Source organism: Rhodanobacter sp. B05 (genome assembly GCF_002001085.1).
GTDB lineage: Bacteria > Pseudomonadota > Gammaproteobacteria > Xanthomonadales > Rhodanobacteraceae > Rhodanobacter.
Genome location: NZ_MUNU01000019.1, coordinates 337,135 through 562,955, shown reverse-complemented (window position 1 = coordinate 562,955; position 225,821 = coordinate 337,135). Strand labels below are relative to the sequence as shown.

At 65.6% G+C, this 225,821-nt stretch carries 218 protein-coding genes, 1 pseudogene and 1 riboswitch (2 of these 220 only partly in view); of the genes and pseudogenes, 135 read left to right on the top strand and 84 right to left on the bottom strand.

Going from position 1 to position 225,821, the window contains the following annotated elements:
* The 10 genes from secE to rpsG all read left to right on the top strand — a co-directional run.
* Positions 1-202, top strand: the 3' portion of a protein-coding gene (gene secE / locus B0E47_RS16210; protein WP_077515276.1) for a preprotein translocase subunit SecE. It extends 194 nt beyond the left edge of the window; 202 of the gene's 396 nt are visible here — the last part of the coding sequence; the start codon falls outside the window, past its left edge; it ends in the stop codon at positions 200-202.
* 7 nt (positions 203-209) lie between these two features.
* A complete protein-coding gene (gene nusG / locus B0E47_RS16205; protein WP_077515275.1) occupies positions 210-770 on the top strand; it encodes a transcription termination/antitermination protein NusG in 561 nt (186 codons plus the stop codon).
* Between the two features lie 200 nt (positions 771-970).
* On the top strand, positions 971-1,399 hold the full coding sequence (gene rplK, locus B0E47_RS16200; RefSeq protein WP_027491701.1) for a 50S ribosomal protein L11: 429 nt from the start codon (positions 971-973) through the stop codon (positions 1,397-1,399).
* 3 nt (positions 1,400-1,402) lie between these two features.
* Positions 1,403-2,110 (top strand): 50S ribosomal protein L1, encoded by a 708-nt coding sequence (gene rplA / locus B0E47_RS16195; RefSeq protein WP_077515274.1) that lies wholly within the window; start codon positions 1,403-1,405, stop codon positions 2,108-2,110.
* A 348-nt stretch (positions 2,111-2,458) separates the two neighbouring features.
* Positions 2,459-2,992 carry a 50S ribosomal protein L10 gene (rplJ, locus tag B0E47_RS16190; protein ID WP_077515273.1) on the top strand — a complete coding sequence of 178 codons (534 nt, stop codon included), beginning with the start codon at positions 2,459-2,461 and terminating at the stop codon, positions 2,990-2,992.
* Positions 2,993-3,043: 51 nt separating this feature from the next.
* On the top strand, positions 3,044-3,412 hold the full coding sequence (gene rplL, locus B0E47_RS16185) for a 50S ribosomal protein L7/L12 (protein ID WP_077515272.1): 369 nt from the start codon (positions 3,044-3,046) through the stop codon (positions 3,410-3,412).
* A 262-nt stretch (positions 3,413-3,674) separates the two neighbouring features.
* Positions 3,675-7,838, top strand: coding sequence for a DNA-directed RNA polymerase subunit beta (gene rpoB / locus B0E47_RS16180; protein ID WP_077515271.1), 4,164 nt, complete (start codon positions 3,675-3,677; stop codon positions 7,836-7,838).
* A 121-nt stretch (positions 7,839-7,959) separates the two neighbouring features.
* On the top strand, positions 7,960-12,174 hold the full coding sequence (gene rpoC / locus B0E47_RS16175; protein WP_077515270.1) for a DNA-directed RNA polymerase subunit beta': 4,215 nt from the start codon (positions 7,960-7,962) through the stop codon (positions 12,172-12,174).
* Positions 12,175-12,351: 177 nt separating this feature from the next.
* Positions 12,352-12,726 (top strand): 30S ribosomal protein S12, encoded by a 375-nt coding sequence (gene rpsL, locus B0E47_RS16170; protein WP_007810190.1) that lies wholly within the window; start codon positions 12,352-12,354, stop codon positions 12,724-12,726.
* A 136-nt stretch (positions 12,727-12,862) separates the two neighbouring features.
* A complete protein-coding gene (rpsG, locus tag B0E47_RS16165; protein WP_072757771.1) occupies positions 12,863-13,330 on the top strand; it encodes a 30S ribosomal protein S7 in 468 nt (155 codons plus the stop codon).
* Positions 13,331-13,397: 67 nt separating this feature from the next.
* Here the strand turns inward: rpsG and B0E47_RS16945 are convergent, their stop codons facing one another.
* Positions 13,398-13,577: a hypothetical protein gene (locus tag B0E47_RS16945; RefSeq protein ID WP_139351489.1), complete on the bottom strand. Its 180-nt coding sequence runs from the start codon at positions 13,575-13,577 to the stop codon at positions 13,398-13,400.
* Here B0E47_RS16945 and fusA point away from each other — a divergent pair.
* From fusA to B0E47_RS16000, 33 genes are all read left to right on the top strand, one after another.
* Positions 13,576-15,693: an elongation factor G gene (gene fusA / locus B0E47_RS16160; protein WP_077515269.1), complete on the top strand. Its 2,118-nt coding sequence runs from the start codon at positions 13,576-13,578 to the stop codon at positions 15,691-15,693. The genes B0E47_RS16945 and fusA overlap by 2 nt on opposite strands.
* A gap of 122 nt (positions 15,694-15,815) precedes the next feature.
* A complete protein-coding gene (gene tuf / locus B0E47_RS16155) occupies positions 15,816-17,006 on the top strand; it encodes an elongation factor Tu (protein ID WP_077515268.1) in 1,191 nt (396 codons plus the stop codon).
* A gap of 516 nt (positions 17,007-17,522) precedes the next feature.
* A complete protein-coding gene (gene rpsJ / locus B0E47_RS16150; protein WP_068095401.1) occupies positions 17,523-17,834 on the top strand; it encodes a 30S ribosomal protein S10 in 312 nt (103 codons plus the stop codon).
* A gap of 20 nt (positions 17,835-17,854) precedes the next feature.
* The gene (rplC, locus tag B0E47_RS16145; RefSeq protein WP_077515267.1) at positions 17,855-18,496 is read left to right on the top strand and encodes a 50S ribosomal protein L3; all 642 of its coding nucleotides are present in this window, start codon (positions 17,855-17,857) and stop codon (positions 18,494-18,496) included.
* Positions 18,497-18,507: 11 nt separating this feature from the next.
* Complete coding sequence (rplD, locus tag B0E47_RS16140; protein ID WP_077515266.1) at positions 18,508-19,110, top strand: 50S ribosomal protein L4; 603 nt, start codon at positions 18,508-18,510, stop codon at positions 19,108-19,110.
* Positions 19,107-19,400: a 50S ribosomal protein L23 gene (gene rplW, locus B0E47_RS16135; RefSeq protein WP_056386840.1), complete on the top strand. Its 294-nt coding sequence runs from the start codon at positions 19,107-19,109 to the stop codon at positions 19,398-19,400. Before rplD ends, rplW begins: the two co-directional genes overlap by 4 nt.
* A 17-nt stretch (positions 19,401-19,417) precedes the next feature.
* Positions 19,418-20,242: a 50S ribosomal protein L2 gene (gene rplB, locus B0E47_RS16130; protein WP_077515265.1), complete on the top strand. Its 825-nt coding sequence runs from the start codon at positions 19,418-19,420 to the stop codon at positions 20,240-20,242.
* A gap of 10 nt (positions 20,243-20,252) precedes the next feature.
* Complete coding sequence (gene rpsS, locus B0E47_RS16125) at positions 20,253-20,525, top strand: 30S ribosomal protein S19 (RefSeq protein ID WP_007082178.1); 273 nt, start codon at positions 20,253-20,255, stop codon at positions 20,523-20,525.
* Positions 20,525-20,860 carry a 50S ribosomal protein L22 gene (gene rplV / locus B0E47_RS16120; RefSeq protein ID WP_007513348.1) on the top strand — a complete coding sequence of 112 codons (336 nt, stop codon included), beginning with the start codon at positions 20,525-20,527 and terminating at the stop codon, positions 20,858-20,860. Before rpsS ends, rplV begins: the two co-directional genes overlap by 1 nt.
* A 15-nt stretch (positions 20,861-20,875) precedes the next feature.
* Positions 20,876-21,631, top strand: a complete 756-nt coding sequence (gene rpsC, locus B0E47_RS16115; protein ID WP_077515264.1) for a 30S ribosomal protein S3 — start codon at positions 20,876-20,878, stop codon at positions 21,629-21,631.
* Positions 21,632-21,642: 11 nt separating this feature from the next.
* Complete coding sequence (gene rplP / locus B0E47_RS16110) at positions 21,643-22,056, top strand: 50S ribosomal protein L16 (RefSeq protein WP_077515263.1); 414 nt, start codon at positions 21,643-21,645, stop codon at positions 22,054-22,056.
* Positions 22,056-22,241 (top strand): 50S ribosomal protein L29, encoded by a 186-nt coding sequence (gene rpmC / locus B0E47_RS16105; protein ID WP_077515262.1) that lies wholly within the window; start codon positions 22,056-22,058, stop codon positions 22,239-22,241. Before rplP ends, rpmC begins: the two co-directional genes overlap by 1 nt.
* A 12-nt stretch (positions 22,242-22,253) precedes the next feature.
* Entirely contained in the window at positions 22,254-22,514 is a 261-nt protein-coding gene (rpsQ, locus tag B0E47_RS16100) for a 30S ribosomal protein S17 (protein WP_077515261.1), read from the top strand.
* A 14-nt stretch (positions 22,515-22,528) separates the two neighbouring features.
* On the top strand, positions 22,529-22,897 hold the full coding sequence (gene rplN / locus B0E47_RS16095; protein ID WP_077515260.1) for a 50S ribosomal protein L14: 369 nt from the start codon (positions 22,529-22,531) through the stop codon (positions 22,895-22,897).
* Positions 22,898-22,910: 13 nt separating this feature from the next.
* Positions 22,911-23,225, top strand: coding sequence for a 50S ribosomal protein L24 (rplX, locus tag B0E47_RS16090; RefSeq protein WP_077515259.1), 315 nt, complete (start codon positions 22,911-22,913; stop codon positions 23,223-23,225).
* 8 nt (positions 23,226-23,233) lie between these two features.
* Positions 23,234-23,776: a 50S ribosomal protein L5 gene (rplE, locus tag B0E47_RS16085; protein ID WP_174567001.1), complete on the top strand. Its 543-nt coding sequence runs from the start codon at positions 23,234-23,236 to the stop codon at positions 23,774-23,776.
* Between the two features lie 12 nt (positions 23,777-23,788).
* Entirely contained in the window at positions 23,789-24,094 is a 306-nt protein-coding gene (gene rpsN, locus B0E47_RS16080; RefSeq protein ID WP_077515257.1) for a 30S ribosomal protein S14, read from the top strand.
* 226 nt (positions 24,095-24,320) lie between these two features.
* Positions 24,321-24,716: a 30S ribosomal protein S8 gene (rpsH, locus tag B0E47_RS16075; RefSeq protein ID WP_007808190.1), complete on the top strand. Its 396-nt coding sequence runs from the start codon at positions 24,321-24,323 to the stop codon at positions 24,714-24,716.
* 11 nt (positions 24,717-24,727) lie between these two features.
* Entirely contained in the window at positions 24,728-25,255 is a 528-nt protein-coding gene (rplF, locus tag B0E47_RS16070; RefSeq protein WP_077515256.1) for a 50S ribosomal protein L6, read from the top strand.
* A gap of 23 nt (positions 25,256-25,278) precedes the next feature.
* Positions 25,279-25,638, top strand: a complete 360-nt coding sequence (gene rplR / locus B0E47_RS16065; RefSeq protein WP_174567000.1) for a 50S ribosomal protein L18 — start codon at positions 25,279-25,281, stop codon at positions 25,636-25,638.
* A 117-nt stretch (positions 25,639-25,755) separates the two neighbouring features.
* The gene (gene rpsE, locus B0E47_RS16060) at positions 25,756-26,265 is read left to right on the top strand and encodes a 30S ribosomal protein S5 (RefSeq protein ID WP_077515254.1); all 510 of its coding nucleotides are present in this window, start codon (positions 25,756-25,758) and stop codon (positions 26,263-26,265) included.
* Positions 26,258-26,458 (top strand): 50S ribosomal protein L30, encoded by a 201-nt coding sequence (rpmD, locus tag B0E47_RS16055; RefSeq protein WP_068095376.1) that lies wholly within the window; start codon positions 26,258-26,260, stop codon positions 26,456-26,458. Before rpsE ends, rpmD begins: the two co-directional genes overlap by 8 nt.
* 5 nt (positions 26,459-26,463) lie before the next feature.
* Entirely contained in the window at positions 26,464-26,895 is a 432-nt protein-coding gene (gene rplO, locus B0E47_RS16050) for a 50S ribosomal protein L15 (RefSeq protein ID WP_077515414.1), read from the top strand.
* A 4-nt stretch (positions 26,896-26,899) separates the two neighbouring features.
* The gene (gene secY / locus B0E47_RS16045) at positions 26,900-28,222 is read left to right on the top strand and encodes a preprotein translocase subunit SecY (protein ID WP_077515253.1); all 1,323 of its coding nucleotides are present in this window, start codon (positions 26,900-26,902) and stop codon (positions 28,220-28,222) included.
* A gap of 126 nt (positions 28,223-28,348) precedes the next feature.
* Positions 28,349-28,705: a 30S ribosomal protein S13 gene (gene rpsM / locus B0E47_RS16040; RefSeq protein WP_077515252.1), complete on the top strand. Its 357-nt coding sequence runs from the start codon at positions 28,349-28,351 to the stop codon at positions 28,703-28,705.
* Positions 28,706-28,791: 86 nt separating this feature from the next.
* Positions 28,792-29,178 (top strand): 30S ribosomal protein S11, encoded by a 387-nt coding sequence (rpsK, locus tag B0E47_RS16035; RefSeq protein WP_007513384.1) that lies wholly within the window; start codon positions 28,792-28,794, stop codon positions 29,176-29,178.
* A gap of 76 nt (positions 29,179-29,254) precedes the next feature.
* Positions 29,255-29,881 (top strand): 30S ribosomal protein S4, encoded by a 627-nt coding sequence (gene rpsD, locus B0E47_RS16030; RefSeq protein WP_077515251.1) that lies wholly within the window; start codon positions 29,255-29,257, stop codon positions 29,879-29,881.
* Between the two features lie 16 nt (positions 29,882-29,897).
* Positions 29,898-30,896, top strand: a complete 999-nt coding sequence (gene rpoA / locus B0E47_RS16025; RefSeq protein ID WP_077515250.1) for a DNA-directed RNA polymerase subunit alpha — start codon at positions 29,898-29,900, stop codon at positions 30,894-30,896.
* Between the two features lie 201 nt (positions 30,897-31,097).
* On the top strand, positions 31,098-31,481 hold the full coding sequence (gene rplQ, locus B0E47_RS16020) for a 50S ribosomal protein L17 (RefSeq protein WP_077515249.1): 384 nt from the start codon (positions 31,098-31,100) through the stop codon (positions 31,479-31,481).
* Between the two features lie 176 nt (positions 31,482-31,657).
* The gene (locus B0E47_RS16015) at positions 31,658-32,161 is read left to right on the top strand and encodes a disulfide bond formation protein B (RefSeq protein ID WP_077515248.1); all 504 of its coding nucleotides are present in this window, start codon (positions 31,658-31,660) and stop codon (positions 32,159-32,161) included.
* Positions 32,158-33,567, top strand: a complete 1,410-nt coding sequence (locus B0E47_RS16010) for a 3-deoxy-7-phosphoheptulonate synthase class II (protein WP_077515247.1) — start codon at positions 32,158-32,160, stop codon at positions 33,565-33,567. Before B0E47_RS16015 ends, B0E47_RS16010 begins: the two co-directional genes overlap by 4 nt.
* 276 nt (positions 33,568-33,843) lie before the next feature.
* Entirely contained in the window at positions 33,844-34,605 is a 762-nt protein-coding gene (locus B0E47_RS16005) for a c-type cytochrome (protein WP_077515246.1), read from the top strand.
* Positions 34,602-35,891: a cytochrome c gene (locus B0E47_RS16000; RefSeq protein ID WP_077515245.1), complete on the top strand. Its 1,290-nt coding sequence runs from the start codon at positions 34,602-34,604 to the stop codon at positions 35,889-35,891. Before B0E47_RS16005 ends, B0E47_RS16000 begins: the two co-directional genes overlap by 4 nt.
* 17 nt (positions 35,892-35,908) lie before the next feature.
* Here B0E47_RS16000 and B0E47_RS15995 read toward each other — a convergent pair whose 3' ends face one another.
* Both B0E47_RS15995 and B0E47_RS15990 read right to left on the bottom strand, forming a co-directional pair.
* Positions 35,909-36,418, bottom strand: coding sequence for a mismatch-specific DNA-glycosylase (locus B0E47_RS15995; RefSeq protein WP_077515244.1), 510 nt, complete (start codon positions 36,416-36,418; stop codon positions 35,909-35,911).
* Positions 36,402-37,109: an ATP-binding protein gene (locus tag B0E47_RS15990; protein WP_077515243.1), complete on the bottom strand. Its 708-nt coding sequence runs from the start codon at positions 37,107-37,109 to the stop codon at positions 36,402-36,404. Before B0E47_RS15990 ends, B0E47_RS15995 begins: the two co-directional genes overlap by 17 nt.
* 191 nt (positions 37,110-37,300) lie before the next feature.
* Between B0E47_RS15990 and rng the strand changes: the two genes are divergently transcribed.
* From rng to B0E47_RS15900, 18 genes are all read left to right on the top strand, one after another.
* Positions 37,301-38,779: a ribonuclease G gene (gene rng / locus B0E47_RS15985; RefSeq protein WP_077515413.1), complete on the top strand. Its 1,479-nt coding sequence runs from the start codon at positions 37,301-37,303 to the stop codon at positions 38,777-38,779.
* A 27-nt stretch (positions 38,780-38,806) separates the two neighbouring features.
* Complete coding sequence (locus tag B0E47_RS15980) at positions 38,807-42,760, top strand: YhdP family protein (RefSeq protein ID WP_254422983.1); 3,954 nt, start codon at positions 38,807-38,809, stop codon at positions 42,758-42,760.
* Positions 42,761-42,861: 101 nt separating this feature from the next.
* Positions 42,862-44,301, top strand: coding sequence for a metalloprotease TldD (tldD, locus tag B0E47_RS15975; RefSeq protein ID WP_077515241.1), 1,440 nt, complete (start codon positions 42,862-42,864; stop codon positions 44,299-44,301).
* A gap of 110 nt (positions 44,302-44,411) precedes the next feature.
* On the top strand, positions 44,412-44,699 hold the full coding sequence (locus B0E47_RS15970; protein WP_077515240.1) for a PAAR domain-containing protein: 288 nt from the start codon (positions 44,412-44,414) through the stop codon (positions 44,697-44,699).
* Between the two features lie 182 nt (positions 44,700-44,881).
* Positions 44,882-46,180 carry a tetratricopeptide repeat protein gene (locus tag B0E47_RS15965; RefSeq protein WP_077515239.1) on the top strand — a complete coding sequence of 433 codons (1,299 nt, stop codon included), beginning with the start codon at positions 44,882-44,884 and terminating at the stop codon, positions 46,178-46,180.
* A gap of 119 nt (positions 46,181-46,299) precedes the next feature.
* Positions 46,300-48,264, top strand: a complete 1,965-nt coding sequence (gene tssI / locus B0E47_RS15960) for a type VI secretion system tip protein TssI/VgrG (RefSeq protein WP_077515238.1) — start codon at positions 46,300-46,302, stop codon at positions 48,262-48,264.
* Positions 48,265-48,280: 16 nt separating this feature from the next.
* Positions 48,281-48,823 (top strand): hypothetical protein, encoded by a 543-nt coding sequence (locus B0E47_RS15955; protein ID WP_077515237.1) that lies wholly within the window; start codon positions 48,281-48,283, stop codon positions 48,821-48,823.
* Positions 48,824-49,107: 284 nt separating this feature from the next.
* Complete coding sequence (gene tagH / locus B0E47_RS15950) at positions 49,108-50,451, top strand: type VI secretion system-associated FHA domain protein TagH (RefSeq protein WP_077515236.1); 1,344 nt, start codon at positions 49,108-49,110, stop codon at positions 50,449-50,451.
* A gap of 119 nt (positions 50,452-50,570) precedes the next feature.
* Positions 50,571-51,905, top strand: coding sequence for a type VI secretion system baseplate subunit TssK (gene tssK / locus B0E47_RS15945; RefSeq protein WP_077515235.1), 1,335 nt, complete (start codon positions 50,571-50,573; stop codon positions 51,903-51,905).
* Between the two features lie 4 nt (positions 51,906-51,909).
* The gene (gene icmH, locus B0E47_RS15940) at positions 51,910-53,274 is read left to right on the top strand and encodes a type IVB secretion system protein IcmH/DotU (RefSeq protein WP_077515234.1); all 1,365 of its coding nucleotides are present in this window, start codon (positions 51,910-51,912) and stop codon (positions 53,272-53,274) included.
* Positions 53,275-53,279: 5 nt separating this feature from the next.
* On the top strand, positions 53,280-56,810 hold the full coding sequence (tssM, locus tag B0E47_RS15935; RefSeq protein WP_077515233.1) for a type VI secretion system membrane subunit TssM: 3,531 nt from the start codon (positions 53,280-53,282) through the stop codon (positions 56,808-56,810).
* A 4-nt stretch (positions 56,811-56,814) separates the two neighbouring features.
* Complete coding sequence (gene tagF, locus B0E47_RS15930) at positions 56,815-58,392, top strand: type VI secretion system-associated protein TagF (RefSeq protein ID WP_168171091.1); 1,578 nt, start codon at positions 56,815-56,817, stop codon at positions 58,390-58,392.
* Entirely contained in the window at positions 58,389-59,105 is a 717-nt protein-coding gene (locus tag B0E47_RS15925) for a PP2C family serine/threonine-protein phosphatase (protein WP_077515231.1), read from the top strand. Before tagF ends, B0E47_RS15925 begins: the two co-directional genes overlap by 4 nt.
* 16 nt (positions 59,106-59,121) lie before the next feature.
* Entirely contained in the window at positions 59,122-63,543 is a 4,422-nt protein-coding gene (locus B0E47_RS15920) for a bifunctional serine/threonine-protein kinase/formylglycine-generating enzyme family protein (RefSeq protein WP_077515230.1), read from the top strand.
* Positions 63,540-63,896 (top strand): hypothetical protein, encoded by a 357-nt coding sequence (locus tag B0E47_RS15915; protein WP_077515229.1) that lies wholly within the window; start codon positions 63,540-63,542, stop codon positions 63,894-63,896. Before B0E47_RS15920 ends, B0E47_RS15915 begins: the two co-directional genes overlap by 4 nt.
* 437 nt (positions 63,897-64,333) lie before the next feature.
* Positions 64,334-65,920 (top strand): ShlB/FhaC/HecB family hemolysin secretion/activation protein, encoded by a 1,587-nt coding sequence (locus B0E47_RS15910; RefSeq protein ID WP_254422969.1) that lies wholly within the window; start codon positions 64,334-64,336, stop codon positions 65,918-65,920.
* A gap of 12 nt (positions 65,921-65,932) precedes the next feature.
* Entirely contained in the window at positions 65,933-75,211 is a 9,279-nt protein-coding gene (locus B0E47_RS15905) for a filamentous hemagglutinin N-terminal domain-containing protein (protein WP_168171090.1), read from the top strand.
* Positions 75,190-76,350 (top strand): hypothetical protein, encoded by a 1,161-nt coding sequence (locus B0E47_RS15900; RefSeq protein WP_077515227.1) that lies wholly within the window; start codon positions 75,190-75,192, stop codon positions 76,348-76,350. Before B0E47_RS15905 ends, B0E47_RS15900 begins: the two co-directional genes overlap by 22 nt.
* A gap of 42 nt (positions 76,351-76,392) precedes the next feature.
* Here the strand turns inward: B0E47_RS15900 and tssA are convergent, their stop codons facing one another.
* Entirely contained in the window at positions 76,393-77,433 is a 1,041-nt protein-coding gene (gene tssA, locus B0E47_RS15895) for a type VI secretion system protein TssA (protein WP_077515226.1), read from the bottom strand.
* 199 nt (positions 77,434-77,632) lie between these two features.
* Positions 77,633-78,187, bottom strand: coding sequence for an NAD(P)H-dependent oxidoreductase (locus B0E47_RS15890; protein ID WP_077515225.1), 555 nt, complete (start codon positions 78,185-78,187; stop codon positions 77,633-77,635).
* Between the two features lie 170 nt (positions 78,188-78,357).
* Here B0E47_RS15890 and dapD point away from each other — a divergent pair, with 170 nt between their 5' ends.
* The 7 genes from dapD (at position 78,358) to B0E47_RS15855 (ending at position 83,811) form a co-directional block, all read left to right on the top strand.
* Complete coding sequence (gene dapD, locus B0E47_RS15885) at positions 78,358-79,185, top strand: 2,3,4,5-tetrahydropyridine-2,6-dicarboxylate N-succinyltransferase (RefSeq protein WP_077515224.1); 828 nt, start codon at positions 78,358-78,360, stop codon at positions 79,183-79,185.
* An 84-nt stretch (positions 79,186-79,269) separates the two neighbouring features.
* Positions 79,270-79,623, top strand: coding sequence for a Spx/MgsR family RNA polymerase-binding regulatory protein (locus tag B0E47_RS15880; RefSeq protein WP_077515223.1), 354 nt, complete (start codon positions 79,270-79,272; stop codon positions 79,621-79,623).
* 7 nt (positions 79,624-79,630) lie between these two features.
* Entirely contained in the window at positions 79,631-80,125 is a 495-nt protein-coding gene (locus B0E47_RS15875; protein WP_254422968.1) for a DUF2165 domain-containing protein, read from the top strand.
* Complete coding sequence (locus B0E47_RS15870; protein ID WP_254422967.1) at positions 80,122-81,201, top strand: VIT1/CCC1 transporter family protein; 1,080 nt, start codon at positions 80,122-80,124, stop codon at positions 81,199-81,201. Before B0E47_RS15875 ends, B0E47_RS15870 begins: the two co-directional genes overlap by 4 nt.
* A 217-nt stretch (positions 81,202-81,418) precedes the next feature.
* Positions 81,419-82,552, top strand: coding sequence for a succinyl-diaminopimelate desuccinylase (dapE, locus tag B0E47_RS15865; RefSeq protein WP_077515221.1), 1,134 nt, complete (start codon positions 81,419-81,421; stop codon positions 82,550-82,552).
* A gap of 200 nt (positions 82,553-82,752) precedes the next feature.
* Complete coding sequence (locus B0E47_RS17365; protein WP_077515220.1) at positions 82,753-83,166, top strand: response regulator transcription factor; 414 nt, start codon at positions 82,753-82,755, stop codon at positions 83,164-83,166.
* Positions 83,167-83,277: 111 nt separating this feature from the next.
* On the top strand, positions 83,278-83,811 hold the full coding sequence (locus B0E47_RS15855; RefSeq protein WP_217318942.1) for a DUF4199 domain-containing protein: 534 nt from the start codon (positions 83,278-83,280) through the stop codon (positions 83,809-83,811).
* A 67-nt stretch (positions 83,812-83,878) separates the two neighbouring features.
* Here the strand turns inward: B0E47_RS15855 and B0E47_RS15850 are convergent, their stop codons facing one another.
* The 9 genes from B0E47_RS15850 to B0E47_RS15815 all read right to left on the bottom strand — a co-directional run bounded on the left by B0E47_RS15850 (position 83,879) and on the right by B0E47_RS15815 (position 93,122).
* Positions 83,879-84,301, bottom strand: a complete 423-nt coding sequence (locus tag B0E47_RS15850) for a type II toxin-antitoxin system HicB family antitoxin (protein WP_077515218.1) — start codon at positions 84,299-84,301, stop codon at positions 83,879-83,881.
* Positions 84,302-84,371: 70 nt separating this feature from the next.
* A complete protein-coding gene (locus B0E47_RS15845; RefSeq protein ID WP_077515217.1) occupies positions 84,372-84,548 on the bottom strand; it encodes a type II toxin-antitoxin system HicA family toxin in 177 nt (58 codons plus the stop codon).
* A 43-nt stretch (positions 84,549-84,591) separates the two neighbouring features.
* Positions 84,592-84,918 carry a hypothetical protein gene (locus B0E47_RS15840; RefSeq protein WP_077515216.1) on the bottom strand — a complete coding sequence of 109 codons (327 nt, stop codon included), beginning with the start codon at positions 84,916-84,918 and terminating at the stop codon, positions 84,592-84,594.
* 11 nt (positions 84,919-84,929) lie between these two features.
* A complete protein-coding gene (locus B0E47_RS15835) occupies positions 84,930-86,669 on the bottom strand; it encodes a hypothetical protein (RefSeq protein WP_077515215.1) in 1,740 nt (579 codons plus the stop codon).
* Positions 86,670-86,688: 19 nt separating this feature from the next.
* A complete protein-coding gene (locus tag B0E47_RS17085) occupies positions 86,689-86,850 on the bottom strand; it encodes a hypothetical protein (RefSeq protein ID WP_168171088.1) in 162 nt (53 codons plus the stop codon).
* Between the two features lie 103 nt (positions 86,851-86,953).
* Entirely contained in the window at positions 86,954-87,343 is a 390-nt protein-coding gene (locus B0E47_RS15830; RefSeq protein WP_077515214.1) for a hypothetical protein, read from the bottom strand.
* A 58-nt stretch (positions 87,344-87,401) separates the two neighbouring features.
* Positions 87,402-89,660 carry a toll/interleukin-1 receptor domain-containing protein gene (locus tag B0E47_RS15825; protein WP_077515213.1) on the bottom strand — a complete coding sequence of 753 codons (2,259 nt, stop codon included), beginning with the start codon at positions 89,658-89,660 and terminating at the stop codon, positions 87,402-87,404.
* Between the two features lie 250 nt (positions 89,661-89,910).
* Positions 89,911-92,322, bottom strand: coding sequence for a penicillin acylase family protein (locus B0E47_RS15820; RefSeq protein ID WP_077515212.1), 2,412 nt, complete (start codon positions 92,320-92,322; stop codon positions 89,911-89,913).
* Positions 92,323-92,351: 29 nt separating this feature from the next.
* Positions 92,352-93,122, bottom strand: coding sequence for a phosphodiester glycosidase family protein (locus B0E47_RS15815; RefSeq protein WP_077515410.1), 771 nt, complete (start codon positions 93,120-93,122; stop codon positions 92,352-92,354).
* A 163-nt stretch (positions 93,123-93,285) separates the two neighbouring features.
* Here B0E47_RS15815 and B0E47_RS15810 point away from each other — a divergent pair, with 163 nt between their 5' ends.
* On the top strand, positions 93,286-93,771 hold the full coding sequence (locus tag B0E47_RS15810) for an 8-oxo-dGTP diphosphatase (protein ID WP_077515409.1): 486 nt from the start codon (positions 93,286-93,288) through the stop codon (positions 93,769-93,771).
* A 178-nt stretch (positions 93,772-93,949) separates the two neighbouring features.
* Here the strand turns inward: B0E47_RS15810 and B0E47_RS15805 are convergent, their stop codons facing one another.
* From B0E47_RS15805 to crcB, 9 genes and pseudogenes are all read right to left on the bottom strand, one after another.
* Complete coding sequence (locus tag B0E47_RS15805) at positions 93,950-94,726, bottom strand: biotin/lipoate A/B protein ligase family protein (RefSeq protein ID WP_139351488.1); 777 nt, start codon at positions 94,724-94,726, stop codon at positions 93,950-93,952.
* A complete protein-coding gene (locus tag B0E47_RS15800; protein WP_254422966.1) occupies positions 94,723-95,121 on the bottom strand; it encodes a biotin--protein ligase in 399 nt (132 codons plus the stop codon). Before B0E47_RS15800 ends, B0E47_RS15805 begins: the two co-directional genes overlap by 4 nt.
* 57 nt (positions 95,122-95,178) lie before the next feature.
* Positions 95,179-95,634, bottom strand: coding sequence for a hypothetical protein (locus B0E47_RS15795; protein WP_077515210.1), 456 nt, complete (start codon positions 95,632-95,634; stop codon positions 95,179-95,181).
* Between the two features lie 200 nt (positions 95,635-95,834).
* Complete coding sequence (parC, locus tag B0E47_RS15790) at positions 95,835-98,075, bottom strand: DNA topoisomerase IV subunit A (RefSeq protein WP_077515209.1); 2,241 nt, start codon at positions 98,073-98,075, stop codon at positions 95,835-95,837.
* Positions 98,076-98,218: 143 nt separating this feature from the next.
* Positions 98,219-99,007 (bottom strand): annotated as a pseudogene (locus B0E47_RS15785) (TraB/GumN family protein).
* 211 nt (positions 99,008-99,218) lie between these two features.
* Positions 99,219-99,605, bottom strand: coding sequence for a YciI family protein (locus tag B0E47_RS15780; RefSeq protein WP_077515208.1), 387 nt, complete (start codon positions 99,603-99,605; stop codon positions 99,219-99,221).
* A gap of 249 nt (positions 99,606-99,854) precedes the next feature.
* Positions 99,855-100,973, bottom strand: coding sequence for a cyclopropane fatty acyl phospholipid synthase (gene cfa / locus B0E47_RS15775; protein WP_077515207.1), 1,119 nt, complete (start codon positions 100,971-100,973; stop codon positions 99,855-99,857).
* 34 nt (positions 100,974-101,007) lie between these two features.
* Positions 101,008-101,346, bottom strand: coding sequence for a DUF190 domain-containing protein (locus B0E47_RS15770; protein WP_077515206.1), 339 nt, complete (start codon positions 101,344-101,346; stop codon positions 101,008-101,010).
* A gap of 13 nt (positions 101,347-101,359) precedes the next feature.
* Positions 101,360-101,746, bottom strand: a complete 387-nt coding sequence (gene crcB / locus B0E47_RS15765) for a fluoride efflux transporter CrcB (protein ID WP_077515205.1) — start codon at positions 101,744-101,746, stop codon at positions 101,360-101,362.
* 70 nt (positions 101,747-101,816) lie between these two features.
* Positions 101,817-101,917, bottom strand: a riboswitch (Fluoride riboswitch).
* A gap of 74 nt (positions 101,918-101,991) precedes the next feature.
* Here crcB and B0E47_RS15760 point away from each other — a divergent pair.
* Entirely contained in the window at positions 101,992-103,260 is a 1,269-nt protein-coding gene (locus B0E47_RS15760) for a multidrug effflux MFS transporter (protein ID WP_077515204.1), read from the top strand.
* A 31-nt stretch (positions 103,261-103,291) separates the two neighbouring features.
* On the opposite strand, the gene B0E47_RS15755 is transcribed toward B0E47_RS15760, so the two are convergent.
* Positions 103,292-104,431, bottom strand: a complete 1,140-nt coding sequence (locus B0E47_RS15755) for a DUF2235 domain-containing protein (protein WP_077515407.1) — start codon at positions 104,429-104,431, stop codon at positions 103,292-103,294.
* Positions 104,432-104,604: 173 nt separating this feature from the next.
* Here B0E47_RS15755 and B0E47_RS15750 point away from each other — a divergent pair, with 173 nt between their 5' ends.
* Positions 104,605-105,444, top strand: coding sequence for an isocitrate lyase/phosphoenolpyruvate mutase family protein (locus B0E47_RS15750; RefSeq protein WP_077515203.1), 840 nt, complete (start codon positions 104,605-104,607; stop codon positions 105,442-105,444).
* Between the two features lie 34 nt (positions 105,445-105,478).
* Positions 105,479-105,940: a carboxymuconolactone decarboxylase family protein gene (locus B0E47_RS15745; protein ID WP_077515202.1), complete on the top strand. Its 462-nt coding sequence runs from the start codon at positions 105,479-105,481 to the stop codon at positions 105,938-105,940.
* 48 nt (positions 105,941-105,988) lie between these two features.
* Here the strand turns inward: B0E47_RS15745 and B0E47_RS15740 are convergent, their stop codons facing one another.
* The 5 genes from B0E47_RS15740 to B0E47_RS15720 form a co-directional block, all read right to left on the bottom strand.
* Positions 105,989-106,483, bottom strand: a complete 495-nt coding sequence (locus B0E47_RS15740; RefSeq protein WP_077515201.1) for a hypothetical protein — start codon at positions 106,481-106,483, stop codon at positions 105,989-105,991.
* 80 nt (positions 106,484-106,563) lie between these two features.
* Positions 106,564-106,848 (bottom strand): cell division topological specificity factor MinE, encoded by a 285-nt coding sequence (gene minE / locus B0E47_RS15735; protein ID WP_077515200.1) that lies wholly within the window; start codon positions 106,846-106,848, stop codon positions 106,564-106,566.
* Between the two features lie 5 nt (positions 106,849-106,853).
* The gene (minD, locus tag B0E47_RS15730; protein WP_077515199.1) at positions 106,854-107,669 is read right to left on the bottom strand and encodes a septum site-determining protein MinD; all 816 of its coding nucleotides are present in this window, start codon (positions 107,667-107,669) and stop codon (positions 106,854-106,856) included.
* Positions 107,670-107,721: 52 nt separating this feature from the next.
* The gene (minC, locus tag B0E47_RS15725; protein ID WP_077515198.1) at positions 107,722-108,495 is read right to left on the bottom strand and encodes a septum site-determining protein MinC; all 774 of its coding nucleotides are present in this window, start codon (positions 108,493-108,495) and stop codon (positions 107,722-107,724) included.
* The gene (locus tag B0E47_RS15720; protein ID WP_077515197.1) at positions 108,492-109,112 is read right to left on the bottom strand and encodes a GNAT family N-acetyltransferase; all 621 of its coding nucleotides are present in this window, start codon (positions 109,110-109,112) and stop codon (positions 108,492-108,494) included. The genes minC and B0E47_RS15720 overlap by 4 nt, the downstream gene beginning before the upstream one ends.
* 193 nt (positions 109,113-109,305) lie before the next feature.
* On the opposite strand from B0E47_RS15720, the gene B0E47_RS15715 reads away from it, so the two are divergent.
* The 7 genes from B0E47_RS15715 (at position 109,306) to B0E47_RS15685 (ending at position 117,681) form a co-directional block, all read left to right on the top strand.
* Positions 109,306-110,532, top strand: coding sequence for a histidine kinase (locus B0E47_RS15715; RefSeq protein WP_077515406.1), 1,227 nt, complete (start codon positions 109,306-109,308; stop codon positions 110,530-110,532).
* Between the two features lie 104 nt (positions 110,533-110,636).
* Positions 110,637-111,278 (top strand): response regulator transcription factor, encoded by a 642-nt coding sequence (locus B0E47_RS15710; RefSeq protein ID WP_077515196.1) that lies wholly within the window; start codon positions 110,637-110,639, stop codon positions 111,276-111,278.
* Between the two features lie 237 nt (positions 111,279-111,515).
* Positions 111,516-112,889, top strand: coding sequence for a polyketide cyclase (locus tag B0E47_RS15705; protein ID WP_077515195.1), 1,374 nt, complete (start codon positions 111,516-111,518; stop codon positions 112,887-112,889).
* 188 nt (positions 112,890-113,077) lie between these two features.
* Entirely contained in the window at positions 113,078-114,022 is a 945-nt protein-coding gene (locus B0E47_RS15700; protein ID WP_077515194.1) for an ABC transporter ATP-binding protein, read from the top strand.
* The gene (locus B0E47_RS15695) at positions 114,019-114,753 is read left to right on the top strand and encodes an ABC transporter permease subunit (protein WP_077515193.1); all 735 of its coding nucleotides are present in this window, start codon (positions 114,019-114,021) and stop codon (positions 114,751-114,753) included. Before B0E47_RS15700 ends, B0E47_RS15695 begins: the two co-directional genes overlap by 4 nt.
* Positions 114,754-114,756: 3 nt before the next feature.
* Positions 114,757-116,673 carry a Gldg family protein gene (locus B0E47_RS15690; protein ID WP_077515192.1) on the top strand — a complete coding sequence of 639 codons (1,917 nt, stop codon included), beginning with the start codon at positions 114,757-114,759 and terminating at the stop codon, positions 116,671-116,673.
* A 135-nt stretch (positions 116,674-116,808) separates the two neighbouring features.
* Positions 116,809-117,681: a cytochrome c oxidase assembly protein gene (locus B0E47_RS15685; RefSeq protein WP_077515191.1), complete on the top strand. Its 873-nt coding sequence runs from the start codon at positions 116,809-116,811 to the stop codon at positions 117,679-117,681.
* An 18-nt stretch (positions 117,682-117,699) separates the two neighbouring features.
* On the opposite strand, the gene B0E47_RS15680 is transcribed toward B0E47_RS15685, so the two are convergent.
* Both B0E47_RS15680 and B0E47_RS15675 read right to left on the bottom strand, forming a co-directional pair.
* Positions 117,700-118,176, bottom strand: a complete 477-nt coding sequence (locus tag B0E47_RS15680) for a copper chaperone PCu(A)C (protein WP_077515190.1) — start codon at positions 118,174-118,176, stop codon at positions 117,700-117,702.
* Positions 118,173-118,787 (bottom strand): SCO family protein, encoded by a 615-nt coding sequence (locus tag B0E47_RS15675; protein ID WP_077515189.1) that lies wholly within the window; start codon positions 118,785-118,787, stop codon positions 118,173-118,175. The genes B0E47_RS15680 and B0E47_RS15675 overlap by 4 nt, the downstream gene beginning before the upstream one ends.
* A 79-nt stretch (positions 118,788-118,866) precedes the next feature.
* Between B0E47_RS15675 and B0E47_RS15670 the strand changes: the two genes are divergently transcribed.
* Positions 118,867-119,247 carry a DUF423 domain-containing protein gene (locus B0E47_RS15670; protein WP_174566995.1) on the top strand — a complete coding sequence of 127 codons (381 nt, stop codon included), beginning with the start codon at positions 118,867-118,869 and terminating at the stop codon, positions 119,245-119,247.
* 108 nt (positions 119,248-119,355) lie between these two features.
* Complete coding sequence (locus tag B0E47_RS15665; protein ID WP_217318941.1) at positions 119,356-119,688, top strand: hypothetical protein; 333 nt, start codon at positions 119,356-119,358, stop codon at positions 119,686-119,688.
* A gap of 6 nt (positions 119,689-119,694) precedes the next feature.
* On the opposite strand, the gene B0E47_RS16940 is transcribed toward B0E47_RS15665, so the two are convergent.
* Genes B0E47_RS16940 through B0E47_RS15650 form a run of 4 tightly spaced genes read right to left on the bottom strand, consistent with a single transcriptional unit; the run spans position 119,695 to position 121,201 of the window.
* On the bottom strand, positions 119,695-119,895 hold the full coding sequence (locus B0E47_RS16940) for a hypothetical protein (protein WP_139351486.1): 201 nt from the start codon (positions 119,893-119,895) through the stop codon (positions 119,695-119,697).
* 25 nt (positions 119,896-119,920) lie between these two features.
* The gene (locus B0E47_RS15660) at positions 119,921-120,112 is read right to left on the bottom strand and encodes a DUF4177 domain-containing protein (RefSeq protein WP_077515187.1); all 192 of its coding nucleotides are present in this window, start codon (positions 120,110-120,112) and stop codon (positions 119,921-119,923) included.
* 24 nt (positions 120,113-120,136) lie between these two features.
* Positions 120,137-120,328, bottom strand: a complete 192-nt coding sequence (locus B0E47_RS15655) for an Arc family DNA binding domain-containing protein (protein WP_077515186.1) — start codon at positions 120,326-120,328, stop codon at positions 120,137-120,139.
* 9 nt (positions 120,329-120,337) lie between these two features.
* Positions 120,338-121,201: an SPFH domain-containing protein gene (locus B0E47_RS15650; protein ID WP_077515185.1), complete on the bottom strand. Its 864-nt coding sequence runs from the start codon at positions 121,199-121,201 to the stop codon at positions 120,338-120,340.
* A 140-nt stretch (positions 121,202-121,341) separates the two neighbouring features.
* On the opposite strand from B0E47_RS15650, the gene purT reads away from it, so the two are divergent.
* Both purT and B0E47_RS15640 read left to right on the top strand, forming a co-directional pair.
* The gene (purT, locus tag B0E47_RS15645; protein ID WP_077515184.1) at positions 121,342-122,523 is read left to right on the top strand and encodes a formate-dependent phosphoribosylglycinamide formyltransferase; all 1,182 of its coding nucleotides are present in this window, start codon (positions 121,342-121,344) and stop codon (positions 122,521-122,523) included.
* A gap of 69 nt (positions 122,524-122,592) precedes the next feature.
* Positions 122,593-124,119, top strand: coding sequence for an FMN-binding glutamate synthase family protein (locus tag B0E47_RS15640; RefSeq protein ID WP_077515183.1), 1,527 nt, complete (start codon positions 122,593-122,595; stop codon positions 124,117-124,119).
* A 36-nt stretch (positions 124,120-124,155) separates the two neighbouring features.
* Here B0E47_RS15640 and B0E47_RS15635 read toward each other — a convergent pair whose 3' ends face one another.
* The 7 genes from B0E47_RS15635 to B0E47_RS15610 form a co-directional block, all read right to left on the bottom strand.
* Positions 124,156-124,863, bottom strand: coding sequence for an arginyltransferase (locus B0E47_RS15635; RefSeq protein WP_077515182.1), 708 nt, complete (start codon positions 124,861-124,863; stop codon positions 124,156-124,158).
* 44 nt (positions 124,864-124,907) lie between these two features.
* Positions 124,908-125,300: a hypothetical protein gene (locus B0E47_RS15630; protein ID WP_077515181.1), complete on the bottom strand. Its 393-nt coding sequence runs from the start codon at positions 125,298-125,300 to the stop codon at positions 124,908-124,910.
* 50 nt (positions 125,301-125,350) lie between these two features.
* Positions 125,351-126,247, bottom strand: coding sequence for an acyl-CoA thioesterase II (gene tesB, locus B0E47_RS15625; protein ID WP_077515180.1), 897 nt, complete (start codon positions 126,245-126,247; stop codon positions 125,351-125,353).
* Between the two features lie 56 nt (positions 126,248-126,303).
* Complete coding sequence (locus B0E47_RS15620; protein WP_077515179.1) at positions 126,304-127,359, bottom strand: saccharopine dehydrogenase NADP-binding domain-containing protein; 1,056 nt, start codon at positions 127,357-127,359, stop codon at positions 126,304-126,306.
* Positions 127,360-127,495: 136 nt separating this feature from the next.
* On the bottom strand, positions 127,496-127,633 hold the full coding sequence (locus B0E47_RS17080; protein WP_168171087.1) for a hypothetical protein: 138 nt from the start codon (positions 127,631-127,633) through the stop codon (positions 127,496-127,498).
* A gap of 83 nt (positions 127,634-127,716) precedes the next feature.
* Positions 127,717-128,553 carry an AraC family transcriptional regulator gene (locus tag B0E47_RS15615; RefSeq protein ID WP_077515178.1) on the bottom strand — a complete coding sequence of 279 codons (837 nt, stop codon included), beginning with the start codon at positions 128,551-128,553 and terminating at the stop codon, positions 127,717-127,719.
* 28 nt (positions 128,554-128,581) lie between these two features.
* Entirely contained in the window at positions 128,582-129,136 is a 555-nt protein-coding gene (locus B0E47_RS15610; RefSeq protein WP_077515177.1) for an N-acetylmuramoyl-L-alanine amidase, read from the bottom strand.
* A gap of 221 nt (positions 129,137-129,357) precedes the next feature.
* On the opposite strand from B0E47_RS15610, the gene B0E47_RS15605 reads away from it, so the two are divergent.
* The 5 genes from B0E47_RS15605 to egtD all read left to right on the top strand — a co-directional run bounded on the left by B0E47_RS15605 (position 129,358) and on the right by egtD (position 135,056).
* The gene (locus B0E47_RS15605; protein WP_077515176.1) at positions 129,358-129,885 is read left to right on the top strand and encodes an alpha/beta fold hydrolase; all 528 of its coding nucleotides are present in this window, start codon (positions 129,358-129,360) and stop codon (positions 129,883-129,885) included.
* Positions 129,882-132,068 carry a bifunctional 23S rRNA (guanine(2069)-N(7))-methyltransferase RlmK/23S rRNA (guanine(2445)-N(2))-methyltransferase RlmL gene (gene rlmKL / locus B0E47_RS15600; RefSeq protein WP_077515175.1) on the top strand — a complete coding sequence of 729 codons (2,187 nt, stop codon included), beginning with the start codon at positions 129,882-129,884 and terminating at the stop codon, positions 132,066-132,068. The genes B0E47_RS15605 and rlmKL overlap by 4 nt, the downstream gene beginning before the upstream one ends.
* Positions 132,069-132,130: 62 nt before the next feature.
* Positions 132,131-132,562, top strand: a complete 432-nt coding sequence (locus B0E47_RS15595; protein WP_077515174.1) for a hypothetical protein — start codon at positions 132,131-132,133, stop codon at positions 132,560-132,562.
* 254 nt (positions 132,563-132,816) lie between these two features.
* Positions 132,817-134,067, top strand: a complete 1,251-nt coding sequence (gene egtB, locus B0E47_RS15590; RefSeq protein ID WP_077515173.1) for an ergothioneine biosynthesis protein EgtB — start codon at positions 132,817-132,819, stop codon at positions 134,065-134,067.
* Positions 134,064-135,056 carry an L-histidine N(alpha)-methyltransferase gene (gene egtD, locus B0E47_RS15585; RefSeq protein ID WP_077515172.1) on the top strand — a complete coding sequence of 331 codons (993 nt, stop codon included), beginning with the start codon at positions 134,064-134,066 and terminating at the stop codon, positions 135,054-135,056. Before egtB ends, egtD begins: the two co-directional genes overlap by 4 nt.
* A gap of 16 nt (positions 135,057-135,072) precedes the next feature.
* Here the strand turns inward: egtD and B0E47_RS17075 are convergent, their stop codons facing one another.
* The 4 genes from B0E47_RS17075 to B0E47_RS15570 form a co-directional block, all read right to left on the bottom strand.
* Positions 135,073-135,237, bottom strand: a complete 165-nt coding sequence (locus tag B0E47_RS17075) for a hypothetical protein (protein ID WP_168171086.1) — start codon at positions 135,235-135,237, stop codon at positions 135,073-135,075.
* 93 nt (positions 135,238-135,330) lie between these two features.
* Complete coding sequence (locus B0E47_RS15580) at positions 135,331-136,836, bottom strand: peptidase S10 (protein ID WP_077515171.1); 1,506 nt, start codon at positions 136,834-136,836, stop codon at positions 135,331-135,333.
* 91 nt (positions 136,837-136,927) lie between these two features.
* Positions 136,928-137,545: an NADPH-dependent FMN reductase gene (locus B0E47_RS15575; protein ID WP_077515170.1), complete on the bottom strand. Its 618-nt coding sequence runs from the start codon at positions 137,543-137,545 to the stop codon at positions 136,928-136,930.
* Entirely contained in the window at positions 137,542-138,165 is a 624-nt protein-coding gene (locus B0E47_RS15570) for a LysE family transporter (protein WP_077515169.1), read from the bottom strand. Before B0E47_RS15570 ends, B0E47_RS15575 begins: the two co-directional genes overlap by 4 nt.
* Before the next feature lie 92 nt (positions 138,166-138,257).
* On the opposite strand from B0E47_RS15570, the gene B0E47_RS15565 reads away from it, so the two are divergent.
* Positions 138,258-139,166 carry a LysR substrate-binding domain-containing protein gene (locus B0E47_RS15565; protein WP_077515168.1) on the top strand — a complete coding sequence of 303 codons (909 nt, stop codon included), beginning with the start codon at positions 138,258-138,260 and terminating at the stop codon, positions 139,164-139,166.
* A gap of 6 nt (positions 139,167-139,172) precedes the next feature.
* On the opposite strand, the gene trxC is transcribed toward B0E47_RS15565, so the two are convergent.
* The 5 genes from trxC to B0E47_RS15540 all read right to left on the bottom strand — a co-directional run bounded on the left by trxC (position 139,173) and on the right by B0E47_RS15540 (position 143,598).
* The gene (gene trxC, locus B0E47_RS15560; RefSeq protein WP_077515404.1) at positions 139,173-139,616 is read right to left on the bottom strand and encodes a thioredoxin TrxC; all 444 of its coding nucleotides are present in this window, start codon (positions 139,614-139,616) and stop codon (positions 139,173-139,175) included.
* Positions 139,617-139,788: 172 nt separating this feature from the next.
* Complete coding sequence (locus B0E47_RS15555) at positions 139,789-140,208, bottom strand: FKBP-type peptidyl-prolyl cis-trans isomerase (RefSeq protein ID WP_077515167.1); 420 nt, start codon at positions 140,206-140,208, stop codon at positions 139,789-139,791.
* A 101-nt stretch (positions 140,209-140,309) separates the two neighbouring features.
* Positions 140,310-141,086, bottom strand: a complete 777-nt coding sequence (locus B0E47_RS15550) for an SH3 domain-containing protein (RefSeq protein WP_168171085.1) — start codon at positions 141,084-141,086, stop codon at positions 140,310-140,312.
* A gap of 158 nt (positions 141,087-141,244) precedes the next feature.
* The gene (gene msrB / locus B0E47_RS15545) at positions 141,245-141,847 is read right to left on the bottom strand and encodes a peptide-methionine (R)-S-oxide reductase MsrB (RefSeq protein WP_077515165.1); all 603 of its coding nucleotides are present in this window, start codon (positions 141,845-141,847) and stop codon (positions 141,245-141,247) included.
* 29 nt (positions 141,848-141,876) lie between these two features.
* Complete coding sequence (locus tag B0E47_RS15540) at positions 141,877-143,598, bottom strand: cytochrome c biogenesis protein DipZ (RefSeq protein ID WP_077515164.1); 1,722 nt, start codon at positions 143,596-143,598, stop codon at positions 141,877-141,879.
* 215 nt (positions 143,599-143,813) lie between these two features.
* Between B0E47_RS15540 and B0E47_RS15535 the strand changes: the two genes are divergently transcribed.
* The 3 genes from B0E47_RS15535 to B0E47_RS17295 all read left to right on the top strand — a co-directional run bounded on the left by B0E47_RS15535 (position 143,814) and on the right by B0E47_RS17295 (position 147,050).
* The gene (locus B0E47_RS15535) at positions 143,814-144,401 is read left to right on the top strand and encodes a sigma-70 family RNA polymerase sigma factor (protein ID WP_077515163.1); all 588 of its coding nucleotides are present in this window, start codon (positions 143,814-143,816) and stop codon (positions 144,399-144,401) included.
* A gap of 4 nt (positions 144,402-144,405) precedes the next feature.
* Positions 144,406-145,059, top strand: a complete 654-nt coding sequence (locus B0E47_RS15530; protein ID WP_077515162.1) for an NrsF family protein — start codon at positions 144,406-144,408, stop codon at positions 145,057-145,059.
* 95 nt (positions 145,060-145,154) lie between these two features.
* Positions 145,155-147,050: a tetratricopeptide repeat protein gene (locus tag B0E47_RS17295; RefSeq protein WP_254422965.1), complete on the top strand. Its 1,896-nt coding sequence runs from the start codon at positions 145,155-145,157 to the stop codon at positions 147,048-147,050.
* 152 nt (positions 147,051-147,202) lie between these two features.
* Here the strand turns inward: B0E47_RS17295 and B0E47_RS15520 are convergent, their stop codons facing one another.
* The gene (locus tag B0E47_RS15520; RefSeq protein WP_077515161.1) at positions 147,203-147,685 is read right to left on the bottom strand and encodes a YajQ family cyclic di-GMP-binding protein; all 483 of its coding nucleotides are present in this window, start codon (positions 147,683-147,685) and stop codon (positions 147,203-147,205) included.
* A gap of 185 nt (positions 147,686-147,870) precedes the next feature.
* On the opposite strand from B0E47_RS15520, the gene B0E47_RS15515 reads away from it, so the two are divergent.
* Positions 147,871-149,049, top strand: a complete 1,179-nt coding sequence (locus tag B0E47_RS15515) for an NAD(P)/FAD-dependent oxidoreductase (RefSeq protein ID WP_077515160.1) — start codon at positions 147,871-147,873, stop codon at positions 149,047-149,049.
* A gap of 49 nt (positions 149,050-149,098) precedes the next feature.
* Entirely contained in the window at positions 149,099-149,491 is a 393-nt protein-coding gene (locus B0E47_RS15510) for a hypothetical protein (RefSeq protein WP_139351484.1), read from the top strand.
* Between the two features lie 30 nt (positions 149,492-149,521).
* Here the strand turns inward: B0E47_RS15510 and B0E47_RS15505 are convergent, their stop codons facing one another.
* Positions 149,522-150,337 carry a lipo-like protein gene (locus tag B0E47_RS15505; RefSeq protein ID WP_139351483.1) on the bottom strand — a complete coding sequence of 272 codons (816 nt, stop codon included), beginning with the start codon at positions 150,335-150,337 and terminating at the stop codon, positions 149,522-149,524.
* Positions 150,338-150,458: 121 nt separating this feature from the next.
* Here B0E47_RS15505 and B0E47_RS15500 point away from each other — a divergent pair, with 121 nt between their 5' ends.
* The gene (locus B0E47_RS15500; protein ID WP_256363543.1) at positions 150,459-151,382 is read left to right on the top strand and encodes an NAD(P)-dependent oxidoreductase; all 924 of its coding nucleotides are present in this window, start codon (positions 150,459-150,461) and stop codon (positions 151,380-151,382) included.
* A 12-nt stretch (positions 151,383-151,394) separates the two neighbouring features.
* Here the strand turns inward: B0E47_RS15500 and B0E47_RS15495 are convergent, their stop codons facing one another.
* Positions 151,395-152,273 (bottom strand): PhzF family phenazine biosynthesis protein, encoded by an 879-nt coding sequence (locus B0E47_RS15495; RefSeq protein WP_077515157.1) that lies wholly within the window; start codon positions 152,271-152,273, stop codon positions 151,395-151,397.
* 191 nt (positions 152,274-152,464) lie between these two features.
* Here B0E47_RS15495 and B0E47_RS15490 point away from each other — a divergent pair, with 191 nt between their 5' ends.
* The 4 genes from B0E47_RS15490 (at position 152,465) to B0E47_RS15475 (ending at position 155,674) form a co-directional block, all read left to right on the top strand.
* Positions 152,465-153,070 carry a rhomboid family intramembrane serine protease gene (locus tag B0E47_RS15490; RefSeq protein ID WP_077515156.1) on the top strand — a complete coding sequence of 202 codons (606 nt, stop codon included), beginning with the start codon at positions 152,465-152,467 and terminating at the stop codon, positions 153,068-153,070.
* Between the two features lie 72 nt (positions 153,071-153,142).
* Entirely contained in the window at positions 153,143-153,961 is an 819-nt protein-coding gene (locus B0E47_RS15485; protein WP_077515155.1) for a histone H1-like repetitive region-containing protein, read from the top strand.
* Positions 153,962-154,087: 126 nt separating this feature from the next.
* A complete protein-coding gene (locus tag B0E47_RS15480) occupies positions 154,088-154,519 on the top strand; it encodes a hypothetical protein (RefSeq protein ID WP_254422964.1) in 432 nt (143 codons plus the stop codon).
* Positions 154,520-154,588: 69 nt separating this feature from the next.
* Complete coding sequence (locus tag B0E47_RS15475) at positions 154,589-155,674, top strand: aminopeptidase (RefSeq protein WP_254422963.1); 1,086 nt, start codon at positions 154,589-154,591, stop codon at positions 155,672-155,674.
* A 76-nt stretch (positions 155,675-155,750) separates the two neighbouring features.
* Here B0E47_RS15475 and B0E47_RS15470 read toward each other — a convergent pair whose 3' ends face one another.
* Positions 155,751-156,587 (bottom strand): cytochrome c, encoded by an 837-nt coding sequence (locus B0E47_RS15470; protein ID WP_077515401.1) that lies wholly within the window; start codon positions 156,585-156,587, stop codon positions 155,751-155,753.
* Positions 156,588-156,963: 376 nt separating this feature from the next.
* Here B0E47_RS15470 and pncB point away from each other — a divergent pair, with 376 nt between their 5' ends.
* A complete protein-coding gene (gene pncB / locus B0E47_RS15465; RefSeq protein WP_077515153.1) occupies positions 156,964-158,148 on the top strand; it encodes a nicotinate phosphoribosyltransferase in 1,185 nt (394 codons plus the stop codon).
* Between the two features lie 4 nt (positions 158,149-158,152).
* Here pncB and B0E47_RS17070 read toward each other — a convergent pair whose 3' ends face one another.
* Positions 158,153-158,314 carry a hypothetical protein gene (locus B0E47_RS17070; protein WP_168171084.1) on the bottom strand — a complete coding sequence of 54 codons (162 nt, stop codon included), beginning with the start codon at positions 158,312-158,314 and terminating at the stop codon, positions 158,153-158,155.
* Positions 158,315-158,478: 164 nt separating this feature from the next.
* On the opposite strand from B0E47_RS17070, the gene B0E47_RS15455 reads away from it, so the two are divergent.
* Positions 158,479-158,964 (top strand): glutathione peroxidase, encoded by a 486-nt coding sequence (locus B0E47_RS15455; RefSeq protein ID WP_077515151.1) that lies wholly within the window; start codon positions 158,479-158,481, stop codon positions 158,962-158,964.
* Positions 158,965-158,973: 9 nt separating this feature from the next.
* Here B0E47_RS15455 and dacB read toward each other — a convergent pair whose 3' ends face one another.
* Positions 158,974-160,443, bottom strand: a complete 1,470-nt coding sequence (gene dacB, locus B0E47_RS15450) for a D-alanyl-D-alanine carboxypeptidase/D-alanyl-D-alanine-endopeptidase (RefSeq protein WP_077515400.1) — start codon at positions 160,441-160,443, stop codon at positions 158,974-158,976.
* Positions 160,444-160,629: 186 nt separating this feature from the next.
* On the opposite strand from dacB, the gene B0E47_RS15445 reads away from it, so the two are divergent.
* Complete coding sequence (locus tag B0E47_RS15445; protein ID WP_077515150.1) at positions 160,630-161,112, top strand: peptidylprolyl isomerase; 483 nt, start codon at positions 160,630-160,632, stop codon at positions 161,110-161,112.
* An 84-nt stretch (positions 161,113-161,196) separates the two neighbouring features.
* On the opposite strand, the gene B0E47_RS15440 is transcribed toward B0E47_RS15445, so the two are convergent.
* Positions 161,197-162,291 carry a phospholipase A gene (locus B0E47_RS15440; protein ID WP_077515149.1) on the bottom strand — a complete coding sequence of 365 codons (1,095 nt, stop codon included), beginning with the start codon at positions 162,289-162,291 and terminating at the stop codon, positions 161,197-161,199.
* 166 nt (positions 162,292-162,457) lie between these two features.
* The gene (locus B0E47_RS15435) at positions 162,458-162,820 is read right to left on the bottom strand and encodes an EF-hand domain-containing protein (RefSeq protein ID WP_077515148.1); all 363 of its coding nucleotides are present in this window, start codon (positions 162,818-162,820) and stop codon (positions 162,458-162,460) included.
* A 168-nt stretch (positions 162,821-162,988) separates the two neighbouring features.
* On the opposite strand from B0E47_RS15435, the gene B0E47_RS15430 reads away from it, so the two are divergent.
* Positions 162,989-164,254 carry a crosslink repair DNA glycosylase YcaQ family protein gene (locus B0E47_RS15430; RefSeq protein WP_254422962.1) on the top strand — a complete coding sequence of 422 codons (1,266 nt, stop codon included), beginning with the start codon at positions 162,989-162,991 and terminating at the stop codon, positions 164,252-164,254.
* Positions 164,255-164,268: 14 nt separating this feature from the next.
* Here B0E47_RS15430 and B0E47_RS15425 read toward each other — a convergent pair whose 3' ends face one another.
* Positions 164,269-164,733: a hypothetical protein gene (locus tag B0E47_RS15425; RefSeq protein ID WP_077515146.1), complete on the bottom strand. Its 465-nt coding sequence runs from the start codon at positions 164,731-164,733 to the stop codon at positions 164,269-164,271.
* A 467-nt stretch (positions 164,734-165,200) separates the two neighbouring features.
* On the opposite strand from B0E47_RS15425, the gene B0E47_RS15420 reads away from it, so the two are divergent.
* The 5 genes from B0E47_RS15420 (at position 165,201) to B0E47_RS15400 (ending at position 168,924) form a co-directional block, all read left to right on the top strand.
* Entirely contained in the window at positions 165,201-165,410 is a 210-nt protein-coding gene (locus B0E47_RS15420) for a cold-shock protein (RefSeq protein WP_077515145.1), read from the top strand.
* A gap of 83 nt (positions 165,411-165,493) precedes the next feature.
* The gene (locus tag B0E47_RS15415) at positions 165,494-166,423 is read left to right on the top strand and encodes an alpha/beta fold hydrolase (protein WP_077515144.1); all 930 of its coding nucleotides are present in this window, start codon (positions 165,494-165,496) and stop codon (positions 166,421-166,423) included.
* Positions 166,424-166,475: 52 nt separating this feature from the next.
* Positions 166,476-167,546, top strand: a complete 1,071-nt coding sequence (locus tag B0E47_RS15410; protein WP_077515143.1) for an NADH:flavin oxidoreductase/NADH oxidase — start codon at positions 166,476-166,478, stop codon at positions 167,544-167,546.
* A gap of 29 nt (positions 167,547-167,575) precedes the next feature.
* A complete protein-coding gene (locus B0E47_RS15405) occupies positions 167,576-168,448 on the top strand; it encodes a pirin family protein (protein ID WP_077515399.1) in 873 nt (290 codons plus the stop codon).
* A gap of 173 nt (positions 168,449-168,621) precedes the next feature.
* Entirely contained in the window at positions 168,622-168,924 is a 303-nt protein-coding gene (locus tag B0E47_RS15400; protein WP_077515398.1) for a DUF962 domain-containing protein, read from the top strand.
* 17 nt (positions 168,925-168,941) lie between these two features.
* Here B0E47_RS15400 and B0E47_RS15395 read toward each other — a convergent pair whose 3' ends face one another.
* Entirely contained in the window at positions 168,942-169,337 is a 396-nt protein-coding gene (locus B0E47_RS15395; protein ID WP_077515142.1) for a cytochrome c, read from the bottom strand.
* 108 nt (positions 169,338-169,445) lie between these two features.
* Here B0E47_RS15395 and B0E47_RS15390 point away from each other — a divergent pair, with 108 nt between their 5' ends.
* Positions 169,446-170,240, top strand: a complete 795-nt coding sequence (locus tag B0E47_RS15390; protein ID WP_139351482.1) for a tRNA threonylcarbamoyladenosine dehydratase — start codon at positions 169,446-169,448, stop codon at positions 170,238-170,240.
* Positions 170,241-170,344: 104 nt separating this feature from the next.
* Here the strand turns inward: B0E47_RS15390 and phbB are convergent, their stop codons facing one another.
* Positions 170,345-171,085: an acetoacetyl-CoA reductase gene (gene phbB / locus B0E47_RS15385; RefSeq protein ID WP_077515141.1), complete on the bottom strand. Its 741-nt coding sequence runs from the start codon at positions 171,083-171,085 to the stop codon at positions 170,345-170,347.
* A 111-nt stretch (positions 171,086-171,196) separates the two neighbouring features.
* A complete protein-coding gene (gluQRS, locus tag B0E47_RS15380; protein WP_077515140.1) occupies positions 171,197-172,063 on the bottom strand; it encodes a tRNA glutamyl-Q(34) synthetase GluQRS in 867 nt (288 codons plus the stop codon).
* Between the two features lie 188 nt (positions 172,064-172,251).
* On the opposite strand from gluQRS, the gene htpG reads away from it, so the two are divergent.
* Positions 172,252-174,123, top strand: coding sequence for a molecular chaperone HtpG (gene htpG / locus B0E47_RS15375; protein WP_077515139.1), 1,872 nt, complete (start codon positions 172,252-172,254; stop codon positions 174,121-174,123).
* A gap of 549 nt (positions 174,124-174,672) precedes the next feature.
* Here htpG and B0E47_RS15370 read toward each other — a convergent pair.
* From B0E47_RS15370 to B0E47_RS15355, 4 genes are all read right to left on the bottom strand, one after another.
* Positions 174,673-175,308: a hypothetical protein gene (locus tag B0E47_RS15370; protein ID WP_077515138.1), complete on the bottom strand. Its 636-nt coding sequence runs from the start codon at positions 175,306-175,308 to the stop codon at positions 174,673-174,675.
* 9 nt (positions 175,309-175,317) lie between these two features.
* Positions 175,318-176,142, bottom strand: a complete 825-nt coding sequence (locus B0E47_RS15365) for an HNH endonuclease (protein ID WP_217318940.1) — start codon at positions 176,140-176,142, stop codon at positions 175,318-175,320.
* 166 nt (positions 176,143-176,308) lie between these two features.
* Entirely contained in the window at positions 176,309-177,262 is a 954-nt protein-coding gene (locus B0E47_RS15360; RefSeq protein ID WP_077515136.1) for an HNH endonuclease signature motif containing protein, read from the bottom strand.
* Between the two features lie 156 nt (positions 177,263-177,418).
* Entirely contained in the window at positions 177,419-178,303 is an 885-nt protein-coding gene (locus B0E47_RS15355; protein WP_077515135.1) for a LysR family transcriptional regulator, read from the bottom strand.
* Between the two features lie 117 nt (positions 178,304-178,420).
* Here B0E47_RS15355 and B0E47_RS15350 point away from each other — a divergent pair, with 117 nt between their 5' ends.
* Positions 178,421-179,293, top strand: coding sequence for an aldo/keto reductase family oxidoreductase (locus B0E47_RS15350; protein ID WP_077515396.1), 873 nt, complete (start codon positions 178,421-178,423; stop codon positions 179,291-179,293).
* Between the two features lie 72 nt (positions 179,294-179,365).
* Here the strand turns inward: B0E47_RS15350 and B0E47_RS15345 are convergent, their stop codons facing one another.
* Complete coding sequence (locus B0E47_RS15345; protein ID WP_077515134.1) at positions 179,366-179,836, bottom strand: MarR family transcriptional regulator; 471 nt, start codon at positions 179,834-179,836, stop codon at positions 179,366-179,368.
* A 173-nt stretch (positions 179,837-180,009) separates the two neighbouring features.
* On the opposite strand from B0E47_RS15345, the gene B0E47_RS15340 reads away from it, so the two are divergent.
* From B0E47_RS15340 to B0E47_RS15330, 3 genes are all read left to right on the top strand, one after another.
* Positions 180,010-181,491, top strand: a complete 1,482-nt coding sequence (locus tag B0E47_RS15340) for an amidohydrolase family protein (protein ID WP_077515133.1) — start codon at positions 180,010-180,012, stop codon at positions 181,489-181,491.
* Positions 181,492-181,609: 118 nt separating this feature from the next.
* Positions 181,610-182,305, top strand: a complete 696-nt coding sequence (locus B0E47_RS15335; protein WP_168171083.1) for a histidine phosphatase family protein — start codon at positions 181,610-181,612, stop codon at positions 182,303-182,305.
* Positions 182,306-182,755: 450 nt separating this feature from the next.
* On the top strand, positions 182,756-183,430 hold the full coding sequence (locus B0E47_RS15330) for a hypothetical protein (protein ID WP_077515131.1): 675 nt from the start codon (positions 182,756-182,758) through the stop codon (positions 183,428-183,430).
* Positions 183,431-183,445: 15 nt separating this feature from the next.
* Here the strand turns inward: B0E47_RS15330 and B0E47_RS15325 are convergent, their stop codons facing one another.
* Positions 183,446-184,144: a DUF899 family protein gene (locus B0E47_RS15325; protein ID WP_077515130.1), complete on the bottom strand. Its 699-nt coding sequence runs from the start codon at positions 184,142-184,144 to the stop codon at positions 183,446-183,448.
* 170 nt (positions 184,145-184,314) lie between these two features.
* Positions 184,315-184,998, bottom strand: a complete 684-nt coding sequence (locus B0E47_RS15320) for a glutathione S-transferase family protein (protein WP_077515129.1) — start codon at positions 184,996-184,998, stop codon at positions 184,315-184,317.
* 366 nt (positions 184,999-185,364) lie between these two features.
* On the opposite strand from B0E47_RS15320, the gene B0E47_RS15315 reads away from it, so the two are divergent.
* From B0E47_RS15315 to B0E47_RS15295, 4 genes are all read left to right on the top strand, one after another.
* Positions 185,365-186,225, top strand: coding sequence for an energy transducer TonB (locus B0E47_RS15315; RefSeq protein ID WP_168171082.1), 861 nt, complete (start codon positions 185,365-185,367; stop codon positions 186,223-186,225).
* A gap of 140 nt (positions 186,226-186,365) precedes the next feature.
* Positions 186,366-187,466 (top strand): sensor domain-containing diguanylate cyclase, encoded by a 1,101-nt coding sequence (locus tag B0E47_RS15310; RefSeq protein WP_077515127.1) that lies wholly within the window; start codon positions 186,366-186,368, stop codon positions 187,464-187,466.
* A 265-nt stretch (positions 187,467-187,731) separates the two neighbouring features.
* Positions 187,732-189,108 carry a D-serine/D-alanine/glycine transporter gene (gene cycA / locus B0E47_RS15305; RefSeq protein ID WP_077515395.1) on the top strand — a complete coding sequence of 459 codons (1,377 nt, stop codon included), beginning with the start codon at positions 187,732-187,734 and terminating at the stop codon, positions 189,106-189,108.
* 516 nt (positions 189,109-189,624) lie between these two features.
* Positions 189,625-189,891 (top strand): DksA/TraR family C4-type zinc finger protein, encoded by a 267-nt coding sequence (locus tag B0E47_RS15295; protein WP_077515125.1) that lies wholly within the window; start codon positions 189,625-189,627, stop codon positions 189,889-189,891.
* Positions 189,892-189,913: 22 nt separating this feature from the next.
* Here B0E47_RS15295 and B0E47_RS15290 read toward each other — a convergent pair whose 3' ends face one another.
* The 3 genes from B0E47_RS15290 to B0E47_RS15280 form a co-directional block, all read right to left on the bottom strand.
* Positions 189,914-190,327, bottom strand: a complete 414-nt coding sequence (locus tag B0E47_RS15290) for an OsmC family protein (protein ID WP_077515124.1) — start codon at positions 190,325-190,327, stop codon at positions 189,914-189,916.
* Positions 190,328-190,448: 121 nt separating this feature from the next.
* On the bottom strand, positions 190,449-192,530 hold the full coding sequence (locus tag B0E47_RS15285; protein WP_077515123.1) for a bifunctional diguanylate cyclase/phosphodiesterase: 2,082 nt from the start codon (positions 192,528-192,530) through the stop codon (positions 190,449-190,451).
* A gap of 182 nt (positions 192,531-192,712) precedes the next feature.
* A complete protein-coding gene (locus B0E47_RS15280; RefSeq protein ID WP_139351480.1) occupies positions 192,713-193,720 on the bottom strand; it encodes a hypothetical protein in 1,008 nt (335 codons plus the stop codon).
* A 64-nt stretch (positions 193,721-193,784) separates the two neighbouring features.
* Between B0E47_RS15280 and B0E47_RS15275 the strand changes: the two genes are divergently transcribed.
* Positions 193,785-194,546, top strand: a complete 762-nt coding sequence (locus B0E47_RS15275; protein WP_254422961.1) for a 2'-5' RNA ligase — start codon at positions 193,785-193,787, stop codon at positions 194,544-194,546.
* A 138-nt stretch (positions 194,547-194,684) separates the two neighbouring features.
* Here B0E47_RS15275 and B0E47_RS15270 read toward each other — a convergent pair whose 3' ends face one another.
* The 4 genes from B0E47_RS15270 to B0E47_RS15255 are packed head-to-tail and all read right to left on the bottom strand — an operon-like array spanning position 194,685 to position 199,496.
* Positions 194,685-196,175, bottom strand: a complete 1,491-nt coding sequence (locus tag B0E47_RS15270) for a glycine betaine ABC transporter substrate-binding protein (RefSeq protein WP_077515121.1) — start codon at positions 196,173-196,175, stop codon at positions 194,685-194,687.
* On the bottom strand, positions 196,172-196,945 hold the full coding sequence (locus B0E47_RS15265) for an ATP-binding cassette domain-containing protein (RefSeq protein ID WP_077515393.1): 774 nt from the start codon (positions 196,943-196,945) through the stop codon (positions 196,172-196,174). Before B0E47_RS15265 ends, B0E47_RS15270 begins: the two co-directional genes overlap by 4 nt.
* 48 nt (positions 196,946-196,993) lie before the next feature.
* Positions 196,994-198,235, bottom strand: a complete 1,242-nt coding sequence (locus tag B0E47_RS15260) for a bifunctional diguanylate cyclase/phosphodiesterase (RefSeq protein ID WP_077515120.1) — start codon at positions 198,233-198,235, stop codon at positions 196,994-196,996.
* 49 nt (positions 198,236-198,284) lie between these two features.
* Complete coding sequence (locus tag B0E47_RS15255) at positions 198,285-199,496, bottom strand: HD-GYP domain-containing protein (protein WP_139351479.1); 1,212 nt, start codon at positions 199,494-199,496, stop codon at positions 198,285-198,287.
* A gap of 490 nt (positions 199,497-199,986) precedes the next feature.
* Here B0E47_RS15255 and B0E47_RS15250 point away from each other — a divergent pair, with 490 nt between their 5' ends.
* The 3 genes from B0E47_RS15250 (at position 199,987) to B0E47_RS15240 (ending at position 202,503) form a co-directional block, all read left to right on the top strand.
* Positions 199,987-200,469, top strand: coding sequence for a hypothetical protein (locus B0E47_RS15250; protein ID WP_077515119.1), 483 nt, complete (start codon positions 199,987-199,989; stop codon positions 200,467-200,469).
* 173 nt (positions 200,470-200,642) lie between these two features.
* Positions 200,643-201,767 (top strand): FAD-dependent monooxygenase, encoded by a 1,125-nt coding sequence (locus B0E47_RS15245; RefSeq protein ID WP_077515118.1) that lies wholly within the window; start codon positions 200,643-200,645, stop codon positions 201,765-201,767.
* A gap of 220 nt (positions 201,768-201,987) precedes the next feature.
* Positions 201,988-202,503 (top strand): RNA methyltransferase, encoded by a 516-nt coding sequence (locus B0E47_RS15240; protein WP_168171081.1) that lies wholly within the window; start codon positions 201,988-201,990, stop codon positions 202,501-202,503.
* Between the two features lie 27 nt (positions 202,504-202,530).
* On the opposite strand, the gene B0E47_RS15235 is transcribed toward B0E47_RS15240, so the two are convergent.
* Entirely contained in the window at positions 202,531-203,133 is a 603-nt protein-coding gene (locus B0E47_RS15235; RefSeq protein WP_077515116.1) for a DsrE family protein, read from the bottom strand.
* Positions 203,134-203,326: 193 nt separating this feature from the next.
* On the opposite strand from B0E47_RS15235, the gene B0E47_RS15230 reads away from it, so the two are divergent.
* The 3 genes from B0E47_RS15230 to B0E47_RS15220 all read left to right on the top strand — a co-directional run bounded on the left by B0E47_RS15230 (position 203,327) and on the right by B0E47_RS15220 (position 206,002).
* Entirely contained in the window at positions 203,327-204,253 is a 927-nt protein-coding gene (locus B0E47_RS15230) for an ABC transporter ATP-binding protein (RefSeq protein ID WP_077515115.1), read from the top strand.
* Positions 204,250-205,011 (top strand): ABC transporter permease, encoded by a 762-nt coding sequence (locus B0E47_RS15225; protein ID WP_077515114.1) that lies wholly within the window; start codon positions 204,250-204,252, stop codon positions 205,009-205,011. The genes B0E47_RS15230 and B0E47_RS15225 overlap by 4 nt, the downstream gene beginning before the upstream one ends.
* Before the next feature lie 148 nt (positions 205,012-205,159).
* On the top strand, positions 205,160-206,002 hold the full coding sequence (locus B0E47_RS15220) for a DUF3014 domain-containing protein (protein ID WP_077515113.1): 843 nt from the start codon (positions 205,160-205,162) through the stop codon (positions 206,000-206,002).
* Here B0E47_RS15220 and B0E47_RS15215 read toward each other — a convergent pair.
* Entirely contained in the window at positions 205,999-206,463 is a 465-nt protein-coding gene (locus tag B0E47_RS15215; RefSeq protein ID WP_077515112.1) for a cupin domain-containing protein, read from the bottom strand. The two genes, B0E47_RS15220 and B0E47_RS15215, sit on opposite strands and share 4 nt — an antisense overlap.
* 137 nt (positions 206,464-206,600) lie before the next feature.
* Here B0E47_RS15215 and B0E47_RS15210 point away from each other — a divergent pair, with 137 nt between their 5' ends.
* The 6 genes from B0E47_RS15210 to B0E47_RS15185 all read left to right on the top strand — a co-directional run bounded on the left by B0E47_RS15210 (position 206,601) and on the right by B0E47_RS15185 (position 213,782).
* Positions 206,601-208,019 carry a nodulation protein NfeD gene (locus B0E47_RS15210; protein WP_077515111.1) on the top strand — a complete coding sequence of 473 codons (1,419 nt, stop codon included), beginning with the start codon at positions 206,601-206,603 and terminating at the stop codon, positions 208,017-208,019.
* Positions 208,020-208,035: 16 nt separating this feature from the next.
* On the top strand, positions 208,036-208,812 hold the full coding sequence (locus tag B0E47_RS15205) for a slipin family protein (RefSeq protein ID WP_077515110.1): 777 nt from the start codon (positions 208,036-208,038) through the stop codon (positions 208,810-208,812).
* Between the two features lie 26 nt (positions 208,813-208,838).
* Positions 208,839-209,648 carry an SAM-dependent methyltransferase gene (locus B0E47_RS15200; RefSeq protein ID WP_077515109.1) on the top strand — a complete coding sequence of 270 codons (810 nt, stop codon included), beginning with the start codon at positions 208,839-208,841 and terminating at the stop codon, positions 209,646-209,648.
* A gap of 234 nt (positions 209,649-209,882) precedes the next feature.
* Positions 209,883-210,185 carry a hypothetical protein gene (locus B0E47_RS15195; RefSeq protein WP_077515391.1) on the top strand — a complete coding sequence of 101 codons (303 nt, stop codon included), beginning with the start codon at positions 209,883-209,885 and terminating at the stop codon, positions 210,183-210,185.
* Positions 210,186-210,275: 90 nt separating this feature from the next.
* Complete coding sequence (locus B0E47_RS15190) at positions 210,276-211,970, top strand: GGDEF domain-containing protein (RefSeq protein WP_343124539.1); 1,695 nt, start codon at positions 210,276-210,278, stop codon at positions 211,968-211,970.
* Positions 211,971-212,102: 132 nt separating this feature from the next.
* Positions 212,103-213,782 (top strand): M28 family metallopeptidase, encoded by a 1,680-nt coding sequence (locus tag B0E47_RS15185; protein WP_254422960.1) that lies wholly within the window; start codon positions 212,103-212,105, stop codon positions 213,780-213,782.
* Positions 213,783-213,823: 41 nt separating this feature from the next.
* Here B0E47_RS15185 and B0E47_RS15180 read toward each other — a convergent pair whose 3' ends face one another.
* The 4 genes from B0E47_RS15180 to B0E47_RS15165 all read right to left on the bottom strand — a co-directional run bounded on the left by B0E47_RS15180 (position 213,824) and on the right by B0E47_RS15165 (position 222,865).
* On the bottom strand, positions 213,824-216,577 hold the full coding sequence (locus B0E47_RS15180) for a M14 family zinc carboxypeptidase (protein ID WP_077515390.1): 2,754 nt from the start codon (positions 216,575-216,577) through the stop codon (positions 213,824-213,826).
* A 115-nt stretch (positions 216,578-216,692) separates the two neighbouring features.
* On the bottom strand, positions 216,693-218,288 hold the full coding sequence (locus B0E47_RS15175; RefSeq protein ID WP_254422959.1) for an alpha/beta fold hydrolase: 1,596 nt from the start codon (positions 218,286-218,288) through the stop codon (positions 216,693-216,695).
* 468 nt (positions 218,289-218,756) lie between these two features.
* Positions 218,757-220,736, bottom strand: a complete 1,980-nt coding sequence (locus tag B0E47_RS15170) for an alpha/beta fold hydrolase (RefSeq protein WP_254422958.1) — start codon at positions 220,734-220,736, stop codon at positions 218,757-218,759.
* 122 nt (positions 220,737-220,858) lie between these two features.
* Positions 220,859-222,865: an alpha/beta fold hydrolase gene (locus B0E47_RS15165; protein ID WP_254422957.1), complete on the bottom strand. Its 2,007-nt coding sequence runs from the start codon at positions 222,863-222,865 to the stop codon at positions 220,859-220,861.
* Between the two features lie 116 nt (positions 222,866-222,981).
* Here B0E47_RS15165 and B0E47_RS17290 point away from each other — a divergent pair, with 116 nt between their 5' ends.
* Positions 222,982-223,179, top strand: a complete 198-nt coding sequence (locus tag B0E47_RS17290) for a hypothetical protein (protein ID WP_254422956.1) — start codon at positions 222,982-222,984, stop codon at positions 223,177-223,179.
* A 23-nt stretch (positions 223,180-223,202) separates the two neighbouring features.
* Here B0E47_RS17290 and B0E47_RS15160 read toward each other — a convergent pair whose 3' ends face one another.
* A complete protein-coding gene (locus tag B0E47_RS15160) occupies positions 223,203-224,033 on the bottom strand; it encodes an oxidoreductase (RefSeq protein ID WP_077515104.1) in 831 nt (276 codons plus the stop codon).
* 73 nt (positions 224,034-224,106) lie between these two features.
* Here B0E47_RS15160 and B0E47_RS15155 point away from each other — a divergent pair, with 73 nt between their 5' ends.
* The 3 genes from B0E47_RS15155 to B0E47_RS15145 all read left to right on the top strand — a co-directional run.
* Positions 224,107-224,550 (top strand): MerR family transcriptional regulator, encoded by a 444-nt coding sequence (locus tag B0E47_RS15155; protein ID WP_168171080.1) that lies wholly within the window; start codon positions 224,107-224,109, stop codon positions 224,548-224,550.
* 105 nt (positions 224,551-224,655) lie between these two features.
* On the top strand, positions 224,656-225,183 hold the full coding sequence (locus B0E47_RS15150; protein WP_077515102.1) for an RNA polymerase sigma factor: 528 nt from the start codon (positions 224,656-224,658) through the stop codon (positions 225,181-225,183).
* On the top strand, positions 225,180-225,821 hold the 5' portion of the coding sequence (locus B0E47_RS15145) for a hypothetical protein (protein WP_254422955.1). It continues 33 nt past the right edge of the window; 642 of the gene's 675 nt are visible here — the first part of the coding sequence; it begins with the start codon at positions 225,180-225,182; its stop codon lies off the right edge, out of view. The genes B0E47_RS15150 and B0E47_RS15145 overlap by 4 nt, the downstream gene beginning before the upstream one ends.

Genomic DNA, 225,821 nt, shown 5'->3' with positions numbered 1-225,821 from the left:
CGCGCTGGGCCGACGGGTGCGGAACTTCATCGCCGAGTCGCAGTTCGAAATGCGCAAGGTGGTCTGGCCCACCCGCGACGAGACGATCAAGACGACTGGTGTGATCATCCTGGTGGTGATCATCCTGTCGTTGCTGCTCGGTCTGATCGACCTGATCCTGAAGTCGGTCATTCTCGACTGGCTGTTGAAGCTGGGTGGCTGAGGTGAGCATGAGCAAGCGCTGGTATGTGGTGCACGCCTATTCGGGCTTCGAGAATCAGGTGAAGCGTTCCCTCGAGGAGCGCATCAAGCGCGCCGAGATGGAAGAAAAGTTCGGTGAAGTGCTGGTGCCGACCGAGGAAGTGATCGAGATGCGCGGCGGCCAGAAGCGCCGCAGCGATCGCAAGTTCTTCCCGGGTTACGTGCTGGTGCAGATCGAGACGAATACCGAAGGCAAGTCGCCGCGCATCGACGACGAGTGCTGGCATCTGATCAAGGAAACCCCGAAGGTGATGGGTTTCATCGGCGGTACCGCCGATCGCCCGCTGCCGATCAAGGACAGCGAGGCCGACGCCATCCTCAGCCGTGTGCGCGAAGGTGTCGAGAAGCCCAAGCCCAAGGTGCTGTTCGAGCCGGGCGAGATGGTGCGTGTCACCGAGGGTCCGTTCAACGATTTCAACGGCGTGGTCGAGGAAGTCAATTACGAGAAGAGCCGCCTGCGCGTGGCGGTGCTGATCTTCGGTCGCTCGACCCCGGTCGAGCTGGAGTTCGGGCAGGTCGAGAAGGCCTGATTCGGACGGTTTGTGCGATCTTGGCACGGGGCTTGCTGAAAGCCCGGTCAATCTCTATACTGCACGGTTCACGCTGGGTCTTTTGACGATCCGGCGTGTCCGCGTTTCAGGATCGGCATGATGCGGATCCTTCCTTCCATCCAGGGATCGGTGAACAGCGAGGAGCCGCAAGGCGCCAGCACTCGCGAGGAAAATTCCCCATGGCAAAGAAAGTTGTCGGTTACATCAAGCTGCAGGTCAAGGCCGGTCAGGCCAACCCGTCGCCGCCGGTGGGCCCCGCCCTCGGTCAGCGCGGCCTGAACATCATGGAGTTCTGCAAGGCGTTCAATGCCGCCACGCAGAAGCTGGAGCCGGGCCTGCCGATTCCGACCATCATCACCGCGTACTCCGACCGCAGCTTCACCTTCATCACCAAGACTCCGCCCGCCACGATCCTTCTGAAGAAGGCCACCGGCGTCGCCAAGGGTTCGCAGAAGCCGAACACCGACAAGGTGGGCAAGGTCACCCGCAAGCAGCTGGAAGACATTGCCAAGCAGAAGGAGCCGGATCTGACGGCTGCCGATCTCGACGCCGCGGTGCGCACCATTGCCGGTAGCGCCCGCAGCATGGGCCTTGTGGTGGAGGGTTAAGACATGGCAAAGCTCACGAAGCGTATGAAGTCGGCTGCGGCCGCGGTGCAGCCGGGCAAGTTCTACGGCCTGGAAGAAGCGCTGAAGATCGTCAAGGACAACGCCAAGGCGAAGTTCGCCGAATCGGTGGACGTGGCCGTGCGTCTGGGCATCGACGCGAAGAAGTCGGATCAGGGCGTGCGTGGTTCCTCGCTGCTGCCGCATGGTACCGGCAAGACCGTCAAGGTTGCCGTGTTCTGCCCGCCAGGCGAGAAGGCCGAGGCCGCCAAGGCCGCCGGTGCCGATGCCGTCGGCATGGACGATCTGGCCGAGCGCATGCAGGGTGGTGATCTCGACTTCGGTCGCGTGATCGCCACGCCGGACGCAATGCGCGTGGTCGGCAAGCTGGGCCAGTTGCTCGGTCCGCGCGGCCTGATGCCGAACCCGAAGGACGGCTCGGTCACCGCCGACGTCGCCAATGCGGTCAAGAACGCCAAGGCCGGCCAGGTGAAGTTCCGCAACGACAAGGCGGGCATCGTCCACGCCACCATCGGCAAGGCCAGCTTTGAGCCTGCGCAACTGGCGGACAACCTCAATGCCCTGATCGCCGACGTGGTCAAGGCCAAGCCGTCGACGGCGAAGGGCGTGTTCCTGCAGAAAGTGGCGTTGTCCAGCACGATGGGCGTCGGCGTTGCCGTCGATACCTCGTCGCTGACGATTGCCGCCAAGTAAGACTCAAGCCCCGCGTCGGCAACTTGCCGGCGCGGGCAGTTTTTGAGGGTAGTCCCGGTCTGCTCATGAGATCGGGATCGCTGTCAAAGACCGCAGGCGCGACCAGCGCGCGACGACGACGGGCACGGAGCTCGGTATTGGCAGGGAATCGCCGCGTCGCCAGCGGGGTTGCTTAATCGGATCCATCCGGATCCGGCCCGCGCAGATGGTGCTGCCCCTACTGGAACGGTTCGATTTGTTCTGGGAAGGCCACCACCCGGGACACCCAGTGTCCCCGACGTCAAGGATGGCGTCGCCCAGGACCGCAAGCGGCAGGAGCCGTGAGCGGAGTTCATTTGGAGGAGTGCAATGGCTCTCAATCTGTCTCAGAAGCAAGAAGTAGTCGCCGAGCTGGCAGAAGTCGCCGCGAAGGCTCACTCCCTGGTCGCTGCCGAGTATGCGGGCACCACGGTCGAACAGATGACCGCGATGCGCAAGAAGGCCCGCGAAACCGGCGTGTACTTGAGGGTTGTCAAGAACACGCTGGCATCGCGCGCCGTGGCGGGTACCGAATTCGAGGTCGTCAAGGACGCCCTGGTCGGTCCGCTGCTGTACGCATTCTCGACGGAAGAGCCCGGTGCCGCCGGGCGTCTGATCAAGGAATTTGCCAAGGGCAACGACAAGCTGCAGGCGAAGATCGTCTCGGTGGAAGGCAAGCTGCTGCCGGCGTCGCATGTCGACGTGCTGGCCTCGTTGCCGACCCGCGAACAGGCGCTGGCCATGCTGGCCCGCGTGCTGGCCGAACCGGCCACGATGTTTGCGCGTGTCGTCAAGGCCGTGGCCGATCAGCAGGGTGGTGGCGAAGTCGCCGCCGAAGCCCCGGCTGAAGCCGAGCCCGCCTGAGTTCTTTCGTCTACTCAAAACCGAACCTAAATTTTCCAGAGGTAAATCAAAATGTCCCTGACCAACGAACAGATCGTTGAAGCCGTCGCCGCCAAGTCGCTGATGGAAGTGATGGACCTGGTGAAGGCCATCGAAGAGAAGTTTGGCGTGACCGCCGCTGCTCCGGTTGCCGTGGCCGGCCCGGCTGCTGCCGCCCCGGCTGCCGAGGCGCAGACCGAGTTCGACGTGATCCTGAAGACCGCCGGCGCCAAGAAGGTCGACGTGATCAAGGCCGTCCGTGCCATCACCGGCCTGGGCCTGAAGGAAGCCAAGGACCTCACCGAGGCCGGCGGCGTCCTGAAGGAAGCCGTGTCGAAGGAAGACGCCGAGAAGTTCAAGAAGGATCTCGAGGCTGCCGGCGCCACCGTCGAATTGAAGTAATCGGCGTTTGTACGCCGTTGCTTCGACTTGATGTCAAGCAAGCCTGGGAGCGAAAGCTCCCGGGCTTTGCCTGCTTTCGACGGGAATGGGGAATGGAGAATAGGGAATTGTTGAAGAGCACGCGCGTTCCGCTTTGACGATTCCCTATTCTCGATTCCCAAATCCCTGACCCGGGCGGCCTTGGCCGCTCGGCAAAGACAAATTATTCATTCAGCCGGTGTGTGCACCACCGGCGTCACTGCGAACCGAGGCGCTACCGATCATGGCCTACTCGTTTACCGAGAAGAAACGCATCCGCAAGGATTTTGGCAAGCGTCCGCCCGTACTGGGCGTGCCGAACCTGCTGACTATCCAGACCGATTCCTACCGGGAGTTTCTGCAGGAGCATGTCGCGCCCAAGCAGCGCGGCGAAAAGGGTTTGCATGCCGCGTTGAAGTCGGTGTTTCCGATCACCAGCTATTCCGGCAATGCTGCTCTGGAATATGTCGACTATCGCCTCGGCGAGCCGGCGTTCGACGAGCGCGAATGCCGTAACCGCGGCATGACGTTCGGTGCACCGCTGCGCACCACCGTGCGCCTGGTCATCTACGACAAGGACAGCCCGGCCTCGAAGAAGGTGGTCAAGTACATCAAGGAGCAGGAGGTCTACATGGGCGAGATTCCGCTCATGACCGATACCGGCACCTTCATCATCAACGGCACCGAGCGCGTCATCGTCTCGCAGCTGCATCGTTCGCCGGGCGTGTTCTTCGACCACGACCGCGGCAAGACGCACAGCTCGGGCAAGCTGCTGTTCTCGGCGCGCGTAATTCCCTACCGCGGCTCCTGGCTGGACTTCGAGTTCGACCCGAAAGACGCGCTGTTCACCCGCATCGACCGTCGCCGCAAGCTGCCGGTGACGGTGCTGCTGCGCGCGCTCGGCTACAACAACCAGGAGATGCTGGGCATCTTCTTCGAGCACAACGTGTTCCACCTCGGCAAGAAGGGTGGCACCACGCTGGAGCTGGTCGCCGAGCGTCTGCGCGGCGAAACGCTGAGCTTCGATCTGGCGATCGGTGGCAAGGTGCTGGTGGAAGCCGGCAAGCGCATCACCGCGCGCCACGTGCGCCAGCTTGCCGCCGAGGACATCACTGCGCTGGAAGTGCCGGACGACTATCCGGTCGGGCGCATCCTGGCCACCGACATCGTCGACGCCAAGACCGGTGAGTTGCTGGCTTCGGCCAACGACGAGATCACCGCCGAGCAGCTGGAGAACTTCCGCAAGGCCGGTATCGAAGTCGTGCCGACGCTGTACGTCAACGATCTCGATCGTGGCGCCTACATCTCGCACACCCTGCGCATCGACAACACCAAGACGCCGCTGGAGGCGCTGGTGGAAATCTATCGCATGATGCGTCCGGGCGAGCCGCCGACCAAGGATGCCGCGCAGAACCTGTTCTTCAACCTGTTCTTCACCTTCGACCGCTACGACTTGTCGGCGGTCGGCCGGATGAAGTTCAACCGTCGCGTGGGCCGCAAGGAAATCCTCGGCCCGGGCGTGCTGTATGACCACAAGTACTTCAGCGAGCGCAAGGAAGAAGCTTCGCAGGTGCTGGTCAAGGAGCAGGGCGAGACGTCCGATATCCTCGACGTGCTGAAAGTGCTGATCGACATCAAGAACGGTCATGGCACCGTCGACGACATCGATCATCTGGGCAACCGTCGCGTGCGTTCGGTCGGCGAGATGGCCGAGAACACCTTCCGCATCGGTCTGGTGCGCGTCGAGCGTGCGGTGCGCGAGCGTCTGTCGCTGGCCGAGGCCGATGGCCTGACCCCGCAGGACCTGATCAACGCCAAGCCGGTGGCGGCGGCGGTGAAGGAGTTCTTCGGTTCGTCGCAGCTGTCGCAGTTCATGGATCAGAACAACCCGCTGTCGGAGGTGACGCACAAGCGTCGCGTCTCCGCGCTCGGGCCAGGCGGCCTGACCCGCGAACGCGCCGGTTTCGAAGTGCGCGACGTGCATCCGACCCATTACGGCCGTGTCTGCACCATCGAAACGCCGGAAGGCCCGAACATCGGCCTGATCAACTCGCTGGCCGTGTATGCCCGCACCAATGCTTACGGCTTCCTCGAGACGCCGTACCGCAAGGTCGCGAATGGCAAGGTCACCGACAAGGTCGATTACCTGTCGGCGATCGAGGAGGGCGATCACGTGATCGCCCAGGCGAACTCGCCGCTGAACAAGCACGGCGCGTTCCTGGAGGACTTCGTGTCCTGCCGCTTCCGCGGCGAATCCGAACTGCGTCCGGCGGCCGAAGTCGACTACATGGACGTCTCGCCGATGCAGACCGTGTCGGTCGCCGCGGCGCTGGTGCCGTTCCTTGAGCACGATGACGCGAACCGCGCCCTGATGGGTGCGAACATGCAGCGCCAGGCCGTGCCGACGCTGCGCTCGCAGACTCCGTTGGTGGGTACCGGCATCGAGCGCGCGGTGGCGCGTGACTCTGGCGTCATCGTCTCCGCCAAGCGCGGTGGCGTGATCGACCAGGTCGATGCGGCCCGTATCGTGGTGCGCGTGAACGAGGACGAAGTCGGCGACAACGATGCCGGCGTCGACATCTACACCCTGACCAAGTACACCCGTTCCAACCAGAACACCAACCTCAACCAGCGCCCGCTGGTGAACGTGGGTGACGTGGTGGCGAAGGGCGACACGCTGGCCGACGGTTCGTCGACCGACCTGGGCGAGCTCGCGCTCGGCCAGAACATGCTGATCGCGTTCATGCCGTGGAACGGCTACAACTTCGAAGACTCGATCCTGCTGTCCGAGCGCGTCGTGCAGGAAGACCGCTACACCTCGATCCATATCGAGGAGTTGTCCTGCATCGCGCGCGACACCAAGCTGGGCGCCGAGGAAATCACCGCCGACATCCCGAACGTGGGCGAACAGGCGCTGGCGCGTCTGGACGAGTCGGGCATCGTGTACATCGGTGCCGAGGTGAAGGCCGGCGACATCATGGTCGGCAAGGTCACGCCGAAGGGCGAGAGCCAGTTGACCCCGGAAGAGAAGCTGCTGCGCGCGATCTTCGGCGAGAAGGCGTCCGACGTGAAGGACAGCTCGCTGCGCGTGCCGCCGGGCATGGACGGCACCGTCATCGACGTGCAGGTGTTCACCCGCGACGGCATCGAGAAGGACAAGCGCGCCAAGCAGATCGAGGAAACCGAGGTCAAGCGGGTCCGCAAGGATCTGGACGACCAGTTCCGCATCCTCGAAGGCGCGATCTACAGCCGCATGCGCACCCAGCTGGTCGGCAAGTCCGCCCAGAGCGGCCCGGGTGGTCTCAAGCGTGGTGCGGAAATCACCGATGCCTACCTGGATGGACTGAAGAAGGACGACTGGTTCAAGGTCAACGTCAAGGACGAGGACGTCACCGAGTTCCTCGAGCGCGCCGCCGACCAGATCAAGCGTCACAAGGAAGAGTTCGACAAGCGCTTCAAGGAGAAGCAGGGCAAGATCACCCAGGGCGACGATCTGGCACCGGGCGTGCTGAAGATGGTCAAGGTGTTCCTGGCCGTGAAGCGCCGCATCCAGCCGGGCGACAAGATGGCTGGTCGTCATGGCAACAAGGGCGTGGTGTCGAACGTGGTGCCGGTCGAGGACATGCCGTACTCCGCCGACGGCGTGCCGGTCGACATCGTGCTGAACCCGCTGGGCGTGCCTTCGCGCATGAACATCGGGCAGATTCTGGAAGTCCATCTGGGCTGGGCCGCCAAGGGCCTGGGCAAGAAGATCCAGAAGATGCTCGAGGCGCAGGAGAAGGTCGCCAAGATCCGCGAGTTCCTCGACCAGATCTACAACACCCATGTGGCCGGTGCCGTGCAGCATGTCGATCTGAAGTCGCTCACCGACAAGGAGATCTTCGCGCTCGCCACCAATCTGCAGGAAGGTGTGCCGATGGCGACGCCGGTGTTCGACGGTGCGGAAGAGACCGAGATCAAGGCGATGCTGAAGCTGGCGGATCTGCCCGAGTCGGGCCAGACCACGCTGTTCGACGGCCGCACCGGCGAGGCGTTCGATCGCCCGGTCACCGTGGGCTACATGCATTACCTCAAGCTCAACCATCTGGTTGACGACAAGATGCATGCGCGTTCCACCGGCCCGTACTCGCTGGTCACCCAGCAGCCGCTGGGCGGCAAGGCGCAGTTCGGCGGTCAGCGCTTCGGCGAGATGGAAGTGTGGGCGCTGGAAGCCTATGGCGCGGCCTACACCCTGCAGGAAATGCTGACGGTGAAGTCCGACGATGTGCAGGGCCGCAACCAGATGTACAAGAACATCGTCGACGGCAACCACGAGATGTCGGCGGGCATGCCGGAGTCCTTCAACGTGCTGGTGAAGGAAATCCGCTCGCTCGCCATCAACATCGATCTGGAAGAGGTCAAGGGATGAGTGGGACCCGGGACGGGTGAGGTGTGGTTTTCATTCCTGACTCCCCATCCCGGGCTGCGCAAACCTGATCCTGTTCGAATCGCGGACCTCGACCCAAGACAAGCTCCGACCGGAGATTCAAATGAAAGACCTGCTCAACCTCTTCAATCAGCAACGCGCCACGCCGGACTTTGACGCGATCAAGATCGCGCTGGCCTCGCCGGAGCTGATCCGTTCGTGGTCGTACGGCGAAGTGAAGAAGCCGGAGACGATCAACTACCGCACCTTCAAGCCGGAGCGTGACGGCCTGTTCTGCGCCGCCATCTTCGGACCGGTGAAGGACTACGAGTGCCTGTGCGGCAAGTACAAGCGCATGAAGCATCGCGGCGTGGTCTGCGAGAAGTGCGGCACCGAGGTCACCCTGGCCAAGGTGCGCCGCGAGCGCATGGGCCACATCGAGCTGGCCAGCCCGACCGCGCACATATGGTTCCTCAAGTCGCTGCCGTCGCGCATCGGCCTGATGCTGGACATGACGCTGCGCGACATCGAGCGCATCCTGTACTTTGAGGCCTTTGTGGTGATCGATCCAGGCATGACCGCGCTCGAGCGCGGTCAGCTGCTCAGCGAAGACCAGTACCTGGAAGCGACCGAAGAGCACGGCGACGAGTTCGACGCGCGCATGGGTGCCGAAGCGGTGTTCCACCTGCTGAAGTCGCTCGACCTGCCGGGCGAAGTCATCCGCCTGAAGGAAGAGATCACCTCCACCAACTCCGAGACCAAGCTGAAGCGGCTGACCAAGCGCGTCAAGCTGATCGAAGCGTTCCTGGAATCCGGCAACAAGCCGGAGTGGATGGTGCTGACCGTTCTCCCCGTGCTGCCGCCGGACCTGCGTCCGCTGGTGCCGCTGGATGGTGGTCGTTTCGCCACCTCCGATCTGAACGATCTGTACCGTCGCGTGATCAACCGCAACAACCGTCTGAAGCGTCTGCTCGAACTCAATGCGCCCGACATCATCGTGCGCAACGAGAAGCGCATGCTGCAGGAATCGGTCGATGCGTTGCTCGACAACGGCCGTCGCGGCCGTGCCATCACCGGCACCAACAAGCGCGCGCTGAAGTCGCTCGCCGACATGATCAAGGGCAAGCAGGGCCGCTTCCGCCAGAACCTGCTCGGCAAGCGCGTGGACTACTCCGGTCGTTCGGTGATCGTGGTCGGCCCGACCCTGCGCCTGCACCAGTGCGGTCTGCCGAAGAAGATGGCGCTTGAGCTGTTCAAGCCGTTCATCTTCGCCAAGCTGCAGGCGCGTGGCGAAGCCACCACCATCAAGGCGGCGAAGAAGCTGGTCGAGCGCGAAGAAGCGCAGGTGTGGGACATCCTCGAAGAGGTGATCCGCGAGCATCCGGTGCTGCTGAACCGCGCGCCGACCCTGCATCGTCTGGGCATCCAGGCGTTCGAGCCGAAGCTGATTGAAGGCAAGGCGATCCAGTTGCATCCGCTCGTCTGTACGGCGTTCAACGCCGACTTCGACGGCGATCAGATGGCCGTCCATGTGCCGTTGTCGATCGAGGCGCAGCTGGAAGCGCGCACCCTGATGATGTCGTCCAACAACATCCTCAGCCCCGCCAACGGCGAGCCGATCATCGTGCCGACCCAGGACGTGGTGCTGGGTCTGTATTACATGACCCGCGAGCTGATCAACGTCAAGGGCACCGGCATGGTGTTCTCCGGCATTGGCGAGGCACGTCGTGCGTACGACAACCGTGCGGTCGAGCTGCATGCCAAGGTCAAGGTGCGCATGAAGCTGGTGCACGTTGCCGAAGACGGTGCCCGTACGCACGAGACGAAGATTGTCGAGACCACCGTCGGTCGCGCGCTGCTGGCCGAGATCCTGCCGGAGGGCCTGCCGTTCGCGCTGGCCAATACCGAGCTGACCAAGAAGAACATCTCGCGCCTGATCAACTCCAGCTACCGCTTGCTGGGTTTGAAGGAAACCGTGGTGTTCGCCGACAAGCTGATGTACACCGGCTACCGCTTCGCCACTCGTGCCGGCATCTCGATCGGCATCGACGACATGCTGATTCCGGACGAGAAAAAGCCGATCCTGGAAGAGGCCGAGAAGGAAGTCGTCGAGATCCAGCAGCAGTACCAGTCGGGCCTGGTTACCGCCGGCGAGCGTTACAACAAGGTGGTCGACATCTGGTCGCGCACCAGCGAGCTGGTGGCAAAAGCCATGATCGACGGCATCGGCACCGAGAAGGTGAAGGATGCCGACGGCAAGATGGTCAACCAGAAGTCGATGAACTCGCTGTACATCATGGCCGACTCCGGCGCCCGTGGCTCGGTGGCGCAGATTCGTCAGCTGGCCGGCATGCGCGGCCTGATGGCGCGTCCGGACGGCTCGATCATCGAGACCCCGATCAAGGCCAACTTCCGCGAAGGCCTGAACGTGCTGCAGTACTTCAACTCCACCCACGGCGCGCGCAAGGGCTTGGCCGATACCGCACTGAAGACCGCAAACTCCGGTTACCTCACCCGTCGCCTGGTCGACGTGGCGCAGGACGTGGTCATCACGATGAATGACTGTGGCACCGAGAACGGCGTCACCATGCAGCCGATCGTCGAGGGCGGCGATGTGGTCGAGCCATTGCGCGAGCGCGTGCTGGGCCGCGTGGTGGTCGAGGACGTCTACGCCCCCGGCGACGACGACCAGCCGATCGTCACCCGCGATACCCTGCTCAACGAGGCACTGGTCGAAAAGCTCGACAAGGCCGGCGTGCAGCTGATCAAGGTGCGTTCGCCGATCACCTGCGAAGCCGAGCATGGCGTGTGCAAGCTCTGCTACGGCCGCGATCTGGCCCGTGGTCACCTGGTCAACATGGGCGAGGCCGTGGGTGTGGTTGCCGCGCAGTCGATCGGCGAGCCCGGTACCCAGCTGACCATGCGTACGTTCCACATCGGTGGTGCGGCTTCGCGTGCGGCAGCCGTGGACAACGTGACGGTGAAGACCACCGGTTCGCTGAAGTACAACAACCTGAAGTCGGTGCAGCACAAGCAGGGTCACCTGGTGGCGGTGTCGCGTTCGGGCGAACTGAGCGTGATCGATGCCAGCGGCCGCGAGCGCGAGCGCTACAAGGTGCCCTACGGTGCCACCATCGCGGTCAAGGACGGTGCGCCGGTCAAGCCGGGCCAGACCGTGGCCAGCTGGGATCCGCATACCCATCCGATCGTCACCGAAGTGGCCGGCGTGGTGCGCTTCATCGATTTCCTCGACGGCGTTACCGTGCAGAGCCAGACCGACGAGCTGACCGGCCTGGAGTCGGCCGTAGTCACCGATCCGAAGCGTCGCGGTGCGCAGGCGAAGGACCTGCGCCCGATCGTGCGCCTGGAAGATGCCAAGGGTCGCGAGCTCAAGCTGCCGGGTACCGACATCGCCGCGCAGTACTTCCTGCCGGCCGGTGCGATCGTCTCGATCCAGAACGGTGCCGAAGTGGGCGTGGGCGACGTGGTTGCCCGTATCCCGCAGGAAACCTCGAAGACCCGCGACATCACCGGTGGTCTGCCGCGCGTGGCCGATCTGTTCGAGGCGCGCAAGCCGAAGGAACCGGCGATCCTGGCCGAGCGCTCCGGCATCGTCAGCTTCGGCAAGGACACCAAGGGCAAGCAGCGTCTGATCATCAAGGATGTCGACGGCAACGAGCACGAAGAGCTGATTCCGAAGTGGCGTCAGGTCATCGTGTTCGAGGGCGAGCATGTGGAGAAGGGCGAAACCGTCGTCGACGGCGAGCCGAGCCCGCACGACATCCTGCGCCTGCTCGGCGTGGAGCCGCTGGCCTCGTACCTGGTCAAGGAAATCCAGGACGTGTATCGCCTGCAGGGTGTGAAGATCAACGACAAGCACATCGAGGCGATCATTCGCCAGATGCTGCGCAAGGTCGAGATCGTCGAGCCGGGTGAGAGCCATTACCTGCGCGGCGAGCAGATCGAGCGCGTGCGCATCAATGGCGAAAACGATCGTGCGATCGCCAAGGGCGAGCGTCCGGCCGAGTACCAGTCGATCCTGCTCGGCATCACCAAGGCCTCGCTGGCCACCGAGTCGTTTATTTCGGCGGCCTCGTTCCAGGAAACCACCCGCGTCCTTACCGAGGCGGCGGTGCGTGGCACGCGCGATACCTTGCGTGGCCTGAAGGAAAATGTTATTGTCGGCCGTCTTATTCCGGCAGGCACGGGCTTGGCGTACCACGCGTCACGCCGTCGCCAGGGCGGTTTGACCGCCACGGAACTGGAAACGCTTTCCGGGTCCACTGCCGCAGCTTCGGTTGCCGAGGCGACGGCTGGTGCTGATGACGGTGTCGAGTAAGTCCGTCCAGGGCTGCACTCGCTGACATACGAAAAGAGGTGCATGGACGCACCTCGTGTTCGGGTCAAGGATGGCGGAGCGCCGGCTTGCCTATGGCAAGCTGCTCATGTTAAATTCCCGCTTCTTGGCAGACCGAGCTTGATCGGGCTGCCTTTATGTTTTCAGGAACAGCTACGCATGACGACAGTCAATCAGTTGGTGCGCAAATCGCGCAGCCCCAAGACCTACAAGAGCGGTTCGCCGGCGCTGCAGAGCAGCCCGCAGCGTCGCGGTGTCTGCACGCGCGTTTACACGACCACCCCGAAAAAGCCGAACTCGGCCTTGCGCAAGGTTGCCAAGGTGCGCCTGACCAATGGCTTCGAGGTCATCAGCTACATCGGCGGCGAGGGCCACAACCTGCAGGAACATTCGGTGGTGCTGATCCGCGGCGGCCGCGTCAAGGACCTGCCCGGTGTGCGCTACCACACGGTGCGCGGCAGCCTCGATTGCGCTGGCGTGACCAAGCGTCGCCAGTCGCGCTCGAAGTACGGCGCCAAGCGCCCGAAGAAATAAGATTGCCGTATTGAAGCGTGCGGCCAGGGATGATCGCTTTTGCTCGGCGGGCACGACGCCCGCAAAATACAACACGCGGCCAGGATGGCTGCCTTTCAGGCGACCAGGACGGCCGCAAAAATAACGGACAACAAACATGTCGCGTAAAGGTTCACATCCCGCCCGTCTGATCCTGCCGGATCCCAAGCACGGCAGCCAGCTGATCGCCCGATTCATCAACATGGTGATGAAGAGTGGCAAGAAGTCCGTGGCCGAAAGCATCGTGTACGGCGCACTGCAGCATATCGGCGAAAAGAATGCCGAGCCGGTGGCCCTGGTCGAGAAGGCCCTGAACAACATCGCTCCGGCGGTCGAAGTGAAGTCCCGTCGAGTCGGCGGCGCCACCTATCAGGTGCCGGTCGAAGTGCGTCCGGGTCGTCGCATGGCACTGGCCATGCGCTGGGTCATCGATGCAGCGCGCAAGCGTGGCGAGACCTCGATGCCGCGCAAGCTTGCTGCCGAGCTGCTCGAGGCTTCGGAGAGCCGTGGCGGCGCCGCCAAGAAGCGCGAAGAGACGCATCGCATGGCAGAAGCCAACAAGGCCTTCTCGCACTATCGCTGGTAAGCGTTTTGTTTTGCCGTCTTCCGTGACGGCATGAGACAAATCCGCCATCCGTGGCGGGCTCTCGGGTTCAAGCCGTCTTCCATGGCGACTTGAACAAGCCGGTATTCATGCCGGACTTTGTTGGGTTCAGGCCGTCCCCCGTGGCGGCAAAGAACAAATCGGCATCCCTGCCGGATTTTCCAATTGAACGCGGCCCGGACGGCTGCTTTGACGCAGGGCAGGCAGCCCGAAACAGGTAAATACCCATGGCACGCACCACTCCCATCGAGCGCTACCGCAACTTCGGCATCATGGCTCACATCGATGCCGGCAAGACCACCACGACCGAGCGCATCCTGTTCTACACCGGCGTCAGCCACAAGATCGGCGAGGTGCATGACGGCGCGGCCACGATGGACTGGATGGAGCAGGAGCAGGAGCGTGGCATCACCATCACGTCGGCGGCAACGACGGCGTTCTGGAAGGGCATGGACGGCTCGCTGGAACAGCACCGCTTCAACATCATTGACACCCCTGGACACGTCGACTTCACCATCGAAGTCGAGCGCTCGCTGCGCGTGCTGGATGGCGCGGTGTTCGTGCTGTGCGCGGTCGGTGGCGTGCAGCCGCAATCCGAGACGGTGTGGCGCCAGGCCAACAAGTACAAGGTGCCGCGCCTTGCGTTCGTCAACAAGATGGATCGCACCGGCGCCAATTTCTCCAAGGTCGTCGACCAGCTGAAGTCTCGCCTGGGCGCGCGCCCGGTGCCGATGCAGGTGCCGATCGGCGCCGAGGATGGTTTCGAAGGCGTGGTCGATCTCCTCAAGATGAAGGCGATCACCTGGGACATGGAATCCCAGGGTATGAAATTCGAGCTCTCGGAGATCCCTGCGAACCTCGTCGACCAGGCCGCCGAGGCGCATGCCTTCATGGTGGAGTCTGCCGCCGAAGCGACCGAAGAGCTGATGAACAAGTATCTCGAAGGCGGCGAGCTCAGCACGGACGAGATCATTGCCGGCTTGCGCCAGCGCACGCTTGCCAACGAGATCATCCCGGTGTTCTGCGGCACGGCGTTCAAGAACAAGGGCGTCCAGGCGATGCTCGACGCCGTGGTGCAACTGCTGCCATCGCCTGCCGACCGCCCGCCGGTCGCAGGCATCGATGAAGACGACAAGGAAGCCACGCGCAAGGCCGACGATGCGGCGCCATTCTCCGCGCTCGCGTTCAAGATCATGACCGATCCGTTCGTCGGTTCGCTGACGTTCTTCCGTGTCTATTCGGGCACGCTGAACTCTGGCGATGCCGTGTACAACCCGGTCAAGAGCAAGAAGGAGCGCATCGGCCGCATTCTGCAGATGCACGCGAACGAGCGTCAGGAACTGAAGGAAGTCCGCGCCGGCGACATCGCTGCCGCGGTCGGCCTGAAGGACGTGACGACCGGTGACACGCTGTGCTCGCAGGACCACATCATTACCCTCGAGCGCATGACGTTCCCGGAGCCGGTGATCTCGATGGCGGTCGAGCCGAAGACCAAGTCGGACCAGGAAAAGATGGGTATCGCCCTCGGCCGTCTGGCTGCGGAAGATCCGTCGTTCCGTGTGCGCACCGACGAAGAATCGGGCCAGACGATCATCTCGGGCATGGGTGAGCTGCACCTGGACATCCTGGTCGACCGCATGCGTCGCGAGTTCAACGTCGAGGCCAATGTCGGCAAGCCACAGGTGGCATACCGCGAGACGATCCGCGCGTCGGACGTCAAGTCGGACTACAAGCATGCCAAGCAGTCCGGCGGCAAGGGTCAGTATGGTCACGTCGTGATCGAGCTGTCGCCGATGACCGAGGCCGATCGCGCCGATCCGAACGTGAAGAATGATTTCCTCTTCATCAACGACATCACTGGTGGCGTGATTCCGAAGGAATTCATCCCGTCGGTCGAAAAGGGTCTGCGCGAGACCATCACCAGCGGTCCGCTGGCCGGCTTCCCGGTCGTGGGCGTCAAGGTGAAGCTGGTGTTCGGTTCCTACCATGATGTCGATTCGTCCGAAATGGCGTTCAAGCTGGCCGCCTCGATGGCGTTCAAGCAGGGCTTCAACAAGGCCAACCCGGTGTTGCTCGAGCCGATCATGAAGGTCGAGGTGGTGACTCCGGAAGACTACGTGGGTGACGTGATGGGCGACATGAGTCGTCGTCGCGGTCTCCTGCAGGGTCAGGACGATACGCCGTCGGGCAAGACCATCGATGCGATGGTGCCGCTGGGTGAGATGTTCGGGTATGCGACGACGATCCGCTCGCTGACCCAGGGACGCGCCACCTTCACGATGGAGTTCGACCACTACGCCGAGGCGCCGAACAACATCGCCGAGCAGGTGATGAAGAAGGCGTAACTTGTGCGATCTTCCTGATCGCAACAGCAAAGATCAGGAAGCGGCCATCCATGGCCGCACTCTTAAAAGAAGCGGCCATTCGTGGGCGTATCATCAAATAGATTCTCTCAGAGGTTTGAGCCATGGCAAAGGGTAAATTCGAACGCACCAAGCCGCACGTCAACGTCGGCACGATTGGTCACGTGGATCACGGCAAGACGACGCTGACGGCAGCGCTGACGAAGGTCGGTGCGGAACGTTTCGGTGGCGAGTTCAAGGATTACAGCTCGATCGACGCGGCGCCGGAAGAGAAGGCCCGCGGCATCACGATCTCGACCGCGCACGTGGAATACGAGTCGCCGAACCGCCATTACGCGCACGTCGACTGCCCCGGCCATGCGGACTACGTGAAGAACATGATCACCGGTGCGGCGCAGATGGACGGCGCGATCCTGGTGTGCTCGGCCGCGGACGGCCCGATGCCGCAGACGCGCGAGCACATCCTGCTGAGCCGTCAGGTCGGTGTGCCATACATCATCGTGTACCTGAACAAGGCGGACATGGTGGACGACGCCGAGCTGCTCGAGCTGGTCGAGATGGAAGTGCGCGAGCTGCTGACCAAGTACGACTTCCCGGGCGACGACACGCCGATGATCCATGGTTCGGCCAAGCTGGCGCTGGAAGGCGATCAGAGCGAGATCGGCGTGCCGTCGATCATCAAGCTGGTCGATGCGCTGGACAGCTACATCCCGGAGCCGGTGCGCACGATCGACAAGCCGTTCTTGATGCCGGTGGAAGACGTGTTCTCGATCTCGGGCCGCGGCACCGTGGTGACCGGTCGTATCGAGCGCGGCATCATCAAGGTGGGCGACGAAATCGAAGTGGTCGGTATCCGCGACACGCAGAAGACCACGGTCACCGGCGTGGAAATGTTCCGCAAGCTGCTGGACCAGGGTCAGGCAGGCGACAACGCCGGTCTGCTGCTGCGCGGCCTGAAGCGTGACGACGTGGAGCGTGGCCAGGTGCTGGCCAAGCCGGGCACGATCACCCCGCACACCGACTTCGAAGCCGAAGTCTATGTGCTGTCGAAGGACGAGGGTGGCCGTCACACGCCGTTCTTCAAGGGTTACCGTCCGCAGTTCTACTTCCGCACGACCGACGTGACCGGCGCCTGCCAGTTGCCGGAAGGCGTGGAAATGGTGATGCCGGGCGACAACGTGAAGATGGTGGTGAGCCTGATCCACCCGATCGCGATGGACGAAGGCCTGCGTTTCGCCATTCGCGAAGGCGGCCGCACCGTCGGCGCCGGCGTCGTGGCCAAGGTCATCAAGTAAGCTGCTCTTATTGAATAGTGCGGCATGGATGCCGGTTTGATCTTTGCCATCAGGGAGGGTGGCTGAAATAAATCGTGAGAAGTCCGGCATGGATGCCGGTTTGATCTTCGCCATCAGGGAGGATGGCTGAAATAAATGGATAACGCCGGAGGGGTGGTGCAGGTGGTTTACTGCTGAACCACTTCCCTGTGGGGAAATTAGCAGGTATACTTCGCAGCTCACTTGTCGATCAAAGCTTCAGCTTTGACCGATCTACCGCGAAATGAGGCGCAGGACGTGCTTCGAGTTCGCGGGCCGGGATGGCCCATCGCAATGGAATATTTCGCAGGTCCTGCCTGCCGACAATGTCTCGTTGCGCGATGCAGATTCTGTCCAGGCGAGCCGCACGTGCTCGCCTGGTCTTTTCGAATTGGGGTCGGGAATATTCACGACTGCCGATGTGGTGCAAAGGGTTGTGCGAGGCGGTGAGAAGCCGTTTCGTTTCACATTACGTTCTTTCGACAACAGGACACGGTTATGGCGAACCAGAAGATTCGGATTCGGCTGAAGGCGTACGATCATCGTCTGATCGACCGCTCTGCCAGCGAGATCGTCGAGACGGCTAAGCGCACGGGTGCCACGGTACTCGGGCCCATCCCGCTTCCGACCAAGATCGAGCGTTACACCATTCTGACGTCGCCGCACGTCGACAAGGATGCACGCGACCAGTACGAGACCCGTACGCACAAGCGTGTGCTCGACATCATCGACCCGAACGACAAAACCGTGGACGCGCTCATGAAGCTTGATCTCGCCGCTGGCGTCGATGTTCAGATCAAGCTCGGTTGAGCGACAGACAGGATACGAAGATGAGTATCGGATTGGTTGGCCGCAAATGCGGCATGAGCCGACTCTTCACTGAAGATGGCCGCTCGATTCCGGTGACGCTGATTGAAGCGACGCCGAATCGTGTGACCCAGTTGAAGACGGACGATAACGATGGCTACAGCGCCGTCCAGGTTTCCGCGGGCAGCAAGCGCGCGAACCTGCTGACGCAGCCGCTGAAAGGTCACTACGCGAAGGCCAAGGTTGAGCCGGGTCGTGGCTTGTGGGAATTCCGCGTGTCTGCCGACGATCTCGGCAAGTACACCGTGGGCAGCGAGATCAAGGCAGACGACGTGTTCACCGTCGGCCAGATCGTCGACGTTGCCGGCGTGTCGAAAGGCAAGGGCTTCCAGGGCACGATCAAGCGCTGGAACTTCAAGATGGGTGACGCCACCCACGGTAACTCGCTGTCGCATCGCGCGCCGGGTTCCATCGGTCAGCGCCAGACCCCGGGTCGCGTGTTTCCGGGCAAGAAGATGTCCGGCCACATGGGTGCGGTCAATCGCACGCAGCAGGGTCTGGAAGTGGTCAAGGTCGACGCCGAGCGTCATCTGATCGCGGTGAAGGGTGCGGTGCCGGGTGCAACCGGTGGCAACGTCATCATCCGCCCGACGACGAAGAGCTGAGGAGAGACGCCATGGAACTCAATGTTATTGGCGCCAAGTCACTCAACGTGTCGGACGAAGTGTTCGGCGGTGAGTACAAGAAGGCCCTGGTTCACCAGGTCGTGATCGCCTATCAGGCGGCCGGCCGTGCCGGTACCCAGTCGCAGCTGTCGCGCGGCGAGATGTCCGGTACCACCAAGAAATTCAAGAAGCAGAAGGGCGGCGGCGCCCGTCACGGTGATTACCGTGCACCGATCTTTGTCGGTGGTGGCCGCACTTTCGCGGCGAAGCCGCGCAGCTACGAGCAGAAGGTCAACCGCAAGGCCTACCGCGTCGCGATTCGTTCGATCTTTTCCGAGCTGGTCCGCCAGGATCGTCTGAAAGTGGTCGAGAGTTTCGATATCGAGACGCCGAAGACCTCCGCGATGGTGGCCAAGCTGGCTCAGCTGGAAGTGTCCGGTCGCGTGCTGCTGGTGTCGGAAGATGCCAACGAGTCCGTATTCCTGGCCGCGCGCAACATTCCCTATATCCACGTGCTGGATGTGATGGGCCTGAACCCGGTCAGCCTGGTCGGTTCCGACCATGTGGTGGTCACGGTTGACGCGGTGAAGAAGATCGAGGAGTGGCTGGCATGAACAACGAACGCATTCTCGATACGCTGCGCGCGCCGCACATCTCCGAGAAGTCGGCGCGTCTCGCCGAGCACAACCAGTACGTATTCGTGGTCGCCCCCGCGGCGACCAAGGCCGATGTCCGCGCTGCCGTGGAGAAGCTGTTCGACGTGAAAGTCGAGCAGGTCAACCTCGTCAACACCAAGGGCAAGGTCAAAGCCTTCCGCCAACGCGCTGGCAGCCGCCAGGGCAAGCGCAAGGCCTATGTGCGTCTTGCCGATGGTCAGACCATCGACGTGTCCGCCAAGGCCTGAGCCAGGAGTTCTGTGAAATGGCATTAATCAACCACAAGCCGACCTCGCCGGGCCGTCGTGACGCGGTAAGCGTTCGCACGGAAGGCCTGTACAAGGGCGCGCCGTTCGCGGCGTTGACCGAGTCGCAGTCCAAGACGGGCGGTCGCAATCATCATGGTCGCATCACCGTGCGTCATCGTGGTGGCGGTCACAAGCAGCAGTACCGCCTCATCGATTTCAAGCGTGACAAGGAAGGTATCGCCGCCCGCGTCGAGCGCATCGAATACGATCCGAACCGCACCGCGCACATCGCGTTGCTGTGCTACGCCGATGGCGAGCGTCGCTACATCATTGCGCCGAAGGGCGTGGCGGTGGACGATCGCCTGGTGTCCGGTCGCGATGCGCCGATCAAGGCTGGCAACTGCCTGCAGCTGCGCAATATCCCGATGGGCAGCACGGTTCATTGCATCGAACTGCGTCCTGGCAAGGGTGCGCAGATCGCCCGCAGCGCCGGCGCCTCGGTGCAGCTGGTCGCTCGCGAATCCGGTTACGCCACGCTGCGCCTGCGCTCCGGCGAGATGCGTCGCGTCTCGGTCGATTGCCGCGCCACCATCGGTGAAGTCGGCAACGGCGAGCACAGCCTGAAGAAGCTGGGCAAGGCCGGTGCCAAGCGCTGGTTGGGTATTCGCCCCACCGTTCGCGGTGTGGTGATGAACCCGGTCGACCATCCGCACGGTGGTGGTGAAGGCAAGACTTCTGGCGGTCGTCATCCGGTCAGCCCGTGGGGCACGCCGGCGAAGGGTTACAAGACCCGTAACAACAAGCGCACGCAGCAGTTCATCGTGCGTCGTCGTACGAAGTAAGGAAACCGACATGCCTCGCTCCCTGAAGAAAGGTCCGTTCGTCGACCTTCACCTCGTAAAGAAGGTGGAAGCTGCGGTTTCCGCCAACAACAAGCGTCCGATCAAGACCTGGTCGCGTCGTTCGATGATCCTGCCGGAAATGGTCGGCTTGACCATTGCCATCCACAACGGCCGCCAGCACGTGCCCGTCCTGATCAACGAGAACATGGTCGGGCACAAGCTCGGCGAGTTCGCGGTGACCCGCACGTTCAAAGGCCATGTCGGCGACAAGAAGGGCAAGTGATGAGCACTGAAGCCAAAGCGATCCTGCGCGGCGCCCGCATTTCGGCGCAAAAGGCACGCCTGGTGGCTGATCTTGTCCGCGGGCTTCCCGTGGGCCGGGCCAGCGACGTGCTCACCTACACCAACAAGAAGGCCGCACACCTTGTCCGCAAGGTGCTGCTGTCGGCCGTCGCCAACGCCGAGAACAATCTCGGTGCCGACGTCGACGAACTGAAAGTGGCCAGCATCTTCGTCGACGAAGGTCCGGCGATGAAGCGCATGTATGCCCGCGCCAAAGGCCGCGGTTCGCGCATTCTCAAGCGCACCAGCCACATCACTGTGGTTGTTGGTAACTGACCGGGGACATAGACGATGGGTCATAAAGTTCATCCCACCGGTATCCGCCTCGGCATTGCCAAGGACTGGAACTCGAAGTGGTTCGCCAACAAGGGCGATTACGCGAAGTATCTCGTGGCCGACATCAAGGTCCGCGACATGCTGAAGAAGAAGCTGGCTGCCGCCGGCATCTCGAAGATCCAGATCGAGCGTCCGGCCAAGACCGCACGCGTGACGATCCACACCGCCCGTCCGGGCGTGGTGATCGGCAAGAAGGGCGAGGATATCGAGAAGCTGCGCAAGGAAGTCAGCGACATGATGGGCGTCCCGACGCACATCAACGTCAACGAAGTGCGCAAGCCCGAGCTGGACGCCCAGCTGGTGGCCGAGTCGATCGCACAGCAGCTCGAGCGCCGCATCATGTTCCGCCGCGCGATGAAGCGCTCGGTCGGCAACGCGATGCGCCTGGGCGCGCTGGGCATCAAGATCAACGTCTCCGGTCGTCTGAATGGTGCCGAGATCGCCCGTTCCGAGTGGAGCCGTGAGGGTCGCGTGCCGCTGCATACCCTGCGTGCCGACATCGACTACGGCACCGCCGAGGCGAAGACCACCTACGGCATCATCGGCATCAAGGTGTGGGTCTACAAGGGCGAGATCTTCGATCTGGCCGCAGCCAGCCAGGAGTCGAAGGACGAGCCGTCGTCGCAGCCGCGCCGCGAAGGTGGCGAAGGTCGTCGTAATGATTCGCGTCGCGAGGCCGGTGACGGCCGCCGCGAGCGGACTGCGAAGTAAGGAGAGTTGCCATGTTGCAACCCAAGCGAACCAAATACCGCAAGCAGTTCAAAGGCCGCAATGACGGTCTGGCACAGTGCTCCAACCTCGTCAGCTTCGGCGAGTACGGCCTGAAGGCGACCACGCATGGCGCGCTCACCGCACGCCAGATCGAGGCGGCCCGCCGTTGCATCACCCGCTTCGTCAAGCGTGGCGGCAAGTTGTGGATCCGTGTGTTCCCCGACAAGCCGATCACCAAGAAGCCGATCGAAGTCCGCATGGGCGCGGGCAAAGGCAGCGTCGAGTTCTGGGTCGCCCCGGTCCAGCCCGGTCGCATGCTGTATGAAATCGAAGGCGTCGACGAGCCGACGGCACGCGAGGCGTTCCGCCTGGCCGCTGCGAAGCTGTCGGTGCAGACCCAATTCGTTTCCCGGGCGGTGATGTGATGGCCAGCAAAGAAACCAAGAACCAGTCGGCCGACGAGCTGAACCAGCATCTGCTGGATCTGCGCAAGGAGCAGTTCAACCTGCGCATGCAGAAAGGCTCCGGCCAGCTCACCCAGCCGCACCAGCTTCGCCGCGTTCGGCGTGACATCGCCCGCACGAAATTCGTGCTCGGCAGCAAGAAGTAAGGGACGGCCGACATGAGCGACAACAAGAAACAGACGCGGACCCTCGAAGGTCGCGTCACCAGCAACAAGATGGACAAGACGGTCACCGTCCTGGTCGAACGCCAGGAGCAGCACTGGCTGCTTGGCAAGACCATCCGCCGGTCGACCAAGCTGCATGCGCAGGACGACATCGGTGCGAATGAGGGCGACCTCGTGCGTATCGCCGAGTGCCGTCCGTTGTCCAAGACCAAACATCACCGCGTGGTTGAGATCATCACGCGCGCCAACGTCTAAGGGAGGGTGCAGCCATGATCCAGATGCAAAGCACGCTATCCGCAGCGGACAACAGCGGCGCCAAGGAAGTGATGTGCATCAAGGTGCTCGGCGGCTCCAAGCGCCGCTATGCCTCGATCGGCGACGTGATCAAGGTCACCGTGAAAGATGCCATTCCCCGCGGCAAGGTGAAGAAAGGCGAGGTGTACAACGCCGTGGTGGTTCGTACCGCCAAGGGTGTGCGTCGTCCCGATGGCTCGCTGATCCGTTTCGACGGTAACGCCGCGGTCCTCCTCAACAACAAGCTCGAGCCGATCGGCACCCGTATTTTCGGACCGGTCACCCGCGAGCTGCGCAGCGAGAAGTTCATGAAGATCGTCTCGCTTGCTCCCGAAGTGCTCTGAGCGGAGTCAAGAAATGAACCGTATCCGCAAGGGTGATCAGGTCCTCGTGATCACCGGCAAGAACAAGGGTCAGCGCGGCGATGTGCTGCGTGTTGCAGACGACCGTGTGTTCGTCTCCAACGTGAATCTGATCAAGCGTCACACCAAGCCGAACCCGCAGGCCAACCAGGCTGGCGGTATCGTCGAGCGTGAAGCCTCGATCCATCTCTCCAATGTACAGCTGTTCAACCCCGCCACGAACAAGGGTGAACGCGTCGGCACCAAAACGCTCTCTGATGGGCGCAAGGTTCGCGTGTTCCGTTCGACTGGCGAGGTCGTGGACGCGTAAGGAACACGATCATGACGCGCCTTGAAAATTTCTACAAAGACCAGGTAGTTGCCAAGCTCACCGAGCAGTTCGGCTACCAGAACGTGATGCAGGTTCCCCGCATCACCAAGATCACGCTGAACATGGGCGTGGGCGAAGCCGCGGGCAACAAGAAGGTGCTCGAGAACGCGGTGGCCGACATGGCCAAGATCGCGGGCCAGAAGCCGATCACGACCAAGGCGCGCGTTTCTGTCGCCTCGTTCAAGATCCGCGACGGCTGGCCGATCGGCTGCAAGGTCACACTGCGCCGTGCGCAGATGTGGGAGTTCCTGGATCGCCTGATCAACATTTCGCTGCCGCGCGTGCGCGACTTCCGTGGTGTATCGGCCAAGGCGTTCGACGGCCGCGGCAACTACAACTTCGGCATCAAGGAACAGATCATCTTCCCCGAGATCGATTTCGATCAGGTCGATGCTCTGCGTGGCATGGATATCTCCATCGCCACCACCGCGCAGACCGATGACGAGGCGAAGGCCTTGTTGACGGCGTTCAGCTTTCCTTTCCGCAACTGATAGGCGTTATCCATGGCCAAGACATCAATGGTGAACCGCGATATCAAGCGGACCAAGCTCGCCCAGAAGTTCGCCGCGAAGCGCGCCGAGCTGAAGGCGATCGTACTGAGCCCCAAGGCCTCCTACGAGGAGAAGATGGAAGCTCAGACCAAGTTGCAGAAACTGCCGCGCGACGCCAGTCCGGTGCGTCAGCGCACCCGCTGCGCGCTGACCGGCCGTCCGCGTGCCGTCTACGCCAAGTTCGGCCTGGGCCGCAACAAGCTGCGCGAGGCGACCATGCGCGGCGACGTTCCGGGTCTGCGCAAGGCCAGCTGGTAATCAACGATTTGCCGTATCGTCCGGTGGGGCAGGGCCTCGTCAGGCGGTTGATCTGACTGCATCGCGGTGCAGTTGTTGGATGCGACTACCGCATCGATATTCGCCAAAACCTGAAAGTGCTGCTATAGTCGGCGGTCTGCGCAACGCAGGCCACCATTCATGGCGGCTCACAATCTGATTGATTTCCGGTTTTATCGGATATCGGTGCACTCTGAAGGATGTTTTCATGAGCATGACTGATCCCATCGCCGATCTGTTCACGCGCGTCCGCAATGCCCAGGCCATGGGCAAGCCGACCGTGCGTATGCCGTCGTCGAAACTGAAGGTGGCAATCGCCGACCTTCTCAAGAACGAGGGCTACATTCTCGACGCCAAGACTTCCGCCGAGGAAGGCAAGCCGGTGCTCGAGATCAAGCTCAAGTATTTCGAGGGCCAGCCGGCCATCGAGCGCATTTCCCGTGTCAGCCGCTCCGGCCTGCGTGTGTATCGCGGCAAGGACGAGCTGCCGAAGGTCCTCGGTGGCCTGGGTATCTCGATCATCTCGACTTCCGCTGGTCTGTTGACCGATGCGCAGGCCCGTGCCAAGGGCCTGGGCGGCGAAGTCATCGGCCAAGTGGCATAAGGAGTCCTGCAATGTCACGTGTAGCCAAGCAACCCATTTCCCTGCCCAAGGGTGTCGAGCTTGCCGTCGGCAGCGACAACCTCTCGGTGAAAGGCCCCAAGGGCACGCTCTCGATTCACCATCTGCCCGGCGTGACGGTCACCGTCGACAACGGCGTGGCCCATGTCACGCTGGCCGATGGCGTCGACGACAAGTTCGGCGGCACCGCGCGCGCGCTGCTCGCCAACATGGTCACCGGTGTGTCCACCGGCTACGAGCGCAAGCTTGAGCTGGTCGGCGTCGGTTACCGTGCTGCCATGCAGGGCAAGTCGTTGAACCTGAGCCTCGGCTTTTCCCATCCGGTGGTGTTCGACGCCCCGGCAGGCATCAGCATCGAGACGCCGACCCAGACCGAAGTGCTGATCAAGGGCACCGACAAGCAGGTCGTGGGTCAGGTTGCCGCCAAGATCCGTGGCTTCCGCCCACCTGAGCCCTACAAGGGCAAGGGTGTGCGTTATGCCGGCGAGAAGATCACCCTGAAGGAAGCAAAGAAGGCGTAACAGTCGATCCGCTTTCGAGGAACATATTGATGAACAAGAACGAAAATCGCCTGCGTCGCGCCAAATCCACGCGCAGTCACATCCGCAAGCTGGCAGTGGCCCGTCTGTCGGTGCACCGCACCGGTCAGCACCTGTACGCACAGGTGTTCGACGCCTCTGGCCAGAACGTCGTGGCTGCGGCTTCGACCGTGCAGAAGTCGGTTGCCGAGGGGCTCAAGGGCACCAAGAACCTGGCCGCCGCGGCCGCCGTAGGCAAGGCCGTGGCCGAGCGTGCGATGGCGGCAGGCGTCGAGTCGGTGGCTTTTGACCGCTCGGGTTTCCGCTATCACGGCCGCATCAAGGCGCTGGCCGAAGCGGCTCGCGAAGCTGGCTTGAAATTCTGAAGTAGCACCCGGGCCAGTTTGGCCCATGGGTGGCCTGGCCACCCGACGCGACAACTACAACTCCAAGCGGCCAAGCCGCAAGCAAAGTCCCGGTTTGCCGGGCACATGGAATAGAACATGTCTTCTAACGATCGTGAAAATTCGGACGGCCTGCTCGAAAAGCTGATTGCCGTCAACCGGGTGGCCAAGACCGTCAAGGGCGGCCGCCAGATGAGCTTCACCGCGCTGACCGTGGTCGGTGATGGCGAGGGCAAGGTCGGCTTCGGTTATGGCAAGGCGCGTGAAGTGCCGGTCGCCATTTCCAAGGCGATGGAGCGTGCGCGTCGGCAGATGGTTGACATCGAGCTGAACAACGGCACGCTGTGGTATGCCATCAAGGCCAACCACGGCGCAGCCCGCGTCTACATGCAGCCGGCTTCCGAAGGTACCGGCGTGATCGCTGGCGGCGCCATGCGTGCCGTGCTGGAAGTGGTTGGCGTGAAGAACGTGCTGGCCAAGGCCGTCGGCTCGCGCAACCCGATCAACCTGGTGCGCGCCACCATCAAGGGTCTGCAGGCGGTTGCCTCGCCCAAGAAGATCGCCGCCAAGCGTGGCAAGACCCTGGAAGAGGTGCTCGGCAATGGCTAAGTCTCAACAAACCGCCGACAAGACCGTGCGCGTGCGCCTGGTCAAGGGCCTGCGCGGCGTGCAGGCACGTCATCGCCTGAGCGTGAAAGCGCTGGGTCTGGGCAAGATCAACGACGTCCGTGAACTGAAGGACAGCCCGCAGGTGCGTGGCCTGATCAACACGGTCTATTACCTGGTCCGGGTCGAGGAGTGAGCATCATGCGTCTGAATACACTTAAGCCGAACGATGGCTCGCACAAGACGCGTCTGCGCGTCGGTCGCGGCATCGGTTCGGGCATGGGCAAGACCGCGGGTCGCGGCCACAAGGGTCAGCACGCCCGTGCCGGTGGCACCCACAAGTACGGTTTCGAGGGCGGCCAGATGCCGCTGCAGCGTCGTCTGCCGAAGGTGGGTTTCCGCTCGAAGATGAAGGCGCAGAGCCAGGAAGTGTTCCTGTATCAGCTGGCCAACCTCAAGGGCGATGTGATCGACGTCGTCGCGCTGCATCAGGCTGGCCTGATCGACAGCCGCGCGAAGAAGGTCAAGGTGGTCCTGAAGGGTGAGATCGGCCGTGCGGTGAAGTTGTCGGGTCTGCTGGCTACGGCCGGCGCCAAGGCGGCCATCGAGGCGGCCGGCGGCAGCGTGGAGTAATCAGGTGGCCGCAGCCAAGGGCAATGCACTGGGCAAACTGGGCAAGCTGACCGAGCTTCGTCAGCGCATCCTGTTTGTGGTGGGCGCGCTGATGGTGTTCCGGCTGGGTTCGTTCATCCCGGTGCCGGGCGTCAACCCGGAAGCGATGACCAGCCTGGTCAACGGCAATGGCCTGATGGACATGTTCAACATGTTCTCGGGTGGTGCGCTGGCGCGGTTTTCGGTGTTCGCGCTCGGCGTGATTCCGTACATCTCGGCGTCGATCGTGTTCCAGATGATGGGCTCGGTGGTTCCCAGCCTGCAGGGCCTGCGCAAGGAAGGCGAGGCCGGCAAGCGCAAGATGACGGCATACACCCGTTACGCGACCGTGGCGCTGGCGGCCTTCCAGTCGTTCGGCATCGCGGTGGCGCTGCAAAATCAAGTCGCCGCGGGCGGTGCTCCGGTGGTGTACACGCCAGGCTTCGGCTTCATCATGTCTTCCGTGGTCGGGTTGACCGCTGGCACGATGTTCCTGATGTGGCTGGGCGAGCAGATGACCGAGCGCGGTATCGGCAACGGTATCTCCCTGCTGATCTTCGCCGGCATCGTGGCGGGCTTGCCCGGGGCGGTGGTGCATACGCTGGGCATGGCGAACAACGGCGAGCTGTCGCTGATCATGCTGCTGATGGTGTTCGGGCTGATTTTGGCCGTGACGGCGTTTGTGGTGTTCATGGAGCGTGCGCAGCGGCGCATCACCGTGAATTACGCGAGGCGCTCGGGTGGCCAGAAGGCCTACCAGAACCAGAGTTCGAACCTGCCGTTGAAGATCAACATGTCGGGCGTGATCCCGCCGATCTTCGCCTCCAGCCTGCTGATGTTCCCGGCGACCGCGGTGAGTTGGTTCAGCACGGGCCACCAGTCGCGCTGGGTGCAGGATCTGACGCAGTCGCTGAGCCCGGGCAATCCGTTGTACGAAATCGTGTTTTCGGTGCTGGTCATCGGTTTTGCATTTTTCTATACCGCCATCGTGTTCAACGCGGATGAGACGGCCGACAACCTGAAGCGTTCGGGTGCCCTGATTCCGGGTATCCGGCCGGGCAAGGCCACGGCCAGCTACATCGACGCGGTAATGACCCGGTTGACCGGTGTCGGCGCGATCTACCTGGTGATGGTCTGCCTGGTGCCGTCGTTCATGCAGCAGGCCTGGCATGTGCCGTTCTATTTTGGCGGCACTTCGCTGCTGATCGTGGTGGTGGTGGTGATGGACTTCACGGCGCAGATCCAGGCGCATCTGGTCAGTCACCAGTACGAAAGTCTGCTCAAGAAAGCCAATCTTCGCCGCAGTTGATGCAGCAAAGGGCTGTTCAAAGTCGGGGAGTGGCGACACCGCGGTGTCGCAGGGCTTTCCAGTTCGGGTAATTCAGGTTAAAATTGCGCGTTTACCGCGCAAGAAACGCATCGGAGAGAGTACATCATGGCGCGCATCGCGGGTGTCAATTTGCCGGTCCAGAAGCATGTCTGGGTCGGTCTGCAGAGCATTTACGGTATCGGCCGCAGCCGGGCCAGGCAAGTCTGCGTGGACGCTGGCGTGGTTCCGACCACCCAGATCAAGTCCCTCAGTGAAGGCGAGGTGGAGAAGATCCGCCACGAGATCGGCAAGTACACCGTCGAGGGCGATCTTCGCCGCGAGGTGGGCATGGCGATCAAGCGCCTGATGGATCTGGGTTGCTACCGTGGCTTGCGCCATCGTCGTGGCCTGCCGGTGCGGGGCCAGCGTACCCGTACCAACGCACGCACCCGCAAGGGCCCGCGTCGCGCGATCAAGAAGTAGTGAACCTGCGCGGTCGCTTCCGATCGCGATAGATATGGAAAGTGGCCATTCGTGGCTGCACCGATTACCAAGAGCCTCAAAAAATTATGGCTAAGCCGGTCAAGACCAAGAAGAAGATCAAGCGCGTTGTCACGGATGCCGTGGCCCACGTGCAGGCCTCCTTCAACAACACCATCGTCACCATCACCGATCGTCAGGGCAATGCCTTGTCGTGGGCCACTGCCGGCGGCGCCGGTTTCCGTGGCTCGCGCAAGTCCACCCCGTTCGCTGCCCAGGTGGCCGCCGAGAAGGCAGGCCGTGCGGCAGGCGATTACGGCGTGAAGACGGTGGAAGTGCGCATCAAGGGCCCGGGCCCGGGCCGCGAGTCGGCGGTGCGTTCGTTGAACGCGCTGGGCTACAAGGTGCTCAACATCATCGATGTCACGCCGATTCCGCATAACGGCTGCCGTCCCCCGAAGAAGCGTCGAGTCTAAGAATTTGTTTTTGCGATCATCCTTGATCGCGAGAATCAAAACCGGCCAACCATGGCCGGACTATTTGGAAAAGAATATGGCCCGTTATCGTGGAGCTACCTGCAAACTCGCCCGTCGCGAGGGTGCAGATCTCAGCCTGAAGAGCCCGGCGCGTGCGCTGGACTCCAAGTGCAAACTGGAAAACAAGCCCGGCCAGCATGGCGCGAACAAGCGCATGCGCATGTCCGACTACGCCGTGCAGCTGCGCGAGAAGCAGAAGGTCAAGCGCATCTACGGTGTGCTTGAGCGCCAGTTCAGCAACTACTACACCAAGGCGACCACCCTCAAGGGCAATACCGGCGAGAACCTGTTGCGCCTGCTCGAGAGCCGCCTGGACAACGTCGTCTATCGCATGGGCTTTGCGGTGACTCGCGCCCAGGCCCGTCAGCTGGTCGCCCACAAGGCGGTGCTGGTGAACGGCAAGAAGGTCAACATCCCGTCGTACCAGGTTCGCCCTGGCGACGCCATCGCGCTGAGCGAGAAGGCCCGCAGCCAGCTGCGCGTGCAGGAAGCGGCGACCGTGTTCGACACCATGGACCTGCGTCCGGTCTGGGTCGAAGTCGACGCCAAGAAGTTTGAAGGTACGTTCAAGTCGGTACCGGATCGCGGTGATCTGCCGTCCGATATCAATGAAGCATTGATCATCGAGCTTTACTCGAAGTAATCAACCGGAGCTCTGCATGGCAGTTTCGTCAACTAGTGTGCTGCGGCCCCGAGGCCTCAGCGTCGAACAGCTCGGAGCCAACCGCGCCAAGGTGGTGGTCGAGCCGCTCGAGCGTGGCTTCGGTCACACCCTGGGCAACGCGCTGCGTCGCGTGCTGCTCTCCTCGATCCCCGGTAGCGCCATCGTCGAGGTCGAGATTGATGGCGTGCTGCACGAGTACACCACCCTGGAAGGCCTGCAGGAGGACGTCATCGAAGTCCTGCTCAACCTGAAGGACGTGGCGATTCGACAGCATTCCGGCGATGAGGTCACCCTGACCTTGTCCAAGAAGGGCAAGGGCGTGGTCACCGCCGGCGACATCGTCGTCGATCATTCGGTCGAGATCGTCAACCCCGAGCACGTGCTGTGCCACCTGACCAAGGACATTGCGCTCAACATGCGTCTGAAGGTGCGTCGCGGCGTCGGCTACCAGCCGGCCAGCGCGCGCCAGCATCCGGATGACGAAGCGCGTCCGATCGGTCGCCTGCAGCTGGATGCGTCGTTTGCACCGGTGCTGCGTGTGGCCTACGAAGTGGATGCGGCTCGTGTCGAGCAGCGCACCAACCTCGACAAGCTGGTGCTGGACATCGAGACCAACGGCACCATCGATGCCGAGGACGCGGTCCGCAAGGCGGCCGAGATCATCAACGACCAGCTGTCGGTGTTCGGCGATTTCTCGCGTCGCGAGAGCGCCACCGACAAGGCGGAGAAGAGCGGTTTCGATCCGTTGCTGCTGCGTCCGATCGACGATCTCGAGCTCACCGTGCGTTCGGCGAACTGCCTGAAGGCCGAGAGCATCTACTACATCGGCGACCTGGTGCAGAAGACCGAGGTCGAGCTGCTGAAGACGCCGAACCTGGGCAAGAAGTCGCTGACCGAGATCAAGGACGTGCTGGGTGGCCGCCAGTTGGCGCTCGGCATGAAACTCGAGAACTGGCCGCCGCCGGGCCTTTCGCACGGCATGCAGCTGGGTTGATGGTTTGTGCGATCGTCCTTGATCGCCATGTAGCAAATTTCCAGCTTGGGCGCGCATTGCGCCCCGGCTGAGCACCAAAGGCGGCCATCCATGGCCGCACTCTCAAAAAAGCCTGTTTCATCGGGCTTCAAAAGCGGATTTCCGCGGGAAGCCGGACATAATCGCCGGCTTTTCATAACAACAGACACAGAGACTTTTGCCATGCGCCACCAAAAATCCGGACGCAAACTCAATCGCACCAGCTCGCATCGCGAAGCCATGTTCAAGAACATGGCGTCTTCGCTGTTCAAGCACGAGCTGATCCGCACCACCCTGCCCAAGGCGAAGGAACTGCGCCGTGTGGCCGAGCCGCTGATCACCCTCGCCAAGACCGACGGTGTGGCGAATCGCCGCCTGGCCTTCTCGCGCCTGCGCGACAAGGAAGCGGTCGGCAAGCTGTTCGTCGAACTGGGTCCGCGCTACAACGAGCGCCCGGGTGGCTACCTGCGAATCCTCAAGTGCGGCTTCCGCCCCGGCGACAATGCGCCGATGGCCTATGTCGAGCTGGTGGGACGTCCCCAGGTCGAGGCGGTCGACGCCGAATAAGGCGCCTGAATACATCGATGGGCGAGTCGTCCAATAAAAACCCGGCCGGGCAACCTGCCGGGTTTTTGCTTGTCTGGGAGTCGCATCGTGCGGCCGCGCGCGAGGTTCATTCGCGAGCCTGCTGACAGCGCGGCCGCGAACAGGTAATGTCGTCTTTCCGCAACGCAGCAAATATCATGAATCCATTCCGCTGGTCCTACCGTGTCAGTTTCCTCGCGGGCTTCCTGGCCTGTGCCGGCCTGCTGGGTTTCGCGCTTTACGCGGAATACTACCTGCACATGTTTCCGTGTCCCTTGTGCATCTTCCAGCGGGTCGGCTTCATCGTGATGGGGGCGTTCTTCCTGCTCGGTGCCTTGCATGCGCCACGCGGCGGCGCGCGCTGGGTCTACGCGGCGGGCGTGTGGCTGGGGGCGGCGTTCGGCATCGTGGTGGCAGCGCGCCATCTTTGGATCCAGTCGTTGCCTGCCGACCAGATTCCGTCCTGCGGGCCGCCACTGGACTACATGTTCAGCGCGTTCCCGTTTGCGCAGGTGCTCAAGCTGGTCTTCACGGGGTCCGGCGAGTGCGCCACGGTCGCGCCGATCCTGGGCCTGCCGATGCCGGCATGGACCCTGATCTGGTTCATCGTGCTCGCCGGCCTCACCGTTCTGGCTGTTCGTCGAGGGTCGCGGGGCAAATGAGTCCTTCCAGCATGTCGGAAGCCGGTGATGTCCCTGCGGAGTCGTCTGCGCGCTGGGCCCCCGATTCATGGCAGCAACGCCAGGCCCTGCAGCAACCGAGCTATGACGATCCGGACGAGTTGGCCCGTGCCGGCACCCATCTCGCCCAGTTGCCGCCGCTGGTCACGTCGTGGGAGGTGCTGGCGCTGAAGCAGGCGATTGCCGAAGCACAGGACGGCAAGCGCTTCCTGTTGCAGGGTGGCGATTGCGCGGAGAGTTTCGCCGACTGCACCAGCCCGGTGATTTCCAATCGCCTGAAGGTGCTGCTGCAGATGAGCCTGGTGCTGGTGCACGGGCTGAAGAAGCCGGTACTTCGCGTAGGCCGCTTCGCCGGGCAATACGCCAAGCCTCGTTCGGCGGACAGCGAGACCCGCGACGGCGTGACCTTGCCCAGCTTTCGCGGTGACGTGGTCAATGGTCAGGAGTTCACCGCCGCGGCGCGGCGTCCCGATCCGCAGCGTCTGATCCAGGCGCATGCGCACTCCGCCCTCACCATGAATTTCGTGCGTGCCCTGATCGATGGCGGGTTCGCCGATCTGCACCATCCCGAGTACTGGAACCTGGCCTGGGTGGAACACTCGCCGCTGGCGGCCGAGTACCGCAAGATGGTTGCGGGCATTGGCGATTCGCTGCGCTTCATGGAAACCCTGGCCGGCCCGATCGCGGGCTTTTCCAAGGTGGATTTCTTCACCTCGCACGAAGCATTGCTGCTGCATTACGAGCAGGCGTTGACCCGACAGGTGCCGCGTCATCCGGGCTGGTTCAACCTGTCCACCCACTTTCCGTGGATTGGCATGCGCACGGCCGCGCTGGACGGTGCGCATGTGGAGTACTTCCGCGGCATCCGCAATCCGATCGCAGTGAAGGTAGGGCCCTCGGTGACGCCGGCGCAGTTGCTGCCGTTGATTGATGCGCTGAATCTGGACGACGAGCCGGGTCGGCTGACCCTGATCCATCGCATGGGCAACGCGAAGATCGCGACCGCCTTGCCTCTGCTGCTGGAGGCGGTGAAGCGCGCGGGGCGCCGTGTGCTGTGGGTGGCCGATCCGATGCACGGCAATACCGAAAGCACCTCGAACGGGCACAAGACGCGGCGCTTCGACAATATTCGCGGTGAGCTGGAGCAGGCCTTCGACATCCATGCCGCCGCCGGCACCCGGCTCGGCGGCGTGCATCTGGAGCTGACCGGCGAGGATGTGACAGAGTGCATGGGCGGTGCGCGGGGGCTGAGCGAGGGCGACCTGGATCGCGCGTACAAGTCGATGGTCGATCCGCGGCTGAATTACGAGCAGTCGCTGGAGCTCGCCATGCTGATCGTGCGCAAATCGGTGGGCGGCGCAACAGTAGCCGGGACGAATAGCGAATAGCGAGGGGGCAGGTCCGGCCCTGGCGCGTCCGCCGTTTTGGTGCCCTCGCTACTTGCCCATCTTCTCTGCGGTTCCACCTACCGTGTCGAGGAATCGCGGTGGTTGTCGGCGACGATGGCCGGGACCGAAAGCAGTGCGGTGACGAGTGCGGCAAGACAGAAGGCTGGACGGCTCACGGTAACCCCCGGTTCGACGAATGCGGCATGTTGTCGCGATATCCCGGCTTGGCGCCATGGCTGGCCGATCGCGGTTGCCGCACGCGCCTATAATCGACCGATGAACACGAACGCCAGCCTGCGCCTTGCCCAGCCGCTCGGTGCCGCGGCCCTGCTTGTGGTCGCCATGCTGTTCGGCGCCGCCAGCCATGCCGCCGATGCACCGCCAACACACCCAACACCTCCGGACACCTTGCAGCAGCGCATCGCCGCCTGCACCACCTGCCATGGCGTGCACGGCGAAGGCACGCCGGGCAGCGGTTATTTTCCGCGCCTGGCCGGCAAGCCGGCCGCTTACCTGGCGCGGCAGATGCAGGATTTCCAGAACGGCCTGCGTAAGTACGCGCCGATGGAATACACCGTGCGCCAGCTGAGCCCGGCGTACATGCAGGAGATCGCCGAATATTTTTCCGCGCAGCAGGTGCCGTACAGCCGCTCGCCGGTGCCGGCGGTTTCCGCGGCGACCCTGCAACGTGGCGATCAGCTGGTCAGCAAGGGCGATCCCGCGCGCAAGATTCCCGCCTGTGCCAGCTGCCATGGCAGCCAGCTCACCGGCGTGGAGCCATCCACACCCGGACTGGTCGGCCTGCCGTACGACTATCTCAGCGCGCAGCTGGGTTCCTGGCGCACGCACACTCGCGCCACGGTGGCGCCCGACTGCATGGCCGTCGTGGCCGATCGGCTGAGTGATTCGGATATCACCGCGGTGGCCGCGTCGCTGGCCAGTCGCCAGTTGCCGGCCGATACGCATGCGCAGCCGGCCGGTTCGGTGAAGCCGCCGTTGCCGTGCGGCGTGCTGGGCGCAACCGGAGACCGCACATGAAATGGCTGCTTCGACTGTTGCTGCTGATCGTGCTGCTGGTCGTCGCGCTGCTGGGCTGGCTGTTTTTCGGCGGCAGTCATCGACCAACCTCGCCGGCGATGAGCAAGGTGACTGCGGCGACCCTGCATGATCCCGCCTTGATCGCACGCGGCGAGTACCTGGCCACGCTCGGCGATTGCGCCGGCTGCCACACCGCACAAGGCGGTGCACGTTACGCCGGTGGCCGCTCGCTGACGACACCGTTCGGCAATATCCCGGTGCCGAACATCACGCCGGATCGCGAAACCGGTCTGGGCGACTGGAGCTTCGAGGACTTCTGGCAGGCATTGCATGTCGGCAAGGGTCGGCGCGGCGAACTGCTGTATCCGGCGTTCTCGTACACCTCGTACACCAAGGTGACGCATGACGATGCGCTGGCGATGTTCGCCTACCTGCAATCGCTGCCGCCGGTGCACCAGCCGGCGCCATCGCCGGCGCTGGATTTTCCGTACAGCGTGCGCAACAGCCTGACCGCCTGGCGTGCACTGTATTTCAGGGAAGGCGTGTTCAAGCCCGATCCGGCGCAGTCGCCGCAATGGAATCGCGGCGCCTATCTGGTGCAGGGCCTGGGCCACTGCAATGAATGCCACGCGGCGCGCGATTCGCTCGGTGGTACCTCCGGCCATCAGCATCTGACCGGCGGCCAGATTCCGATGCAGAACTGGTACGCGCCGGACTTGAGCACGCAGCAGAACGGCGGCTTGCAGGGCTGGAGCGCACAGGACATCGTCGACCTGCTGAAAACCGGGCAGTCGGCAAAAGGCGTGGCGTTCGGCCCGATGGCCGACGTAGTCGCGACCAGCACCCAGCACATGAGTGACGACGACCTGCAGGCGGTTGCCACCTATCTGCAGTCATTGCCGCCGCGCACGCCGCCGGTGCAAGAACCGCGGCTGTTCAATGCCAAGGCGATCGTGCAGCAAGGCGAGAAGATCTACACGCAGCACTGTGCGGATTGTCATGGCAAGGACGGCCGCGGCGTCGCCGGCGTGTATCCGCCGCTCGACGGCAACTCCTCGGTGACCGAGCCGAGCGGCCTCAACGCGACCCGGATGGTTTTGCTGGGAGGTTTTGCGCCGGTGACCGCGGCCAACCCGCGACCGTATTCGATGCCGCCATTCGCCCAGCAGCTGAGCGACAGCGAGGTGTCGGCCGTGGTCAGCTACATGCGCCGCTCGTGGACAAACAACGCGTCGGTGGTGCGGCCTGAAGACGTCAGCAAATATCGGCATACGCCGATCGACTGAGTCCCGCTCGCGAACCGCTACGCTGCGTGGTAAAGCTTGCCCAGCGCCAGCCACGGCTTGAGATCCCAATGTCCGCGCGCCTGCCCCGAAGGCGACGGCAGCACGTACAGTCGCGTGCTGCCGATGGTTTCATTTTGCAGGCCATAGCTGACGGCATGACCGAGTGCGGCACGCGCCGCGTTCTTGCTGGTGAACGCGAGCAGGCGTGGTTGATGGCGTTCGATCTTGGCGATCAGCGCAGGCACGTCGAACGCATCGCGCGGCAGTTCGTTGTCGTTACCGCTGTGGCGCTTGGCCAGATCGGTGAGGCCGATGCCGTAGTCGGGCAGTTGCGGGAATTCCGCTGGAGCCAGCTGACGCGGGGTCAGTCCGGCCTCGAACAGTGCGCGCCAGAACAGGTTGCCGGGATGGGCGTAATAGGCGCGCTCGGCGGCCGAGCGTTTGCCGGCGGCGGTGCCGCAGAACACCAGTTTGAGGTCGGGCTGCAGCACATCGGGCAGGATGTGGTTGTCAGCTTTTCGCGGCATGCTCGTCCAGCCGGCTGTTATCCAGCAGGAAATCGGTGAACTGGAAGCGCCCGTCGCGCAACACCGATTCGCCGCGACGCAGCTTGAGCGGCTGGCGGAACAGCGGGCCGGCGTAGCTCAGCGTGTGGAATTCGCCGCGCTCGCCGCACGGGTCGATGCCTGCCGGCAGCGTGTCGAGCAGGGCGGCATCGTAGGCGCGGCCGCAATAGCTGGCGTCGAGCTGCTGGGTATCCACGCAGCACAGCATCGCGCGATGGCCTTCGCTGACGAAGCGCCGCGACAGTGCGGCGGTGTCTTCGCCCCATAGCGGAAATACCGCGCGCCAGTTCTCGCGGCCAAGCTGGCGCACGCGGTAGTCGCGCACGTCCTCCAGGAACAGGTCGCCGAAGGCGCAATGGCGGATGCCGGGCCAGCGCATGCGCGCCTCGACCAGCCCCTGCGCGTGGGCCTGCTCGTAGGCTTCGTTGCTGCCGGGCCAGTCCAGCGTGACTTCGACCAGCGGCAGGCCCAGCGCGGCGGTCTGCGCCAGCAGCACCTCGCGTTGCACGCCATGCATCGCCACGCGCTGGTAGTTGCGATTGACCGTGGTGAGCAGGCCGACGACCTGCCACTGCGGATCGGCGAGCAGGCGCTGCAGCGCCAGCAGGCAGTCTTTGCCGCCGCTCCAGGCCAGCAATATCGGAGTGGTCATGCGTGCCTGGCTCCATGGTGGGTGGCAGGTCGTCACGGCGCCGGTCGCCCGATCCCTCCCGCGCACGGCGACGGCACTGAAAACGGGCGTATTTTGCAATACTGGCAGGTCCGGGTCGATTTTCGGGTGCCGTTCATCGACAGGTTGCATGGGCAGCCGCTATAAAGATCGCCAGCCTTGGGGAGTATGTGGTGAGTGAAGAAATACTGATCAACGTGACGCCACGCGAAACCAGGGTCGCCGTGGTCGAGAACGGCATGCTGCAGGAGGTGCACGTCGAGCGGGCTTCCCGCCGCGGCTATGTCGGCAACATCTACAAAGGCCGGGTGCAGCGGGTGATGCCCGGCATGCAGGCGGTGTTCGTCGAGATCGGGCTGGAGCGCGCGGCGTTCCTGCATGCCTCGGACATCGTGCGCCCGCCGATCCCGGCTGCGGATGGCCAGGAGGCGAACGGCAACGGCCATGTGCCCTCGATCAGCGAACTGGTGCACGAAGGCCAGGAGATCGTGGTGCAAGTGGTCAAGGACCCGATCAGCACCAAGGGCGCGCGGCTGTCGGCGCACCTGTCGATCCCCTCGCGTTACCTGGTGCTGCTGCCATATGCGCATACGCTGGGCATTTCCGCCCGGATCGAGGACGAGGTCGAGCGCCAGCGGCTGCGTGACGTGCTCGGCCCGCTGGTCGGCGAGACCCCGCTGGGTTACATCGTGCGCACCAACGCCGAAGGCCAGAGCGCCGTGGCGCTGGCGTTCGACGTGGCCTACCTCGGCAAGGTGTGGCGGGTGGTGCAGGAAAACATCGCCAAGGCGAAAGTCGGCGAGCGCGTGTACGAGGAACTGTCGCTGCCGTTGCGCAGCCTGCGCGACATGCTCAACGACGACATCGAAAAGGTGCGGGTGGATTCGCGCGATACCTTCGAGAAAGTGACCAAGTTCGTGCACAAGTTCATGCCGCAGCTGGATGATCGCATCGAGCACTACGACGGCGAGCGGCCGGTTTTCGACCTGTATGGCGTCGAGGACGAGATGCAGCGTGCGTTGAAAAAGGACGTGCCGCTGAAGTCGGGTGGTTACCTGATCGTCGACCAGACCGAGGCGATGACCACGATCGACGTCAACACCGGCGCGTATCTCGGTTCGCGCAACCTGGAGGAGACGGTCTACCGCACCAACCTGGAGGCGGCACAGGCCGCCGCGCGCCAGCTGCGCCTGCGCAACCTGGGCGGCATCATCATCATCGACTTCATCGACATGAACGACGAGGAGCACAAGCGGCAGGTGCTGCGCATGCTGGGCAAGGGTCTGGCGCGCGACCACGCCAAGACCACCGTGTACCCGATGTCGGCACTGGGCCTGGTCGAGATGACGCGCAAGCGCACCACCGAAAGCCTGGCCCGCCAGTTGTGCGAACCCTGTCCCGCCTGCAACGGCCGCGGCGTGCTGAAGACCGCCGAAACGGTGACTTACGAAATTTTCCGGGAGATCACCCGCGCCGTGCGCCAGTTCAACGCCGAGAAGCTGCTGGTGATGGCCAATCCGGGGGTGGTCAACCGGATCCTGGAGGAAGAATCCAGCGCGGTCGCCGAACTGGAAGAGTTCATCTCCAAGAGCATACGCTTCCAGGCGGAAGAGCATTATTCGCAGGAACAGTTCGATGTCGTCTTGTTGTAAGTCCGCTCCGGATCGGCGCGCGTGAACATGTTGTGGCGGCGACGATTGCACGGCTGTGGCCGTGGCCTGGGCTGGACGGCGGGCGTGCTGGTGATCCTCTTTGCCGTGCTGGCGGCGCTGGCGCAATTGCTGCTGCCGCTGCTGGCGCGGCACCCGGCGTGGGTGGCCGAGCAGCTCAGCGAGCGCCTGCAGCGCCCGGTCAGCTTCGCGTCGATGGAGGGCCGCTGGACCGCATCCGGTCCGGAGTTCGTCATGCATGGCGTGGTCGTCGGCCCGGCGGCCGGGGAGCGCGGCGCCGTCCTGCGCTTGCCGGAATCCCGCCTGCGGCTGGATCTCGGCGGCTGGCTGCTGCCATCGCGGCATCTGTTCAACGTGTACGCGCGGGGCCTGCAACTGGATTTGCTGCATGACGCGGCCGGTTGGCATGTCAACGGCATCGGTGTGTCGGGTGGTGCGGATCGACAGCCCTTGTCGCTGGGTCGATGGTCGATCGATCTCTGGCTTGATGACCTGCGCGTGGAGGTGACGGATGCGACGCTAGGCAAGCGCTATGCGCTGGTGGCGCGGGAGTTGCGCCTGAGCCACCAGGGTAACCAGATCCGCTTCGGTGGCACCCTGCGGCGTGAGGGCGTGAGTGCCGCAAGCGTGCATGCGGTCGGCCGCTTTCGCGAGGACGGGCGTGCCGGGCAGGTCTGGTTCAGCGTCGATGCCGCCGAGCTCAAGTCGTTGCTGGAGGGCATCGACATGGCCGGCTACCGGATCGACGGTGGCGCGGGCCGCATGAGCGCCTGGCTCGACTGGCGCCACGGGAAGCTGGTCAGCAGCCTGGTGCGTTTCGACCTGGATACGCTTGCCGCAAGCGCCGTCGGGGGTGGCACCGCCCGCGTGGCATCGCTGCACGGTCTTGCCGGCGTGCGGCAACTGGACGACGGCTACGAGCTGCGCTGGGGCGGTGATGACGGCGGCGCCGCCGTGCTGGACTTGCGACAACCCGGCACCCCCCGGCTCGGCGTGGATGCCGTCGCGCGCAAGCTGCAGCTCGCGCCGCTGCTGCCCTGGCTGGCTTTGAAGCCGGATCTGGCGCCGTCGCTGGCGCGCTGGCTGGGCAGTGGCCATCCGCGTGGCGAACTCGATCGTGTCGGGTTGCACTGGACCCGCGCGGGAGGGCTGCGCGAGCTGGTGCTGCAATTCGACGGGCTGGGCATCGATCCGGTCGACAAGCTGCCGGGCGTAAGCGACCTGCAGGGGGAGTTGCGCGGCGATGCCGAGGCGTTTTCGCTGGAGCTGCCGGAGCAGGCCGCTGCACTGCAGTTTCCACGCGTGTTCCGGCAACCGTTCGTGCTGTCGAAGCTGGCCGGGACGCTGGCGTTCTGGTCGCAGGATGGCGATTGGCACATCGGTACCGACACGCTGGATTTCGTCGGCGCCGGCTATGCGGGCAGCGCCCGCGGAGAAGCGGTGCTGCCGGCGCAGGGCGGCGCGCCTTCGCTTGATCTTTACGCCACGCTGGATCACGCCGATGTATCTGCCGCGAAACTGTTCTGGCCGGTCAACGTGATGCCACCGGCCACCGTCGCGTGGCTGGATCGGGCGCTGGTGGCGGGTCAGCTCGGGCAGGCGCAGGTGCTGGTGCATGGCGACCTGGCGGATTGGCCGTTCCATCACAACGAGGGGCGTTTCGAGGCGCGTGCGCAGATCAGCGGCCTGACCCTCGACTACGGCAGCGCCTGGCCTCGCGCCGAAGGCGTCGATGCCGTGGCCAGCTTCGTCAACAGCGGCATGCTGGTGGAAACCAGCGCGGGCCACGCGCTGGGGGTGAAGGCGGATCGCGCAGTGGCATTGATCCCAGACTTCGGTCAGGGCCTGCTCGACCTCAACGTGCACGGCAGCGGCAGCGGCGCGAGCCTGCTGGAGTTCGCCCGCAAGAGCCCGATTGCCAACCGTGTGTCCGATACACTGGCCAAGCTCAACCTGGGCGGGCGTGGCACGTTCGGTTTTCACCTGAGCCTGCCGCTGGCGAGGGTCGAGGATGCACAACTCGATGGCACCGCGCAGCTCAGCGATGCCAGCCTCACCGCCCCGGACTGGAAGCTGGACCTGGAAAAACTCAACGGACCGCTGAGTTTCGACCTGCATGGCCTGCAGGCCGGCCCGATGGACACCGTGTTCCACGGTCAGCCGTCCCGCCTGCAACTGGCGATCGCCGGCGCCAACCCCGATCCGGCCACGGTGTTGTCGGCGAACCTGCAGGGCAACTACCAGGTGGCGGAGCTGGTGCAGGACTATTCTTCGCTCAACTGGCTGGGTGCGCTTGCGCAGGGGCGCAGCGAGTTCAACATCGGTTTCACCCTCGCGCACGCGTCGGGCAGCGATGCATTGGCGCAGGCGCTGAGCGTCGACTCGTCGCTCGACGGCATTGCCTTGCAACTGCCGGCGCCGCTGGACAAGCCTGCCGCGGGCAGCCTGCCGCTGCACCTCACGATGAGCTTGCCGATCGACGGCAGCGATGTGCAACTGAGCTTGGGCCAGGTGCTGCGCGGTCATCTGAGGCTCGCCAACGGCACGGGGCAACCGCTGGCAGGAACCTTGGCCCTGGGTGACCAGATGCCGCAGGTGCTGCCGCCGCGTGACCTGCGCATTCGCGGCCACGCCGCCACGCTGGACATCACCGGCTGGGTGCGGCAGGTGGCGGCCGGCGCGGGTGGCGATGGCCCGGGCCTGGAGAGCCTCGATGTCAGCACCGACCGGGCCGGCTGGTTCGGCAGTCCGCTTGGGCCGCTGGCGCTGCGCGCCACGCCGCAAGCGGGCGTGTTGAGCGTGGACGTGAAGGGCACGGCGATGGAGGGCAACTTCAACGTGCCTACCCAGCAACTGGACAAGCGTGGCGTCACGGCGCGCCTGCAGCGCCTGTACTGGCCGAAGGGCGTGACTGCGCAACAGGCAAAGCGCGGCACCGGCCAGACGGCTGGCCAGTCTGCCGCTGCGGTCGATGCGGCAACGCCAGCGCCCGACCCGGCGAATACGGGAATCAATCCCGCGGCGCTGCCGCCGTTCCACCTGTGGATAGGCGACCTGCGGCTGGGCGATGCCAGGCTCGGGGAGGCTCGGCTGGAAACCTGGCCGACCCCGAACGGCATGCACATCGAGCAGTTGCGGGCGTTGTCCAGGCAGGTACAGGTCACCGCCAGCGGCGACTGGAATGGCACGCCCAGCGACAGCCACACGCACATGCGGATCAATTTTTCGGCCGAGGACCTCGGCGCGATGCTGGGGGCGTTCGGCTACGACGGCCTGGTCCAGGGCGGCAAGACCAGCGATCAGCTCGATGCCACCTGGCCGGGCAGTCCCAGTGCGGTGTCGCTGGCCACCATGGATGGCAACTTGAGCATTCATGTCAGCGACGGCCGCATCCCCGAGGCCAGCTCGCCCGGGGTGGGTCGCTTGCTCGGCCTGGTTTCGCTGGCCGAGTTGCCACGTCGACTCACCCTGGATTTCGGCGACGTGTTCGGCAAGGGCCTGGGTTTCGATTCGATCAGCGGTGATTTCCGGCTGGCCCATGGCGATGCCAGCACCAGCAACCTGGTGATCGATGGTCCCGCCGCGAACATCACCGTCACCGGCCGCACCGGCCTGCGCGCCAGGGATTACGACCAGGAGATGCGGGTGGTACCGCATGTCGGCAACAGTCTGCCGATCGTGGGTGCGGTTGTCGGCGGCCCGATCGGAGCGGCGGCCGGCTTCGCGGTGCAGGGGTTGCTCGGCAGGGGCCTGAACAAGGCTGCCAGCGCGCGTTACCGCATCACCGGCAGTTGGGATGATCCGAAGATCACCTTGATCGAAAAGCACGGTGCCGTGGCGCCCCCGATTCCTCCCTTGCTCGCTCCGGCCGCGCCCGGCAGCGTAACGCCGCCGGCGTCGAGCCTGCTGCTGACACCGGCGACCAGTGTGGTGGCGCCGGCAACCAGCTCCACGCAACCTTGATTCCGCCATGGGTGTACCGGATCTGCAGCGTGCCGCTTTAATGTGGCCGGCTGTGGCCCCATGTGGGACAGTTGCGGATTGTGTAGAGAAAAGCCGAGCCCATGGATTCCCTGATTTCCCTTGCCGAAAGCAAGCTGTTGTCTCCCGGCGGCATCGCCACCGGCGACCTCGACCGCGTGTTCGCCCAGCTGATGGGGCCGTCGATCGACGCCGCTGACCTGTACTTCCAGCATTCGCGCAGTGAGTCGTGGACGCTGGAGGAGGGCATCGTCAAGGACGGCAGTCACTCGATCGAGCAGGGCGTGGGCGTGCGCGCGATCTCGGGCGAGAAGACCGGCTTCGCCTATTCCGACGAGATCGTGCTGCCGCAGCTGCTGGAGGCGTCGAAGGCCGCGCGCGCGATCGCCCACGACGGCAACGGCGCCGGCAAGCCGCTGGCGCTGCACAACGCCCGTTCGTTGTATCCGGCGATCGACCCGGTCGAGAGCCTGCCCAATCCCGACAAGATCGCGCTGCTGCGCGAAGTCGACGCGTATGCCCGCTCGCGCGACCCGCGCATCAAGCAGGTCATCGTCAGCCTCGCCGCGACCATGGACACCATCCTGATCGCCGCCTCCGACGGCACGCTGGCCGCCGACGTGCGCCCGCTGGTGCGCATGAACGTGCAGGTGATCGCCGAAGCGAACGGCCGCCGCGAACAGGGTTATTCCGGCGGCGGTGGCCGCTACGGCTATCGCGAACTGATCGAGAACGGCCGCGCGCTCGGGTTCGCCGACGAGGCGGTGCGCCAGGCCCTGGTCAACCTCGATTCGGTCGACGCTCCCGCTGGCCAGATGACGGTGGTGCTCGGCCCGGGCTGGCCCGGCGTGCTGCTGCACGAGGCGATCGGCCACGGGCTGGAAGGCGACTTCAACCGCAAGGGCAGTTCCGCCTTCGCCGGCCGCATCGGTCAGCGCGTGGCGGCGAAGGGCGTCACCATCGTCGACGACGGCACGCTGGCCGGTCGCCGCGGCTCGCTCAGCATCGACGACGAAGGCACGCCCACCGAATGCACCACCCTGATCGAGGACGGCATCCTCAAGGGCTACATGCATGACAAGCTCAACGCCCGCCTGATGGGCATGGCGCCCACCGGCAATGGGCGCCGCGAATCGTTCACCGCGCTGCCGATGCCGCGCATGACCAATACCTACATGCTGGCCGGCTCGCACGATCCGGCCGAGATCATCCGCTCGGTGAAGAAGGGCTTGTATGCGCCGAACTTCGGCGGCGGCCAGGTCGACATCACCAACGGCAAGTTCACCTTCTCAGCCTCCGAGGCGTATCTGATCGAAGACGGGAAAATCACCCGGCCGGTGAAGGGTGCCACCCTGATCGGTTCCGGCCCCGAGGTGCTCACCCGTGTCTCGATGATCGGCAACGACCTGGCACTGGACGAGGGTGTCGGCGTCTGCGGCAAGGACGGCCAGAGCGTGCCTGTGGGTGTGGGTCAGCCGACGCTGAAGATTGATTCGATGACCGTGGGCGGGACGGCATCGTGATCTCCGGTGGAACCCTCCTCGACGACACGCCCGCCCGGCCCTGATCCGAACCGGAAAACTGGCGTACCATCCGGATTCGTCCCGCTCGGCGGACAACACGGAATTTCGGCATGCCTCCTGCTGCACGCGCTACCGACATGCATGTATGTCCGATGGTCACCGGCATCGTGCCCCACGTCGGCGGTCCGATCCTGCCGCCGGGGGCGCCGACGGTATTGATCGGGGGCTTGCCGGCGGCAAGGGTGAGCGACATGGCCACTTGTGTGGGTCCGCCCGACGTGATCGCCATGGGTTCGTTCAAGGTGCTGATTGGCGGATTGCCCGCGGCACGGATGGGTGACCTCACCGCCCACGGTGGGACCATCGTGCTTGGCTGTCCCACGGTCATCATCAACTAGCCGGTGCCTGGAGCCGCGGACTCCGTGCCAGCGGTGACGCGATATGCCGATTGGCTGGAGTCCTCGGCAGGAGTCTGTCGCGGGCGCATCGAACGACGACGGGGGTCGACTTGAAGCGTGCTCCGCCCGCTCGAAGCAGGCGCAAGCATCATGCGGACGCGCTCGCCCAGGGTGTTGCGGTCATGCTGGGCGAAGCAATCGCCGCGCATCGGGCCGATCAGCTGGATGTCGCCGAGGTGCTCTACCGCAAGGTGCTGCAGCGCCAGGCCGGACAACCGGACGCGCTGCATTTCCTCGGCGTGTTGTGCCACCAGCGCAACCGCAGCGAGGAAGGCATCCGGTTGATCCGCATGGCACTGCGTGCGGTGCCGCTGCATGCCGACGCGCACAACAACCTCGGCAACATACACAAGGAGTGCGATCAACTGACTGAGGCCGAGGCCTGTTATCGCAGCGCGCTGGTCTGCCAGGCGCAGCATCATGATGCGCTGAGCAACCTGGCCCTGGTGCTCGACGTGCAGGGGCGCGAGGATGAGGCTCTCGAGGCCTACGCCCGTCTGCTGGCGCAGGCGCCGCAGCTCGGGCGTGCGCACTACCTGATGGGGATGTTCCGCTGCAGACACGTGCACGACACCGGCGACGTGGAACAGGCGGTGGAGTGCTTCAGGAACGCCGTCCTGCATGACGATGCGGATGTGCGTGCACGCGAAGAACTGGGCGTGGCGCTGTACATGCTGGGTCGCAGCGAGGAGGCGGTCGCGGTTTATCGCGAATGGCTCGTGCGTGAGCCGGACAATCCGGTGCCGCGTCACCTGTTCGCCGCCTGCGGCGGCGAGGCGCCACCAGTGCAGGCGGACGAGGCATACGTGCGCAATGTGTTCGACTCCTTTGCCGCGAGTTTCGACGAGCAACTGCTGAAGAACCTGGATTATCGTGCGCCGCAGATCCTCGTCGCGGCATTGGTTGCCAAGCTCGGCGCGCCACAGGCCATGCTCGACGTGCTGGATGCCGGCTGCGGGACAGGCCTGTGCGGCCCGTTGATCAGGCCCCATGCGCGGCGCCTGGTGGGCGTGGACCTGTCCGGGGGCATGCTGGCGCAGGCAGGCCTGCGCGGTGGCTACGACGAACTGGTAGAGGCCGAGCTGGCTGCCTGGCTGCGGGCGGGCTCGTCGGCTTGGGACATCGTGCTGTCCGCCGATACGCTGATCTACTTCGGCGAACTGGTGCCGGTGCTGTCGGCGACGCATGCGGCGCTGCGGCCCGGCGGCTGGCTGGCGTTCACGCTGGAGGCGCTTGTCGGTGAGAGCGATCGTGTCGAGCTGGCCGCCAGCGGGCGCTATCGGCACAGCCGCGCCTGCATCGAGCGCGCGCTGGAGGCGGCGGGCTTTCGGGAGTCGGTCATCGTCGGGGAATCCCTGCGCAAGGAACTGGGCACGCAGGTCGCCGGCTGGGTGGTGCTGGCACGCAAGAGCGGGGTGTGAAGCGGCTGGGACCTTGGCTGGCACCGCATGCGCGAATGGACTCCCGAAACAGGCGAGACGTATGATAGTCGGACTGGTTTCGCAGCGCGCGCTGCCGGAACCGCTGGGGGAGAACGGACATGCCGAATCAATTGACACTGAAGTCAGACCTCGGTGACAAGCTTCAGGCTGCCAGCTTGTCGGGCAGCGAGCAGCTGGGACAACTGTTCTCCTACCACCTCAGGCTGTTGAGCAACCAGAGCGATCTTTCCCTGTTGCCCCTGCTCGGCAGTTCGATGACGGCGACCTTCGACACCGACGGCTACAAACGGCACTTCAACGGCATGGTTTCGGAGATTTCGCAGACCGGGTTCGAGAGCTTCTCGGAGAAGCGCCAGGCCGAGTATGCGGTGACCCTGGTGCCGAAGGCGTGGCTGCTGTTGCACAAGGTGGATTGCCGCATCTACCTCAAGATGTCGGTGCCGGCCATCGTCAAGAGCGTGCTGGCGGATATCGGCTACGGCGACGTCAGGCTGAGTCTCAGCGGCAAGTACGACGAGCGCGAGTACTGCGTGCAGTACCGCGAGAACTGTTTGAATTTCATCAGCCGGTTGATGGAGCAGGAAGGCATCTACTATTTCTTCCAGCATGGCGACGGCGTGCACACGATGGTGCTGGCCGATTCGCTCGGCGCGCACGCGGCCACCGGGGGTTACGCCGAGCTTCCGTACCGGCCGCAGACCGGCAACAACAAGGCGACGACGGACGCGGCGATCACCGAGTTCGCCTCGGCGCGGTCGGTCCAGACGATCAAGTATTCGCTGACCGACTACGACCCGATGAAGCCCAAGACCTCGCTGCTCGGCACCGACTCGATCAGCAACGCGGATGGCAACCACACGGTTCCCAAGCTGGATTCGTTCGACTATCCGGGCGACCACGACACCAGCGATGGCGGCAAGCACTATGCGCAGGTGCGACTCGAGGCGATCAATGTGGCGCAATCGCTGTGCACCGGGTCGACCAACGTCTGCGGCGTGGTGACCGGGGCGCTGTTTACACTGGCGAAATTTCCGCGCAGCGAACTCAACAAGGAATACCTTGTGGTCGGCTCGACCGTGCACATCGAAAATGCCCCCGAGGTTTCCGGAGAGCAGGGCGGCGACCAGTTCTTCTGCCATTTTTCCGTGATCCAGAGTCGGCAGCCTTTCCGCAGCATGCCGACGGCGACGAAGCCGAGGGTTGTGGGCCTGCAGACGGCCGTGGTGTCCGGCAGCGACACCGCCGAGGACATCTCGGTGGACAAGTACGGCCGCATCCAGGTGACCTTCCACTGGAACAAGCCGGACAAGGAGAATTTCCATATTTCCTGTCCGGTCCGGGTGGCTTCGTCGTGGGCCGGCAAGGGCTGGGGCGCGGTGAACATTCCGCGGGTCGGGCAGGAGGTGGTGGTGAGTTTCCTCGAAGGCGATCCGGACCGGCCGCTGGTGATCGGCAGCGTCTACAACGCCGACAACATGCCGCCGTACACGCTGCCGGACAACAAGACCCAGAGCGGGATCAAGAGCCGCAGCCATGAAGGCGGCGGCGCGGATGATTTCAACGAGATCCGCTTCGAGGACAAGAAGGGCAGCGAGGATTTCTTCCTGCATGCGCAGAAGGACATGCACGAGGAGGTCGAGAACGATCATGTCGTCGCGATCGATCACGACGAGACCATCACCATCAAGAACGACCAGAAGGTCACGATAAAGAACGATCAGACCGAGGACATCACCGGCAACCGCAAACTGACCGTGGGCAAGGATGACAAGCTCGATGTCACCGGCAACGGCACCACCACGATCGGCCAGAAGTTCAAGCTCGAAGCCGGCACGGAGATCCAGTTGGTGAGCGGCGCATCCAGCATCGTGCTGAAAGCCAGCGGCGACATCGACATCAAGGGCGTCAAGATCAATATCAGCGGCGACGCCACGGTGACGGCGAAAGCCAACGCCACGATGGAGGTTTCCTGCAGCGGCATGACCACGGTCAAGGGCTCGATGCTGTCGCTCAAGGGCGACGGCATGGCGCAATTGTCCGGTGGCATCATCATGATCGGCTAGACGGGAGCACGCGCAGATGTCTTCAGTGATGCAAGCGTCGATACAGATGGAACTGTCCGAACCGGCCGGTGCCCTGTTGCGCCCGGAGATGACCGCGCAGATGGCCGTGCAGGCGCTGGTTGGCGCCGGCCAGGTGCAGGATGCGCTGAAGCTGCTGGCGCGCCTGTTGCCCAAGCGCTACGCGGTGGCATGGCTGTGCCAGTGCGCACGCGACCAGGCATTGAATCCGGAAGATCGGGCGGGCGCGTCGCTGGCGGAAAAGTGGGTGCGCGAACCCAACGAGAGCAACCGCCGTGCCGCATTCGAGTTTGCCAATGCGGGCGGCTACAAGTCTGCCGGCGCGTGGGTGGCGGCCGCCGCTGGCTGGTCCGGCGGCAGCCTGGCGCCCGCGTCGCAGGAAACGCCCGTGCCGCCCGCCGATCATCTCACCGCCTGCGCGGTGGTTGCGGCGATCAACATGCTGGCTGCGCTCGACATCGAGAAGTTCGCGTCGCGTCGCGCGGAGTTCATCGCTCCCGCCTTGAACCTGCTCAATGGCAACGGCGCGGGCACCGCGTGAACTTGCGAGGCGGCGATGCTCGCAGCTTGCCCGATTCATGGATGGACGATACGATGGTTGCTGACGGTTTCCGCGCGTCAGTTCGGCCATGCCGGCAGCTCCAGTCACGCATCTCGGGGGTGTCTGGGCAATGATCGATTCACGGGGGCTTGAGGTTTTTCGCGAACAGTCAGGCAACCAGGTCGGCACCCCGGATATTCGGGCTTGGTCGGTACGTGGACGAATGAGTTCATCCAACGCCTTGCTGGCTGGTTCACCGTAGTCAGGGAAATTCGAGCATAACGATGTCGCATAGCCTGGTTCTTGCCGTTGCCGGTCATCAGGCTGCCCAATTTGGCAGCCGCAGCAGCAGGACATTTGTGGCCGTCGGCGGAAGTATCGGTCGTTCGGAGGACTGCGACTGGGTGCTCGGTGCCTCCGGCGTGTCGCGCGTTCATGCGATGGTGCGTTATCTCAACGGCATCTATTTCATCGAGGATCGCAGCACCAACGGCATGCTGTTGAACGGCATGCCGCTGGTCAAGGGCGATCCCTCCGCGTTGAAAGACGGTGACCGCCTGTTGATAGACACGTTCGAGGTGGGGGTGCGCCTGCAGGACGCCGCCGCCGCGCCGGCCCTGCCCGATCTGCTGGCACCTCCCGCCGCAGGAGCAGTGCTCGCGAGCTCCGATCCGCTGGATTTCGGCCTGCTTGATCTCGCCCCTCCTGCGGCCGCGCATGCCGCGCCGGCGCCGATGATCCCCGCGGAAGCCGACCTGATTCCCGGTGCCGGAGCCGGGGGGGCGGCCGAGCTCGATCCGTTGAGTTTCCTGGGAGCCACGGATACGTCATCCGGCCTGTTGTCCGGCGCGACCACCGGCAATGCCAGTTCGGGCTGGAACCATACGGACGGCATGCAGGATCATTTTCATCCGCCGCTCACCACCGGGCAGCGGCAGTCGAATGCGCTGCCGGAAAACTGGGACCTGACGATGGGTGACTTTTCGGCATCGGCGGCCGCCGCGCCGGCACCCGCCGCGTCTTCGCCGGCGGCCGCGCCCGCACCGTTGCCCCGTGTGCCACCAGCTTCGCCAGCAGAGACCACCGGCTCGCATGCGCTGCCGGCGAATGTCGACGAGATCTTCCGCGTCGTCGTCGACGGTGTGATGGACGTGCTGCGTGCCCGTGCCGAGATCAAGAACACCTTCCGCCTGCCGGTCACGATCATCCAGCGTTCGGAGAACAATCCGCTGAAGTTCGCGCCGAATCCCGAAGAGGCCCTGCAGAAGATCATGTCGCCGTCCAACGGTGCGTTCATGTCCGGCACGATGGCGTTCGAAGATGCGTTCGACGATATCCGCTGCCACCAGATGGCGATGCTTGCAGGCGTGCGTGCGGCGTTCGAGTCGTTGCTGGTGCATTTCAGCCCGGACCGATTCGAACAGGAGGCGGACGGGGGTTCCAAGCGTTCGGCGTTCGCCGGCAAGGGCAAGTACTGGGAGCGGTATCGCGAGCATTTCGAGGGACTGAACAAGGATCCCGACGATTGCTTTCGCCGCCTGTTCGGCGATGAATTCGCGCGTGCCTACGAAGAACAGTTGTCACGCCTGAAATCGGCGCGGAGAATGCGACAGGCAACTCATCACTAGGCGCAGGGGGCGTCGCGGGGGCGGGGTACATCCACCAGGTGTCGGCGGCCAGCAGCCGCCAACGCCGCCATGCCCGGCAGCGCAGCCGGGGGAATTCTTGACAGGGGCAGGCGCGACGCATGGAAAACAACAAGGTCGTCTGGAGCGAAGGGCTGTTTCTGCGCCCCCAGCATCTGCAGCAGCAGGAACGTTATCTCGAACGTTTCGTGGAGCTGCGTGCCGGCAGCCTGCGCCCGTACACCTGGGGTTTCTCCGAGTTGGAGCTGGAGTCCGACCTGCTGGCGATTGGCAAGCTTGGCATCAAGCGCGCGCGCGGCGTATTCCCCGATGGCACGCCGTTCTCCATGCCCGGCGACGATCCCTTGCCATTGGCGCTGGAGGTTGATGGCAACTGGCGCGACCAGACCGTATTCCTCACCCTGCCGCTGCGCTCGGCGGCGCAGCCGGATAGCGGGCGACCCGAGGCGTCTGCGGAGAAGCTGTTCCGTTTCCGCGTGCGGGAGGTTGAAGTACGCGATGCCTCGGGCAGCATGGACGGGCTTACCGTGCTGGAAGTGGGCGGCCTGAACAGCCGCCTGTTGCCGCAATCGCAACCGCTGGAAGGCCTGGCGCAGATTCCGCTGGCGCGGATCGTCGAGTGCCGCTCCGATCGGCGGGTGATACTCGAAGAGGCGTTCATGCCGACCGCATTGAGTTGCCACGCGGCGCCCAGGCTGACGACTTTCCTCACGGAATTGCTGGGCCTGTTACATCAGCGTGGCGAGGCGCTGGCCAGCCGGGTCGCGGTCACCGACCGCGGTGGCGCGGCGGAGATCGCCGATTTCCTGCTGCTGCAGGTGGTCAATCGCTACCAGCCCCTGATCGCACACCTGGCCTCCGCCCCCATCCTGCACCCGGAGGATTTTTACCGCGTGCTGGCGGAAATGGCCGGCGAGCTATCGACCTTCACCTCGACCGGCAAGCGTCCACCGGCGTTTCCCCCGTACCGCCACGAGGCGCTGTACGAAAGCTTCGAGCCGTTGATCGCGGCGCTGCGCAACAGCCTCAGCGCGGTGATGGAGCAGACCGCGATCCCGATCCCGATGCAGCAGCGCAAGTTCGGTGTCTGGGTTGCCGTGGTGCCGGACCTGAGCCTGATCGACACCGCGGCCTTCGTGCTGGCGGCCAAGGCCGACCTCAAGTCCGAGGATCTGCGCCGACAGTTGCCGGCGCAATCGAAGATCGGCCCCGTGGAAAAGATCCGCGACCTGGTGAACCTGCAGTTGCCGGGCATTCCGGTGGCGCCGATGCCGGTGGCGCCACGGCAGATTCCCTACAACTCCGGCTATCTGTATTTCGAGTTCGACAAGAATTCGCCGATGTGGCGGACGCTGAAGACGTCCGGCGGCATTGCGTTCCATTTCGGCGGCGAATTCGCCGGTCTCGATCTGCAATTGTGGGCGATCAGAGGTTGAGCGCATGAGCAGCAATGGTCCCAATGACGACGATCCCCTGCGCGATGCGACCGTAGTCCGCCCGCGCGGCGTGCCGCCGCCTGCCGCACCGGCGCCGGCGGCTCCTCCTGCCGTCGCCAGTCCAGCCCCTTCAGCCGCGCGCCCGGCGACGTCGCGCGTCGATGCGGCACCTCCGGCGGCGATCGGCGACTTCCTCGGCGCGGGCCTCAACACCCTGGTGCAGGCTGCCAGTCCCTTGCTGCTGCTGTCGGTGCAGTTGCGCAACAGTGCGTCGCAACCGGATTCGGCGCGCCTGCGCGAGCAGGTCGTCGCGCAGATACGCCAGTTCGAGAGCAACGCCCAGGCCGCCGGTATCCCGGCACAGACGATTACCGCCGCGCGCTACGTGTTGTGCACCTCGCTCGACGAGGCGGTGATGAACACGCCGTGGGGCGGCCAGAGCGGCTGGGCGGCCAAGACCCTGCTGGTGGTCTTCCACGGCGAGTCGTACGGGGGCGAGAAATTCTTCCTCATCCTTGATCGCCTGTGCGCGGACTTCTCGCGCCATATCGACCTGATCGAGCTGATGTATATCTGCCTGACGCTGGGCTTCGGCGGGCGATACCAGATCGAGGCAGACGGGCGCGCCAAGCTGGCCGACATCCAGGAAGAGCTCTACCGCCGTCTCAAGGCGCAGCGCGCGCCGGCGGCGGACGAACTGGCGCCCCACTGGAAGGGCCTCGAGGATCGGCGCAACCCGCTGGTTCGCTACGTGCCGTTGTGGGTGATCGTGGCGGCGGGTGCGTGCCTGCTGCTCGGCGCGTTCCTGTACTTCTATACGCGGCTCAACGATCTGTCCTCGCCGGTCAGCGCGCAGGTGGCGCAGATCGGCTTGCAGGGCGCGGTGCCGCCCGACGAGTCGAAGCTCAGGCAGACGCAGCCGAAAGTCGAGCGCAAGAGCCTGAAGCAACTGCTCGCCCCGCAGGAGCAGGCCGGCGCGCTGACCGTGGATGAAAAGCCGGATGGCTCGGCGCTGATACGACTCAATGCCGCCGCGATGTTTGCCTCCGGCGGCACCGACGTTGCCGACAAGCAGATCCCGATGCTGCACGCGATTACCGCAGCGCTGAATCAGGTGCCGGGCCGGGTGGTGGTGGTCGGCCACACCGACGACCAGCCGGTGCGTTCGCTGCAGTTCAAGGACAACTACGCGCTGTCGGCGGCGCGCGCGCGCGCCGTGGTGCAGATCCTGAAGCAGGGCATCGACAACGCCGGCCGACTGGAGTCCAGCGGGGCAGGTTCCTCGCAGCCGATCGCGCTGCCGGCCGACCTGCCGGCCAATCGCGCGCGCAATCGCCGCGTCGAAATTCTCTACAGCCCGGAGGACTGAACATCGTGGGCAAGCTTCTTGCGCTGTTCAAATCCCGCCTGTTCATCACCCTCGTCGGCCTGCTGCTGCTGTCGTTGCTGATCTGGTTTGGCGGCCCCTACCTCGGCTTCGGTGGATCGCAGCCGCTGACCAGCCCGATCGTGCGGTTGCTGGTGATCCTCGTGATCGTGGTGATCTGGGCGGTCTGGTTGCAGATCAGGCAGATGCGCGTGCGCGGCAAGGCCAAGCAGATGGCCAGCGACCTCAGCGAGCAGGGAGAGCCGGCCGCGGGCGGCGAGCGCAACGATCGCTCCGCCAACGAGCGCGCGCAATTGCAGGGCCGCTTCCAGGAGGCGGTGGATACCCTGCGCAAGAACCGCAGCGGCGGCACCAATCTGTATGCCTTGCCGTGGTACGTGGTGATCGGGCCGCCGGGATCGGGCAAGAGCACCTTGCTGCAGAACTCGGGCCTCAACTTCCCGCTGTCGAACAAGTTCGGCAAGGAAGCGATCCGTGGCGTCGGCGGCACCCGCAATTGCGACTGGTGGTTCACCGACGAGGCCGTATTCCTCGATACCGCCGGGCGCTACACCACCCAGGATTCCGACCGCGGCGCCGATGCCTCGGCATGGACCGAGTTCCTGAATCTGCTGCGCAAATACCGCAAACGCCGTCCGATCAACGGCGTGATCGTGGCGATGAGCCTGTCGGACCTGCTCACCCTGGACGATGCCGGTCGGCAACAACACATCCTGGCAGTCCGGCAGCGACTGGACGAGCTGGCCAAGCACCTGCGCATCGGCGTGCCGGCCTACCTGGTGTTCACCAAGTGCGACCTGGTCGCCGGCTTCACCGAGTTCTTCGACGATCTCACCCCCGAGCTGCGCAGCCAGGTCTGGGGCATGTCGTTCCCGGTCGACAAGACCATGGCCGGGACGGCGGCAAAGCAGTTCCTGGAAGAGTTCAACCTGCTGCTGGAGCGGCTCAACACGCGCATCCTCGATCGGCTGCATCGCGAGCGTGATCGCCTGCGCCGCGCGGCGATCCTGTCGTTCCCGCAACAGCTCGGCGCCATGCGCGAAATCACCCGCCAGTTCGTGGAAGGCGTATTCACCGGCCACCAGTACGATGCACCCCTGCTGCTGCGCGGCGCCTACTTCACCTCGGGCACGCAGGAAGGCACGCCGATCGACCGCATGATGGGGGCGGTCGCACGCACCTTCGGGCTGGATGCCTCGCGCCTGCATGTGCCCGGTGCGCAGAGCCGAACGTTCTTCGTCGAGCGCCTGCTCAAGGACGTGCTGTTCCGCGAGTCGGGCTTTGCCGGCACCAACCCGAAACTCGAGCGCCAGAAAATCCTGCTGCAGGCGGCGTGCTACGTCGGCGTGCTGCTGGTGTGCGGTCTGTTGATCTTCGGACTGGCCACCAGTTACCGGCGCAACAGCAGCTATCTGGCCGACGTGCATGCGGCACTGCAGAAGTATCCGGGGCAGAGCGACCTCTCGCTGGCGCCCAATCAGCAGGCGTATTTCGCGCTGGTGCTGGAGCGACTCGAAGGGCTTTCCGCGGCGGTCGATGTGGCCGACCAGCACCAGAGCGACGTGCCGCTGTCGATGCGCTTCGGGCTGTACCAGGGCAATGCAGTCGGCGACGAGGTGCGTGACGCCTACTATCGCGAGCTCAATGCCATCCTGCTGCCGGGCGTGGCGTCGCAGTTCCGTGCCGGCCTCGCCGCCAACGCCAGCGACCCGCAGATGCTCTACTACTACCTCAAGGGCTATCTGATGCTGGGCGAACCCAAGCATCTGGACCACGACCAGATCGTGGCTCTGGCAGGCGTCGAATGGCGTCGCCTGTTCCCGAACGACCCGGTGCTGCAGAAGGCCTTGAGCAAGCACTTCGACGCCCTGGTCGCGCACGAGGGACGACTGCGCCCGCTTGGCCTGGACAACAACCTGGTCGAGCAGGCGCGCAGTACCCTGCGCACGGCCGATCTGGCGACGCTGATCTACGGCAACCTCAAGCTGACGGCCGACAACGGCAACTACCCGCCGCTGCGGCTGGACAAGGAGCTGGGCCTGCTCGGCAATGTGTACCAGCGCAAGAGCGGCAAGCCGCTCTCCGATCCGATCCCCGCCCTGTTCACCCAGCCGGCGTTCAAGCAGGAAGTGGACAAGGGCATCGAGCAGGCGGTGACGCAATTCGCCGACGACGACTGGGTGTTCGGTGCGACCAAGATCGATTCGGTGCAGAAGGCCCAGCTTGCCCAGCAGGTGCTCGGCCTCTACGAGCAGGATTACATCAAGGCCTGGGACGGGATTCTTGCCGATCTCGAGCTGCAGCCGATCAACAACATCCAGGATGCCAGCGCCATCGCGGCCAAGCTCGCCGGCACGAATTCGCCGCTGAAACTTCTGCTCAAGGTGGTGCGCGACAACACCAGCGACCTGATGCGTGCGCCCGCCGGCGATGCCGCCGACAAGGCCGAGGACGTGGCGAAGAAGCTGGCCCAGAAGCGTGCCACGCAGACCGCGCTGGCGCGGGCGCTTGCGCAGGCCGGTGGTACGGGTGCGCCTGGTGGCGAGGCGGCCAGCGAAAAGCCCGGCAAGGTGATCAGCGATCATTTTGCCGAGATCGACAAGCTCACCGAGGGTGCGCCCGGCGCGCAACCGATCGACCAGACCCTGAAGACCCTCGACGACCTCAGCAAGACCTTGCTGACCATGGGCGATTTCAGCAATGCGGCGGGGCAGCCGAATCCGCAATTGCTGCTGGCGCAGCAGGCCGCCGGGCAACTGCCGCCGCCGGCGGCAGGCTGGTTCGCCGCGCTGACCGGCAAGAGCCAGGCGCTGGTCGCGAGCGGCACCAAGAGCGCGCTGGACGATCAGTACCAGCAGGCGGTGGGCAAGGACTGCGCCGACTTCACCCGCGGCCGCTATCCGTTCTCCGCCTCCAGCAACAACGACATCCCGCTGCAGAATTTCGGTGAACTGTTTGGCTACGGTGGCCGCTTCGACAGCTTCTACAGCCAGACCGCGGGCAAGCTCATCGACGCCAGCGGCCGCTACTGGCACTGGAAGACCGGGCCCGGCGCGATCAGCGGCTCGGCCGGCATGCTGGCGCAGTTGCAGGGTGCCGACACGATCAAGCAGATGTTCTTCCGCAGCGGCAACGTGCCCGAGGTCGACTTCACCCTGCTGACGCCGGTGCTCGATGCCGGCATCGGCAAGCTGGCGATCGACATCGACGGGCAAAAGTACGAATACCAGGCCGGCGGCCCGACCAACGTGACCATGAAGTGGCCCGGTCCGCAACCGGGTCGTGTGTCGATCTCCGCCTACGACACCGCGGGCAACCTGCTGACCACGTTCGACTATCGGGGCGACTGGGCGTTCTTCCGCGCCCTGCAGGCAGCCAGCCTGCAGAAGCAGTCCGACCTGCGTTTCGTGGCCAGTTTCAACTTCGGCGGCCACGTGGCGAAGGTGACGCTCCAAGCCAACAACCTCAAGAACCCGTTCCTCAGCAACGCCTTGTCCAGCTTCCGGTGTGGGGGCTGAGCGCGTGCCGCACGGGGCCGCAGGGTTCTTCGGCAAGCTGCCCAGCGCAGGGGACTTTGTGCAGCGGCGGCTGCCTTCCGCGTTCGTGGATGTGTGGGATCGGCATTTCGAGGGCGCCGTGGCGCAGAGCCGCAGCGTGCTGGGCGACGCGTGGCGCGAGACGTTCGATGCCAGCCCGGTCTGGCGCTTTTTGCTTGGCCCGGGTATCTGCGGCGACGCGGCCTGGGCCGGGGTCATGGGGCCTGGTGCCGATCGCGTCGGGCGCTGCTTTCCGATGGTGATCGCCGCGCCGGTGGTTGCAGATGCCACCGGTGGCGCGCTGGCGATTCGCAACGGTGCTGGCTGGTTTGATGAAGCCGAGCGCGTGCACCGTCTGGCGCAGGCCGATCCGGCGATCAGCGTGGACAGCTTCGACGAACAGGTGGCGACGTTGGCCGGCCCGCTGGATGGCGTTCAGCCGCCGGTGCCGGACCTGCTGCATGGTGTGGACTGGGGTGCGGCCCGTCACTGGCGCCTGTCCCTGCCGGCTGCAACGAGTTCGGCTCTCGCCGACCTGTGGGCGCGTCTCGCGGACGCCCCCGGGCGCTGGTGCCTGTGGTGGGCATCCGCGGCAGGCCGGATGCCGGCGAGTCTGCTGATCACGGATGGCCTGCCGCAGGCTGACGCCTACGCCGGTTTTCTGGATGCCGGCCATGGCGCGGCGGCGTGGCGGAGCGTGGGTTTCTTCGACGACGTCGGACAGCGCGCCGCGTTGCCGGAGCATGTCGGCAGCCCGCCCGCGATGGCCTCGGGTCCGGGCGATGCGTGGTTGCCGGACGACCTCGAACTGCTGCCCGGTCCCGGCGGCGCGCTCGCGTCTGGGTCGATGGCCGCGAGCACGGCAGCGATCGAACCGCCGCCTGTCGCGGTGGCCGATAGTGGCGCCGGCATGGCCGTGCTGCATCGGGCGGATGTCGGACTCAGCCTGGTGGCGGCCGAAGCCGGCGTTGCCGATTCCCGCCAGCAGGCCGTGGCTGCCGTCGCGGCGATTGCCGGTGACATGCTGGGCGCCGAGCTGATCGGTGGCCTGCAGGTGCTGCGCACCCGCATCATGGCGCTGAATCCACAGTTGCGGCAGGTCAGCGAGGACCTCATCGATCCGATCCCGGAAGATTGCGCGGTGATCACGGCGCACGTGGCCAATGGCCAGGCCGAGTTGCTGCGCATTGGTGCAGCGGCGGCGTGGCACTGGCGGCATGGTCGCCTGCAACCGTTCTTCGCCCGCAGCGATGCACTGCCGGCCGCGACCAGCGGACGTGCGGACGATATCGATGATCTGCTGTTCAGTCCGGCCCCGCTGGCCGCTCCCGGCCTCGGCGCGACGGCGCAGCCGACTTGCGGCGAGGTCAGTTGCGCGGTCCAGGCAGGCGATCGGTTGCTGCTGATGGCGACCCACCGACTGCTGCAGCTTCCGCCCGAACTGCTTGCCCGCAATCTGGCAGCCTCGTCCTGCGACGACGCGCGTGCGCGGATAGCCACGGCGGCAGGGCTTGCCGCCGAACCGGCCCGCTGGCCACTGGTGATCATCGAGGTCCGGGCATGACGACCCGTTACGTTTCCGCCGGCCGCACCGTGACCGGCAAGGTGCGCAAGCACAACGAGGACGCCATCCTGGTGCGCGACGAGGTCGGCATGTGGGTCGTGGCCGACGGGCTCGGCGGGCATGCCGCCGGCGACTACGCCAGCACGATGATCGTCGAACGCCTCGGCGCGTTGCCGCGTGCCGGCGGCGTCTTCGATTTCATCGAGTCGATCGAGGATGCCCTGGTCGAGATCAACTCGGACCTGCTGCAGACCGCGGCCACGCGCGGCGTCGACCTGATCGGTTCCACCGTCGTGGTCCTGGTGAGCGCCACCGATTTCATGTTGTGCGGCTGGGTCGGCGACAGTCGTGCGTATTGCTACGAAGGCGACCGCCTGCGCCAGATCACGCGTGACCATGTGCACGGTGGCGATGTCGACGTTACCCACTTTGGCGGCGCGTCGCCGCCGGCGGCCGGTTCGGGCGTGCTCACCCGCGCGGTCGGCGCGGAAGAACAGTTGTTCGTGGATTGGGTGGTTGCCGCCAACCGGCCCGGCACGGCTTTCGTGCTCTGCTCGGACGGCATCAACAAGGAAATGTCCGATGCCGAACTGCAGGAGCAGTGCCGCCTTCACCCGCAACCGCAGGACCTGGTGGAAAGCCTGTTCGATCTGGCCATGGGCCGGGCGGGGCGGGACAACATTTCGGCCGTGGTGATCGGCCTCCAAGCATGAAGACATCCACCCACACATGAATTCCATAGTTGAACTGGTCTCGGCCTACCAGGCCGACAAACTCAAGCTTCCCGCCCTGTTCGAAGCGCTGGGCGCGCTCGTTGCGCTGCCCGAAACCGACTATCGCGCAGGAGTCGAGTGGATCGAGCAGCAGCGTGCCGACGACAAGCTCGATCCGCTGATTGCCAAGGCGCTGCTGGCCAAGCTGGCGACGCTGCGGGCGGCGCCGCCGGCGGCGGCTGAAGACGACATCACCATGATCAAGCCGGCCACCCGGCGGCCGGTCGCGCCGCCGGCGCCCGAAGACGATGAAGTCACCCGCGTCTCGCCGCCATCGCGGCCGGCGGCGGCGCCGGTGGACGAGGTGACCGTGGTGCAGCCAGCCTCGCGGCCACCCCAGCCACCGGTGCCTGACGAAGCAACCATCGTGAAGCCGGTGTCGGGTACGCCGGTGCCGCCCGGCGAAGGGCAGACCACGGGCCACACCGGCACCCAGGGTACCCAGCAGGGCATGACCGGTACCGGCACCGGTTCGAGCATGAGCAGCCAATCCAGCTGGCAGCACATCGGCGACGCGGAGGCGGCCGACTTTGTCGCGGTGGGCTCGCTGCTGAAGGGTCGCTTCTATCTCGAGCGGGAGATCGGTCGCGGCGGCATGGGCGTGGTCTACAAGGCGCGCGACGAGCGCAAGGTGGAGGCGCGCGACCGCGACCCCTATGTCGCGGTCAAGGTCCTGAACGACGAATTCCGCCGCCATCCCGATTCGCTGATCTCGCTGCAGCGCGAATCGCGGCGATCGCAACAGCTGGCGCACGACAACATCGTGCGCGTGTACGACTTCGACAAGGATCGCACCATCGTCTTCATGACGATGGAGTACGTCGATGGCTCCGATCTCAAGCAGCTGATCCGCGAGCGTGCCTACAACGGCATGCCACTGGAGCAGGCGCGTCCGTTGATCGAGGGCATGGCGCGTGCGCTCGGCCGTGCGCATGCCGCCGGCGTGGTGCACTCCGATTTCAAGCCGGCGAACGTGATGGTCACGCGCGAGGGCGTGCCCAAGGTGTTCGATTTCGGCATCGCCCGCGCCGGCAAGCACATGGGCGACGCGGTGGGCGAGCAGACCGTGTTCGATGCCGGCACGCTCGGCGCGCTGACGCCGGCGTACGCCAGCCTGGAGATGATCCATGGCAAGGAGCCGGTGCCCGGCGACGACGTCTACGCACTCGGTTGCGTCGCCTTCGAGTTGTTGACCGGCAAGCACCCGTACGACAAGGCCAGCGCCGAAGTGGCGATGCGCGAAGGGCGCAAGCCACCGCCGGTCAAGGGCCTGACCAAGCAGCAGTACAAGACGCTGTGCGCCAGCGTCGCGTTCCGTGCCGAGGACCGCCTGAAGAGTGCCAACGAGCTCGTGCAGGGCCTGCGCGAGGTCGGCCTGCGCGAGCGGGCGATGCCCTATCTGATCTACGGCGTGCCGGCGATCCTGGTCGCCGCGGGCGGCGCCTGGGGCTGGATCACCTACCAGCACAACCATCACGTGGCCGAGGTCATCCAGCGCTTCACGCTGACGCGCCCCGACCACTACGCCAGCGAGACCCAGGCGCTGCAGGCGCTGGACACCCTCAGCGAAGATGACCGCAAGCGGATCATCATCGACCAGGGTGACCTCATCCAGAAATTCCTGGCCGGTCGCCTCGACGCGTACTGGAGCCCGGACCAGGGTCGTTACAACTACGCCGGCACCCGACAGGTGTTCAAGCTGCGCGATGACCTGAAGCTGTATTCGCCGGCACTGGACATCAAGCGCAGCGAGATCGAAAAACAGCGCAACGACCTGCTCAACTCGATGGATACGCAACTCAGCCAGCAGATCACGGCCGGCGCCATTTTCGAGAACCAGCCGGACAACGTGGTCAAGACGCTGGACAAGATCCGCGCCATCGATCCGACCAGTGCGCTGCTGAAGAACACCGAGCTGGAGCTGAAGTACGATGCGGCGATCGGCAAGTCGCTGGATGCGGGCAAGGTCGACGAGGCGACGGCCGAGTTCAAGCTGGCCAGCCGGCTGTTCCCGGATTCCACCCGGCTCAGGCAGCGCGGTGCGCAACTGGACGAGCTGGGCAAGGCGATGGCTGCCCAGCAGGCGCAGGAAGAGCAGGCCAGGCAGTTGCAGCAGCAGCGCGAGCAAAGCCTGCAGACGCTGACCGGCTTGCTCGACCATGCAGCCGATAGCGACGACTGGCGCAACCAGGTGGCGGCGGCTTATCAGAATGCGGGCAAGCTGCTTGCGGACGATCCCCGTCTGGCTGCCCAGGCGGACCGCGTCAAGCAGGTACTGGCCAGCCAGGCTGCGGCGAAGCAGGGTGCTGGCGATCTTGCCGATGCGGTCAACATCGCCGGCTTCGGCGTCAATCTGTTCCCCGGCGACGCCAGTCTGTCGGCGACCCGCCAGAAGCTGCTGGAACAGCAGAACCAGCTGGCACAAAAGGCCGCCAGCGAAGCCCAGCGCAACGCGCTGGCGAAGAGCCGCGTGGACGACCTGCTGGCCAAGCCGCTCGGCACCACGATCTGGCTGCAGGATGTGAACAGCGCGCTGAGTACCGCGCGCAGCCAGATTGGCGCCGACTCGCCCGGCTACGCCGCGGTGCGCGGCAATGTCGACGCCAGCCTGATCAAGCTGGCGCGCGAGCGCCTCGCTGCGGGCAATCTCGATGACGCACAGCGCATTGTCCAGGCCGGACAGCAGATGAACCCGGCCGAAGGGGGCTATGCCAAGGTGCTGGCCGAGGTCGCCGCGGCCAGCAATGCCGCCGCGCAGCGAAGCCGGCAGGAGCAGACGCAGGCGATCGCGGCGGCACGCACGACGCTGGCCGGGTTGAGCGCCAGGCCGCTGCTTACTCCCGAATGGCAGCAGTCCGTGACGAACGCGATGACCGCCCTGCACGGCGACAACTCGCCGGAAACTGCGCGGGTGATCGATGCGTTGGCTGCCTCCATCGCCAATGTGGCGGCCGGCGAAGCCGATCCGCAGCACCTGCCGCAGGCGCGGCTGGCGTTGGACTTCGGCCTCAAGTACATGCCGAACTCGCCGCGCCTGACCGCGGAGAGCGCGAAGCTCGACGCGCTGCAGGCTGCGCTGCAGGCAAAGGCGGCGCAGGAGAGCGCCGACGCGGAAGTGAAGTCGCGCATCGAATCGATGCGCAGCGCGGCTGCCGCCGATGACGTCGTCAAGGCTAGTCAGTCGCTGGCACGGATCAAGGCCTTGCAGCCGGACAACCCGTTCCTGCAGAGCGAGGGCCCGAAACTGCTGGCCGATGCCTATCTCGGCCTGGCCCAGGATACGTTCCAGAAGGGGCATTACCAGAAGGCCGCCGAGGTGCTGGGGCAGGGCCTGCACGCGTTGACCGGGAACTCGCAGTTGCGCGCGGCGAAGGCACGTTACGACCTGGTCGCGGCGATCATGGCGGCTGGCAAGCAGCCGATCGGCACGGCCGACTACGCGCAACTGAAAGGGCAACTGGAGAGCATCCGGCGCAGCGATCCGACGGCACTGGCCGCGCTCGAGTCGGACATGCGCATCCGCGGCCAGCTGTCGGCGAAGTCGCTGGACGAGCAACTGGATCGGATCAAGCCCAGTGTTTCCGCGCCGCCGGCACCGCCACCGGCTGCGCCATCGGCACAGGCGCCGGTGCCGGAATCGGGTGCGTTGCCGGGACGACCCGCGCCGGTTCCACGGCCGGGCGCGCCGGCGTCGGCCCAACCTGGCCATGCCGCCAATCCGGCGGCGCAGGTGGCCGGCCCGAGTGGCCCCGATCCATGCGCCAAGCCCGGCCTCGCCGGCAGCGGCAAGTTCTGCATCGACAAGTTCGGCACCTCGCGCGGGCCGTTCATGGTGGTGGTGCCCGGTGTGGGCGGAGGTCGGCCGTATGCGATGTCGCGCGCGGAAATATCGATCAGCGAGTTCAACGCGTTTTGTCGTGCCACCGGCAAATGCGCGGCGAAGTCAGTCAGCGACCAGGATCTGGGCAATGCACCGATAAGCAACATTTCGCTCGACCAGGCCAGGGCGTATGCAAGGTGGCTCAGCGACCTCAGCGGCTTTGCCTATCGCCTGCCCACCGATGCGGAGTGGGTGAATGCGGCGGGGGCAGGCGGTCGCTTCAAGCAGGCCGATGACAGCAATTGCGTGCCGCCGTCGGCGGGTGGAGGCGATGGCGGCGGTGCGCCGGTATCGGCGCGCGGGCGTTCGCACAATCCGTGGGGACTGGTCAACATGACGGGCAACGTCTGGGAGTGGGTGGTCGGTGGTGGCAGCGTGGCGGTGCGCGGTGGCAGCTACAACAGCTACTGGTCCGATTGCAGCGTGAATACGCACCGCGCGGACAGTGGTTCGCCTCAGCGCGATGTGGGCTTCCGCCTGCTCAGGGAGGTGAAATGACCGAGCGGGAGCAGGTCGTCAATCGGCAATTGCGCGCGCTCGACGACGCGCACCGGCTCGGTCAGATCACTCGTGGCGAGTATCGGGCGCGGCGTCGGCGTGCGCTCGAGACCCTCCATGACCCGAGTGCCGTGGTCACGGCGCGCAAGGCCCTGGTGCCGCCCACGGCAACAACGACGCCACGGGCACGCACGGCGCAGCGCCACGCTGCCGACGACACTTCCGCCGCGGGTCGCCAGGCGCTGACCTCGCTGCTGGCGATGCGACCGGCAGCGCGCCGGGGGGCGATCCTGGCCATCGTGCTCGGTGTTTTCCTGATTGTCGCCCTGGCGTACTGGGCGCTGCGGGGATAGCCATACCTGTCATCGCACGTAGTGCCTGCCGTGCGATGCCGGCGTCGCCGCGTTGCCGCGCAGGCAGCCTGCAGTCACGGCAAGTCGTCCTTGCGTACACCCTCAAGGCATGCCTCGGGCGATTGTTCCCGGCGCGCTGCGAAGGTGTATCCTGATCGGACAAATTCAAGCCGACAGGCAGCAATTGCCTGCTACGCAAAGCTTGGGTTTTCGCAGCTGACGCGTTGCCGATGTCCAGGCGCGCTGTCAACGGAAAGATGATGCAGCCGGGGGAATGTATCGTGCGAATCGTGCGTCTTGCAGCAGCGCTGGCTTCGGCCCTGGCCTTGACGGGTGGAATACTCCACGCGCAGGAGTCGACTGGCGCCCAGCCAACTCCCTCTCCCGGAAAATCGGCAACATCGGCGGGGCATGCAGCGCCACCGGGTGCCGGCGTCGTGCCACCGGTCAGGGATCGCGACACGGCGGCGGTGCAGAAGATCGCCGTCCGCGGTTTTCAGGTCGCCGGCGTGGCGGATCACGCGCGCCTTGGGATCACGCCGACCAGCATCCAGTCGTTGGCGGACGCGCAATTCCGCGCACTGGCCGCCGGTTCGGGTGGTTCGGTGGCACTGAGCTTCGCCCAGATGCAGGGGGTTGCCGACAAGATCACCGAGCGCTACCGGAACGCCGGCTTCATCGTTTCCAACACCTTCCTGCCGGCGCAAACCGTCGGCTCCGACCAGATCGTGCGGATCCAGGTGCTTGAGGGCCAGATCGGCAAGATCATCGTCAAGGGCACCAAGCGATACCGCCCGGCCATCATCTCGGCCGCGGCCGAAAAGTTGCGCGGCAAGCCGCTGCTCAAGAGTGATGTCGATACCGCGTTGCTGTACGCCCGCGACCTGCCGGGCGTCACCGTAGCTTCGACTTTTCAGCCGGGCGAGCACACCGGCGATACCGATCTGATCATGATCGCCCACGAGAAGCAGCCTTACCAGTTCACCCTGGGTGCGAACAACTACGGTACCGACCTCACCGGCAAGTACCGCCTGCAGGCCGGTCTCGAATGGGACAACCCGTTGCGCCTCGGCGACACCTTCAACGCCAATGTGGACTATGCGCTGGATCCCAGCGACAACATCTACGGCTCGCTGACTTATCGCGTTCCCGTCGGGCACACACCCGGACTGACGGCCGTGGTGGGGGCCTCGCGCAACGAGCTGCAGATCAATACCGGGTCCTTCGCCGCACTCAACGTCAAGGGCCCCAGTTCCCTCTACTACGGCGGGCTGGACTGGAAATACATCAACCAGGACGACTTGCAGCAGGTTGCCACGTTGCACCTGCTCACCGAGCGGTCCCAGCTAAACAGCCTGGGCTTCCGCCTGTCTGACGAGAAGTTCACCGTCGCGGAAATGACCTGGGGCATGCTGCATACCGATCGTCGTTTCCATGGCGTCGACATCATGCAGGTCGACTTGCGCAAATCGATCAACGACGACTCGCTTACGCCGGACCTGGTCAGCCCCCAGCACGACAGCAACTTCCTCGTCACCAAGATCTCCTACACGCGCCTGCAGTTCCTCAGCAAGTCGCAGCGCCTCAATTTCAAGTTCGTCGGCCAGTACACCCGCGATGCGCTGATTCCGCTGGAACAGTTCGCGATGGGTGGCCCGGACAGCACGCGGGCCTACCCGATTGCAGACGCGCTGCGTGATCGTGGCTATTACGCCTCACTTGAGTATCACGTCGATGCGCCCGGTTTCGGCGACAAGGTTTCGCCGTTCTACGGCAGGCCGTGGCGGGAGTTGCTGGAGTTCGAGGTGTTCTACGACTACGCCAAGGGTTTTTCCGCCGGTGCGAACCGGCAGCTCACCCCGGCGAGTGCGGAGCTCAGCGGCGTCGGCGCGGGATTCATTTTCCGCCTGCCGCGGTTCAAACACTTCGAGTTCCATTTCGATGGTGCCAAGTCCACCAGTGCGCAGAATGCATCCGATGGCAAGGGTTTCCACATCTACTCCCGTTTCAGCTTCACGTTCTGACGGATGATGACCATGAGCAAGCACACCAGCACTCCCCGGCGTGAATCGCGCAACGGCGCATCCAGGTTCCAGGCGGCGCGGTTGCCTTCCGGCAGCCTGCCCCTGCGCAAGACCTGGCCGATCAGCCTGTGCGTCGGGCTTGCCATCGGTTCGATCGCCTTCAGCGGAGAGGCGCTGGCCGGCGGCCCCACCGGTGGCGTGGTGGTCGGCGGCTCGGGCAACATCGCGCAGAGCGGCAACCAAACGGTCATCAACCAGATCTCGCAGCGGCTGGCGCTGAACTGGGACACGTTCAACCTCAAGTCCAACGAATCGGTGCTGTTCAACCAGCCTTCGCGTTCGGCGGTGGCCTTGAACCGGATCCTCGACCAGAACCCCAGCCAGATCTTCGGCAAGATCAATTCCAACGGCCAGGTATTCCTGATCAACACGCACGGCATCATCTTCGGCGCCACCGCGCAGATGAACGTCGGCGGCCTGATGGCGAGCACGCTGGATCTCACCCCGAAGGATTTCCTCGCCGGCAACTACAACCTCAACGTGGTGGGCGGCGGCGCCGGGATAGTCAACCACGGCCTGATCCAGGCATCCAGCGGCGGCTCGATCAGCCTGATCGGCGGCAGCGTGCTCAACGACGGGCTGATCCTGGCGAACTACGGCACGATCAATCTCGACGGCGCCGACCATGCCGTGCTCGACTTCGACGGCAATGGCCTGATCAACATCCAGATCACCGGCGAGCTGAAGCAGCGCCTGGACGCCAGGGAAGCAGCGGTCACCAACAAGGGCACGCTGCAGGCCGACGGCGGCACCGTGGTGCTGCAGGCCTCGGCGGCCAGGGACCTGTTCACCAGCCTGGTCAACAACTCCGGCGTGATCGATGCCAGCGGCATCAGCACCGACGGTGGCGTGGTGCGGCTGGTCGGCAACGGCGGCAACGTCGAGAACAGCGGCAGCATCGACGTGTCCGGCGTGCATGGCGGTACGGCGCAATTGCTGTCCGATCAGAACGTGGGCATTACCGGCAGCATCGATGCGTCCGGCACCCACGGTGGCGGCAACATCCGTGTCGGTGGTGGTTGGCAGGGTGGCGAAGGCTTGCAGACCGCAGCGGTCACCTATGTGGGATCCGAAGCGAAATTGAATGCCGATGCCACACAGTCCGGCAACGGCGGCTCGGTGGTGGTTTGGGGAAACAACGGCAACAATTTCTTCGGCAATATCAGTGCTCGCGGAGGTGTGATCGGCGGTAATGGTGGTCAAGTCGAAACCTCGGCACACAACGGCCTGAATGTACAAGGCCAAGTGGATGCTTCAGCACCGAGTGGTAATGCAGGCACGTGGTTGCTCGACCCATGGAACGTCAGCATCGTGACGTCAGGCGGTACGCTGACATCACCCTTTACGGCTACCGCTGATTCAAGCATCAATGCCAGCGCTATCAATGGCGCGCTGACCGGTACCAACGTCTTTGTCTTCACCGGCAGTACGGGCACGTCCAACGGCGACATCACCGTCAACGCGCCGATCAGCGCGACCTCAGGCGCCAATAACGCACTCTATCTGGAAGCGGCAGGCAGCATTTTCCTGAATGCAGGTATTTCAAGCGATGGCACCAATGCGCTCCAGGTGAACCTGTGGGCAAATTACGGTGGTGCTGCGGCCGGAACGACCTACAGCAGCAATGCATCATGCGTCTTATCGTGCGTAGTGACCGTGGGCAACACGGCCAGCGCCGCTATCACCACCAGCGGTGGCAATGTGGATATCGAAACCGGCACCGGCGGTGGTGCGGTCAGTATCGGCAATGGCGCGAACATCGGCAGCATAAACACCGGCGGCGGCACGCTGACCGTGAATGCCACCGGGATCGCGGAAGGCAGTGCGGGCAGCATTGCGGCAGGAGCGGCAACTTTCAACGCAGGCGCGGGTGTCATCACGCTGGACAACACAAGTAATAACTTCACCGGCGCGGTGAGTCTCAACAACAGTGGCGCGAACAACGTCACGCTCAACAACGGCACCAACGCACTGAGCCTGGGCATTTCGGCGGTCGGTACCGGCACGCTGACAGTGAACGGCAAGGGCATCACCCAGACCGGCGCGATCACGCAGGCAGCGAGCGCAGGTATGGCCACGTTCAACGCCGGCGCCGGCCCGATCGCGCTAGGCAATGTGGGCAATAACTTCAGTGGTGTGGTGAGCCTGAGCAACAGCGGTGCAAGTGCGGTCAACTTGAACAACGGCGGCCATGCGTTGGCCTTGGGCACGGTGAATGTCGGCAGCGGCGCGTTCACGCTAAGCAACTACAACAATACGCTTGCCCTGGACGGCAACATCACCACCAGTGGCAGTGCGATCAGCTTGGGCGGCGCCGGTGGAACTGTCAGCCTGGGTGTTCCATCCATCACCATCGACACCACCGGTGCCAGTACCGTGGCGGCCGGCGCGAACATCGGTTTTCTCGGCACGCTGGATGGCGCCAGCAATCTGATCCTGACCGCCGGCACCGGTGGCGCAGCCAGCTTCGGTGGTACGGTGGGCGCCGCGACACCACTGACCAGCCTGACCACGAATGCAGGTGGCGGCACGACGCTGGTTGGCAATGTCCATACCACGGGTGCACAGACCTACAACAATGCCGTGACGCTGGGTGGCAACGACACCCTGGCCGGAACGACGGTGAGCCTGGCTGGCGGCGTGACGGGTGCCGGCAACAGCCTGACGATTACCGGCAACACGACGCTGGGCACGGCGAACGGCCTGAGTGCGCTGACGGTCAGCGGTACGAGCCTGCTAAACGGCAATGTCACAACGACGGGTACGCAGACCTACACCGGTGCGGTGACGCTGGGTGGCAACGACACCCTGGCTGGAACGAACGTGAGCCTGGCCGGCGGCGTGACGGGTGCCAACAACAGCCTGACGATTACCGGCAACACGACGCTGGGCACGGCGAGCGGTCTGAGTGCGCTGACGGTCAGCGGTACGAGCCTGCTGAACGGCAGTGTCACCACGACGGGTACGCAGACCTACACCGGTGCGGTGACGCTGGGTGGCAACGACACCCTGGCCGGAACGACGGTGAGCCTGGCTGGCGGCGTGACGGGTGCCAACAACAGCCTGACGATTACCGGCAACACGACGCTGGGCACGGCGAGCGGTCTGAGTGCGCTGACGGTCAGCGGTACGAGCCTGCTGAACGGCAGTGTCACCACGACGGGTACGCAGACCTACACCGGTGCGGTGACGCTGGGTGGCAACGACACCCTGGCCGGAACGAACGTGAGCCTGGCCGGCGGCGTGACGGGTGCCGGCAACAGCCTGACGATTACCGGCAACACGACGCTGGGCACGGCGAGCGGTCTGAGTGCGCTGACGGTCAGCGGTACGAGCCTGCTGAACGGCAGCGTCACGACGACGGGTGCGCAGACCTACAACGGCGCCGTGCTGCTGGGCAGCGGCATCGCGCTGCAGGCCACCAACGGCAACGTAGGCTTTGGCAGCACGGTGGACAATGCTGGCGCGACGGCGGAAGCACTGACCGTGAACGCCGCCAACGGCCTCGTATCGTTCGCTGGAGCGGTGGGTGGCGGCAGCAACGGCGCGCTGTCGGGCCTGACCACCAACAGCAAGACGTTCAGTGCGAACGCGCTGAACATCGGCAGTGGTGGCCTGTCGGTGACGACGACCGGCGGCGGCATCGGACAGGGCGGTGGCGCCTTTACCGTCACCGGCACGTCGTTCTTCAGTGCCGGTGGCGGCGCGCTCGCGCTGACCAACGGCAACAACGACTTCACCGGTGCGGTGACGGCGACCGGCACCGGCGTGTCGATATTCGACAAGAACAACCTCGACGTCGCCGGCGTGACCGACAACGGCAACGGCAACGTGAACCTGACTGCCGGCGGCACGCTGACGCTGCCGGCCAGCGCGATCAATGCCGGGACGGGTGCGCTCACGCTGGTATCCAACGGCGGCTCGCTGGCGACGAGCGGCGCGCTGAGCGGCGGCACCGTGTCGCTGACCGGCAGCGGAGGCATCACCCTGGCTGGCAGCGTGACGGCAAGCAATACGCTGCAGCTGGCCAGCGCGAACACACCGATCAGCCAGACGGCTGGCATCCTGACAGTCTCGAGCACCACCAGCGTGGGTGCCGGCAGCGGTGCCATCACGTTGAACGGACCCAACGCGTTCACCGGCGCGGTGAGCCTCACCGGCGGCACCACGCAGATCACCAACAGCGGTGCACTGAAGCTGGGCTCGCTGAGTACGGGCGCACTGACCGCGACCAGCCTTGTTGGCGGCGTGAATCTCGGGCAAGGCACGGTCGGCGGCGCGCTGGTCGCCACGGCCGCGGGCGACATCACCGAAACCGGTGCACTGGGCGTGAGCGGCGCCTCCAGCTTCACGGTGACCGGCGGCCAGCACGACATACTGTTGAACACGATCACCACGCCGAACAATTTCGGTGGCCAGACGGTCACGGTGAACGCCAGCGGCGGCGGCAGCATCGGCACCCTCAGCCTGAGCGACAGCAATGCCGCCGCGCTGTTCCCGACCCTCACGGTCGCACCGACCAACCTGGTGCTGGATTACACCCAGGCGGGCATCGCCGTGACTTCGCCGCTGACGCTGGGCGGCACCCTGGACCTGGCCGCCGGCGCCGGCATTACGCTCAACGGCAGCGTGACCACCGGCGGCGCACAGACCTATCGCAGCGCGGTGCTGCTGGGTGGCGCCAGCACGCTGACGGCCAGCAACGGCAACGTGAGCTTCGGCGGCGCGGTGGACAACGCAGGCGCCACGCAGGAAGCGCTGACCGTGAACGCTGCCAACGGCCTTGTATCGTTCGGTAGTGCCCTGGGTGGCGGCGCCAACGGCGCGCTGGCCAGCTTGATCACCAATAGCGGCTCCTTCAGCGCGAATGCCTTGAACATCGGCAGCGGCGGGCTTTCGGTGACGACCACCTCAGGCGGCATCGCCCAGGGCACGGGTGTGTTCACGGTGACGGGACCGTCGACCTTCACTGCAGTTGGCCAGTCGATCAGCCTGACCAACAACAACGTTTTCGGCGGCACGGTCACGGCCAGCGGCACCGGTATCGCGATCACGGCCGCGGGCGATCTGGCGATCGCTTCGCTGACCAATGGCGCCAACGGCGCAGTGAGCCTGATCGCCGGTGGCAACCTCATCCTGTCGGGCGCAGCCATCGATACCGGCGCGAGCGACCTGACCTTGACCTCCGGCGGCACGCTGACGACCACCAGCGCCATGAGCGGCGCCGACGTCTACCTCACCGGCACCAGCGGACTGAGCCTGGGCAGTAATGTCACGGCAACGACTACGCTCGGCCTCCACAGCAGCAACGGCTCGATCAACCAGACCGCTGGCGTGCTCACGGCCGGCACGCTGACCGGCAACTCGGCGGGCGGCACCACGCTGGGCGGCGACAACGCGATCGCGAACCTGGGCGCGTTCAACGCGAACGGTTTCAGCCTGACCAATGCGCAGGCGCTGGCAGTGAACGGCGCCGTCGCGGGCGGGACGGGCGCGACCACGCTCACCACGACTGCCGGTAACAACCTCACGCTGGCGGCCACCGGCAGTGTGGCCGGCAGCGGCGTGACGCTGAGTTCGGGCGGCGCGATCGACGCGATCGCGGGCAGCAGCGTGAACAGCAACAATGGTGCGCTGAGCTTGAACGGCGGTGCGTTCACGCTGGACGGCGCGCTGAATGCGGGCACCGGCACGGCGACGCTGAACGCGACGGGTGCGATCGCGCAAGCGGCCGCCACGGGCGTGATCACCGCGGGCACGTTGACCGGTCACTCGACCGGCAGCACCAGCCTGCTGGGCGCGAACAAGGTCGGCACGCTGGGCGCGTTCAACGCCACGAACGGTTTCAGCCTGACCAATGCGCAGGCGCTGGCAGCGAACGGCGCCGTCGCGGGCGGGACGGGCGCGACCACGCTCACCACGACTGCCGGTAACAACCTCACGCTGGCGGCCACCGGCAGTGTGGCCGGCAGCGGCGTGACGCTGAGTTCGGGCGGCGCGATCGACGCGATCGCGGGCAGCAGCGTGAACAGCAACAATGGTGCGCTGAGCTTGAACGGCGGTGCGTTCACGCTGGACGGCGCGCTGAATGCGGGCACCGGCACGGCGACGCTGAACGCGACGGGTGCGATCGCGCAAGCGGCCGCCACGGGCGTGATCACCGCGGGCACGTTGACCGGTCACTCGACCGGCAGCACCAGCCTGCTGGGCGCGAACAAGATCGGCACGCTGGGCGCGTTCAATGCCACGAACGGTTTCAGCCTGGTCGATGCGCAGGCGCTGGCAGTGAACGGCGCCGTCGCGGGCGGGACGGGCGCGACCACGCTCACCACTTCCGGTGCAGGTAACAACCTCACGTTGACGAGCGCCGGCAACATTACCGGCACCGGCGTCACGTTGACTTCGGGCGGCACGCTCGACGCGGCAGCGGGCAGCAGCGTCAACAGCAGCAACGGCGCGCTGAGCTTGACCGGCGGCGCGTTCACGCTGGACGGCGCATTGAATGCGGGCACCGGCACGGCGACGCTGGCTGCGAACGGCGCGATCGCGCAGGCGGCGACGGGCGTCATCACCGCGGGCACGTTGACCGGTCACTCGACCGGCAGCACCAGCCTGCTGGGCGCGAACAAGGTCGGCACGCTGGGCGCGTTCACCACCGGCGGCGATTTCGCGTTCAACGACGCGCAAAGCCTCGCGGTCAACACGGCGCTCTCCGCGAATGGCGGTGCGGGCAACATCACTCTGACCACCATCGGTGCCGGCTCCGATCTCGTGCTGGCGAGCGGTCTCACCGGCAACACGGTGACGCTGAAGGCCGGGCGCAACCTCGCGCAGACCGCCGGCGTCATCAAGGCGAATACGCTGACCGGCAGTGCGGCCGGAAGCGCCAGCCTGAACGACGCCAACCTGATCGGCACGCTCGGCAGCTTCAGTTCGAACGGTTTCAGCCTGACCAATGCGCAGGCGCTGGCAGTGAACGGTGCCGTCGCGGGCGGTACGGGCGCGACCACGCTCACCACTTCCGGTGCAGGTAACAACCTCACGCTGGCGGCCACCGGCAGCGTGGCCGGCAGCGGCGTGACGCTGAGCTCGGGCGGCGCGATCGACGTGATCGCGGGCAGCAGAGTGAACAGCAACAATGGTGCGCTGAGCTTGAACGGCGGCGCATTCGCGCTGGACGGCGCGCTGAATGCGGGCACTGGCACGGTGACGCTGACCTCCAGCGGAGCAATCAGCCAGGCGGCGGCCACGGGGGTCATCACGGCCGGCACATTGACGGGTCAGGCTGTCGGCAGTACCGACCTCAATGGCGCCAACCTCATCACCACTCTCGGCAGCTTCACTTCCGACTTCAGCCTGACCAATGCGCAGACGCTGACGGTAGCGGGCCCGCTCAACGGTGGCCCGGTGGTGACGCTGACCACGACCGCCGGCGACCTGATCATCAACGGCGCCGTGAACGGTACGGCGACCACGCTCAACTCGGCCGGTGCGATCAGCGAAGGGGTGGCAGGCGTCATCACCGCGGACACGCTGAGCGGCCATTCGGCGGGTGCGACGAGTCTCAACGGCGCCAACCGCATCGGTGCGCTGGGCAGCTTCAGTGCGGCGAACTTCGCGCTGACCAACGCGCAGACGCTGGCGGTGAGCGGCCCGATCAACGGCGGTGCCAGCACCACGCTGACCACCACGGCCGGTGATCTGGCGATCAACGGTGCGGTGAACGGCACGACGATGACGCTGAAGTCGGCCGGTGCGATCAATGAAGGGGCGGGCGGCAGCCTCACGGCGAGCAACCTGAGCGGCCAGTCGGCGGGTGCGACGAGCCTCAACGGCGCCAATCACATCGGCACACTGGGCAGTTTCAGTGCAGCGGCCTTCGCGCTGACCAACGCGCAATCGCTGGCGGTAACCGGCCCGATCAACGGCGGCAGCAGCGCCGCACTGACGACGACCGCCGGTGATCTGGCGATCAACGGTGCGGTGAACGGCACCACGACGACGCTGAAGTCGGCGGGTGCGATCAGCGAAGGGGCAGGCGGCAGCATCACGGCGGGCAATCTGAGCGGCCAGTCGGCGGGTGCGACGAGCCTCAACAGCGCCAATCACATCGGCACACTGGGCAGTTTCAGTGCAGCGGCCTTCGCGCTGACCAACGCGCAATCGCTGGCGGTAACCGGCCCGGTCAACGGTGGCAGCAGCGCCGCACTGACGACGACCGCCGGTGATCTGGCGATCAACGGTACGGTGAACGGCGCAACGACGACGCTGAAGTCGGCGGGTGCGATCAGCGAAGGGGCAGGCGGCAGCATCACGGCGAGCAACCTGAGTGGCCAGTCGGCGGGTGCGACGAGCCTCAACGGCACCAACCACATCGGCACATTGGGCAGCTTCAGCGCGGCGAACTTCGCGCTGACCAACGCGCAATCGCTGGCGGTGACCGGCCCGGTCAACGGTGGTGCCAGCACGGTGCTGACGACGACCGCCGGCGGCCTGGCCATCAACGGCGCGGTCAGCGGAACGGCCACGACGCTGAACTCGGCCGGTGCCATCACCGAAGGCGCAGGCGGTGTCATCACCGCAGGCACCTTGAGCGGAACGGCGGCGGGAGCGACCGTGCTCGGCAGCGCCAGCAGCCGCAACGCCAACATGGTCGACACGCTGGGCAACTTCACCTCGTTGGCCGGCTTCAGCATGACCAACGACAAGACGCTGACGTTGGCTTCGGTAGGTGGCAGTGCGTTCACGGTGAATGCCGGCACGTCTGCGTTCTATCTGTCGGTGACCAACGGCGACCTGTTCCAGCTCGGCACGGCACAGGTTTATGACGGGCTCGGCGTATGGGGCTCCACCGGCCGCATGGGTACCGCCTCGAATCCGATCTACGTGATCGGCACGGGCCTGCAGTCGATCGCCAACGTCGGCCTGCCGCCGGCCTATTTCTACGCATTGGACAGCAGCGGCAACCTGCTGCCGCTGGGTGGCGGCTTCGCCATCAACGTGCCCACCGCGTCGGGCGCGGGCAGCGCGCAGAACGGCAACCACGGCGATTCGTACATCGACCCGAGCGTGATCACGGCGAACTACCGGTCCTACGGCATCGTGCCTTCGGGCGTGCGGCTGCCGGCGGATCAGCAGAATGGTTGCGATCCCGACCAGCCCGACCAGTCGGACTGCCAGGATCCGGACAGCGTGGGCATGGTTCTCGCGTGGCCGAACTCTCCGCGATGACCATCGGCAGACGACTCGGCGCAGGCATTGCGTTCGCCTTGCTCGCGCCGGTTCCGGTCGGCCTGGCCGCGGCACAGGACGCGCCGCAGAGCGCTCCCCAGATCGCGCCGAGATTGACCGGCGCGATCATCATCACGCAATTGCAAACCGCGCAGCATGACCTCGCATTGCGGTCGGCGGACCTGCCCGCATCGAACGTGGCGACCATCAGTCAGCGTCTCGCCAGCATGGCCGATCGCCTGGGCAAGTCACTGGGCGGCGATGTGGCCAAGCCGATCGATACGCTGGGCAACGACGCCAAGGCCGATGCCTATCACGCCGAGGCGGCGGTGCAGCGCACGCGGGCGTTCCTCGAGGCAAGCAGGAGCTGTCTCGGTGACGATACGGCGGCGATGGCCGGTGCGCTGGCGAAGACCCTTGAGCTGGAGGCCGCGGCTTCGGGCGCGTCCAAGCTGCAACCGGTGATCAACGGTGTCGAAACCCTGGATCGACGGCCGCTCTTCGTCCTGCATGATGACGGCAAGCCGGTGGCATTCGCGCTGACCGGCGAGAACCTGTTCGACGCGCAATGTGCCAGCCCGGTCGTCACCGCAACCGACGGGCAGGGCAAGCCGCAGAGCGTGCAGCCGCTGGTGACCGGCGTGCTGCCCAACCGGATCGAGTTGAAGTTGCCGGATGGCGCCCAGCTCCAGCCCGGCAGTTACGTGCTGCATGTGGTGCCCAAGCGCAAGGCGTTCCTGGTGGGTTGCACGACCCAGCCGGAAACGACGGCCGTGGTGCAGGTGGCACCGGCGGCGAAGGTCTCCGTGAGCTATTCGCTGAGCGAGACCTGTCCTGCGCCGGGTGGCGGGATGGGCCAGGCGATGCCGCCCGTCACCGGCAGCATGCCCGACGGCGTCGGCCACGGCACGGTGGCCACCTACGTCAAGGTCAGCGGTTGCTCCGATCCGCTCAGCTACAGCATCAGTGCGACGGTGAAGTTCGGCGATGGACATGCCGCCACGGTCGGACCGATCAGCCAGATCGCCTCGGCCGGCATCACCGCCGGGCTTCCGGGCGGGCTGTCCCTGAGCTGGGATCCTTCGGTGCATCAACTCGTGGTGCGCCCCGCGACCAGCAGCTGCAAGGGCGTCTATTGAGCAAGCCGCAGGCTTGCCGCCGGTTTCGCGGCGGCAAGCGGGCTACTCGTCGTCGGGCGTGCCTGAAACCACGCGCAGTTCCGAGATGCCGCCTGGCGCCAGGTCCTTGAGCAGGTCCATGAAGTCCATCCCGACCAGTCGCTGGGCGCGACGCAACAGCAGCGGCACCGGGCTGGAGGGTTCGCAGCGGGTGTAGTAGTCGCAGACCTCGTCAAGGCGACGCATGACGTCCTGCGGTCCGGCGATCGCCCCGGAAGCGCGCACGGCACCCGTCACCGCGCCGCCGGATTCATCGCCGCCTTCCGCGTTTCCGTCCGCGCCAGCTTCCGGCGGCAGGCGTCGGGCCAGCTGCGGATCCAGGAACTTCTTCAATTCCTGGATATCGCCGAGCAGGTTCTTGAAATCCGGCCCGGCCGAGCCGAGCTGGTCGGTGAAGATCGCGTCGATCGCCTTGGCGTGTTCCAGCGATTCGCGGATGGCCGCGGTGGTCTGGACCAGCTCATCCTCGGCGCAGTCCATGCAGCAGGCTTCCATGTCCGTCAGGCTCGCTTCCGGGCCGTCGTCGGAGGTGCCTGTCTTGAGCGTGCCATTGGCGATGCGCAGGTCGCGCAGGCTGAAGCGACCCATCCGGGGTGACTGCACGAATGGCGTGCTGCGGAAATAACCGAGGACACCTTGCAGGTCACTCAGCGGTACCACCGCGTTGACGCGCATGGTGGGATCGTTGTCGTCCTCGGCATCCAGCTGCGGATGCACGTTGTCCCAGAACTGTTCGAGCAGGCCGCGGATCAGTCCGAGGCCGGCGCTCCAGCCGGGCATGCCGGAAGTGCGCATCCAGCCGGCGGTGAGGTGAACGGCGGCGCGCAGATCCTTGGATCGGCCCAGCACGGCTTCGGACAGTTCGACGACCTTGTCCCAGTCCGGCTCCTCGGCAGCCTTGACCGTGTCGCCGATGGCGCGCTCGGCCTTGGGCGCGGCAGCGCGTTCGAGCGCGAGGAACTCGGGGTCGTATTCGAGATCCGGTCCGGCCGGCAATTCGTCGGATACCGGGGCCAGCAAGGACTCCAGATTATATTGCGCCATGGCTCTGCACCGACGTTCGGGATAATCAACGCATTATCACAAATTATCGGCACAAAACCACGCGCGGCGTAGGGTCGGCTGGCGCCGTCATCGGCCTCGCTGATCTGCCGTCTTTCCCTTCCGCAGGTGCCAAGCGGGTGGAGCCTTCGGCGCCGCCCGCGAGGCGAATCGCGGCGACGCGGCAGAGGCTCGGCCGGGCTCAGCGCACGAAACGGCGGACCCAGGCCACGTAGCTGTCGACGAACCCCTGCAGGAATTTCCGCGTGCCATCGCTGGCGATGCTGCCGTCGTCGGCGATCAGCTCGTCCTTGAAGTGGATGAACACCTCCGGCTGGGGCAGGGTGGGTACGTCCAGGTAGGCCAGCACGTTGCGCAGGTGCTGCTGGGCCATCGAGGTGCCGGTCGAGCCGATCGAGGTGCCGATCACCCCCGCCGGCTTGCCGGCGAACGAGTTGGTGCCCCACGGGCGCGAGGCGATGTCGATCGCGTTCTTCAGCACGCCGGGAATCGAGCGGTTGTACTCGGGCGTGGCGAACAGCAAGGCGTCGACCGACTCGATATCCTTCTTCAGCCGGGTGGCGGTGGCCGGGTAGGCCGCGTCGAAGTCCTGCGAATACAGCGGCAGATCGTCGATCCGGATGTGGCGGAACGCGAACTCCGCCGGGGCAAGCTTCTCCACCGCGCGGGCGAGCCGGCGATTGAACGAATCCATGCGCAGGCTTCCGACGAGAACGGCGACCTTGATCTGGCTCATTTACGGCTCCTTGGCTGGGTGTGGAAGAATGGACGTCCCACCAATGTACTGCCGGCATGCGTTAAAGATGGATGAACCGCGCCGGCGGTACAGACACGCGCAACATGTACTCTTCGCGATCAGCCCCGGGCTGCCGCTTTCCGACCGACTGCCACCAGTGAACCAGCCTCATGCAAGCCATTGAAACCCTGATCGACGACGCCTTCGAACGCCGCAACGCACTGACCCAGGCCGAGATCGAGACCCACCTGCGCCCGGCCATCGGCCAGGTCCTCGACCTGCTCGAATCCGGCGAGCGCCGTGTCGCCGAGCCGGACAGCAATGGTGGCTGGACGGTGAACCAGTGGATCAAGAAGGCGGTGCTGCTGTACTTCCGCATCAACGACAACCGCGTGGTCGATGGCGGCCCGGCGCAGGCGTTCGACAAGGTGCCGCTGCGCTTCGCCCGCGGCAACGACGCGGAATTGCAGCAGCTAGGCGCGCGCGTGGTGCCCGGCGCACTGGTACGTCGCGGCGCGCATATCGCGAAGGACGCGGTGCTGATGCCGAGCTACGTCAACATCGGCGCCTACGTGGGTGCAGGCACGATGGTCGATACGTGGGCCACGGTCGGTTCGTGCGCGCAGATCGGTGCGGATGTGCACCTGTCCGGCGGCGTCGGCATCGGCGGCGTGCTGGAGCCGCTGCAGGCCAACCCGACCATCATCGAGGACAACTGCTTCATCGGCGCGCGCTCGGAAGTGGTCGAGGGCGTGGTGGTGGAGAAGGGCAGCGTGATCGGCATGGGCGTGTTCCTCGGCCAGTCCACCCGCATCTACAACCGCGCCACTGGCGAGGTCAGCTACGGCCGCGTGCCGGCCGGCAGCGTGGTGGTGGCCGGCAGCCTGCCCGCGAAAGACGGCAGCCACAGCCTGTACGCCGCGATCATCGTCAAGCAGGTCGACGAAAAAACCCGCAGCAAGACCAGCATCAACGACCTCTTGCGCGCCGCCGTGTAGGAGCCCGCTTGCGGGCGATGCTCTTCCCGAGTCCCGGTACAAAATCATCGCCCGCGAGCGGGCTCCTACAAGGGGAAACCCGGCATGACGACTCTTTACGGCCTTCCCGACTGCGACACCTGCAGGAAAGCGCGCAACTGGCTCGCCCGCTTCGAAGTACCGCATCAGTTCATCGACTACCGCGCCAACCCGGTGCCGGCGGCGACGCTGAAAGACTGGGCGGCGCAGCTCGGTGGCTGGGAAAAACTGGTCAACAAGTCGTCCACCACCTGGCGCAACCTGCTGCCGCAGCGCAAGAACCCCGGCAGCGATCCGGAGTGGACGCTGCTGCTGAAGGAATACCCCGCACTCATTCGTCGTCCGGTGGTGGTGCAACCGGACGGTGCGGTAAGCGTGGGGTTCACCGACAACGGCTTCAAGAAGCTGTTCGGGCGCTGAGATGCCGATGCGCCTTTCGAAGATCCTGCTGATGGCGACGATCGCGTTGTGGCTGGCGCTGGTCGCGTTCGGCAACATCACCGACTACGGCAGCAACCGGGTGTTCGTGCAGCACGTGCTGGCGATGGATTCGATCTTCCCCGATGCCGGCATCCACTACCGTGCAATCCATTCGCCGCTGCTGCAGCACATCGCCTACATGCTGATCATCGCCACCGAAACGCTGGCCGCGCTGTTGTGCTGGATCGGTGCCTGGCGCATGTGGCGCACGCGCCGCGCGTCGGCGACGGTGTTTCATCGTGCCAAGCGCATGGCCGTGCCTGGACTGACCGTCGGCCTGATGTTGTGGCTCGGTGGCTTCATGGCGATCGGCGGCGAGTGGTTCGGCATGTGGATGTCCAGCCAGTGGAACGGCCTGGAAAGTGCCTTCCGTTTCGTCGTCGTGTTGCTCGTCGCGCTGGTCTATCTGGGCCAGCACGACAACGAGCTCGACCAGCCATGACCGGCGTCGACATGGGCAATCACCCGGCACGCAGGTTCCGCAGCAACCTGCGCATCGAACGCGACAACGCCGCGTTGTATGGACGGCTGGCCGAGCTGGCGACCGATCCGCGGCTGAGTCAGGTCTATCGACGCATCGCGGCCGGCGAGCAGCGCAATGCACAGTTCTGGGAAACGCGCCTGCGCGGCTTGGGCGAGGTTGTGCCGCCGATCCGCATCGGTGCGCGCGTACGTGCGTTGAGCTGGTTTGCACGGCACTTCGGCACCGAATTCGTGATGCCGACGGTGGTGCGGCTGGAACATGCCGACCACGACGACACGCCGGTGGATCGCAGCGGCCACCGCGATCATTTCATTCCATCGCACGAGCTTGGCGCGCACGGTCGCCGGCATCAGACGCAAAGCGGCAACACGCTGCGGGCGGCCGTGCTCGGCGCCAACGACGGGCTGGTTTCCAACGTCAGCCTGGTGATGGGCATGGCCGGCGCCGCGTCGGGCGATCGCGCCGTGCTGCTGGCCGGTCTGGCCGGCCTGGTCGCCGGTGCCTGCTCGATGGCGCTGGGCGAGTGGCTGTCGGTAAACAGTTCGCGCGAGTTCTATCAGGCGCAGATCACCGAACGCGCCGAGCGCCTCGCCGTGGCGCCGGAAGACGGCCTGCGGCATATCGCCGGCATCTATCGCGAGAAGGGGCTGGAACCGGCCGCCGCGGAGCACCTGGCCGAGCACATTGCCGAAACCCCGCGTGCGGCACTGGACATGCTGGTGCGCGAGGATCTCGGGGTCGATCCGGGCGAGCTCGGCGGCTCGGCCTATGGCGCGGCGATCTCGTCGTTCTGCCTGTTCGCCTGCGGCGCGCTGTTTCCGGTGGCGCCGTACTTCTTCCTCGGCGGCCATGCCGCCTTGCTGGCCAGCGCGTGTTCCACCGCCGCCGGGCTGGCGTTGATCGGTATCGGCACCTCGCTGTTCACCGGGCGCAGCATGCTGTTCTCGGTCGCCCGGCAACTCGCCATCACGGCCGCCGCCGCCGCGATCACCTATGGCGTGGGCCATCTGCTGGGCACGGTGCTGATGGGCTGAAGAAACGGGCAGGGCGTGCTTGCTATGCTGTGCCATCGCCCCTTCCGTGTCGCGCAGATACGAATGCACTGTCCAAGCTCGTCATCCTCGCGAAGGCGAGGATCCAGTGCCTCTGGCAGCATACGAAAGGCTGAGTCACTGGATTCCTGCCTTCGCAGGAATGACGAGAAACGTGGCCTTTGCGCCAAGAATTAACTGCCATCCCGCGCAGGTACCTATGTCAGACGTCTTCGAACTTGCCTGTGACCTGATCCGCCGTCGTTCGGTAACGCCGGAAGACGCGGGCTGCCTGCCCGTGATCGGCGGCCGGCTGGAGCGTGCCGGCTTCCGCGTCGAACACCTGCGCTATGGCGAGGTCGACAATCTGTGGGCGACGCATGGTACGGATGGTCCGACGCTGGCCTTTCTCGGCCATACCGATGTGGTGCCCAGCGGGCCGGAAGCCTCATGGCAGAGCCCGCCGTTCGAGCCGACGATCCGCGATGGCCGTCTATACGGCCGCGGTGCCGCCGACATGAAGGGCTCGGTGGCGGCGATGGTGGTGGCGCTGGAACAGTTCGTGGCGGCGCATCCCGATCACCGCGGCCGGGCCGGCCTGCTGCTGACCAGCGACGAGGAAGGCCCGACCAATCTCGACGGCGTGCGCAAGGTGGTCGAGCACTTCCGCGCCATTGGCGAACGCATCGACTGGTGCGTGGTCGGCGAGCCGTCGGCGAAGGAGAAGCTGGGTGACCTGATACGCGTCGGCCGGCGCGGCTCGTTGTCGGGCACGCTTCGCGTGCGCGGCGTGCAGGGGCATGTGGCGTATCCGGAAAAGGCACTGAACCCGATCCACGCCTTCGCGCCGGCATTGACCGAGCTGGCGGCCGAGCGCTGGGACGAAGGCAACAGTGACTTTCCGCCGACTTCGTTCCAGGTCTCCAACCTCAACGCCGGCACCGGTGCCAGCAACGTGATCCCCGGTGACCTCGCTGCGCTGATCAACTTCCGCTACAGCACGGCCAGCCGCGCCGACGACCTGCGCGCACGCACCGAAGCGATCCTGCAGCGCCACGGCCTGGACTTCACCCTGGGCTGGAATCTGTCCGGCGAACCCTTCCTCACCCCGCCCGGTGGCCTGCTGCGCGAAACTGTGGTGGCTGTCTGCCGCGACCTGTGCGGCATCGACCCCGAACAAAGCACCGGCGGCGGCACCTCCGATGGCCGCTTCATCGCGCCGATGGGCACCGAAGTGGTCGAGATCGGCCCGGTCAACGCGACGATCCACAAGGTGGATGAGTGCGTGGAGGTGGGGGAGTTGGAGAAGCTGCCGGAGGTGTATCAGACGGTGTGCGAGCGTTTGTTGGGGTAGTGGTCGGTGGTGTCGTTCCGGGGGTTCGCCAGCCCCCAGCCGTTCACGCTGAGCGTAGCTCGCGCAGCGGGCGGAGTCGAAGCGCCGTCAAGCATGTCCAGCCCATCGCCGGCATGCCCCGTCCTCGTTCCTCAAAGCCATGGCCGTCCCCGGCCACTCCCCGTAAGATGACCTCGTACGAGGCGAGGGGATGTGTGCGGATGTGGAAGCGGGTGGTCGGCTACGGGGCGCTGCTGGCGGCGGGGACGCTGGCCCTGCAGTGGCTCGACTACCAGCGACTGGCGCGGATGCATTCCGGTGACGTCTACCTGTTCCTGGTCGCGGTCGGCTTCCTGGTGCTCGGCATCGTGCTGGGCGTGCGGGTTTTCGCGGCGTCGACACCGATCGTCTTCGACGGCAACCCGAAGGCGAAGGCGGCGCTGGGGCTGAGCGAGCGTGAGCTGGAGGTGCTGCACGAGCTGGCCGCCGGCCACTCCAACAAGGAGATCGCCGCGCACCTCCACGTGTCGCCGAACACCGTCAAGACGCACGTGGCGCGACTGTTCGACAAGCTGGGTGCAAGGCGGCGCACCGAGGCGATCCGCCGGGCGCGCGAGCTGGGGATCGTGCGCTGACGCGGGCTTGTTCGGGTGAACATGTCGAAATCACCCTTTCGGGCGATTGCAGGGCGGCGCCGGATAGCGGTTACTGGCCGCTCAATCCATCATTCAAGGAGTAGCACCATGTTGCGCACCATCCTGAAATACGGCGTGATCGCGGGCCTGGTCGTCGGCGGCTTCGAGCTCATCACCTTCACCGCGTTCTCCGGGATGCCGCCGCTGAAATACGGCATGCTGATCGGCTACACGACGATGCTGATCGCACTGAGCGCGGTGTTCGTGGGGATCAAGCGGCACCGCGACGTGGACCGGGGCGGGGTGATCGGCTTCTGGCCGGCGCTCGGTGTCGGCCTGGGCGTCAGCTTCATCGCCGGGATCTTCTATGTGGCCGCGTGGGAAGCGGTGCAGGCGATGACGCACATGGATTTCGCCACCTCCTATGCGAACGCGATCATCGCGAGCGAGCAGGCGAAAGGCGCAAGCGCCGAGGCGCTGGAGAAACTGAGCGCCGACATGGCGGCGTTCAAGGCGCAGTACGCGAACCCGATGTACCGCCTGCCGATGACCTTCGCGGAGATCTTTCCAGTCGGCGTGCTGGTGTCGCTGCTCTCGGCGGGGCTGCTGCGCAACAGCCGGTTTTTGCCGGCGCGGCGGGGGTGAGGTTTTTATGCTCGCAGGTGAGTTGGGTGAGAAGCGTATGGCTGTCGATGCGGCCTTGGGTAGCCGTCTATGCCGCCATCACCTTGATCTCCAGGCGATAGCCGACAGCCTCCAGCGCGGCCTGCACCTGGTCCAGTTTCGACTTGTGGCGCAGATCGATCAGCCGGTCGATTTGCGGCAGATGCACCTGCAGGCGGCGGCCCAGTTCGGATTTGCGGATGCCGTGCTGAAGCATGGCCTGGTAAAGGCCGATCTTGGCCACGGCCAGTGGTGGCAGTTCGACCAGTTTCATGCCGCGCTTGGCGGCGCTCGGTTCCGGGATGGCTTGGCGGTCGTCGATGAGGATTTGCAGGGCGCTTGATATGCCGTCGACAGCTTGCCGCAGAGCATCATCTTCGCCGATGCCCACCGATGTCATGGCGGGCAGGTCGGGGCAGGTGACCATGATTTCATCGTCGCCGAGGTGTTGGAGTTTGACGGGGTATTTCATGATGTAAATCCTGCGACGATCGAGGGCTTGTGGGCGGATGGCGAGGTACCGTGAGTCATGGCCGTTGGCCTTACAGGCCGAGATCCTTCAGGATCTTCTTGCGTATCGGCTCTTTCATTTCCTTGGAGCCATGTGATGGGAAGACGGAGGTTTTCCCGTTGTATCTCAGCATTTGGTGGCTGCCATTGCCGGGCTCGAACTTGACGTCTTGTCTCTTCAGCCACCGCATGAATTCGCTGTATTTCATGTCCGTCCCTGGTTCTGTCGCACCACTATAGCAACATATATGTTTACATCAACACAAATGTTGCGATGCCTGTATGCGGCTCATCTGTAGAAACTGAGTGCACCGGCTTGGACTTCTGCTTCAGCGTGTGTAGCGCTCTCCAGGCAATGTGGCCCCGGGAGACGTCGAGGTATTGGGAGGCGCCGAAGCCATGGGCGGCAATGTCGGGCAAGTCGATGTAGCGGGCGAGCCAGTGCGGCAGCGCGCGGGAGAGCGGTTGTCTGATATCGGTGCGGACGCGCTCGCCCGGGTGTGCGCGGCGAGGTCGCCGGGTTGCTGGCGTTGTATTGCGCGGTGCGCGGGCGGTTGCCGGGATGGTGGTCAACGGCATGGCTGCATGCCCTACATCTTGCCGTGCTCCAGCGGTCGCTGGCGGTGCATCAGCGCCCACTCGGCATGTTCGGCCAGCGCGGCTTCGCCGAGTGCGCGCAGGATCTCGCGTTGTTCGGTCGGGTCGCCGGTCCGGGCGAGCGCCATGCGCGCCTCGTCGAAGATGCGCTGCATGAAGCGATACTGCTTGATCAGCTCCTTGTCGGCCTTCTTGAATGCATAGGCCTCGCGCACGGCGGCGACGATCGACAGGATGCCCATGATCACCACCAGGATGTTTTTCGCGTTCGCCGACAGCTGGTGGGCCAGCGCCGCCAGCACGATGCTGATGCCGATGCCGGCGAACAGGCTGGCGAAGCCGAGCGTCTCGGTGATGTGGTGCTGCCGGGTGCGCTGCACGGCCTTGCTGCGGAAGTAATCCACCTGGCCGCCATGCGCGGCGTCGCCGACCCATTCACGGATGACGGCGTCCAACTCCTGCTCCGGATGCTGTGGCGGGTCGAGTGGGTAGCCGAGCCCCGCGCTGCGCATCACGTTGCGCGTCCAGCCCAGCTCGATGTCCTGCTTCTGCATGAAACTGTCCTGCGCGAACTCGGGGTCGCCGGTCAGCGAGATGCCGGCACGGCGCCAGTAGCCCTGCACCCGCAGGCCCTCGGCCAGCGCGCGATAGTCCAGGTACTTGCGATGCCAGCCGCGCCGCCTGGCGAGCGTGCTCAGCCAGACGCCGCCGGCGAACAGCAGCAGGAACACGTAGATGAAATCGTCTTGGTCGGGCAGGTTGTCGTAGATCGTGAAGGCGATACCCATCACGGCCGCCAATGTGTAGATGACCCGCATCGCCAGCAGGACGCGGCGACGGAAATGCACCGCCAGCCAGTCGGCGGCGCGGAACAACGTCGCCTCCGGTCGCGCCAGCGTGGTGTCGTCGCCAGGCGCTGCCTTGTCGGCGGCGCCGCTGTTTTCGATATCGGCGTGGTACTTCACGCAGTCGCCATCGAACTCGGCCATGTGGGCGAAGGTCTGGTGGAAGGCCTCCGGCATGGGTGCGTCGACCGGCGACAGCTCGGTCTGCGTGCGCCACAGCAGCTGGCCCGGTTGCAGTGGTGACAACGGTGCGCCGTCGGCGTCATCACGGGAACAGACGATCTGGCAGACCAGCCGCTCGTCGCCGCTGCCGAGCAGATGCCGGCGTCCGCCGCGGCGGCGTTCGATCAATCCCGGCATCGCTCCGCTGAGAAAATAATGCGCCACCTGGGCGGTGCCGCCGAGTCGATCCGAATGCTTGCCGTCCCAGATCGCCAGCAGCAGGTGGCAGTGGCGGGCGATGAATACGCCGGCCTGCCCGTACTGGCGGTCGCGCTGTGGTCCGTGACTGCCGATGTTGAGGTGCGTACTGTCCGGCAGCAGGGGCAGGTCGATCACCTGGGCGCGGGCGCACAGCGCATCGAACGTGGCGCGGGTGGCCGGGTAGTGGAAGTCCTCGACATAAAGCTCGCGCGGCAGCGGCAGCGGTGCGATCAGTTGCGCGTCGATCGCCAGGGCTTCCTCGGCCACCAGTTGATCGCCGCCTTCGGCCAGTGCCGACAGCACCACCAGCGGAAGGGTCGGGAAGTCGTGCTGCAATTGCGCGAAGAATTCCCGCACGCGTCGCCGGACAAGGTCGACTTCGCGCGCGGGAATGTTGCGGTGGCTGGTCACACCGATGACCAGGGGTACGCTGGCGGGTGCGAGGAGGCGAGGTCGCTGTTCCATGCGAGGCAATTGGTAGGCGTCAGGTGTTCTTGATTTTCGGGTTGATCGTCGTATTTGGCGAAAACTGCCCGAGCTGTTCCAGCTCCGGCTCCTGATCGGGGTCGCGGTTGCTCCCCTGGTTCGGATCGCCTGGCTGCGGCTCGGCCGGCGGATTCTGATTGTCTTTGTTGTTGTTGGACATGGTGGTCTCCGGGCTTGATTGAGTGTGATGCTGCCGTTCGGGTCGACGCTCTGCTTGTTCCCCTCTCTACTGCTTCCCGCGCCGAGGTGCCCGCATGGTGCCGTTAGAGGTTCTTGATTGTCGGGTTTGTCGTGGTGCCGGTGGGAAGCGTGGCTATGGTCGAGTACGGGGTGCCATTGATTGTTGCGCACAGTTGGTAGACCCATTCGCCGCTCGAGCTGGTGCTGTTGTTGGCATCGGTGATCGTGATCTTGTCACCGTTGTCCGCGAGTTGCGCTTGGCCGAACACGCCCGATGGTGGCGGTTGAATCCAGGAAAACCCGGGGTGGTTTGAGTTGTCGATCGCATTGAATGACCCTGGGTTCACGCCCGGGCCGCTCAGATGCCAGGTGATCGTCACCGATTGGCCGTGGGCGATCTGGTTTCCATTTCCCGACTGGTTGACGTCGAGGCTGCCGTCTTTCAACGTGACCTGGAGTGTTACGTTGGGCATGATGTACTCCTTAGCATGGATCGTGGGCGGCGGGGGAGGCGGGCCGCAGCGCCTTGATTCAGGGCCTTGGGTCCGGCGTAGGCGCAGCGTGCGTGGTGGGCGCGGGAGCGCTGGCGTCGGTTTGCATGATCTGCGCGATGCGCGTCGCGAATGCGGGGTTTGCCGGGTAGTCCACCTGGGCGCGCCGCAGGATCGCGAGCAGGGCCGGATCGCGATAGCCGGCGTTCCAGAGGCGCTCGATCAACGGCTTTGCTTCGGTCTGCTTCTGCAGGCCAAGCAGCACCTCTACCTGCAAGGCGAGCAGGCGCGGGTCATCCTTGCCGCCCTTCGCGGATTGTGTCGCTTTCCATGCCTCCTCCCGCAGTTGCCGCGCCGCCGGCGCGTCGCTGCTGGCATCGGCGAGCAGCAGGTTCGCGGTCAGCGTATCCAGCAACAGGCTGTGGTCATCCGGCTGCTTGGCGAACAGTGGTTGCAGGATGTTCATGGCGCCCTGCGCCTGCGCCCGCGCCGTCGCGGCTTGCCCGCTGGCCAGTGATTGCGCGGCCTGCTCGCTGCGGGCCTCGGCATCAATCTGCTGCCATGTAACGTTGGCCGGCTCTTGGCGAGTCAGCGCAGACAGGGTGGCCAGCGCTCGCACAGTCAGCGTTTGTGCCGCCGGCAAATCCCCGTGCAGACGCTTCAGGCGGCTCAATTGCACGAGATAGACCGCGGACTTTTCCTGAAAGCTGGTTTGCGTCGGCGCGATCGCGATCAGCTGGGCAGCGATGTCGACCGCTTGCTGGAGGTCGCGGATGCCGGCTTCGACATCGCCGGTCAGCGCCAGCGTGCGCCCCAGGATGGCGCGCACGCGCAGCATGTTTTCGCGCTGGTCATTGTTCCTGGGGTCGGCGGCGGCAAGTCGGGTTTCGATCGCGTCATCGGCACGATACTCGGCGACTGCCTCGACCAGATCGCCGCGCTGCAAGGCCAGCTTGCCGAGATTGTTGTGCGCGTCGCCCAGTGCGGATGCCCAGTCGGTCTTGTCGGGGTTGGCCGCGACCAGCTCACGTGCCAACGCCAGTACGTTGCGATACGCGCTGGCCGCGGCAGCCGGTTGTCCGCGCGCTTCCAGCACATGCCCCATATTGTTGTAGACGGACTGCAGCTCGAATTTCAGTGACAGGTCATTGCCGGCACGCGCCCGCGCCCGCCGCAGGATATTCCGCGCGGATTCGAAATCCCGCCAGGCGGCGTCGAGCTTGCCCTGATACCAGTCGGTCATGCCGACGAAGGACCACGACCGGGCACAGGCAACTTGCCGCGCCGCGTCGCCGGGCGCTGCCTCGGCGAGGTGTCTGGACAGCTGCAGGGCCGCCCGATACGACTCCATCGCACCGGACAGGTTGCCTTGATCCAGACGCACGCTGCCGATCTTCTCCAGTGCCTTGGCGCGCTGTTCCAGGGCCTCGTCGGTGACATCCGTGGCCGGCAGCGACTGGAAGTAGGCCATCGCCTTGTCGTCGACGCTCTGCATGATGTCCAGGCGGGATGCCTGCGCCAGCTTGTCGTTCAGATCGCCGAGCATGAATCCGACCAGGGCTTCGGCCTGTTTCTGCCGGCGCTGGGCGGCCTGGCTGGCTTCCACCGCGGCGTGGCGCGAAACGATGGCGAAAATCGCCAGCGTGGTGGTCACCGCCATCACGATCACCGCCAGCGCCGCCACCGCCGTCATGCGCCGGGTGCGTCGTTGCAGCTCGCGCTGCTTGAGCGCGTCGAAACCGACATCGAGCAGGCCGGCGATCAGTTTCAGCTTGGCGTTGTTCCTGCCGTCCTTGCCGGCGCGCGCGTCGGCCGCGATCGGCTCGGTGCGTTCACGGGTCGGCTGCCCAGCGGCGTCGAGCTGGAAACGCAGTGCCGGCGCAAAACATTCTTCCACTGCGCGCCCGGGCAGGTCGCTGGCGTTGGGCTCACCATCCACGATCAGGCAGAAGATGCGCTCATCCCGGCCGATGCGCTTCCACGCCAGCACTTCCTCGTTGACCCAGTGCGAGGCGGCCGAGTGCGGCGAGCAGATCACGATCAGGTTGGCCGATTGCGTCAGCGCTTCATTGACCTTGCGGCCGAGATCGTGCGCTGTGGCCAGTTCGTCGCGGTCACGGAAGATCGGCGTGAGGCGTGCGGGAATGGTGCCGGCGGTGGTGGCCTGGCCGACCAGCCGTTTCGGTATGCGATAGGTTTCCAGCGCCTTGTGCAGCCAGTCGGCCCAGGCCTTGTCCTGGTGGCTGTAGCTGATGAAGGCGTAATACCGGAACGCTGGTGATCCCGTGCCCTGCGTCATGACATCCGGCACTCCCGTGCCTGGTCATGCAGTCCCTTGCCGAATGATCCCCCGCTTCGAGACGGCCGGCGGCAACCGTGTAACTGCCGGGGCGGTAGTCTGCGTCCGGCGCAAGATAGCACCAAATAATGTGATGCATATCACATTGCTCTACGCCTTCCTGCGAGCTGCCGGGCCGGTCCGGCCAACCCGGTGTTCGAGGCGCCCGCCGACGGGCGAGTGCCGGGTACTCGCGAAAGCGCGACGGCGCTCAGCCTGCTTCCGGTTCAAGCGTCAGCGTGTGCACGGTCTTGCCCGGCAGCAGCGGGGTGGGACGGCCCTCGACCCAGTCCTCATGCCCGGCGCCGAAGAACGGCGACAGCGGGTGGTCGCTCTGGCCGCCGGGCATTTCCAGGATGCCCTGCGCCTCATGGCCCGGCGACACGTCGAGCCGTTCGGACGCACCGAATCCCGGCATCGCGACGCGCGGCATGTTGTTGTCGCCCGGCAGCGGCTGGTCGGGCATGTCGATGAAACGGGCCAGCCACGCGGGCAGGGCGGGAGACAGGGCGTGGTTGATGTCGCTGCGGTTGTGCTCGCCCCAGGTACGCGCAGCCAGGCCGCCAGGTTGCTGGCCGAGCTCGCCGGTGACCTTGCGCGCGGCATCGACGAGCAGGGCGTGCCAGTCGGCGTATTTCGGATCGAGCAGCCAGGCGGGTTGTTGCCGGATCAGCATCCATACCGCCGCTTCGGCGCTGTTCTGGCCGGGCCAGCTGAAATCGGGATGCTGCTGCTTCACGCGGGCGGCGAACGGTGCCAGCACCGCTATGCCGACCTGGTCGCGGAACGCCCGCACCAGCCGGTAGTCGACGCTGTCGATGGCGGCGCGCCCGCGCCAGGCCTGGGTGAGCTGGCGCAGCTGTTGCAGCGTCGGGTCCTTGCTGCCATCCAGGGTTTGCTGCAGCAGTTCCTGCCAGCGCGCGAGAAATACAGCGTGGTCGTCCAGCTGGATATCGAGCAGGTCGGCGGGGGCGAAACTGGCGCGTGCGTGCAGGTCGTCGCGGATCTGCCGGGCGCGTGCGCCCAGGTCATGGCCGCCGTCGCCGAGCAGGGCCAGCGCCGCGCCGTCGACGGTGCGGTTGTTGGCCGTCCACAGCCGGTCATCGGCGGGCTGCTCGATGCGCGGATACTGCGACGGCGCGGCCCAGCCCTGCCAGCCGCTGCCCGGTTTCGACCAGTCCGAGGGCAGCAGCGGATCGATGCCGGCGCGCAGCGGGATGCTGTTGCCGGCGATCGTCCAGCCGATCCGGCCAGCGCTGTCGGCCACCAGCAGGTTCTGCGGCGGCATGCCCAGCTGCGGCGCGAGGTTCAGCGCGGCCGCCACGTCGGGCATCTGCTCGAACTGCATCAGGTTGACGTTGTAGGCGCGCGGCAGCTGTGCGATCCATGCCAGCGCCAGCGGCGTGCCGTCGGCGTCCTTGCCCATGATCGGGCCCCAGCGGGTGTCCTCGACCTTGAGGATGGCGTCCGGTCGGCCCTTGATCCGGATGTGTTCCTCGTGGGTTTCGATCTTTGCCCATCCTTCGGGCACCTTGTAACGGCCGGGGTCGGCCGGATCGCGCAGCACCCGCACCCAGTCGGCCCAGTCGCCGTAGCTGTTGGTGAAGCCCCAGGCGATCTGCCCGTTGGAACCGACCACCATGGCCGGCGTGCCGGGCAGGCTCACACCGTTGACGTCGCGCTCGCCGTTTGGCGCGCCCGGGTCGGGGTAACGCAGGCGTGTGCGGAACCAGATGTTGGGCACACGCAGGCCCAGGTGCATGTCGTTGGCCAGCATGGCCGCACCGTTGCCGGTCAGTGCGCTGGCGACGGCGAAACTGTTGCTGCCCGGACGCGGCGCATCCAGCGCCGGCGCAAGCGCGGCGGTGAGGCTGCTCGAAGGGGGTGCCGGCAGCCCCTGCCTCAGGTCGAACACGTCCGCGGCGGGAACCACCGGCGAACGCGAGAGCCGACCGCTGAGCGGCGCTTCCCAGTCGGGGTCGGGCGCCAGCAGGAAATCCACCAGCGCGCCGGGCAGCACCGAGCGCATCTGCGCCATGCGCAGTTCGCGTTCGTTGCGGCCGTCGCTGTTGAGATCCAGATACATGGCCGCGATGACCAGGGCGCTGTCTTCCGATCGCCAGGGTTGCGGCGTGCTGCCGAGCAGCAGGTATTCCCACGGCTTTTCGCGCAGATCGGCCAGACCTGCATTGACGCCGTCGCGATAGCGATCCAGCGCGCGCTTCTCCGCGGGCGGCATCTGTGCATACGCCGCCTCGACCACGGCACGCAGGCGATGCCGGCGGTGATTGAGGTCCACCTTCAACGCGGCCGGGCCGACCAGCGCGGACAACTCGCCGGCGCTCATGCGTCGCATCAGGTCCATCTCGAAGAAGCGCTCCTGCGCATGCACATAGCCCATGGCGTAGCTGATGTCGTCGCGATTGCTGCCCTCGATCGTGACCGTGCCCAGCGCGTCGCGACTGATGCTGACGCTGGCGTCGAGTCCCGCCAGCTTGTGCTGGCCATCCAGCCTGGCGCGACTGCCGGCGAGCAGCCACCATGCCGCGACGAAGGCGATCAGCAGCAGCGCCAGCAGGCTCAGCAGGACGGCGCGCAGGATGCGCCAGCGGCGTGTGGTCATGGAGAGTGCCCTGGGTTGCCGAACGCGGGTCAATGCCGGGAGAACACGGCAAAGATACCGGCATACGGCTTGACCATGAAGGCCGGCGCGCCCACATAGCCCGCGCCGTCGATGTAGAACTGCGAGATGCTGCCATCGAGGTACAGCGCATCGCGGCAACCCAGCTTGTCGCGGAACAGCCGTCCGAAGGTGTGGAAGTTCACCGGCGCCTCGCTGACCGCGAAGACCACCTCGTGGGGCGATCTGGCGCACACGCCGCTGCGCCATTTGAGGCTGGAGGAGTCGTCGATGAACTGCTCATTGAGCTTGCCATCGATCAGCAGCATCGGGCCGGACTGAGTGGCCTGTTGCACGGCGTTGCCTTCGGCCTTGAACGCGGCGCTGGTACGCACCGCGGCGTGGCCATCCGGATAGATCGCGAACACGCCGTTCGGCAGCAGCGAGAAATTGCCCGAGGTCGGATTGCCGTGGGCGAGGTTCAACGGCACCAGCGTCTTGCCGTCCTCCACGTAGAGGCCGAGCGGCGAAAAATTGCGGTCGTAGATGCCGGCGTTGGTGGCAAACAGCAGTTGCCGCCCGTGCGCCTCACCCCATTGGCGCAGGCTCTCGATGCTGCCGAACGGCCGGCCGTCCTGCGGATCGCGCCAGTACAGGCCGAGCTGCTCCCGCTTCAGGTCGATGTGCACGACGCGATAATTCTGCCCTTCGAACGCCAGCTCGCCACTGTCCAGCGCTCGTGCCTGGCCACCGCAGGCCGCCACGCCGGCCAGCAGCAGGGGGGGCAGCAGCCAGCGCAGCAGCAAGCGTCGGGATGCGCGCCGGGGGCAAGGTGAATTCAGGAAAGCCATGCACCGATGGTCGCTGGCCCGCGATGCCGACGCAAGCCCGACGATCGTGCGTTCGGGCGGATCGGGCAGCTCAGCGCGGCTGCCGTTAAACTCGGGTTTTTGCCGCGAGCCAACGATGCCTTACACGCCGATCGTCGCCACCCTTGGCTATGTGTTGTCGGCGGATCGCCGCGAAGTGCTGATGATCCACCGCAATGCGCGGCCGGACGACCAGCACCTGGGCAAGTACAACGGCCTCGGCGGCAAGATGGAGCCGGGCGAGGACATTGCCACCTGCATGCGCCGCGAGATCCTGGAAGAGGCCGGCATCACCTGCGAGACGATGCAGCTGCGCGGCACGCTGAACTGGCCCGGCTTCGGCAAGCACGGCGAGGACTGGCTCGGCTTCATCTTCGTGATCGACCGCTACAGCGGCACGCCGCTCGCAGCGAATCCGGAGGGCACGCTGGAATGGGTGGCGCTGGATCGACTGATGGAACTGCCGATGTGGGAAGGCGATCGGCATTTCCTGCCGCTGGTGTTCGACGCCGATCCGCGACCGTTCCATGGCGTGATGCCGTACCAGGACGGCCGCATGCAGTCGTGGTCGTTCTGCCGGTAACCAAGATCGCCACCGCTGCCCGTCGCGCCAACGATGCCCGTAGGAGCCCGCTCGCGGGCGATGCTTTTGAGTCGGGATTCGGGATTCGGGATTCGGGATGACCAGACGTTCGTCTGTTGAAAGCCGGGATTCGAAGAGCATCGCCCGCGAGCGGGCTCCTACGGGGCTGTGCTGTGCATCAGGGCACGTCGGCCAGCCATGTCGGGCTGGAAAACCGCTCGCTCGCCAGCGCTTCGGCGCGGGCGAGTTCGTCGGCGCGCAGGATGTCGCTGGTGAGCCCGTGGCGGTGGCGGAAGGTGGCGATCATGCGCTCGATTACCGCTTCGCGCGGCAGTCCGGTCTGGCTGCGCAGCGGGTCGACCCGCTTGGCGGCGCTGGTGGTGCCTTTGTCGGACAGCTTCTCGCGGCCGATGCGCAGCACCTGCAGCATTTTCTGCGCATCGATGTCGTAGGCCATGGTGACATGGTGCAGCACCGCGCCGCCGCGGTGCGCCTGGGCGGCACCGGCGATCTTGCCGCCGTCGGAGGTGATGTCGTTGAGCGGCTGGTACCACGCCTTGATCCCCAGCGTGCCCAGCGCCTCGATCACCCATTCGTCCATCAGCGCATAGGCCTGCTGGAACGACAGGCCCTTGATCAGCGACAGCGGCGCATGGATCGAATAGGTGATCGTGTTGCCCGGTTCGATGAACATGGCGCCGCCGCCGGACACCCGTCGCACCACCTCGATGCCGTGCCGCCGCGCGGCCTCCATGTCGACCTCGTTGCGCAGCGACTGGAAGCGGCCGATCACCACGGCCGGGCTGGCCCATTCCCAGATGCGCAGGGTGGGCGGCCGGTGCCCGGCGCCGACCTCGTGGGTCAGCACGTCGTCCAGCGCCATGTGCAGCGACGGTGATTGCGGAACGGTGTGGATCAGCTGCCAGTCGTGGTCGCGCCAGTCGGTGCGCATCATGCTGCGGGTTCCCCGCGCAGGGCACGCTGCACCGCCACCGCGATCGCGTCGGGTGAAATGCCGTACATCGTCACTTCGGGGCCGAGCGCGGCATGCAGGGCGGCGGCGATATCGGCCTGGTCGGCAGCGGCGGGCTGCCCGGTCAGTGTCCGGTTGATCGTATTCAGCGCGTCATCCGGTTCGAGAAAGAAATCGCCGCTCAACTGGACGCCGGCGAGTCGGTCGCCATGCACGTCAAGATCGATGACGATCAGCTTTCCTCCGGGCATCTTGTATTCGCCGTGCATGATGGTTGTCCCGCAGATCGTCCCGACATACGCACAGTGTGCCTTGCCCGGGACCGCGGTGACAAAGGCATCGGCATCATGCCGCCCTGGCGGGGACGGCGCATTCACAACTTCGGTGCGCGCGACATCCCCCGGCCAGTGCGATGGCTGCGGCGGGTCGGCCTGTCAGTGGCCGCGGCTGTGGAAGTTGCCGGTGCCGCTGCTGATCGAGAAGCTGACGCCGCCATGCGGATCGTCGCAACTGCCGAACGCCTTGCTGACGCTCACCGAGCCGGTCTGGTAATTGCCGCTGACGTGGTTGCCGCCAACCACACCCATGCCGATGCTGCCGTGCACTTGCGGCTGGTTGTAGGTTGAATCGTCGCAGGCCCGCCCGGCATCGCTGGCGACTTCGGTGTTGCCCATGCGTCCACTGGTGTCGCCGTAGTACGCCCCGGGTGTACTGCTGCTGGCTGGGCTGGCTGGGGTGGCCGGGCTGGCGGCACTGGCCGCGCTGCTGGCGGAAGCGGGCGCGTCACTGACGGGAACCTTCAGGTTCAACGGTTTGCCAGCCGTCTGCGCCCACGCGGACGTGGTCAGGCAGGCGATCAGAAGTGCGGGGAGGAATCTCTGGGTGTGCATGCATGCTCCGGGTTGCACGTGTTCAACGCGCGATGCCGCGTTGGCGTGTACATCCCTGTTGGAAAGTCCCGGTGCCGACAAGTTCCTGTCGATCCCGATGAACGCGGCGGCTAGGATGCCTCCGGAGCGTTTCGGGACTCCCACCGCGGTCACCATGGTTGTACCCCGCCGGATGGCGAGGTGCAATCCATGGCGAAAGCTCAGCCGCTGGTCTCGATCCGCTCGACCCGCCGCAGCCCGCGCGGCAGCAGGCCGCCGCGGCTGGCGCGGCTGCCGCCGTATTCGACCAGGTCGCCCCATTTCAGGGTCAGCTTGCGCGCCCCGGCGTACATCGTGACCTCGCCCTTGCCTTCGCTGACCACGGCCACGCCGGCCACGCGCTCGTCGCCACTGGTCAGTTTCGCCTTGGGGATTTCGATCAGCTTGTTGCCCTTGCCCTTGTCGAGTTCCGGCAGCTCGGCGACCGAGAACATCAGCAGGTGGCCTTCGGTGGTCACCACCACGATGCGGTCGCGCGCCGGGTCGGCGCTGATCTGCGGCGCCAGCACTTTCGCGTTGTCGCTGAGGCTGATGATCTGCTTGCCCGCCTTCTGCCGGCCGGTGAGCGCCTCGAAGCGGGTCACGAAGCCGTAGCCGAAGTCGCTGGCGAGGATCAGCCGGGTGTCGTTGTCGCCGGCGATCACCGCGTCGAAACTGGCGCCGCCGGCAGGACTGAAGCGTCCCGTGAGCGGCTCGCCGTTGCCGCGCGCCGAAGGCAGGGTATGTGCAGGTGTGGAGTAGGCGCGGCCGGTGGAGTCGATGAAGGCAACCTGCTGGGTGGTGCGTGCCTTCACCGTGGCGAGCAGGCTGTCGCCCTCGCGGTAGTTCAGCGCCTCGGCGTCGATGTCATGGCCCTTGGCCGCGCGCGCCCAGCCCTTCTGGCTCAGCACCACGGTGACCGGTTCGCTGGTCACCAGCGCGCTCTCGTCCAGCGCCTGTGCGGCTTCGCGCTGGACCAGCGGCGAGCGGCGCTCGTCGCCGAACTTCGCCGCGTCGGCGCGCAGCTCGTCCTTGATCAGGCCTTTCAATTTGGCCGGCGATTTCAGCAGCACGTTGATGCGCGCGCGCTCCTCTTCAAGCTGGTCCGCCTCGGCGGTGATCTTCATTTCCTCGAGCCGGGCCAGCTGGCGCAGGCGGGTTTCCAGGATGTAGTCGGTCTGCTCCTCCGACAGCTTGAAGCGCGCCATCAGCACGGCTTTCGGCTCGTCCTCGGTGCGCACGATGCGGATCACCTCGTCGAGGTTGAGATACGCGATGCGCAGGCCTTCGAGCAGGTGCAGGCGGCGTTCGACCTTAGCCAGGCGATGCTGCAGCCGACGTGTCACCGTGCTGGTGCGAAACGTCAGCCACTCGCCGAGGATGCGCTTGAGATCCTTCACCTGCGGCCGGCCGTCGAGGCCGATCATGTTGAGGTTGACGCGGAAGCTCTTCTCCATGTCCGTGGTGGCGAACAGGTGCTGCATGGTTTCGTCGGCGTCGACGCGATTGGAGCGCGGCACGATCACCAGCCGGATCGGATTCTCGTGGTCAGACTCGTCGCGCAGGTCCTCGATCATCGGCAGTTTCTTCGCGCGCATCTGCGCGGCGATCTGTTCGAGGATCTTCGACGGGCTGACCTGGTGCGGCAGCGCGGTGATCACGATATTGCCTTCCTCGCGCTGGTACATCGCGCGGGCGCGCACCGAGCCGCCGCCGGTCTGGTAGATCGCCAGCAGGTCGGCGCGCGGCGTGATGATTTCCGCCTCGGTCGGATAATCCGGGCCAAGCACGTGTTCGCACAGCTCGGCGACCGTGGCGTTCGGTTCGTCCAGCAGGCGGATGCAGGCAGTGGCCAGCTCGCGCAGATTGTGCGGCGGGATGTCGGTGGCCATGCCCACCGCGATGCCCATCGAACCGTTCAGCAGCACGTGTGGCACGCGCGCCGGCAGCCAGCTCGGTTCCTCCAGCGTGCCGTCGAAGTTCGGCACCCAGTCGACCGTACCCTGGCCCAGTTCGCCCAGCAGCGCCTCGGCGATCGGGCTGAGCTTGGACTCGGTGTAACGCATCGCCGCGAAGCTTTTCGGGTCATCCGGCGAGCCGAAGTTGCCCTGGCCGTCGACCAGCGGATAGCGGTACGAGAACGGCTGCGCCATCAGCACCATCGCTTCGTAGCAGGAGCTGTCGCCATGCGGATGGAACTTGCCGATCACGTCGCCGATCGTGCGCGCGGATTTCTTCGGCTTCGCCGTAGCGGCCAGACCCAGCTCGCTCATCGCGTAGATGATGCGCCGCTGCACCGGCTTCAGGCCGTCGCCGACGAAGGGCAGGGCGCGGTCCAGCACCACGTACATCGAGTAGTCGAGATAGGCCCGCTCGGCGTATTCCTTGAGCGGGATCTGTTCGTAATTGGCTTGCAGGTTCATGGGTTACATCTTGGAAAGGGATGCGCGAGGCGCGGATAACCGGTCGATGGTGCCAGAAAGCGTCCCATTCTTGTAGGAGTCCGCGCGCGGGCAATGCAGTTCCGCGCAGGTTTCTGCTCCTGGCAACTGCCGTCGAGAACGCGCTATTGGCGCGCCGCCTCGATACCAAGCTTCCGCAACTGCACCTGCACGCTGTCCGGCCCGGCCAGGTGGGCGGCGCCGACGGCGATGAAGATGGTGCCGTGCTGGTGGTGAAGCAGGTCGCCGATCTTCGCGGCCCAGGTCTGGTTTCGCTGCACCAGCAGGCGCTGGTAGAGCGAGGGACTTTGCTGGCGCAGGTCCTCGTCTTCGATGCGCGCGATGTGGTCGGTGTCGCCCGCCTTCCACGCATCGATCAGTTCGGTGAGTTCGGCCGGGCCCTTGTCGATGTCGTGCAGGGTGGAGCGCAGGAAGTCGAGTTGCATGGTCTAGGGCATGTCGGCCAGCAGCCGGATCTGCTGCTCGGCGGTTTCCAGGCCGAGCACGGATTTGCCGGCGGCGAGCATCTGCGCCTTGAGCTGCTTGTCCACGCCGTGCTGCGGATCGAGCCCGGCTTTCAGCAGCGGGGCGGTCGCCAGCGTCAGTGCCGCCAGCCACGGCTTCATCATGCCGAGCGTCTGCATGCCGCCGGGCACGCCGGCCTGGTCGGCGGCGTTCTTCAGTTGCTGGAGTTCGGCCGGATCGAGCATGTCGCCGAGCGGGTGCGCGGGATCCAGTCCGTATTGCAGCACCAGGGCGGCCATGCTGGCCTGGTCGTCGTCGGTGATTTCGATATACAGCGTATGGCTGTCCGTGAGTGCCTTGTCCAGCGCGGGATAACGCCAGTCGGTATCGTTCGGCAGCAGGTGCACGGTGCCGAACAGGTAGATCGTGGTGTCGGCGCCCTTCACCATCCACAGCGCGGGCTGGGCGATGGCGGCCACGGGCAGCAGCAGAAGCAGGCAGATGGCGAGACGGGCGAGCAGTCGTTTCATGCCGGCCAGTGTTGCGGCAACTGCGTGGCAGTTCAATCCGGCCGGGTGCATCGACTCACGATGGACGGTGCCGCCTTTTCCCGCAGTGTGGCAAGGAGGGGGCGACCGGCACGGCGTCATCGGCACGGGTTCATGTCGGCGTTTCGTTGGTCAACGCGAGCGCGCTGGCGCGCGTCAGGTCGAGCGGCCGCACCTCGCAGACCAGGCCGTAGGCCAGGCACGGGTTTTCTGCCGTGATGCGCGTCGCTTCCTCCAGGCTGTTCGCGCGGATGAACCAATAGCCGCCGACCACTTCCTTGGCCTCGGCAAACGGGCCGTCGGTAGCCGCCTGCCGCGAGACCACCTTGCCCTCGCGCGCCAGCCGGTGCCCGGGAGCGATCCTGCCCTCGCTGACCAGCCGGTCGTACCACGCGTAGAACCGGTCGATGACACCCTGGATCTCGTCATGCGATGCGTTCTTGTCCCATTGCCCGCGGGAGAGGATGAGGTAGTCGGAGGGTGGGTTTGGCTGATTCATCGGCGGCTTCTGTTGATCGGACAGGAAGGAGGGTTTCGGAGCAGGAGTCGTGACATTTGCATGCGGGCTGATTGATTTACTTCGCCCTGAAGTGCGGCACAAAGGCACAAGGCAGTGCGGTGAACACGCAGATATGTTCTTCCATCACGCTCTTCTGCGGCGGTGCCGCCATTCGGGCGGATTATGCGGCTTCATGGGCATCGGATCGCAAACGTGGCCAGGTCTTTAACCTTTCCGTGTTCGCAAGCCTCAGCGCGGCGCCCGATATCCACCGGCGACGCCTTTCGGGCTCAGCACAATCTGCCACAGCTGGTCGCGGCGGCTGCGGAACACCGCCGCGGAGACCGCGAGGTAGTAGCGCCACATGCGCCGGAAGCGTTCGTCGTAGCTGGTCGGCAGGCTCGGCCACGCTGCTTCGATGTTGGCGCGCCACGCGCTGAGGGTGCGGTCGTAGTCGGCACCGAAGTTGTGCCAGTCCTCGACCACGAACAGGTCTTCCAGCGCCACGGTGACCTGGCTGGCGGCGGGGATCATCGAGTTCGGGAAGATGTATTTCTCGATCCACGGGTCGGTCTGCGCCGGCGCGCTGTTGCTGCCGATGCAATGCAGCAGCGAGAGACCGCCGCCCTTGAGGCAACGCCGCACGGTTTCGAAGTACGCGCGGTAGTTCTTGCCACCGACATGCTCGAACATGCCGATCGAATACACCGCGTCGAACGGCTCGTCGATGTCGTGGTAGTCCTGCAGACGGATTTCGATCGGCAAGCCGGCGCACAACGCGCGCGCGTACTCGGCCTGCTCCTGCGAGACGGTGATCCCGACGCCCTCGATACCGTAGTGTTCGGCGGCAAATTTCAGCGCCTCGCCCCAGCCGCAGCCGATGTCGAGCACGCGCTGGCCGGTCTGCAGTTGCAGCTTGCGGCAGACCAGGTCGAGCTTGGCCGCCTGGGCGTCGTCGAGGTTGTCGGCCCTGGCCCAGTAGCCGCAGGAGTACACCGTGTAGCGGCCCAGCATGGCGCGGAACAGGTCGTTGCCGAGATCGTAGTGCGCCTTGCCGATCTCGAACGCGCGCTCGCCGCGCTGCAAGTTGATGAAACGGGCCTTGAGGTGGGCGAGCAGGGTGTCGAGCGTCTTCAGTTCCTGGTCCAGCCCGGCGGTGAGCAGGCGGGTGCACAGGCCGGCCAGGTCGTCGGCGTCCCACCAGCCGTCCATATAGGCTTCGCCCAGGCCGAGCGAACCGTGCGCGAACACGCGCGCATACAGGCGCTCGTCGTGCACGCGCAGGTCGATCGGTGCGCCGCCGTCGATGTGGATGTCAGCCTGTGCCAGCAGTTCGCTGGCGCGATTTTTCAGGTCGTCCTGGCTCATGCCTTGCCCCGTCGTGGAGTGTCGCCGGCGCCGATCAGGTTGCGCCGAGCACGGCGAAGCTTGCGGGATGGCGTGCATACGTGGCGTCTACGTTGGCTTCGCGTACCAGCTGCAGCAGCATCTCGGCCTGTTCCTCGCGCAGCAGGAACTCGATCTTGATCGGCAGGTCGTCGGCCAGTTCGAAGAATTGCTCCTCGTGCAGCACGCCATGCCGACCGAAGCCGGCGATCGCCCGGAATACCGAGCCGCCGCCGAGGCCGTGCCTTTTCGCCTGTTCCAGCAGCCACTCGGACAGCAGCATGCCGTCGTGTCGGGCGCGCAGGTGGCAATAGAAGGTCAGGTGCACGCCTTGTTGCAGGGTTTCCTGGTTCATGCGGACTCCGGCTTCAATGGCGCAACAGGCTGCGGGTGAGGGTGAGTCCGAGCACGGTCATGCCCAGCGAGCCGACCAGGTGCAGCAGGACATGCCCGCCGAACCACAGGTATTGCTGGCGCAGCAGCAGGGTGGTGGCTTCGGCGGAAAAGGTGGAGAAGGTGGTCAGCCCGCCGAGGAAGCCGGTCATTACGAACAGCTGCAGTTCCGGCGAGACCGCCTGGAAATTCCGGAACAGGCCCATCGCGATGCCCATCAGCAGGCCGCCGGTGAGGTTGGCCGCCAGCGTGCCCAGCGGCACGGTGGGGAACAGCGGGTTGAAAAAAATGCCCAGCCCCCAGCGACACCAGCAGCCGATCGCGCCGCCCAGACCGATCGCAACAAATCCACTGACACCCACGAGCGCTTCTCCATTGAATGAAAAGTGTCCGGTTGCGGCGGCGGCAGGCAGACCTGCGCCGCCGGAAACCGGCGATGCAGGCATCATCAACCTCGACGTGGGTCGCACGGGAGGTGGTTTGTCCCGCGACAGTCGCGCCGGAACGGGAGGCATGCCATCTCCCACGCGGCCATCGTAGTCGATCGGCCGGCCTTCGCGTCAAGCGCGGCCATATACTGCCGGGCCCCCATGCCGTTGCTGTCACCATGAACCCAGCCCAGCGCCCCGTACGACGCAGCCTGCCCTGGCTGCTCGCCGCGCTGTCGATGATCGGGCCGTTCTCGATCGATGCGGTGTTCCCGTCGTTTCCGTCGATCGGCATGCGCTTCGGGGTGGACGACGCGGCGCTGCAGCAGTTGATCAGCGTGTACCTGATCACGTATGCCGTGATGAGCCTGTTCCACGGCGCCATCTCCGATGCGATCGGACGCAAGCCGGTGATGATTGCCGGCATGCTGCTGTATGCGCTGGCGTCGGTGGGCGCCGCGCAGTCGACATCGTTCGCCATGCTGCTGGCCTGTCGCGGCCTGCAGGGCGTGTGCGCCGGTGCCGGCCTGGTGGTGGGGCGCGCGCTGATCCGCGACAGCCTGGAGGGCGCCGCCGCGCAGCGGCTGATGGCGCAGGTGATGATGATCTTCGGCGTGGCGCCGGTGATCGCGCCGATGGTCGGCGCGCTGCTGCTGCCGCTGGGCGGCTGGCATGGCATCTTCTGGCTGCTTGCCGGGTTCACCGCCGTGTTGTCGCTGGCCTTGTGGCTGCTGCTGGAGGAGACCCATCCACGCGAGCGTCGCACGCCATTCGCGCTGCGCCACCTGCTCGCCAGCTACGCGTCGTTCGGGCGGGATCGGGTGTTCTGGCCGCTGCTGGTGTCAAGCTCGGTCAACTTTGCCGGCCTGTTCCTGTACATCGCGTCGGCGCCGCGGATCGTGCGCCAGCTGCTGCATTTGTCGGCGCAGGGTTTTCCGTGGTTGTTCATTCCGGTGGTGGTGGGTCTGGTCGGCGGGGCGTGGTTGTCGGGCCGGATGGCCGAGCGCGCCAGTGTGCGGTTCACCGTCAATCTGGGTTACGCCGTGATGGCGCTGGCCTGTGCACTGCACCTCGCATGCGCGCTGGCGTTTCCTGCGGCGCGGCTGCCGTGGTCGATGCTGCCGCTGATCCTGCACGGCATCGGCGTGCAACTGGCGTTCCCGACCCTGACCCTGTTGCTGCTGGATCGCTTCCCGCAGCGGCGGGGCGGCATCTCGTCGATACAGGCGTTCGCCAGTCTCCTGTTGTGCAGCGTGGTCGCCGGCGTGTTGTCGCCATTGCTGTCCGTCAGCATGCTGGGCCTGGCGCTGGGTGCCTCGGCGTTGACCGGTGTGGGTGCGCTCGCCTGGTGGCGCTACCAGGCGCCGGGTCGTCGCGCACTGGACCGGGGCCTGCCCAACACCGATCCCGCTACCGTGATCCAGGCGGAAATCGCCGAGCCGCATTGAGCCGACAGGGCGGCCAAACGCGACCAGCCAGTCAGGTCGGCGTGTCTGCTGCAGGGGGAGTTTCGACCACGCTCTCCACGGACATCAGGACGATGGACTGTGCCAGTGCGCGAACCAGGGTGGGCGAACGATAGCTCGGGTCGGCAAGCCAGCGGCGCCACACCGATTCGTCGACTTTTTCGTTGACGCCACTGCCCAGGCTGCGGTCGAACGGCGGCTTGAACTCCTTGTAGAGGCCGAACATGAACTCCTTGTAGGAATTGCGCGGCACGCCCCGGTAGGCGTCGCCGGCCGGCCGCAGGCGTTCGCTGCAGGCGAGGCCGACGCCGATGGCTTTTTCCTGCAGCCAGGCCAGGGCCAGGTCGGGCAGCGGATCGGGCTTGCGTCCGTCGCCGTCGCAGTCGTTGCCGCCGCCCACGTCGGAATGCGCGCCGATGAACCAGCGTTGCTCGATCTCGATCTGTTCCTGCTTCTTCGAGGTCAGCGATTCGCCGGCTTTCACCGTGTAGGGGTTGCGCGTCCACACCGCGGGTGCAAAGTCGCCGCGGTGCTCGTCCAGGGCCAGCGCCTGATAGGCGTATTTGACGATCTTGCTGAGCTCGGTGTCGTGGAACTGGTAGTGCGCGCGGGCATACGGAAACCATGAGGCGGTGACGGGGATGCCCAGCGAGCCCACCGTATCCCACACGCCGATGAAGTGGATGTCGACCTCGATCGAATGCGCGGCGCGGAACGCCACCGCCAGCGGGTCGCCCGGCTTGATGGCGACGTCCTGGTAGAAATCGTAGGCGCGACTCGCGTCGGCCTTAGCCACGCTGCCATCCGGCGCACGCTTCAGCAGGCCGCATTTGCGGATCAGCCCGCCGAGGCTGCGTGCGGTATAGGCGCCACGGCTGAAGCCGAACAGATAGATGTCGTCGCCGGGCTGCCATGTCTGGCACAGCCAGCGATAGCCATCCAGCACATTGCCTGACAGGCCGTAGCCGAACGCGCCGCCCAGCAGGTGGCTGAGCCCGCGCTTCACGCCCACGCCGGGGATGTAGTTGACCAGCTGTGCATTGCCGAGTGCATCGACCGGCGCGATCAGTCGGCGCAGGCGTTCCACGTTGGTGTTCGACTCCGGCTTGTTCCAGGTTCCATCGAACAGGAGCACGAGCCTGCGGTTCGCCATGATGCCCTCCATCGCATGGCCTGCGTAGAATTGATCAGAGTATCCCCAGCTGCTGCCGTCGTGGCAATCCAGTGCAGTCTGGACCGCTCTGCCACCGGACCGTCATCTGCGCACGGCGCGGGAGTGGCGTAACGTGTGCGGTCGATCCACGGAGACTCATACGGCAGGCACCGATGAAACTGCAGACACAGATCGACCTGGCGCACACCTTCCGCCGCATGCACGATCGCAAGCAGGTGTTGTTGCTGCCCAATTGCTGGGATGCCGGCAGCGCGCGATTGTTCGTGCAGCATGGCTTTGCCGCCATCGCCACCACCAGCGCCGGGGTGGCGTGGTCGCTCGGTTACGCCGATGGCGAGCAGGCGCCGCTGGCCGAAGTGCTGGCGGCGATCGCCCGCATCACGCGGGTGGCCGGAGTCCCGGTGACCGCCGATATCGAGACCGGCTACGGCCACGCGCCGGCGGACGTGGCCCACACCGTGCAGGCGGTGATCGCGGCCGGGGCGGTGGGCATCAATATCGAGGATGGCATGGCCGGGCATGGGCCGCTGCGCGAGGTTGCCGATGCATCGGCGCGCGTGCGCGCGGCGCGGGCAGCGGCCGATGCGAGCGGCGTACCGATCGTGATCAATGCGCGGGTGGACCACTGGATGCAGCCCGGTCATGCCGATCCGGCGACCCGCCTGGCCGACGCGATCGAGCGCGCGAAGGCCTACCTGGCCGCGGGCGCCGACTGCATCTATCCGATCGGCCTGGGCGACCCGGCCACGCTGGCGGCACTGGTCCGGGCGCTCGACGCGCCGATCAACGTGGCGGCAGGTGCAGGCATGCCCGGCCTCGCCGAACTGGCCCGGCTCGGTATCGCCCGGGTCAGCACGGCCACGCGCCTGGCCACGTTGGCATTCGCCGCGGTCGATCGCGCCGTGGTCGCCATGCTGGCCAGCGGCCGCTTCGATGGCCTGACCGCGGATTTCACTTATGCGGATGCGCAGCGCCTGTTCGAATCCGCCTGAGTTTCACCTTCCATCAGTATCGAGAGGATTCACCATGAGCCACCGTGTCGACTACAAGAGCGCGTCGCCCGCCGCCTTCAAGGCCATGCTGGGCATGGAGACGCATGTGCGCCATTCGGGGCTGGAGCATGCGCTGCTGGAACTGGTGAAGCTGCGCGTATCGCAGATCAATGGCTGCGCGTATTGCCTGGACATGCACAGCAAGGATGCGCGCGCCGCGGGCGAGACCGAACAGCGCCTGCATGTGCTGGCAGCCTGGCGCGAGGCGCCGTTCTATTCCGCGCGCGAGCGCGCCGCGCTGGCCTGGGCCGAGGCGGTCACCCTGGTGGCCACGAATGATTTGTCCGATGCGTTGTATGACGAGGTGCATGCCCAGTTCGACGACCGGGAGATGGTCGACCTCAGCATGGCGATCATCACGATCAACGGCTGGAACCGCCTGGCGATCGGATTTCGGGCGGAGGTGGGGAGCTACGAAGCCACGCCGGGTGCCTGAGAGGGTAGGTGTCGGCAGCCGGGCATCCGCCATTGACATCGCGGCAGCTCAGGACGGCAGGCCGCGCGCCTGCAGGAAGACCCGTGCGTCGTCCGCGTCGTGCTCGAACCACGTGCGCGCCGAGCCGAGCCGGAACGAATAGCCCCAGGCGTCCATGTCGGCCATCAGGCGCGCTCGGCCCACGCCGGGCAGTTCGTCGGCGAGCAGAATCTGCAGGTAGCAGGTGGCGTCCTCTTCCTCGATCGAATCGGTGGCGTCGGTATGGACGTCCAGACGTCTTTCGGACGGCAACACGATCAGATGGCCGGCTTCGTGCAGCAGCGAGTGCACCGGTGTGTCGTCGCGCACGTAGACCGTGGTGCCGATGATGCCGGCCTCTTCGTCGCCCCAGAAGCTGCCCGGGATCGCTTCGCCAGGTGCCACGCGCCGAAGTTGCAGGCCGTAGCGACCGAGCAGCGCGGCGGCTGCATCGAAGCCGATCTGGCCGACGCGCATCACGCTGCTGTCCGGGTCGCTGGCGGAAGAATGGCTGTCGGGGTGCATGCGTGTGCGGCGCGCGGATCGGGTGAAAGAATGAGGCCGGGCGACTTGCCGCCACCCGGCGCGGAAGCCGGATCGACCGCTCAGCCGGTCTGGACGGCGCCCTTGGCCGCCTGCTTGCCTTCGGGCAGGGTGACCGAGAGTTCGAGGATCTCGTGGCCGCTGTCGCGCTCGAAATTGATGTTGATGGCATCGAGGTCGACGTGGACGTACTTCTTGATCACTTCAAGCAGCTCGTTGCGCATCATCGGCAGGTAGTCCGGTGCGCCGCGGGTGGAGCGTTCCTGCGCCACGATGATGCGCAGGCGTTCGCGCGCGACGCTGGCGGTGGCTTCGGGTTTGCGCTTCAGGAAATCGAGAATGCCCATCGTGATCAACCTCCGAACACGCGCTGGAGAAAGCCTTTCTTCGGCACGTCGATGAAGCGCAACGGGCGCTCCTCGCCAAGAATGCGTGCGACGGTGTCGCTGTAGGCCTGGCCGGCGTGGGATGTGGTGTCGACGATCACCGGGATGCCGTTGTTCGACGCGGTCAGCACGTTTTCCGATTCGGGGATCACGCCGACCACTTCGATGCCGAGGATTTCCTCGACGTCCTTGACGCTGAGCATTTCGCCGATCGCGACGCGGGCCGGGTTGTAGCGGGTCAGCAGCAGATGCTGGGTGACCGGGCCTTCGCCGCGCTCGGCGCGGCGGGTCTTGCTGGCGAGCAGGCCGAGGATGCGGTCGGAGTCGCGCACCGAGGACACTTCCGGGTTGACCACCACGACGGCGTGATCGGCGAAGTACATCGCCAGATGCGCGCCTTTCTCGATGCCGGCCGGCGAGTCGCACACGACGTAGTCGAAGCCGTCCTCGGACAGGCCGTCGAGTACCTTCTCCACGCCTTCCTGGGTCAGCGCGTCCTTGTCGCGGGTCTGGCTGGCGGCCAGCACGTAGAGGTTGTCGTGGCGCTTGTCCTTGATCAGCGACTGTTTCAGCGTGGCTTCGCCGTGCACGACATTGACGAAGTCGTACACCACGCGCCGCTCGCAGCCCATGATCAGGTCGAGGTTGCGCAGGCCGACGTCGAAGTCGATCACCGCGGTTTTCTTGCCGGCCATGGCCAGGCCGGTGGCGAGCGAGGCGCTGGTCGTCGTCTTGCCGACGCCGCCTTTGCCGGAGGTGACAACGATAATCTCAGCAGTCAAGGGCCCATCTCCGCATGTCTTGTTGTTGTTGTGGGTGATTTGTGGTGATTGATCACAGCCTGGCGATCATCAGCTTGTCTTCTTCCAGCCAGCATTGCACGGAATGACCTTCGAGCTCGACGGGAATCTGCTCGAACACGCGGTATTGCCCGGCGATCGCCACCAGCTCGGCGCGGAAATCGGAAACGAAGATGCGCGCCTTCTCGTCGCCCTGCGCGCCGGCCATGGCGCGACCGCGCAGGCCGCCGTAGATGTGGATGTTGCCGTCGGCGATCACCTCGGCGCCGTTGGCCACCGCAGCGGTGACGATGAGGTCGCGCTCGCGCGCGTAGACCTGCTGGCCTGAGCGCACCGCCCGGGCGTGATGCTGGGCGCCCTGCGGGCTGCCGGCGGTAGGGGCGGACAGGATCGGTTCGGGTTGCGGTGCGGGTGGTGTCGGCGCGGCGGGTTCCGGCGTTGCCGTCTTCGCCGCCGCGGTGGCCGGCTCGTAGGCGGCGCGGAACTTCGCGATCAGCGGCAGGCCCATGCGCCTGGCCAGCGCTTCGGTGGCGCTGGTGCCGTAGGCAAGCCCCACCGGCAACATGCCGGCGCTGCGCACCGCTTCGAGCAGGGCATCGACGGCGCCATCGTCGGGCAGGTCGGGCAGGTGGCTGAGATCCAGCACCACCGCGGCGCGGAAAAACATCTGCGGGGCGGCGCGCACGCGGCGCTCCAGCTCGTCGCACAGTGCTGCGGCGTCGACCCGGCGCACCCGCACGCAGGCGATGCCGACCTGGCCGAAGCGCAGGTCACAGGCCTCGGTATCGATCGTGGAGCCTGCCTTCATGCTTGCCGTTCCCCGGCGACGCGGCGCGGACTGGTGTCGTGCAGCGAAGGGCGATCACGTTCGGCCAGCCAGGGCACGTCGGGCAGGCCGCCATGTGCCAGCCAGGTATCGCGCACGTAGCCGTAACTGGGCAGGTCCTTGGCCAGCAGGCTGACCTGCGGGCCGTCGGCGCCCATCTTCTGCTGGTCGACCTCCTGGAAACCGTAGGTGCCGTGGAACAGCACCACCACGTCGTCGCGCGGCTCCAGGAACACCTCGCAGGTGAGCAGGGGCACGCGTACTTCGGCGTAGCTGTGCACATCGCAATAGAAGATGCGGCCCAGGCCGTGGCGACGGTAGGCGTTCGCGATCACGATGCGGTCGATGTAGGCGAACTGCGGGTAGTGCCCGGCAAACCAGCCGTAGTTCGGGCTGTCGTAGTCGTGGCCTTCGCGCAGGGCGATCAGGAAACCGGCCAGGTGGCCGTCGATTTCGGCGACGCGGAAATAGTCGGCCTGCTCGAAGAAGTAGCGCAGCCGGCTGGCGTCGAGGGCGAGGATGGAGCGACCGGCGGCGTTGTTGAGCGCCAGCACGGCATCCAGGTCGTGCTCGCGCACGTCGCGGATGGCAAGGGCCATTCGTTGCTCCGCAATGGTGGATTCAGGACTGAGGTCGACGGGTCGATCTCGCGATCGGCGCATTATGCCATGCGACCGTGGCCCTTACATCAGCCGTGGCACATGTAAAAGCTTCGTAAACAGGCCTCGGCCGGCGGCAGCCATGACTTCTCGCGCATTGCGCGAAACGCCGGCACGCCCAATGATGCGGGCCATGCGCTGGCCTTTCCTCAATCATATTCGGCTGCTTCGCTATGCCGGCTTCTTCACCTACCTGTCGGTGGGCACGCCGCTGGTCACCAACTGGGCCACCGAACGGTTGACCGAGCTGAACAGGCTGCACAGTCCCAATTTCGCCTTGTTGTTGTGGACGCTCTGCTATCTGGTGTTCGGGCTGATGTACTGGCTGATCACCGGCAACCTGGGCTCGCGCCGGCATCTCCTGCTGAAATTGACGGGGCTGGCGGTGATGACGGCCACGGCCATGGCCGTGGGCTGGTACAGCCACAGCGGACTGTCCGCGATGCTGATGGTGGTGATCGCCATGGTGCTGCCATGGGTGTTGCCGGCCTGGCTGGGCGTGCTGTGCATCGTGCTGCAGAACCTTGGCCTGGTGATCGTGTTCAGCAGTTTTCCGGACTACAGCCTGCAGCTGGCGATACTCCAGACCTTTCTCTACGTGGGCATCTCGGTACTTGCCTTCACCGTGTCGATGGTGGCCAGCCAGCAGGCCGAGCAGCGCGAGGCGCAGCGCCGGCTCAATTCCGAACTGCGCGCCACGCGCGCCTTGCTGGCCGAGTCCAGCCGGATCGCGGAGCGCATGCGCATCGCCCGCGACCTGCACGACCTGATCGGTCATCACCTCACGGCGCTGAGCCTCAACCTTGAAGTGGCCAGCCATCTCACCAACGAGGCGGCCGGCGCGCATGTGCGCAAGGCGCAGAGCACGGCCAAGCTGCTGCTGGCCGACGTGCGCGAGGTGGTCAGCGAATTGCGCCAGGACGATTCGATCGACCTGACCCAGGCACTGCGCAGCCTCACCGACGGGGTGCCGGGGTTGAACGTGCACGTGGTGATGCCGCCGCGCTTCAGCGTGGAGGATCCGCGGCGCGCCCAGGTGCTGCTGCGCTGCGCGCAGGAAATCATCACCAATGCCGCCCGCCACGCCGGCGCGCGCAACCTGTGGCTCAATTTCGCCTATGCCGATGCCAGTCTGCTGGGTCTGCATGCGCGCGACGACGGCCGTGGCGTCGAGCTGGTCGAGGAGGGCAACGGCCTGTCGGGCATGCGCGAGCGCCTGGCCGAGTTCGGCGGCAGCGTGACGCTGGAGACCGGGCTCAGCCGCGGCTTTGCGTTGACCGTGCGGTTGCCGCTGGGGGAACAGGCGGCGCTGGCGCACGCGCCGTCCCGGTTTGAGCCACCGGCGCTGAATGTGTCGTAATGTTGGCGGGTTGGAATGCCGTGCCCGGAACGCCACGTCCCGGTCGGTGTACTTTGGCGGCCTTCCACGCCACGTCCTGAGTCACCCATGATCGAGGATTCACGATGATCTCCGTTTGTCTCGTCGACGACCAGAATCTGGTACGGCAGGGCGTCCGTTCGCTGCTGGACCTGGCTGAGGATATCCGCGTGGTGGCCGAGTGCGCCGACGGGGCCCAGGCCGTGCTGGAGGTGCCGCGGATCAAGCCGGACGTGATGCTGCTGGACCTGCGCATGCCCAACATGAGCGGGCTGGAGGTGCTGCAGGCGCTGTCGGCGCGCAACGAGCTGCCGCCGACGATCATCCTGACCACGTTCGACGACGACCAACTGGTGTTGCAGGGCCTCAAGGCCGGTGCCCGCGGCTACCTGCTCAAGGACGTCTCGCTGGAGCAACTGGTCGAGGCCGTGCGCACGGTGGCCGGCGGCGGCTCGCTGGTCGCGCCGATGGTCACCCAGCGGTTGATGGCCGGGGTGGCGCGGATGCAGAACCAGTTCACCAGCCTGGAGCAACCCGATCCGCTCACCGAGCGCGAGACCGAGATCCTGCGGCTGCTGTCCGGCGGTTACAGCAACAAGGAGATCGCCAATTCGCTCAAGGTGGCCGAGGGCACGGTGAAGAACCATGTTTCCAACATCCTGTCCAAGCTCGGCGTGCGCGACCGCACGCGTGCGGTGCTGAAGGCACTGGAACTGGGCATCGTCTGAGGTCTTTCCAGGCCCCGGCCGCGGGGAGTGGGGAGCCCGCCACGCAGGCGGTGGAAGCCGTCATTCCCGGGCCGCACGGCGGGTGCTTTGCGCAGATAGCGTTCCAGCCCGCGAGCAAGTAACATCCATGGCTTCGGTTTTTTGCCGACCCCGTCCGTTGCCCCTTCGGGTGCGCCAATGCGGCGGCGGGAGCACACACCCAAGGTATGGCGTAAAGACGCTTCGGAGAACTCTGGAATGATGCGTGTCTTTGAATTTCTGGTTGCCCTGGTCATCGTCGCGGTGATCGGTGTCCTGGCAGCGGTGGTCATGCCCGGCAGCGGTCATGTGGAACGCCAGTTGGTGATGGGCAAGGATTTGCGCCAGGTTTACGACGTCCTCGACAATTTTCGACGGTTGCCGGATTACTCGGTGCTCCGTTCGCTGGACCCCAACGTGCAGTTCAAGTTCTCCGGCAAGGCCTTCGGCCCGGGCGCGGAAATCAGCTGGACCAGCACCGATGCCAAGCTCGGTGACGGTGGCCTGACCGTCGCCAGCGCCACGCCGGACTTCGACAAGATCGACAACAACACCCAGGACGCAACCATTGTCTGGAACCTGGACAACAGCTGGCGCGGTCTGGACAAGCATTTCACCCTCGATCTGGAGCGCCAGGGCCACGGCCGGCTGACCCAGGTCACCTGGTCCTACGATGTGAAGTACGGTTGGAACCTGGTCAACCGGTTCGCCAACCTGTACATCCACGGCGACCCCGATTCGTTCATCGAGTTCAGCCTGAACAACCTGCAGAACGTGCTGGCCGGCGTGGCCAACGTGGATTACAGCGGGTTGCTGCCCAAGATCGTGCAGTCGCAACCGGGCCCCGTGCTGTTTGTCACGCGTCACATCGACCGCAGCAAGGGCGGTACCGAAGCGCTGGACGACGCCATGAGCCAGGCCGATACCGAACTGCGGGCCGAGGCGAAGAAGCTGGGCGTGAATGTCACCGGTCCGTCGATCCTGTTCATCACCAACTACGGCGATCCGGATTTCGATTTCGAGGTGGCGCTGCCGATCGATTCCAGCACGCTCACCGTCAATGGCCAGGCCGAGCAGTTGACCCCGCCGACTGCGCCGACCCTTGCTGCCGCGGAGCCAGCCGAAGCCAGCACCGCAGCCGGCGCCGCGGGTGCAACCGGACCCGCCGCGGGTAGCCGCGACCGTTTCGGCCGGCTGGTGGTGGAAGGCGACGTGCGCGCGATGCTGGCGTTCGGCGGTGCCACGCTGCAGGGCGACTGGGACGGCACCTTCAATGGCGTGCCGCAGACGGTGAAAATGCTTACCGCCTATGCGCAGACGCACGGTTACAAGTTCGACAGCAACCTCAGCCCGCCGTACGACATGGTGGTGACGCCGGCGGTGAAAGATGCCAGCGGTGGTTTCGTTTCGTACGCCAAGCACCAGGTATCCCTGCCGCTGACCGAAGCCCCGGCACAGACGCCGGAACAGGAAGCCGGCCTGCAGCCTGCGTCGGCGGGCACCGCCAATGGGCCGGCCGCCGCCGGCTCCGCGCCGGCCTCGGCCAGCAGCGCAGCTCCCGCAGCTTCCGCGTCGGCTGGCAGCGCCGAATAAGCCATGCTGGTCGAGGTATGACGAAGGCCCTTCCGTGATGGAGGGGCCTTTCGTTTTGGTGATGGCGGCGCCGGCCGGCCCGGATCCGACGGACTCCCGGAGCTTGCGGTACATTCCGGAGGACATCCGGTGCCATCGCCGGTTTCCGGCGCGCGTGCCGGTAGTGCCGTTACAACCTGCCAGCGGACATGATCGAAACCGAACAGCTCACCCGATGCTATGGCAACCTGACCGCCGTGGATGCGCTCAGCATCCGTGTCGAGCCCGGCCAGGTGCTTGGCCTGCTCGGCCCCAACGGCGCGGGCAAATCCACCGCGATGCGCATGATCGCCGGGTTCCTGGTGCCGACCTCGGGCAGCGCGCGGGTGTGCGGCCATGATGTGATGCGCGAACCGCTGCAGGCCAAGCGTGCCCTCGGCTACCTGCCGGAAGGTGCGCCCAGTTACGGCGAAATGACGGTACGCGAATTTCTGCAGTTCATCGTGCGCATGCGCGGGCTCAAGGGCGAGGCGGGTTATCGGCGCTTCGGCGCGGTGGTGCAGCAACTGCAACTGGAGGACGTGCTTGGACTGGGCATCGATACCTTGTCCAAGGGATTGCGCCGGCGCGTCGGGCTGGCGCAGGCGATCCTGCACGATCCGCCGGTGCTGATGCTGGACGAACCCACCGACGGTCTCGATCCCAACCAGAAACATGCGGTGCGCCAGTTGATCGACGTGATGGCGCGCGAGCGCACGATCCTGATCTCCACCCATCTGCTGGAGGAAGTGCATGCGCTGTGCAACCGGGTGGTGATCATCGCGCGCGGCAAACTGCTGGCCGACGCCACGCCGGCCGAACTGGAGGCGCGCTCGCGTTATCACGGCGCGGTCTCGTTCAGCGCACCCGGCAGCGGCATGTCGCAGGAGATGCTCGGTCGCCTGCCGCAAGTGGCGGGGATCGAGGTCGATCCACTGGATGGGCGCATCACCGTGTTCCCGAAGCCAGGTGCACGCATCCTGGAGCCGGTCGAGACCCTGCTGCGCGAGCAGGGCCTGGAGGTGTCCGAGATCCAGCTTGAGCGCGGACGGCTGGACGAGGTGTTTCGCCATATCACCACCAGTGGCGAAGACCGTGCCGGGGTGCCCGCATGAGTCCCGTGAGTGCCGTGCTGCGGCGCGAATTGCGCAGCTATTTCGTGACGCCGGTGGCCTACGTGTTCCTGGTGATCTTCCTGGTGCTGGCCGGCATCCTCACCTTCTACGTCGGCGATTTCTACGAGCGCGGGCAGGCCGACCTGCAGCCGTTCTTCGTGATGCACCCCTGGCTGTACCTGATCCTGGTGCCGGCGATCACCATGCGCATGTGGGCCGAGGAGGCCAAGGGCGGCACCCTGGAACTGCTGCTGACCCTGCCGCTGACGCTGTGGCAGGCGATGCTCGGCAAGTTCCTGGCGGCGTGGTTGTTCATCGGCCTGGCGCTGGCGTTGACGTTCCCGATCTGGATCACGGTCAACTACCTCGGTTCGCCGGACAACGGGGTGATCCTGGCCGGCTATCTGGGCAGCTGGCTGATGGCCGGGACCTTCATTGCGATCGGCGCCTGCCTTTCCGCGCTGACCCGCAACCAGGTGGTGGCGTTTATCCTCACCGCGCTGGTATGCGTGTTGCTGATCCTGGTCGGACAGCCGCAGGTGCTGGATTTCTTCCAGGGGGCGTTGCCGCGCCGGTTGGTGAATGCGGTGGCGCACCTGTCGATGCTGCGCCATTTCGAGGCGATCTCGCGCGGCGTGCTGGACGTGCGCGACCTGGTGTACTTCCTGTTCAGCACGCTGGGCTGGCTGATCGCGGGCGTCCTGTTGCTCGACCTGAAGCGGACGCGCTGACCGATGCCCCGCCTGCGCCTGCCCGCGATATTCACCGTGCCGCTGCAACTCACCCGGCGCGGCGCGCTGTACGCCGGACTGATTCTGCTGGTGCTGGTATTCGTGCCGCTGATCGTGACCAGCAGTCGCTGGCTGCACGCCACCCGAATCGACCTGACCGCCGACAAGCTCTACACCCTCACGCCGGGCACCTTGCAGATCGTCGACAGATTGCATCGACCGCTGCGGTTGACCCTGTATTTCTCGCAGCACGCCACCCGCGACCTGCCGCAGTTGCGCAGCTACGAACAGCGCGTGCGCGAAATGCTGCAGGAGATGGTGGCCCGTTCGCATGGCCACATCCGCTTGCAGGTCATCGACCCGGTGCCGTACTCGGACGACGAGGCCAGTGCCGAAGGCAGCGGCCTGATTGCCGCCAACGGCGGCAGCAATGGCGAGCGGGTGTTCTTCGGCCTGGCCGGCAGCGTGATGCCGCATGGCGAGGACAGCGCGGGCGAGGAGGATCGCGTACCGGAAAAGGCCTTGTCGATTCCATTCTTCAATCCCTCGCGCGAGGCGTTCCTCGAATACGACATCGCCAAGCTGCTGTACGAACTGAACCAGGTCGACAAGCCGTCGATCGGCGTGATCAGCTCGCTGCCGGTGCAGGGCGCCCCCGCGCTTGGCGAACAACCCTGGGCGGTGATGCAGCAGCTGGGCCAGCTGTTCACGCTGCAGACGCTCGATCCGGACCAGCTGACCCACGTGGATGGCAAGCTGAAGGTGCTGCTGCTGATCCACCCGAAAAACCTGCCAGCCGCGGCGCAGTATGCGATCGACCAGTACGTGATGAACGGCGGACACCTGGTGGTCTTCGTCGATCCGGATGCCGAGCTGGACACCTCGCCGTTCACACCGGACATCACCGGGCTGCCCGCGCATGCCTCGAACCTGCCGCGCCTGTTTGCGGCTTGGGGAGTGGCCTACGATCCGCGCCAGGTGGTGCTCGATCGCAGCCGCTCACTGCAGATCGAGTTGTCCGGCAGCAACCTCAATCATCCGGCGATGCTCGGGCTGGGCGAGCAGGAGCTCAACCGCAATGACGCGGTGACAGCCAGCCTGCAGCGGATCAACGTCTCCACCATCGGCCACTTCGACCTCACGCCCACGGCGCGCACGCGGCTGATACCCCTGCTGCAGAGCAGCGCCGATGCCGAGTTGGTGTCCACGCAACGGGTGATGGATGCCAGCAACGATCCAACCCGGCTGCTGCAGGGCTACAAGGCGGACAATGCGAACTATGTGCTGGCCGCGCGATTGCGTGGCACGTTCGACAGCGCGTTTCCCGAGGATGCCGGCAAGCCAGGTTTTCGCGGCCATTCGGCGCCGAACGCCGAGGTGGTGCTGGTGGCCGACACCGACCTGCTCAGCGACCGGTTGTGGGTCGAGCCACAGACCATGCTGGGCCAGGCGATGATACGGATCTTCGCCAACAACGGGGATTTCGTCACCAACCTGGTCGACAACCTCAGTGGTTCCTCGGCGCTGCTGTCGATCCGCGGCCGCTCCACCTCGCAGCGACCGTTCACGCGGGTGCAGGCGCTGCGCAACGTGGCGGACCAGAAATTCCTGCAGAAGGAGCAGGAACTCGAGCAGGAGCTTGCGGACACGCGGCGCCGGCTGGATGAGTTGCAGCCCGCCAAGGGTACCCATCCCAGCACGATCACCACCGAGCAACGCAGCGAGATCGAGCAGTTCCGCCAACGCCAGCTGGCGATCAACAAGGAACTGCGCGACGTGCAACACCAGCTCAATGCCGAGATCGATGCGCTCGGCCTGCGCGTGAAGGTGATCAACATCGTGCTGGTGCCGGCGCTGGTGGTGCTGATCGGCCTGCTTTACGGCTGGCGCCGCACGCGATACAGCCGGCGTCGGCGTTGAGCCGGGCGGAATACCGGCGGCAATCTGCCGCAAGCAGTCCGTGCCAACCGGGCAGACGCCGCGGACCCGCCGCATTATGCTGGGCGGTGCTGCCCGGCCGTCGCCGGTGCGGATGGAAGAAGAAGTAGCCTGATCGTGATCGCAACCCTGTTGAAATGGGCGGTGCCGTGGGAGTTTTCGTGGGTCTTCCTGGCCACGTTCCTGCTGGCCTGCGTGCTGTACTGGCGCGGCAGCCGGCGGCTGCGCGTGGGCTTCGCTCGCCAGCTGGCGTTCTGGGTCGGCATGGCGATCATCTACCTGTCGTTGCACACCTACCTCGATTACTACGCCGAGCATGAGTTCTTCATGCATCGCCTGCAGCAGTTGCTGCTGCATCATCTGGCGCCGTTGCTGATCGTCACCGCGTATCCGGTGAGCGTGTTGCGCGCCGGCCTGCCGCTGAGGTGGCGGGTGCACCTGTTGCGACCGCTGCAGCGGTCATGGCCGTGGCGGGCAGTGCTGGGCGTGCTGATGAATCCGACGGTCGCCACCGTGCTGTTCATCGTGTTCGTGCTGATCTGGCTGATCCCGGATCTGCAGACGCTGGCGATGCTGGACTGGCGCGTCTACCGCTTCATGAACTGGACGATGCTGATCAGCGGCTTCGCCTACTGGTCGCTGGTACTCGACCACCGGCCGCACCCGCCGGGGCGAATGGTGGCGGGCATGCGCGTGCTGTCGCCGGCGATCACCATGTCGCCGCAGATCCTGGCCGGCGCCATCGTCACGTTCTCGCGCACCGATCTCTACCCGATCTTCGAGATCTGCGGTCGTGCCTTCACCTTCAACGTGCTGACCGGACAGATGATCGGCGGCCTGATCACCTGGGTGCCTGCGGCGATGATCGAGTCAATCGGTGGCCTGCTGGCCTTGCGTCTCTGGCTGCGGCTGTCGCGCAACGGGCGCCTGCCGCGTCGACGGTTGCCGGTGCGGACGCCGGCGGCGATTGCCGGTGGCATGCCCGACTGAGGCGCTTGCGTCTTCGTGTCAGGACGACGGGTGGTCGGCGTGCCCGCTGCCGTCGTCCAGCGCATTGGCTGGGCGGGCGATGAAATCGGTGGACAAGGTGCTGCCGTCGCTGAACTTCAGCAACAGGCGCACCGTGCTGCCGGGTTTCACCGTCGCGGCCGGCTGCATCAGCATCAGGTGGTAGCCGGCCGGGGCCAGCCGCGCCTCGCCGTGTGCCGGTATTGGCAGCGAGTCCACCATCGTCATGCGGCTGACGCCACCGTCGGTCGAGCTGTGGTGCAGCATCACTTGCGCGTATGCCCTGCTGCTGGCGCCGGTCAGCGCCACCGGCTGGTCGCCATCATTTTCCAGGGTGACATAGGCGCCGGCGGGCAACGCGCCTGGCAGCACGCGAATCCAGGCATGCGTGGCATGCACGTGGTCGGCGGCGCTTGCGTGCACGCCAGCGGCGAGCGACAGGCCGGCAAGCAGGGCGAGCAGGGGGGCGTGTTTCATGAAGGGTCTCCGCTGTCGAGCAGCAGGTGCAGGTCGTGCACCAGATCGTCCTGTTTGCTGGAGGGTGTGTACAACACGCGCGGGTTGCCGTCGCGGTCGAACACGTAGATCGCCGAGCTGTGGCTGACCTCGTAGCCGCCATCCTTGCTGGCGGGCTCGCGCGTGAAGGCCGAGCGATAGCGCTTCACCAGGGCCTCGATGGCACGTGGCTGGCCGGTCAGGCCGGTCGCGTGCGCATCGAACGCGTTGACGTAGGCATGCAGCACCGCCGGCGTATCGCGGGCGGGATCGACGCTGACGAACAGGATGCGTGCGCCATCGGCGAGCTTGCCCAGGCGCTGCATCACCACATGCAGGTGCGCCATGGTCAGCGGGCACACATCCGGGCAATGGGTATAACCGAAATACAGCAGAACCACCTTGCCGCGATAGTCCGTGGCAGAAACCGTCTTGCCTTCGTCATTGGTGAGCGTGAACTCCAGTTGCGGCATGTGGCCGGTCAGGTTGGTCAGCCGGAACGGCAGCGGCGCCGCGTGGTGGCAGCCGGCGAGCAACAGGCCGATGGCAAGCAGCAGGAGCAACGCAAGGGGGCGGCGCCAGGGCGACTTCATGCGAGAATCCGGAAGGTTCATCCCTCGAAGCATACGCCAGCGCTTGCGGTCTGTGACTCGAAACCCGGGAAACCCGTCCATGCTGCGACAACCTGTCAGTACCCAAGTCGCGCTGCTGGTTGGCGTCGCCGGCGCCAGCGCAGTCCTGCTCGGCGCATTCGGCGCGCATGCGCTGCGTGGCGTACTCGACGCGCATCAGCACGAGCTGTGGCATACGGCGGTGGACTATCACGTCTGGCATGCGCTGGCGCTGGCGCTGGCGGCGGGACTGGGGCGTGGTCGCAGTCGTCGCGTCGCGCTCGTGGCATTTGCGCTCGGCATCGTGCTGTTCAGCGGCAGCCTGTATGCGCTGGCCCTGGGTGCACCACGCTGGACCGGCATCATCACCCCGCTTGGCGGACTGGCGTTCGTCACTGGCTGGATCGCGCTGGGGCTGTCATTGCGCTCGCGCGCGGAGTGACCCCGCGTCACCTGATCGTTGCGATCGCGTCATGCGCCCGTCATGCGGCGGTTCCAGCATGCAGGCATGAAGATCACAGCGATTGTCCTCAGGCACGGCTGGCTTCCCTTGCTGGCTCTGGTCGCCATCATTTTGTGCCAGTTCGGGCCGGACGGTTCGTCGCGCGTCGGCACCGGAACGGGGCCGGCGTTCAACGCGCTGGCGCATTGGCGTGAAGATGGCCGCGACTGGCTGGTGGTTGCCGATGGCGAGGCCGATGAAGTCGTGGTCTACGACGCCGCCGACGGACGGCCATTGCAGCGGCTCAGGGTCAACGGCGGCCTGCAGGATCGCGACGCGCTGGTGCAGCGGGGCGGTCATATGTTCGTGGTTCGCCAGAATGGCACCCTGGAGGAACTCAGCTTGCCGCAGTTGGAGATCGCGGCGGCAGACAGTCGCTGATCGCGGTCAGGCGAGACTGGCCAACTGGTCGGCGCTCATCGCAGCCTTCATGCGCTCGTTGAAATCGGCGGTGGCGCCGGTGTAGTCGCCGTGGTCGAGATGATCGAGCATCCTCACGGATGTGGCCTGGCACGGCGTGTCGACGGCGTGAGCCGGAGCAGTACCCGCGACTATGAGGATGCAAAGGGAAACGGCAAGTTTCAGCATCGCGGTTTTCTCCGGAGTTGGTGGTTCAGCGCGGTCGCTTGAGGTACAGCGTCACCGGATAGATCGGGCCGTAGCCCAGCGCGTTGACCAGCTCCCAGCCTTGGTTGCCTTCGCGGTTGAGCAGGGTGATGAGGTCGCTGTCGTCAGGTGTATCGGTAAGCTTGAAGGTACCTTGCCGCTTCACCGTCACCACTTTGTATTCCCATGTCGTTGCCATGTGTCGACTGCTCCGGGTTGCAGGTCAGTGCGTGTCGTTGTCAGGTGTGGTCTTGTCCGGGCCGGTTTTCAGCCGGCCGGCCTTGCGCAGTGCCTCGCGCAGCACGTATTCGATCTGCGCGTTGACGCTGCGCAACTCGTCGTCGGACCAGCGCTGCATCGCGTCCAGCACGGCGGCGCTGATGCGCAGCGGGTAGGCTTTTTTCTCGACGGCCATCGCGATGCGTCAGTACAGCGTGCCGGTATTCAGTACCGGTTGGGTGCCGCGTTCGCCGCACAGCACGACCAGCAGATTGCTGACCATCGCCGCCTTGCGCTCTTCGTCCAGGTTCACCACGCCGCGCTGGCTGAGCTGGTCCAGCGCCATCTCGACCATGCTCACCGCGCCTTCGACGATCCTGGTGCGCGCGGCGATGATCGCGCCGGCCTGTTGTCGCTGCAGCATCGCCTGGGCGATTTCCTGGGCGTAGGCGAGGTGGCTGATGCGCGCCTCGACCACCTGCACGCCAGCCTTGCCGAGGCGGGCCTGGATCTCGTCGCGCAGGTGCGAATTGATCACGTCGCCGTGACTGCGCAGCGAGGGTTGGCCGTCGTCGTGCGAGTCGTACGGGTAGCTCTGCGCCATCTGCCGCAGCGCCGACTCGCTCTGGATGTGCACGTAGTTCTCGTAGTCGTCCACGCAGAACACCGCCTCGGCCGTATCCAGCACCTGCCACACCACCACGGCGCCGATCTCGATCGGGTTGCCGTCGTTGTCGTTGACCTTCAGCTTGCCGCTCTCGAAATTGCGCACACGCAGCGAGATGCGTTGCTTGGAATAGAACGGATTGGTCCAGCGCAGCCCGGCCAGGCGAACGGTGCCGGCATACTTGCCGAACAGCTGCAGCACCTGACCCTCGTTCGGGGCGACCTGGAAGAAGCCCTTCAGCATGAAAGCGGTGATTACTTCCAGCGCAAGGCCGACGCCAATGCCGATGATCTCCTGCGCCGGCGCGGATACCAGCACCAGGAAGGTGGCAATCGCAAAAAGCACGATGCAGACGCAGACGAAGGGAATGCCAGCCAGCGAAAAGCCCTTGTGTTCGTTCATGGAATGATCCTCCCGTAGGTGCGGGGAATTAGATATCAAAATGATATCTAATTACAAGTGGCTTTCGCTGCAACGTCGCCAGCGGCGGGCCGGCGCAATTGGCGGCCCTTACAATGCCGGTTTGCGCCAGGAGTCTCCCGATGAAATCTTTCGGCACCCCGTATTCCGATCACGCGCTGCGCGTGCTGCTGCTGGGCGCGGGCGAGCTGGGCAAGGAGGTGGCGATCGAGCTGCAGCGCTACGCGGTCGAGGTGATCGCGGTGGACCGGTACGCCAACGCGCCGGCGATGCAGGTGGCCCATCGCAGCCACGTCATCGACATGCTCGATGGGGCGGCCTTGCGTGCGGTGATCGAACTGGAGAAACCCGATCTGGTAGTGCCGGAAATCGAGGCGATCCACACGCCGACCCTGATCGCACTGGAGAAGGAAGGGCAGCGGGTGATCCCGACCGCCCGCGCGGCGTGGCTGACGATGGATCGCGAAGGCATCCGCAAACTGGCGGCCGAGGAATTGAAGCTGCCGACCTCGCCGTATCGCTTCTGCGACGACGAGACGCAATACCGCGGGGCGGTCGCCGCGATCGGCTATCCGTTCGTGATCAAGCCGGTGATGAGTTCGTCCGGCAAGGGCCAGAGCGTGGTGCGCAGCGCCGACGAGTTGCAGCACGCGTGGGATTACGCGCAGTCCGGTGGCCGTGCCGGCAAGGGGCGGGTGATCGTCGAGGGTTTCGTGGTGTTCGACTACGAGATCACCATGCTTACCGTGCGGCATGTCGGCGGCGTGAGTTTCTGCGCGCCGATCGGTCATCGCCAGGAAGACGGCGACTATCGCGAATCGTGGCAGCCGCAGCCGATGAGCGAGTCCGCGCTGGCCGAGGCGCAACGGCAGGCTGCCGCCGTCACCGCGGCGCTCGGTGGCTGGGGCGTGTTCGGCGTGGAGTTCTTCGTGCGCGGCGACGCGGTGATTTTCTCCGAGGTCAGTCCGCGTCCGCACGATACCGGCCTGGTCACCCTGATCTCGCAGGAGTTCTCCGAATTCGCCCTGCATGCGCGCGCGATCCTCGGCCTGCCGATTCCGGTGATCCACCAGTACGGTCCGTCGGCCTCGTGCGCGGTGCTGGTTGCAGGCGACGGCAGCGCGCCGCGTTATCACGGTGTGGCCGAGGCGCTGGCCGAGCCGGATACGCAACTGCGCCTGTTCGGCAAACCCACGGTCAGCGGACGCCGGCGCATGGCGGTGACGCTGGCGCGCGCGGACACGCTGGAGGCCGCGATCGCGAAGGCCGTGCGCGCGAAGGAGCAGCTGCGCATCGAGCTTTGACCGTGGCGATCAGGTGCGGTCGATGCGCTACGCTTGCGTCATCGAATTCGACGAGTGGGGGATGGCAGCATGGAATCGACGGGTTTTTCGCACTGGCTGGTGGTACTCGTGGAAACCTGCGCGTTGCTGGCGCTGCTGCTGCTGGCGGTGGCGGTACTGGTGGTGCTGGTGACCTGGGTGGTCGACCGCAACCAGACGGCCAACGCGGTGCTGCGCAATTTCCCGGTGATCGGCCACTTCCGCTACTGGTTCCTGCACCTGGGTGAATTCTTCCGCCAGTACCTGTATTCCAGCGACCGCGAGGAACTGCCGTTCAACCGCGCGCAGCGCGTCTGGGTCTACCGCGCCGCGAAGAACGCGGAGAACACCAATGCGTTCGGCTCCACCCGCGACCTGCGCAAGGAAGGCGTGCCGTTCTTCGTCAACGCGCCGTTTCCCGCCCTGGGCGACCATCATGTAGAACCGAAGCCGGTGCGGATCGGTCCGTATGCGCGCGAGCCCTACGATCACGCCGCGTTCTTCAATATCTCGGCGATGAGTTTCGGCGCGCTGTCGGCACCGGCCGTGCGCGCGCTGTCGATCGGCGCGGCCAAGGCCGGCATCTGGATGGATACCGGCGAGGGCGGGCTGGCGCCCTACCACCTGGAGGGCGGCTGCGACATCGTGTTCGAGATCGGCACCGCCAAGTACGGCGTGCGTACCCCCGATGGCAAGCTGGACGACGGCAAGCTGCTGGCGATCTGCGCGCACAAGCAGGTGAAGATGGTCAGCATCAAGCTTGGCCAGGGCGCCAAGCCGGGCATGGGCGGCCTGCTGCCGGGCGCCAAGGTCACCGAGGAAATCGCCGCGATCCGCGGCATCCCGGTCGGCGAGGATTCGCAGAGCCCGAACCGTCACCTGGACATCGCCAACGTGACGCAGTTGATGGATGCGATCGCGCATATCCGCGATCTCACCGGCAAGCCGACCGGCTTCAAGGCGGTGTTCGGCGGCATGGACTGGATCGAGCAGCTGTGCGACGAGGTCGATCGGCGCGGCATCGAGAGCGCGCCCGATTTCATCATCGTCGACGGCTCCGAAGGCGGTACCGGTGCCGCGCCGCAAACCCTGATGGAGGGCGTCGGCCTGCCGTTGCACGAGGCGTTGCCGGAGTTGATCAATACGCTGATCCGGCGCGGAGTGCGCCAGCGCATCAAGGTGATCTGCTCGGGCAAGTGCATCACCGCGTATGACGTGGCGCGGGTGCTTTCGGTCGGTGCGGACTTCGTCAACTCGGCGCGTGGTTTCATGCTGTCGCTGGGCTGCATCCAGTCGCTGCAGTGCAACCGCAACACCTGCCCGACCGGCATCACCACACAGAATCCGAAGCTGCAACGTGGCCTGGTCGTCACCGACAAGAGCGAGAAGGTGTACCACTACGCGACCAACGTGATGCACGAGGTCGGCATCATCGCGCACAGCTGCGGCGTCGACGATCCGCGCCTGCTCGACCGCAGCCATTGCCGCGTGGTCGGCGACGACGGCATCTCGATGCCGCTGGAGAAGCTGTTTCCGTATCCGGCCGCGGCGCAGTCTCCGGCCGGACCCAGGGCGTAAGCGGGCACGAGCACAGGTTGGAAGGCAACCATCGCCTTAGGGCATCGCCTTCCAGCCGTCCGCCGTGCGGATCTGCAGCGGCCGGAAGCGCCGCTTGTAGTCCATCTTCGGATGGCCATCGATCCAGAAGCCGAGATACAGCCAGGGTACGCGGCGACGGCGGGCCAGTTCGATCTGCTGCAGGATCGCGAACGTGCCCAGGCTGCGCGCGGTCTGCGCGGGGTCGTAGAACGTGTAGACCGCGGAAATGCCGTTCTGGCACATGTCCGTCACCGCCACCGCGAGCAGTTGCTGATCCAGCCGCAGCTCCAGGAACAGGGTGGGGCTCCATGCTGCGGTGAGGAAGCGGCGGAAGTCGCTGGCGTCGGCATCGTCCATGCCGCCGCCGGGATGCCTGTTCTGCAGGTAACGCTCGTAGAGCGCATGGCGTTCACGGTTGTAGCCGGGTACGTGTTCGCTGATCTTGAGGTCGGCGTTGCGTTTCAGGCAGCGTTTCTGGGCGCGGTCTGGCTGGAAGTTCTCCACGTCGATGCGGCACGGCGTGCACGCATGGCATTGCGGACAATGCGGGAAATACAGGTGGCCGCCGGCGCGACGAAAGCCGCGCTCCAGCGCCGGGCCGTACAACTGGTCCAGTTGCGGGGCGGCCGGATCGAGCACCAGGTTCTGCGCGGTGCGCTCGGGGTAGTAGCCGCAGGCGTGCGGCAGGGTCTGGAACAGGCGTACGGGCTCGGAGCGGCGCATGGACCGATTCTATGCTGCCGTGCCACCACCGTTCCAGCGCAGTCTCAGAATACGTGCAGGTAGCGCAGCATCTGCACCGTGAACACCACCAGTACCATCAGCAGCAGAATTCTGCGTATGCGGGTGGCCACCCGGGTGCGGCGGTCGAGCGGCGAGGGGTCGCGTGCGGCGGCGAGCTCCTCGCCGTGGCGGATCACCGGTTCGATGCCCAGTTCGAGCAGCAGCTTGCGCGCCTGGCTGTAGTCGTCGGCGTGGGTGATCCAGACCTGCGCCCAGCCGCTGCGGTCTTCCCGTTGCTGCGAATAGCTGAAACGCTGCCAGCTCCGGCGGTTGTAATTGGAACGATTGGCCACGCTGGCCTCGATCCCGTGTTCGGCCATCAGGGCGACCACGGTATCGATGTTTTCCTGGCGGGGCGAGGTGTAGATCTGGCGCATGCGTGCAGTTTACGCGAACGGTCTTGAACAGGCTTCAATCGAGCCGATGTTCATGGGGCAGGCGCTGGTGACTCCGCGGCGGACCCGTTGCGTACGCGGATCAGTCCTTCCTGCGCGGTGGAGGCGACCAGCCGGCCGTCGCGGCTGAAGATCTGCCCGCGCGCCAGCCCGCGCCCGCCCTGGGCGGTGGGGCTGTCGAACGAATACAGCAGCCACTCGTCCACCCGGAACGGGCGATGGAACCACAGCGCATGGTCGAGGCTGGCCATCTGCACGTTGCGCGTCATGTAGGAAATGCCATGCGGCAGGGTGGCCGTGCCGATCAGGTGGAAATCCGACGCATAGGCAAGCAGCGCGCGATGGAGAATCGCCGAATCGCCGATCGGGGCGGTAAGCCGGAACCAGATGTGCTGGATCGGCGGCCGCTTGACCGGGTGCATTTCGTCGCGCGGCCATACCTGGCGGAACTCGAACGGTCCGTCGATGCCCAGCCAGCGCTGCAGTTTCACCGGCAGCCGCGCCAGCTCGTCCGGCGGCAGGTGGCGCATCGGTTCCAGGTCGTCCGGCGCGGGCACTTCCGGGATCGAGGTCTGGTGTTCGACACCGTGCTCCGGCTGCTGGAACGAGATCGACCCGTTCAGTATCGGCTGCCCGTGCTGGATCGCCACCACCCGGCGCGAGGAAAACGAGCCGCCGTCGCGGGTGCGCTCCACGCTGTAGACGATCGGCGCCTCGATATCCCCCGCGCGCAGGAAGTACGCGTGCAACGAGTGCGCCTCGCGGTCAGAGTCCACGGTCTGCTGCGCCGCCGCCAGCGCCTGCCCCAGCACCTGGCCGCCGAACACGAAGCGGGTGCCGATGTCGCGACTCTGGCCGCGGAACAGGTTGTCCTCCAGCCGTTCCAGTTGCAGCAGCTCGACAAGTTCGGCGACGTGGTCTTCGCTCATGGTGTGTCCTTGCAGGGGTTCACCAGTATAGCGGTGGCGATTGCCCGAATCCGCACTCAGCGGGCGGTGGTCGATGCGACGTCGACGGGAACGGCGGCTTCGAACGTGAGCGTGATCACCTCGCTCGCGAGGGCGCCCAGGAAGTCGCGGGCATCGAACGCCTGGCCCGCGGCGAGCGCTCCGTCACCGCGGGCGCGGCCGTCGAGGATGCGTTGCAATGCCTCGACCAGCAATGGCGCGGTGACGGCGTAGATGTCGCGTCCGCCGGCAATGGCGCGGCAGGCACGATGGCCGCGGCGCACGCTTACGTCGACGATGAAGCGTTGCGCGGAGCGGCCGCTTTCGTCGGCGGCGACCGGCGCTGGCGTGGCCGGATCGCGCAAGTCGCGCAACGGGGCCAGGTTCATCCATGAATGCAGCTCGCGGCAGGCGATGTGGTGCGGCACCACGACCGCTTCGGACAACGGCAACAGCACGGTCTCCAGCGGTCCGAACGGTGCCGGGAAATCGGTCTCGCGCACAGGCGCGGGGTCGGGCACGATGCAGGTGCGGCCGTGCTCGATGTAGGTGCGCGGGTAGTGGTTGCGCTCGCCGGTGAGGCGGGTGCCGCGGGTGGGGTGCCAGCCGTCGAGCGCCACGGCGATGTCCACCGTGTCCGCATCGCTGGCGCCGTCGAGTGCGGCGCTGACCATCAGGTCGGCGAGGCCGCCGTAGAACGCCATCGCCGGCAGCACGGTCACGCCGGCGGCTTTCGCTTCGGCGTCGCGTGCGAAGGTGTCGACCACCGCGCGCTGCTCGGCCGCCACGTCGAGGTAGTGGATGCGTGCGCGCAGCGCCGCATCCAGCACCGGTGCGGCGGTGTCGAGAAACGGGCCGGCGCAGTGCAGGACGGCGGCGGTGCCGGCGAAGGCGGCATCCAGTGCGGCGGGATCATCGGTGGCGGCCGTGCGCACCTCGATACCTGTGGCCGCGGCCAGTTCATGCAGCCGGGTCGCATCGCGGCCGCAGGCGACCGGCACGAAGCCGCGGCGGCGCAGTTCGGCCAGCACGAAGCGGCCGGTATGGCCGTAGGCGCCGTATACCGCGATGCGACGGGAAGAGTGTGTCGTCATGCTTTGTCTCCTTGTGCGATCCACTGTCTGCGCGTTGCCGCGGCAATCGCGCCGGGGACGCTTCGATGCATGAGGAAGTGACGCCGGTGCATGCCCGGCGTCACTTCTTCTGCGGCGAGTGATGATGCTTCGCAGATCACGACTTCGCTTCTGCATCGCGCAGCTTCTGTGCGCACTCCTCGCAACAGACCTCGACGGTGCGCCCGCCGATGGTGACCTTGATGGCGTTGCCGTCGAGCGGATAGTCGCAGGCGGCGCAGGTGTTCTCGTTCATGGTGTGTTTCCGGTAGGGCCCGGGATCGGGCAGGCACAGGAGACCACCGGACGCTGCCGGTGACTGTCAGGATCTTTAGCGATTCACGGCGACCGGACCAGCGCGGCCTGACGGAATGCCGTGGGTGTGCGGCCGTAAGCCTGGCGGAATGCAGCGCTGAAATGGCTGTGGCTGGAGAAGCCCAGATCCAACGCCAGCGCCGCGACGTCCTCGCAGTCGGCGATCCGGTCCAGCGCGCAGGCCAGGCGCAGGCGCAGGTGGTAGCGGTACAGCGGCATGCCCTCGACCTGCTGGAAGGCCTGGGTGAGGTAGACCGGTGAGCCGCCGACTTCCGCCGCGATGTCTGCCAGTGCCCAGCGCCGGGTGAGGTCGCTGGCGAGCAGGAGCTTGGCCCGGTCCACCAGCCGCTGCCGCGCACGGCTCGCGCCGGGCGCGTGGGTGGTGCGCGGGCCGAGGCTGCGGCAGGCCAGGGTCAGCGCCAGGCTCTCCGCTTCCAGTGGCTCGATCGTGCTGCCGTGCAGGCTGTGGCGCAGCAGCGCCACCAGCACCTGGGCGCGCTCGTCGATGCGCAGTGCCTGGTGGCGAAACAGCGGTTGCTCGCGCCGCTGCAGCAGCGCGGTCGGCGCCAATTCGCGCAGCAGCGGCTGCGAGATCGACAACGACAGACAGGCGTCGCCACCGCTAGCCGGGTGACTGACCTGGTAGCCCTCGCCGGCGTTGAAGAACAGCACGTGGTTCGCATCGGCCACCGATTGCGTGCTGCCGACGTGGCGCAGGAACAGCCCGCGGTAGGGAAACACCAGCTGGGTGGCGGCCGCACATTCCTCGGCACTGCGATGGCGGCAGGCGCCGCGGCAACGCACGTCGTGCGCCGCGACGGTGGTCGATTGCAGCAACGGCTGGGCGTCGAACTCCGGCATGGCGACGACTCGAATGAGGCGATGCAGTCTAGCGCAGGCGCTGCAGGCCGCAGGCCTCGACGATGGCAGGCCAGGGGAACAGCGGGCCGGGGTCGAGCTTGCGGCGGATCTGCAGCGCGGGGTCGTCGCTGGCCGGCATCAGTGCGGTGTCCAGGTCCTCGTGGCCGGCGATCTGGCGCAGGTTCGGGAATGCCACGCGCAACTGCGCCAGCAGGACGCTCAGCGCGGCGATCTGCGCATCGGTGTATGGCTCGTCCATTTGCTGGTGGCGCGAATCCCACCAGTGCGGATAGCGGCCCAGGTTGACCAGCTCGATGCCGATCGAGTTCGGGTTGTGTCCGCGCACGTGGTTCGCCACGCGGGTGCCGGGTACATAGCGGTACACCGCGCCATCGCGGTCGACGTAGTAATGGCCGCTGTTGCCGGCGCCACTGGCGTGCAGCACTTTCTCGCCGTACTCGCGTGCCATGGCCAGGTCGGGCAGCTCGGTGCAGTGGATCACCACCAGCTCGACCGCCTCGGCCGGACGCTCGGGCAGGATGTCGACATAAGGCAGCGGCTGCTCGTGGATGCTCGGGCTCATGCGCGGCAGTTTCGCATGGTTAGAGCCTGTTCAATATCTCCAAGTGCCCCGCGCGGCTTGACCTGACGGCCAGTCAGGCGCTGCGCCACGCACTACCACCTGGCGGCCACTCGATGGCAACGCGGGGTACTTGGAGATATTGAACAGGCTCTCAAGCTCGCGCGGAAACGTCGCCTGTTACCATGCGCACCTTGCTTCCAGCAGTTTCACGGAGACGCGCCATGCGCGGCCAGATCATCCTTTCGCATGGCTCGGACTCCAGTCCGGATGCCACCAAGGTCAGCGCGCTGGCTGCCCTGGCCGAATCGCTGGGCTGGCGTACGCAGCGGCCGGACTACGGCAGCGACGACGCGCGCGGTCACGCCGGTTCGGTGGCGCCGCGGATCGCCCGACTGCGCGCCACCATCGAGGCGCTGGATGCACCGCCGCTACTGGTCGGCTCCAGCATGGGGGCGTTCGTTTCCGGGCTGGTCTCGCTGGACGTGCCGGTGGCCGGCCTGTTGCTGCTGGCCACGCCCAGTGCGATTCCCGGCTATGCGCGGGCGTTCGATCTGCGCCCCGATGTGCCGACCATCCTGATCCACGGTTGGCGCGACGAGGTGTGCCCGCTGGCCGGCGTGCGCGTGTTCGCCGCGAAGCGCCGGTTGCCGCTGCTGCTGGTGGATGACGATCACCGGCTGGGTTCCAGCATGGGCATGATCACGGCGCAGTTCCGGTACATGCTCGATCAGCTGGCGACCACCGCATGAATCACTACTTCGCCACCTGCCCGAAAGGCATGGAATACCTGCTGCGCGACGAACTGGTCGCGCTCGGCGCCAGCGACGTGCGTGAGGCGCTGGCCGGTGCGCATTTTTCCGGCACGCTGGAAACCGCGTACAAGGCCTGTTTGTGGTCGCGTCTGGCCAGCCGCATCCTGCTGCCGCTGGCCGAGTTCGACGCGGCTGATGACGATGCGCTGTATCGCGGTGTACAGGATATCGACTGGAGCCGGCACCTGGCCGCGCACGCCACGTTCGCGGTGGATGCGGGCACCGCGCTGAGCAAGCTCACGCACAGCCAGTTCATCGGCCTCCGCACGAAAGACGCGGTGGTCGACCAGTTTCGCCAGCGCGACGGTTCGCGTCCCGGCATCGACACCGACGAGCCGGACATCCGCATCAACGTCCGCGTGCGTCGCGACCGCGCCACGCTGTCGCTGGACCTGGCCGGTTCGCCGCTGCACCGGCGCGGCTGGCGCGAAGAGCAGGGCGAGGCACCGCTGAAGGAAAACCTCGCCGCCGCGATGCTGCTGCGCGCGCGCTGGCCCGAGGTCTACGCCGGCGGCGGCGCGCTGCTCGATCCGATGTGCGGCTCGGGCACGCTGCTGATCGAAGGCGCCTTGATGGCAGCCGACGTGGCGCCCGGCCTGCGCCGCGAATATTTCGGTTTCCTCGGTTGGCAGCAGCACGACATCGCGCTGTGGCGCGGCCTGCTGGACGAGGCGAACCAGCGCGCCGAAACCGGCCTGCGTGCTCTGCGCAGCGTGTTCTTCGGCAGCGACGCCGATCCGCGCATGGTGCAGACGGCCAAACGCAATGCGCAGGCCGCCGGCGTGGCCGGCTTCTTCACCCTGGACAGGCAGGACGTGACCCATGCCGCGCCGCCGCCGGGCGTCGACTACGGCCTGGTGATCACCAATCCGCCGTACGGCGAACGCCTCGGCGACCGCGCCGAGATGCCGAAGCTGTATCGCGCCGTGGGTGACACCTTGCGCGCGCGCTTCAGCGGTTGGCGTGCCGCGGTGCTGGCCGGCGATGTGGATCTTGGCCGCGCGATGCAACTGCACGCGGACAAGCGCTACGCGCTGTACAACGGCGCGCTGGAAACCTTGCTGCTGACCTTCGACCTGAAACAGCGCGACGAGAAACCGCGCGAGCTGAAGCCGTTGTCGGCCGGCGCGCAGATGCTGAAGAACCGGCTGGAAAAGAACGTCAAGCACCTGCGCAAGCGGCTGACCCGCGAGGGCATCCACTGCTGGCGCGCCTACGACCAGGATCTGCCCGAATACGCCGCCGCGATCGACGTCTACGGCGATACGCATGGCGACGACCACCTGCATATCCAGGAATACCGCGCGCCGGCCGACGTGCCTGCCGAAGTGGCCCGTCTGCGCCTGCGCGAGATCGCCCGCGTCGCCGGCGAAGTGCTCGGCGTGCCGCGCGAACGCATCGCGATCAAGACCCGCGAGCGCGGCAAGGGCGGTTCGAAGTACGGCCAACTCGATCAGCGCAACGAGTTCATCGAAGTGGAAGAGGGCGGCCTGAAATTCCTGGTCAACCTCACCGACTATCTCGACACCGGCCTGTTCCTCGATCACCGGCTGGTGCGCGCGAAAGTGCGCGAGCTGGCCGACGGCAAGTGCTTCCTCAACCTGTTTGCCTACACCGCCACCGCCAGCGTGCACGCGGCGGCCGGTGGCGCGCTGGAAACCACCAGCGTGGACCTGTCGGCCACCTATCTGGAATGGGCTTCGCGCAATCTCGCGCTGAACGGTTTCACCGGCGCCGCCCACCGGCTGATGCAGTTCGACGCGCTGGACTTCCTGCAGCGCGATCGCGGCCACTACGGTTTGATCTTCGTCGACCCGCCGACCTTCTCGAACTCCAAGCGCGCCGAGGACTTCGACGTGCAGCGCGACCACGTGAAACTGCTGGAGGCATGCAACGAACGGCTGACCCGCGACGGCGTGATCGTGTTCTCGAACAATTTTCGCCGCTTCAAGCTGGATCGCGAGGCGCTGGAACAGCACTTCGAGATCGAGGACTGGACCACGCCCAGCATCCCGTTCGACTTCGCCCGGCGGGCCGACATCCACGGTTGCTGGCTGTTGCGCCGGCGCCGGCCAGACGCCGCCATCAACCCGTGGGACAGTGCGCGGATCAAAAAGTGAACCCTTCAGTGCACATTAAGTCTGATCGGCCGATCATCGGCATCGTTCAACGGAGAACGATCATGAGCAAACAGGGTTGGCGTGGTGCGGGCAAGTTGGCCGCGATCAGCTTGGCGGTCGCGGCGGCGGTGGCGATGCCGTTGAGCGCCTCGGCGCGCGGCTGGGGTGGCCATGGCTACCATGGCGGTTATCACGGGTATCACGGTGGCTACTATGGCCACGGTGGTCACTGGAGCGGTGGTCGCTGGATTGCCGGCGCCATTGTCACCGGCGCCGTGGTCGGGCTGGTGGCCGATGCGCTGCGTCCGGCGCCGGTCTATTACGGCCCGCCGCCGGTGGTCTACGGCCCGCCCGTGGTGTATGGCGCGCCGGGTGTCGTCTATCAGGATGGCCCGCCGGTCGTGCAGCGGCGGGTTGTGGAAACCCGGACCGTGATCTACGACGACCCCAACCAGACCCGTTACATCCGCGACGACGGCTACGACGGAAACTGATCGCACGCCTCGGACGGCATCACGACGAGCCCGGCCTTGGCCGGGCTCGTTCGTTTGTGTACCCGGGTTGGCGGTCATGTTCCGCGTGACCGGCATCGCTTTTATCGGGGTTGCGATTGCCATGCGAATGACATCGGCCGATCACAAGATGTGAACGACTCGCACGGCATGCTTGCCGGCATGTTTCATCGAATCCGACACCCTCAACTCGCCTTCCTCGCGAGTGCCTTCTCCACTCCCGCGGCCAGGCCCGCATGACGGTTGCGCGATCCACCCTGCTGGCCGACGTGGGCGGACGGTTCCGCCGGATCCGTCGACTGACGATGGAGCTGTGCGCCGACCTCAGCGCCGAGGATCTGTTGCTGCAGTCCATGCCCGACGCCAGTCCCGGCAAATGGCATCTGGCGCACACGACCTGGTTCTTCGAGCAGTTCGTGCTTGGTCGTGACCCAGCCTACCGACCACGCGACCCGGCCTGGAATTACCTGTTCAATTCGTATTACCAGTCGGTCGGTCCCATGCACGCCCGGCCACGACGCGGGATGTTGTCGCGACCATCGCTGGAAGAGGTGCACGGCTACCGGCACGCCATCGATGAGGCGGTGAGCCTGCTGCTTGAGCGTGAAGACGATGCGGAGCTGGCCGCCCTGGTCGAACTGGGCCTGCAGCACGAACAGCAGCATCAGGAACTGTTGCTGACCGACATCAAGCACGCATTCTGGTGCAACCCGTTGCAGCCGGCTTATCGTGCGCCGCTTGCCTTGTCGGCCGAGCCCGAGGTCGTGCCGTTGCGCTTTTTCGAAGGCCGCGAGGGCATCGTGGAAATCGGCCATCGCGGCGAGGGTTTCGCGTTCGACAACGAGACCCCGCGCCATCGCGTGCTGCTGCATCCGCACGCCTTGGCAAACCGCCTGGTGACCAATGCGGAATACCTGGCCTTCGTGCGTGAAGGCGGCTATCGCGAGCCCGGCCTGTGGCTGTCCGATGGTTGGGCCACCGTGCAGCGCGAGGGTTGGCAGCACCCGATTTACTGGCAGGACGACCTGGCCAGCGAATTCACCCTCGCCGGCGTGCGCACGCTCGATCCGCACGAACCGGCATGCCATCTCAGCTATTACGAGGCCGAGGCGTTTGCCCGCTGGGCCGGCGCGCGGTTGCCTACCGAGGCCGAGTGGGAATCGGCAGCGCATGGTGGGGCCGTTGAAGGCAACTTGCAGGATGCGGGGCGCTATCAGCCGCGCCCCGCCAGCGCTGGCGACGGTCTGCTGCAGATGTACGGCGACGTGTGGGAATGGACTTCCTCGCCCTACGTGAGTTATCCGGGTTTCCGCCCGTTGCCCGGCGCGCTGGGTGAATACAACGGCAAGTTCATGAGCGGCCAGCAGGTGTTGCGTGGCGGTTCCTGCGCCACCCCGCGCGACCATTTGCGCGCCAGTTACCGCAACTTTTTTCCGCCTCATGCCCGCTGGCAATTCGCCGGGCTGCGACTGGGACAGGATCGATGAGCAGCGTACAACCTTGCACTGTCGGCGACGACGATGATCGTCGACCGCCATTGGACGAAATTCTGGCGGTGGCCCGTCGCGGGCTCGCGCTGAAACCCAAGCGGTTGCCCTCCTGGCTGTTCTACGACGAGCGCGGTTCGGCGCTGTTCGAGGAGATCTGCGAGCAGCCGGAGTATTACCTGACGCGTTGCGAGATCGCCTTGATGAACGAGCATGCCGGCAGCATCGCCGACAGTCTTGGCAGCGAGGTGCGCCTGGTTGAATACGGCAGCGGCAGCGGGGTGAAAACGCGCATCCTGTTGCGACATCTGCACCAGCCGGTCAGTTATGTGCCGGTGGAAATCTCGCCCGAGCCGTTGCGCCGGAGTGTGCAGCAATTGGCGGAAGAATTTCCCGGGTTGCCGTTGCAGCCGCTGTGCGCGGATTTCAGCAAGCCGTTTCGCCTGCCGATTCCGCCCCGGGCGCCGCGACGCACGGTAGTGTATTTCCCCGGTTCCACCATCGGCAATTTCGAGGCGCACGATTCGGTGGAGCTGCTGCGCAAGATGCGCAACGAAATGGGCGATGCGGGCGGCATCCTGATCGGCGTGGACCTGAAGAAGGAGCCGGCGCTGATCGAAGCCGCCTATAACGACGCCGCCGGTGTCACGGCGAAATTCACGCTCAACATGCTGGCACGGCTCAACCGGGAGATCGGCAGCGATTTCGAGCTCGCTGCATTCGCCCATCGCGCGCACTACAACCCGATGGCCGGGCGCATCGAGACGCACCTCGTCAGCCGTTGCGAGCAGCAGGTGAAAATCGGGCGCAACAAGGTCGGCTTCCGCCCCGGCGAGGCGATCCAGGTCGAGTACAGCTGCAAGTATTCGCTGGCGGAATTCGCTGCGCTGGCGGAGAAGGCCGGGCTGGCGGTGCTGCGGGTATGGACCGACCCGCAGCGCATGTTCAGCGTGCAGTACCTGGAGCGCGCCACCGCGCTGGCGCACTGACTCATCGCACGGTGCGTCAGCCGCCTTCTTCGTGCCAGATCGAAACGGCGGCGGTGGATGGTTCCATGCTGCCGCCGCTGCTCGACTGCCCGATGTCGATGACCTCGATCGCCGGGTGCGCGGCGAGCCAGTCGTTGACCTCCGGTTCGATGTCCCGCGAAAAATTGGCCGGGCTGCCCATCCAGGACTGCTTCCTGAAAAGCCCCGGATTTGATGCGGTTCATCTCCCTGATTCCGGCGAGATGCCGGTGCGGCACCCCGCATGCCGCGAAGTTTATTTCGCGTCGTACAGTGCCCGCACATCGCTGGTCAGTGCGGCCTGGCTGTCCGCGCGCGCGTAGAACATGTGGCCACCGGGATATTCCTTGACCTGCACGCGGGTGGGGTCACCCATCGCCGGCATCTGGTCGACGATCAGCACCGAGCCCATGAACGGGCAGGACAGGTCGTTCCAGCCGTGCGCGATCAGCACACGCAGGCCGGGGTCGTTCGCCACCGATTCGCGCAACTGCGATACCGAGCCCTTGTTGGCGTCGTCGTCCTCGTGCCACAGCTTGTTCACCTCGTAGCTGAGCGCGTTGTAGCGGGCATCGACTTTCCAGCCCACGGTCTGGGTGACGAAGTTGACCATCGCGCTGGTGGTCGGCGCGATGATGCCGTTGAGGATCGGATCGCCGGTGCGCTGGTGCGGCGCATACGGGAACGGGTCCCATGCGGTGACGTTGGAATCGTAGCGGCTGCCCAGCTTGCCTTCGGCGCGGAACACTTCGCGCAGGTAGGCCTGGGTTTCCAGCCGGCCGCCGGAGCGTTTCACGAACAGCGGATCGAGCCCGGTCAGTTCGGTGACCTTCTTCACCACGCGATCGGTGGCCTGCGGGTCGGAGCGGCCGCGCATGAGGTCGCTGGCATACTCGCCGCGGGTGTATTCGATGATTGGTGCCATCGCTTCCGGCGTGAGCTTGTGCTCGCGCTCCAGGTGCGAGGCGGCGATCGAGGGCAGGGTCAGCATCCACGGCAGCGGCGACACGTTCTCGTCGTCCGATGCAGCCGGGTCGAGGTACGGCGACAGCAGCACCATGCCCTTCATCGCCACGCCGAGTTGCGTCTGCAGGTAGTCGGTGATGCGCGGGCCGCGGAAGCCGCCGTAGCTTTCGCCGACCAGGTATTTCGGCGAGGTCATGCGGCCGTTCTTGATCAGCCAGTCGTAGACGATGCGCGAGAGGTACTTGATGTCGTTGTCGGTGCTGTAGAACAGCGTGGTCGCCTTCTTGTCGTCGACCAGGGCGCGGCTGAAGCCGGTGCCGATCGGATCGATGAAGACCAGGTCGGTGAAGCCCAGCCAGGTGCCGGGATTGTCGTGCAGCGTCGCCGGGTCGGACGGCTTGTCGCCCTCGACCCCGAAGTTCACCTTCTTCGGCCCGATCGCGCCGAGGTTCAGGTACACCGACGACGCGCCCGGGCCGCCGTTGAACGCGAATGTCACCGGACGATCCTTGCCGGGCATGGTGTACGCGGTGAACACCACCTCGCCGGTGACGTTGCCCTTCTCGTCGCGCACCGGCAGCGAGCCCACGGTGACGGTGTACTTGAGCGTCCTGCCGTCGACGGCTGTGGACTGCGTGACATGCGCGTCGGCCGGGAACGGGGTCAGGTGGAAGCCATCGCTGTTGGCCGCCGGTGGCGTCGCCGCGGGCTTGTGCGCATCGGCGGCGAGTGCCGTGGTGTTGAGACCGACGGCCACCAGGGCAGTCAGCAGGGCGGTTTGCAGGGACTTGTACACGGATCGGTTCCTTGCGGGACGGGGAAGCCTGCAAGCCTAACCGTCCGCGCCGCGGCGGGAGTGTGCATAAAGGCATGGGTGGCGGTGTCGATCAGGCCGGGGCCCGCAGCGTGGATTCCAGGTCGACGATCGGCGGGGCCATGCGTTGCAGCCATTGCTCGAATGCCAGCATGAAGTTCTGCAGCGACCGGATGACGGCAGGATCGACCAGCGTACCGTCGTCGTCAAAGCGCATGGCCGCGTTGGCAACGAACAGGCCTGGTGCCGGCATCACCAGTGCGCCGCAGGTGTGCAGCACCTGCCGCAGCGATGCCTGTGCCAGCCGGGTGCCCCACGGACCGCTGCTGATGCCGAGCACGGCCACCGGTTTTCCCGACAGCACTTCGCCCACGAGGCTCTCGCGTGACAGCCAGTCCAGTGCGTTCTTCAGGACGCCGGGGATCGCCTGGTTGTATTCGGGCGTGGCGATGATCAGCCCGTCGGCGGCAACGATCGCCTCACGCAGAGCCAGCACTCCGGTCGGGGCAGATGATTCCAGGTCTTCGTTGAACAGCGGCACCGCGGACAGTCCGTCATGGACGTCCAGGCGCAGTGATGCCGGGGCCTGTGCAGCGGCCGCACGCAACAGGCGGCGATTGTACGAATCGCGGCGCAGGCTGCCGGCCAGGCACAGCACGCGACGGACCGGATTTTCATGGAAGAGCGTCACAGGGGTATCTCCAGGGTGAGAGGAAATCGTGAGTCGGGCAGCAGCAGGAAAGCACAGCCGACCAGAAGCGCACCCATCAGCATGTCGATGCCGCGACGGGCCCGTGGCCGCGCCAGCCAGCGCGACAGCCATGCGCCAAGCCATGCCCACAGCAGCAGGCACACGCCGGGAATCAGCACGAACAGCCCGGCCAGGGACAGGTAGCCGCGCAGACCGGGGACGGGAAAGGCGGCCAGTACGGTCAGGACCATCACCCAGCTCTTGGGGTTGAGGAACTGGAAGCCGATCAGGCCCGGCACGCCGTCCGGCAACATCGAATGGCCCGTACCGGCACGCGGTGCGATGCCGCTCGCAAACAGCAGCAAGCCAAGCCAGGCCAGGTACAACGAGCCGATCGCCGCGAGCCACCACCGCAGCGACGGATGCGTCGCGAACGCCACGCCCGCGCCCAGCGCCGCCACGCCTAGCAGCAACAGGCCGCCAAGCACGATGCCGACGATCGCCGGCAGCGTCGCGCGCATGCCGGCACGCTCCGCGGTACGTAACACCACCAGATTGTTCGGGCCGGGCGTGATCGCGGCCACAAAGAGCAGGCCGCCGATGGCGAGTAATTGATGCACGTGGTGGGCTCCTGTGGCGACGAACGGACGAGTTGCATGATCCTGGCGATCCGTGGTCCGCGCCGGTGCATCAATGGTCTAGAATTCCGACCATGAAAGAATTGCCTCTGAATGCCTTACGCGCGTTCGCGATGGTCTATACCCATCGCGGCGTGCGCGCGGCGGCACGCGAACTGGGCATGGCGCACTCGTCGGTGAGCCGCCATCTGGGCGAGCTGGATCGCTGGCTCGGCGTGCCGCTGCTGCATGGCTCGGCTGGGCGTGGCCCGCTCACTTTCACGCCGCAGGGCGAGGCCCTGGGGCGTGCCGCCGTGGCCGGTCTGCGCGAGATCGAGCAGGTGGCGGCGGCGCTGCGCGAGACCCGTCCGACGCACGCGGTGACCTTGTCCACCTCGCCGTCGTTTGCAATCCGCTGGCTGTTGCCGCGGCTGCCGGCGCTGGAGAAGGCGCATCCGAAGATCGAACTGTCGGTGCAGGTGGAGCAACGCCTGGATGCGCTGGACGATGGGCGCATCGATCTGGCCATCCGCATGGGCCCGGGACCGTGGCCGCAACTGCATGCCGAGGCGCTGATGGACGACGCGCTGTATCCGGTGCTGAGCCCGGCGCTGTGGCAGACGTCCGGACGTCCATCCCGGCCGGCGCAGCTGGCCGGCTTGCGACTGCTGCATGATCGTGATCCGCAGGCCACGTGGGAGTCATGGCGACAGCTGCATGGCCCGGCGAAACTCGCATTGCAGGGTGGTGCGCGCTACACCTCGTCCGACCTGGTGCTGCGCGCGGCGATGCAGGGGCAGGGCGTGGCTCTGGCGCGCTACCGGTTGGCGGCAGACGACGTGGCGAACGGCAGTCTGTTGCGTCCGTTCGGCGAACTCATCGTGCCGCTGGGAACCTCGTACTGGATCGTGCGGCCGCCGGCCAGGCCGCGCGCGGCGGTGGCTGCGGTGATCGACTGGCTGCACTGGCAGTCAGCAGGCGTGGGGCCTGCCGACAAGCGCTGACACGAATCAGCCGTGGGCCAGCACCCCATCGACGAACTGCTGCAGCTGCGTCGCGTTCAGCGCGCCGGACTGCCGCGCGATCTCGTGTCCCTGCCGGAACAGGATCAGGGTCGGGATGCTGCGGATGTTGAACCGCTGTGCCACCTGCGGCTGCGCCTCGGTGTCGAGTTTCGCCAGCCGCAAACGGGGTTCGAATTTGCCGGCGGCCTGGGCGAACACGGGTGCGAAGCCGACGCAGGGGCCGCACCACGGTGCCCAGAAATCCACCAGCACGGGCAGGTCGCCGCGCCCGGCAATCGCGTCGAAGTTCGCCGCGGTCAGTTCGACCGGGTGTCCGTCGAACAGCATCCGACGGCAGCGGCCGCAACTCGGGTGTTCGCCGATCCGTTCGGCCGGGACCCGGTTGAGCGCCCCGCAATGTGGGCAGGGGACAGCCATTGGTGCATTCATGACAGACTCCGAGGCGGCGCGCGCAGCATGCGCCATGGTCAGCAGATGGCGGTGGTCCTGGCCGAATCCAAGGCGAACGAACCGTTCCGATGCTGCATCGGCGACACGCAACGGTCAGGGGCGCTCAACCGGATGCAGCGGCAACTGCGCACGGCATCGGTTTGCGGGGTGCTCAATGCACGGCGACGAGTTCGATGTCGAATACCAGGGGCGCGTGTGGCGGCACCAGCTTGCCCACGCGACGACCGCCATAGGCCAGCCGGGACGGTATCAGCAAGGTGCGGCTGCCGCCGACGCGCATGCCCTTGATGCCCTTGTCCCAGCCTGCGATGACCTTGTGTTCGCCGAGGACGAACGAGATCGCCTGGTGGCGATCGTAGGAGCTGTCGATCTTCGCGCCGCGATGGTCCTTCGCCCTGGCGTCGTACAGCCAGCCGGTGTAGTTGACTTCGACCTGCCTGCCTGTGCGGGCGACTGCGCCGGTTCCAACCTGCTGGTCAATCATGCCCAGCTGCGTGAGGTCATCCGCGGCGATCGCCGATGTCATGACGAAGCCGAGCGCCAGTGCCGCAAGCAGTGCCAATCGACGCATGTGCAATCACCTTGAGCCAGACCAGGCCATAGGGTAACGCAGCAAAAAGGCGGGACGATCCTGCGTTCGCCCCGCCTTTGAAGTGATGCCTTGTCGTTCGCTCAGTTGCCGTGTTCCTTTTTCTTGTCATCCTCAGGCTTGGGCTTGGCATTGCCGTGGTTTGTCCGCTCGCCTGATGGCCGGGACTGGGTAGCCGGACGATTGTTCTGCATCGGGCGGCTGTTCTGCGCGGGGCGTGTCATTGCCGGCGGCCTGCCGACGTCTGGCTGGTTTGGCGATGGTCGGTCGCCAGGTTGAGGCCGGTTGCCGGGATTCGGCTGCGGCCTGCCATTCTCCGGACGCGGCGGCGGACGATTGCCCTGCGACGGACGCGAGGGGCTCGGGCGATTGCCGGGTACGGGGCGCACGCCGTGTCCGGGATTCATCCCCGGAGCCGGGCGAGCCGGGCCATGCCCGCCGCGGATCGGCCCGCGATAGGGATGCGACAACGGGCGCGGCGGCGGTCGCCGTACATAGGGACGCTGATACCACACGGTACGCTGACGGTAGAACGGCCGACTGCGATAGTAGCTGTCCCAGTAGGTGCCGATCACGAACGAGACGATCGGGATGCCGATGCGTGCTCCGTAGGAAGGCAGCAATACCGGCTGATCCTGATACAGATATTCGATGAAATTGCCCGCGACCCAGCCGCGGTTGTCATAGGAAATCACGTCGCACCACTCCCAACCGTCGGTGCAGCCCTGCACGTCGACGGCAGTACCGGCGGGGAGCTGGTCGATCAGTGGGTAGCTGCTGTCCGGGCCGGCCCGCATGTTGACGTTGCCGGTGACGTAGGCATCGGCGGCGTGTGCGAGAGCGGGCAGTGCGAATGACATGGATGCCAGCAACAGTGATGCGAGAGCGGATCGGCTGAAGCGATTCATGCAGGCGATCTCCAACGGGTGGATGTCGTCTGCAGTATATGCGCCGGCCGGTGTGACGATGTTGTCACGTCGGCCGGGGCAAGTTATCTGCGATACATCGCCCGGATGGTTCAGGCGCTGGTGTAGGCCACGAAGCGCAGCGCCACCGAGTTCATGCAATAGCGCAGTCCGGTGGGGCGCGGGCCATCGTCGAACACATGGCCGAGGTGGCTGTCGCAACCGGCGCAGCTGATCGCGGTGCGCGTCATCCCGAACATGTCATCGTTGCTCTCGATCACGTTGCGCCGGGAAATCGGCTGCCAGAAGCTGGGCCAGCCGGTACCCGAGTCGAACTCGGTGGCGGCGGCGTACAGTGCCGTGGCGCACGCCACGCAACGGAACAGGCCGGGCGCGGTTGGCCGTTCGTGATCGCCACTGAAAGCCCGCTCGGTACCTTCGCGGCGCATGATGTCGAAGGACGCCGGCGACAATCGCTGTCGCCACTGTGCATCGGTCAGCACCAGACGGGGCACTTCGCGCGCACCCAGGTCGCGTCCATCGTCGCCGAAAATTTCCAGCAGCACCTTGCCGGGCTTGCCCACTGGCGTGTTGGCGGCAGCGTGGAGGCGCGGTCCGAGCAGGCCGGCGCCCGTCAACAAGGCCGCGCCGCCGGCCAGCGAGGCGCGCAGGAAGCGGCGGCGATCCATCGCGAGGGTTTCTTCAATACGTGACATGGCAACCTCCGTGGAGACTGGAGTGGGGATCAACCAAAGGTGAAGGCGTATGCCCGCACGCCCGGGTCGAGGAAGGTGATTTCGAACAGCCGCTCGCCGGTGCCGTTGGCCTGGCGCACCAGCTGGTAGAGCCGCTGGCTGTCGACCGTGCCATTGCCGTCGGCGTCGGTATCCATGCCGTGGTCGGCGCCGGGTGGCTTGCCGTCGATGGTGACGCGGAAGCGCACGGGCTTGCCGTCGCTGCCGGGGCCGAGCACCAGGTGCAGGTCGCGACCGCGGAAGCGATAAGTGATGCTGCCGCCGGCATGGTCGAGTCCGGCGTACTCGTCGTGCACCGTCCAGCGACCGTCCAGCGACCACTGGTTGGTGCTGTACGCGTTCGGCGCGTGGTAGTCCCAAGCATCGTCGTGGGCGACCTTGCCGCCGGCGAAGTTCTGTGCGCGGGCATAGCCCACATAGGTCTCCGGCGAGCGGGTGGGATCGCCGGACGAAGCCGCCTCGACACCGTGGTGATCGTCGTTGACGTAGCCGCCGGGCAGGTTCTTCTGGCCAGCTTCGGTCAGCAGCTGGCGGATGACGTCCTCGCTTTCGTGATAATCGCCTTCGCCGAAATGGTGGCTGCGGATCCGGCCCTGCGCGTCGATGAAATAGTGTGCCGGCCAGTATTCGTTGTTGAAGCCTTTCCAGATCGCGTAGTCGTTGTCCAGCGCCACCGGGTAATCGACGCCAAGGTCCTTCACGGCCTTCGCCACGTTGTCTGGATTCTTCTCGAACGCGAACTCCGGCGCGTGCACGCCGATGATCACCAGGCCGTGATCCCTGTACTTGTCGTACCAGCCGCGCACATACGGCAGGGTGCGGATGCAGTTGATGCAGGAGTAGGTCCAGAAGTCGACCAGCACCACCTTGCCGCGCAGGGACTCCACGGTCAGCGGCTTGCTGTTGAGCCAGCCGGTGGCACCGGCCAGCGAGGGAAATTCGCCTTCCACCGGCAGCGGATCGCCGGCCTTCAGCACCGGCTGTGGCGCCGGCGCCGGGCGCACGGCATTGATCAGCTTCTGCTCGATGCCGCCGGTGCTGGCCAGGGACACCCGCGTGAGCAGGCCGGTATCCAGGCCCAGCCCGATCGCTGCCACGCCGCACAGCACCAGCACGCCAAGGGCGCGGCGCACCCATTCGCCGGCGCCGAGCGAGCGCTTCATCAGGCCGAACACCTTGCCGCCGATGAGCAGGGCCAGCCCCAGCGAGGTCGCCGCGCCGGCGGCGTAGGTGAGCAGCAGCAGGGTGGTCTGCACGCTGGCGCCGTTCAACGCCGCGCCGGTCAGCAGCAGGCCGAGGATCGGCCCGGCGCACGGTGCCCACAGCAGGCCGGTGGCAACACCGAGACCAGCCGCGCCCCAGATCGAATCGCCATCGCCGGCGGCCCGGTTCGACAGCCGGTTGCCCAGCGCCACGAACGGACGGCTGATCCATTCGGCCAGATGGGTCGACAGCAGGGTCAGGCCGAGGAAGGCCAGCACCACCATCGCCACGTAGCGACCGTATTGATTGGCGTGCACGGCCCAGCCGCCGCCGACGGCAGCCAGGGTGGCCACGGCGGCAAAGGTGATCGCCATGCCCAGCAGCATCGGCAGGCCGTTGCGCATGAACGGCTTGTCCGAACGGGCGAACACGAACGGCAGCACCGGCAGGATGCAGGGGCTGAGGATGGTCAGGACGCCACCGAGGTAGGCGAGGATCAACACGAGCATGGGCTTTTGTCCGCGGGAGGTTGTCTGGCTATTCGCCGTCGCTGGCGCGGCGGTTACCTGTTTCCACGAAGTAACCCGCGGCGCAGATGCAGCGAAGACCCAACGTACCCCTTTGCAGCGCATCTGTTCGAGCCGCCATGTCGCAAGCCTTGACCGCCACCGGGTTCATGGGTCTAGATAGTGGACTTCCCCGCAGGGTGAGTCTGTTCCGGACCATGCCAGCCGAATCCGTCGCCGCCAGCAGCAGCGAAACGCCCGACCAGCGTCGGGCGGCGTGGATGGCTGCTGCGCAGGCTGGCGACCGGCGCGCCTACGAGAAGGTGCTGGCCGACTCGGTCACGCTGATCCGTGCGGCGGCGCGGCGCCAGGGGGTGGCTTTCGATCACGTCGATGACGTGGTGCAGGAAACCCTGCTTACCGTGCATCGCGTGCGGCATACCTACGATCCCGGCCGATCCTATGATGCGTGGGTGACCGCAATCGCCAATCGGCGGGCGATCGATGCGCTGCGCAGCCACGGTCGCCGCGACCGCCGCGAATTGCACGACGAGGTCGCGGTCGACAACCACCCGGATGCCGATGACGCCAGCGCCGCCACCGAAAGCGAGCAGCGCGCGCAACGCCTGCACGATGCCATCGGGACACTGCCGCCGGGACAGCGCGAGGCGGTCGAGCAGCTCGGTCTGCGCGAACGCTCGCTGAGCGAGGCCGCCGAATTGACCGGGCGCAACACCGGTGCGCTGAAAGTGAACCTGCATCGCGCACTGAAGGCGCTGCGCGAACGATTCCATGGAGATCCCTGAGGCCATGTCCGAGTTGCCATCGCATGAGGCATTGATCGGCCGTCTCGGCACCGAACTGGTGCCGGTGCGCCGGTTGCTGCCGCCATGGCTGCGCACCGCCGGCTGGCTGCTGCTGGTGGTGGCGATCGCCGGCGCGCTGCTGATGCACTACGGCGACGCCGGCATGCTGCGGCGTCTGGGCGGTGCGCCGGACCTGGCATGGGCGGCGCTCGGCGCCGTGATCACGGCGATCAGCGCGGCCTGGGTGGCGTTTTCACTTGGTGTACCGGGCTGGCGCGCGGGCTGGGCCTGGGTGCCGCTGCCCGGAGCCTTGCTATGGATCGGCGCCAGTGGACTGGGTTGCCTGCGCACCTGGCTGGCGCCGGACACCAGCATCGCCACCCTGCATCAATCCGCGGATTGCCTGGTCTTCATCATCAGCTTCTCGGTGCCGTTGTCGCTGCTGCTGATCCTGATGCTGCGCCGCGCCTGCCCGCTGCGCCCGGTGCTCACTGCGGTGATGATCGGCCTGGCCAGCGCGGCGGCTTCGGCGAGCCTGCTGGAAATCTGCCACGCCTACGATTCGGCGGCGACCGACCTGCTGACGCACGCGCTGGCGGTGGCGCTGGTGATCGGGGTCAATGCCGCGATGGGTGGCCGGCTGCTGTCGAAAGCCTGAGGTGCAGTTGCAGGACAGTGCCAGCCCTGCGGAAGGCACATCCGCAGATCCTTGATTCCGGCACGCGGCTGCGCTGCGCTGCAGTGGATGGTATCTTGCGGGTCTGCTCCGGCACGCTGGCCGGCAACGCCTATCAGGGGGTACGCGGCGGCATGGCAAAGCCCGGTTTCTTCGAGGAGCTGAAGCGCCGTCACGTCTATCGCGTGGCGATCGCCTATGCGGTCGCCGGCTGGCTGCTGGTGCAGGTCGCCACCCAGGTTTTCCCGTTCTTCCATATTCCCGATTGGTCGGTGCGCTTGATCGTGCTGCTGGTGGTGATCGGTTTTCCGATTGCGGTGATCCTGGCCTGGGTGTTCGAGCTGACGCCCGAGGGTATCCGTCGCACCGAACCGGCGGATTCCGTGGAAGCGCGATCGGAAGCGGCGACGCACCAGATCGGCCGCAAGCTCAACACCCTCACCATCGTCGTACTGGTGCTGGCGGTGGCGGCGCTGGCATGGCGACAATTCATGTACCACCCCACGCCGGCGGCATCCACCGCGTCGGCGGATACGGTGGCAGTCGCCGCCACGAAATCGGCGGCGGATGTTCCTGCGGTCGCCACCACGACGGCGTTCGCCCCACCCGCCGACACGCTGGTGGTGCTGCCGTTCGTCAATCGCAGTGGCGACGCCAGGCAGAATTACTTCAGCGACGGCATCACCGAGGAACTGACCAGCGCGCTGGGCCAGAACACTGAGCTGCGGGTGATCGCCTGGGATACCGCCTCGAAGTACCGCGAAAGCAAACAGACGGCCGTCGACATCGGCCAGGCGCTGAACGTGGCCAACCTGCTGCACGGCAGTATCCAGCGCGACAACGACACCGTGCGCGTTTCCGCGGAACTGGTGGATACCCGCACCGGTTACGAAATCTGGGCGCAGCATTACGACGACTCGCTGAAGAACATCTTTGCCGTGCAGGACCACATTTCGCAGGCCATCGCCGCGGCGCTGAAGGTCAAGCTCGCCGCCACACATGCCACACAGGCCGTCGATCCACAGGCGCACGATCTGGTGCTGAAAGGGCTGGCGTCCATGAATAGTCGCGCGGCTGCCGACTACGAAGCCGCGCGCAGGGATTTCGAACAGGCCATCGCGCTGGATCCGAACTATGCCGCGGCGCATGCCGGGCTGGCGCGTGCGTTGTACGACCTGACCCAGTTCTCAACCCTGACCTTGCAGGAAGTCCTGCCCAAGGTACGCGCGGAAGCCGGCAAGGCGCTGGCGCTGGATCCGGACAACGTCGATGCGATCATCGCGCTGGCCAGCGCCGATTCGACTGAGGGAAACGTGGCCAAGGCCAAAGCCGGTTACGAACGCGCACTCCGAATCGACCCCAGCAATGCGATCGCCCGCCTGGATTACGCACTCGTGCTGCCGCTCAAGCAAGCCTTGGCGGAAACTCTGAAAGCGGCACAATTGGATCCGCAGAACGCCACCGCGCAAAACAATCTGGCCACCAATTATCTGAATCTGGGCGAGTACCAGCAGGCATTATCGGCCTCGCAGGCCCTGCTGCGGCTGACACCCCACATCGCCGATACCGCGTTCAACCTCGCCATGAACTACGCGCTGTTGCATCGCGATCAGGATGCGGTGCATGCCTTCGATCTGATCCAGCCAACCACGCCATTGGATAGGCAACTGGCCGCGGCCGGCAAGCTCGCCTACCAGTCTGTGCTGGAGCCGAAACTGCACGCACAGGCACGGGCAGCAGCGGATGCACTGCATCGACAGCCCAGCCTCGACCCTCAGTCCCTGTACGACCTGATGCAGGTTTATCTGGTGCTGGGTGACAAGGACATGGCACTGGATCTGCTCAAGAAATCCTGCGACCCCTCGCCACAGAGCTGCACCGACTTCGCCACCAACCCGACGTATCTGTCGCTGCGCGGCGATCCGCGCTTCCAGGCGTTGGCGAAGCGGTACGACATCAGCACGCCGCAGTGACAAGCCGCAGGGAAATCAAGGCAGCACCGGGATTCCGTGGTTGAGATCGCGCAGCAGTTGTAGGGCGGGCACTGCTCGCCGAGTCCTGCTTTTGTCTCGTGCCTCAACGCAAAGCGGCGGACCGTGCCCACACTGCGGGACAGCGCAGGCACTCAGTCGCGGAAATTGTCGAACTGCAGCGGCAGCTCCACGTCGGCCTTGCGCAGCACGGCCATCGCCTCCTGCAGGTCGTCGCGCTTCTTGCCGCTGACGCGCAGCTTGTCGCCGTTGATCTGCGCCTCGACCTTGAGCTTCGCCGCTTTCAATGCGGCCACCAGCTTCTTCGCCACCGGCTGCTCGATGCCTTGCTTGACGGTGATCTTCTGGCGCGAGCCGCCCAGGTTGGTTTCCGGATCGCCGACGTCGAGCGCGCGGATGTCTATCTTGCGCGCCACCAGCCGGGCACGCAGGATGTCGAGCATCTGCTGCAGCTGGAATTCGCTGGGTGCGGCCTGGCTGATCACGAACTCGTCCAGCGTGTAGGAGGCGTCCTGGCCCTTGAAGTCGAAACGGTTCGACAGCTCGCGGTTGGCCTGGTCGACCGCATTGGTCAGCTCGTGCTTGTCGACTTCGGAGATCACGTCGAAGGAAGGCATGGTCGCGACTCGCTGGAAACAGAGGACTGCAGTGTAAGCGATGCGGCTGGGCGATAATGTGCAAATTCCCTCTTCGTCATCCCGGCGCAAGCCGGGATCCAGCGCCTTGCCGCCAATGAGGCACTGGATTCCGGCTTGCGCCGGGATGACGAGCAAAAGCAAAGCGGCGTAACCATGGTGAGTTCTTGAAAACGGACGTGCTGATCATCGGTGCCGGCGCTGCCGGGCTGATGTGCGCGATTGCCGCCGGCCAGCGCGGTCGCCACGTGCTGGTGGTGGATCACGCCAACAAGGTCGGCAAGAAGATCCTGATGTCCGGCGGCGGGCGCTGCAATTTCACCAATCTTGGCGTCACCCCCGCGCAATACCTGTCCGCCAACCCGCACTTCGCCACGTCGGCGCTGGCGCGCTATACGCCGTGGGACTTCATCGCCCTGGTCGAGAAGCACCGCATCGCGTATCACGAGAAGGAACTGGGCCAGCTGTTCTGCGACGACTCGTCGAAACTGATCGTGCGCATGCTGCTGGACGAATGCGCCGCGGCCGGCGTCAGCGTGGAGGCGAACTGCGGCGTGCAGCGCGTGCGCAAGACGCCGGAGGGGTTCAGCGTTCACACCGCGCGCGGCGAAGTGCATGCCGCATCGCTGGTGGTCGCCAGCGGTGGGCTGTCGATTCCCAGCATGGGAGCCAGCGGTTTCGGCTACGAGCTGGCGCGCCAGTTCGGCCACGCCGTGCTGCCCACGCGCGCCGGCCTGGTGCCGTTGACGCTCAGCGGCAAGCACCAGGAGCACTACCGGGACCTGGCCGGCGTGGCGCTGCCGCTGGTGGAAACCCGGGTGGGAAAGCGCGGCTTCCGTGCGGGCCTGCTGTTCACCCATCGCGGCCTCAGCGGTCCGGCCATCCTGCAGATCTCTTCGTACTGGCAGCCCGGAGCCGATCTGCGCATCGACCTGCTGCCCGATCAGGACGCGGGAGACTGGCTGATCGGGCAGCGTCATGCGCGCCCGCTGGCGGAACTGAAGACCGTGCTCGGCGATGCGTTGCCGAAACGGCTGGCGCAGCGATTGTGCGAGCAATGGTTGGACAGCCGCCCGATGCGCCAGTACCGCGAAGCCGAACTCAGCCAGATCGGCGCTCAGCTCAAATCCTGGCCAGTCACCGCCAGCGGCACCGAGGGCTACCGCACCGCCGAGGTGACCCTGGGCGGCGTCGATACCGACGGCCTGTCCTCCACCACCATGCAGTCGAAACTCGTGCGTGGCCTGTACTTCATCGGCGAAGTGGTCGACGTCACCGGCTGGTTGGGCGGCTACAACTTCCAGTGGGCTTGGGCGTCGGGGCGGGCGGCAGGCGAGGTGGCGTAGCATGCGTGGTCGCTGTTGTGGCAACCCCTCGTGCTGCGGAACCGATGCCATGAGCCGATCATCTGGTGTGCTTGCGATGCTGCTGGCGGGTTCGCTGATCGCGTGCTCGCCTGTTCGCGAACCCGCCCGGATGACAGTGGTCTCCCTGTCCCGGCAAATCGACCGGACGCGTCCGGACTACGACATCTGCGCGTCGCTGACGCTCTCCCGGGCTGATGTCGCGAACTATTTTGCGCTGGCCGACGAGGTGGACACGGTCGAATTCCATGATCAGGCGATCATCATGCCGTGCAGTTACCGCGGTTCGATCCAACTCGCCAGCCATCTGTACCGATGGGAGATTTTCGCTGGTGGTGCCGGCTATCTGTACGACGGCGGTGCGCTGGGCAAGCGCTATCTGTGCCGGAACAAATGTCTGGTCGCGCTGCCGAATCTGCGCTGACCCGCCAGCGGCGGAATCGGGCGGGGATGTTCAAGGTACTGACGGCTGTTTCTCCGGCAAGGTCGGCTGATGCGGCCCGGGCGGCGTCGGCATGGCCCAGCGCAGGTGGTGCGGGTCGAAGCCGCGTTCGATCATCGGCTTGACGATGCGAAAGTACGGCGAGATATCGAAATCGCGTGGCGCGAACAGTCTGGAGCTGCGGATATGCAGAATTTCCTTGCGCGCGCCGTGGGTGCCGCGCAATTCGCGGTAGTCGCGATCGAGCACCGGCAGGATCGGGTAGCGCACGGTGTGGAACGCCTCGGCGATCAGTGACGAACAGATCGCCCGGGTCGGATCGCCGCTGCCCAGCGCGAGCAGGCGTCGGCGCCAGCGTCCAGGCACGGGTGGCACCGGCAACAGGTAGCGCAACAGGTCGATCACATTGCGCATGTCGTAGCGCTGGCCGAGCCGGCGCTCGACGTGCCAGATCAAATGCTCGATGTCGCCCGGGCGCAGACCGACGGGTCGACAGATTCGCGTGTGCGCCCCGCGATACGCTTCCAGCGGCAGCGCCCGCACCCCCTCGACCACGTCGGCCTCGATCAGGACGTGGGCGCCGAGTTCCGGATGCGTGCCGGACAGGGCGTCGCCGACGTACAGCGCCGCGTGCGACCAGCTCGACTGGGTGACGTATTTGATCACGCTGCTGATGCGACTGCTGCCTTCGACCAGCAGCACGTCCGCGCGTTTCAGCGATATCTGCAGCAGGTCGAAGCCCGAAGTGCCGAAATGCATGTCCGTGCTGCGTGGTTTCGACAGGAAACGGGCCAGCGCGCGGCCAAGTCGATGCAATGGGTGGAACACGGTGTGCGCTCCCGGCAATTCACGGTAAGCCGAGCTTAAGCCGCCTGTGGTTCCGCGTCAGCGTGTCCGTGTCCTGCCGACCCGGTCGATCGCTGGGTTTCGCGGATCATGAACGTCATGCGTGTTTCACTGGGCACCGGACTGTCACGAGGAATCTTCCATGAAAGTCGGATTCATCGGCCTGGGCGCGATGGGCAGCGCGATGGCCAGCAACCTGGTCGCGGCCGGTCATGCGGTCACGGTGTGGAACCGCTCGGCCAAGGCCTGCGAACCGCTGGCCTCGCTGGGCGCCAAGGTTGCCTCCACCCCCGATCGCGCGGCGCAGGGCGATGTGCTGTGCAGCATGCTGGCGAATGATCAGGCGGTCCGCGCGGTGATACTCGACAGCGGCCTGCTGGATGCGATGGATCGCGGTACCGTGCATGTGAACCACGCCACCATCTCGGTGGCACTGGCACAGGAATTGATGGCCGAGCATGAGCGGCGCGGGTTGGGTTACGTGGCGGCGCCGGTGTTTGGCCGTCCCGACATGGCGGCGGCGGCGAAGTTGAACATCCTGGTGGCGGGCAAGCCCGCGCTGGTCGAACAGGTGCGGCCGCTGCTGGAGGCGATGGGCAGCAAGGTGTGGCCACTAGGCGAGGCGCCGGAGCGGGCCAATGTGGCCAAGATCGCCGGCAACTTCATGTTGGCCAGCGCGATCGAGAGCATGGCCGAGGCCACCGCACTCACGCGTGCCTACGGGGTCAGCGCGGCGGATTTCCTCGAGGTGATGACCAGCACCTTGTTCGCGGCACCCGCCTACCAGGGCTACGGCAGGCTGATCGCCGAGCAGCGCTTCAAGCCGGCCGGTTTCCCGCTGCCGCTGGGATTCAAGGATGTGGGGCTGGCACAGGCGGCGGCCGAGGCCGCGCGGGTGCCGCTGCCGTTCGCCGGTGTGCTGCGCGACAGCCTGCTCGAAGCATTGGCCGCTGGCGACGAGGAGCTGGACTGGTCGGCGCTGTCGCTGGTGGCGGCAAGGCGCGCGCATCTGGACGAGCGCAACTAGCCTTGCCGGTTGCTACGGCGACCAGGCGAGGCTGCCGTCGATCACCGTGTGGCTGCGGCCACCAACCCAGATCGCGTCGCCGTCGATGTGCACGATCAATTGCGCGTCGTGACCGATTTCGCGACCCTGACTGACCTGGTAGCCGCGTGCCAGCGGGCCGTCGGGCTCGGCATGGGCGATGTACGCGGCGATCAGTCCGTTGGCGGCGCCGGAAGCGGGGTCCTCGACGATGCCGACGCCGGCCGGGAACGCGCGCACCACCAGTTGCCGCCCGCCCTGTGCGGCACGTGCGAATGCGCACAGGCCCATGCTGTCGCTGGCCTGTGCCAGCGCGAGGATGGCGGCATGATCGGGTTGCCACGCGCGCAGGCTGGCTTCGTCCGCCACCTCGGCCAGCCACCAGCGCCGTCCACCGTCGACCAGGGCCGGCGGCAGCGTGCCGCACTCGATCCCGGCCAGCGTCGCCGCCAACAACGGATGCGCATCGCGGCCGGTGCGTAGCACCCGTTCGCCGGGTGATTGCAGCAGCAGTTCACGCCGGTCGGCATGACCTTCCACCCGGATCGGCAGCACGCCGGCGTCGCACTCCTGCCACAGCAGGCCATCGACGGGTTTGGCCAGTCCCGTTTCCAGCGCGGCGTGCGCGCTGCCGATGCTCGGGTGGCCGGCGAACGGGATCTCCTTGTGCGGGGTGAAGATGCGTACCCGATAGCTCGCCTGCGGGTCGGTGGGCGACAGCAGGAAAGTGGTTTCGACCAGGGCGGTCCAGCGCGCAAAGCGCTGCATCGCCGCCGTGCCCCACGCGTCCGCGCCGATCACCACGCCAAGGTGATTGCCGCCGCCGGCGGTGGCGGCGAACACGTCCAGGTGCAGGTAACGGAGCAGGCTCATGCGGTTCACCCGGCCGCAAGCGGCGGTGCAAAGCGGCAGATGATAAAGCCGCGGTGGCGATTGCGACACTGAGGCATGGCGATATCCACCGAACTGTCCGGCATAAGCGCCAGGCCGAAGCGCTGCCGGTCGACAAGGCCGGTTCGACACGCCAAGATGCCGAGCTTTGCCAGTCCGCCGCGGAACCGTCCATGCCGATCACCCTGGCCATCATCGCCATTACCGCCATCGTGTCGTTCATCGCGTTCAACAACAGTCGGTTGATGAACGACCTGATCCTGTGGCCGCCGGCCATCACGCGCCAGCGCGAGTACCACCGACTGGTGACCTATGGCGTGGTGCACGCCGACCTCGGCCACCTGCTGTTCAACATGTTCACGCTGTTCTTCTTCGGGCGGGCGATGGAGCCGTTCTTCACCGGCATGCTCGGCACGCTGGGCTTTGCGCTGTTCTACATCGGCGGGCTGGTGATCTCGATCCTGCCGACCTACCTGAAGAACCGCAACAACCCGAACTACCGCAGCCTGGGCGCGTCCGGTGCGGTATCGGCGGTGCTGTTCGCTTACATCCTGATTGCGCCATGGCAGCAGATCATCGTGCTGGTCATCCCGATGCCGGCGATAGTCTACGCGGTGCTGTACACGGCCTATTCGATCTACATGGACCGGCGCGGGCAAGGCAATGTCAATCACAGCGCCCATCTGTGGGGTGCTGCCTACGGCGTGTTGTTCACCATCCTGGTCAACCATCGCGTGCTGCCGCATTTCGTCGATGCCTTGTTGCATCCGGGCTTCTGATCCGCCGCGACGAACTTGCGCGAAAGCCGGCCGGCTCGCGCGCCGGTCAATGAACGGTTCGTGCAGTGCGTAATGCCGCATGTCGCCAAGGCGCGCATACTGGGGCCGGTTTTCATTTGCTCACCGCAGGAGAACGAACGCATGGCTATGACACGCAAGTCGGCAGCGAAGAAGTCCGCGGCAAAGAAGGCGCCAGCCAAAAAGGCTGTGCCGAAGAAAAAAGTATCGGCCAGCAAGGCATCGACCGGTAGCGCGGGCAAGTCGGCGCCACGCAAGGCGGCGGTGAAGAAGTCGGCTGCCAGGAAGCCGGCGGCGAAGAAAGCGGCATCGCGCAAGGCGGCGCCAAGAAAAGCCTCGACAAAGAAGGCCGTCGCAAAAAAGACGACGTCCGGCAAGAAGGTGGCAAGGAAACCCGTCGCCAGGAAAGCTGCAACCAGAAAGACCGCAACAAAGCGGGCGGTAGCGAAGAAGCCGGCGGCCAAAAAGCCGACTGCCCGGAAAGTGGCGCCGAAGAAGGCCGCCCCGAAGAAGGTCGCAGTGAAGAAAGCCGCAGTGAAGAAGGTGGCGACGGCCCGGCCGGTCGCCGACAACGTCCGGATCCGGATCAAGCCCGCTGCGCAGACGCTGGCGCCGGCGCCGCGCAAGCCTGCGGTCTTGAACGATGCACCGATCCGGCATATCAGCCCGGAAGAGGCGGTCGCCCACATCCAGGCCCTGCTCGATGCCAAGCACGAACGGGATCAGCGCGGGCCAAGCTGGCCCGGTGCCAACCCGTCGCATCCGGCGCCCAATGCCGCGGACCTGCATCCGCCGGTGTCCGGGTCGGGTGGTGGCGGCGACGGCCCCGTGCTGGCCGCGCAGCGCAACGAGCAGAGCAAACGCAAGGACTGAATGCGGTGCGACCCTGTGTGTGGTGCGCTGTCATCTCTTTACGCGCACTGCGGCGCGGCGTCCGCTCAGGGTGAGTTCAAGCGTCATGGTCCAGCGTAGGGCCGTCATTCGCCGCGGAGGTGGATCATGAAACGACAGCTTGCCTGTTTCGCACTGGCGATCGCAGCAGCGGCCTTGTCGGGCTGCTACTACGATCCCGGCTACAGCTACGTGCGCGGCTCGGGATACGGCGGTGATGCCTACTATGGCAGCGCCAGTCCTTATTACGCCGCACCGGGCTACTACGACGGCTATTACCCGGGTTACTACGGTGGTTATGGCTATTACGGTTGCTGCTATGCGCCGGGTGTGAGCATCGGCATCAGCAGCGGCTGGTATGGCGGTTCGCGCTATCGCGGCTACCGCGGCCATGGCTATCGCGACTACCACGGGAGCGGTTATCGCGGGCAGTCCGCCTACCGCGGTCATGGCGGTGGTGGCGGGCACGGTTCGACGAGTCACGGCGGTTCCCGGGGTGGTGGGCACGGATCGGGCGGCCATCACGATCATCGTCACTGAGCAGCCCGGCAAATTCACCGGTTCGTGCACAATCGAGGCATGTCCGGACCCAGACCACCGCAATTCTTCATGGCTTTCCCTCGACTCATCGCCATCGCGGCGATGAGCTTTTGCCTGTCTGCCTGCAGCAGTGTTCGCTATTACGCCCAGGCCGTGCACGGGCAGGGCGAGTTGATCGCGCATCGTCGCCCCATCGACAAGCTGCTGCGCGACCCGCGGACCGATCCGGAGCTTGCTGCACGCCTGCGGCTGGCGCTGCAGGCGCGCCGGTTTGCCTCGTGGCAACTCGGGTTGCCGGACAATCGCAGTTACACCGGCTATGTGCAGCTGGATCGTGCCTACGTGGTGTGGAACGTGTTCGCCGCGCCGCGCTACTCGGTGCAGGCGGTGCCGCAGTGCTTCCCCATCGCCGGCTGCGTGGCCTATCGCGGCTGGTTCAGCGAGGCGGCGGCGCAGGCCGACGCGGCCCGTTTGCGTGCAGATGGCGATGATGTGTGGATCGGCGGCGTGCCGGCGTATTCGACCCTGGGGTGGTTCGCCGACCCGATCCTTTCCAGCATGCTGCGCTGGGGCGACGACGAACTGGCCGGCACCATCTTCCATGAGCTGGCGCATCAGTTGATCTACGTGAAAAGCGACACCTCGTTCAACGAATCCTTTGCCACCTTCGTCCAGCAGCAAGGCTTGCGCGCCTGGCGCGCTTCGCGCGGCCTGTCACCGCAGAACGACGACAACCAGGCGATGGACGATGGTTTCACCCGGCTGGTGCTGGATTTGCGCGAGCATCTGAAAACCTTGTACGCGAGCGGTGTCGACGAGGCGGCGATGGCCGCGGGCAAGGAGCGGGAGATCGCGGCTTTTCGCGCGCGCTACGAAAGCTGGCGCCAGCAACACTGGCCCGGCGACCACCGCTATGACGCCTGGGTGACACAACCGATCAACAACGCCCGCTTGCTGCCGTTCGGCCTGTATGACGAGTGGACGCCGGCGTTTGCCGTGCTGTTCCAGCGCGCGGAACGCAACTGGCCTGCGTTCTACGCCGAGGTGCGCGCGCTGGCGCGGGAGCCGAAGGCGCGGCGCGACGGCGATCTGCAGGCGCTGCTGCCTTCCAGCCAGCGCACGGGTTCGACGGCGAGCGCCGCCCCTCGCGAATGACCGCCGCCCATGCCGGCGCCAAAACCTGCGGCAGCGACTTGGCGAATGTCTGCGGCAAGCATGATGCTGTCCCGGTTCAGTGCTTGACGGTGGGCTCGATCTTGCGTCCGGCCATGTGCCGCAGGTAAGCCAGCAAGGCATCGAGATCGGCGTCGGACAAGGCTTGCCGGTCGAACCCCGGCATTTTCGCCTGTGGCCACAGGCGCAGCGACTGCGGGTTGCGCACGTACGCCCGCAGCAGGTCAGCACGCAGATATTCTGTGGGGTTGTGCGGGATGTTCAGGTCCGGCCCAAGCCTGGCGTCGCCCGCGCCGTTCAGCGTGTGACAGGCAAAGCAGGTGCGCTGGAACACGGCCAGACCCTGTCGTATCGCGCTGTCGGCGGGTACGGCGGGATCGGGCAGGATCGCCGGAAAGCGCGCGGCGATGCTGTCGAGTTTGCGGATCGTGGCCAGCTGGTACGGCCACTGCTCGGGGCCGACTCCGGCGGCCTGCGGCTTGGTCCAGACGACGTAGAACGGCGCGGCGCTGCCGTGCTGGCCGGGCAGCGCGGGCCAGGGTCGATCCGGTTCCTCGATCGCCAGCCAGGCCTCGCTGCCATGCCGGTTCAGGATCAGCGCGGCGGGAATCTCGGCGGCGAAGCCGTCGGCACCGACGAACTGCAGGTGATCGGTCGGCACAATGCCACGGAGCAGGTCGGCCAGAGGCACGGCCCGATACCGCATCGGACGCTTGAACGCCACGTCGGCCGGCACGCTGACCATTCGCACATCGGGACGCGCCAGCAGCGCGGCGGTCGACCAGTGGACGGTTCCATGGCCCAGCTCGAGGGTCAGTTCGCCGGCCCGGAGCGGTGACAGAGTGTCGAGTACCAGCAGACTAAGGGTAAGCAGGCATCCGCTGATCAGCTTCATCAAACGCTCCGGATATCAAGGGGTTTCCGCAAGGACGTGATGCAGTGTATGCCAGTGGCCGCGCCTGCATCCGCTCGCGGCGATCCGGCGAGGATGCGCTTCCCTGTCGCCCCGCTGAACGCAATCCGGCGTGCACGTTGAACTCACAGGGACGAGGACACACTAACCCCACGTATCGCCGTGATGGCGACAGGAAGTGGCGCAAATCACCGCGTTGCTGAGGGGCCGGCCTTACCTCCCCTGGAGGCCGCCTGACAAACCCCATCGGTCCTCCCCTGGCCGGTGGGGTTTTATTTTGTGTGCCTTGCGCGATCGGAGGAATGCATCGCGGCATGGATAATGGGCGTGCAGGACTTCCTCCCCGCCTGGCTCGCCGATGATCATTGAATCGCTGCTCGATACCGACCTGTACAAGTTCTCGATGATGCAGGTGGTGCTGCACCAGTACCCGGCCGCCCACGTGGAATACCGATTCAAGTGCCGCACTCCGGGCATCGACCTGGTGTCCTGCATCGACGAGATCCGCACCGAGCTGGCGGCGTTGTGCCGGTTGCGCTTCCGCACGGATGAACTGGACTACCTGCGCAGCTGGCGTTTCATCAAGAGCGATTTCGTCGACTTCCTTGGCCTGTTTCAGCTCAATGAGAAATATGTGGAGCTCGGCCCCTCGTCCGAGGCGCCGGGCGAGATCGAGATACGCATCCGTGGCCCGTGGCTGCACACGATCATGTTCGAGGTGCCGTTGCTGGCGATCATCAACGAGGTGTACTTCCGTCGCACCAGCGCCGGGCTGGATCTGGGCACGGGACGCCGGCGCCTGCGCGACAAGATCGTGTTGCTGCGCGACACGCCGGATTATGCCGGCTGCCGGATCGCCGACTACGGCACGCGCAGGCGCCATTCGCGAATCTGGCAGGAGGAAGTGGTCACCACCTTGCGCGATGAGCTCGGTGCGCAACTGGCCGGTACCAGCAATGTCTGGCTGGCACGCAAGCTCGGCCTGACCCCCCTGGGTACGCTGGCACACGAGTACCTGCAGGCGCACCAGGCGCTGGGGCCACGTCTGCGCGATTCACAGGTGGCCGCGCTGGAGGCGTGGGCGCGCGAGTACCGGGGCGACCTGGGGATCGCCCTGTCGGACGTATACGGGCTCGACGCCTTCCTGCGCGATTTCGACATGTATTTCTGCAAGCTGTTCGACGGCACCCGCCACGATTCCGGGGACCCGTTCGAGTGGGGCGAGAAGGTGCTGGCGCATTACCAGGCCAATCGCGTCGACCCGCGCAACAAGGTGCTGGTGTTCAGTGATGGCCTCGACATCCCCCGGGTGATGCAGCTGTACGCCCATTTCAGGGGGCGCTGCCTGCTGGCCTTCGGTGTCGGCACCAACCTCACCAACGATGTCGGTCCCATGCCGCTCAACATCGTGATCAAGATGATTCGCTGCAACGGCCAGCCTGTGGCCAAGCTGAGCGACTCGCCGGGCAAGAACATGTGCGATGACCTGGCCTACGTGGCATACCTGCGCCAGGTGTTCGAGATTCCCGCCGCGCAGGGTTGAGCTTCTACGGATTCGTTTGCGGCAAGTCGCCGAAATCGATCCCATCCTGGGCGGCACCGGGATTTTCAGCAGGCATCCCTGGCGCATCGGCGTCGTCATCCAGGCCGCTGCCGAACATCCCGGCCAGCAGCAACAACGAAAGTATGGCGGCGATCAGCTGGAGCAAGGCATGTTCCCCGGCATGGTGGATGGCGACCCAAATTAGCCGTCCATACAAGCACGGGCAAAGGAACAGGATGCATATGGATATGCCGCATGGCGGTGGTGCCGAGCAAAGCCTGCGCGGATAGCGTAGGCTGCCTGATTGACCTCTGTCTTCGGAGTACCGCCATGACCAGCGTCTACGATTTCACCGTGAACGACATCGACGGCAACCCGCGCCCGCTGACCGAGTGGCGCGGCAAGACGTTGCTGATCGTCAACGTCGCGTCCAAATGCGGCTTCACCCCTCAATACCAGGGGTTGGAAACGTTGTGGCAGGACCAGCGCGATCGCGGCCTGGTGGTGCTGGGTTTTCCGTGCGACCAGTTCGGCCACCAGGAGCCGGGCGACGAAGCCGAGATCAAGACGTTCTGCAGCACCCAGTACGACGTCACCTTCCCGATGTTCGCCAAGATCGAAGTGAACGGCGAGCACGCCGACCCGCTGTACAAGTGGCTGAAGAGCGAGGGCAAGGGCATCCTCGGCAGCGAGTCGATCAAGTGGAACTTCACCAAGTTCCTGGTCGATGCGGACGGCGAGGTGGTGAAGCGCTACGCCTCCACCGACACGCCGGAGAAGATCGGCAAGGACACACTGGCCCGGCTGGGCGGCTGACGATCGCGCTCAGTCGTGGCCGCGGTAGTTCGCCAGCAGTACCGCGATCGCACCCACGTCGCTGCCGGCACCGGGCGCGCCGTCCGGGCGCTGGTAGTTGTTGAGCATGATCGCGAACGCCAGTCGTTCGCCCGCCGCACTGGTGACGTAGCCGGCAAGGCAATGCACGTAGGTCATGCTGCCGGTCTTGGCGTGCACGTTGCCCTCGGCCGCGGTGCCGCGCATGTGGCCGAGCAGGGTGCCGTCGACGCCGGCGATCGGCAGTGCCTGGCGCAGCACCTCCGCATACGGTTGCGCGGCCAGATAGGTAAGCAGGCGCACCAGTGCATCGGGCGTGGCCAGGTCGCGCCGCGACAATCCGGTGCCTTCGCCGATCAGTGCCGCCGATGGCGGGATGCCGATCTGTTCCAGCAACTGGTCGAGCGCCTTGATGCCGCCATCCTGGGTCGACACGAAAGCCTCCGGTACGGTGTCGTCGCTGGCCTGCGCCCGTGCACCGACGCTCAGCAGCAGGTTCTGCAGATAGAGGTTCTGCGACCGTTTCAGCCCGCGCTGCAGGATCTGCCACAGCGGCGGCGACAGCACTTCGCCCAGCACGTCGGCATGCCGCAGCAGGTCGCTGCCATCCTGCGGCCAGTGCAGCACCTGCAGCTTGCCCGTGAGCCGGATGCCGTGACGCACCAGCGCCTCGCGCAACTGACGACCGGCCACCCGTGCCGGGTCCACCATCGCCAGTTTGAAGTCCTGGGCCGGGGCATTCGCCGCGATGGTGCCGAACGCGTACAGCGTGTCGGCTCCCGGCGCGCGATATAGATTGATGTCACCCGGCGCGCGCGGCAGGATCGTGGTCAGCTGGCCGAGCACGTCCGGTTTCGCTTCGACCGGGTCGAAGCCCAGGCTCGCCGGAAGGCCGACGGCGCTGCCCGGACGGGCCGTGACGCGGACGATGTTTTCCTGCACGCTCAGCGCGGAGGCGGGCACCGCGAACCAGCTTTGCAGATCGCCGGCCTCCCAGCCGGTGCCGAACGGCGGCCCGGCGAAATAGCTGTCGTCCGCGATCAGGTCGCCGTGCACGATTTTCACGCCGCGTACCGCCAACTGGCTGGCCAGCTGATCGGCCCAGTCGGCGCTGCCGTCCGTGCCCAGGGTCGGGTCGCCCATGCCGCGCAGGATCAGCGGGCCGTTCAGGCGGCCCTGGCGAATTCCGCCACGGGCCAGCAGGCGGGTGGGAAAGCGGTACTGCGTGCCCAGCGTGGACAAACTCAGCGCGGCGGTGAACAGCTTCGCGGTGGATGCCGGTTGCAGCAGGCGGTCGGCACGGTGCGTGTACAGCGTGCGGCCGCTGTCGAGCGAAACCACGGCGATACCCCAGCTGGCCGCGGCAAAGCGCGGCTGCCCGATCAAGCCATCGATCTGCGCGGCCAGCTCCGCGCGGGTGCTGGCTGCGGCCGTCGTGGCGGCCGTCGTCGTCATCGACATGAGCGCGCAGATGACGGTCAGTACACAGGCAGGCAGGCGGTACCGACGACGGCGTGGCGGCGAAATCATGGCCACAGTATCGCCAATCCCGGCCGGATCTGCAGGGGCGTTTTGCCGTGTTCTGGTAACCTTGCACGTTCGTGTCGGCACCTGGCCGGCGGACTTGAACCTATTCGCGAGACCCACATGCAGATTGCCCAGAACTCCGTTGCCGCCTTCCATTACACGCTGACCGACGACCAGGGTCAGGTCATCGACAGTTCCGCAGGCCGCGATCCGCTGACCTACCTGCATGGCAGCGGCCAGATCGTGCCCGGCCTGGAGAAGCAGATGGAAGGCCGTTCGGCGGGCGACAAGTTCAGCGCCGAGGTGGCGCCCGAAGAGGGCTATGGCGTGCACCATCCCGAGTTGATGCAGGAAGTGCCGCGCGAAGCGTTCCAGGGCGTCGAGGACATCCAGCCCGGCATGCAGTTCCAGGGTCGCGGCCCGCAGGGCGAGATCAATGTCACCGTGACCCGGGTCGAGAACGACAAGGTCTTCATCGACGGCAACCACCCGCTGGCGGGCAAGACCCTGCATTTCGCCATCGAGGTTGCCGATGTGCGCGCGGCCAGCGCGGAAGAACTGCAACACGGTCATGTGCACGGCGCGGGCGGTCATCACCATTGAGTGCTGCGTTGCGGCGCGACTGCGCCCCATGCATGACAAAGGCTCGGCGACGCACATCGCCGGGCCTTTGTTTTTGTGGGTACCTCAATACCAGTCGAGCAGCGAAATGCCCACGCCGAGGTAGGTGGCGTTGTGGTTGTAGTCGATCAGGCTCTCGCCGTAGCCCTTGAACAGTTCCGCATAACCGCGCAGGTTGCCGGCGAGCGGGAAGCTCCAGCTGAAACGGGCCGAGCCATGCTGCCGGCTGCCGCCGCGGAACGAATCGCGCAGGGTCAGGCCGAATTCCTGGCCGCGCCATTCGTGCACGATATCGACCTCGCCGCGGCCCACATAATCGCTGATGTCGGGGTTGTCGTCGGTGCTCCGGGATTCGGGTATGCGCCACCACGGTCGGAACATCACCGTCCAGCCTTCGCGCTCGAAGCCCACGTTCGCGATGATCCGGTTCCAGCCACGCGACAGCGGATTGCCGCGCCCGTTGGATTGATGATCCAGGCCGATGCCGAGCAGCCTGCCGTCCCAGCCCAGCACCTGGTAGTCGGTATTGAAAACCAGCATGGCCTCGGGTTCGTAGTTGGTCTCGCGAAACGGGCGCGACTGTTTCGTGTTGTAGATCTGCCAGCGCGACGATTGCGTGTAGCCCACCCACAGGTCGCCGACGTCGCCGAACACGCCTTGCCAGACCTTGGTTTTCAGGCTGAGCTGGAACTTCGACTCGACATTTTCCATGGGCTCGGCAGCGACCACCGTGTTGTCGGGGTTCGGGCTGTGCGGGCGGCCGTTCTGGTTGCTGCTGGCGAAGATCGGCAGCACGTAGACGGGCTTGTAGCCACGGATATTGAACGTGCCGAGCTTGCTTTCCGGCGACAGCTCCCAGCGACTGTCCAGCAGGGACAGTGGGGTGGCCACCGCGTTGTTGCTTGTGGTGGCCGTCGCGGATGTGCCCGCCCGATCATGGCCGAACATGCCAGTCGCCGGCGCGACCTGCACCTGCCGTTTTTGCGCGGCAGGAAGGTTCACGCGACCGGTCGCCTGGTCGTAGCAGGCCAGGCGTTGCGCGTCGCTTTCGATCGCGGTGCAACCGCGGATATCGGTGGGGTCGGGATTCTGCGCGCGTGCCGTCACGGCCATCATCCAGCATGCCAGTGCCGCGCACGCGGCGGCCAGGTGAATTTTCATGGGAACTTCCGGATCTGGAATGGGCCGTTCGCCGGATGCAGCAGGTTTGGTGCGGGCGTGGCTACGAGTTTATCCGGACACCGTGAAGACTGCTTCACGCGGATTCTTCAGGCCATGCCAAACGGGCCATGCCGTCGCCGGCATGGCCCGTCGCCCACGCTGCCTGTTATTGGAGCTGCTTCGTCCAGCGCTCGTACTCGGACTTGCTGATCTTGCCGTCCTTGTTGGTGTCGGCGTTGAGGAAGTCGTTCGCCAGCGGCGGATAAGAGTCGGCCTGCTCGGCGCTGATGCTCTTCCCGCCGCCGGCCAACTGCTTAAAGTCCGGCGCCGGAGCGATCGTCGGGGCCGGGGCCGGCACGCTGTTGACGACCACCTGGCCTTGCGGCGTCTGGTAAGTGGCGGAGCTGGAGCTGGATGCTGCCATCGCCGACGAAGCCGCCGGGGCAGGGGCATCCTGCGCGAGCGCGACGCCACCAGACAGCAACGCGGCGGCGATCAGACCGTGGAACAGGGAAGTGCGTGATTTCATGATGATTACTCCATGCCAGAATGTGTGCCTGACTAGCCCTAAGGCGCAGCGGCTTCATCGCGTCCCGCGTCCAGGCTGGTTGCCGAACTCGACTCAATGCAGGCTAGCAACTGATATGTATAGGCCAGCTCAAGATCAAGGTTGCGAATCCGTGAAGGTGGCATGCCGTTGAGCGTGGCTTCAGCTGCGCCTCCATCGTTGAGCCTGCAGCAGGCACGCCTGCTGCAACTCGCCGCGCAGGGCCTGCTGCAATTGCCGCGGCGACGTGCCAGGCGCGGCGATGTGGTGGCCGCGATCGAGCGCATGCGGCTGCTGCAGATCGACACCATCCACGTGGTGGCGCGCAGCCCGTACCTGGTGTTGCATGCCAGGCTTGGCGACTATCCGACGGCATGGCTGGACGAGGCCTTGGCCGGGGGCCGCCTGGCCGAGTGCTGGGCGCACGAGGCCTGTTTCGTCAGCGCGGCGGATTTTGCGTGGCACCGTGCATGGCGCGACCAGCGCGGGAATCACTGGGCGCACCGGCACGCGGAGCGGATGCATCGCGAGCAACGCAGCGGCATGGACGGCTTGCTCGAAGGGATTCGCGTTTCCGGCCCGGTCCGCGCCGCGGACTTCGCGCGGACTGAAGGCAAGAGCGAATCGGGCTGGTGGGCGTGGAAGCCCGAAAAGCGCTGGCTGGAGGCGTGGTTTGCGCTGGGTGAACTGATGGTGCTGCGGCGTGAGCGGTTTCAGCGTGTCTATGATCTGGCGGAGCGCGTGCTGGCGCAGCTCGACCCGCCGCTCGATCCGGCGGTGACGGGGTTGTCCAGCGCCGATTTGCGCCGGCGCTTCATCCTCGACAGCGTGCGTGCACTGGGCGTGGCACAGGCCGCGTGGGTTGCCGACTACTTCCGGCTCAAGCCCAGGGTGACCGAACATGAGCTGGCGCCGCTGCTGGCGACCGGCGAGTTGCTGGCGGTACCGGTGCAGGGCTGGAAGGTTCCAGGCTATGTGCATCGCGATCATGCGGATCTGCTCGAGCGCGCGCTGCGGGGACGCCTGCGCTCCAGCCGAACCGCACTGCTGTCGCCGTTCGATCCATTGGTGTGGGATCGCACGCGACTGCAGGCGATGTTCGATTTCGAATACACCATCGAGTGCTACACGCCGGCCGTGCGCCGTCGCTACGGCTATTACGTGCTGCCGATCCTGCATCGCGGCCATCTGGTCGGCCGGCTGGATGCCAAGGCGCACCGGGGCGACGGCGTGTTCGAGATCAAGTCGCTGCATCTGGAACCCGGCGTGGCAATCGAACCCGGACTGTTGAGGGATCTGGCCGGGGCGATCATCGAGACCGCGCGTTGGCACGGCACGCCCGAAGTGCGGGTCACCCGCACCCGACCGTCGACGCTGGCCAGGCTGCTGTGCGCCGAATTGCGGCAGCTCTTCTGAGTATCGCTGACAGGCTACGGCGAGCTGGCTGCGGGGGTGGGATTCGCCGCGCATGATTTTCCATGCAGGGCGTCGCGCAGGCTGCGTGCCAGCGAGTTGCAGCGTTCGGCCAGCTGCGGGCGGACGTCCGGGTTTTGCGAATCGCGCAGCAGGTTGGTGCGCATCGCCTCGTAGCGCGACTGCAACTGGTCCGGCGCAAAGATCCCGGCGGCACGGTGGCAGGCGAGATAACTGGAAAGATAGTCGTCGCAGGCCGCGATGCCGGTCTGGTCCGGCAACGCGGCCTCATTGCTCCCGCCCTGGCTGGCGGCGTGGTGCTCATGTCGCGTGGTGGTTGTCGCGCCCGCCCCGGTCACGCTGGTCGAGCGCGTGGTCGCCGCGGGCGCCGTCGATCGGGTGGCAGGGTGCTTGGCGCAGCCGGCAAGCAGCACGCCGGCGATCATCGTCGCAGCCAGGGCCATGCGGGGCGAGGTAGACATGATCGACTCTCCTGAAATGGTCGGATAGGCCAAAAGCCCGATAGCCGACGGGATTGTATGGCTCGCCGCCACTAGACAGGATGTGAAGTAAAGAAAATCTGAATTTGTCGGGCTTTTGCGCGAGCCTGGTCATTTGTCGCGGCGATTCGGCCATGACGGCGACCCAGCCCTGGCGCGGCTTGCGGGCTGGAAGGTGCCCCGGGAGAGTCCCGGGCCGGGGCCGGGGAAACCCACTTCGGCTGCGGGTTTCCCGGCCGCTGATAATCGTTGTGACGGACAGCTTGACAAATCACTTTCCTTTCAAAAATCCGTTATGCTTGGGTCGCTGCGTCTGCTCGGCCACGTGCGTGCCCACTGGGGATTTTCTTGAATCCGTCCGTTGCACCCGACCTCGGCATGCTCAGTAAACCGTCGGCCCGCTGGGGCCGGTTTGTCCATAGAGTCTGGATTGGATCGGAGTGTGAGTCATGTCGGATCGTGAAACGGGTACAGTCAAGTGGTTCAACGACGCCAAGGGCTTCGGCTTCATCAGCCGTGAAAGCGGCCCCGACGTGTTCGTGCATTTCCGCGCCATCACTGGTTCGGGCTTCAAGAGCCTGCAGGAAGGGCAGAAGGTGAGCTTCAAGGTGGTCGACGGTCAGAAGGGCTTGCAGGCCGAAGACGTCACGCCTGTTTGATCCCGCCTGTCCGGGGTCAGCCAAGGGCCGGCATCTGCCGGCCCTTTTTTGTGGCGGCCGCGCGTATTGGTTAGGCTGCAGGAATGCCTGATCCCTCCGTGTCTTCCTTGCCTGCACCAACCGTCGGGAGCGCCGGCGACGCGCTGGCCATCCCGCTTTGCGCCGCCGATGGCGCGCGTTTCGAATTGCTGTGCGTCGTGCCGGCCGCGCCACATCGCCTGCTGTACTGGTTGCCGGCGATGGGCGTGCCGGCACGGCACTACCTGCCGTTGGCCGAGGCGCTGGCGGCAAGCGGGGTTGGTGTGGTTCTGCATGAATGGCGTGGCATCGGTTCCAGCAACCGGCGCGCCGGCCGTCATTGCGATTGGGGTTACCGCGAGCTGCTGCAGGATGATCTGGCCGCGGGCATGGCGGCACTGCGCCAACGCTGGCCGCAGGCCAGGTGCAGCGTGGGTGGACACAGCCTCGGCGGCCAGCTCGGCCTGCTCGTGGCCAGCCTACATCCCGACCTGTTCGACAGCCTGGTGCTGGTGGCCAGCGGCGCGCCGTACTGGCGCAACTACCGGCATGGCTGGGCGATCGGGCTGGCCATGCTGCTGGCGCCGATGGTGGCGAATCTGCGCGGCCATCTGCCTGGGCGCCGTCTCGGCTTTGCCGGCAACGAGGCGCGCGGGGTCATCGCCGACTGGGCACGCAGCGGTCGCAGCGGGCGCTATGCCGCGAGCGGCATGAACCTGGATTTCGAAAGCAGGCTGGCTGCGCTGCGATTGCCTGTGCTGGCCCTGCGCCTGCGCGACGACTGGCTGGGACCGGCCGCGTCGCTGGACTGGCTGCTCGGCAAGCTTGGACCTTGCGACCGCACGCTCGAACTGCTGGAGCCGCGGGACCTGGCGGGCGCGCCGGCGGATCATTTCAGCTGGATGAAAACGCCCGCACCGGTTGCCCGGCGCATGGCCGACTGGCTCGATGCGCTGGATACCGCGCCCAGCCGGGGCGCCAACCCGGCGGCTTGATTCCGCGCGTCGCGCCTGCATCTCGATGACTTGATCTCGCCTGGAACAGCCGATGAACCTGTTTGACCCGTTGACCCAGCGCAGCCTCAGCTTGCGCAATCGCCTGCTGGTGTCCCCCATGTGCGAGTACTCGGCCGTCGACGGCGTGCCGGACGACTGGCATCTGGTGCACCTGGGCAGTCGCGCCGTCGGTGGTGCCGGTGCGGTCTTTGCCGAGGCCACCGCCGTCTCCGCGCAGGGCCGCATCTCGCCACAGGACACCGGCTTGTGGAACCAGGCGCAGGTCGATGCCTGGCGCCCGATCACCCGCTTCATCAAGGCGCATGGCGCGGTCGCCGGGGTACAACTGGCGCATGCCGGGCGCAAGGCCAGCACGTTGCGGCCGTGGGACGGGCAGGGTCCGGTACCGGCCGGGCAGGGCGACTGGACCGTGGTGGCACCTTCGGCGCTGCCGTTCGATACCGGCTGGAACATGCCGCAGGCGCTCGACGAGGCCGGCATCCAGGCGGTGATTGCGGATTTTCGCGATGCGGCACGACGTGCGCTTGACGCAGGCTTCGAGCTGGTCGAGCTGCATGCGGCGCATGGCTATCTGTTGCACCAGTTCCTGTCGCCGCTGAGCAACCGGCGCGAGGACGGTTACGGCGGCAGCTTCGACCATCGCATCCGGCTGACCCGCGAAGTGGTCGCCGCAGTGCGCGAGGTGTGGCCGGACCGGTTGCCGCTGTGGCTGCGCCTGTCGGCTACCGACTGGGCGCCCGAACAGGGCCCGCGCGGCTGGGACATCGAACAGAGCGTGCAACTGGCGCGCGAGCTCAAGCCGCTGGGCGTGGACCTGATCGATGTCTCCAGCGGCGGCATGCTGCCGCACGCGAAGATCCCGCTGGGACCGGGATATCAGGTACCGTTTGCGGCAAGGATCCGGCGCGAGGCCGGCATCGCCACCGGCGCGGTGGGCCTGATCACCGAGCCCGAACAGGCCGCCGCGATCGTTGCCAACGACGAGGCCGATGTGGTGCTGATCGCCCGCGAGAGTCTGCGTGATCCCTACTTTCCCCGCCGTGCGGCCAGCGTGCTCGGCGCGAAGATCGAGGCGCCGGCGCCATACCAGCGGGCGTGGTGATCGCGGCCGGAAACAACCAGGAGAACATGATGGAAGCGCATCCCACCCTGATCGAAGGCAAGCTGCACGACCTCGGCGATGGTTTCACCGTGCGCCGCCTGTTGCCGGTATTGCAGGCGCGGCACGTCGGGCCGCTGGTGTTCTTCGATTACATGGGGCCGGCCGAATTCGGTGCCGGCCAGGGCATGGACGTGCGGCCGCATCCGCATATCGGGCTGGCCACGGTGACCTGGCTGTTCGATGGCGCGATCCGCCATCGCGACAGCCTGGGCAGCCTGGCCGACATCCGCCCGGGCGAAGTGAACTGGATGACGGCCGGGCGCGGCATCGTGCATTCCGAACGTACGCCACCTGACGAACGGCGCGACGGGCAGCGTCTGCACGGCGTGCAGATCTGGGTGGCGTTGCCGCAGGCCGATGCCGAAGTCGCGCCGGAGTTTCATCACCACGACCGTACCGCCTTGCCAAGGCTGCAATGGCCCGGCGCGGACGCGGTATTGATCGCCGGCAACGCCTATGGCGAGGAGTCGCCGGTGCGGGTGTTTGCGCCGATGTTCCTGCTGGAAGTGACCATGGAGGCGGGCACCGAGCTGGCGCTGCCGCCAGAGCATGTCGAGCGCGGCGTGTTCGTGGTCGACGGGGCGATCGAGTGGGACGGGCTGGAGATTGCGGCGACCCGCATGGCGGTGCAGGCCGGCGCCACGGCGCCGCCGCTGCGCGCGCGCGCGGCGAGCCGGCTGCTCGTGTTCGGTGGCGCGCCGCTGGATGGCGAGCGTCACCTGTGGTGGAACTTCGTCGCCAGCACGCCCGAGCGCATCGAACAGGCCAAGGCCGACTGGCAGGCGCAGGTGTTCGGCAAGGTGGCGGGCGATGACCAGGAGTTCATCCCGCTACCCGATTGAACAGCCGACCCCGCTCCGTGCCGCGGGGACCACCCTTTGCAGGAGCCCGCTGGCGGGCGATGCTTTTGATTGACCTACCTCGTGCACAAGAGCAGAAGCATCGCCCGCCAGCGGGCTCCTGCAAAAGTCGCGGCGTCTGGCAAGATGGGCTCGCACGCTTCATGGAGGGCGTCATGTCCGGGTTCCAAACATTTGCCGAGTTCTATCCGTTCTATCTCGGCGAGCACCGCAACCGTACCTGTCGGCGGCTGCATTTCATCGGCAGCACGCTGGTGATTGCGGCGCTGGTGCTGGCACTGTGGAGCGGCCAGCTGCGCTGGCTGTGGCTGATGCCGCTGTTCGGCTACGGCTGTGCGTGGATCGGCCACTACCGCTTCGAGAAGAATCGCCCGGCCACGTTCAAGCACCCGCTGTACAGCCTGCTTGGCGACTGGGTGATGTACGGGCAGATGCTGGCCGGCAAGATCCGTTTCTGAGGCTTGCGCCGGCGGCTTCAGTTGTCGCGATATTTCTGGTGACAACTCTTGCAGCTTTCGTTGACCGGCTTGATCACCGCCGCCAGCGCCGCACAGGTGGTGGGTGCCGCCTGCACCGCCTGCTGCAGGTGGTCCTCCAACTGCCGGGCGTGATCGTTGAAGTCCTTGTCATCCATGCCGAATACCGGCGTGATGTCGGTGGCCGTCGAGTCGAGGCGGGCCAGGTGGTGCTGGATCTTCGCGGCATCGCACTGGTTGGCCTTGATCGCGTGCGCCAGTTCGCCCATGTGATAGCCCATCGTGTGCATCACCGCCTTGGGCATCGGGCTGCGCTGGCTCAGCACATTCATCACGTTGACCGTGCCGATGATGCCAATCACCAGGCCCAGCAGGATCATCAGGGCAACGCGCATCGTTTCGACTCCGTCTCGGCATGGGATGGATGCAAGGATAGCCGGTCGGCATGCCGCGAATCCAAGCCGACGGGATAAAATGCATTGTTGCCGCAACCGGGACGAGTCGTGACACCTTCGCAGGACAAGAATCATCTCGAGCGCTTCGCCGGCGTCGAGCGCCTGTACGGACTTGGCAGCGTGGATGTGCTCGCACAAGCGCACGTCTGCGTGATCGGCGTCGGCGGCGTCGGCTCGTGGGCGGCCGAGGCGCTGGCGCGCAGTGGCGTGGGCCGGCTCACCCTGATCGACGCCGACGAGGTCTGCATCTCCAACACCAACCGGCAGTTGCACGCGCTGGATGGCGAATACGGCAAGTCGAAGGTGGGCGTGATGGCGGCGCGCGCACACGCGATCAATCCGGCGATCCGGCTGGAGGCGATCGAGCGTTTCCTCACCCCGTCCACGCTGGACGAGTTGCTGGATCGCGGCTACGACGTGGTGCTGGATGCCTGCGACGCGTTCCGGGTGAAGCTGGAAATGATCGCCTGGTGCCGCCGGCGCAAGCTGCCGATCGTCAGCGTCGGCTCGGCCGGCGGGCGCACCGATGTCACCCAGATCCGCGTGCGCGACCTGTCGCGCACCGAGCACGACGCGATGTTCAGCCTGATCCGCAAGAAGCTCCGCACGGATTTCAACTTCCCGCGCAACCCGGATCGCTACTTCGGCGTTTCAGCCGTCTATTCGCTGCAGAACGTGCAGTACCCGCAACCGGACGGCACGGTCTGTGGCAACCGGCCGCCGGGCGGCGACGCGATGAACCTGGCCTGCGGCGGCGGTCTGGGTGCAGCGACCCATGTCACCGGTGCGTTCGCCTTCGCGGCGGTGGGCAAGGTGCTCGAAAAACTCCTTGATTCCCCGTAGGAGCCCGCTCGCGGGCGATGCTTTTGACCTGATGCGGCATATGTAGATCAAAGCAAAAGCATCGCCCGCGAGCGGGCTCCTACGGGCGTCGTGTGGACGCCGCCTTACCAACCCATGTATTGCCCGCCATTGATCGCCAGGTTGGCGCCGGTCATCCAGCCGGTTTCCTCGCCGGTGAGGAAGGCCACGGCGTGGGCGATTTCCTCCGGCTTGCCGAGGCGGCCGATCGGGATCTGTGCCTCGATCTTGGCGCGCACCTCCTCGGGTACGGCCATCACCATGTCGGTGGCCACGTAACCGGGCGAGACGGTGTTGACGGTGATGCCGAACTTCGCGTTCTCCTGGGCCAACGAGATCGTGAAGCCGTGCATGCCGGCCTTGGCGGCGGCGTAGTTGGCCTGGCCGTACTGGCCCTTCTGGCCGTTGATCGAACTGATCTGCACGATGCGGCCCCACTTGCGACCGCGCATGCCCTCGATCACCGCGCGGGTGACGTTGAAGCAGGAGTTGAGGTTGGTGTTGATCACGTCCGTCCACTGCTGGTAGTTCATCTTGTGGAAGGTGGTGTCGCGGGTGATGCCGGCGTTGTTGACCAGGATGTCCACCGGGCCGCATTTTCCCTCGATCGCGCGCACCATCGCCAGGCAGGCTTCGGGATCGGACACGTCACCGCGCACCGTGCACACCTCGATCCCTTCCTTTGCCATCGCCGCCCGCCATGCCGCAGTCTTGGCTTCGTCGCGATAGTTGGTGGCGACCTTGTGACCCTGCTTCGCCAGATAGCGGATGATGGCCGTGCCGATGCCGCCGGTACCGCCCGTAACCAATGCCGTGCGCTGGGTCATTTCGTCGATCTCCTGTGAGGTGAAGCCGGGGCTGCGGAATCCGCGATCATCGTTGCCGATTGCTGCAAGGCGGTGTCAGCGAGGCGCGGGTTACCAGCTCTTTATAGCCGGTCAGGTGACAGAACTACCGCTGCAATGCGGCATGAGCGCGGGGTCGAAATCGGCCAGGGCGTGGGCGAGCAACTCCTCCACGCCGGTCACGCTGGAAGGCAGCGGCTGGTGCAGGAAGGCGAGTGCCCGGCGCAGTGTCGGTGTGGGTTCGCACGGATCCACCGGCAGGGCGTGGGTGGATTTGGACAGCTTGTTGCCCTCGCCATCGAGCACCAGCGGCAGGTGCCGGTACGTCGGCGTGGGCAGTTCCAGGCAGCGCTGCAGCCAGATCTGCCGCGCGGTGGATTCGAGCAGATCCTGCCCGCGCACCACGTCGGTGATGCCCTGGAATGCGTCGTCCACCACACAGGCCAGCTGGTAGGAGTAATGGCCGTCGGCGCGGCGTATCACGAAGTCGCCGACCGTCTCGCGCAGGTTCTCGCGCTGCGGTCCAAGCAAGGCATCGTCGAACGCCACCTCGACATCCGGCACGCGCAGCCGCCAGGCGGGGCTGCGATCAGGCTCGCCCGCGGTGACGCATTGCCCGTCGCGATGGATGCCGCCGCTCGTGGCCAACTGGCTGCGGCTGCAGGTGCAGGGGAACAGCAGGTCGGCCTCGCGCAATTGTTCGAAAGCCGTGTCGTACGCCGCCATCCGCTGCGACTGGTACAGCGGCGGTGCGTCGGCGATCAGACCGAACGCCGGCAGCGTGGCGAGAATGTCGGCCGCGGCGCCCGCCACTTCGCGCGGCGGGTCGATATCCTCCATCCGCACCAGCCACTGGCCGCCGGCATGGCGGGCGCACAGCCAGCTGCCCACGGCGGCCACCAGCGAGCCGAAGTGCAGTTTTCCGGTGGGCGAGGGGGCGAAGCGGCCGTGGTAGGTCATCGGCGCATTTTATCGGCGGTGCGCTCTTGAAACCGCGGCACGCTGCCCGAATCTTCAGTTGCAGTTGTCACGTTCCCGCGGTCGGCCACTCCGGCTGCCCCGGGAATCGCCCGGTACCGGCCCGCCGGCAGTCAGGCGAGGGGAACGGCGACCCGTCATTACTGCACCCTATGGAGTTGAGTCCACCCATGAACGCGCCCGTCGCCGAAACCCGCAAGTTCGAAGCCGAAGTCGCCCAGGTCCTGCACCTGGTCACCCACTCGCTGTACTCGCACAAGGAGATCTTCCTGCGCGAGCTGATCTCCAACGCCTCCGACGCCTGCGACAAGCTGCGCTTCGAGGCTATCGCCAAGCCAGAGCTGATGGCCGGCGACAGCGAGCTGCACATCGACGTGAGCTGGGATCCGGATGCGCGCACCGTCACCATCCGCGACAACGGCATCGGCATGACCCGCGACGAAGTGGTGGCCAACATCGGCACCATCGCCAGCTCCGGCACCAAGCGTTTCCTCGAGGCGATGTCCGGCGAGCAGAAAGCCGATGCGCGGTTGATCGGCCAGTTCGGCGTGGGCTTCTATTCTGCCTTCGTGGTCGCCGACAAGGTCACCGTGATCACCCGCCGCGCCGATGCGCCGGCAAGCGAAGGCGTGAAGTGGGAGAGCGACGGCAAGGGCGAGTATTCGCTGGAGGCGGTCAACTCGGCCGATCGCGGCACTTCGGTGATCCTGCATCTGAAGGCCGACGAGGACGAGTTCCTCAAGGGCTGGCAGCTGAAGTCGCTGATCCGCAAGTACTCCGATCACGTCGCGTTCCCGATCCGCATGCCGGTGGAGAAGGATGGCAAACCCACCGACGAGTTCGAGAGCACCAACGCCGCCTCGGCGCTCTGGACCAAGCCCAAGTCCGAGATCAGTGACGCGGACTACCAGAGCTTCTACAAGTCGCTCGGCCACGATTTCAACGACGCGCTGGCGTGGACGCACAACCGCGTCGAGGGAAGCCAGAGCTTCACCACCTTGCTGTACCTGCCCGCGCAACCGCCATTTGACCTGATGATGGGCGGTCGCGACGAGCGCAAGGGGCTCAAGCTCTACATCAAGCGCGTCTTCATCATGGACGCCGCCGAAGAACTGCTGCCGAACTACCTGCGCTTCGTGCGCGGCGTGGTCGACGCCGACGACCTGCCGCTCAACGTCAGCCGCGAGATCCTGCAGCACAACCGCCAGCTCGATCGCATCAAGGCCGCCTGCGTCAAGCGCGTGCTCGACCTGATCGAGAAACTGGCCAAGGACGAGCCGGAAAAATTCGCCACCTTCTACAAGGCCTTCGGCAACACGCTCAAGGAAGGCATCAGCGAAGACGCCAACAACCGCGAACGCATCGCCAAGCTGCTGCGCTTCGCTTCGACCAAGGGCGAAGGCACCGAACAGAACGTCTCGCTGGACGACTACATCGGCCGCATGGCCGTCGGCCAGGACGCGATCTGGTACATCACCGCCGACAGCTACAAGGCCGCCGCCGGCAGCCCGCAGTTGGAAGCGTTCAAGGCCAAGGGCATCGAAGTGCTGCTGATGTCCGACCGCATCGACGAATGGATGATCGGCTCACTCAACGAATACGACGGCAAGAAACTCAAGAGCGTCGCCAAGGGCGACGTGCCGCTCGACGAAGCCGACAAGAAGAAGCAGGAAGAAGCGACCAAGGAAGCCGAGCCGCTGCTGAAGAAACTGAAGGAGTTGCTGGGCGATCGCGTGGGCGAGGTGAAGGTATCGGCTCGTCTGACCGACTCGCCGTCATGCCTCGCGCTGAGCGATTTCGAGATGGCTCCGCATCTCGCGCGCTTGCTGCGCGAAGCAGGGCAGGATATGCCCGAGAGCAAGCCGACGCTGGAGATCAATCCGCAGCACGCGCTGTTGAAGCGCGTCGAGGCAGAAGCCGACGAGGCGAAGGCGAAGGACCTGGCCACACTGCTGCTGGAGCAGGCGGAGATTGCGGCAGGCGCGCAGTTGCCGGATCCGTCGGCGTTCGTGCAAAGGATGAATCGGGTGTTGCTGGGGTGAGGTGCGACGCGCTTCGCTGATATAAGAAAGCCCGCCATCCAGCGGGCTTTTTCTTTGCTCTCTCTCCCCGTGCGGGGGACGGGCGGGTGCCCGCCACACTCTTCCTTCTCGTCATTCCTGCGAAGCTGGTCATCGCTTCTGCACTCTTCCTTTCTCGTCATTCCTGCGAAGGCAGGAATCGCATCTGCATTTCTTCACCTTGGCATCAGAGCGAAGAGCTTTCGTCCTCCTTCGGAGGGCGAGTCACTTCTCTTTTGCTTGTCCAAAAGAGAAGTGACCAAGAGAAAACGACACCCCGCTTGGCGCTTGCCGGGCATCCATGCCCGGCAAGTCCGTGAGCTGCGGCCGGGCTTTTCGACAGCACATCCCTGTGCTGGCGAAAAGGAATCGGCCTCCTGCCGATTCCCGCTACGCGGCCTGTCGGCCGCAGCTCACCGCCGCACAGGGGCCCCGGGTAGAGCGGCGGGCCATCCTGGCCCGCACTCGGTGCGCCCGCTGTGCGTGCGAACTTGCTCAACCCGAAATGACTACCGTCTTGCCCGTATCGAGTCAGAAGCAGTTGGGAGACAACGAGCAATCCCATTGGCCCTCCGTGCGGAGGAATCGGCGTGTCAGATCTCGCAAACCACCCCACAATGGGAGCGAAGCAATTTCTTCTGTCGTGGCTGGGCGAAGGCACTGAAATTCATGGAAGGCGTGATCGTCATTGGTAGGACCACCACCAAAAGTAAAGAGTTGATCGCACAGTGCGGGCACTCCGACTTGCTCGGCAACGAAGCATCCATCCGCATCACAACACTCGCGGATTAGATCTTCTTCAACGTCTCGGCTTGCGCCGTAAAGAAGCAACATGCCGCCCGCCTTGTAGTTCGAGGCGTCACGGTACTGATAAATGAAGACTTGGCGCTCGCCATCGTCCTCGTCCTCATGCCGAAAATAGATGGCGTCAGGAGTGTCCGAATTCCACTCACGTCGGGTCATGATGTAGCCAAGCTTGTTTACGATGTGAAACCCCGGCATGGCGTACCAGTTTTCATCTTCGTAAGCACCGGTATCTACAATCGTCCAGACATGCTCGAGCGGTTGATCTTTAACGTCTTCGAAGTCGAACATGCCGCCATCCGACGTCTGGATAACGCCCCAGTCATCCCAGAATTCGTCTTCGGAAATGTATTTGTCGCTCACTGGCTGACCTCAGTCGATAGGGTATGAGTCAAGCATGGTGCGTCGATGCTTTGCTATGAATGCCGGATCGGGAGCGAAGCGCTCGGGCATTTCGATTTGTTTGCCGTCGCATGGCCAGAACACCTCACGCAGGAAGGTATCTTTGCTGGCTTTTATGCGCTCCGATAGCACAATGCGCCAGTCGTCACTGAGCGTGAAAAGGTGGCTATCAAAAGCTTTGTCGTGTATCGCGGACAGGCAAAGACCGTTGCTTGGATTTAGACGGTTAGCTTTGTCGGCGCTCCACGGCACGATATGGCTGGCAACGAGTAGGCGCTTGTCAGATACGCTGGAGATGCAGCAGAGATCGCGATAGCTGCTGAGGACGGCGCGACGAAAGAAGTTTTGTTTGACGCGTTGCTGGACGATCGCTTGGCGTGTTTCGCCGGTGAAGTCAGTGAGTGAAAAATCGTCATCGCGTGCTGATGGCACAGGTGCCGATAAGCCATGCTCATGCAATAGGTGCTGGCGTAGCTGCTCACATTCGACCGTAAGGCGCTCCCAGTCCGCATGGAATTCGTTCCAAGTTTCGCGGTCTAGCGCCGACGCACCGCTCAAACCTTTACGACCGGTTCCGGTGATCGAAGGATCGAGGCTGGCAAAGTTGACCAACTTCATGGCCAGAGCACTGGGTGTGCGACGGATGAGCTTGGCCAGTTCGATAATTTGCGGGTTCTTGCTGTGTAGCTTGCCGAAAGGCGTTTGGCAGTAGAAATAGAACGCTAGCTTGAGCTGTTCGGCGGTCCAATTGCCTTTGCTGACAAATGCAGCGGGCGGGATGTTGGTCATTTCCATCGTCAAGCGTCCCCATCTAAATCATGATCATGATCCACGGTGATCCCGTTCCATAGGCGATCCCGCATGCGTACCGTTATGGCTACGCGACCGGACATCAATGCTGTCGTGGATGTTGGCAGCGGTCCGTCTCAGTAGGCGCGACGAGGGTGCACTTTTCCAGCGACTAATCGCGTGTAGCTTTTCGGGCGAAGAGCTCCCGGTGATGTGCGAGGAACGAAGTCTGCTCGGGCCGAAATCGTTCAACCCGCTTCTTTGGGTTAATCGACCACCGTTCCAGTACTTCCTGCGGCAACGACGAATGGGTTCGCATTCTCCCATCATCTTCAAAGGTGATGAACTGCTCGTCGAACAGCGCGTCGACATGAGGCGACAACAGCAGTCCGTTGTGGCCGCTGAGGCGTTCGGCATTGGAGGCTTCGCGCCAGGGTTTGATGTGGCTGGCGATCAACAGGCGGGTATCGGTGACGCCGGTGACGCGACAGGCTCCGTCCAGCAGGATTACCTGTTTGCGGAAGAAGCCCTGGCCGACGCGAGCTCTGGTGAGCTGTAGGCGCTGGGTTTCCGGGATAGAGGCATCGTTCTCGATGCGATGAATGTCGTCCAGTACATGGGCGTTGGGCTCATGGTCGATCACATAGCGCGGCAACTGATCGAGCTCACGTGCTTGGTGCATATCCAGTAGCGCCATCAATAGGTGCCCGAGAGCATCCGAAATTCCCGCGAGGTAGCAGCCCTGATTGCCATTGCCGTTTTTCTGCAAAGGCGAGTTGCGCTCGGGGAGCATTGGTCCGATGGACTCGATGTGATCCTTGGGCTGCAGCGGGTGGTGTGCCTCTTTGAAATCTGCCTCGACCAGCCAACCTTCGTGAGACCAGTAGTCACCCACGTTGCCGAATTCAATCGGTTTGGGGCTGGGCGACGCGGCTTCGGTAACGCGGCCCACCGCACCTATGCGACCGTTGGCATACGAAAACACGATATCGCCGGGACGAACGAGCTTCATATTCTCGTAGGTCTGGTTGAAGGCGCCGTTCGTATTTTGATAGGGCGACCACAGGTAGCCGCCACGAACTTCGTGGTTGCGCGTCTGTTTGTGGTTGACCCACCAGTAAGCCATGCCGCACCCCTTGGATCAGATTAGCCGAAAAGGAGCAGGTGGGTAGGGATCAGTCCGGCCCGTACGTGCTCTATGCCGATGATCCTCGACAATGGAGTTGCTGAAATTCCCTCGGGAACGGGTACTCCAAACGAACGACTGCACCTTCAGCGCAGATCAGTCCCCGCGAATAAAATCCACGAACGCCCGCAACGGCGACGGCAGATGCCGACGTCCCGAGTAGTACAGGAACGGCCCGCTGAAGCTTTGCCACCATGGTTCGAGGACGGGCACCAAGGCACCGCTTTCGAAATGCGGGCGTAGCCAATCCTCGAACAGGTGAATGATGCCGAGCCCGTCGATGGCGGCCCGTACGGCAAGGTCGAAGGCAGCGCCCGTGCGCACCTGCAAGGGGCCGGGTGGATCGATGCGCACGACTTCGCCGTCGTGCTCGAATTCCCAGATGGCGATGGCGCCACCGGAGAACTGGCCGCGCATGCAGGCATGTTGCAGCAGGTCGCGTGGGTGTTCGGGGCGGCCGTGTGCTTGCAGGTAGGCGGGCGCGGCGGCGGTTACCAGTCGTTGGGTGCGCGGGCCGATCGGTACGGCGATCATGTCTTGCGCGAGGCGCTCGTCGTAACGGATGCCGGCGTCGCAACCGGCAGCCAGCAGATCGACGAGGCTGTCTTCGACGATCACTTCCAGCCGGATCTCGGGGTAGCGTTTCAGGAACGGCGTGATGATGGACGGCAGCACGGTGCGCGCGACATTGGCCGGCACGTTGAGCCGCAGTGTGCCGGCAGGGCTGTCGCGGAAATGATTGACCACGTCGAGCGCGGCCTGCACTTCGGCCAGCGCTGGCGCCAGTCGTTCGGCCAGACGCTGCCCCGCTTCGGTGGCCGACACGCTGCGCGTGGTGCGATGGAGCAGGCGCACGCCGAGGCGTGTTTCGAGGCGTTTCACCGCATCGCTCAATTGCGAGGCCGAGCCGTTGCCGCTGCGCGCCGCCTCGCGAAAGCCGCCTGCCTGCACCACGGCCAGAAAGGCGAGAAGGTCCTGCATGTCGGCTGTCACTGTTCGGGTCTCCGTACAGACCGTGCGGAGTGTGACGGATTATCGCGCGGGCAGGGCGCGCCTATAGTCGGTTCATCCCCCTTCGACAGCCCGATGGAGAACGATATGAGCCACTTCAGGCAAGCCGGTACGTTCACGCTCGGCGACCGCACCGTCAACCGCATGGGCTACGGCGCCATGCAACTCGCAGGCACTGGCGTGTTCGGCCCGCCGAAGGATCACGCTGCCGCACTAGCGGTGTTGCGCGCGGCGCGGGAAGCCGGCGTCAATCACATCGACACCAGCGACTTCTACGGCCCGCACGTCACCAACCGGATCATTCGCGAGGCGCTGCACCCGTACGCGGATGATCTGGTGATCGTCACCAAGGTCGGCGCGCTGCGCGGCGAGGATGCCTCGTGGAAGCCGGCGCAAAGCCCGGCCCAACTGGAGCAGGCCGTGCACGACAACCTGCGCAATCTCGGGCTTGACGTGCTGGAGGTGGTCAACCTGCGCATCATGGGCGACGTGCACGCGCCGTCCGAAGGATCGATCGAGCCGCAGTTCAGCGCACTGGCCACGCTGCAGCAGCAAGGGCTGATCCGCCATCTTGGCCTGAGCAATGCCACCGCCACGCAGGTGGCCGAGGCCCGGCGCATCGCGCCCGTGGTCTGCGTGCAGAACCAGTTCAACCTGGCCCATCGCGAAGACGATGCCCTGGTCGAAGCGCTCGGCGCGCAAGGCATCGCCTACGTGCCGTTCTTTCCGCTCGGCGGTTTCACCCCGTTGCAATCGCAGACGCTGTCCGATGCGGCTGCGCGTCTCGACGCCACGCCGATGCAGGTGGCGCTGGCCTGGCTGCTCGCCCGTGCACCCAACATCCTGCTGATTCCCGGCACCTCGTCGACCACACATCTGCGCGAGAACCTGGCAGCCGTGGAGCTTGTCTTGAGCGCCGACGTGATCGCCGAGCTGGATGGCATGACGCCGTTTTCCTGATGCGGGAGAGTCCGCCGTGGGGAGGCGGGCTCAGGGCTGCGTCGCGTTTGGAGCGGTCGGCCAAGTTGCAGATCAGGCGTCGTCTGCTTCGCGTTGGCGACCGATCTCGACCAGGGCGGCGAGCGTCCTGCGCGTGATGTTCACTTCATTCGGGCGGGCGCGTGCGAGCAGTTCGGCGTCGATCTTTTTCCGCGCTTCGGTCTGCACGACCGCGGCGGCGCGCCCGCGCGCAGTCAGTGTCACGGTCAGCTTGCGGCGATCCTGTTCATCCACGGCGCGCTGCAGGTAGCCGCGCGTGACCAGGGTGTCGACCAACTGACCGGCGGCCTGTTTGGTGATGCGCAGGTCCTTGACCAGATTTCCCAGCGGCATGTCCTGCGCTTGATACGCCATGCCGCCGATGAGATACAGGCCGTTCTTCGGGATGTCGTCATAACCGGCCGCGGCCAGGGCACGGCGCATGGCCGTGCCGTAGGTGGTTCGCGCGTGGCGGAGCAGGGCGGGTGTGGTGACTTGTTCGTACCAGGGTGTTTCGCGGGTCATGTCGGGTAATAAGTCCGTTTGATTGATAGTCAATATACATGACTAAATGGATTTGGCGAGCCATGCGGGATCAAGTCGTGCTCTCGAAACTGCCCATCCCTCCGGTCGATCGTGTGAAACTGCCGACCAGCCGTGAACGGGGTTCACGGCAATTCTGTCTGGGGGAACCTGTCATGCATTACCCATCGAGTGGACGTGGTGTTCGTGCAGCGTGGGTTGTCGCCATCGCTTGCGTCGGCGTGGCCGCAACGCTATCGACACCAGCCCGCGCCGCAATGCCGGTGTTGTCGCCGCAGGTACAGGCCTACGTGGTGCATGCGGAGCCGCTGCTGGCAATCACCCATGTGCGGGTGATCGACGGCCATGGCACGCGGGCCAACGAGAACCAGACCGTGCTGCTGCGTGACGGGCGCATCGCGGCCGTCGGACGCCACGTGAAGCTGCCTGCCGGCGTGACCGTGGTCGATGGCAGCGGGCAGACGCTGATCCCCGGCCTGGTCGGCATGCACGACCACATGTTCTATCCCGCGCCGAAGGTCAATCCGGCGGCGAAGGAGGCGATCTATCCGGAGCAGGCGTCGAGCTTTCCCAAGCTGTACCTCGCCGGCGGGGTCACCACCATCCGCACCACCGGCAGCACCGAGCCGTATACAGACCTGGAGCTGAAGAAGGCGATCGATGCCGGCCGCATTCCCGGGCCGAAGATGCACACCACCGGGCCGTACTTGGAAGGCAAGGGCAGCTTCACGCCGCAGATGCACGAGCTGGTCGATGCCGACGATGCGCGCAATACGGTGAACTACTGGATGGACGAGGGTGCCACCTCGTTCAAGGCGTACATGCACATCACGCGCGCCGAACTGTCGGCGGCGATCGCGGCGGCGCATGCCAAGGGCATCAAGGTCACCGGCCACCTGTGTTCGATCGGTTTCACCGAGGCGGCCGATCTGGGCATCGACGACCTGGAGCACGGGCTGTTCGTGGACACCGAGTTCACGGCCGGCAAGCAGCCGGATGTCTGCCCGGACACCAAGGCCGCCGTCGCGCACATGGCGACGCTGAGCGTCGATGACCCCGAGATCCGGGGATTGATCAGGCATCTGGTGGCGAAGCACGTGGCGGTGACATCCACGCTGCCGGTGTTCGAGACCTTCGTGCCCGGTCGCGCGCCCCAGGATGCGCGCGTGCTCGACGCCATGCTGCCGCAGACGCGTGCCGAATATCTGAAGACACGCGAGCGCGTCGCGGCGACGAAGAACTCGCCGTGGCCGCAGGCGTTCCAGCTGGAGATGGCTTTCGAGCGCGCCTTCGTCAAGGCCGGCGGCACGCTGCTGGCGGGTCTCGACCCGACCGGCTATGGCGGCGTGATCGCGGGCTACGGCGACCAGCGCGAAGTGGAGCTGCTGGTGGAAGCCGGCTTCACGCCGGTGCAGGCGATCCGGATTGCCACCTTGAACGGCGCGCGCTTCATGGGCGCCGACAAGGAGATCGGTTCGATCGACGTGGGCAAGGCGGCCGACCTGGTGCTGGTCAAGGGCAATCCGGCGAAGAACATCAAGGACATCGAGAACGTCTCGCTGGTGTTCAAGGATGGCGTGGGCTACGACCCGGCGAAGCTGGTCAAGGCCGCTGACGGCACGGTGGGGCTGCGCTGATCATGCGGCCGCTTTCGTCCGCGTCGTCGATGCGCGCGCGACGTTGATTTCGGGCAATCGATACGACCGCGCGCGCCGGACATGAGCGTCACACATGACTATCTGCAAGAGGGCCGTGATGAGCAAACTCCTTCCCTGGTTCTGCTGCCTGCTACTGATCGCGCCGCTGCACGCCGCCGAGCTGGCCGCGCCGGCGGCGCGCACCATCGTGCTGGTGCGGCATGGTTATTACCTGCCCGATGCGCACGCCGATGAGAAGCTGGGGCCGCACCTGGCACCGATCGGGGTGGCGCAGGCGCATCTGGTGGGTGCGCGCCTGGCCGGTTTGCCGACCCGCTTCGATGCGCTGTATGTGAGTCCGCTGCAGCGTGCGCGCGATACCGCGGCGATCATCGCCGGCGATTTCCCAGGGCGGCATTTCGAGGTGGTCGACGATCTGGCCGAATGCACGCCGCCGACCTGGCGGACGAAAATCACGGCGCAGGAAAAGCCGGCGGAGCTGGCAGCGTGCAAGGCGCAGCTCGATCGGCTGTTTGCCCGCTATTTCAAACCCGCCACGGGCCACGAACGCACCGAGCTGATGGTGTGCCACGGCAACGTGATCCGCAACATGGTGGTGCGCGCGCTCGGTGTCGATCCCCAGGCGTGGCTGGAGATGTCGGTGGGCAATGCCAGCATCACCCGGATCCGTGTCGAAGCCGATGGAAAGTTCAAGGTCATTTCCGTCGGCGATGTCGGGCATATCCCGCCGAACCTGCGCACCGGCGCCAGCGGCGATCCCGAGCGCAGCCTGGCCGTTCCGGCGTTGCCGTAGCACACCTCACGCGCAGTCCGTCCATCCGGCACGCGCGGTGACCGTGAGCGCCCTCGTCCATGCGGGATGCGTGCGGCCGATCCGTGCACGCTGCTGGTCGAGTCGGGTATCGTGGTGCAGGGTTGATGCGGAGAGATCGTCATACGACGGGCGCAACATTCACGCGGAGACAGCAGATGGTCACGATCGGCAATGGCAGCAACGACATGGGAGCATCGCTTGGGAGCGACATGGCTGCCGACAGGCGGACCGCCTCAGACCGTGCGCTTCGCGAGAAGAACCGGTTCTGGTTCGAGAAACCGGCCAAGCGATTCTGCGTCTATTTCTGTGTGTTCGTGACAGCCGAGATACTGACCGGCATCACCCTGCACTGGATTTTCCATATCATCTTAACCACCTGCCGGCAGTTCTCGCTGCCGATGCCGGGTGGATTCCACAGGAACGTTCATCGTGGAAGAACGCGAAGCCAGCTCGTCGACCGTGCGTCCGCTGCGCTCGCGACTGCGCGAGAAGACTCCGGAAATACTCATCGAGGCCGCGTCCGTGGTGCTGGCGTTGCTGCTTGCCTTCGGCGCCAGCGCCTGGCACCAACACGACCAGGAAGCCAGGCTGGCCGCGCGGGCGCATCAGGCCATCGTCGCGGAACTGCGCAGCAACCGGGCCCAACTCGATCAGACCCGCGTATCGGTGGATGCAGCCATTTCGAACCTGGGTGCCGCGGTTGCCAGGCTCGAGGCGGGCCAGCCGCTGGCGCAGAGCTCGGCCATCGCCGGTATTCCGTTCTCGCCGTTGCTGCCCTCGTCGGCGGCATGGCAAACGGCCCAGGCTACCGGCACGGTGGGTGATTTCGACTACGCATGGACCTTGAAGGTCGCCAAGACCTATGAAATGCAGGCGCTGTTCCTCACCGCACAGCAGCACGTGATCTACCCGCCGACACCCACCGCGGTGCCAGGCATGGAGCAGGCGGGCTCCGCCGCGCAGCGGATGTTCGAACTGCTGCAAATGAAGCATGAGCTGATGAACATGCGGGTGCTGTCGAGTTTCGGCGACGGGCTGGAGCAGACCTATAGCGGCGTGCTCGATCCGGCAGCGACGCCGGCGTCCCGGAAAAGCCACGGCTGAGTGTCCGGCGCGGCCTCAGTCAGGGTAATCGAGCTTCGGATACCAGTCGGTCCCGCGGCCCTCCGGCGTGCAGTCGAGGATGGTCCACAGCGGCATCAGGTCGGGCGCGCCGCGCGGGTCCTGGCCGGGGTCCGCCGTGGCCGAGCCCATCTCGCCGCTCCAGAAATGGCGGATCACGCCATCGCGGCGGGTGAACACGGTGAACGCGGCATCGTCGCCGCCCTTGCTGTCGATGCCGAAATAGTCGCGGCTGTACTTGCCGTTGAGGTCCGAGTAGAGCTTGAGGTGGCGCCAGCCGCGCTCGCGCGCGAACCCGACAAGGCGTTCGATCGGCGAACGCGCGACCACGGCCAGCGCGACGCGCTGCCCGACGTCGCGCGCCTCGCCATCCCATGCGCTCAGCAACGACGTGCACATCGGGCAGGGACGCTCGCGCTGCGGGCCGAACATGTAGCTGTAGACGACCAGGCTCTGCTTGTCGCCGAACAGCCCGGCAAGATCGAGCGGGCCGTGTTCACCCTGGAAACGGTAATTGCCGGTCACCTCGCCGCCGGGTGGCAGGGCGCGGCGTTGCTCGGCGACGCGTTCGATGTGCCGGCGCAGCTCGATTTCCTCGGCCAGCAGGGCATGGCGTGCGTGGCGGTAGTCGTCGCTTTCGTTCGGAAAGCGCATGTGGCTGAGCTTGATCAGTTCGGCGGTGGGGACAAGGTTCATGGGAAGGTCTCCTGAGAGTTTGTGACTTTTTCAAACTCGAAACCCGGCCATGGATGGCCGGTCGCGGATCAATCATGCAAGTGATTGATTCGCGTGAGCGAGTACGGACATGCGCCGGACTCGCGACTGAAGAAAACCACAGGAAGTGGTTTTCTTCATGGGCTCCGCAGTCAGTCGCGATCGGGTGCGCCGAGCGGGAACAGCGGGCGGTACGGGCGTGCCTCGTCGACGGCCCGCGCGAACGAAGGTCGCGCCAGCAGGCGCTGGCGATAGGCGATCACGCGGGTGAACGACGGATCGATCCGGTGTGTCCAGTCGGCGTAGAACAGGAACGGCGCGGCGCCGCAATCGGCCAGGCTGAAGCCGTCGCCAACCGCCCAGGTACGGCCATCCAGCCATTGGTCGAGCCACGCGTACGCGGTGTCGAGCTGCTCACGCGCCCGGGCGACCCCGTACGGGTCGCGCTGGTCCTCCGGGCGCAGGCTGTCGAACACGATGCATTGCTGCGGCGTGGAGATGTAGTTGTCGAAGAAGCGATCCAGCGTGCGCACCTCGAGCACGGCACGGGGGGCGGCAGGCAGCAGCGGTACCGGGCCCGGATGCTCGAGGCCGAGGTGCTCGATGATGATGCTGGCCTCGACGATGGTGCGGCCGGCGTCGACCAGCACCGGCATGCGCTTGAGCGGCCACAGCGTCGCCCAGTCCTGCAGGACCTGCGGGTGATCCGGCGACAGCAGGCGCCACTCGAACGGCGTGCCGTTCTCGTACAGCGCAACCAGTACCTTCTGGCAGTACGACGAAAAGGGGTGGGCGTACAGGATCGGGCCGTGTGTCTGTTGCTTGCTGGTTGGCATGATGGCTCCAAGCGGTGGGGGGCGGGTCCGCCAGGCGGACCGGGGCTTCTACCAGCGACGAATGCGTCGGGGCGAAATCGACAGCTGCGCTGAAATGGGAGCAAGGCAAAGAGCTTGTCGCATGGCGACAGCGGGCGAGCGGGCGGTGGTCAGGACGCCTTGTGCCGGATCTGGCCACCGGGACGTCTTCATGCCCGGACGGCAACCGTCCGGGCCCGCGCAGGGAATCGGTCATTCCATCGATGCACAATACCGGGCGCGGAGACATGAAGTGCGCTTTTCCGCCACGGGCTTGCAACTTTCGGCTACGTTGCAGGCAAGCTCGCATGCAGTCGATTCGACAACAGAATGAGCGGAGAGCGTTGCATGAAGGCATATCAGGTCATGGGGTTGCTGACGGCCCTGCTGGCGGCACCGGTTTGCTCCACCGGGTCGAAGGTGCCACCGACCGGGGTGGACGCTCCACTGCTTGTCCAGTTGCCGCCGCCCGCGCCGCCACCGCCGCCCGCACCTCCGGCACCGCCGGGGGCGCTGCCGTGGTCGACCTCTCCGATCGTCCACCCGGCGCCGCGTTACCCCGGCATTTCGATCTATCGAGGCGAGCATGGCAGGGTGCGGTTGCTGATCCAGGTGCAGGCCGACGGTACGCCGGCGCGCATCCGGGTCGAAGCAAGCTCGGGTTATCGCCTGCTGGATCGGGCGGCGTCGGACGCAATTCGTCAATGGCGCTTTCCGGTCGATGGCGGCCGCTATCCCGGTCAACCCTGGTATGCCCGCTTGCCGGTTTCGTTCGATGCGAACGCGGACATGCTTGATCGCCCGGACTTCTGGGGCCCCGACTATCCGAATCCGCACTATGTGCGCGCGGCGACGCCATTCCCGTTTGCCGACGTGAGGTCGGCCTACGAGGCGATGGTGTCGCGCTACGGTCGCAAGGCGGACGGGAACATGGTTGCCTATCCGATTCGCGACACGAAACGCGTGCCGCTCGAACTCTGGCTGTTTCTGGACCTGGATTCCGTCCACGCGATCGCCCTGCATTTCGTGCGGGGCGGCACCTTGCCGGCACCGTCCGTGGCGATGTCGGCGTTCTGCAACGACGGCGTGGCGATGTGCGAGAGTCGCATGAGCGAACTGCTGAATGGTCCGCCCTTCGCCAGGGAACACTACGCGAATCGCACGCTGTTCGGCCCGGGTGACGGCATGATCGGGAACAGCGTGCGCTAGGGATGCCCTGATCGCACAGGCGTCACCGCGACTGTCTGTTCACCGGCCGCGCGGCCCGGGCGCGGGCATGGCGGAATCGGGCGCGACCGCTGCGGCCGATCCCGTTGACGGCGCTCCGCGGCAGGAGTCCACTGGTCCGGATGACGCAGACCGGCGAAAACGGTGGCGACGCCGCCAACCATCCTTTCTTGTGGAGCGAGCGCGCTGCACCGGCGCGGCGCGCGATGCTCACCGAGATCCTGGCGCAGGTGTCGATGGAGGCCTTGCAGGGCGATACGCTGGACGCGGTGCTGCAGCGTATCGTCGACTGCGTGGGCCGCAGCCTGCCGGTGGCGATCGCCAGCATCATCCTGCTCAACGATGCGCGCACGCATTTCATCCAGGAAGTCTGGTTCGGCACGATTGATCTCGAACTCCCCGCCGAGTTGCCGTGGCCGGTGGAACTGGGCGTGGCCGGTCGCTGTGTGCAGAGCGGGGTCGCCGTGCTGATCAGCGACGTCGACGCCGACCCGGACTACATCCCTGGCAATCGCGCGGTGAGGTCCGAATACCTGGTGCCCATCCTGCATCGGGCGAGGTTGCACGGCGTGCTCAACCTGGAGAGCACGTCCGCGGATTTCTTCACCCCCGACGTGTGCGCCACGTTCGATGCGATCGCTGCGCAGATCGCCGGCGCCGTGCATCTGGCGCGGGTGGTGGCCGAACTGGAACTGGCCAACCGCAAGCTCGAGCGCCTGTCGATGAGCGATGGCCTCACCGGCATCGCCAACCGGCGCTGCTTCGACCGGCAACTGGAGGAACAGTGGCAACGGCACCTGCGCGAGGATCAATCGCTGGCCCTGCTGCTGGTGGACGTGGACTGCTTCAAGGCACTCAACGACGTGCGCGGCCATGTGTTCGGCGACGAATGCCTGCGTGCGCTCGCCGGCCTGTGCGCCGAGGTGGGCGACAGCGTGCACGCGCTGGTCGCACGCTACGGCGGCGAGGAATTCGTGCTGCTGCTGCCCGGTGCCGGCCTGCAGGACGGGCAGCGTCTCGCCGAGCACTTGTGCCGCCGCGTCGGGCAACTGGCGATCGCGCACCCGGACTCGCCGGTGGCGGCATACGTCACCATCAGCATCGGGGTCAGCGCCGCGCAGCCGGACGACCGGCGTTCGTCGTGGTCGCTGGTGGTGGCCGCCGACCATGCGCTGTATGCCGCCAAGGCGGCTGGCCGCAACCGGGTGATGGTGCAGGTTTGAGGGGGCTGCGTCGCCGCCGCGTTTGCCGCCAGCGACGCTATGCCCCGGGCAGGTGCATCTTGCGCATGAGGGCGACGAAGCGCGGGTCGCCGCGCAGGGAATCCCAGCGATGATCGATGGCCAGGAATGTCATGCGCACATCGCGTGACGCGTGACCGCGGGCGAGCCACGCCGGGGCAGCGGGTGACGGGAGCCACCATGTGGCATGGATGCCGCGCGCGCTTTTCTGTATGTTGGCGCCACCCCCGTCGCCAAGGCGCACCGCATGACCGCATTGCCGGATCACCCCGACCACCTGCGCCGCAGCCTTTCCAACCGACACCTGCAACTGATCGCCATCGGCGGCGCGATCGGCACCGGCCTGTTCATGGGCTCGGGCAAGACGATCAGCCTGGCCGGGCCGTCGATCCTGCTGGTCTACCTGATCATCGGCGTGATGCTGTTCTTCGTGATGCGGGCGATGGGCGAGCTGCTGCTGTCCAATCTCGATTACAAGTCGTTCATCGACTTCTCCACCGACCTGCTCGGGCCGTGGGCCGGCTTCTTCTGCGGCTGGACCTACTGGTTCTGCTGGATCATCACTGCAATCGCCGACGTGATCGCGATCGCCGCCTATACGCAGTTCTGGTTTCCCGGGCTGGCGCCATGGATCCCGGCCGTGCTGTGCGTGTTGTTGCTGCTCAGCCTGAATCTGGTCACAGTGAAGCTGTTTGGCGAAATGGAATTCTGGTTCGCGCTGATCAAGATCATCGCGATCTGCGCCCTGATCGCCACCGGCTTCGCGCTGGTCGCCTGGGGCTTCACCTCGCCGAGCGGACACCAGGCCTCGGTGGCCAACCTGTGGAATGACGGCGGCTTCTTCCCGAAGGGGTTGAGCGGCTTCTTCGCGGGGTTCCAGATCGCCGTGTTCGCCTTCGTCGGCATCGAGCTGGTGGGTACCACCGCCGCCGAGACGGCGGACCCGAAGCGCAACCTGCCCAAGGCGATCAACTCGATCCCGGTGCGCATCATCATCTTCTACGTGCTGGCCCTGGTGGCGATCATGATGGTCACGCCGTGGCGCATGGTGGAGCCGGGCAAGAGCCCGTTCGTGGAGCTGTTCGTGCTGGCCGGCATCCCGGCCGCCGCCAGCCTGATCAATTTCGTGGTGCTGACCTCGGCGACGTCTTCGGCCAACAGCGGCATCTTCTCGACCAGCCGCATGCTCTACGGCCTGGCCGAAGAGCAGCATGCGCCGAAGACGTTTGCACGGTTGTCGCGCGCGGCGGTGCCTTCGCTGGGCCTGCTGTTCTCCTGCTTCTGCCTGTTGCTGGGGGCAGCGCTGATCTACCTGATCCCCGACCTGATCACGGCGTTCACCCTGATCACCACCTTGTCCGCCGTGCTGTTCATGTTCGTGTGGTCGCTGATCCTCTTTTCCTATATTGCCTACCGGCGCAAGCGTCCGCAGTTGCACGAAGCGTCAACGTACAAGATGCCCGGCGGCGTGTTCATGTGCTGGGCCTGCCTGGTGTTCTTCGTGTTCGTGCTGGTGCTGCTGAGCCTGCAGCCGGATACCCGCGAGGCGCTGGTCGCCAGCCCGGTGTGGTTCGTGCTGCTGGGGATCGGATATGCATGGAAGGGGCGCCGCGTCGGTCGGTAGTCGCGAATGACGCGGTCACGCAGATCGGCTGATGGCTGTCCACAGCATGGTGCAATTGCCCTCGACCTGTTGCGGCGGCTGACCCGTCTCTCAATTACGTGCCGATCGCGCCCGGCGGGGTGATGGCTGCTGAACTGTCGCCGGGATGGTGCCCCGCTTTCGGGGTTGCCGCGCGGCATATATGCTGAATCGGGAATCCCGGGGGGCGAAACATGAAGCAGGCGGTTATCGGAGTGGCTCTGGTCGCGGCCACCGGATTGTCGGGCTGCCATGCAAGGCTCTGCGCGGACAAGGCTACGCGCTGGTGGAGTTGCATCGACTGGACGACGCGGCCGCAGCCTGCAAGGCCTGCTTGAAACCCGAACCGGGCGAACCCAGATCTCTGGGCGAGCTGGGCTATATCGACGGCCTGCGCGCGAGGTCCCATTGAGACGGATCGTTCGCTCGCGTGGTCATTCGGCGAAGCTCGTCAGGTACGGATGAGAGTCCGGATGCATCGGTAGTGCGGAGGTTTCCATGGCAACCGGCTGGGCAGGTGATGGTGCCGTGCAGGATCAGATCGACGCCACGGTCGACGATGCGGTGCAGCGGGCGCGGCAGCAACTGCGCCAGGGTCCGGGCCTGACCCGCTGCGAGGAATGCGACGCCGCCATTCCGGCCGCGCGGCGCGAGGCCGTGCCCGGCGTGCGCCTGTGCGTGGCCTGCCAGCAGGCGCATGACGAGGAGTCCCGCGGTGCCGGCCTCTACAACCGTCGCGGCAGCAAGGACAGCCAGCTGCGCTGAGCCGGTTCCGGCGACAGCACGGTTACGCGGTTGCCTCCAGTCGCGTGGCGATGCGTACCTCGCCGGTCAGCACCTTGTGGATCGGGCACATGTTCGCGATCTGCAGCAGACGCTGGCGCTGCTCGTCGGTCAGGTCGCCCTGCAGGGTGATCGCGCGGCTGATGTCGTTGCCGGCGGCGGGCGTGCCTTCGGGATTGAACTGGAGCTCGACATCGACGTGCTGCAGCGGCCACTGCTTGCGTGCCGCGTACATCTGCAAGGTGATTGCGGTACACGCGCCCAGCGCCGAGAGCAGCAGCCGGTGCGGTGAGGGGCCGGTATCGCCGCCGCCGCCTTCGGCCGGTTCGTCGGCCAGCCAGTGGTGACCCAGGTCGTCGGTGAATGTCACGGCGAACGGGGCGCTGCCGGTGCTCGCGCGTACGATCGGAGTGCTCATGCGGCTTTTCTCCTCGGGTCAGGCGCATGATGATCGCCCGATTCGCCGACGCGGGCCAGTTCATCCCGGGGTCGGTGGCTTGCACGCATGCGGGATCGCCGCTTGCACGCAATCGCCGGGGTCAGCGGCCGGGCAGATCCACGGGTTCGGGCAACTGATCGAGCCAATGATGGAACTGGGCGGACGGCATCGGGCGACAGATCAGATAGCCCTGGATCGCGTCGCAACCCAGTTCGGCCAGCGCCTCCCGCTGCTGGCCGGTTTCGACGCCTTCGGCCACCACGAACAGCTGCTGTTCGTGCGCGATGTTGATGATGGCCTCGACCAGCGGGTCACGCACGCCCGCCTGCAGGCCTTCGACGAAGACACGGTCGATCTTGAGCTCGTGCAGCGGCAACCTCTTGAGGTTTCCCAGCGAGGCATAGCCCGAACCGAAATCATCCAGCGCGAAATGGAAGCCGAGGCTGGCCAGCTCGCGCATCTTGTATGCCACGTCCTCGAGGTCATGCAGGAGCGCGTTCTCGGTGATTTCGATGGTGACGTTTCGCGGCATGGTACGGGTGGTGTTGACCGCCTCGTGCACGGTGCGCACGAAGTCCTGGGCGAACAGTTGCCACGGACTGACATTGATGGATACGCGCGCATCGGCATGCACCGCCGCCCAGCTTTCCCGCTCCAGGCAGGCCTGGTGCAGGACATATCGACCGATCGCATGGATCAGGCCGGTCTCCTCGGCGATCGGGATGAACTCGCCGGGCGCGATCAAGCCGTGTTGCGGATGACGCCAGCGCAGCAACGCCTCGGCCGCCACGAAACGCCCGCGCGCATCCAGCTGCGGCTGGTAGTGCAGCTCGAACTCGTCGCGTTCCAGCGCCAGTCGCAGCCCTTTCTCCAGCAGCAGGCGCCGGTCGGCCTGCGCCTGCATCAGCTGCTCGAAGATGATGGCGGTGTTGCGGCCGGAAGCCTTGGCCCGATGGAGCGCCACGGCGACCTGGCGCAGCGCACTGTCGACATCGCCGGCCATGCCCGGCAGCAGCGCGATGCCGGCACTGACGCCCACCGCCAGGTCATGCGCGCCAATGGTGTATGGCGCGGTCAATGTTGCGGTCATGCCACGCACGATTTCGCGCGCGGCTGCCGCCGGCGCGGTGCCGGACGGGAGGCCGACATGCAACGCGAATTCATCGCCACCGTGACGGGCCACCAGACTGCCTGCCGGTGCGGCGGCCAGCAGCCGCGCCGCCACGGCTTTCAGCAGCATGTCGCCCACGTCGTGGCCAAGTGCCTCGTTGATGATCCTGAAGTGATCCAGGTCCAGCAGGATCAGGGCGTGGTCGCCGGTGTGCTGCACGGCCAGCGCGGCCTGTACGTGATCGCGCAGCGCCAGCCGATTCGACAGACCGGTCACCGGGTCATGGTAGGCCAGGTGGCGAAGGGTGGACTCCACCTGCTGTCGGCGCCGCGTTTCCTCGCGCAACTCCTCGAGGTTGTGCGTCAGCAGTGTGGCGCGCTGGGACAGCTCCAGCCGCAGCCGGTCGCCCATCAGCAGCACCAGCGCGAGGAAGGCAAGCGCCTCGAAGGTCACCATTTGCGTGCCGCTGCGGTTGACGATGTCCGCGTGCACGGCAGCCAGACCCTGGATCAGCAGATAGAGCGTCAGCGGCCAGGCGCGAGCGCTATGCCTGCGCCACAGTGCGATGCAGCAGCCGGTGGCGAAGACGTAGATCGCATCCTTGGCCAGGAAATAGGCGCCGAACAGTTTCGATTTGCGGCCGGCGAAGTCGTGCACCTGCTCGCCCCAGGGCAGGGCGATGGCGTGATCCCTGATGATCTGCGTATAGATCACGCTGTTCGAGGACAACAGATTGATCACCAGCAACGCACCGAACACGAGGCTCGCCAGTGCCAGCCAGCGGCGCCGTTGGCGCAGCTCGGCGTACAGCCCGAGAAACCAGACCGCGGCCGGATAGATCAGGCAGGCGAGGGTGAGTTGCAGGCGAATCAGCTGGCGGGCCAGCGACAACGCATCCGCCTGGTAGATGGCCGCCGCCAGCAGCAGGTAGCCGGCCAGCAGCAGGCTCAGGCAGCCGAACGCCTGGTTCAGGGGTTCGCGTTTTCCCGTCGTTCCCGCCAGCACGGCGTGGACCCCCGCGAACAGGCAGATGCCGCAGGCGATCAGCAGGCTGGAGACATACAGGGTCATCGGTTCGTCAATGGCGCTGGCGAGCAGCCACCCCCTGGTGACAATGGAACAGGATGCTACTCCAGTCACGATGCACCCGCGCCCGGACGGCCGCCATGATCACACTCACCGATGCGGTGGCTCCCGATGACGTCGACGTAGCAACGGTGGCTTGAGGAGTCGACGCGCCCCTGGGCGCCAGGTCAGTGCCGGGTTTGCAGCGTCGACGCCGACGCCGGTCGGGGAGGTTGCCAGTGTGCCGGCGGATCCAGCGGGCGGGCGGTCGCGAGCAGCACGGCGTCGATGCCCTCAACCTCGTTCTCGTGCGCCAGCATGATGCCGATCTGGCCTGCCGGCGGCATGGCGGCGGTGCCGGAGACGTCGTTCAGCTGGTGCATTTTCCACAGCAGGCGCCGCCGGCGGGCCAGTGCGTCGTCCTTGTCGGCCGTATCGCGAGCGGTCCATTCCTGCAGGCGCAAGCCGATCAGGTCCGCGATCAGCGTATCGCTGCGGCGCAGCGAGTCGGCGATCGCGCGGCAGGTCTTGCGACGGGCATCACTGACCGGATTGCCCGGTTTGCACGCCTCGACCAGATCCTGCATCGGGGGCAGCACGAAGGCCGCGACCAGGGCCATCGCCTGCATCCGCCGCAACGAATCGGCCGATGTGCCGGTTGCACCGGGCGGAGGCGGAATGCGTTTCAGTGCGACCAGAAAGCGCTGCCCCAGCGAAATGAAATGGACGTCGAAGCGATCGCCTTGCGCCATCCGGGAAAGCATCGAGTCGATGCGCGGCCGGTCGTTGCGCATCGAGGCGTCGTGCAGCGCCACCATCCACAGGCTGCCGTTGCGCGGATCGAGGTGGCGCAGGCGCGCCTCGCGCTTCAACGCATCGCAGCCGGTTTGCGCGCTGCACAGGGTGATGTCAAGCAGGCCGACATCCGCAGCCTGCGGCGCCGACGCGGCTGCGCGGTCGAGCAGATCGATGGCCCGGGCCTGAGCGTCCGGCAACTGTCGCGCCAGTACGGCCGCGGTGACCAGGGAGTCGGTATCGGGCATCGCGGACAGGCTTGCCACGGCTTGCTCCAGCCACGCTCCCTGGGCGCCGGTGGCGGCATCGGCAGGTGCCGTTTCGCGGGCCGCGGCACGGCACGAACCGCACAGCAGCAAGCCCAACACGATCCCTGCCGGATATCTCCATGCATGCTGCATCGGGTGGCTCCCGTCATATTGCCAGTCCGGCTCAGTGTATGACTCCTGCCGCTGCGCAGCGACGGTGCGCGTGCAATCAGGCGACGGCGGTCACAGCCGTCGCGCGCGGACGGAGTATCTTTGCCTCGGTCAACTGTTCGTCAGCGCGATTGCCGTGGAGGCACAGGCCATTCCGACCCCATCGACCCCCGCAGAACTCGCCGCAGGCATCGATTATTTCTTTGCCGTGAGGCCGGACGACCAGGCACGGTCCGCGATCGCCGACGCGGCCGCGCGCTTCCGCAAGGCGCAGCGGGTCAGCGGCGTGGCGGTGCCGGTGGAGAGTCTGCATCTGTCGCTGTGTCCGATGGGGCGCCCGGAGCGTCTGCGGCAACCGCTGGAGCGGGCCTTGCTGGCTGCCGGCGCCGAGGTCCGGGCCACGGGTTTTCTGGCCACGCTGGATGCGGCCATGCGCTGCATCTCCAAGGACGGACAGTTTCCGTTCGTGCTGTGTGCGGACCATGCCACTACGCAGGCCGCATTGGCCTTGCGCAAGGCGATCGCCGATGCTCAGCGCAAGGTCGGCCTGCAGGTCGGCGGCGTTTCCAGCTTCCACCCGCATGTGGCGCTGCAGTTTGGTCCGGCGATCGATGCGATCGAGGAATCGATCACGCCGATCCAGTGGCATGCGCGCGAGTTCCTGTTGCTGCGCAGCTTCTTCGGTCAGTCCCGGCATGAGGTGATCGGGTGCTGGCCACTGGAGCAGGAGCCGGCGCCCAAGGTGGTGGACATGCTGGCCGAGCTGGCCAACATGCCCGAGCTGCCTGATCTCCCCGACCCGTATTGAGCTTGTCCAGCGCGGGTTGGCGACATCCGTGCGTGCGCGGGCGTTGTCGGCGGGAATGTCGAGCGCGGCGATTGCCCTGACCGATGGGTTGCTGCCGATGGCTTGCTGCGGAATCCCGGTCGATAACCGGCTTCTGGCCTACTCGCGCGCTTCCAGGCGCAGTCCGCGCGGAGTCAGCCAGCGTTCGACCAGCTCGAACAGCGCCTGCACCAGCAGCGCCAGCACGGCAGCGGGAATCGCTCCCTCCAGGATCAACCCCACGCTGTCCAGCCGGATGCCGGTGAGGATCGGCTGGCCGTAGCCGCCGGCGCCGATCAGGGCAGCCAGGGTGGCGGTGCCCACGTTGATTACCGCGGCGGTCTTGATCCCGGCGAGGATCGAGCGCGTGGCCAGCGGCAGTTCGATCCGGCGCAAGCGCACGTGGCGTGGCAGCCCCAACGCGGCGGCGGACTCCTGCAGCTCGGGTGCGATGCCGACCAGGCCGGCGTGTGTATTGCGCACGATCGGCAGCAGGCTGTACAGGAACAGGGCGGCGATCGCGGGCCAGCGGCCGATGCCGAGCAGCGGGATCATGAACACGAACATCGCCAGCGACGGCACCGTCTGCAGGATGCCGGTGGCGCCGATCACCAGTTGCCCCAGTCGGCGCAGGCGGGCGGCGAGGATGCCCAGCGGGATCGCCAGCAGCACCGCCAGCCCGAGCGAGATCGCCACCAGCTCGATGTGCTCCACGCTGCGCTGGCGCAGGCGCTGCCACATGCCGTGCCGGCCCGGTTCGGCATGCGTGCCGAGGAAGTCGGCGGCGACTGCGGTATCGCTGCGACCGTGCAGTTTCACGGCGGCATTCATGGCGCGCATGGCGGGTTCGTCGATGCGGCCGGCGAGCTTGCGCAGTGCCGTGACGAAGGCGGGCGCGCTCTGTTGCAGCGAGAGGCGATACAGATAGACGGCCTCGTAGCGCGGAAAATAATGGCGGTCGTCAAGCAGGGTGCGCAGGTGGTAGTAGGGGATCTCGGCGTCGGTGCTGTACAGGTCGATGGCGTCTACCGCGCCGCTGGCCACCGCGCGATAGGACAGCACGTGATCCAGCCCGCTGACGCCGGTCTGGGACAGCCCGTAGGCCTGGCGCAAACCGGGCCAACCGTCGCCGCGGTCCATGAATTCGTTGGAGAAGCCGAAGCGCAGGGTCGGGTGCAGGCGCAGGTCGGAGATCCGCGTGATGCCCAGCCGCGCCGCCTCATCGTCGCGCATGCCGATCGCGTAGGTGTTGTCGAAGCCGAGCGAGTCGGTGATGCCGATGCCCAGCGGCTTCAGCTTCGCGCGCAGCGTGGCGATGTCGGCGTTGGCCGGCACGTTCTTCAGCAGCTCCTGGGTCAGCGTGCCGGTGTATTCCGGGTACGCATCGATGTCGCCCTGCTGCAGGGCCTTCCACAGGATGCTGGTGCCGCCCAGTTCGCGCCGGTGCACGGCATCGACGCCGGCGTCGCGTGCGCTCAGTCGCGCGATTTCTCCGAGGATCACCGACTCGGTGAACTGCTTGGAACCGATGCGCACCGGTTGGGCAGACGCCAGCGCGGGCAGCAGGCACAGGCCCAGCATGAAGGCGATGACAGGCATGCGACGCGTCATGACGACTCCGGCAGGCGTCGCTGCGCCTGCACGAACTGGCGGACGAAATCGCTGGCAGGGCGATCACGCAGATCCTCGAAGCGGCCATCCTGCAGCACCGTCCCGTGTCGCAGCAGCACCAGGCGATCGGCGAACCAGGCCGCTTCGGCCAGGTCGTGGGTGACCACGATCACGGTCTTGCCGAGCTGGTCGAAGATGCGCTTCAACTCGTCCTGCAATTCGTGCCGCACGATCGGATCGAGCGCACCCAGCGGTTCATCCAGCAACAGCGCATCGGGATCGGCCATCAGTCCGCGCATCAGGGCCACGCGCTGGCGCTGGCCGCCGGACAGTTCGGCCGGATAGCGGTCGAGCGCATCCGCTGGCAGATGGGTCAGCGCGGCCAGGGCCCTGGCGCGCTCGCGGATGCGGGGCGCATTCCAGCCGAGGTAGCGTGGCAGCAGGGCGAGATTGCCCAGCGTGGTGAGGTGGGGAAACAGGCCGCCGTCCTGGATCACGTAGCCGACGCGTCGGCGCAAGGCGAGCACGTCGGCCGGTTCGAGTATCCGCCCGTCGATCCGCACGCAGCCGCTGTCGGCCTGTTCCAGGCCCAGCAACAGGCGCAGCACGGTCGACTTGCCCGATCCGCTGCTGCCGATCAGGGCGGTGGTGCTGCCGGCGGCAAACTCCAGCTCGACCCGTTCCAGCGCGGACACCTTGCCGTAGCGTTTGCTGGCCTGCTCGACGGTGAAGCGGATGCCGGCGGCTTCAGCGGGCAGCGCGGCGGACATCGGCTCCGGTTCCGGTGAGATCGCGGCGCGGTGCACAGCGGCGCGACTTCACCGCGATGTTCCGGCCGCGATGAACTGTGCGATGAATTCCGCCGCAGGTTGCGGCCTGCCCAGGTGGAAGCCCTGGCCGTAGTCGCAACCCATGTCGGCAAGCTGTGCCTGGGTGGCCGCGTCCTCGATGCCCTCGGCGGTCGTGGCCAGGTCCATGTGATGGGCCATGTTGATGATGGCGCGAACCAGCTTGCCGGTATGCGGCTCGCTGTGCATGGCGGCGACCAGCGACTGGTCGATCTTCAGTTCCGTGGCCGGGAACTGCCGCAGGTAGGCGATCGAGGCGTAGCCCGTGCCGAAATCGTCGATCGCGATGCGGATGCCGTGATCGCGCAGTCGACGCAGCACCTGTACGCTCAGGTCGAGATCGTTGACCAGGGTCGTTTCGGTGATCTCCACGATCACGGAGGTCGCTGGCACGCCCCAGATTTCCAGCGCGCCGATCAGCTGCTCCACCATGCCGGGACGCGACAGCACGCGCGGCGAGAAATTGATCGCGAAGCCCAGGTTCTGGTCACGCGGCAGGTTGGCCACGTGGCGCAGGGTGGTGTTCACGCTCCAGCGGGTGAGCACCGAAATCAGGTCGCTCTGCTCGGAAAACGGCACGAAGTTGGCGGGCGACACCTCGCCGTGGTTGACGCTGCTCCAGCGTGCCAGCGACTCGGCGCCGGCGATGCGGTTTTCCTGCAGGTTCCAGATCGGCTGGAAAAACACCTGCAGGCGGTTGGCGTCCAGCGCCTCGCGCAACTCGTCGTAGAAGATCTCGATCTGGGTGTCGTGCGGCTGGTAGACCACGCACAGCTCGCCGCGTCGCTGCGCCTCGTCCAGCGCCATGCCGGCACGGCGACACAGGCGGTCGGCGCTGGGGCCATGCTCGGGAAACAGCGCAATGCCCATCACCGGCCGCACCAGCCAGGGCGAGGCGGTGCCCGCCAGCGGCTGCTCGAATGCCTGGATCAGGCGGGTGCTGGCCAGCAGGGCGTGGTTGTAGCTGAGCATGGCCGGCAGCAGTACCACGAAGCTGTCGTCGCCAGCGCGGAACACCCGGTCGATCGGACGCAGCGAATGCTGGATCAGCGTCTGCGCCATGTCCTCGGCCTGTTCGCCCTGGGCGTAGCCGAAACGCAGGCTGATCTCGCGCAGGCCGGGTACGCGCAGCACCAGCACGGCGAAGCGCTCGCCGGCGCTGGCCTGGATATGCGCCTCGATCTCGCTGAAGATGTGTTCGCGGTTCAGCATGCGCTGGCAGGTCCGTGGCGGCGTGGGTGGGCAGGGTGGCGGGCCATCATTACAGGAAGAACCGTGTCGCATCGACACCGTAGTCGCCGACCGCCAGGCTGCGCACGATGTCGACGCCGTCCTTGTCGCCCAGCTGCATCAGGTCCACCGGGCGGAAGTCGTCGAGCGGCTGCTTGTTCGGCGCGCTCAGGATCGCCACGCGCGGGCGCAGCCGGCGCACCTGGTTCTGTGCCATCACGATGGCCACCTCGCCGGTGCTCAGCTCGACCAGCGAACCGGTGGGGTAGACCCCCAGGCAGACCTGGAACTGCTCGACCATCTCGGCCTGGTACAGCCGGTTGCGCGCCGCATAGATCTGCTGCAAGGCCTGGTGACGCGAAATGGCGGCGCGGTAGGGGCGGGCGCTCGACATCGCATCGTAGCTGTCGATGATGCCGAGCATGCGCCCGCTGATCGGGATCACGTAGCCGGCCAGGCCTTCGGGATAGCCACTGCCGTCGTGCCGCTCGTGATGCGTGCGCACGATGTCGAGCACGTCCAGGTTGGCGATGCCCGCCTCCTCCAGCACGGTCAGTCCATGCGCGACATGCGAGCGGATGATGTCGACTTCGCTCGGTGCCAGCGAGCCCTGGTATTGCAGTAGTTCCTCGGGCAGGCGGGTCTTGCCGACGTCCATCAGCAGGCCGCCGGCGGCCAGGCTGAAGATGGTCTCCTCGTCGAACCCCATGTGCCGGCCGAACGCGGCGGCCAGCGCGCTGCAGCTGATCGCGTGGCTGTAGGAGTAACTGTCGCTGCGGCGCAGGCCCTCGATCAGGAAGAATGCGTCGGCACTGCGCAGCACGGTGGTCACCAGCGGGCGCACGGCTTGCTCGACGTGTTCCACCGACAGCTCGCGGCCGCTGGCGATGTCCTCGAACAGCCCGTCCACGATCTGCGAGGCATTCTCGAGCGCGGCGCGTGCGCGCGGCGCCTCGTCCTCGACCGCCACCAGGTCGGTGTAGTGCGTGCTGCTGTTGAAACGGTAACGGGACAGGTCGGTGCGGGTGAGCGCCTGCGCTGACTCGCGCTCGATCAACCGGCGGGCGTCGATGTAAACCTCGCGGCACAGGCGCTGCAGCGTCGCGATGTCTTCCAGCCGGGTCAGCGCGACGCCCTGCAACGGGAACGGCGTCCCTTCCCATGGTCGATCCAGCCGGCACACGAACATGCCCAGCTGCAGGTCGGCCACGTCGATGCGGCGCTCTTCGATTTCAAAAGGCACGCGCTTTGCTCCCGCGGGAATGCCGAGGTCAACGCCGGATTCTGGTTGCGTGTCTGTCGCGGCCACCTGGTGGCGCCAGGAGCACGGTCGACAGCCACGAGCGAGCGTAGCAGCAGTCCGGATCGGGACGCCAACCGCTAGGGATGCTCTGATCTATTCAACGCAGGCGTCACCGGTCATGTCTGCCTGCAGCTGGGTGGCGCGCCGGCGAAGGCAGGCTGGCCGCTTGTCGAGACGGTGCACCGTACAGATGTGGGCAGACATAGCCGGCCCCAACCGATTGAAAACAATAATGAGGGGTGATGTCCAGATGGCCCGCATGCGGCAGCGCGCGGCTTGCCAAGGCGGCCAGCCTTGGCCGTGCCCCGCACTACCACCTGCGAACCTTCTGGACATCATGCCGCCTGTGCTGAATAGATCAGGGCATTCCTAGCTGCCGGATCGCGGCACGGTTACCCTGTGCCACCCCTCATGCATGACATCGAGAGCCATGTCGCTGACCCATCGCTTTCCAAGAACCGTCCGCACGATCCACCTCTACCTCGGCGTGTTCACCGCGCCGATGTTGCTGTTTTTCGCGTTGACGGGAGGGCTGCAGGCTTTTGGCCTGCACGAGACCAGTCGTGGCAGCAGCTACGCGCCCCCGGCGTGGCTGGTCAGCATGGCGCAACTGCACAAGAAGCAGACACTGGTGGTTCCGCCCAGGCGACCGCGCCCGCCGACGGCGCAGGCCGGGACTCCGGCGGCGCCAGCCGCGGTCGCATCGAGCAAGGCGCAACGCGGTGAAAACGACAACCGGCTGTTGAAGAATCTGCTGCCCATGAAGATCTTCTTCGCCTTGATCGCGTTGGGCCTGTTCACGTCGGTGCTGAGTGGGCTCTACATGGCCTGGCGCTTCAGCCGCCGGCCCGGCCTGTTTGGCGCGGTGCTGGCCGGAGGGATCATGGTGCCGTTGTTGCTGTTGCTGTTCTGAGCACGAGCTGTCGCGGCCGTGGCATGAACTAGGAACGCCACTTCACCCGCACGGGATTCCCCGTTCCATTCAAAAGGCGGATCGTATTTCATGGGTGCAGGCGCGCAGGCTCGGCCCTGCAAATCCATCACGCCGTCGGGCGATGTGGGATACCTTGTAAGGAGGAGGGACGCATGAGCGCGGCAACGCAACTTCCCGTGATGATCGTCGGCGCCGGACCCACCGGGTTGAGCGCGGCGCTGTTCCTCGCCCGCCGCGGGCTGCCGGTACGCATCATCGATGCGGCGGCGGAGCCGACCACGACCTCGAAGGCCTTGCTGGTCAACCCGCGCACGCTCGACATCCTGCGTGACAGCGGCGTGGCACGACGCATCGTGGGCGAGGGCCATGCGGTGGTCGGCGCCGTCCTGCATCGGGCGGGCCGGCAGGTGGCCTCGATCGATCTGCGCGGCGAGCTTTCGGCGCAGTTGCCGATCGGCCTGGCCCAGGCGGCCACCGAGGCCTTGCTCACCCAGGCGCTGGCGCAGTGCGGTGTGCAGGTGGAGCGCGGCACCAGCCTGCAGACGCTGCACCAGGATGCACAGCAGGTCAGCCTGAATCTGCAGTCGGGGCACGGCAACCGGACGGCGCATGCGTCGCTGGTGTTCGGCGCGGATGGCGCGCACAGCGCCGTGCGGCATGCGCTCGACATCGACTTTCCGGGGCACACGCTGGCCGAACCCTGGCTGTTGTGGGATCTGCATCTGCGCACTTCGCTCGACCCGCGCTGCGCGCATATCGTGCTGGCGCCGGATGGCTTCGTGTTCGTGATGAACCTGCAGGCCGACCTGTGGCGGGTCATCGGCAACGGCGCCGAACCGCTGGCGCAACTGCCCGGTGACAGCGTGGCCGGCCAGGTCGAGTGGCAGTCGCGGTTCCATATCGGCCACCGACTGGCCAGCCGTTTCGGTGCCGGGCGGGTGATGCTTGGCGGCGATGCCGCGCACATCCATTCGCCGCTGGGCGCGCGCGGCATGAACCTGGGCATCGAGGACGCCTGGGTATTCGCCGAGTGCGCTGCGCGTGCCCTCGGCGGAACAGTGGCGCAGCTGCAGGCCTACGCGGACTTGCGCCGGGCGGTGGATGGGCGGGTGGTGCGGAAAGTGGCGACGCTCACCCGGCTGATGGGTGGCCATCCACCCGTGCTGCGCCGGCTGCGCGACACGCTGGTGCCGCAGGCACTGAAACTGGCGCCGCTGCGGGGTCTCATGATCAGGACCCTGGCGGGCCTCGACCATCCGCTGCGGATGCCGAGCTGAGAGGTTGTGACTATTCAACCTCTCAGCCCGGCCACGGATGGCCGGACGCGGATCGAGCACGCATGTGCTTGATTCGCGTGAGCGAGTCCGGGCGTGTACCGGGCTCGCGATAGAAGAAAACCACAGGAAGTGGTTTTCTTCACAAGCTCTGAGTCCGCGCCTGTGGCTATCGAAGGCCGGTGAGCCCATCGCTGTCTCCATCGCGCAACCGGATACGAGCATGCCCAACATCCAGCTGGACCATACGCATCATCGGCCTTCGCACAGCAATTTTTCGCTGTGCTACCTGGCACACGACCTCGATGTGCCGATGAACGTGGGCAGCCTGTTCCGGATCGCCGATGCACTGGGCGTGGAGAAAATCCACCTGACCGGCAGGTCGCCGGTGCCGCCCAACAACAAGCTGAGGAAGACGTCGCGGGCGGCGGAAAAACACGTGCCTTTCAGTCACGCGGCGGACCCGTTGCCGGTCCTGCAGGAGCTGAAGGCGGCCGGCTATCGCATTATCAGCCTGGAGCTCACCAGCGCCAGCATCGACATCCGCCAGCTGGTGGTCCATGCCTCGGACCGGATCTGTCTGGTGCTGGGCTCGGAGAACGCCGGCGTGAGCCAGGCCCTGCTGGATCTCTCCGAGCAGACCGTGCACATCCCGATGCGCGGCCGGCATTCCTCGATGAATGTGGCGACGGCCTGCGCCATCGCCACGTTCGAGATTACCCGGGCGTTCTGCCCCTGATCAGGGTGCGTGGTGCAGGCCCGCGCCTCACAGCTGCATGTAGCTGTAGCCGCGCTGGCCGTACACCACGAAGTCGCTCAATGCCGACAGCGACACCGTGATGTCCGGGCCCAGATCGCTGTCGTGCAGATTCATCTCCGCCATCGCCTGGCCGCAGACCAGCAACTGCACGCCGGCCTGCTTCAACGCATGCAGGATCGGCAGGTTGGGGTTGTCGGTCTTGAACAGCTTGCGGTATTCGGCGTTGCTGGCGGCGGCGTAGGCGGCTTCGCCTTCCAGCACGGCCACGATATGCACGTGCGAAGGCGGCACCCTGGCAAAACCCATCAGGTTCACGGTGCGCGCCAGGCGCTGCAGCGAACCGAGCACCTCGTGATGATCCTTGCTGCCGTGGACCACGTCGACGATCACCTTGTAGTCGGCGTCGGGGTCGGGCTGCGCGGCGGCGTCCGGGCGCGGATGGACCCTGCCGAATCCCTTGATCACCGGATAGACCCAGGTCGTTTCCGGCGCCGAGGAGGCAGCGGCAGGGTGGCCGCCGGAAGTCGCCGCCATGCTCTGCAGCGGCAGCGCCAGCAGGACGGACACGGCGCAGGCGATCGTGCCGGCATGCGGAAATTTCCTGCTCATCGGCATCCCCTCTCATGCCGCCCAGCGCGGCTCGCGGACGATACTCCAGCGCACGGCTCGCTGTCCCGCGTTCGCAGTCGCCAGGCGTCGAACCGGGCGCGCCCGTTACCGCGCCTCCGGTCTCGCATGCTGGCGGCATCGCGCGGTCCGGCATACCATCGGCTGCCCATCGAGCCATCGTGGCGGAGCCTGCGTGCAACCGATCATCTCAGTCCAGCAACTCAGCAAGACCTATGCATCCGGTTTCCAGGCCCTGAAGCCGATCGACCTGCAGATCCGCAAGGGCGAGATCTTCGCCCTGCTGGGACCGAACGGCGCCGGCAAGACCACCCTGATCAGCATCATCTGCGGCATCGTCAACCCGAGTGCCGGCAGCGTCCTGGCGGACGGCCACGACGTGGTGCGCGACTATCGTGCCGCGCGCATGAAGATCGGCCTGGTGCCGCAGGAGCTCACCACCGATTCGTTCGAGACGGTGTGGAATACGGTGAGTTTCAGCCGTGGCCTGTTCGGTCGATCGCCCAACCCGGCGCACATCGAGAAGGTGCTGAAGGACCTCTCGCTGTGGAACAAGAAGGACAGCCGGATCATCACCCTGTCCGGCGGCATGAAGCGCCGGGTGATGATCGCCAAGGCCTTGTCGCACGAGCCGCAGATCCTGTTCCTCGACGAGCCCACCGCCGGCGTCGACGTCGAGCTGCGCCGCGACATGTGGGAGATGGTGCGCGGGCTGCGCGCCAGCGGCGTCACCATCATCCTGACCACGCACTACATCGACGAGGCGGAGCAGATGGCCGACCGGATCGGGGTGATCAACAAGGGCGAGCTGATCCTGGTCGAGGACAAGGCCGAGCTGATGAACAAGCTCGGCCGCAAGCAGTTGACCCTGCAGTTGCAGGATGCGCTGCCAGCCATCCCGGCCGCGCTCGACGGCTATGCGCTGGAACTTTCCGACGATGGCCGGCAACTGGTCTACAGCTTCGACGCGCAGGGCGAGCACACCGGCATCGACGTGTTGCTGCGGCGGCTGGCCGAGGCCGGCATCGACTTCAAGGATCTCAAGACCAGCCAGAGCTCGCTGGAGGACATCTTCGTGGACCTGGTCAGGGAGCGCGCATGAACATCCACGGCATCCGGGCGATCTACGGTTTCGAGATGGCGCGCACCCGGCGCACCCTGCTGCAGAGCATCGTCTCGCCGGTGATTTCCACCTCGCTGTACTTCGTGGTGTTCGGCGCCGCGATCGGTTCGCACATGAACGGCATCGACGGGGTCAGCTACGGCGCCTTCATCGTGCCGGGCCTGGTGATGCTGTCGCTGCTCACGCAGAGCATCTCGAACGCCTCGTTCGGGATCTACTTTCCGAAATTCGTGGGCACCATCTACGAGATCCTGTCCGCGCCGGTGTCGCCGTTCGAGATCGTCGCCGGTTACGTCGGCGCGGCGGCCAGCAAGTCGATCATCCTCGGTGCCATCATCCTGGTCACGGCGCGGCTGTTCGTCACCTTCGGCATCGCGCACCCGTTGTGGATGGTCGTGTTCCTGGTGCTTACCGCGGTGACCTTCAGCCTGTTCGGTTTCATCATCGGCATCTGGGCGGACAACTTCGAGAAGCTGCAACTGGTGCCCTTGCTGATCGTGACCCCGCTGACCTTCCTCGGTGGCAGTTTCTACTCGATCCACATGCTGCCGCCGCTGTGGCAGAAGGTGACGCTGTTCAACCCCGTGGTGTACCTGATCAGCGGCTTTCGCTGGAGCTTCTACGGCGTTTCCGACGTCAGCGTGGGAATCAGCCTGGGCATGACCCTGGTATTCCTCGCCATCTGCCTGGGCCTGGTGTGGTGGATCTTTCGTAGCGGCTACCGGCTGAAAGCCTGAGCGGCGGTCGCCCCTTGTGTTGAGGGCCTGGCTGGCAGTCACTTGGCCGAATCGTGCTGCCGAATGAGGATAGGATGCGCGGTTACGCTGAACGATTCGGGCGCGGGAAAGTCGAAACCGGTATCGACATGCAACAACGGGAAAGCACATGCGCAGGCAGAGATCAACAGGCAGCTGGGTCGTGGCGGTGGTCGTGGTGTTGGCGGTAGTCGCGGCCGGCGTATTCCTGGCACGCAAGGCGATGCATGCGGACCAATCCGCCGGGTCGGCAGCGGTCGCGCCGACTCCGGCCGTGCCGACGAGCGCTGCCGTGCCGATCCGGCATCCGATCGCCGATGCGCAGACGCAACCGGCCGGCGCCTCGACGGCCGCGCTGCCGCCACTGGATCAAAGCGATGACGAGGTGGCGTCGAACCTGCAGCGGCTGGCCGGCAACAGCCCGCTGTCCCTGCTGCTGGTGCGCCCGCAGATCATCGCGCGCATCGTGGCCACCATCGACGCCATGCCCGGCCGCAGCCTCGGCGGCTTCATGCTGCCGGCGCGCACGCCGAAGGGTGCCTTCGTCACCGGCAACGTCGACGGCAACACCGTGATCGGCGCGGGCAATGCCGCGCGCTATGCGCCGTACATGCAGGTCGTCGAGCAGGTCGATCCGCAGGCGCTGGTCGCCTGGTACGTGCACGCCTATCCGCTGTTCCAGCAGGCCTACCGGCAGCTGGGTTACCCGAAGGGTTATTTCAACGACCGCCTGATCGTGGCGATCGACAACCTGCTGGCTGCGCCGGAGCCGGCCGCGCCACCGGCGTTGCGGCTGTCCAACGGCTATTACGTCTACGCCGACCCCGGCCTGGAATCCCTGTCGGCGGGGCAGCGCCTGCTGCTGCGTACGGGGCCGGCCAATGAAGCAGCCATCAAGGCGAAGCTGCGCACCATTCGCAGCCTGCTGGTCGGACAGAACCTGCATCCGGCCGCGGCGGCCACAACCGGCTAGACCTTGTTCGGGTACGGCGAGCCGTCCTTGTGCGCGTAGACGTCGACGGCGCTGTCCCAATACAGGTCGATGTCGGGATAGTGGCAGCAGTCGCGCTCGCTGCGGCTGCCGATTTCCAGATAGACGGCCATCTGCGTGCCGCGATTGATCAGGTGGTGGCCGTCGACGCGGTTCTTCGGGAACGCCGCGCAGTCATTCGCGGCCAGCAGCTGTTCGCCGGTATCGGTGACCAGCACCAGCTCGCCGGACAGCACGTAGACGAATTCATCCTCGTCGGTATGCCAGTGGCGCTGGCTCGACCACGCGCCGGGCGGCAGCCGGGTCAGGTTGACGCCGAAATCGGTGAGGCCACCGGCATCGCCCAGCGCCCGCCTGATGCGCGCGCCGGCCGTCGCCGCGAAAGGTGATGGATAACCCGAGCCCTTGCGTTCGGGAACCTGGGAAACGTCGATCCTGGGCATGCGATTCTCCGCGGGTTGGCACCTCCTTATTGTGCGTCGGTGGCTGCGGCCTGGCGCATGTCCGGCTGATTAACCACCTTTGCAGGCCGGACCGGCTACAGTGGGGCGACGTCGCGAACGCGGTGGAGGTTGGAATCATGAAGCGTGGCTGCTGGCTGCTCGGGATGCTGCTGTGCTGCATGTTGCCGATGCTGGCGGTGTGTGCCGATACCCTGCCTGCCGGCGCGCATGCGGCGCCCCCGGCGATGGTGGCGCGAATCACCCTGGATGGCCCGATCGGGCCCGCTGCCGCGGAGTATTTCGACGATGCCGCGCAGCGCGCGGCGGCCGACGGCGCGGTGGCGATCGTGCTGCAGCTGGACACGCCGGGCGGCCTGTCCGAATCGATGCGTCAGATCATCGCGCGCATGCTGGCCAGCAAGGTGCCGACGCTGGTTTACGTGGCGCCGGGCGGGGCGCGCGCCGCCTCGGCCGGCACCTACATCCTCTACGCCGGACAGATCGCCGCGATGGCGCCGGCCACCCACCTGGGTGCGGCGACGCCGGTATCGCTCGGTGGAAGCACGCCGATGCCCCTGCCGAAGGCGGCAGACAAGTTGCCGGCCTCGGCCGGTTCCAGCGCGCCCGCCAAGCCGGATCAGGCCGATGACGATGCCGAATCGCACAAGGTGCTGAACGACGCGATCGCCTACATCCGCTCGCTGGCGCAGTTGCGCGGGCGCAATGCGACCTGGGCCGAGCAGGCGGTACGCGGCGCGGCCACGCTGACCGCCAGCGAGGCGGCCCAGCAGCACGTGATCGACTTCGTGGCGAACGACGTGGCCGACCTGCTGGCCAAGGCTGACGGACGCAAGGTGCAGGTCGGCGAGCGCAGCGTCACCTTGCAGCTCAAGGGCGCCACGGTACGCGACTATGCGCCGGGTGCGCGCACGCGTTTCCTGGCGATCATCACCAACCCGACGATCGCCTATCTGCTGCTGCTTGGCGGCGTCTTCGGCCTGGCGCTGGAGGCCTTGCATCCGGGCGCGATGTTGCCGGGCATCGTGGGTGCGATCTGCCTGCTGGTGGGCTTGTATGCGCTGCAACTGCTGCCGGTGAATTACGCCGGGCTGGCGCTGATGGCGCTGGGCATCGGCCTGCTGGTGGCCGAAGCGGTCAATCCCACGGTGGGCGCGCTCGGCGTGGGCGGGGTGGTGTCGTTCGTGATCGGCTCGGTGATGCTGATGAAGACGGGCGTGCCCGGCTATGCCGTCAACCTCGGCGTGATCGGCGGCATCGCGGTCGGTTTTGCGGCGTCGCTGGGTGTGATCGTGTGGCTGGTGTTGCACGCGCGCCGGACGCGGCTGTTCATCGGCGACGCGGCGATGCTCGCCGACACCGGCTTGTTGCTTGAGCCCGTCACCGCCGACGGCGAGGGCTGGATGATGCTGCGTGGCGAACGCTGGCGCGTGCGCTGTGCCAGCGCCTTGCCCGCCGGTGCCAGCGTGCGCGTAGTGTCGCGTCAGGGATTGCTGTTGTGGGTCGAGCCGGCGCCAGCCGAAGCGAGCGTTTCATGAAGGCCAGGAGATAACCATGTTCGGATTTGTCGGTGTACTGATCATTCTCGGTGTGCTGCTGCTGTTCGCCGCGATCAAGATCCTGCCGGAGTACCAGCGCGGCGTGGTACTGACCCTGGGCCGCTACACCGGTACCAAGGGGCCCGGGCTGGTGCTGCTGATTCCGGTGGTGCAGAGCATGATCCGGGTCGACCTGCGCGTCACCGTGATGGACGTGCCGCCACAGGACGTGATCTCGCGCGACAACGTCTCGGTGCGCGTGAACGCGGTGGTCTATTTCCGCGTGGTCGATTCGGACAAGTCGGTGCTGGAAGTGGAGAACTTCCTGCAGGCCACCAGCCAGCTGGCGCAGACGCGCCTGCGTTCGGTGCTGGGCCAGCACGAACTGGACGAGATCCTGTCCCAGCGCGACTCGATCAACCACACCTTGCAGGTGACGCTGGACGAAGCCACCGATCCGTGGGGCATCAAGATCATGAACGTCGAGATCAAGGACGTCGACCTCAACGAGACGATGGTGCGCGCGATCGCGCGCCAGGCCGAGGCCGAACGCGAACGCCGGGCCAAGGTGATCCACGCCGAGGGCGAGATGCAGGCCGCCGAGAAACTGCGCGATGCCGCCGCGATGCTGTCGCAGCAGCCGCAGGCGCTGCAGCTGCGCTACCTGCAGACCTTGTCGGACATGTCCAACAACGGCAAGTCCTCGACCATCGTGTTCCCGCTGCCGCTGGATCTGATCAAGCCGCTGATGGAGGCATTTCCGTCGAAGCGGGATTCGGGTACAACGGACTGATCCATCTCGCACGAGCAAGCAACAGCATGAATGCAACAGCTCCGGCCGGCAGTCTGGTCTGCGTCGGCCTTGGCATGACCCTGGGCTCCCACCTCGGGCCGTTGGCGCGCAGCCATATCGAGCAGGCCGACGTGGTGTTTGCCGGAGTTTCCGACGGCATCGTCGAGTTGTGGCTGCGGCGCATGCACAAGGACGTGCGCAGCCTGCAGCCGTACTACCGCGAGGGCAAGTCGCGCATGCAGACCTATCGGCAGATGGTCGAGGCCATCCTCGCCGAGGTGCATGCCGGCCGGAAAGTCTGCGGCGTGTTCTACGGCCATCCCGGCGTGTTCGCCTGGGCGCCGCACAAGGCGATCGAGGTGGCGCGGAGCGAAGGGTTTGCCGCGCACATGGAGCCGGGCATTTCCGCGGAGGACTGCCTGTATGCCGACCTGGGCATCGACCCCGGCCGGTTCGGCTGCCAGCACTACGAGGCCAGCCAGTTGCTGTTCTACCAGCGTCGGATCGACCCCACCGCGTATCTCGTGCTGTGGCAGGTCGGCCTGGTCGGCGACCAGTCGCTGGCGCGTTTCTCCACCGGCCCGGCGTACCGGCAGGTGCTGGTGGAAGTGCTGGTGCGCGACTATCCGCTGGAGCACGAGGTCATCATCTATCGCACGCCGACCCTGCCGATCCAGTCGGCACGGATCGAGCGGCTGGCGCTGGGCGATTTGCCGCAGGCGGATATCGCGATGCAGGATACCGTGGTGATTCCGCCCGCGCGGGCCATGCAGATCGCTCACGAGACCCGCGCGCGGCTGACAGCGCTGGACAAGGCAGCGACTGGCGTGGCTTGAAGCAGGCGCGGCCTTCCCGGGCCCGACGGCACGGGGCTTTCGGAAGAGCAGGGTGGGCGCCACACGCCGCCGGCCCGGCGACAAAAACGAGGAGATGCCGCAATCACCGGTAGGCCGCGATATGCCACAATTCGACATATCCACGGGGGATAGGGGTCTTGGTCGAACGTATCGGGTCAAATCCATTGACCTTCGCAGTGCGTTTTCAAACAACCAATGGTCAAGGGGCAGGCAATGACGGATGTCATCGATTTTCTGGAACAGATGGGGCAGGACGCGCAGTTGCGTCATGCGGCGCAGGATGAAGTGGAACTGGCGTTGAGCGGCGCCGAGATTACCCCGGAGTTGCAGGCGGCCATTCTCGCCAAGGATCAGGCGCAAGTTGAGGCGCTGCTGGGACACGCTCCTGTTTGCGGCTATTTTTTGCCCGGCAAAGAGGAAGAAGAGGAAGGCGACGAGGACGAGGAGACTCCGTCCAGGGAGCCGGATGAAGCCCCCGAGCACAGCGGGCTTCGCACCGCGATCCCGACGGCCTAGTCGATGTTTTCTCCGGGCCGCCGGCGCCGGACATACGTTGCCGGCTGTATCCTGCTTGCGGCTCTGCTGGCGGGCACGGCCGTTGCGGCCGTGCCCGCACCCGATGATTCGGCGCAACTGCTCAGGCAGGCTGACGGCGTCAAGACGTCGAACCATCCCGAGTTCGTCCAACTGTTGAAGCGGCTGGGCGCCGAGGCAGCCACGCTTTCTCCGGGGCAGCGCATGCACTTGCGTTACCTCCAGGCCTGGGCCATCGGTTATCAAGGCGACTACGAAACCGCCACGCCACTGTTGAATGCGGTCATCGCGGAATCCACGGATGCCACGTTGCGGTTTCGTGCGGGTACGACCCTGGTGAACATGCTTGCCATCGGCTCCCATTATGAGGAAGCGTTTGCGCAAGTCAGCCGGTTGCTGGATCAACTGCCGCAGATTACCGACAAGGCCGCCCGCATACAGGGCCTGGGTGTTGCTACGCTCCTGTACAACGAGGCTGGCCAATACGAGCTTGGCCTGACCTATGCGACTCAGATGCTCCAGGAGAACCCGGATGGGGATGGCGGCTGCAAAGCCAGAGCTTTGCAGATTCAATCGCTGTATGAGAGCGGCAAGTTCGCAACATTCGACAGGCAGTACCCTGAGGCCATTGACGCCTGCAGCAAGGCGCTGGAATTCCTCTACGCTAATGGAATTCGTGCCAATGTGGCGAGTTTTGACATTCAACATGGGCAATCGTCTGCGGCGATCAAGCTTTTGCAGAAGCACTACGCCGAAGTCCGACGCATCGGTTACCCGGAACAGATCTCGGAATTTGATGCCGCACTGGCGCAGGCGTACTGGAACGAAGGCAACACTGCGCTGGCGCAACAGTACGCATACGCTGCCGTTGATGATGGCGTCAAGCACGAGTTCACCAAATCGCGGACCAGCGCCTATGCCTTGCTGTATCTGATCAGCAAGAAGCAGGGCGATCCGAACGCCGCGCTGGCATGGCACGAAAAATACATGGCCGCCGACAAGGGCTATCTGAACGATGTCAGTGCGAAGGCGTTGGCATACCAGACGGTCAAGCAGCAGGTGCAGGCGAAAAAGCTGCAGATCGACGCACTGAACAAGCAGAACCAGATCCTCTCGCTGCAACAGGCACTCAGCAAGAAGGCGGTGGAGGCGGGCAGGCTCTGGATCGTGCTGCTGTTGTCGATACTGGCCTTCGTCGGGTTCATCACCTACCGCATCAAGCGTTCGCAGTTGAGCTTCATGAAGCTGGCGCGGCGCGATGGACTTACCGGCATTTTCAATCGGCAGTATTTCGTGGGCGAAGCCGATCGGCAGTTGCAGTACTGCCGCAAATCGGAGCGCGATGCCTGCCTGGTGCTGCTCGATCTGGATCACTTCAAGACGGTGAACGATACGCACGGCCATGCGGTAGGCGATCGGGTATTGAAGCGCGCCGTGGCAGCCTGCCAGGCGTACTTGCGTTCCACTGACGTGTTCGGTCGTCTCGGCGGCGAGGAGTTCGGCATGCTGTTGCCCGAGTGCACGCTGGACCAGGTGCTGGCGCGGGTCGAACAGATGCGTGTGGCCATTGCTACGGTTTCGGCTGGCGAGGACGCTCCAGGCATTCCGATTTCCGCCAGCTTCGGCGTGGCCGCCGCGACCAACTCCGGCTACGACCTGCGCCAGCTGATGATGGACGCGGACGATGCGCTGTATCGCGCCAAGCGCGAGGGTCGCAACCGGGTCAGCCTGTCCGACAGTCGACATGTCCACCTGAGCCTCGTGTGAGCATGCAGAGGCCGGTTTTCCCCTGGTAGCCGGCGTATTTCGCGTGCATCGCCGCCGATCGCATGGACAGCCGGGCGGGCGCGCGCTACAAAGGTGGCTGATTCCGCCGATGGGAGCGCACCAATGCGCGCAATGAGTTCCGTGTTGCTGATGACCCTGGGCCTGGTCGTGACGCCGTTGCATGCGGCAACGGCCGCCCGGCCGGAGGCTTCGCCGGTGACGCTGGCGCCGTCGATCAATGCGGCGGACTTCGCCCGCTTCGACAAGACACTCGCCTCCGATGCGTTCGGCGGGCGCAAGCCCGGCACGATCGGCGCGCAGCGCACGCTCGATTTCCTGGTGGACGAGTTCAAGCGGATGGGCCTGCAGCCGGGCAACCACGGCTCCTGGTTCCAGACCGTGCCGGCCGACAGCACTTTGCTGCTGAACGGCAACGTGAAGCTGGATGTGGCGGCCGGCGGCAGGCACACCAATTTCGCCAACCAGGTCGACATGGTGGTGCAGACCCTGCAGTCGAAGGCGCAGGTCGACCTGAAGCATTCGCCGATCGTCTTCCTCGGCTATGGCGCCGATGCGCCGAACTGGCACTGGAACGACTACCAGGGCGTGGACGTGAAAGGCAAGACCGTGATCGTGCTGGTCAACGATCCGGGTTTTGCCACGGGCGATCCGAAACTGTTCAACGGCCGCGCGATGACCTACTACGGTCGCTGGATGTACAAGTATGCCGAGGCCGCACGACAGGGTGCCGCCGCATGCTTCATCGTGCACACCAGCGACGCGGCGACGGGCTATCCGTTCAGCGTGCTGCAGAACGGCAACCGCGGCCCGCAACTGAGCCTGCCGCCCAGCGTCGATCCGGCGCCGCGCCTGCCGGTGGCCGGCTGGCTTACCCACGCCGCGGCCACGCGCCTGTTCGCTGCGGCCGGCATGGACTTCGACCGGCTCGCCGCCGCGGCGGCGAAGCCGGGCTTCAAGGCCGTGCCGCTGAAGGCGACGGCCTCGATCAGCCTGCAGAACAAGATCGGCCACTTCGAATCGAAGAACGTGCTGGCGATGGTTCCGGGCAGTACCAAGGCCGATGAAGTGGTGGTCTATACCGCGCACTGGGATCACCTGGGCAGCGACCCTTCGCGCAAGGGGCACCAGGTGTTCAGCGGCGCGATCGACAACGGCACCGGCCTGAGCATGCTGCTGGAGATCGCCGATGCCTTCGCGCAGCAGAAAACGCCGCCGGAGCGCAGCGTGCTGTTCTTCATGCCCACGCTGGAGGAATCCGGCCTGCTCGGTTCGCAGTACTACGCGGCGCAACCGGTGTTCCCGCTGAACCGCACCGTGGCCGACATCGCGGTGGACGCGCTGCCGATCATCGGCCGCGCCCACGACATGACCGTGATCGGCAAGGGCCAGTCGCAACTGGAAGACATGCTCGCCGGTGTCCTGAAGAGCCAGGGCCGGGTGATTTCGCCGGAGACGACGCCGGAGAACGGCTTCTACTTCCGCTCCGATCATTTCAACTTCGCCCGTGCCGGGGTGCCGGCGATGCTGGCCAGCTCGGGCCTGGACCTGCTCGATGGCGGCAAGGCGGCGGGCGAGAAAGCGGCCGAAGACTACACCGCGCACCGCTATCACACGCCGAACGACGTGTTCAATCCGGACTGGGATTATTCCGGCATCCTGGAGGACACCCAGGCGCTGTACGAACTGGGCCAGTACCTGGGTCACGCCGGCGTATGGCCGACCTGGTATGCCGACAGCCCGTTCAAGGCCAAGCGCGACGCGATGATGGCGCCGCCGACCAGGAGTCCGTAGCCGCGACTGACGTTGCGGCTACGGAACCGGCAGGCTCTGCCTCAGGGCTTTGCCGGCGTATCCAGCTTGTCGAAATTGACGATCGCGTTGAGCACCAGCGGGTAGCTGCCGATGGTCTCGCCGCGCCACATCGGGTTGCTGGCGAACAGCAGCACGTGGCCCTTGCCGTAACGGGCGTCCACCACGGCGGCGCGTTCGGCCATTTCGTTGCCGTGGTCGAGCAGGCCTGCGATCAGCAGCTTGTCCGCGGCCGCGAAACGCAGGATCACCTGCGGCCGCTGGTCGGCCGGAATCACCCAGGGGTTGTTGCGCGTCTGCTCGTCGTTGAGTGGCGTGGCCTGCCACGGCTTCACGTCGGGTAGCGCCGGCGGCGGGACGGACGACCGGCCCTCGGGCGTATCCGTGTCGTGCGGGCCGCCGCGGCCGGTGGGACGCTGGAAGTCCTGCGCGGTCGGCAACCCGTGGTCGCCGTTGAGCAGGTTGGAAATCTTGAACGACTGTCCCTCGGCGCTGTAGATGGCCAGCTCGTCGCGGCTGTAGCCGGCAGCGATCGGGCTGCGGCGATCGACGAATTGCGTCTGCAGCACGCTGCCGACCACCCTCAGGTTGTCGGTCGGCGTGACCGACACGCCCGGTGCCAGGCCCACGTCGATCGCGAATTTCGCGGTGTCCTCGGCGGTGATCAGCAGGCCGCCGTCGTGCACGAAGCGCTTGAGATTCGCCACGCCGCTCTCGCCCAGGCCGGGACGGACATCATCGGTGCTGTCGATGCGGCCGATGTTCGGCGTGAGCTTGGTGGTTTTCCAGGGCATCGGGTTGCCCCACATCGGCATGCCGTCGACGATGCGCCGCGTATTCGCGCCGCCGACCGGCCCGAACAGGATCACGTCGTACTTCGCCCGCAGGTCGCTGATCTTCGCCACGTCCTGGGTGCTGATGTAGTCGTACTTCACCTGCAACTGGTCCAGCGCCATGCGCCACCAGCCCTCGGTCTGGGTGCTGAGCCAGGTGTGCATCACCGCGATGCGTGGCAGCCTGGCCGGCGCCACGTCGATGGCCGCCAGCCCCGCAGGCACCTTCACCGGCCCGTCGAGCTTGCTCATCGGTGCCTTCAGGATGCTGTTGTCGATGACCCGCGCCACCTCCACGTCGAACAAGTCGCCCATCGACCAGGCGGTGTCGTCGTAGGGATGCTTCTGCGGATCCTTCGGCGACCAGTACTGACGGTCGAGCAAGGTGTCGGCGATGCGCGAGTACGGTTGATCCATGCGCACGATGTAGCTGCCGGCAGGGAAGCTGCGCGAGGTGGCCTGCTTCGAATTGCCGTCGTCGGACTTCACCGGTGGCAGCGTCACCGTGATCGGTGCGGTGCTGCGGCTGACTTCGACATGCTGGCGCTGCATGATGCGCAGCAATTGCGCCTGCGAGCCACTGCGCGGGTCGTTGGCGGGGAACACGTACGCCGCCGGGCCGGCGTTCTGCGGCTTCTCGATCGAGCGCTTGCTCTTCAGATAGAAGTTCTTCAGGAACAGCTGGCCGTTGCCGGAGAAATAATTCAAGGCGGTGAGCAGGCCGGTCTGTTGGTAGTTGTTGTTGTCGCGCTGCGACCAGGTCACCACCGGCAATGGCGGGTTCGGCTTGTACCAGGTGCGCTGATATTCGTCGGGAGCGAGGATGCGCTTGACGGTGTCGGCGCCGTCGTTGCCGAAGGTCTCGTAGAGGCGGCTGATGCCGTTGTGCATCGCCGCGATGAACATCAGGTAGCCGGGGCTCCAGGTGTCGAAATCGCCGTGGGTGAATACACCGGGCATGCCCAGCTTGGTCAGCTGCTGCACGTTGTCCCAGCCCAGTTGCTGCCATTCGCCGGTGAGGATCGGGTCGATCCACGCGTTGTACGGGCCATCGCCGACAGTGTTGTCGTACAGGAACGGCACCGACTCGTGCAGGTCGTGCAACACCTGCGCATGCCAGCCGACGAAGGTGTCGGCCACGTTGCGGGTGAGGTTCAGTGTCATCGCCATCGCGTCGCGGTTGTTGTCGTGCGCGACGTAATGGCCCCAGTACAGCAGCCGCGGGTAATTCTCGCCCGGGTGCGCCAGGTGCCAGTTGTAGCGGTCGACCTGGCGATCGCGGCCGTCCACCTCGACGATCGGCGTGATCAGGGTGATCACGTGCGAACGGATGTGCCTGATGTAGGGCGCGTTGTCCACCGCCAGGCGGTAGGCCAGCTCCATCAGCGCGGTGGGCGCGCCGGTTTCGGTGGAGTGGATGGTGCCGGTGATGTAGTAGACCGGGGTCGATTTCGCGATCAGCTGGTCGGCGGTGGCGTCGTCCATGCCGATCGTGCGCGGGTCACCGAGCTGCGCCAGCCGCGCCTTGTTCGCATCGAGGTCGGCCAGCAGGTTCTCGTCCGCCACCGCCACCGCGATCATCTCGCGGCCTTCCTCGGTCTTGCCGATCGAGAACACTTTCACCCGCGGACTGGCTGCGGCCAGCGCGCGGAAGTAGCGATAGACGTCGGCCGAGTAGGGCAGGTAGTTCGGCGCCCCGGCGATGTGGCCGAGCACCTTTTCCGGCGTGGGTACGCTGCTGGAGGCCGGCAGGTAGTCGGTGAGCGGCGAATTGAACGACGGGTCGGTGGTGTCCTTCAGGATCTGCGCCGTGTACGCCTGGTCGACCGGCTGCGCCGGATCGCGCGCGTAGGTGATCGAGCCATCGGGATCGGTGGCGGCGACGGCGCAGAAGCTGAGCAGCGCCAGCATGGCGGTAAGCGGAATTCGACGACAGGCAGGCATGGCCATGGTTCCCCCGGGTGACGTGGCAATGGATCGCCGCACTGTGCCAGAACGGCGACGTTCATGCGTAGGCCATCAGTCGGGGTAGTTGCCGATCGTCGGGTGTCGCCGACCGTCAGTGCGCTGCTGCGCTGGCGGCGGCAGACGTGCCCGGGCCGATGTTGGCGCCCAGGAATTGCACGATCTGGTCGTACAGCGCGGCGACATCCTTTTCGTCGTAAAAGCCATGCATTTCGCCTGGCTTGTCGATCCAGGCGTGGGCGATGTGTCGCTTGAGCAGCGCGTCGTGCAGATGCCTGCCCTGGATCGGCGGCACGCGTTCGTCCTGGCCGCCGACGACCAGCATCACCTTCGCCCTGAGTCGATCGAGCTGGTTGATTGGCGAGCGCTGTGCCAGCGCCTGCATGTCCGTACTCAGGACGCGCTTCAGATAGCCTTCGCCATAGGTGGATTGCGGAATGTCGCCGCGCCGGTACATCAGCGGCAGATCGTAGATACCCACGTAGCCGATCGCGCACTGGTACAGATCGGGTTCCTTCACCGCGCCTTCCAACGCCGCGTAACCGCCATAGCTCGCGCCGAAGATACAGATGCGCCGAGGGTCGGCGATGCCCTGGGCGATCGCCCAGCGGGTGGCATCGCTGACATCGTCCTGCATCTTGCCGCCCCATTCCCGCCAACCCGCCGTTTCAAACTCGTAGCCGTAGCCACCAGAGCCGCGGTAATTCACCTGCAACACGGCGTAGCCGCGCGTCGCCAACGCCTGTACATAGGCGTCGTAATCCCAGTCGTCGCGTACACCATAGGGGCCGCCATGGACATACACCACCATCGGCAGGTGCGTGGCCTCCTCCTCACCCGGTGGATAGCTGACATAACCCTGCAGTGGCAGGCCGTCGCGCGCCTTGAAATCGAACGCCTGCTTGGCGGCCATTTGCTGCGGGTCGATCCACGAGGCCACCGCCAGCAAGGAGGTGAGTTTGCGGGTATCGCGCTCGTACAGGTAGAACGTGCCCGGATCCATGTCCGCATCCACGCGCACGATACTCAGCCGGCCATCACTGCTGCCGGAGACGAAACGGACATCCTCGCCGGGGAACTGCTTCATCAATCCGATAAGGATGTTCGCGTAGTCCGAGTCGCCGTCGAACAGCGCCACCCCCGGGCGGCCATCCTCGTAGCGCACGCCGGCAATCTCGTCCCTGGCCATGCCCTGCAGCAGCCCGCTGGCCTCGACCCGGGGATTGCTCCACACCGTATCCCACTGCTTCGTGGTCGGGCTCCAGCTGCAGATGCCGAATCCGCCATCCTTGGGGGTACAGGTGAAATAGACCAGGCTGTCGGTCCGGTTGAAGGCCAGCGGAATGGACCGCGTCGGCTCGACATCCGGCATCTCCTGCCAGCCTTCGCCGTCGACCGGGTGCAGGTAGACCTTGATGTCGCCGGCATCCTCCTCGCCGTAGGCGAAGCGGATGTGTCCCTGGTGATCGGCAACGAACGACATGCCACGGCCCGGCGCGGCGATGATCGGTTTCAGGTTGCCGTTCTGCAGGTCGATCCGCTCTGCCTGGGACAGGTCGCGCTGGCTGCCCGCCGCATCCCATGAGCTGATCGACACCAGCGCATGGCGGGGATCGCCCGGGATCGAGGCGATGAATCGTGCCGTGCCACGGGCGCTGACCGCGTGCGGGATGAGGGTGCCCGTGGTCATGCCCCCCCTTGCGGTATCCGTAGAGCATTTCCGGATCGCCACCATCGGCGCTCACGGCAAACAATTCACCGGTCGACAGCGGCTGGTCGATACCGCCGACATGGGTGCCAACCGTGTAGACGACCCGGCCCGGCGACGCCCACCAGAAGTCGGTGACGTCGTCGCCTTCGCGCGGATGAAGTACCCGCCCCTGCTTGTCCGACAGGCGGAGCAACGCGAGCACATGCTGATCCTTGACCACGCTCAATGCGGCCAGATACTTCCCGTCCGGCGAGATCTTCACGTCGGTGTACTCGAAGTGCCTGGCCAGATCCGCGAAGGACACCGGTGCGGCTTGAACCATGCTTGCGAAAAACAGCAGCAATGCCATGATGCCTTGTTGCGATTTCATCCCCGGATTCTCCTTTGGGTGCTCGCGCCATGCATGGTTGCGCCGTCGCCCGGGCGCAATCGCGGGGTAGCAATCGTTCAGTGCGTGGCGGCTGTGGTTGCCGGGGTAGCGCCGGGGCCGATGTTTGCCGAGAGGAACTGGATCAGCTGGGTATAGAGCTCGACATTGTCGGCCTCTCCCAGGAACCCGTGGCCTTCCCTGGGTTTGAACAGCCACACCGGGTCCATCTGGTGTTTGCGCAGCGCCTTGCGCAGTTCCAGTGACTGTACCGGCGGTGCTCGCGTATCCGCACCACCCACGACCAGCATCACCCTGGCCTTCAATGAGTCGAGTTGATTGACCGGCGAGCGTTTGGCCAGCAGGTTCATGTCGGTTCCCAGCACTTCCTTGAGGTAGTTCCTGCCGGTCTTGGACTGGGGAATGTCCCCGCGTTTGAACATCAACTGCAGGTTGTAGATGCCGGCGTAGCCGATCGCGCATTGGTACAGGTCAGGCTCCTTCACGGCGCCTTCCAAAGCGGCGTAGCCGCCATAGCTCGCACCGAAAATGCAGATGCGCCCGGGGTTGGCCAGGCCCTGCGCGATCGCCCAGCGGGTGGCGTCGGTGACGTCGTCCTGCATCTTGCCGCCCCATTCGAGCCAGCCGGCATGCTCGAAAGCGCGGCCGCGGCCACCCGAACCGCGAAAGTTCACCTGCAACACCAGGTAGCCACGGGTAGCCAGTGCCTGCACATCGGGCTCGTAGCCCCAATCGTCGCGTATTCCGTATGGGCCACCGTGCACCATGACCACCATTGGCAGGTTTTTGCCGCCGCCCTGGTCAGGTGGAAAGCTTAGGTAACCCTTCAGCTTGAGACCATCGCGTGCAGCGAACTCGAATGGCTGTTTGCGCGCCATCTTGGCGGGGTCGATCCATGCCGCGCGCGAAAGCAACAAGGTCAGCTTGTGCGCGCTGTGGTCGAACAGGTAGAAGGTGCCCGGGTCGGCGTCGGCCTCGACCAGCACCACGCTGAGGCGTCCATCGCGGCTGCCGGAGACGAAACGCACGATCTCGCCGGGGAACTGCTTCATCAGCATCAGCAAGGCCTTTGCATCCGCCGACTGGTTGTCGAGCAGGGCTACTGCGGGCCGGCCATCGGTGAAGCTGATGCCGATGAGGCTGTCCCTGGCCATACCGCGCAGCATGCCATCGGCCTCGACCCGGGCGTTGCTCCAGATCGGTGTCAATCGGTGCGTTGCCGCGTCCCAGGTGCAAATGGCCGAGACTCCCGCAGGTTGGGGGCAGTCGAAGTACGCGACGCGGTCGTCGGCATCGAAGGCCAGCGGAACCGCGCGTTGCGCGCTGATCTGTGGCAGAAACTGCCAGCTCTTGCCATCGTCCTGCAGCATGTACACCCGCATCCGCTCGTCAGCGTCCTCGGCATAGGCGAAGCGGATCCGGCCCTGATGATCGGCAACAAATTCCGCGTCCTCGATCGGCGCGGCGGTCAGCGCGATCTTCTTGCCGGTGTGCACATCCATCCGGTACGCGACCGGCAGCAGATTGTGCGGGTACTGCTTTTCCCACGGGGTAATTCCGACCAGCACATGGTCTGGGTCATGCGCGATGCCGCCAATCACCTCGGCCCAGCCACGCTCGGGTGCGGCCGTATTGGCCATACGGTATCCGTAGAGCATCTTCGGATTCCCGCCATCCGCATCAACCGCATAGATCTCGCCGAGGCTGTACGGCTCGTCGAACTGGCTGTCGCGGATACCCACCGTGTACAGCACGCGACCGGATGAGGCCCACCAGTAGTTGACGACATCGTCGCCGTCGCGCGGGCGCACCGTGCTTTCCATCTTGTCGGACAGGCGGATCAAGGCCAGCACCGTTTGTCCCTTCACCACATTGGTGGTGGCCAGGTAGGCGCCGTCGGGGGAAATCTTTACCGTGCCGTGCTCGACGTGTTTTGCCAGATCGGCGAATGACACGGGCTGCGCGCACAGCGCGGCAGGGATCAGCAACAGGGCCAGTGCGGCGATCCAGTGTCGCAAGTGCATCGTTTGAATCTCCATGTGGCGGAACCATTCCCGGAGTCACGGCGTGCTCGCAAGTCCGCGACGGGAGGTCCGTCCATGGATGCCCAGGCGCTGCTCCGGGCACTGCGCCAGCCGTTATCTGCGTCGCGCGCTGAAACTCAATGCGCAGCGGCACCTGCCGCTGCCGCCTTGCCCGTCATCCCCGGTCCGATACTCGCACCGATGAACTGCAGCATGCGGGTATACAGCTCGGTGACGTTCGCCTCGTTGTAGAAGCCGTGCATCTCGTCCGGCTTGAGCATCCACTCGTGGGCGATGTGCCGGTCGAGCAGGGCCTGGTGCAGGTGCAGGCCCTGGATCTCCGGCACGCGGTAGTCCTTGCCGCCGACCACCAGCATCACCTTGGCCTTGAGTGAATCGAGCTGGTTGATCGGCGAATGACTGGCGAGTACCGCCATGTCGTTGCCGAGTGCCCGCTTGAGGAAGTCTTCGCCCCAGCTGGAATCATGCGTGTCGCCACGATGGAACATCAGCGGGAGGTCGTAGATGCCCACGTAGCCGATCGTGCACTGGTACAGATCCGGTTCCTTCATCGCGCCCTCCAATGCCGCATAGCCGCCGTAGCTGACGCCGTAGATGCAGATGCGCTTGGGATCGGCGATGCCCTGCGCGATCGCCCAGCGGGTGCCGTCGGTGACGTCGTCCTGCATCGTGCCGCCCCACTGGCGCCAGCCGGCTTTCACGAAGTCGTAGCCATAGCCGCCGGAACCGCGGAAGTTGACCTGCAGCACCGCGTAGCCGCGTGTCGCCAGGGCCTGCACGTCGGGGTCATAGTCCCAGCGGTCGCGGATGCCGTAAGGGCCACCGTGCACCACCACCACCATCGGCAGTTGCTTCGCGCTTTCCTCACCGGGCGGGTAGGTGACATAGCCCTGCAGTTTCAGGCCGTCGCGCGCGGCGAACTCGATCGGTTGCTTGCGTGCCATCTGCGACGGGTCGATCCACGGCATCCGCGGCAGCAGCATGGTCAGCTTGTGCGCCTTGGGATCGAACAGATAGAACGCGCCGGGATCGGCGTCGGCCTGGACCAGCACCAGGCTCAGGCCGCCGTCGGTGGTGCCGGAGGTGAAGCTGACCTGCTCGCCGGGGAACTGCTTCATCAGCATGATCAGCGCCTGCGCATCGGCCGATTGCGAGTCGAACACCGACAGGCCCGGGCGCCCGTCCGTGAAGCTCACGCCGATGATGCTGTCCCTGGCCAGGCCCTGCGCCAAGTCGTCCTCCTCCACCCTCTGGTTACTCCACACGGTAGCCAGCTTGCGCGTCGCCACATCCCAGCTGCACACGCCGAAGCCGGCGGCTCCGGCAGGGCATTCGAAATACACGGTGCGGTCGTCGCTGCTGAACGCCAGCGGCGTGGAGCGGTTGTTGCTGAACTCCGGCAGCAGGGTCCAGCCGTCGCCCTTGAGCGGATGCTCGTAGACCTTCCAGCTGCCGTCGTTGGCCTCGCCGTAGGCGAAACGGATCCGGCCCTGGTGATCGGCCAGAAACTCCGCGCCGCGCATTGGCGCAGTCAGCATCTTGATCTTGTCGCCGCTGCGCACGTCCATCCGGTACGCGACCGGCAGGTTGAGCTCATAGCCGGTGGTATCCCACAGGCTGACCGAGACCAGGATGTGCTGCGGGTCGTCGGGGATCGCGGCGATCAGGCTCGCCGTGCCCCGTTCGGTGGTGGCGTGCGGGATCAGCGAGCCGGAGTCGGCGTTCACGGCGGTCTTGCGGTAGCCGTACAGCATGTTGGCGCCGCTGCCGTCGCCGTTGACCGCAAACAGCTCGCCCGTGCTCAGCGGTGCGTCATAGCCGCCTATTCGATGCCCGACCGAATACACCAGCCGTTCCGGCCCCACCCAGTCGAAGCGGACCACATCATCGCCTTCGCGCAGGCGCAAGATGATCGGCTTCCTGGTTGCCAAGTCGACCAAGGCCAGCACCGTCTGTCCGCCCTGGAGCAACGCGGTCGCGGCGACGTACTTCCCGTCGGGGGAGATCCTCACCTCGCGGTATTCAGGATGCTTCGCCAGGTCGGCGAAGGACACCGGCTGCGCCTGCAGCACGGACACAAACAGCAACAGCAAAGCCGCCACGATCCAGCGTCGCCTATCCATCATCGAGTTCCCCTGTGGTCACGGCGCGGCCGCACCTCATGCGTGGCCGCGTACGGATTCCAGTTTATAGCAGCGACATGGTGCTCGTGGCGAGCGGACAACCGTCATGACCGACCGTGCCTGCCGTCGGTAAAGTCATCGGAATTTTCGGCGGAGATCGACACATCGGCGGTCGCGATGTGCCGGGTTGCGTGGCCACGCCGTTCTTCGAGACGCCGCTGCGTCGTGCCGTGGAAACGCGGCCGAATCTGCCGGCCTTTGTCGATCGCGCGATGCGGCGCTACTACCCGGAGCATGCCTGGAACCCGGCCTGAGTCGTCATGGCGAGGGCGCGCGCTCAGGCCAGTCCTTTCTCGGCCATCCGCATCACCGCGTCGAACGCGCGGTCGCCGAGCATCCAGCGCAGGAACAGGATGGTGCGCGCGCCACCGCCGGTGGCGTAGCGGGTGCGCGGTCGGCGTGCGCGCAAAGCACGCGCGATGGTGCGGGCGACCACGTCGGGCGCCGAGACCATCTTCGAGGTGTCGCTGGCGGCCAGCATGCGTGCGTGTGCAGCGGCCTGTTCGGCGTACGCGGTGTGGCCGGAATGCTGCAGCAGGCTGTCCCTCGCAATGCCGCTCCATTCGGTGCGGATCGCGCCCGGTTCGATCACCACCACATCGATGCCGAATGGTGCCAGCTCCATCCGCAGGCAGTCGCTCAGGCCTTCCACGGCGAACTTGGTGGCGTGGTACCAGCTGCCCAGCGGCTCGTGCATCTTGCCGCCGATCGAGGTGATGTTGACGATGGTGCCGCTGCCCTGGGCACGCATCATCGGCGTGGCCAGCTGGATCAGCCGGGCCAGCCCGAACAGGTTGACCTCGAACTGCCGCCGTCCTTCGGCGAGCGGTACATCCTCCAGCGCGCCATACGAGCCGTAGCCGGCGTTGTTGACCAGCATATCGAGGCGTCCTTCGGCGCGGCGGATGCCTTCCACGGCGGCGACGATCGAGGCGTCGTCGGTCAGGTCCAGTGCCAGCAGGCGCGCGCCTGCCGTGGCCAGCGTCTGCATCCGCTCAAGTCGTCGCGCGGCAGCGTAGACCACGTAGCCGTCGGTCAGCAGTCGTCGGGCGGTTGCCTCGCCGATGCCGGAGGAGGCGCCGGTGATTAATGCAATCCGGGTGGTCATGATGGGTGCCTTGGTGAGGTCGGTGGAGTACAGTCTAAACCAGGGTGTAAACACCACAGTCAAGAGGCGCGTCATGTTGATTGCCGAATTCTGTCTTCGGGCCGGGCTGACCCGCGATGCCGTGCGCCTCTACGTGAAGCTGGGCCTGATCGAGCCGGAGGTGGGTGCCGGCGCCAGCAACCGCTACCAGCGGTTTGCCGCCGCCGACGTGGAGCGCGCGGCGCTGATCCGCACCGCACAGCAACTGGGCTTCACGCTCAAGCAGATCGTCGAGCTCAATCGCGAATACGCGGCTGGCGCGATGGACACCGCGCGCAAGCTGATCGTGATGCGAGGCCAGCTGGAGGCCATCGAGGAAAAGGCCGGGCGTATCCGCATGATGAAGAAGTACCTGCGCGCCAAGATCGCCTGGCTCGAAGGCGGCGAGTGCGGCGCCGAGCCGGCGTTCGCTGGCACCGGCGTCGGTGGCCATTGCGCGCCGGTCGGTGTGGCGGCGAAGAGGGCCAAGGTACGGTGACAATCGATCTCGCGGGTTGCAGGGGCGAGCGGTGGATCATTCGCCGGCTGTGATTTTTTCCGCCATCCGGCGAATCATGGATGGAACCACAGGGAAACAGGCCGGATGAGCGCCAGGCAGGACCAGCAACGTTTCGAAGCACTGCTGCACGAGCATCGCCGCATCGTGTTCAAGGTGGCGGGGCTGTACAGCCGCACCACGGCCGATCACGAGGATCTGGTGCAGGAGATCAGCGTGCAGCTGTGGCGCTCGTTCGCGCGCTATGACGAGCGACAGGCGAAGTTTTCCACCTGGCTGTACCGGATCGCGCTGAACGTGGCGATCTCGCAGGCGCGACGGCAGCGCGGGTCGGCGGCGGAACACTGCGAACCCTTGCAGTTGCATCACCTGGAAACCGTGGGCGGTGGTGAGGCGATCATCGAGCCGGACGAGCGGTTGACCGAGCTGTACACCTTCATCGGCGAACTCGATCCGCTCAATCGCGCGTTGATCCTGCTGTACCTGGAAGACCGCAATTATACGGAGATGGCCGCGATCCTCGGCATCAGCGAAACCAATGTGGCGACCAAGATCAGTCGCATCAAACAGAAGCTGCGCGGCCAGATGACCGCGACGACAAGCAAGAGGGCATGACGATGGAACTCGATGAGATGAAGCTGGCGTGGGCGCGCATGGAGCGGCGTCAGGACGCGATGGACGTGCGGTTGCGAAGGGATTTTCATGATCGAAAGCTGGACAAGGCCCGCAGTTCGATGCGCTCGAGTCTGCTGATGCAGATGATCGAGATCGCGGCCTGGGTACTCTTCGTGGTGTGGGTGGCGTCGTTCTGGGTCCAGCATCGACATACCACGCACTTGCTGGTGATCGGCTTGCTCTTGCACGGTTATGGCATCGCGGCAATCTGGTCGGCGGCGACGCAGTTGTTCCTGCTCAGCCGCATCCATCTGTTCGACGCGCCGGTGCTGGTGCTGCAGCAACGACTGGCCCAACTGCGCCGCTTCCGTTTCTGCAGTCAATTGCTGCTGGGCCTGCCATGGTGGTTCCTGTGGTTGCCGGTGACCACGGTCGGCATGGTCTGGCTGTGGGGCGTGGATCTCTATACGGTTGCGGCGCCCGGCTGGTACTGGGCGACGATGGGCGTGGGCGTGATCGGCATGGGGGCGTGTCTCTGGCTGGCCCGTCGCCTGGCCGGGCGGTCGATCAAGTCGCCGACCTTGCGGCGGCTCGTCGATGACATGAGTGGTCGCAGCCTGTTGCGTGCCTCGCAACAG

Coding starts and splice junctions, on each gene's coding strand:
- pncB (WP_077515153.1), top strand. CDS start 156,964: ATGATCATTGAATCGCTGCTCGATACCGACCTGTACAAGTTCTCGATG.
- B0E47_RS15365 (WP_217318940.1), bottom strand. CDS start 176,142: ATGGAAATGACCAACATCCCGCCCGCTGCATTTGTCAGCAAAGGCAAT.
- rpsN (WP_077515257.1), top strand. CDS start 23,789: ATGGCCAAGACATCAATGGTGAACCGCGATATCAAGCGGACCAAGCTC.
- B0E47_RS15915 (WP_077515229.1), top strand. CDS start 63,540: ATGACCGAGCGGGAGCAGGTCGTCAATCGGCAATTGCGCGCGCTCGAC.
- B0E47_RS15260 (WP_077515120.1), bottom strand. CDS start 198,235: ATGCTGAACCGCGAACACATCTTCAGCGAGATCGAGGCGCATATCCAG.
- B0E47_RS15245 (WP_077515118.1), top strand. CDS start 200,643: ATGAGCGCGGCAACGCAACTTCCCGTGATGATCGTCGGCGCCGGACCC.
- phbB (WP_077515141.1), bottom strand. CDS start 171,085: ATGACCCAGCGCACGGCATTGGTTACGGGCGGTACCGGCGGCATCGGC.
- B0E47_RS15290 (WP_077515124.1), bottom strand. CDS start 190,327: ATGAGCACTCCGATCGTACGCGCGAGCACCGGCAGCGCCCCGTTCGCC.
- B0E47_RS15155 (WP_168171080.1), top strand. CDS start 224,107: ATGTTGATTGCCGAATTCTGTCTTCGGGCCGGGCTGACCCGCGATGCC.
- rpsQ (WP_077515261.1), top strand. CDS start 22,254: ATGAGCGACAACAAGAAACAGACGCGGACCCTCGAAGGTCGCGTCACC.
- B0E47_RS15695 (WP_077515193.1), top strand. CDS start 114,019: ATGAGTCCCGTGAGTGCCGTGCTGCGGCGCGAATTGCGCAGCTATTTC.
- msrB (WP_077515165.1), bottom strand. CDS start 141,847: ATGTCACGTATTGAAGAAACCCTCGCGATGGATCGCCGCCGCTTCCTG.
- B0E47_RS15495 (WP_077515157.1), bottom strand. CDS start 152,273: ATGAGCCTGCTCCGTTACCTGCACCTGGACGTGTTCGCCGCCACCGCC.
- B0E47_RS15755 (WP_077515407.1), bottom strand. CDS start 104,431: ATGGCGAACCGCAGGCTCGTGCTCCTGTTCGATGGAACCTGGAACAAG.
- rpsH (WP_007808190.1), top strand. CDS start 24,321: ATGAGCATGACTGATCCCATCGCCGATCTGTTCACGCGCGTCCGCAAT.
- B0E47_RS15635 (WP_077515182.1), bottom strand. CDS start 124,863: ATGCGCCGCTCCGAGCCCGTACGCCTGTTCCAGACCCTGCCGCACGCC.
- B0E47_RS15485 (WP_077515155.1), top strand. CDS start 153,143: ATGCCGCATGTCGCCAAGGCGCGCATACTGGGGCCGGTTTTCATTTGC.
- rplQ (WP_077515249.1), top strand. CDS start 31,098: ATGCGCCACCAAAAATCCGGACGCAAACTCAATCGCACCAGCTCGCAT.
- B0E47_RS15615 (WP_077515178.1), bottom strand. CDS start 128,553: ATGCCGGAGTTCGACGCCCAGCCGTTGCTGCAATCGACCACCGTCGCG.
- B0E47_RS15415 (WP_077515144.1), top strand. CDS start 165,494: ATGCCTGATCCCTCCGTGTCTTCCTTGCCTGCACCAACCGTCGGGAGC.
- B0E47_RS15850 (WP_077515218.1), bottom strand. CDS start 84,301: ATGAAATACCCCGTCAAACTCCAACACCTCGGCGACGATGAAATCATG.
- B0E47_RS15215 (WP_077515112.1), bottom strand. CDS start 206,463: ATGCCCAGGATCGACGTTTCCCAGGTTCCCGAACGCAAGGGCTCGGGT.
- B0E47_RS17075 (WP_168171086.1), bottom strand. CDS start 135,237: ATGGGCAGCCCGGCCAATTTTTCGCGGGACATCGAACCGGAGGTCAAC.
- B0E47_RS15690 (WP_077515192.1), top strand. CDS start 114,757: ATGCCCCGCCTGCGCCTGCCCGCGATATTCACCGTGCCGCTGCAACTC.
- B0E47_RS15745 (WP_077515202.1), top strand. CDS start 105,479: ATGAGCCACCGTGTCGACTACAAGAGCGCGTCGCCCGCCGCCTTCAAG.
- rpsL (WP_007810190.1), top strand. CDS start 12,352: ATGACGACAGTCAATCAGTTGGTGCGCAAATCGCGCAGCCCCAAGACC.
- B0E47_RS15175 (WP_254422959.1), bottom strand. CDS start 218,288: ATGACCACGGGCACCCTCATCCCGCACGCGGTCAGCGCCCGTGGCACG.
- B0E47_RS15605 (WP_077515176.1), top strand. CDS start 129,358: ATGCGCGGCCAGATCATCCTTTCGCATGGCTCGGACTCCAGTCCGGAT.
- B0E47_RS15620 (WP_077515179.1), bottom strand. CDS start 127,359: ATGACGACACACTCTTCCCGTCGCATCGCGGTATACGGCGCCTACGGC.
- B0E47_RS15510 (WP_139351484.1), top strand. CDS start 149,099: ATGAGCCGATCATCTGGTGTGCTTGCGATGCTGCTGGCGGGTTCGCTG.
- B0E47_RS15315 (WP_168171082.1), top strand. CDS start 185,365: ATGAAGGCATATCAGGTCATGGGGTTGCTGACGGCCCTGCTGGCGGCA.
- tssI (WP_077515238.1), top strand. CDS start 46,300: ATGCCGAATCAATTGACACTGAAGTCAGACCTCGGTGACAAGCTTCAG.
- B0E47_RS15990 (WP_077515243.1), bottom strand. CDS start 37,109: ATGACCACTCCGATATTGCTGGCCTGGAGCGGCGGCAAAGACTGCCTG.
- B0E47_RS15795 (WP_077515210.1), bottom strand. CDS start 95,634: ATGCACACCCAGAGATTCCTCCCCGCACTTCTGATCGCCTGCCTGACC.
- rpmC (WP_077515262.1), top strand. CDS start 22,056: ATGGCCAGCAAAGAAACCAAGAACCAGTCGGCCGACGAGCTGAACCAG.
- B0E47_RS15680 (WP_077515190.1), bottom strand. CDS start 118,176: ATGAAACACGCCCCCCTGCTCGCCCTGCTTGCCGGCCTGTCGCTCGCC.
- B0E47_RS15285 (WP_077515123.1), bottom strand. CDS start 192,530: ATGACCCTGTATGTCTCCAGCCTGCTGATCGCCTGCGGCATCTGCCTG.
- rplX (WP_077515259.1), top strand. CDS start 22,911: ATGAACCGTATCCGCAAGGGTGATCAGGTCCTCGTGATCACCGGCAAG.
- B0E47_RS15250 (WP_077515119.1), top strand. CDS start 199,987: ATGTCGCTGACCCATCGCTTTCCAAGAACCGTCCGCACGATCCACCTC.
- rplV (WP_007513348.1), top strand. CDS start 20,525: ATGAGCACTGAAGCCAAAGCGATCCTGCGCGGCGCCCGCATTTCGGCG.
- B0E47_RS15410 (WP_077515143.1), top strand. CDS start 166,476: ATGAACCTGTTTGACCCGTTGACCCAGCGCAGCCTCAGCTTGCGCAAT.
- B0E47_RS15475 (WP_254422963.1), top strand. CDS start 154,589: ATGGCTTTCCCTCGACTCATCGCCATCGCGGCGATGAGCTTTTGCCTG.
- B0E47_RS15445 (WP_077515150.1), top strand. CDS start 160,630: ATGCAGATTGCCCAGAACTCCGTTGCCGCCTTCCATTACACGCTGACC.
- egtD (WP_077515172.1), top strand. CDS start 134,064: ATGAGCAGCGTACAACCTTGCACTGTCGGCGACGACGATGATCGTCGA.
- B0E47_RS15630 (WP_077515181.1), bottom strand. CDS start 125,300: ATGCGCCAGATCTACACCTCGCCCCGCCAGGAAAACATCGATACCGTG.
- rplN (WP_077515260.1), top strand. CDS start 22,529: ATGATCCAGATGCAAAGCACGCTATCCGCAGCGGACAACAGCGGCGCC.
- B0E47_RS15240 (WP_168171081.1), top strand. CDS start 201,988: ATGCCCAACATCCAGCTGGACCATACGCATCATCGGCCTTCGCACAGC.
- tssK (WP_077515235.1), top strand. CDS start 50,571: ATGGAAAACAACAAGGTCGTCTGGAGCGAAGGGCTGTTTCTGCGCCCC.
- rpsC (WP_077515264.1), top strand. CDS start 20,876: ATGGGTCATAAAGTTCATCCCACCGGTATCCGCCTCGGCATTGCCAAG.
- tagH (WP_077515236.1), top strand. CDS start 49,108: ATGTCGCATAGCCTGGTTCTTGCCGTTGCCGGTCATCAGGCTGCCCAA.
- rlmKL (WP_077515175.1), top strand. CDS start 129,882: ATGAATCACTACTTCGCCACCTGCCCGAAAGGCATGGAATACCTGCTG.
- rplP (WP_077515263.1), top strand. CDS start 21,643: ATGTTGCAACCCAAGCGAACCAAATACCGCAAGCAGTTCAAAGGCCGC.
- rpsE (WP_077515254.1), top strand. CDS start 25,756: ATGTCTTCTAACGATCGTGAAAATTCGGACGGCCTGCTCGAAAAGCTG.
- B0E47_RS15535 (WP_077515163.1), top strand. CDS start 143,814: ATGCCAGCCGAATCCGTCGCCGCCAGCAGCAGCGAAACGCCCGACCAG.
- rplL (WP_077515272.1), top strand. CDS start 3,044: ATGTCCCTGACCAACGAACAGATCGTTGAAGCCGTCGCCGCCAAGTCG.
- B0E47_RS15970 (WP_077515240.1), top strand. CDS start 44,412: ATGCCTCCTGCTGCACGCGCTACCGACATGCATGTATGTCCGATGGTC.
- B0E47_RS15320 (WP_077515129.1), bottom strand. CDS start 184,998: ATGCCAACCAGCAAGCAACAGACACACGGCCCGATCCTGTACGCCCAC.
- egtB (WP_077515173.1), top strand. CDS start 132,817: ATGACGGTTGCGCGATCCACCCTGCTGGCCGACGTGGGCGGACGGTTC.
- cycA (WP_077515395.1), top strand. CDS start 187,732: ATGACCGCATTGCCGGATCACCCCGACCACCTGCGCCGCAGCCTTTCC.
- B0E47_RS17085 (WP_168171088.1), bottom strand. CDS start 86,850: ATGTCCAACAACAACAAAGACAATCAGAATCCGCCGGCCGAGCCGCAG.
- B0E47_RS15310 (WP_077515127.1), top strand. CDS start 186,366: ATGACGCAGACCGGCGAAAACGGTGGCGACGCCGCCAACCATCCTTTC.
- B0E47_RS15835 (WP_077515215.1), bottom strand. CDS start 86,669: ATGGAACAGCGACCTCGCCTCCTCGCACCCGCCAGCGTACCCCTGGTC.
- B0E47_RS15825 (WP_077515213.1), bottom strand. CDS start 89,660: ATGACGCAGGGCACGGGATCACCAGCGTTCCGGTATTACGCCTTCATC.
- B0E47_RS15350 (WP_077515396.1), top strand. CDS start 178,421: ATGAGCCACTTCAGGCAAGCCGGTACGTTCACGCTCGGCGACCGCACC.
- B0E47_RS15870 (WP_254422967.1), top strand. CDS start 80,122: ATGACCGGCGTCGACATGGGCAATCACCCGGCACGCAGGTTCCGCAGC.
- B0E47_RS15235 (WP_077515116.1), bottom strand. CDS start 203,133: ATGAGCAGGAAATTTCCGCATGCCGGCACGATCGCCTGCGCCGTGTCC.
- B0E47_RS15530 (WP_077515162.1), top strand. CDS start 144,406: ATGTCCGAGTTGCCATCGCATGAGGCATTGATCGGCCGTCTCGGCACC.
- B0E47_RS15705 (WP_077515195.1), top strand. CDS start 111,516: ATGATGCGTGTCTTTGAATTTCTGGTTGCCCTGGTCATCGTCGCGGTG.
- rpoA (WP_077515250.1), top strand. CDS start 29,898: ATGGCAGTTTCGTCAACTAGTGTGCTGCGGCCCCGAGGCCTCAGCGTC.
- B0E47_RS15750 (WP_077515203.1), top strand. CDS start 104,605: ATGAAACTGCAGACACAGATCGACCTGGCGCACACCTTCCGCCGCATG.
- B0E47_RS15265 (WP_077515393.1), bottom strand. CDS start 196,945: ATGTCCGCCGCGCTGCCCGCTGAAGCCGCCGGCATCCGCTTCACCGTC.
- B0E47_RS15295 (WP_077515125.1), top strand. CDS start 189,625: ATGGCAACCGGCTGGGCAGGTGATGGTGCCGTGCAGGATCAGATCGAC.
- trxC (WP_077515404.1), bottom strand. CDS start 139,616: ATGAATGCACCAATGGCTGTCCCCTGCCCACATTGCGGGGCGCTCAAC.
- rpsG (WP_072757771.1), top strand. CDS start 12,863: ATGTCGCGTAAAGGTTCACATCCCGCCCGTCTGATCCTGCCGGATCCC.
- B0E47_RS15880 (WP_077515223.1), top strand. CDS start 79,270: ATGACGACTCTTTACGGCCTTCCCGACTGCGACACCTGCAGGAAAGCG.
- B0E47_RS15470 (WP_077515401.1), bottom strand. CDS start 156,587: ATGAAGCTGATCAGCGGATGCCTGCTTACCCTTAGTCTGCTGGTACTC.
- B0E47_RS16945 (WP_139351489.1), bottom strand. CDS start 13,577: ATGGGTATTTACCTGTTTCGGGCTGCCTGCCCTGCGTCAAAGCAGCCG.
- B0E47_RS15810 (WP_077515409.1), top strand. CDS start 93,286: ATGCCTTACACGCCGATCGTCGCCACCCTTGGCTATGTGTTGTCGGCG.
- B0E47_RS15490 (WP_077515156.1), top strand. CDS start 152,465: ATGCCGATCACCCTGGCCATCATCGCCATTACCGCCATCGTGTCGTTC.
- rpsD (WP_077515251.1), top strand. CDS start 29,255: ATGGCCCGTTATCGTGGAGCTACCTGCAAACTCGCCCGTCGCGAGGGT.
- B0E47_RS15200 (WP_077515109.1), top strand. CDS start 208,839: ATGAATGCAACAGCTCCGGCCGGCAGTCTGGTCTGCGTCGGCCTTGGC.
- B0E47_RS15280 (WP_139351480.1), bottom strand. CDS start 193,720: ATGCAGCATGCATGGAGATATCCGGCAGGGATCGTGTTGGGCTTGCTG.
- htpG (WP_077515139.1), top strand. CDS start 172,252: ATGAACGCGCCCGTCGCCGAAACCCGCAAGTTCGAAGCCGAAGTCGCC.
- B0E47_RS15335 (WP_168171083.1), top strand. CDS start 181,610: ATGAGCAAACTCCTTCCCTGGTTCTGCTGCCTGCTACTGATCGCGCCG.
- tuf (WP_077515268.1), top strand. CDS start 15,816: ATGGCAAAGGGTAAATTCGAACGCACCAAGCCGCACGTCAACGTCGGC.
- rplD (WP_077515266.1), top strand. CDS start 18,508: ATGGAACTCAATGTTATTGGCGCCAAGTCACTCAACGTGTCGGACGAA.
- B0E47_RS15425 (WP_077515146.1), bottom strand. CDS start 164,733: ATGTCTACCTCGCCCCGCATGGCCCTGGCTGCGACGATGATCGCCGGC.
- B0E47_RS15360 (WP_077515136.1), bottom strand. CDS start 177,262: ATGGCTTACTGGTGGGTCAACCACAAACAGACGCGCAACCACGAAGTT.
- B0E47_RS15675 (WP_077515189.1), bottom strand. CDS start 118,787: ATGAAGTCGCCCTGGCGCCGCCCCCTTGCGTTGCTCCTGCTGCTTGCC.
- nusG (WP_077515275.1), top strand. CDS start 210: ATGAGCAAGCGCTGGTATGTGGTGCACGCCTATTCGGGCTTCGAGAAT.
- B0E47_RS15205 (WP_077515110.1), top strand. CDS start 208,036: ATGTTCGGATTTGTCGGTGTACTGATCATTCTCGGTGTGCTGCTGCTG.
- B0E47_RS15220 (WP_077515113.1), top strand. CDS start 205,160: ATGCGCAGGCAGAGATCAACAGGCAGCTGGGTCGTGGCGGTGGTCGTG.
- rpoB (WP_077515271.1), top strand. CDS start 3,675: ATGGCCTACTCGTTTACCGAGAAGAAACGCATCCGCAAGGATTTTGGC.
- rplO (WP_077515414.1), top strand. CDS start 26,464: ATGCGTCTGAATACACTTAAGCCGAACGATGGCTCGCACAAGACGCGT.
- B0E47_RS15820 (WP_077515212.1), bottom strand. CDS start 92,322: ATGACCACACGCCGCTGGCGCATCCTGCGCGCCGTCCTGCTGAGCCTG.
- rplW (WP_056386840.1), top strand. CDS start 19,107: ATGAACAACGAACGCATTCTCGATACGCTGCGCGCGCCGCACATCTCC.
- B0E47_RS15715 (WP_077515406.1), top strand. CDS start 109,306: ATGCGCTGGCCTTTCCTCAATCATATTCGGCTGCTTCGCTATGCCGGC.
- B0E47_RS15325 (WP_077515130.1), bottom strand. CDS start 184,144: ATGAACCTTGTCCCCACCGCCGAACTGATCAAGCTCAGCCACATGCGC.
- B0E47_RS15980 (WP_254422983.1), top strand. CDS start 38,807: ATGTTGTGGCGGCGACGATTGCACGGCTGTGGCCGTGGCCTGGGCTGG.
- B0E47_RS15760 (WP_077515204.1), top strand. CDS start 101,992: ATGAACCCAGCCCAGCGCCCCGTACGACGCAGCCTGCCCTGGCTGCTC.
- rpsM (WP_077515252.1), top strand. CDS start 28,349: ATGGCGCGCATCGCGGGTGTCAATTTGCCGGTCCAGAAGCATGTCTGG.
- B0E47_RS15340 (WP_077515133.1), top strand. CDS start 180,010: ATGCATTACCCATCGAGTGGACGTGGTGTTCGTGCAGCGTGGGTTGTC.
- B0E47_RS15595 (WP_077515174.1), top strand. CDS start 132,131: ATGAGCAAACAGGGTTGGCGTGGTGCGGGCAAGTTGGCCGCGATCAGC.
- B0E47_RS16015 (WP_077515248.1), top strand. CDS start 31,658: ATGAATCCATTCCGCTGGTCCTACCGTGTCAGTTTCCTCGCGGGCTTC.
- dapE (WP_077515221.1), top strand. CDS start 81,419: ATGTCAGACGTCTTCGAACTTGCCTGTGACCTGATCCGCCGTCGTTCG.
- B0E47_RS15610 (WP_077515177.1), bottom strand. CDS start 129,136: ATGAGCCCGAGCATCCACGAGCAGCCGCTGCCTTATGTCGACATCCTG.
- cfa (WP_077515207.1), bottom strand. CDS start 100,973: ATGAGCCAGGACGACCTGAAAAATCGCGCCAGCGAACTGCTGGCACAG.
- B0E47_RS15165 (WP_254422957.1), bottom strand. CDS start 222,865: ATGGATAGGCGACGCTGGATCGTGGCGGCTTTGCTGTTGCTGTTTGTG.
- rpsS (WP_007082178.1), top strand. CDS start 20,253: ATGCCTCGCTCCCTGAAGAAAGGTCCGTTCGTCGACCTTCACCTCGTA.
- B0E47_RS15555 (WP_077515167.1), bottom strand. CDS start 140,208: ATGCGTCGATTGGCACTGCTTGCGGCACTGGCGCTCGGCTTCGTCATG.
- B0E47_RS15435 (WP_077515148.1), bottom strand. CDS start 162,820: ATGAAATCACGCACTTCCCTGTTCCACGGTCTGATCGCCGCCGCGTTG.
- B0E47_RS15405 (WP_077515399.1), top strand. CDS start 167,576: ATGGAAGCGCATCCCACCCTGATCGAAGGCAAGCTGCACGACCTCGGC.
- icmH (WP_077515234.1), top strand. CDS start 51,910: ATGAGCAGCAATGGTCCCAATGACGACGATCCCCTGCGCGATGCGACC.
- B0E47_RS15890 (WP_077515225.1), bottom strand. CDS start 78,187: ATGAGCCAGATCAAGGTCGCCGTTCTCGTCGGAAGCCTGCGCATGGAT.
- B0E47_RS15780 (WP_077515208.1), bottom strand. CDS start 99,605: ATGAATCAGCCAAACCCACCCTCCGACTACCTCATCCTCTCCCGCGGG.
- minC (WP_077515198.1), bottom strand. CDS start 108,495: ATGAAGGCAGGCTCCACGATCGATACCGAGGCCTGTGACCTGCGCTTC.
- rplA (WP_077515274.1), top strand. CDS start 1,403: ATGGCAAAGCTCACGAAGCGTATGAAGTCGGCTGCGGCCGCGGTGCAG.
- B0E47_RS16940 (WP_139351486.1), bottom strand. CDS start 119,895: ATGCTGAAACTTGCCGTTTCCCTTTGCATCCTCATAGTCGCGGGTACT.
- gluQRS (WP_077515140.1), bottom strand. CDS start 172,063: ATGACCTACCACGGCCGCTTCGCCCCCTCGCCCACCGGAAAACTGCAC.
- B0E47_RS15660 (WP_077515187.1), bottom strand. CDS start 120,112: ATGGCAACGACATGGGAATACAAAGTGGTGACGGTGAAGCGGCAAGGT.
- B0E47_RS15655 (WP_077515186.1), bottom strand. CDS start 120,328: ATGGCCGTCGAGAAAAAAGCCTACCCGCTGCGCATCAGCGCCGCCGTG.
- B0E47_RS15700 (WP_077515194.1), top strand. CDS start 113,078: ATGATCGAAACCGAACAGCTCACCCGATGCTATGGCAACCTGACCGCC.
- rpsK (WP_007513384.1), top strand. CDS start 28,792: ATGGCTAAGCCGGTCAAGACCAAGAAGAAGATCAAGCGCGTTGTCACG.
- B0E47_RS15270 (WP_077515121.1), bottom strand. CDS start 196,175: ATGACGCGTCGCATGCCTGTCATCGCCTTCATGCTGGGCCTGTGCCTG.
- rplB (WP_077515265.1), top strand. CDS start 19,418: ATGGCATTAATCAACCACAAGCCGACCTCGCCGGGCCGTCGTGACGCG.
- rpmD (WP_068095376.1), top strand. CDS start 26,258: ATGGCTAAGTCTCAACAAACCGCCGACAAGACCGTGCGCGTGCGCCTG.
- B0E47_RS15420 (WP_077515145.1), top strand. CDS start 165,201: ATGTCGGATCGTGAAACGGGTACAGTCAAGTGGTTCAACGACGCCAAG.
- B0E47_RS15720 (WP_077515197.1), bottom strand. CDS start 109,112: ATGGCCCTTGCCATCCGCGACGTGCGCGAGCACGACCTGGATGCCGTG.
- B0E47_RS15440 (WP_077515149.1), bottom strand. CDS start 162,291: ATGAAAATTCACCTGGCCGCCGCGTGCGCGGCACTGGCATGCTGGATG.
- rplK (WP_027491701.1), top strand. CDS start 971: ATGGCAAAGAAAGTTGTCGGTTACATCAAGCTGCAGGTCAAGGCCGGT.
- B0E47_RS16000 (WP_077515245.1), top strand. CDS start 34,602: ATGAAATGGCTGCTTCGACTGTTGCTGCTGATCGTGCTGCTGGTCGTC.
- B0E47_RS15455 (WP_077515151.1), top strand. CDS start 158,479: ATGACCAGCGTCTACGATTTCACCGTGAACGACATCGACGGCAACCCG.
- B0E47_RS15160 (WP_077515104.1), bottom strand. CDS start 224,033: ATGACCACCCGGATTGCATTAATCACCGGCGCCTCCTCCGGCATCGGC.
- B0E47_RS15400 (WP_077515398.1), top strand. CDS start 168,622: ATGTCCGGGTTCCAAACATTTGCCGAGTTCTATCCGTTCTATCTCGGC.
- B0E47_RS15170 (WP_254422958.1), bottom strand. CDS start 220,736: ATGGAGATTCAAACGATGCACTTGCGACACTGGATCGCCGCACTGGCC.
- B0E47_RS15955 (WP_077515237.1), top strand. CDS start 48,281: ATGTCTTCAGTGATGCAAGCGTCGATACAGATGGAACTGTCCGAACCG.
- B0E47_RS15185 (WP_254422960.1), top strand. CDS start 212,103: ATGAGTTCCGTGTTGCTGATGACCCTGGGCCTGGTCGTGACGCCGTTG.
- B0E47_RS16010 (WP_077515247.1), top strand. CDS start 32,158: ATGAGTCCTTCCAGCATGTCGGAAGCCGGTGATGTCCCTGCGGAGTCG.
- B0E47_RS15995 (WP_077515244.1), bottom strand. CDS start 36,418: ATGCCGCGAAAAGCTGACAACCACATCCTGCCCGATGTGCTGCAGCCC.
- minE (WP_077515200.1), bottom strand. CDS start 106,848: ATGGGCATTCTCGATTTCCTGAAGCGCAAACCCGAAGCCACCGCCAGC.
- B0E47_RS15550 (WP_168171085.1), bottom strand. CDS start 141,086: ATGTCATTCGCACTGCCCGCTCTCGCACACGCCGCCGATGCCTACGTC.
- B0E47_RS15830 (WP_077515214.1), bottom strand. CDS start 87,343: ATGCCCAACGTAACACTCCAGGTCACGTTGAAAGACGGCAGCCTCGAC.
- B0E47_RS15840 (WP_077515216.1), bottom strand. CDS start 84,918: ATGCCGTTGACCACCATCCCGGCAACCGCCCGCGCACCGCGCAATACA.
- B0E47_RS15565 (WP_077515168.1), top strand. CDS start 138,258: ATGAAAGAATTGCCTCTGAATGCCTTACGCGCGTTCGCGATGGTCTAT.
- B0E47_RS15180 (WP_077515390.1), bottom strand. CDS start 216,577: ATGCCTGCCTGTCGTCGAATTCCGCTTACCGCCATGCTGGCGCTGCTC.
- B0E47_RS15965 (WP_077515239.1), top strand. CDS start 44,882: ATGCTGGGCGAAGCAATCGCCGCGCATCGGGCCGATCAGCTGGATGTC.
- B0E47_RS16005 (WP_077515246.1), top strand. CDS start 33,844: ATGAACACGAACGCCAGCCTGCGCCTTGCCCAGCCGCTCGGTGCCGCG.
- tesB (WP_077515180.1), bottom strand. CDS start 126,247: ATGAGCGAAGACCACGTCGCCGAACTTGTCGAGCTGCTGCAACTGGAA.
- B0E47_RS15640 (WP_077515183.1), top strand. CDS start 122,593: ATGGAATCGACGGGTTTTTCGCACTGGCTGGTGGTACTCGTGGAAACC.
- B0E47_RS15345 (WP_077515134.1), bottom strand. CDS start 179,836: ATGACCCGCGAAACACCCTGGTACGAACAAGTCACCACACCCGCCCTG.
- B0E47_RS15195 (WP_077515391.1), top strand. CDS start 209,883: ATGACGGATGTCATCGATTTTCTGGAACAGATGGGGCAGGACGCGCAG.
- B0E47_RS15905 (WP_168171090.1), top strand. CDS start 65,933: ATGAGCAAGCACACCAGCACTCCCCGGCGTGAATCGCGCAACGGCGCA.
- B0E47_RS15520 (WP_077515161.1), bottom strand. CDS start 147,685: ATGCCTTCCTTCGACGTGATCTCCGAAGTCGACAAGCACGAGCTGACC.
- B0E47_RS15845 (WP_077515217.1), bottom strand. CDS start 84,548: ATGAAATACAGCGAATTCATGCGGTGGCTGAAGAGACAAGACGTCAAG.
- B0E47_RS17365 (WP_077515220.1), top strand. CDS start 82,753: ATGTGGAAGCGGGTGGTCGGCTACGGGGCGCTGCTGGCGGCGGGGACG.
- B0E47_RS15480 (WP_254422964.1), top strand. CDS start 154,088: ATGAAACGACAGCTTGCCTGTTTCGCACTGGCGATCGCAGCAGCGGCC.
- parC (WP_077515209.1), bottom strand. CDS start 98,075: ATGAACCTGCAAGCCAATTACGAACAGATCCCGCTCAAGGAATACGCC.
- purT (WP_077515184.1), top strand. CDS start 121,342: ATGAAATCTTTCGGCACCCCGTATTCCGATCACGCGCTGCGCGTGCTG.
- B0E47_RS15540 (WP_077515164.1), bottom strand. CDS start 143,598: ATGCTCGTGTTGATCCTCGCCTACCTCGGTGGCGTCCTGACCATCCTC.
- rplF (WP_077515256.1), top strand. CDS start 24,728: ATGTCACGTGTAGCCAAGCAACCCATTTCCCTGCCCAAGGGTGTCGAG.
- rplC (WP_077515267.1), top strand. CDS start 17,855: ATGAGTATCGGATTGGTTGGCCGCAAATGCGGCATGAGCCGACTCTTC.
- B0E47_RS15805 (WP_139351488.1), bottom strand. CDS start 94,726: ATGATGCGCACCGACTGGCGCGACCACGACTGGCAGCTGATCCACACC.
- B0E47_RS15150 (WP_077515102.1), top strand. CDS start 224,656: ATGAGCGCCAGGCAGGACCAGCAACGTTTCGAAGCACTGCTGCACGAG.
- B0E47_RS15925 (WP_077515231.1), top strand. CDS start 58,389: ATGACGACCCGTTACGTTTCCGCCGGCCGCACCGTGACCGGCAAGGTG.
- B0E47_RS15710 (WP_077515196.1), top strand. CDS start 110,637: ATGATCTCCGTTTGTCTCGTCGACGACCAGAATCTGGTACGGCAGGGC.
- dapD (WP_077515224.1), top strand. CDS start 78,358: ATGCAAGCCATTGAAACCCTGATCGACGACGCCTTCGAACGCCGCAAC.
- rpsJ (WP_068095401.1), top strand. CDS start 17,523: ATGGCGAACCAGAAGATTCGGATTCGGCTGAAGGCGTACGATCATCGT.
- fusA (WP_077515269.1), top strand. CDS start 13,576: ATGGCACGCACCACTCCCATCGAGCGCTACCGCAACTTCGGCATCATG.
- rpoC (WP_077515270.1), top strand. CDS start 7,960: ATGAAAGACCTGCTCAACCTCTTCAATCAGCAACGCGCCACGCCGGAC.
- B0E47_RS15225 (WP_077515114.1), top strand. CDS start 204,250: ATGAACATCCACGGCATCCGGGCGATCTACGGTTTCGAGATGGCGCGC.
- B0E47_RS15740 (WP_077515201.1), bottom strand. CDS start 106,483: ATGCACCCCGACAGCCATTCTTCCGCCAGCGACCCGGACAGCAGCGTG.
- B0E47_RS15670 (WP_174566995.1), top strand. CDS start 118,867: ATGCTGCGACAACCTGTCAGTACCCAAGTCGCGCTGCTGGTTGGCGTC.
- B0E47_RS15355 (WP_077515135.1), bottom strand. CDS start 178,303: ATGCAGGACCTTCTCGCCTTTCTGGCCGTGGTGCAGGCAGGCGGCTTT.
- tssA (WP_077515226.1), bottom strand. CDS start 77,433: ATGGCGCAATATAATCTGGAGTCCTTGCTGGCCCCGGTATCCGACGAA.
- B0E47_RS15650 (WP_077515185.1), bottom strand. CDS start 121,201: ATGAACGAACACAAGGGCTTTTCGCTGGCTGGCATTCCCTTCGTCTGC.
- tldD (WP_077515241.1), top strand. CDS start 42,862: ATGGATTCCCTGATTTCCCTTGCCGAAAGCAAGCTGTTGTCTCCCGGC.
- B0E47_RS17080 (WP_168171087.1), bottom strand. CDS start 127,633: ATGAACGAGAACACCTGCGCCGCCTGCGACTATCCGCTCGACGGCAAC.
- B0E47_RS15770 (WP_077515206.1), bottom strand. CDS start 101,346: ATGAACCAGGAAACCCTGCAACAAGGCGTGCACCTGACCTTCTATTGC.
- B0E47_RS15395 (WP_077515142.1), bottom strand. CDS start 169,337: ATGCGCGTTGCCCTGATGATCCTGCTGGGCCTGGTGATTGGCATCATC.
- rplJ (WP_077515273.1), top strand. CDS start 2,459: ATGGCTCTCAATCTGTCTCAGAAGCAAGAAGTAGTCGCCGAGCTGGCA.
- B0E47_RS15210 (WP_077515111.1), top strand. CDS start 206,601: ATGAAGCGTGGCTGCTGGCTGCTCGGGATGCTGCTGTGCTGCATGTTG.
- dacB (WP_077515400.1), bottom strand. CDS start 160,443: ATGTCGATGACGACGACGGCCGCCACGACGGCCGCAGCCAGCACCCGC.
- B0E47_RS15920 (WP_077515230.1), top strand. CDS start 59,122: ATGAATTCCATAGTTGAACTGGTCTCGGCCTACCAGGCCGACAAACTC.
- B0E47_RS15875 (WP_254422968.1), top strand. CDS start 79,631: ATGCGCCTTTCGAAGATCCTGCTGATGGCGACGATCGCGTTGTGGCTG.